The organism is Pseudomonas sp. 3MA1, from assembly GCF_029237275.1.
Taxonomy (GTDB): domain Bacteria; phylum Pseudomonadota; class Gammaproteobacteria; order Pseudomonadales; family Pseudomonadaceae; genus Aquipseudomonas; species Aquipseudomonas fluorescens_AP.
Window position 1 is genome coordinate 1 of sequence record NZ_JAACFX010000006.1, and the last position, 230,686, is coordinate 230,686.

Genomic DNA, 230,686 nt, shown 5'->3' on the forward strand with positions numbered 1-230,686 from the left:
CGGGCTTTAAGCCCAGGCAACCGTTCGGACTAATTTAGGAAGGAACCTGCCTCGACCCATGCTCACTCACGATCTCGAAATCCGAGGGCACCGCGATCTGAGGCAGGTAGAAATTAGCTTACAAGGGCATGCCGAGCCTAAGCGAGGCACCGAGTGGAGGGGCAGGAGCGTTTTGCTCACTTTTGCGCTCTTCAAAAGTGAGTCGCTGTAAGAGCGAAACCGTAAGTGGCCGCACCCGCAGCAATGGATATGTACCCGTCAAACTCGCTGTAAGAGCGAAACCGTAAGTGGCCGCACCCGCAGCAATGGATATGTACCCGTCAAACTCGCTGTAAGAGCGAAACCTTAAGTAGCTGCACCCGCAGCAACGGATATGTACCCCAGGAAGACCGCACCCTCAGGCTTTACGGCCGCTACGCGCCCGAGCGGGAGCAAGCTCCCTCGCCACAAAAAACTCCCCCACCCACACTTTTGTCGAGGCTTGTTCGAAGTTGTAACAACCCCCACCCAACAACCCCCAGCACCCAGATTTTTACCTAATAAAAACAAAGGGATACCTCAAAAATTCAACCAAAAAGCTCCCCCGGCCCCCCAATTGCCGCCTTGTTGAACACTCGTTTAGTATCACCCTCAAGCCACCCCCTCACGCCAACCACAATAATTCGAGGACGCCCATGACCCATTCATCGTCGCTGCTCAGCCGGATCGAAGCCGGCGTAGCCTGGATCACCCTCAACCGCCCGGCGCAACGCAACGCCCTGGACATCCCGACCCTAAAAGCGCTGCACAGCCTGTTGGAAACCTGCAACAGCGACCCCAGCGTCCGAGCCGTGGTCCTCACCGGCAGCGGCCGCAGTTTCTGCGCCGGTGCCGACCTGGCGGAATGGGCCGAAGCCGAAGCCCGCGGCGCCCTGGAAAGCTACGGCTGGACCGAAACCGCCCACGCCTTGATGACCCGCCTGCACAGCCTGGACAAACCCACCATCGCCGCCATCAACGGCACCGCCGTGGGCGCGGGCATGGACCTGAGCCTGTGCTGCGACCTGCGGGTGGCGGCGCAGTCGGCGCGGTTCAAGGCCGGCTACACCAGCATGGCCTACTCGCCGGACGCCGGCGCCAGTTGGCACCTGCCGCGCTTGATCGGCAGCGAACAGGCCAAGCGCCTGCTGTTTCTCGATGAGTTGTGGAGCGCCGAACGGGCCCTGGCCGCCGGGCTGGTGGGCGAGGTGTGCGCCGACGACCAGCTGATCGCCAGCGTCAGCGAGCTGGCCGCGCGTCTGGCTGCTGGCCCGACCTTCGCCTTTGCCCAGACCAAGAAGCTGATCCGCCAGGGCGCCGACCGCAGCCTGGCGCAGCAGTTGGCCGCCGAACTGGCCGCCGGCCTGCTGTGCGGGCGCAGTGCCGACGGCGCCGAAGCCCTGCGCGCCGCCACGGAAAAACGCCCGCCACGTTTCCAAGGTTTGTAGGAGCGGCCGGGCGGCGCTCGGTTTGCCGGCGAAAGGGCCCCTGGGCCATGCGCCCATTTTGTAGGAGCCGGCTTGCCGGCGAAGGCGCCCGCAAGAACAGCGCCTTATTCAAGGACCTCTTCGCCAGCAAGCTGGCTCCTACGGGAAGGTTTTTTCGCCAGATCGTCCTGTCAGATCACGTTTTTTTTGCACCGTCACTCACTCACAGGTAGCGCCATGAATTTCCAACTCAGCCAAGAACAAGAAATGCTGGTGGACGCGGTTCGCAGTTTTGTCAGCAAGGAGTTGCTGCCCCACGAAGAGGCGGTGGACCGCGCCGATGAGGTCAGTGCCGACCTCGCCGGGGAGATCCGCAGCAAGGCCATCGCCGCCGGTTTCTATGCCTTCAACATGCCGGAGGAGGTGGGCGGCGGCGGTCTGGACTACCTGTCCCAGGCGCTGATCGAGCGTGAGCTGGCCAAGTGTTCCTGGGCCCTGCATGTGTTCGTGGCCCGGCCGTCGAAAATCCTCATGGCCTGCACCGGCTCGCAGATCGGCGACTACCTGCTGCCCTGCGTACAAGGGCGCAAGGTCGACTGTTTCGCCCTGACCGAGCCCGGCGCCGGTTCCGATGCCAATGCGATCAAGACCCGCGCCGTGCGCGATGGCGGTGACTTCGTGCTTAACGGCAGCAAGTACTTCATCAGCCACGCCGGGCATGCGGATTTCGCCATTGTCTTTGCGGTCACCGGCACCTATGAGCACAACGGCCGTCAGCGCAACGCGGTGACTTCGTTCCTGGTGGACCGCGACACCCCGGGCCTGACCATCCGCCGTGGCCCCAAGTGCGTGAGCAACCGTGGCTATCACACCTTCGAGATGTTCTTCGACGACTGCCGGGTGCCGGCCAACAAGGTGCTGGGGGAGGTGGGCAAGGGCTGGGAAGTGGCCAACGCCTGGCTCACCGCCGGGCGAGTGATGGTGGCGGCCAACTGCGTGGGGCAGGCCCAGCGTGCCCTGGATGCCTCCTTGCAATGGGCCGCGGACCGCAAGCAGTTCGGCCAGGCCATCGGCAGCTACCAGGGGGTGTCGTTCAAGTTGGCGGACATGGCCACGCAGATCCGCGCCGCCGAGCTGTTGACCCTGCACACCGCATGGAAGATGGACCAGGGCAGCATGACCGACGGCGAGGCCGGCATGGCCAAGCTGTTCGCCAGTGAAGTGCTGGGCCGGGTGGCCGACGAGGCGGTGCAGATCTACGGCGGCATGGGCCTGATGGACGAAGGCCCGGTGGAACGCATCTGGCGTAATGCGCGGATCGAGCGCATCTGGGAGGGCACTTCGGAGATCCAGCGCCACATCATTTCTCGTGAACTGCTGCGGCCGCTGATGCGCTGAGCGCCCTGGAGAATTGCCGTCATGTCCCAGACCTTGCGTGACAATCTCAAACGCCTGCTGGCCCCAAGGCATCTGGCTTTCGTCGGTGGGCGCAGCATGGCCCGGGCCCTCAAGCGCTGCGCCGAAGGCGGGTTTGCCGGGCCCATGTGGCTGGTCAACCCGCAGCATGCCGAGCTCGATGGCGTGCCCTGTGTGGCCAGCATCGAACAGCTGCCTTGCGGCCCGGATGCGGTGTTCGTCGCCACCAACCGCGAGCTGACCCTGACCTGCGTCGGGGAGCTGGCGGCCAAGGGCGCGGGTGGGGCGATCTGTTACGCCTCGGGCTTTGCCGAAACCGGCGCCCAGGGCCAGGCCCTGCAGCAGCAACTGCTCCAGGCCGCAGGCGACATGGCGCTGTTGGGCCCCAACTGCTACGGCCTGCTGGACTACCTGCACAGCGCCGCGCTGTGGCCGGTGGCCCATGGCGGTCAACCCGTGGAACGCGGTGTGGCGGTGCTGACCCAGAGCGGCAACTTCGCCTACAACCTGTCCATGAGCGATCGCTCGCTGCCGGTGGCCTACATGGCCTCGGTGGGCAATCAGGCGCAGCTGGGCATTGCCGAGCTGATGGACGTGCTGCTGGACGAACCACGGGTCACGGCCATCGGCCTGCACCTGGAAGGCCTGAAGAACGTGCCGGGGTTTGCCCGGGCGGCGCACAAGGCCCTGGAGAAGGGCATTCCGATCATTGCCCTGAAGACCGGGGTGTCGCAGATCGGCGCCGAACTGGCCTTGAGTCACACCAGTTCGCTGTCGGGTTCCGATGCTTTGTACGACGCGTTGTTCCAGCGCCTTGGGGTGATTCGGGTCAGCGGCCCGGTGAGTTTTGTCGAGACCTTGAAGGCCGCCTCTTGCGGGCAGTTGCCGGCCGGCCCGCAGCTGATGGCCCTGGCCTGTTCCGGCGGCGATGCCGGGCTGATCGCCGACTACGCCGAGCGCAATGGCCTGCAACTGCCGAAACTGGATGCCGGGCAATGCGCCGAGCTGGCCCAGGTGCTGCCGGGCTACGCCAATCTGGTCAACCCGCTGGATTTCACCACCGCGATCTGGGGTGAAGCCCAGGCCTTGCAAGCCATGCTCGATACGGCACTGCGGACCGAGGCCGACAGCGCCATGCTGGTGTTGGATTACCCGGCCGAGTTCACCGGCGAACGCAAGGAATGCGACCTGCTGCTGGAGCTGTTCTGCGCGGCGCTGCAACGCCACGGCAAGCGCGGTTTTGTCACTTCGGCCTTTCCCGAACTGCTGCCGGCCAGCGCCCGCGAGCGTTTGCACGGCCATGGCATTCCCGCCTTGCAAGGGGTGGAGGATGGCCTTGCCGCTTGGGGCCGGATCGTCGCCTATCAACAGCGACGCTCGGCGTTGCTGGCCCTGGGGGAATCGGCCCTGGTGCCATTGTGTCCGGCAGCCTTGGACGGCAGCGATGTGCTGCTGGACGAGTGGCAGTCCAAGCAGGCCTTGCGCGGCTTCGGCCTGAGCATCCCGGACGGTGTGCTGAGCACCCCCGAGCAGGCCCTGAGCGCGGCGGCCGCTGTCGGTTATCCGCTGGTGCTCAAGGCGGTCAGCGCGCAGTTGCCGCACAAGACCGAGGCCGGGGCGGTGGCCCTGAATCTCAAGGACCCTGAAGCCCTGAGCGCGGCCCTGCGCCTGATGCGCACGCAGATCGCCGAGCATGCGCCCGGTGTGGCCTTTGATCGGGTGTTGCTGGAACCCATGGCCGCGCCGCCCCTGGCGGAGTTGATTGTCGGCATCAAGCGCGAGAACGACTTCGCTCTGGCCCTGGTGATCGGTGCCGGCGGGGTGCTGGTGGAACTGCTCAGGGACAGTCGCAGCCTGCTGCTGCCGACCACCGAAGGGGCGATCCGCCAGGCCCTGCTCAGCCTGCGCAGCGCCGCCTTGCTGCAAGGCTTTCGCGGGCGCCCGACGGCTGATCTTGAAGCCCTGGTGGCGGCCATTGGCGCGGTGGCGGACTACGCCTGCGAGCACGCCGGGCAACTGCTGGAACTGGATGTGAACCCATTGTTGGTCGGTGCCCAGGGCACCGTCGCGGTCGATGCGTTGATTCGCCTTGGCCAGGCTTGAGGAGAGAGACATGCACGATCAGACCTTGACCGGTGGCCAGGCCCTGGTGCGCCTGCTGGCCAACTACGGCGTGGACACGGTGTTCGGCATTCCCGGGGTGCACACCCTGGAGCTGTATCGCGGCCTGCCCGGCAGCGGCATTCGCCATGTGCTGACCCGCCACGAGCAGGGCGCGGGCTTCATGGCCGACGGTTACGCCCGGGTCAGTGGCAAGCCCGGGGTGTGTTTCGTCATCAGCGGCCCGGGGGTGACCAACGTCGCCACGCCGATTGGCCAGGCCTATGCCGATTCGATCCCGCTGCTGGTGATTTCCAGCGTCAACCACAGCGCCAGCCTGGGCAAGGGCTGGGGTTCGCTGCATGAAACCCAGGATCAGCGGGCGATTACCGCGCCGATTACCGCGTTCTCGGCCCTGGCCCTGAGCCCGGAGGACTTGCCCGAGCTGATCGCCCGGGCTTTTGCCGTGTTCGACAGCGAGCGCCCGCGCCCGGTGCACATCAGCGTGCCCCTGGATGTGCTGGCGGCCAGGGTCGCTCGGGACTGGACCGGCGAAGTGCTGCGGCGCCCGGCTCGCGGCCCGGCTGCGGCGGCGGATATCCAGCTAGCGGCGGACACACTGCGCAACGCCAAGCGGCCGATGATCATTGCCGGCGGTGGCGCGCTGCACGCCGCCGAGCAACTGCGGGCCTTGAGCACCCGGTTGGGCGCGGTGTTTTTCAGCAGCGTTGCCGGCAAGGGCCTGCTGCCGGACGAGGCGCCGCTGAACGCCGGGGCGACCTTGTGTGTCGAGCCCGGCTGGCAGTTGATCGCTCAGGCCGACGTGGTGCTGGCGGTGGGCACCGAGATGGCCGACACCGACTACTGGCGCGAGCGCCTGCCGCTGAACGGCGAGCTGCTGCGCCTGGATATCGACCCGCGCAAGTTCAATGACTTCTACCCATGTGCGGTGGCCTTGCACGGCGATGCCCGCGCCACCCTGGACGCCTTGCTCCAGGTCTTGCCACCCACACCGGCCGAAGCGGGGGCGGCGATTCACGCGGTGGCCGATCTGCGCCAGGCAGTGCAGAACGGGCAGGGGCCCTTGCAACAGATCCACCGCTCGATCCTGCAACGGATTGCCGCCGAACTGCCGGAGCACGGCTTTATCGCCAGCGACATGACCCAGCTGGCTTACAGCGGCAACTACCTGTACCCGAGCCGGGCGACCCGCAGTTGGCTGCATCCCACCGGCTACGGCACCCTGGGCTACGGCTTGCCGGCGGGCATCGGCGCCAAGCTCGGTGCCCCCGAGCGCCCGGGGCTGGTGCTGGTGGGCGACGGCGGTTTTCTCTACACGGTGCAGGAACTGGCCACGGCGGTGGAGGAGCTGGACAGCCCGCTGGTGGTGCTGCTGTGGAACAACGACGCCCTGGGGCAGATCCGCGACGACATGCTGGATCTGAACATCAAGCCCATTGGCGTGCTGCCGCGCAATCCGGATTTTGCCGCCCTGGCCCGGGCCTTTGGTTGCAGCGTCAGCCAGCCCGCCAGCCTCGATGAGTTGCAGCAGGCACTGCGCAGCGGCTTTGCCCGCAATGGCCTGACCCTGATCGAACTCAAGCACGCCTGCGCGCGCTGACCATCCCATTTTGCCTGGAGCCTGAGCATGCGCTTTTCTCAACTGACCCAACGTATTGCCGGAGACGGCGCCGCCGCCTGGGACATTCATTACCGGGCCCTGGCCAAACGCGAACGTGGCGAGGAAGTCTGGTTGCTGTCGGTGGGCGACCCGGATTTCGACACTCCGCAACCCATCGTCCAGGCGGCCATCGACAGCCTGCAGGCCGGCCACACCCATTACGCCGATGTGCGCGGCAAGCGCGCCTTGCGCGAAGCCATCGCCCGCCGTCATCAGCAGCGCAGCGGGCAAGTGGTGGATGCCGAGCAAGTGGTGGTGCTGGCCGGTGCCCAGTGCGCCCTGTACAGCGTGGCCCAGTGCCTGCTGGACCCGGGGGACGAGGTGATAGTGGCCGAGCCGATGTACGTCACCTATGAAGCGGTGTTCGGCGCCTGCAATGCCCAGGTGGTGCCGCTGCCGGTGCGGGCCAAGGACGGCTTTCGGGTGCAGCCCGAGGCGGTGGCGGCGCGCATCACCGGCAAGACCCGGGCCCTGGTGCTCAACAGCCCGCACAACCCCACCGGCGCGAGCATTCCCCGGGCCACCTGGGAAGCCCTGGCGGCACTTTGCATCGAACATGACCTGTGGCTGATCTGCGACGAGGTCTACAGCGAGCTGCTGTACGACGGCGAACACGTCAGCCCGGCCAGCCTGCCGGGCATGGCCGAACGCACCGCGACCCTCAACAGCCTGTCCAAGTCCCACGCCATGACCGGCTGGCGCCTGGGCTGGGTGGTGGCGCCGACGGCCCTGGCCGCGCACCTGGAAAACCTCGCCCTGTGCATGCTCTACGGCTCGCCGGAATTCATCCAGGACGCCGCCATCGTGGCCCTGGAGCAGCCCTTGCCGCAGCTGCGGCAGATGACCGAGGCCTATCGCCAGCGGCGGGATCTGGTCTGCGACTGCCTGGCCGATTGCCCCGGTGCCCGGCCGTTGAAGCCCGACGGCGGCATGTTCGTCATGGTCGACATCCGCGCCACCGGGCTCAGCGCCCAGGCCTTCAGCCAGCGCCTGCTGGACGAGCAGGGCGTCTCGGTGCTGGCCGGCGAAGCCTTCGGCCCCAGCGCCGCCGGGCATATCCGCCTGGGGCTGGTGCTGCAGCCGGATGACTTGCGCGAAGCCTGTCGGCGCATTGCCCAGTGCGCCGAGCACTGCCTGAGCCGCCGCGTTGCCCCCGCCACTTTGCCTACTGTTTGAGGAGTCTTCATGAAGGTACTGATCGTTCACGCCCACCCCGAGCCGCAATCCTTCACCGCCGCCTTGCGCGACCAGGCCCGCAGGACCCTGGAGGCCCAGGGGCATCAGGTGCAGGTCAGCGATTTATATGCAATGAACTGGAACCCGGTGGCCAGCGCCGCCGACTTTGCCGCCCGGGACAACCCGGATTATCTGGTGTACGCCCTGGAGCAGCGCTTGGGGGTGAAGAACCAGAGCATCGCCGCCGACATCCAGGGCGAGCTGGACAAGCTGCTGTGGGCTGACCTGTTGATCCTCAACTTCCCGGTGTTCTGGTTCTCGGTGCCGGCCATGCTCAAGGGCTGGATCGACCGGGTGCTGGTATCCGGCGTGTGTTATGGCGGCAAGCGCTTCTATGACCAGGGTGGGCTGGCGGGCAAGAAAGCCCTGGTGACCCTGACCCTGGGCGGGCGCGAGCACATGTTTGGCGAGGGTGCGATCCATGGACCGCTCGAAGAGATGTTGCGCCCGTTGCTGCGGGGCACTTTGGCCTATGTGGGCTGTGACGTACTGGAACCGTTCGTGGCCTGGCACGTGCCCTACATCAGCCAGGAGGCCCGAGAGCAATTCCTGCACAGCTACCGGCAGCGCCTGGAGCATCTTGCAGACGAACAACCGCTGGTTTTCCCCCGTCTGGACCAATTCGACGAAGCCCTGCACCCCCTCCCAGCCTGAGCGGACCCAACGATGCCTCACCTACCGCCAATCCCCTTGTAGGAGCCGGCTTGCCGGCGAAGAGGCCCGTAAGTCATGCATCGCCTGGGCGGACGCCTTCGTTGGCAAGCCAGCTCCTACAGTGGCCAGTTTCACCGTATTCCCGTGTAGGAGCCGGCTTGCCGGCGAAGAGGCCCGTAAGCCTTGCATCGCCTGGGCGGACGCCTTCGCTGGCAAGCCAGCTCCTACCGTGGCCAGTTTCACCGTGTTCCTGCGTAGGAGCCGGCTTGCCGGCGAAGAGGCCCGTAAGCCTTGCATCGCCTGGGCGGACGCCTTCGCTGGCAAGCCAGCTCCTACAGTGGCCAGTTTCACCGTATTCCCGTGTAGGAGCCGGCTTGCCGGCGAAGAGGCCCGTAAGGCTTGCACCGCCTGGGCGGACGTCTTCGCTGGCAAGCCAGCTCCTACGGTGAGGGAGGGTGGGGATTGGAAAAGGTCGGGGCCTCAGAATCTCAGGGTCGCGCCGGTGGTGAGCCAGCGGTCGCGGTCTTCGCTCAGGTGCTGGCCAACGATCAGGTCCAGGTCCAGGTGCTGCCCCACGTGCAGGCGCGGGCCGGCCTGCCAGCCTTGTTCGCCGCCGCGCTGGCCGTAGCGCTCGGCAATCAGGGTCAGGCTCGGCATCAGGTCGTATTCCACACCGGTGCCCCAGGTCCAGCGGTGGTTCTGCTCGCCATCGTCGTAGGCGTGGGTCCAGCCGGCATTGAGGTTCAGCCGCAGGCTGTCGCTGGCGCTGAAGGTCAGGGGCAGGGAGAGGTCGCCGCCGTCGAAGCTGTGGTTGCGGTTCAGGGCCCAGTGGGCGGAGCCGGCCAGGGCCAGTTGCAGGCCCAGGTCTTCGCGGTTCAGCAGTTGGACCTTGATCTGCGGACTGAGCTGGGTTTCGCCGTGATCGTCGGCCTGCTGGCGCTGCACTGCGGCCCCCAGTTGCACCCAGGGCAGTTGGCTGAAGGTGCAGGCCGGGGCAATCACGCTGTTGTGGCTGGAGCCTTGATGCCGGGTGCTCTGGTACCAGACATCGACATTGCATTCCCCGGGGGCGTTGATGGCGCCGTCATCCACTACATAGGCGCCGCCGGCGGCCTGGGCCTTGGAGCACAGGGCCAGGGTGGCGGTGGCACCGGCAGTGAGGGCCAGGAACAGCAGGTTGCGTTTGAGCATGCGGCTTTTTGCGGCAGGCAGGGTGTGGCCCCAGGAGGCGGAACGCGAGGAGCGATGTGGGCTGTGTTTGGACATGGCGGATCTCGTTCTGTTGGGGCGCCGGACCGCTTGGTTGCGGAGCCGGCGCGGGTGGGTGCTGCGTGGGGTGTTTACTGCTCGTCCACCGACAGGGTCTGGATGCCGCGGACCCGGGCCTGGGCCAGCAGCTCTTCGGTGTCTTCCCCGCCGGGCAGGGCGAGGACGATGTCCGGGCGGCTGTCGGCCAGCATGAAGCTGTTGCGCAGGCGCTCGGCGTGTTTGCCGTGCAGTTGCCAGTTGGGCGGGTAGCGGACGATGTGGGCCCCGGTTTCCCGGGCCCAGTCCTCGATATGGGCACCGAGGAACTGGCTGCCGCCGTGGATCACCACCCGCACTTCGTGCAGGCGCTGGAAGGCTTCCAGGACCCGGCGGCACAGGCGGCTGTCGGCGTAGTAGCGGCCGGCGCAGATCAGGACGCGCATGTTGCGTCCTCCTTGGCTCCGGTCGCCGGGTGCTCGGTGCTCGGCGTGTCGGCCAGGGGTTCGTTGAGGTAGCCGTGCTCGATGTCGCGTTCGCCGGCGCGCTCCAGGGCCGGGTAGGCCAGGGCGGCGATGTGGTGGTGGACCCGGCGATAGTCGCGCAGCAGGCGCTGGAAGATGTCCCCGGATTCGGCCCAGGCGCTCTGGTCTTCGCGCAGTTGGCGAAAGTGCTCGCGGCCGGCGGCGGCTTCCAGGCGCCGCACGTTTTCCTTGCGCGCCAGCAACTGGTGGGCGGTGGGCAGGTCTTCGCGCAGGAACACGGTGATGGCCAGGCTCAGGCTGTCCAGCAACTCCTGGTGCAGCGGGTACAGGGTGCCCAGCTCGAACTCGGAGAAGGCTTCGCCGCGGCGCAGGCGGCGCACCGCCAGTTGCGCCAGGCTGGTGGCGAGGATGTCGCCGGCGTGCTCCAGGTTGATCACCAGCAGCAGGATCTCCTGGGAGCGGTCGGCGTCCTGGTCACTGATGCCTTCCTTGCCGACGTCCGCCAGGTAGGCGCGGATCGCCGCGCTGAGCAGGTCCAGGGACTGGTCGATGTGCCGCACCTGATCGGTGTGGGCGATGTTGGAGGTGCGAAACAACTGCAGCACCCGGTCGAGCATGCTCGAAAGCATGTCGGCCATGCGCAGGGCTTCGCGGGCGGCGTTGGCCAGGCCGATATTGGCCACTTCCAGGCCGGCCTGGTCCAGGTACAGCGGCATGCCCGGGTCGGTGACCGGGGCGGGGGCCGGCAGCAGCCGGGTCAGCAGCTTGCCCAGGGGCTCGGTGAAGCCGATCAGCAGCAGGGCCAGGATCAGGCTGAAGGCGCTGTGCAGGTAGACCACCAGCAACTCCGGCGCCAGTGCCTGCAGCGCGTCCAGGCGGGCCAGGGTGGGAATCCACGGCAGCACCAGGGCCACCCCGAGCAGGCGCGCCAGCAGGTTGCCCAGGGGCAGGCGCCGGGCCACGTTGCCGCTGGCGCTGAGCAGTGACGGCAGGCTGCCGCCGAGGTTGACCCCGAGCACCAGGGCCATGCTGGTGGCCGGCGACAGCAGGCCGGTGCCGGCCAGGGAGGCGATCAGCAGCACCACCGCGACGCTGGAGTGGCACATCCAGGTCAGCAGCACCGCCACCAGCAGGGCCAGCAGCAGGTCGCCGTCGAGACTGGTCATCACCAGCCGGAACACCGGGGTGCTTTCCACCGCGCCCAGGGTGGCGCCGAGCAGGCCCAGGGCCAGGAGCATCAGGCCCAGGCCGATCAGCGCGCAGCCGATGCTTTCAAAGCGCGAGTCGTCGCGCAGGCGCAAGGTCAGGAAGCCCGCCAGCAACAGCACCGGGGCCAGCAGCGAGAGGTCGAGGCTGAGCAGCTGGACCACCAGGGTCGAGCCGATGTTGGCCCCCAGCATCACCGCCAGCGCAGGGGCCAGGCCCAGGGTGCCGGCGGCGGTAAAGGAGCTGGCCATCAGGCTCACCGCGGTGCTGCTTTGCAGCACGCCGGTGATGCCGACGCCACACAGCAGCGCCAGCCAGCGGTTGTTCAGGTGTTGCCCGAGCCAGTGCCGCAGCGGGCTGCCGAAGCCGCGCAGGAGTGATCCGCAGATCATCTGCGAGCCCCACAGCAGCAGGGCGATGGCCCCGGCCAGGTTGATCAGAAGAGTGGTGCCCGACATGAGTATTCTCCCGGGACTGTGACAGGTTCAGGCAATCGCCAGGCGCAGCGAGGCGCGGGTGAGGGCGGCGCTGAAACCCAGCAGAAAACGAATTTCAACGGCGCTCAGCAGGCCGCGCACATACAGCCGGATGCTCACCCGGGTGAGCAGGCGGGCGCTGGTGCACAGGCAGCAGACCAGCAGGGCCTGGAGGCCGCGTTGCAGCATGGAAAAAGGCTTGAGATACATGGCGATGCTCCTTGCGGGCGAACAGCGTCGCCGTCGGCGGGGCGCTGGCCGCGCCGACGGTGGCATCGTGAATCTTGAGTGTCTGGCGCATCCGGTCTGCACCGCATGCGCCAGGGCTCAGGCCCTTAGAACCACTGCTTGAAGCGGCGGATGTACAGGGTCTTCATGGTCTGGGCGACCACGCAGTAGGCGAGCAGGGTGCCCACCAGCCACGGGAAGTATTCCCACGGCAGCGGCACCAGGCCGACCATGCTGCCCAGGGGCGAGAAGGGCACGTAGATCCCCAGCGCCATCACCAGTCCCGTGGCCAGCATCACCGGCAGGGCGGCGGTGCTCTGGATGAACGGGATCTTGCGGGTGCGCAGCATGTGCACCACCAGGGTCTGCGAGAGCAGGCCTTCGATGAACCAGCCGGACTGGAACAGGGCGGCCATTTCCACGCTGTTGGCGGCGAACACGTACCACATCAGGGCGAAGGTGGTGATGTCGAAGATCGACGAGGTCGGCCCGATCCACAGCATGAAGCGCCCGATGTTGTTGGCGTCCCACTTGCGCGGCTTGGCCAGGTATTCCTTGTCCATCTTGTCCCACGGCAGGGCCAGCTGGGAGAAGTCGTACATCAGGTTCTGCAGCAGCAGGTGGATCGCCAGCATCGGCAGGAAGGGAATGAAGGCACTGGCCACCAGCACCGAGAACACGTTGCCGAAGTTGGAGCTGGCGGTCATGTTCAGGTACTTCATGATGTTGCCGAAGGTCTCGCGACCCTTGATCACCCCTTCCTCCAGCACCATCAGGCTCTTTTCCAGGAGGATGATGTCCGCCGATTCCTTGGCGATGTCGGTGCCGCTGTCCACCGAGATGCCGACGTCGGCATCGCGCAGGGCCGGGGCGTCGTTGATGCCGTCGCCGAGAAAGCCCACGGTGTGGCCGTTGGCCTGCAGGGCCTTGAGCACCCGGGACTTCTGCAGGGGCGTGAGCTTGGCAAACACCGTGCGCTCTTCCACCAGGCGCCCGAGCACTTGGTCATCCATGTGCTCGATGTCGCGGCCCAGCAGTGGCTCGCCCGCTTCCAGGCCGACTTCGCGGCAGATCTTCGCGGTGACGATGGGGTTGTCGCCGGTCAGCACCTTGACCGTCACGCCGTTGTCGCGCAGGGCGGCGATGGCCGGGCCGGCGGTTTCCTTGGGCGGATCGAGGAAGGTCAGGAAGCCTTCGATCACCAGCTCGCGCTCATCGCTGGCGCTGTACTGGCTGCGGGTTTCACCCTTGGGCAGGTCCCGGGTGCCGACCAGCAGCACGCGGAAGCCGTCGCGGTTGTAGTCTTCGGCCAGTTGCAGCAAGGCGGCGCGGCGCTCGGCGTCGAGGCTCACGGCAATGCCGTCCTGGCGCACCCGGGTGGCGGTTTCCAGCATCTCTTCCACCGCGCCCTTGCACACCAACAGGTGATCGCCGCGGGCATCGGCGAGGATCACCGACAGGCGCCGACGGACGAAGTCGAACGGCAGCTCATCGACCTTGCGCCAGGCGGCCGGCGGGGTGAAGTGCGGGTTGCCCTCGGCGAAGCTGACCACGGCGCGGTCCATCAGGTTCTTCATGCCGCTCTGGTGGTGGCTGTTGAGCCAGGCCAGTTGCAGCACCGCATCACAGCGGCTGCCGCTGATGTCGACGTGGTGTTCGAGGATGATCCGGTCCTGGGTCAGGGTGCCGGTCTTGTCGGTGCACAGCACGTCCATGGCGCCGAAGTTCTGGATCGCGTTGAGGCGCTTGACCACCACCTTGCGCTTGGCCATGGCCGCGGCGCCCTTGGCCAGGTTGGCGCTGACGATCATCGGCAGCATTTCCGGGGTCAGGCCGACCGCCACCGCCAGGGCGAACATGAAGGCATCGGCCCAGTCGCCCTTGGTGAAGCCGTTGATCAGCAGGACGATGGGCACCATCACCAGCATGAAGCGGATCAGCAGCCAGCTGACGCTGTTGACCCCACGGTCGAAGGCGGTCTGCGAGCGCGAGCCGACGATGGAACGGGCCAGGGAGCCGAAGTAGGTGCGCCCGCCGGTGGCCACCACCACCGCGGTGGCGGTGCCGCTGACCACGTTGGTGCCCATGAAGCAGATGTTCGGCAGGTCCAGCAGGTCTTGCTGGTCGGCGGCCAGGGCCTGGGCGGATTTTTCCTGCACGGCGCCCAGGGTGTCGTATTTCTCCACCGGCAGGGCTTCGCCGGTGAGCACCGCCTGGCTGATGAACAGGTCACGGGATTCGATCAGGCGGATATCCGCCGGGATCATGTCGCCGGCGGACAGCTGGATGATGTCGCCCACCACCAGTTCGCGCATCGGTACTTCGCGCACCCGGGCCTGCATGCCCATCTGCTCGCGGCGCAGTACCGCGGCAGTGGTGCGGACCATGGCCTTGAGCGCCTCGGCGGCCTTGGCCGAGCGGTGTTCCTGCCAGAAGCGCATCAGGCCGCTGGCCAGCACCATCACCAGGACGATGATCACGCCGGTCAGATCAGTTTCTTCGCCGGCTTGCAGCGGCAGCCAGAAGTCGGTGAAGAAACTGATACCGGTCAGGGTCATCAGCACATAGATGAAGGGGTTGTTGAAGGCTTGCAGCAATTGCACCAGGGCGTGGGGCGGACGGTCATGGGCGACTTCGTTGTGGCCATCCCGTTGCAGGCGGCCTTCGGCGTCCAGTTCAGTCAGGCCGGCGGTGCTGGAGTTGACGTTGGCCAGGGTCACGGCCAGGCCGTTCTGGGCTTCGCGGGCGGCGCGCATCGACAGTTTTTGGCTGTCGCGGGTGGCGCTGGTGTTGCGGGAAGTTGTGGTGTTTACAGTCATTGCGTGTGCTCCTGCCGCCTGACTGCGGCACGACACAGCGACCACTCAACTAATTAAAGACGAGCGAAAGTATGTCGAATCGCAGGTTGGCGATCGATTAGGATCTTGGCGTTTTTCAGGTTTTAACGTTCGCTGCCCAAACAATGAAGTTGAATGGACAGCGAACCTACTACTGGCCTCTTCCATAACTTTCTCCAGCAAGTTTTATTAACGAGAAGGCAATAAGGTGCCGTCAAACTTCAAAGTAAGAAGTTTGTGTGCAAACAACGGAAAGTGACCGTTGATTTATGGGTAAGTGCGCGCCCCGAGGTACAGGCCGAAGATCAGTCCGGCCTGCCGCAGCAGGGCCGCGCCCCGACTCTGCGGCTCCTGGCTGTCGTCCAGGCTCCAGCGTTGCTGCAGCTGGCCGGTCATCGGGCAGACGCGCCAATTGGCCCGCAGGGCGGTGGCGGGTGTGGGCGAAACAGAGGAGAAGGGGGAGCGCGCCAGTGCCTTGGGCTCACGGCACAGCCGGACCCGCATGGTTGCAGCGAAGGCGCGTACGCCGGGCATTACAGAAGATGTGAAGTGCATAACTCGTGCCTCGTGACCGGACTGGTTCCGGGGAGGCAAGTTACGTTGGAGCGTCAAGCCCTAGCGCAGCTCACCCGACCGCGGAGTCGAGTCCCGTCATTGTTCAGGGGTGCCTGGCGCTGCGCAGCGGCAGTGACCAGACAGCGTCTAGATACTGTGTCCATTGGCTTCTTTAGTGAGTTGAAAAAAGGCCGGTTTGCCCGGCCCGCGCAATGTACTCAGGAGGGTCCCGGGAGTCAAGGTTAAATTGTCTTGAAAGAGTATTCGGCGATGAAGTTTCAGCTGAGGTTCAGCTAAGCGACTAAGTTGGGTAGTGCAATAGACCGGCATATATAACGAGGGGTAATGAAAAAGTGCTCATGACAGCGACCGGATGTCATGAGCACTTGATACAACTTTGCCGAAGATCAATTCAGCACGTGCCGGGAGATGTCCTTGTAAGTGTTGCTGTCGGTGGCGGCCATCAGTTGCCGGCCATCCTTGAGGGTGCCGATGAAGGTCACTTCGTTTTCCGTCCCCGCCATCAGGTAACCGGCAATCGCGCCGACCGGCCCCAGGAGCATGGCGCCGGCCACGCCATAACCGAAGGCGTCCTTGTTGGCGACGGGGCCTTCAGTGGCGATCTCCAGGCTTTTGAAGGCCGACGCCTTGACCTCGACACCGGCGCTGTTGAATACCGTCTTGAGCCTGAAGGTGCCGTGCCGGTACTCGCCGGCGCCTTGCAGAAAATCGCCCGATAGAACTTCGATCTTTGCCATGTTGAATCATCCTTGTCCAAGCATAACGAGTGGGCCATTGAGCCCCTGGTCACGGGGAGCGTCAACGGGGTTGCGATGAAGGGCGCTACCGCCAGTCCGCCATCACCTGTCCTGAGCCTCGGCCAGGATCCTGCGCTCAATGCTGATCCAGATCAGGGCTGTGAATGGTTGTAGCAGTCCGCGGCGCCCGGACCGCGTCGTTCCGACCAGCGGCGGCCACGGGAGTCGGGGCGGGGGGGCAGGGAATGGTGATGTTAAAAAATGTTAGATTGAAAAATATCTTCACATAATCCGTTCATTGGTGGATGATCGGTCACAGCCAACGTTCAACCTGATAACAACAGCAACAGGATGGCCACGATGATCGATTCACTCCTGCCTTCTCCCGCGTCTGCCCCAGGGGCCCTGTGCCCGTGGTCCGCGGCTGCGCTGGCCGCGCCTGTTGCCACTCAACCCTGTGCATGTGCCGGACCGTCTGTCCGGGTTTCCCTGTCCTGTCCGGTTTGCGGCCGGCGCCCGTGCGGCGCGGCACGCTTGCGGTCCCTCTCTGGAGTCCCCCATGAATAACAACAATGTCGGTGTCATCGGTCTTGGCGCCATGGGCCTGGGCATCGCCCGCTCGTTGCTGCGCAGCGGCTTCAAGGTGCACGCCTGTGACGTGCGCGCGGCGGTCACCGAGCAGTTTGCCGCCGAAGGCGGCGTGGCCTGCGCCTCGGCCGCGCAGTTGGCAGAGCAGTGCGAAGTGATCATCAGCGTGGTGGTCAATGCCGAGCAGACCGAGAGCGTGCTGTTCGGCGAGGGCGGGGCGGTGGCGGCACTGCGCCCCGGCAGCCTGGTGATCGGTTGCGCCACCGTGGCCCCGACTTACGCCGTGGACTTGGGCCAGCGCCTTGAGGCCCTGGGCCTGCTCTACCTGGATGCGCCGATCTCCGGGGGCGCGGCCAAGGCCGCCGCCGGCGAGATGACCATGATGACTTCCGGCCCGGCCGCCGCTTACGCCAAGGCCGAGGCGATCCTCGCCGGCATGGCCGGCAAGGTCTATCGCCTGGGGGATGCCCATGGCCTGGGCTCCAAGGTCAAGATCATCAACCAGTTGCTGGCCGGGGTGCACATTGCCGCCTCCGCCGAAGCCATGGCCCTGGGCCTGCGCGAAGGGGTGGATGCCGACGCCCTGTACGAGGTGATCACCCACAGCGCCGGCAACTCCTGGATGTTCGAGAACCGCGTGCCGCATATCCTCAAGGCCGACTACACGCCGTTGTCCGCGGTGGACATCTTCGTCAAGGACCTGGGCCTGGTGCTGGATACCGCCCGCGCCAGCAAATTCCCGCTGCCGCTGTCGGCCACCGCGCACCAGATGTTCATGCAGGCCTCCAGCGCCGGTTTCGGCCGCGAGGACGACTCGGCGGTGATCAAGATCTTCCCGGGCATCGAGCTGCCCGTGGCCAAGCCCGATGCCGAGTAAGGAATCCGTGATGAGCATGTCCACTCCACGCCCGTTGCTGGGCTGCATCGCCGATGACTTCACCGGTGCCACCGATCTGGCCAACATGCTGGTGCGCGGCGGCATGCGCACCGTGCAGAGCATTGGCATTCCCAGCGCCGAAGTGGCCGCCGGGCTGGATGCCGATGCCGTGGTGATCGCCCTGAAGTCCCGCACCACCCCGGTAGGCGAGGCCGTGGCCGAATCCCAGGCGGCCCTGCAATGGCTGCGCGAGCAAGGCTGCGAACAGATCTTCTTCAAGTACTGCTCGACCTTCGACTCCACCGCGGCGGGCAATATCGGGCAGGTCAGCGAGGCCTTGCTCAAGGCCCTGGGCAGCGACTTCACCCTGGCCTGTCCGGCGTTTCCGGAGAACGGCCGGACGATTTTCCGTGGCCATCTGTTTGTCCAGGACCAGTTGCTCAACGAGTCGGGCATGCAGCATCACCCGCTGACGCCGATGACCGACGCCAACCTGGTGCGCGTGCTGCAGGCGCAGACCACGCTGCCGGTGGGCCTGCTGCGCTACGACAGCGTGGCCCAGGGCGTGGACGCGGTGCGGGCGAAGATCGCCGAACTGCGGCAAAAGGGCGTCGCCATGGCGGTTGCCGATGCGCTGTCCGATGCCGACCTCTACACCCTCGGCGCCGCCTGCGCCGACCTGCCGCTGTTGACCGGCGGTTCCGGGCTGGCCCTGGGCCTGCCGGAGAACTTCCGCCGCGCCGGCAAGCTGCGGGATCTGGATGCCGCGAGCCTGCCGTCGGTGGCCGGTGGCGAAGTGGTGCTGGCCGGCAGCGCCTCGGCGGCCACCAATGCCCAGGTGGACGCCTGGCTGGAAGCCGAGCGTCCAGCCCTACGCATCGATCCCCTGGCCCTGGCGGCGGGGGAGCCGGTGGTGGCCCAGGCCCTGGCCTTTGTTCAGGCCCAGCAAGACACCGTGCTGATCTACGCCACCAGCACCCCGGAGCAGGTCAAGGCGGTGCAGCGCCAATTGGGCGTCGAGCGCGCCGGGGCCCTGGTGGAGAACGCCCTGGGCGAGATCGCCCGCGGCCTACGGGATAACGGCGTGCGGCGCTTTGTGGTGGCCGGCGGCGAAACCTCGGGGGCGGTGGTCAAGGCCCTGGGCGTGCGCCTGTTGCAGATCGGCGCGCAGATCGATCCCGGGGTGCCGGCCACGGTCAGCAGCGGCGGCGAGCCCCTGGCCCTGGCGCTGAAGTCCGGTAACTTCGGCGGTCGCGACTTTTTCGCCAAGGCCCTGGGCCAATTGGCCGGAGGTCAGCCATGAGCCGGGAAAACGCCCTGCGCGAAGAAATCTGCGACGTTGGCCGCAGCCTCTATCAACGCGGCTACACCGTGGGCAGCGCCGGCAACATCAGCGCGCGGCTCGACGACGGCTGGCTGATCACCCCCACCGATGTCTGCCTCGGGCGCCTGGATCCGGCGGCCATCGCCAAGGTCAACCTGGCGGGGGAGTGGGTCAGCGGCGACAAGCCGTCCAAGACCCTGGCCCTGCATCGCCAGGTGTATGACCGCAATCCGGGGGTGGGTGGGGTGGTACACACCCATTCCACCCATCTGGTGGCACTGACCCTGGCCGGGGTCTGGCGCGACGACGACATCCTGCCGCCGCTGACCCCGTACCAGGTGATGAAGGTCGGGCACATCCCGCTGATCGGCTACCAGCGTCCGGGTTCGCCCAAGGTCGCCGAGCAGGTGGCGCAACTGGCCAACCGGGTACGTGGGGTGATGCTTGAACGCCTGGGCCCGGTGGTCTGGGAAAGCAGCGTGTCCAAGGCCAGCTACGCCCTGGAGGAGCTGGAGGAAACCGCGCGCCTGTGGCTGCTCACCCAGCCGCGCCCGGCACCTCTGGACCAGGCCGCGCTGGATGAACTGCGGGACGCTTTCGGCGCCGCCTGGTAACCGCAACACCACTGCCAACGCTTGATGCAAGCCCGTCCCCGGGAGCCCTGACAGGACTCCCGAGGGCAGCGGCTTGCCGGTAAAAAACAATAACAACAGGACTTCCCGAGATGAATGACTGCATTTGCTTTACGGGTTCCAGCGTCACCTGCCACACCTGCCAGCCACTGTGTGGGGGGCTTGCCCAATGAGCCCGCTGATTCTGATGATCACCGCCGGGGCCGGCATCGCCCTGTTGCTGTTCCTGGTGCTCAAGTACAAGTTCCAGCCCTTTGTCGCGCTGATGCTGGTGAGCATCCTGGTGGCCCTGGTGGCCGGGGTGAAACCGGCGGAGCTGGTGGCCACCATCGAAGGCGGCATGGGCAAGACCCTTGGCCACATCGCCATCATCATTGCCCTGGGCGCCATGATCGGCCGCATCATCGAGCTCTCTGGCGGCGCCGAGGCCCTGGCCAAGACCCTGATCGAACGCTTCGGCAACCGCCGCACGCCCCTGGCCCTGACCATGGCCGGCTTCATCATCGGCGTGCCGGTGTTCTTCGAGGTTGGGGTGATCATCCTCATGCCCCTGGCCTACGGCGTGGCCCGCAGCGCGCGCAAACCGCTGCTGGTGTTCGCCTTGCCGATGTGCGCCGCGCTGCTCACCGTGCACGCCTTCCTGCCGCCCCATCCGGGCGCGGTGGCGGCGGCCAGCCAACTGGGGGCGGACCTGGGCCGGGTGCTGATGTTCGGCCTGCCGCTGACCGCGCTGCTGTGCTATGTCGGCTACCGCGTGGCGGGGCGCATGACCCGGCGCAACTACCCGATGACCGACGATATCCGCGCTGAAGTCTACGGCCCGCACGTCACCAACGAAGACCTGGCGGCCTGGAACAACGGCGCCGAACAACCGGCCAGCCCCCAGGCAATGGCCGCCGAGGCCCACATGGGCCTTGAGGAATCCACCGGTAGCCTGGCGGCGAAACTGCCGCCAGCGCCGCCACCGGGGTTCGGCCTGATCGTCAGCCTGATCCTGCTGCCCATCGTGCTGATCCTGCTGGGCACCCTGGCCACCTCATTGCTGCCGGTGGAATCCACCCTGCGCGGCGTGTTGACCGTGCTCGGTGCGCCGCTGGTGGCGCTGCTGCTGGACACCTTGCTGTGTGCCTGGCTGCTGGGCTCGCGCCGTGGCTGGAGCCGCAGCCAAGTCTCCGATGTGATCGGCTCGGCCTTGCCCGGGGTGGCCATGGTGATCCTGATCGCTGGTGCTGGCGGGGTGTTCGGCAAGGTCCTGGTGGACACCGGGATTGGCGCGGTAGTCTCCGACCTGCTGCGCACCACCGGCCTGCCAGTCCTGGCCCTGGGCTTCTTGCTGACCATGCTGCTGCGCGCGGTGCAGGGCTCGACCACCGTGGCCCTGGTGACCACTGCCGGGATCATCGCGCCGCTGATCGCCACCCTCAACCTGAGCCCCAACCACATGGCCCTGCTGTGCCTGGCCATGGGCGGTGGCGGGCTGGCCATGTCCCATATCAACGACGCCGGGTACTGGATCTTCACCAAGCTGGCCGGACTCAACGTCGCCGATGGCCTGCGTACCTGGACCGTGATTACCACTTTGCTCGGCACCTTGGGGTTCTGTATTACCCTGCTGATCTGGCCGTTTGTCTGACCCTTTGCCCCAGGAGTTCCCATGCCTCGTTTTGCTGCCAACCTCAGCATGCTCTACCCGGAACATGACTTTCTTGAGCGTTTCGCCGCCGCAGCGGCGGACGGCTTCACGGCCGTGGAGTATCTGTTTCCCTACGACTACAGCCCCGCGCAGCTTAAACAGCGCCTGGACGATCACGGCCTGCAGCAGGCCCTGTTCAACGCGCCGCCCGGTGACTGGGCGGCGGGGGAGCGCGGCATCGTCTCCCTGCCCGGGCGCGAGCAGGAGTTTCGCCAGGGTTTCGACAAGGCCCTGGAATATGCCGCGGTGCTGGGCAATTCGCGGATCCACGTGATGGCCGGCCTGCTGCCGTCTGAACAGGACCGGGCGCGCCATCACGCGGTGTACCTGGAGAACCTGGCCCATGCTACGGCCCAGGCGGCCAAGGTCGGGGTCACGGTGCTGCTGGAGCCAATCAACACCCGCGACATGCCGGGCTTCTTCCTCAACCGCCAGGATCAGGCCCAGGCCATCTGCAAGGAAGTCGGCGCGGCCAACCTCAAGGTGCAATTCGACTGCTACCACTGCCAGATCGTCGAAGGCGACCTGGCGGTCAAACTGCGCCGCGACCTGGCGGGCATCGGCCATATCCAGATCGCCGGGGTGCCGGATCGTCACGAGCCGGATCTTGGCGAGCTGAATTATCCCTACCTGTTCCAACTGCTGGACGAGCTCGGCTATGACGGCTGGGTCGGTTGCGAATACCGCCCCCGTGGCGACACCTCCGCCGGCCTGCAATGGCTGCGCGACTGGCAGGCGCGCCAAGGCTCGGCGGTGTAGCCGCTACCGCAGGTTGCGCAGGAAAAGGTATCTGGGGAACGTCGCGCAGCGCTTTATGAAGCCGCTGCCGAAGGCTGCGAACGAGCCGTAGGCTCGCAGCGATTCCCCGGTCGCCGAGGCCCCTGCGGTGCCTTGCGCAGCCTGCGGCGCGGCTACAGAGGGTACGAAGGCCACGAACGGCTGGCGATCATACGTAGCGATAAACACAGGAGTTTTCCCATGCAGCGTCTTGCCTGCCGGGCCGCGCTCGGCCTGATTTTGTCCCTGGGCGGTATGTCCCTGGCCGCCGCCGCGAGCTTGCCGCCGTCCACCGAGGGCGATTGGGTCGCCACGCAATTCACCTTTCACAACGGCCAGCAGCTGGCCAACCTGAAACTGCACTACATCACCCTGGGCAACCCCAAGCACCCGGCGATCCTCTACCTGCACGGCACCTACCGGCCGGCCAGCGACCTGTTGAGCAAGGACTTTGGCGGCGAACTGTTCGGCCCGGGGCAGCCTCTGGACGCGAGTAAGTACTACATCATTGCCACCGACGGCATTGGCGTCGGCCAGTCGAGCAAACCGTCCGATGGCCTGCGCGCGCGCTTTCCCCAGTACAACTACGAGGACATGGTCCAGGCCCAGTACCGGCTGGTCACCGAAGGGTTGGGAGTCAAGCACCTGCGGCTGGTCATCGGTAATTCCATGGGCGGCATGCAGACCTGGCTCTGGGGCCAGAACTGGCCGCAGATGATGGACGCCCTGGTGCCCATGGCCTCGCAGCCCAACGAGATGGCGTCGCGCAACTGGATGATGCGCCGCCTGCTGGTGGAGTCGATCAAGCAGGACCCGGCCTGGGAGCAGGGCAACTATCGGCAACAGCCGCCGTCCCTGCGCCTGGCCAACGCGCTGTTCGCCACCGGCACCAGTGGCGGCACCCTGGCCTATCAGGCCCTGGCGCCGACCCGGGCCCAGGCCGACACACTGGTGGATGAACGCCTCAAGGCGCCGCAGACCGCCGATGCCAACGACTTCATCTACCAGTGGCAGTCGTCGGCGGACTACAACGCCGCGCCGGGCCTGGGCAGGATCCAGGCCCCGGTGCTGGTGATCAACTCGGCGGACGATGAGCGCAACCCGCCGGAAACCGGCACCCTGCAAGCGGCGCTCAGGCAGGTCAAGGATGCCCGCCTGCTGCTGATTCCCGCCAGCGCCGAAACCCGCGGGCATGGCACCACCGGCATGGCCCGGTTCTATGCCCGCGAGCTGGCGCAGTTCATGGCCGCCACCGAGAAACACCGCTAGCGGCCACTGCGCGTTCTTGGTGGCGAGGGAGCTTGCTCCCGCTGGGCGGCGCAGCCGCCCCAAACCCGCACGGCGCGGTGTTTCAGGGGGGAAGGGATTGCGTCTGCTGCGCAGACGAGCGGGAGCAAGCTCCCTCGCCACGGACTGCTGTGAGTGGGAGCTGTCGCTGACTCAGGCTTGCGCCGGCAGCAGCAACTCCACGCCTTGCTTGCGAATCCCGTCCGCCGCCGCCGGGGCCAGGGCCGCGTCGCTGATGATGATGTCGAACTGCTCCAGCTCGGCGATCTTGTACATGCCGAAGGTGCCGTACTTGGAGCTGCTGGCCACCAGCACCACCTGGGTCGCCGACTGCATCGCCACCTGCTTGACCTCGACCTTCAACGCCGAGGGCGTGGTGATGCCCCGGCGCAGGTCCCAGGAGCTGGTGGAGATAAAGGCGATGTCCGTCACCACTTTACGCAGGGTGGCCACCGCCAGCCCGCCGACACAGGAATGGTTGGAGTGGTCCAGCTGTCCGCCGGTGTGGATCACCGTGACCTGGGGCGCCTCCATCAAGGCATGGGCCACGCCGAAATCGTTGGTGATCACGGTCATCCCCGACAGCGCCTTGATGTAGGGCACGATCTCCAGGGTGCTGGTGCCGGCGTCCAGGTACACCGTCATGTCCGCATGCAACAGGCCCGCCGCGAGCTTGGCCATGGCCTGCTTCTGCGGCAGCTCCACCACCGCCTTGGACTGATGGCTGGGTTCGCTGTGCAACTGGCTGGCGATGCGTACGCCGCCGGTCACCGAATGGGCACGGCCTTCCTGTTCCAGCAGGGCGATATCCCGGCGCACGGTCATGTGCGAGCAGTCGAACATCTCCATCAACTGATGCACGCTGAGCACCTGGTGCTTGCGCAACTGGCGCAGGATCTGCTCGCGGCGCTGCTCGGGAATCATCGGCGCGCCGCTGTCGCTGGCAAGGTCCTTGGGGGTAGGCATTGAAGCTCCGGTTTGGCGGGTCGGCAAAGGCAGAAATCGGCAGGCCATAGTAGCGAATGTAGCTGCTGTGGACGAGATTTAGTGCCCTGCGCGCGTCAGAAAACGCTTCGCAGAATCAGCTGGCCAGTTGGTCACGGGTCAGGGGCAGAACGGGCAATACAGATTGTCGAGAAAGTCCTGGCTGTCGATGTTGTCGTCAAGCACCTGCACCACCACCGGGCCATGGTGCTTGCATTGCAGGAGCTGCCCGGCGCCACTGCGGCTGGGCGGCTGGTCGCTGAAATCATGGCTGCCGCACCAGGGGCATTTGCGCACGCTGGCGTCGCTCTGGCCGAGTATCGCCAGGTGCCAGCCGCAGCCGGCGCAATGGAGGCGGTGCAGCGGGCGGGCAGGGGTAAAGGTCGGCATGGAACATTCCTTGGCGCGGGGTTCAGCCCGGCATCAGCGGTCGTTTGAGCAGGCGGGTCAGCGGTTGGCGCGCCTGGGCCGCGTATGGCGGGCAGGGGGCATTGCGCTCCATTGGGCAAGGCGAGTCATGGCTTGAATCCGCCCACCTGTGGGGGTGGGTGGTCGATATGCCAGCGCTGCATGAACGCTTGCAGGCTGCCATCGTCTTTCATCGCGTCCAGGGCCCGCTGCCAGCGGGCCACCTGGGCCGCATCGACCTTGGGCGAGAAGGCGATGTAGGCGTCCTGGTGCATCAGCGGCATCTGGTAGCGCAACTGTTCGAAGGGCAGGCCCACATTGCTGGCAAAGGTGCTGACGCTCATGGTGTCGGCGACCACGTAGTGCACGCGGCCGATCTGCAGCAGGCGCATCATGATTTCCGGGCTGTCGACGCCCCACAGATTGTCCAGGCCCTGCTGCTTGAGGTAACCGTAGACCAGCCATTTGCGCGGCACGGCGATCTGGCCCCGGGTCTGGCTCAGGTCGCTGATCTGCAGATCGTCGCTGCGGCGGGTGTAGAGCGCGGTTTCGGTGCGCATCAGCGGGCCGACCCATTGGTAGAGCGCTTCACGCTCCTGGGTGCGCAGAATGGTAAACACCGCGGTGTCGGCGTCCTCGCTGGCATCGCGCAGGGCGCGCAGCATCGGCCGTTGCTGCACCTGCACCGGATCGCCGGTGCGTTGCGCCAGGGCTTGCACCACTTCCACAGCGAAGCCGGTCATGTGCGGGCCCTGCTGAAAGTGCAGCGGCGGGTGGTTGTCGGTCAGCATGCGCAACTCGCCGGCTTGAGCGGTGAGGCTCAACAGCGGCAACAGTGCCTGCAGCATCCATTTCATGCAGTGCCCTTGGGGGATAAAACGCAGAGCTTAGTACGACTGGTCAGCGCCTGTCGCGCTAAAACTGCGGGCTCTGCCACGTGCCTTGGCGGGGCATGCCGGGGCGATTTTGGCGTCGGCTCGGGGGGATTACGACGGGCTCTACAGCCCCTGGACATGATGCCCCGAGGCCGTGGCTGCCTGTGGCCCGCCAACGATGGCGGCAGGTGAGTGCAGAAATTTCGCCGGGCGGATGCACAAGCTGGCCGGTGCAGCTGCTAGAGTCTCGGCCCTGGCCGCCGGGATGTCGCCCCGAGGGCACCGGCACCGGGGCGCCAAGCCTCGGCCTGCCGGGCAAATTCCATCCGTTGGTGACGCGAAGCCATTGCGAGCGTCTACGACCTTAGCAAGTGACACTGCCGCCGCCGTTATCGGCGCCTGGCACATTGAAATTGGGAGATTGTGAATGGTCATCAAACCCCGCGTTCGCGGCTTTATCTGTGTGACGACCCATCCGGTGGGTTGCGAAGCCAACGTCAAGCAACAGATCGATTACGTCACCCAGCAGGGCGCCATCGACGCAGGGCCGAAGAACGTACTGGTCCTCGGCGCTTCCACCGGCTACGGCCTGGCCGCGCGGATCACCGCCGCCTTTGGTTGCGGTGCCAACACCCTGGGCGTGTTCTTCGAGCGCGGCAGCGTTGACGGCAAGCTGGGCACCGCCGGTTGGTACAACACCGCGGCCTTCCACAAGTTCGCCGAAGAAAAGGGCCTGTACGCCAAGAGCATCAATGGCGATGCCTTCTCCGATGCGGTCAAGGCCGAAACCATCGAGACCATCAAGCGCGACCTGGGCAAGATCGACCTGGTGGTCTATAGCCTGGCCGCGCCGCGCCGCACCCACCCCAAGACCGGTGAAGTGCTGAGCTCGACCCTCAAGCCCCTGGGCAAGTCCGTGACCCTGCGCGGTGTCGACACCGACAAGGAAATCGTCAAGGAAACCACCCTGCAACCGGCGACCCAGGAAGAGATCGACGGCACCGTGGCGGTGATGGGCGGCGAAGACTGGCAGATGTGGATCGACGCGTTGCATGAAGCCGGTGTGTTGGCCGAAGGCGCGAAAACCACCGCCTTCACCTACCTGGGCGAGAAGCTGACCCACGACATCTACTGGAACGGTTCGATTGGCGAAGCCAAGAAGGACCTGGACCAGAAAGTCATCGGCATGCGCCAGCAACTGGCCGAGCTGGGCGGTGACGCCCGTGTATCGGTGCTCAAGGCCGTGGTCACCCAGGCCAGCTCGGCGATCCCGATCATGCCGCTGTACCTGTCGCTGCTGTTCAAGGTGATGAAAGAGCAGGGCAGCCACGAAGGTTGCATCGAGCAGGTCTACGGCCTGTACAAGGACAGCCTGTACAACAGCGAGCCGGTGATCGACCAGGAAGGCCGCCTGCGCGCCGACTACAAGGAGCTGCAACCGCAGGTCCAGGACCGTGTCAAGCAGCTGTGGGACCAGGTGACCAGCGAGAACCTCTACGAAATGACCGATTTCGTCGGTTACAAGCACGAGTTCCTGCGCCTGTTCGGTTTCGAAATCGAAGGGGTCGACTACGAGGCCGACGTCGATCCGGACGTGAAGATCAGCAACCTGATCCAGCTGTAATCCGCCTCTAGCGTCACCTGACAACGCCCCTCCACCGTGAGGGGCGTTGTCGTTTCAGGCCCCGGTGTTGCGTCGCGGCCGCTGCGGCTCAGCCAGCTCGCTCCTACGGCGTTTGGCGGTTGCAAAAAAGTGCGGCGGTGGGCAATTGCGCAAGATCGTTCAAGCCAGGCGCCGTGCCAGCTGGCACAGTCAGCGTCCGTCATCTGTGTGCAGGGTGTTATGTCCAGCGTTCTTCTGCCCCGCGCCGCGTTTATCCGCGGTGCCATCGCCATCATGCCGCTGTCCCTGGCCACCGCGCCCTGGGGGCTGCTGGCCGGTTCCATGGCCATCGAGGCCAATCTCACGCCGCTGCAGGGCCAGGGGTTGTCGAGCATCGTCTTCGCCGGCGCCGCGCAACTGGTGGCCATCGGCATGCTCAAGGGCGGGGCGGGGATCTTCTCGATCCTGCTCACCACCTTGCTGCTCACGTCCCAGCATTTGCTCTACGGCATGAGCCTGCGCTCGGTGATCTCGCCCTTGCCCGGGCGTTGGCGGGTGGGCCTGGGCTTTCTCCTTACCGATGAGCTGTTCGCCCTGACCAGCGCCCACGACAAGCAGCAGTTCGACCGCTGGTACGCCCTGGGCGTGGGCCTGACCTTCTACGTGGCCTGGAACCTGTTCACCTTGCTGGGCATCGTCCTGGGCAAGAGCATTCCGGGCCTGGAGCACCTGGGCCTGGACTTTTCCATCGCCGCCACCTTCATCGCCCTGATCACGCCGCTGGTGCGCGATGTGCCCACCGTGGTCTGTGTCGCCGTGTCGCTGTTCTGCTCGGTGCTGTTCAGCTACTGGCACTGGGGCTCGGCCCTGGTGCTGGCGGGGCTGGCGGGGATGAGCGCGGGCTTTGTCTGCAACAAGCTGTATCGGGGGCGCGCATGATGGTCTGGGCAGTGATTTTCGGCATGGGCCTGTTGGTCTTTCTCAATCGCTATGTGTTTCTCGAACCGCGCCTGCCGCTGCGCCTGAGCAGCAACGCCCGGCAGTTCCTCGGGTTTGCGGTGCCGGGCATGCTCACGGCGATCTGCGGGCCGATCGTGTTCATGCCCGATCACCAGTTGAACCTGCACTGGGACAATCCCTATCTGCTCAGCTCGCTGGTGGCCATCGTGCTGGTGATCTACACCCGCAATACCCTGCTCAGCATGCTGCTGAGCATGGGTTTCTTTTTCCTTCTGCGCTGGTGGCTCTGAAGCAGGATTGCGGTAGCCTGTGCAGCTTTCGGCACAGGCCGACCTTCAACCGCAACGGATGCACCGGATGAGCGACTTTCCCCACGATATTGACCTGGATGCGTTCTGGGACCATGACCTGAGTGCCAAGATCAACCAGCCACCGGCCAGCGCCGCGCTGATCGCCGAGTTGCAGGCCCTGCTGGGCTATCGCCTGCCGCCGTCCTATGTGGCGTTCATGCAGCGTTACAACGGTGGCTGTCCGCACCTGTGCTGTTGCCCCACGGAGCAGGGCACCTCCTGGGCCGAGGACCACTGCGCGATCGACAGTTTCCTGAGCATCGGTCGTGACACCCGCTACTCCCTGGGCGGCAGCCTGGGCAGCCGCTTCATGATCGAGGAGTGGGGCTATCCGGACCTCGGGGTGTACATCTGCAATTGCCCGTCCGCCGGGCACGACATGATTGCTCTGGACTACCGCGAGTGCGGCCCCGAGGGTGAACCGCGCGTGGTGCATGTGGACCAGGAAAGCGACTACGCGGTGACGGTGCTGGCGCCGAACTTCGAGGCCTTTGTCCGCGGCTTGGTGTCACCCGAGGTCTACGACACCTCGGAGCAGGATTACCTGGACGACCTGGACACGGTCGCCGGCGCGCCGTTTTCGCCGTTGCTGGAGGAACTGCTCGAACACTTTCGCGATGTGCCCGACCTGGGGCCGCTGATTCGCCAGATCGCCCTGCGCATCGTCCAGGACAAGCGCTACTTTGCCCTGCACGCCGACCCGCTGTCGCACCTGCTGTATGACCTGCAGTTCTGGCTGTACCAGAACCGCTACCCAGTCCCCGACGAAGAGGCCTACCTGCAGGTCTATCAGCACATGATCGCCTTCGCCAAGGGCTTCGGCACCGGCGGCTACGCCCCGGATTTCATCCGTGACTGGTTCCGCGCGCGGCTGGCGGACGGTCATATGCATCAGGCGGCGGGCGGGTTGGCCCTGACTCCGGCCTACCGCGCGCAGTTGCTGGAACAATTGTCGGGGTTTCGCCCCGCCGGCCCACAGACTCAGGAGCAGCCATGAGCGAGGAAAAAATCCGCATCACCGCCGAACAGACCCTCTCCGACAACTGGTACGTGCTGAAGAAATACAGCTTCGAACTGCGCCGCCGCGATGGCAGCTGGCAGGCCCAGGAGCGCGAGGTCTACGACCGCGGCAATGGCGCGACCATCCTGCTGTACAACCTGGAGCGGCGCACGGTGCTGCTGACCCGGCAGTTCCGCATGCCGGCCTTCGTCAACGACCACAGCGGCTACCTGATCGAGACCGCCGCCGGGCTGCTGGACAACGCCAGCCCGGAAGTGCGCATCCGCCAGGAAGCGCAAGAGGAAACCGGCTGCCGGGTGGGCGAGGTGCAGAAGGTCTTCGACGCGTTCATGAGCCCGGGTTCGGTGACCGAGCGGGTGCATTTCTTCATCGGCCATTACCAGGCCGAAGATCGCATCGACGAGGGCGGCGGGCTGGAGCACGAAGGCGAGGACATCGAAGTCCTGGAGCTGGATATCGACCAGGCCCTGGACATGATCAAGAGCGGCGAGATCGCCGACGGCAAGACCATCATGCTCCTGCAATACCTGCAGCTGCATGTGCTCAAGCCCCGCAGCCTGACGGTGCTGGTGGCCGGCCCTTACCGCTCCGGCACCGGCGACGATCCGCTGTTGCTGGCGCGCAATGTCGAGGCCATGGAACAGTGCGCCGCCCAGGTGCTGGCGGCCGGGCATTTCCCGTTGCTGGGGGAATGGGTGGCCTTGCCCATGACCCGTCTGGCCGGGTCCCGGGCGGTGGGCGACGAGGTCTACAACCAGCGCTTCCACGCCTATGCCGAACGCCTGCTGCAACGCTGTGATGCGCTGCTGCGCATCGGCGGACCCTCGGCCGGCTGCGACGCCATGGTGCAGATCGCCCAGAAGCTGGGCCTGAGCATCTATCATCAGGTGCAACAGCTGCCCACAGTGACTCCCCGCCCAGGCCAGGACTGACCCCGGCCGTCGCTTGCAGGGTGCCGCCGGGCCGTTGCCCGGTCGCTGGCGGCATGCCCTGAGCCCATCGCCCCAGTTGCACGGTTCCCGCGCCCGGTGTTTCTTCAGGCCTGGCAGGGAAATACTGTCTATCGTCTAACAGGCAAGCAGGAGCTTTATCTCAGGCCGCGTGGGCTTGGAGCACACGGGTCGGTTTTTCGCTATGGCGCTCGGAGCACTATGGAAAACCTAGGTCTTGATCTGACGTCGGGACGCAGCCTCTCGAATCAGGCGCTGGCTCGCGCCACCTTGCTCGGCTGCTCGGGACTGCTGTTGGCGCTGTTTCTCTTTACCGGGGTGTTGCTGGTGTACATCGCCCTCGACCAGAACCTGGCCGCCGAACAGCACAACCGCCTGGAAATCGAGCAGGCCCTGCAAACCCTGAAAAACCATGCCCGGACCACCGTCAAGGACTATGCGCAGTGGGGCGATGCCTATCAGCACCTGCACCTTGGGGTCGATCCGGACTGGGCCTACACCCGGCACAACTTCGGCCCGGCCCTGTACCGCGACCTGGGTTTTGACGGGGTGTTCGTCATCGACCCGGCGGATCGCACGGCCTACGCGCTGGTGGCCGGTCGCCTGGCGTCGGTGGATGCCCGGGACTGGTTCGGCGAGGCGCTGCAACCCTGGCTGGCGCAGGCACGCCAGGCAACCACGGGCAAGGTCTTCAGCCGCTATCACGCGATCGACGGGACACCGGCGCTGGTGCTCAGCAGCGTGCTGGGCCCGGGCGACGATCCGCAAGTGCGTGCCGATGGCGGTCCGCAGTCGGTGCTGCTGTTCGTGGTGTCGCTGGATCCGAGCCGTTTGCTGGTGCTGAGCCGTGAAGCGGGCGTCGAGCAGTTGCAGCTGCTCGCCCCCGGGGCGACGAACCCGCAGCCGACCCTGAGCCTGCCCGACGGCGCCGGAACCCTGCACTGGCAACCGACGCGACCGGGGCACCAGTTGCTGGTGCTGGTGGTGCCGCTGTTGCTGCTGGCCGGGCTGCTGGTGGGCCTGATGGCGATCCTGCTGTTGCGCCGTTCGGCGCAGGCGGCGCGGGTCATCGATGACCAGATCCAGGCCCTGCGCAGCAGTCGCGGAGCGCTGGAGGCCAGCGAAGCGCGTTTTCGCGATGTCGCCGAAGCGGCCTCCGACTGGATCTGGGAGGTCGACCCGCAGTTGCGCTTCACCTACCTGTCCGAACGCTTCGAGGCTGTCACCGGCCTGTCCCGGGAGTCGGCCCTGGGCCGGCCGATGCATGAGCTGCTGAGCGCCGAGCAGGGATCGCTGCGCCACTGGCTGGGCGCCTCGGATCGGCGTTCCCAGAGCATCCTGCAATGCGCTTACCTGGACGGTCAGCGCCGGCCGCGGGTCTGTCGCCTCTCGGTGCGGGCCATGGCCGGCGGCGGTTACCGCGGCACCGCCAGCGATATCACCGAGGAGGTCGCCGCCCGGCGGCGCATCGAGTACCTGTCGCAGCACGATGCACTCACCGGTTTGGCCAACCGCATGCGCATGCGCGAGTACCTCGAAGATCGACTGTCGGCCTTGAGGGTGCTGCAGGAGCCCTTGTTGATGCTCAGCGTCGACCTGGACCGCTTCAAGCCGGTGAACGACACCCTGGGGCATGCCGCCGGTGACCAGGTGCTGCATGAGGTGTCCCAGCGCTTGTCCCACTGCCTGCGCGGCGAGGACCTGGTGGCTCGGGTCGGTGGCGACGAGTTCGTACTGGTGGTGCCCGGGCAGATGGCCCAGCCGGAAATCGACGGCCTGTGCCGCCGCTTGATCCAGCGAATCGAAGAGCCGTTCTACATTGCCGAGCATGAAGTCTTCATCAGTGCCAGCATCGGTGTCGCCCGGGCCCCGGCCGATGCCAGCCAGGCCGAGGAACTGCTGCGTTTTGCCGACATGGCCTTGTACGAGGCCAAGGCGGCGGGGCGCAGCACCTGGCGTTTCTATGCCGCCGACATGAACGCGCGGATCATCGAGCGCCGCGGTCTGGAGCGCGACCTGCGCCAGGCCATCGACCAGGATCAGTTGACCCTGCGGTTCCTGCCGCGCTATCGGCTGGGCGACGGCCACTGGCTGGGCGCCGAGGTGCTGGTGCGCTGGCAGCACCCGCAGCGTGGGCTGCTGGGGCCCGAGGTGTTCATGCCCATTGCCGAGGACACCGGGCTGATCCTGCCGCTGAGCAACTGGGTGCTGCACGCGGCCTGCCGTGCGGCCCAGGGCTGGCCCGAACCCCTGCAACTGGCGGTGAGTCTCTCGGCCTGCGAGTTCCAGCGCGGCCAGCTGGTGGCCAGGATCAAGTCGGTGCTTGGCCAGAGCGGGCTGGCTCCCTCGCGCCTGGTGCTGGAGGTGTCCGACAAGGCGCTGCTGGACGACGGGCGCCAGGTGCAGGACATCATGGACGGGCTCAAGGCCCTCGGGGTGCAGCTGTTGCTGGACGATTTCGGCAGTGGCTGTTCGGCGTTGCAGTACCTGCGGACCTATCCCCTGGACGGCCTGAAGATCGACAGCAGCCTGGTGGCCGGGCTGGGGCGCAGTCCGGCCGGCCGCTCGATCGTCCAGGCGATCATCGACCTGGGGCATGCCCTGAGCCTGAAAGTGCTGGCCGAAGGGGTGGAAACCCCGGAGCAGTTCGCCGCGCTGGGGGACATGCGCTGCGATGAGGTTCAGGGGCGCTACCTGAGTCCGCCCCTGGACCGCGACGCCATGCTGCAACTCGCTGTCCAGGCGCCTCGGGCCGACCGCTCCAGCACCTGAGGACGCGGGGCGCGAGCCGTTGGCCAGCGCTTGCGGCGCTTCAGTCCGTTTCGCCGACCGCTGCCGGGCGGGGCTGGCGGATCGGCAGTTCCACGCGAAAGGTGCTGCCGACCCCCGGTTGGCTGCGGACACTGATCTGCCCGCCGTGTTTCTTGACGATCCCGTAGGACAGCGACAGGCCCAGGCCGGTGCCCTTGCCCACCGGCTTGGTGGTGAAGAAGGGGTCGAAAATCTTCTGCAAGTGCTGTTCAACGATGCCGCAACCGGTGTCGCTCACCTCCAGCCAGACCCGCTCGCCGTCCACGCCGTTGCGCAGGGTGATGGTGCCGCGTTCCGGGCCGATGGCCTGGGCGGCGTTGACCACCAGGTTCATCACCACCTGATTGAGCTGGGAGGGCAGGCACTCGATCTGCGGCAGCGGGTGGTAGTCCTTGACCAGGTCGGCCTTGTACTTGATCTCGTTGGCGACGATGTTCAGGGTCGAGTCGATGCCCTGTTGCAGGTCCGCCAGTTGCCATTGTTGATCGCTGTCGACCCGGGAGAAGTTCTTCAGGTCCTTGACGATCTGCTCGACCCGGCCGATGCCTTCCTTGGACTCCTTGATCAAGAGCGGGATGTCCTCCAGGAGAAAGTCCAAGTCGATGCTTTCGCGCAGGCTTTGCAGGCGCTTGCGCACCTCTGCTGCGGCGATGGCTTCTTCGCTCTGGCGGTAGGCGCTGAGCATCTGGCCGAGCTGTTGCAGGTAGCCGGCCAGGCTGCCCAGGTTGGAGGCGACGAAACCTATGGGGTTGTTGATCTCGTGGGCCACGCCCGCGGCCAGTTGCCCGAGGGAGGCGAGCTTTTCCGACTGCACCAGCTGGTTCTCCAGTTGCTTGCGTTCGTCGATTTCCTGCTGCAGGGCCGCGCCGGCCTGTTTCAGGTCCTCGGTGCGCTGTTCCACCAGATCTTCGAGATGGTGCATCTGCAACAGCGCGCGGGCCGTCATCTCCCACTTGCTGGTGAGGGTGCTGGCCATCTGCTGGACTTCGATATTGTCGAAGGGCTTCTTCAGGATCAGCAGGCGGTTATGGCCTTGCAGGCGCTCCAGCAGGTCTTCCCAGGAATAGTCGGAGTAGGCGGTGCACACCACCACCTGCAGGCGCGGGTCTTCCTGCCACAGCCGTTCGATGGTCTGCACCCCGTCCCAGCCCTGGGGCATGCGCATGTCGACGAAAGCCAGGGCATAGGGGCGCTGCTGCGCCAGGGCCAGGGTGACCTTGTTCAGGCCTTCCTCGCCGCCGTAGGCCGAGTCCAGTTCGAAGGGCTGCTGGCGCGGGCGGGTCGGGGCGCCGAACAACTGCGCCTCCAGGTCGTCGAGGTCGGCGTCCTGGGTCTGCGGGGTGAGGATCTTGCGAAAGTCCTCGTGGATCGAGGGGGTGTCGTCGATCAGCAGAATCCGGCGGTTGATCAATGAGTCCATGTGGGGTTCTCGGGGTCGATCAGCGGTATGTCCAGGGTGAAGGTGGCGCCCAGTCCCGGCCCGTCGCTGTGCACGCTGAGCTGGCCGTCCATCTCCATGGCGGCCAGGGCGCAACTGTGCAGGCCGAAGCCGTGGCCCTCCTTGCGGGTGGTGAAACCGTGGGCAAAGATCCGTTCGAGGTTTTCGGCGGCGATGCCTTCGCCCTGGTCCTGAACCTGGATGCGCAGGGTCCGGCCCTCCAGCACCCGGGCGCGGATGGTCAGGGTGCGGGATTGCTCGTCGAGGTTGGACATGGCGTATTTGGCGTTGCTGATCAGGTTGATCAGGATCAGCAGCATGCGGTGCTTGTCGCCCAGCACCGCGGGCACTTCGGCGTAGTCCTTGACCACCCTGACCTGATGCCGGACCAGGGCCCCGGAGTTCATGCGCAGGGCATCGTCGATCAGTTCATTGACTTGCAAGGGTTCGATCAGCCGCGAGGCCCCGGCATAGGATTGCTGGGTGGCGACGATTTCCTTGATGTGGTCGACACTACGCCCGAGCTGGGCCAGTTCCTCGCTCATGCCCTGTTGCTCGCTGGCGATGGCCTCGACCAGTTGGTTGAGGTAGCCGGGGAGCAGCTTGCCCTTGTCGTCCTCAGTGAGGAACTGCCCCAGGTCGCCCTGGTGCTGGTTGATCAGTTGCATGGCTTTGCCCAGGCCCTGGGCCTTGCTGGAGCGCAGGGTGCGGCTCAGCAGCTCGCTGGAGATGTTCACGCTGTTGAGCACGTTGCCGACGTTGTGCAGCACATTGGTGGCGATTTCCGCCATGCCCGCCTGGCGCGCGGCATGCAGCAGTTCGCTCTGGGCTTCCTTGAGCTCGTGGGTCCGCTCCTCGACCCGTTGTTCCAGGTGTTCATTGGCGCTCTGCAGCGCCGTGTTGACCCGGCGGATCACCCCGTAGCTGCGCACCAGATGGATCACCAGGTACAGGATCAACAGCACCAGCAGTGTCGAGAACAGCAGCAGGTACTGATGGGACTTCTGGTCCTGCAGGTCGGCCTGGAGCTGGTCGCGGTTGAGCAGGGCGTTGATCTCGTCCAGGCGCTGGGCCACCGGGATCGAGGTGATTTTCTCCAGCAACTGGTTGACCACCGGCTGTTCGCGCAGGATCACCGAGACATGGTTGCTGAGGATCTCCACCGGCTCGTGCATGGCCTCGGGCAGGCGCTCCTTGTTCACCGCCAGCTTGTTCAGCCCCACCAGGATGTCGGCGGCCTTGTCTTCGCTGGACACCTGGGCGAACTCCAGGCTGCTGAGCAGCAGGTCGTAGGTATCGATGGCGATGTTCTGCTGCGACAGGCGCTGGGCGTCATCGAGCCCGGCCAGGCGGCTCTGGATATCGTCCTCGGCGGTGGGCAGGAACGCCAGGGAGTTGCGCAGCACCGAGTTGTGGGACTTGAAGCGTTCCACCAGGTCGGCCTTTTCCTGGAAGGCGGCGAGGAACGCCTGATGGCTGGCCTGCCATGCCTCGGGGTCGTTGTGCGGCTGCTGCGACAGCTGATCGAAGCGACTCCACAGCCGATTGATCTGCTGCACCGGCAGCACCAGCGGGTCGTAGTCATGGGTGAGGGCGATGCGGGACTTGAGCACCTCGGTTTCCCACTGGGCGTTCAATTGCTTGATGTGACCGATCAGGTCCCGGGACCGGGCGTAGTCCGCCGTTTGGCCGATCACCGTCTTCAGGTAGAGGAACGCCAGCGCCAGGACCAGGCCGAGGATCAGCAGGGTGAACAGGGTGACCGGCAGGCGGGGCCGCTTCATAGGGGCTTGTCCTGCCATTGCCCGGTCAGGGTCTTGAGAAACTTGACGATCAGGCCGGTGTCCTCGGGGCTTGGGGTCCGCCCCAGCTGGTACTTGAACATCACCTCGACCGCCTGCTCCAGGGTCTGTGCCGAGCCATCGTGGAAGTAGGGCGCGGTGATCGCCACATTGCGCAGGCTGGGGACCTTGAAGACGTTGCGGTCCTGCTCGTCGCCGGTGATCAGGAAGCGCCCCAGGTCGGCCTGGGTGGGATTGCCCCGGGCGGCGAAGTAGTCGCCCATCACGCCGAACTTCTGCAGCATGTTGCCGCCGATATTGACCCCTTGATGACAGGCGATGCAGCCGTAGTCCTTGAAGCGCTGGTAGCCGTATTTCTCGTCCAGGCTGAGGATCTCGGTGTTGCCCTGCAGGTACTGGTCGAAGCGCGAGCCGCTGCTGAGCAGGGTGCGTTCGTAGCTGGCCAGGGCGTCCTTGACGTTGGCCGCGGTCAGCGCATCCGGGTACAGCTCGGCGAAGCTCTGGCGGTAGCCGGGGTCGTCGCCCAGGGTACGAAGCAGCTCGGGCCAGGTGTTGCCCATCTCGATCGGGCTTTGCACCACCTGCTCGATCTGCGCTTCGAGGGTGTCGGCACGGGCATCCCAGAACTGACGAAAGTTCAGCGCGGCGTTGAACACGCTGGGGGTGTTGACCAGGGTCAGCTGGCCATTGATGCCCTGGGACTTGGCCTGAGCGTCGGCGCCGCCATGGTCGAACCGGTGACAGCTGGCGCAGGAGCGGCTGCCGTCCTTGGACAGGCGCGGCTCGTTGAACAGCCGGCGCCCCAGTTCGACCCGCTTGGGGTCGAGGTCGGGCGCCGCGGGCAAGGGCTTGAGGGGTTCGTCCAGGGGCGCCGCGAGCGCGGGCAGGGCGATGCCGAGCAATAACCAGAGCGCCGCGCCCAGGTGGCGACGTGCGGGCCGGGACGGATGTGCCGCGCCGTTCATGGCTGGACCTGCGCACCGGGTGCGGCGCGGTTTTGCAGGAGCCGGGCGAAGTCCGCCGGGGGCAGGGCCTTGCTGAAGTAGTAGCCCTGGCCTTCCTCACAGCCTTGCCGGGTGAGAAAAGCCAGTTGCTGCGCCGTCTCCACCCCTTCGGCGATCACGTTCAGGTTCAGGCTGCGCCCCAGCTGGATGATGGCGCTGACCAGGGCGGCGTCCTTGGGGTCGTGGCTCAGGCCCTGGATGAAGGACTGGTCGATTTTCAATACGTCCACCGGGAATTTACGCAGGTAGCTGAGGCTGGAGTAGCCAGTGCCGAAATCGTCCACCGCCAGGCGTACTCCCAGGGCCTTGATGGCCAGCAGGGTGGCCAGGGTCGCCTCGACGTTCTGCATCAGCACTCCTTCGGTGATTTCCAGCTCCAGCAAGGTCGGGTCCAGGCCGCTGTCGTGCAGAGCACTGTGCAACTGCATGAGCAACTGCGGCTGGCGGAAATCGCTGGCCGACAGGTTGACCGACAGGCGCATCGGTGCGAGCCCGGCCTGTTGCCAGGCGCGGGACTGGCGGGTGGCCTCGCCCAGCACCCACTGACTGATGGAGTTGATCAGGCCGCTGTCCTCGGCCACGGCGATGAACTGGGCCGGGCTGACCCAGCCTCGTTGCGGGCTGAACCAGCGGATCAGCGCTTCGGCGCCCACCACCCGGCCCGAAGCCAGGTGGATTTTCGGTTGGTAGTGCAACACAAACTCCCGATGCTCCAGGGCCTGGCGAATGCCCGACTCCAGGTGTTGCTGTTCCCGGGCGCGGTGGGTCATGTCTTCGGTAAAGAAGCCGTAGCGGCCCGGTGCCTGGTCCTTGCTGTTGCGCATGGCCATCTCGGCCTTCTTAATCAGGCTCAGGGCATCCTGGCCATCTTCGGGGTACAGACTGATCCCCAGACTGGCGGTGACCTGCAGCTCGTGCCCGGCGATGTCATGCACCTGGCTGACCGTGGCCAGGAGCTTTTGCGCGACGCTGCGCACCAGGGGCGGCGGTTGCTGGTCATGCAGCAGCACCACGAACTCGTCGGAACCGTAGCGAAAGACCGAGTCCGACTCGCGCATGCTCTGCTGCAGGGCCTGGGCGATGCGCTTGAGCAGTTCATCGCCTGCCGGGTAGCCCAGGGCCTGGTTGATCCGCTTGAAACGGTCCAGGCCCAGGAACAGCACCGCCAGCTGTTGCTCGTAGCGCCGGGCCCGGGCCATGGCCTGGCTCAGGCGATCGCCCAGCAGGGTGCTGGAGGGCAGCCCGGTGAGTACGTCGTAGTGCAGCAGGTGCGAGACCTTGAGCAGTTCGGCGACCCGCTCCTCGATGGTCCGCTGCAGATCGTCGAGCTTGTGCCGCGCGTCCTGGGCCATCTGCCATTTCCAGGTCAGGGCGCTGGCCATCTGGCGGATTTCCAGGCTGTCGAAGGGTTTTTTCAGAATCAGCAGGCGATCGCCGAAGTCCAGGCGCTCGGCCAGGGCTTCCCAGGAATAGTCGGAGTAGGCAGTGCACAGGGCGATCTGCAGCTCGGGGTCGACCAACCACAGTTGTTCGATGGTTTGCAGGCCGTCCCAGCCCGGCGGCATGCGCATGTCGATGAAGGCCATGGCATAGGGGCTGCCCTGGGCCAGGGCGGCCTCGACCTTGGCCAGGGCTTCGCGGCCCTGGAACGCCGAATCCAGGCTGAAGGTCTGCGCGGGACGCGCCTCGGGTGGACCGAACAGCTGCTCTTCAAGCCGGCCCAGGTCCGGTGCCGGCCGGGGGGCGAGGATCTTGTGGAAGTCTTCGTGGATCTCTGGGCTGTCATCAACGATCAGCACTCGCCGATTGACCCGCGCAGAGGGCGGGTCCGAGGCGTGTTGCGCTGTTGTCTTCGGGTCGCAGCCAGTATCCATAGACCGTCCTTAGTGCCCTGAGCCTGCGTTCAACGCTGTGAGCATAGTCACAGAGCGTTGCCCGGGCAGAGGTTTTTTTCGCGCCGTGCCAGAGCGGGAAAGCAAAATATGACTAGGATTGCCAAGGCATTCGCGCAACTGTCCGGTGGCCTGTCAGGGGTGTCCGGAAAACCTGAGGGATAACCGGGAGACTCATCACATGGAAGAGCCGCAGTCCGTCGAACCTGGCCGGCGTCCCTGCCTGTTGCTGGTGGATGACGAAGAATCGATTCTCAATAGCCTGCGGCGCCTGCTGCGCGGCCAACCCTATGACGTGCTGCTGGCCGACAGCGGCGCCAAGGCCCTGGAGATGCTCGCCCAGCGTCCGGTGGACCTGGTGATGAGTGACGCGCGCATGCCCAACATGGACGGTGCCTCCTTGCTGGCCCGGGTGCGCGAGCGCTATCCGGGCACCCGGCGCATTCTGCTGACCGGCTACGCCGACGTGAACACCATCATCAAGGCGGTCAACGAGGGGCAGATCCACCAATACCTGAGCAAACCCTGGAATGACGAAGAACTGCTGCTGGTCCTGCGCCAGGGGCTGGAGCAGCAGCACGCGGAGCGCGAGCTCAAGCGCCTGCAGCAACTGGTGCTGGAGCAGAACCGCCAGCTCAAGGCCGCCAATGCCGGGCTGGAACAGCGGGTGGCGTCGCGCACCGCCGAGCTGCAGCAGACCGCGGACATGCTCGACCTGGCCTATGAGGAGCTCAAGCGCAGCTACGTCACCGCCACCGAAGTGTTCTCGCTGCTGGCCAACCTGCGCCTGCCGGCGGACAAGCAGACCAACCGCAAGATCATCGATCTGGTGCGCGCCTGCTGCAAGAAGCATGGCCTGGACGACAGCGCCAGCCGCGACCTGACCATGGCCGCGGCCCTGTACAACATCGGCAAGCTGAGCTGGAGCGATGCCATGCTGGTCGCCCCCGCGGACCTGTTGCGCCATACCGAGCAGGAGCGCTATCGGGCCTACCCCGAGCAGAGCGAGTCGGTGCTGATGGCCCTGGAGCCGATGCAGGACGCGGCACGCCTGATCCTGCATCACCAGGAGCGCTGGGACGGTAGCGGTTTTCCCCGGCACCTCAAGGGCGAGGCGATTCCCTGGGGCTCGCGCCTGCTCAAGCTGGCGGTGGATTTCATCGAGTTGCAGTGCGGGCTGATCCTGGAGCGGCACATGAACAGCGACGAAGCCCTGCTGTTCATTCGCAAGTACGCCGGTCGCCTGTACGACCCCAATCTGGTGGAAAGCTTCGTCCAGGTCTGCGCCGCCTATCTGAGTGACGTGACCGTCGATGATCCGAGCGTCAGGGTCCTGGGCACCCGGGAGTTGCAGGCCGGGATGGTCCTGCGTCGCAACCTCAATGCCGACAACGGCATGTTGCTGCTCAATGCCGGCAAGGTGCTCAGCGAACCGCTGGTGCACAAGCTGATCGCCTTCGAGGCCATGGAGGGCGCGCACTACAGCATCTTTGTCAGCGTGCCCGAGCCGGTCGCGGCACTGGATCTCGGCCACTGATCGCGCCCGAGTGCCGGCCTGTTGTATTGTCGCCGCCGCGCCTGACCGGCTTTACCGGGACAGGCGCGGCACCTGTCATGTTCCTGCAACCCCGGCATGCCAAGAAGGTGGAGCGGTTTTCTGCCCGCTCCACCCCGATGGCGGGGCCAGGACGATCCGATTCCTCAAGGAGAGGTCACGATGAAAAAGTTTTTTACCTTGATGGCGGCCCTGGTGCTGACCCTGGGGCTGGTGGGCATCAGCGACGCACGTCAACCCAAGCAGCAACGGGACTCGGTGGCGGGCACCTTCGACTATTACCTGCTGACGCTGTCCTGGTCGCCGACCTTCTGCCTGATGCACCCGGAAAACGAGCAATGCTCGGGCAAGGGCTACGGTTTTGTCCTCCACGGCCTGTGGCCGCAGTACGCCAAGGGCGGCTGGCCCGAGTCCTGCCCACCCTTGACTCCGCTGACCCAGCAAGAGCGGGCCAAGGGCCTGACCCTGTTTCCCACCGCCAAGCTGATGAACCATGAGTGGACCAAGCACGGTACCTGCAGCGGCCTGGGAGGCATGGGTTACCTGGATGCGGCGGACAAGGCCCTGGGCACGGTCAAGATTCCCGAGGTCCTGCAGCCGTCGACCACGGTGCGTTATTTCACCGCCGCGGACATTGCCCGGCAGTTTCGCCAGAGCAACCCGGACCTCGCGGAAAACGGCATCGCCGTTATCTGCAGCGGTCCGGAGCTGTCCGAAGTGCGGGTGTGCCTGACCCGGGACCTGGGGTTCGGCCCGTGCGGCAAAGGGGTCAAGACCCAGTGCCGGGCCGGCGACATCCGCATCCCGCCGATCCGCTGAGCGCGCCCGCGCGGCGCGGATAAGCCCTTCAGGGCAGGCCGGCCAGCAGGTTTTGCAGGTGGGCGGCAGTGGCGGCGCTGCAATCCTGCATCGGGGCCCGCAGGTGCGGCTCGATCAGACCCTGATGGGCCAGCAGGGCCTTTACCGGCGCCGGGTTGGGCTCGGCGAACAGCGCCTGAATCAGCGGCACCAGTTGCCGGAAGGTGGTCCGCGCCGCATCCAGTTGCTGGTCGCGGACCTGGCGCTGCAACTGCACGAACAACTCCGGACGAATGTGCGCCGCGGCCGCGATGGCGCCGCAGGCACCCAGGCACAGGGCGTTGAACAGTTGCAGGTCCTCGCCGCACAGCACCTCTACCGCGCCGCTGGCCAGCAGCGCCAGGGTCTTGTCCAGGTTGCCGCCACAGTCCTTGACGGCGGCGATCCGCGGATGACGCACGATGTTGAGCAGGGTGTCCTTGTCCAGGTTGACCCCGGTGCGATAGGGAATGTCATAGACGATCAGCGGCACGCTGGAGGCCTCGGCAACGCAGTGGAAGAAGCTTTCCAGGGCTGCCTGGGAGGGGCGGATGTAATAGGGCGCAGGCACCAGCAGGGCCGCCACCGGGCGCTTGAGGATTTCCGCTTGCAGGCTCAGTAGCGCTTTCAGGTTGTTGCCCGCCAGGCCCATGATGACCCGCCCGGCGGGGGCCTGTTCGAGCACGGCGTCGAGCACCGCCAGTTGCTCGTCCTTGTCCAGGGCCGCGGCCTCGCCGGTGGTGCCGCAGACCACCAGCCCGGCCACGCCGCTTTCCAGCAGATGGGCGCTCAGGCGCCGCAGGGCGGCAAAGTCGATGGCGCCATTGTGAAAGGGCGTGACGATGGGGACCCAGATTCCTTGAAACGATGACATGCGTGTTCTCCTGAAGGTTGACCGTCGGGTCGTCGTCAGAAGAGTAGAAGGGCGTTAAGCAGGGGGGAGGGTGTCCGTAGCGCTTGATGTCCTGTCAGCTCATCTGACGGGACACAGCGCCCCGGTCACATGAGCGACTGTTTCTTCGATTTACGGCTGCAGGCCACACACACTTCAGCCTTGGCCGGCAGGCCAATGACAGGGAAGTTGAAGGTGAGGGCTGGGGACATGGTCGATGCAGGCTCGTAAATGAGGCGCTCAGTTTTAAAAGCCGCGCCGGGCTTTGTCAATCCCTGATTCTGCTCGTGGTGCCCGGCCCCGTGCCTGGACGGCATCAGTCTGGCCAGCGGTACAGGCTGGCGGGGTAGCCCTGGGCGATGATCGGCGTCGGGGTTTGCCCCGCCAGCATGGCCCGCCAGAAATCCCGGGCGGGCAGGTTGGCGTCAAAGTGCATCACCTGCCAGGACCCCTTGAAGTGTTCGAACAACTGTTGGGTCACCTGGCGGCCGATGCCCAGGCGCCGGAACCGTCGGGCAATGAACAGGTAGCCGAGGTTACGGCGGGCATTGTGGTCGCAGCGTTGCTGGTCGACCACGGCAAAGCCCGCCAGCTCTCCGGCCACCAGAACCAGCCAGGGCTGGGTGGCCGGGTGCCGCCAATAGTCGTCCAGGGCCTGGAGGGCATACAGCCCCTGGGCCGCCAGTTTGATCGGCAGCCACTGGCTCAGCTCATAGAGATAGAACTGCATGAGGTTTTCCAGGCAGGGCCAGTCGTCGCGGGCCGCCGCGCGCAGTTCAAGGCGTTCCATCAAGAGTGACTCCCGCTCCGGTCGGTCCGGGGCGTTGGGGGGCGCCGGCCTTTATCGGTGCCGGCGCCCGGGGTAGCGGTAACGGCTGTGCACAGGCTTGGGCCGTTAGAGGCTGTGGCGTGCAGCCATATATCAAACTAGTGGCATTGTGCTGATAAATCTTGGTCTAGGATTCTCTGGCCGGGGAAGGATATTCATCTCGGGGAATCGGGCAGAGGGACCAGCGCGATGCTCAATCACAAGCCGATCATTCTGATCGTTGACGATCAGGTCAATGACCTGCGGATACTCGGTCAGGCGCTCCAGGACCTGGGCGAGGTCTATGTCGCCACCCAGGGGGGCCAGGCCCTGGAAGTGGCCCGCCAGTGCCTGCCGGACATTGTCCTGCTGGACATCGAAATGCCCGACATGGACGGCTACCTGGTGTGCGAGCTGATCAAATCCGACCCGCGGTTGTCCCAGGCCTCGGTGATCTTCGTCACTTCGCACCGCCAGACCGAGCACGAATTGCGCGCATTGCGCCTGGGCGGCGCCGATTTTCTGCAAAAGCCGATCAATGTGCCCATCGCCCGGGCGCGGGTCGAGGCTCACCTCAAGCTGGGCGAAGAGTCCCGGCGCCTGGCCAACTATGACCCCCTGACCCAGTTGCCCAACCGCCAGTTGCTGCATGACCGCACTGAACAGGCGATTCGCCAGGCCGCCTCGGGCCAGGGGCTGGTCGGCTTGCTGTCGATCGATATCGACCACTTCAAGGTCATCAATGACACCAGCAGCCATCGCGAAGGCGACGCGGTGCTTCAGGAGATCGCCCTGCGCCTGAGCCATTGCTGCCGCCTGACCGACACCCTGAGCCGCCAGGGCGGAGATGAGTTCATGCTGTTGGTGCCCGAGCTGAACGCCGTGGACGACTTGAGCGAATGCGCCGAGCGGGTCATGCAGGCCATCGCCCAACCGCTGGTGCTCGGCCCGTCGCGCTATGACTTGACGGCCAGCATCGGCATCAGTGTCTATCCCGATGACAGCCTGGACGCCGAGTCCCTGCTGCAGCACGCCGACGCCGCGGCGCACCAGGCCAAGCAGGCGGGGCGCGGTCAGTACCGCTTCTTCGACCATCCGACCCATCAGCGGGTCCGTGCCCGGCATCAGCTGGAACGGGAGATGCGCACCGCGCTGGAGCAGGAGCGCTTCGAGGTGTTCTACCAGGCCAAGGTCGATCTGCGCCTGCAACGGGCGGTGGGCGTCGAAGCCCTGCTGCGCTTGCGCGACGAGCACGGCAGGATGATTTCCCCCGCCGAGTTCATTCCCCTGGCCGAGGATTGCGGGCTGATCGTGCCCCTGGGGCGCTGGGTGCTGCGTCAGGCGTGTCAGGCCATCCGCCAATGGAACCAACAGGGGCATGCCATCAGCGTCAGCGTGAACATCTCGCCTTTGCAGTTTTCCGATCCGCAGTTTCTCGACCTGGTCAAGCAGACCCTGGTGGAAAGCGCCATCGAACCCGGGGCCCTGGAGCTGGAAATCACCGAAGGGGTCCTGGCCCTGGTGGACGGTGAACACAGCTGCGACCTGCTCAGCGACTTGAAGGCCCTGGGGGTGGGCATCGCCATCGATGATTTCGGCACGGGCTATTCCAGCCTGGCCTATCTCAAGCGCTTGCCCATCGATGTGCTGAAGATCGACCAGAGTTTCGTGCGTGACATGGTCAGCGACCCCAGTGACGCGGCAATCACCCGGGCCATCATTCAGCTGGGGCTGGCCCTGGACCTGCAACTGGTCGCCGAGGGCGTGGAGACCGAGGAGCAGGCCCGGGCCCTGTCCGCCCAGGGCTGCCATGTGATGCAGGGCTTTCTTTACTGCCGTCCGCTGTCGTACCCGAACATGAGTGAGTACCTGGCCGAGGGCCGCCTGACGGCTAGGCCCTGAACCCTGCCGGCCCCAACGAGGATCGCCCGTGAAGCCTGGACGCTCTGTGCAAATGGGATTGCTCTATCTGGCGCTGATCAGTGTCCTGGGTAGCAGCGCCACCGCCGCGGTCTACTGGCTGGTGGCCCGGGTCAACGCCCATCAGTTGGAACAGGCGGTGTCGCGCGCGGCCGAGGACGCCATGCGCCATGTGCTGGAGCGCATGACCTTGTACCAATACGGCCTGCGCGGCGCCCGCGGGGTGATTGTCACCGCTGGTGAAGACGGCGTGACCCGGGAGATCTTCCATCGCTACAGCCAGGGCCGGGACCTGGACCGGGAGTTTTTCGGCGCCCACGGTTTCGGTTTTGTCCGGCGCGTGCCCGAGGCGCGCGAGCGCGCGTTCCTGGCCGCGGCGCAGCGCGATGGCGCGCCGGGCTTTCAGCTGCAGCAATGGCAGCCGCACCACGGTGATCGCTATGTGGTGCAGTACCTTGAACCGCTGGCGCCGAACCAGTCGGCCCTGGGCCTGGACCTGGCCTCGGAGCCGGTGCGCCGGGCCGCCGCCGTGGCCGCCATGCACAGTGGCGAGCCGCGGCTGACCGGGCCCTTGTCGCTGCGCCAGGAGCCTGGTGCGGTGATGGGGTCGTTGCTGTTCCTGTTGCCGGTGTACCGCAGCGCCGAGGTGCCGTCCTCGCCGCAGCAGCGCGAGGCCCAGACCCTGGGCTGGACCTTTGCGCCCCTGGTGATGAACGAGGTGCTCAAGGACTTGCCGTTCGACCCGGCCAGCCAGCGTCTGGTGTTGCGCGACATCAGCGACAGCGCCGACGCCAGCAGCTTTTTTGTCAGCTCGGCCCAGCCATTGAAGGACACGCTGACATCGCGGACCCGGGAGGAACAGGTGTTCGGGCGCCGCTGGGCTTTCGAGTTCAGCGTGGGGCCGGGGTTCGTCGAGCCGCTGCATCAGACCTCGCCTGCCTGGGTCCTGTGGATCGGCGGCCTGCTGACCCTGTTTCTGGCGGTGGTGGGCAGCTTGATTGCCCTGGGGGTCAACCGGCAGCACCGTTTGCGCCGTGACCAGACCCGGCTCGCGGCCATCGTCGAAAGCTCCAGCGACGGCATCATCGGCACGACCCTGGAAGGGCGTATCACCAGCTGGAACCGCGGCGCCGAAGAGATTTTTGGCCACAGCGCCGAACAGGCCCGCGGCCGCTTGCTCCTGGACCTGATCGTGCCGCCGGAGCTGGCGCAGGAAGAACAGCAGATCCTGCGCAAGTTGCGCGATGGCGAACGGGTGCACAGCTTCGATACCCAACGCCTGCGCCGGGACGGCAGCCGGGTCGAGGTATCGGTCAACGTTTCGCCGATTCTCGATGAGCGCGGCCAGGTCATCGGCGCCTCGAAGACGGTCCGCGACATCACCGCGCAGAAGGCCGCCGAAGCGCGGATTCTCGAACTCAACGCCAGCCTGGAGGACCAGGTGGCGGCGCGCACCGCCGAACTGGGGCAGATCAACCTGCTGCTCTCCAGCGTGCTGCGCTCGGCTTCGCAGGTGGCGATCATCGCCACCGACCGCGACGGCATCATCCGTGTGTTCAATCGCGGTGCCGAGCACCTGTCGGGTTACCGGGCCGAGGAACTGGTGGGGCTGCACACCCCGGCGGTGATCCACCTGCCGGAGGAGATCCGCCAGCGCGGCAGCGAACTCAGTGCCCAGTATCAGCATCCCATCGAAGGCTTTCGCGTGTTCGTCCAGCAGGCGGAAACCGAAGGCGCGGAGACCCGCGAATGGACCATGGTGCGCAAGGACGGTTCGCACTTCGCCGCGACCCTGGTGGTCAGCGCCCTGCGCGACGACGCTGGACAGCTGACCGGCTACCTGGGCATCGCCGTCGACATCACCGAGCGCAAGGCCGCGGAACAGACCCTGGCCACGGCCCGCGACCAACTGTTGATGGCCGCCGAAGTGGCCAAGCTGGGGATCTGGTCCTGGAATCTCGACGACCACTCGCTGGACTGGAACGAGCGCATGTTCGAGCTCTACGAGCAGCCGCTGGCGCTGCGGGGCAACGGGTTGAACTATGAGCACTGGCTGGCCCGGGTGCACCCGGATGACCAGCAACTGACCCAGCGCAAGCTGGCCGAGGCGGTGGCGGGCCAGGGTGTCTACGATCCGATCTTTCGCGTGGTCAGCCCCAGCGGGCAGGTGCGATTCATCCAGTCCGGGGCCTATGTGGAGCGCAACGCCGATGGCCAGGCGCTGCGGGTGACCGGGATCAACCTGGACATCACGGCCCAGCGGGAGCTGGAGTCCCGGCTGCTGTATGCCAAGGAGCAGGCGGATGCCGCGAGCGAGGCCAAGTCATCGTTCCTGGCCAACATGAGCCATGAGATCCGCACGCCGATGAATGCCGTGCTGGGGATGCTGCAACTGCTGCAGCGGGCCGGCCTGGAGCCGCGCCAGCAGGATTACGCGACCAAGGCGCAGACCGCCGCCAAGTCTCTGCTGGGGCTGCTCAACGACATTCTCGATTACTCGAAGATCGAGGCTGGCAAGTTGCAGTTGGAGGAACACGCCTTCGACCTCGATCAACTGCTGCGCGACCTGGCGGTGGTGCTGGCGGGCAATCAGGGCGTGGGCGATATCGAGCTGATCTTCGATCTTGACCCGCAGTTGCCGCTGAACCTGGTGGGCGACAGCCTGCGCCTGCAGCAGGTGCTGATCAACCTGGCGGGCAATGCCCTGAAGTTCACCGCCCAGGGCCAGGTGGTGCTGGGCCTGAAGTTGCTTGAACTGCGCGAGCGCAGCGTGCGTCTGCAAGTGGCGGTGAGTGACAGCGGGATTGGCATCAGCGCCGAGCACCTGCAGGTGATCTTCGAAGGTTTCCATCAGGCGGAGGCCTCGACCACCCGGCGTTTTGGCGGCACCGGCCTGGGCCTGGCGATCTGCAAGCACCTGGTGCGGCTGATGGGCGGGCAGTTGCAGGTGCGCAGCGAGCTCGGCGCAGGCAGCTGTTTCAGCTTCGAGCTGGAGCTGGGGCTGGACGGTGCCGGGGTCGCCGAACCCCTGCCTCTGGGAGGCAAGGTCCTGCGGGTGCTGGTGGTGGATGACCATCCCCTGGCGCTGGAGCTGAATGTGCGCACCTTGCGCGGCTTCGGCTGGACCGTCGAGCACGCCGCCAGTGGCGCTCAGGCCTTGTTGGCCGTGGAGGCCGCCGTGGCCCGGGGCGAGGCCTACGACCTGATCCTGCTGGATTGGCTGATGCCGGACATGGACGGCCTGCACGCCGCCCAACGGATCAAGGACATGCAACTGGCGGCGCCGCCGACTGTGGTGATGTTGAGTCATCAGGATGCCACGGCGCTGTTGGCCAGGCTCGACAGCCCCGAGGCGCCTTTTGCTCACTACCTGAGCAAGCCCTTCACCCCGCGGCAACTGGCGCAGGCGCTGCTGGCCGAGCGCGGCGTCGCCCGCGACGGCCCGCCGGCCACCTTGCCCGTGCCGCGCGCGGCCCTCACTGGCCTGCGCTTGCTGGTGGTGGAGGACAACGCCCTGAACCGGCAGATCGCCCGTGAACTGCTGACCCAGGAAGGGGCCCAGGTGCACTTGGCTGATGGTGGGTTGCAAGGGGTGCAAATGATGCTCGAAGCCGAGGAACCCTTTGCCGCGGTGCTGATGGATATCCAGATGCCCGATATCGACGGCTATGAAGCCACCCGGCGGATCCGCGCCGATGCCCGCTTTGCCCGCCTGCCGATCATTGCCATGACCGCCAATGCCTCCCAGGCCGACCGCCAGAGCTGCCTGGCCGCGGGCATGGATGACCATGTCGGCAAACCGATCAACCTGCCGCAACTGGTCAACAGCCTGCTGTTCTGGACCGGTGGCGCGGCGCGGGTGGCGCCGGGTGTCGAGCCTTCCACCCAGGCCGGCCTGATCGAGGACCCGGCGCTGATTCTGGAACGCTTCGGCGGCAACCGTGACTTGCTCAATCAGGTGCTCGATGGCTCGGAGGCCACGCTGGGAGAGCTGCTGGAACGTTTGCGCCAGAGCCTTGCCCAGGACAATGCCAAGGAGGCCTGCTACCTGTTGCATACCCTCAAGGGCGCTGCCGGCAACCTCGGGGGGCGTGGGTTCGCGCTCAGTTGCGCCGAGCTGGAACAGCCCCTGCGCGACGGCGCGGCGCTGCACAGGACCCTCACCGAGGGCCATCTGGACCAACTGCAACGGCTACTGGCCAGCACCTTGGCGAGTTTGCAGCTGGAATTCGGGCGTGTCTCGCCAGGGATGGCCCGCGCCTCCCAGGACACCCTGGACCAGGCTGTTTTCCAGCGCGCCCTGCTGGAGATTTTGCCGCTGTTGCGCCAGAGCAACTTGCAGGCCCTGACGCTCACTGAAGCCTTGGCGCAACATGAGTTGCCGGTTGATAGAACGACCTTCGACGAGTTTGTGGCTCATGTTCAGCGAATGGCGTTTTCGCAGGCGCAGGGTGTTTTGCAAAGAATGCTTCTCAACAATTAGAAAGCTAGCTTTCTATTCCAGCTTCAATTGTTGATGCACATCAGAAAATCTTTGATTTTTTGCTCTCTAAGTTGAATGGCTTGATGAAATTTTCACACTTTTCTTGACGCCGGAATCTAGACTTGCGTCGACTGGATCGATAATGGCCATTTGCAATAATTCACTTGGCTCTGGAAAGTTCTGCAAGTCAGCAGAGGAAGTCTTCGAGTCATCGCAGGATGCGGAAATCTTTATTTGATACCGAATGGAAAATGAACACTTTCCTGCGAGGCTTTTTAGATGAGAAACAATCTTCCTGTGACCCAGCGCGAGCTGGTGTTTCCTGCGGAGCAACGGCTGATTTCCGCCACCGATGTTCACGGCAAGATCACTTACTGCAATGACGAGTTTGTCGCGGTCAGTGGTTTCAGCCGCGAAGAACTGATCGGCAGTCCGCACAATATCGTGCGCCATCCGGACATGCCCGAAGCGGTGTTCGCGCACATGTGGTCCTATCTCAAGGACGGCAAGAGCTGGATGGGCATCGTCAAGAACCGCAGCAGCAACGGTGACCACTACTGGGTCAACGCCTACGTCACGCCGATCTTCAGCAAGGGCGTGATTGCCGGCTATGAGTCGGTGCGGGTCAAGCCCGAGCGGCAACAGGTGGAGCGCGCCGGCGCCCTCTATCAACGCATGCGCAGCGATAACCTGGCCCTGCCCTGGAGCTACCGGGTGGCCAGCGTCTGCAACTTCGCCTTGCCACCGCTGCTGGCCCTGGCGGCCAGCGCCGGCGCCTACTGGCTGGGTGGCGCCTGGGCGGCGCTGGGCGCGGCGGTCCCCGGCTATTTCGCGGTCCAGGGCTATGCCGTGTATCGCTCGCGGCAGATGCTCGGGCGTATCAGCTCGGTGTCCCTGGGCAGCTTCGACAGTGAGCTGATCGCCCGTACCTACACCGACGAACACGGCCCGGTGGCGCAGTTGCAGATGATCCTGATCAGCGAGTCGGCGAAAATCCGCACCGCCCTCAGCCGGCTTGGCGACTACGCCAACCAGGCGGCGTCCCTGGCCTCCACCAGCCAGAGTCTGTCCAAGCAGGCGGAGAGCGCCCTGGGCAAGCAGCGTGACGAAGCGGACATGGCGGCCACCGCGATGAACCAGATGGCCTCGTCGATTTCCGAGGTGTCGGTGCATATCCACGACACCGCTTCGGCCGCCGATCAGGTCAACAACCTGACCCAGGTGGGCTCCGAGGAAGCGCAGAAAACCCGCGCGGTGATCGAGAAGCTGGCGGACACCGTGGACGCGGTCAGCCAGTCCGTGGAGGGCCTGGCCGCGGAAACTCAGTCGATCCAGCAGGCGGCCAACATGATCCGCTCCATCGCCGAGCAGACCAACCTGCTGGCCCTCAACGCGGCGATCGAGGCCGCCCGGGCCGGTGAGCAGGGCCGCGGTTTCGCGGTGGTGGCCGACGAGGTGCGGGCCCTGGCCTCCAAGACCCAGGAGTCGACCCAGAGCATCCAGCGCATCATCGTCACCTTGCAGGAGGTGGCCAGCCAGGCCGTTGAGGTGGCGCGCCAGGGCAGCGTCGAAGCGCGCTCCGGGGTGGCCCAGGTGATCAGCACCCAGGACGCCCTGAATGGCATCAACTCGGCGGTGGAGCGGATTCACCAGATGAGCCAGCAAATGGCCGCCGCCTCGGAGCAGCAAGCCCATGTGGCCGAGGAAATATCCGAGCAGATCACCAAGATTGCCCGGGTTTCGGACCAGAACGCCGAGATTGCCGTGCATTCGTCCACCGTGGGCGGTGATCTGGAATCCACCGCTCATGAACTGAATGCCTTGGTGACCCGTTTCAATAGTTGATCGCCAATGGCAATCAGCAACTTTCATTTAATCGCCGATTGATCAACTAGATCAGGGCAGGGGGTTCTTATGTCCAGTGTGATGGAAACGGTAAACAGCCGTACTCAGTTGGCAGGGCAGAATCGTCTGGAGCTGTTGTTGTTTCGTTTTAATGAGTCACAGTTGTACGGCATCAACGTCTTTAAAGTTAGAGAAGTTCTCAAGTGCCCCAAGTTGAATGTATTGCCCATGTCACATTCGGTGGTGTGTGGCGTGGCCAATGTTCGTGGTGTATCAATTCCGATACTTGATCTGGCATTGGCCACCGGTTTGCCCGGCGTCGAGGATATCGATAACGCTTACGTGATCATCACCGAGTACAACAACAAGACCCAGGGCTTTCTGGTCAGTGCGGTGGAGCACATTGTCAACTTGAACTGGGAGGAAATTCATCCACCACCCAAGGGCAGCGGCCTGGACAACTACCTGACGGCGGTGACCCGGGTCGGCCAGCATCTGGTGGAGATCATCGACGTGGAGAAAGTCCTGGCCGAGGTGTCGCCGGTCTGCGAGGAGATCTCCCAGGGCGTGATCTCGCCGCAAACCCACGCCGCGGCGGCGCACTGGCGGGTACTGACGGTGGATGACTCGGCGGTGGCGCGCAAGCAGGTGACCCGCTGCCTGGAGAGCGTCGGAGTGGAAGTGGTGTCGTTGAAGGACGGTCGCGAGGCGCTGGAGTACTTGCGCAATCTGCTCGAAGCCGGCAAGCGTCCCGACCAGGAGTTCCTGATGATGATCTCCGATATCGAGATGCCGGAAATGGACGGCTACACCCTCACCGCCGAAGTGCGTAACGACCCGCGGATGAGGCAACTGTACATCGTGCTGCACACCTCGCTGTCCGGGGCTTTCAACCAGGCCATGGTGAAGAAGGTCGGCGCCGATGACTTTCTCGCCAAGTTCCGCCCCGATGATCTGGCCGGGCGGGTGGTGGACCGGATCGCCAGCCTGACGCCGGCGTGAACCGGGCGCCGGGGCAGAGCGCGAATGCCCCGCAATAGATTTCATGATGGGAGTGAGCGTCATGCAGATGTCTGAACTCAGCTATCAGCAAGCCTTGATGCTGTACCTCGCCGAACGTCCGGAACTCGTGGCCCAGCTCGGGCTCGGGCAACCCTCGGGTCAATGCTGGGAGCCCGGGGACTTGAGCGAGTTGCAGATCCAGCACGCCAGTCGCCTGTTTGACGAAGAGGCCCGGTTGCGCGGCGTGGGCACTTGGGAACTGGCGCTGTCGTTCATTGCCAGCACGCCCCAGGAACTAAACCGGCTGACCCTGGAGGTGCACCGGGAAATCGCCGAGAGGGTGGACAGGCAGTGGGATCAGTACTGCCAGCGCAATCACCTGCGCTGCTAGACGCAGGCCAGGGCAGTTTTCTTCAATACGCAGCGACCCTGGCTACCTAATCTGGGCGGCGGTCAATCCGACCCAGATTGGAGAAACAAGACATGAGCCTGGTGTTTTCCATGGCGGCCTTTGCCCTGGCCGCTTCCATCACCCCGGGGCCGGTGAATATCGTTGCCCTCGGCAGTGGCGCGCGCTTCGGCTTCAGGGCCAGCTTGCGCCACGTGACCGGGGCTACCCTGGGGTTTGTCCTGTTGCTGGTGCTGATCGGCCTGGGGCTGCACGAACTGCTGCGCCAGTGGCCGATCCTGACCCAGGGCATTCGCCTGTTCGGCGTGGCCTTCCTGCTGTACATGGCCTGGAAGCTGGCCCGGGACGAGGGTCGCCTGGATGCCGATGCCGCAGCCCGGGCGCCGTCGGCCTGGTACGGCGCGCTGATGCAGTGGCTCAATCCCAAGGCCTGGCTGGCCTGCGTGGCCGGGATGGGCGCTTTTGCCGCCGACGGCGACCTGGGCCTGGTGTGGTTGTTCGCCGGGTTGTATTTGTTGATCTGCTACCTGTCGATCGCCTGCTGGGCCTATGCCGGGAGCTGCTTGCGGCACTACCTGAGCGACCCGGCGCAGATGCGTCTGTTCAACCGCAGCATGGCCGCGTTGCTGGCGGCCAGCGCGGCCTATCTGTTGGTCTAGCGCTGGCCGCGGTACTGACCGGGCGTGGCCGCCAGGTGCTGTTTGAAGGCGCGCTGGAAATGCGCCTGATCGGCAAAGCCGGCCTCCAGCGCCACCTCGGCGATCGGCGCGCCGCTGCGCAGGCGGGCCTGGGCGAACTGCACCCGCTGGTTCACCAGGTAGGCGTGGGGCGGCATGCCGAACTGCTGCTTGAAGGCGCGGATCAGGTAGGACGCTGAAAGCTGCGCCGCCTGGCAGATGTCGTCCAGGCTCAGGGCCTGGGTGCAGTGTTGGCGGATGTAGTCGGCGGCTTCCTGCAGTTTGCGGTTGTCACCCCGGGGCAGCGCCTCGGCGGGGTTCAGGCGTTGCTGCAGGTCGCTGAAGAAACTCACCACGGCGCTGTGCTTGAGCAGCGGCTCGGCCTCGGCGGCCACCAGGGTCCGGTACAACTGCTCCAGCTCGGCGAACAGCTGCGGGTCGCGGCTGTGCGTCTCGCGAAACGGACGAAAGCCCAGCTCGGCGCAAAAGCCCAGGTCGTGCTGCAAGGCGGTCAGCCAGGGCGTGTCGACATACAGCATGCGATAGGACCAGGGCTGATCGTCGATCGGGTTGCAGGCGTGCACCACCCCCGGGTTCATCAGCACCACGGTGCCGCGGCTGACCTGCCACTGCGAGTGGCCGCTGAGGTAGGTGCTGACGCCCGCGGTGATGCTGCCGATGGAGAACTGGGCATGGGCGTGGCGGCTGTAGCAGACCTTGCGGCCATCGGCGATGGAGCGGGCTTCGATGAACGGCAGGGCCGGGTCGCGCCAGAACTGCGGTTCCTGGTCGGAGGTGAGGGTTGGCTTCATTGCGGTTGTCCATCGGCGAAAGCTGGCGCGATTGTATTAGCTCTGGCCGTCGAAGGCGCGTTGCAGCGTCGCGATATCGAGTTTTTTCATCCCCAGCAGGGCCTGCATCACCCGTTGCGAACGGGCCGGATCGGGGTCGCAGATCATTGGCGTCAGGCACTGCGGGACGATCTGCCAGGACAGCCCGAAACGGTCCTTGAGCCAGCCGCAGCGCTGCGCCTGTGGCGGGCCGCCAAAACCCAGGGCATTCCAGTAGTGATCCAGCTCGGCCTGGCTGCGGCAATGCACCTGCAGGGAGATTGCTTCAGTGAAGCTGAACAGCGGGCCACCGTTGAGGGCGCTGAACCCCTGGCCATCGAGTTCGAACGCCACGCTCATCACCGAGCCCTCGGGACGTCCGTGAATCTCGAAGCCGGCCTTGCCGTAGTGGCTGATGTGGGTGATGTGCGACTGTTCGAAAACCGAGCAGTAGAACTGCGCCGCCTCATGTGCCTGATGGTCGAACCACAGGCACGGGGTGATGGTCTGGATGCGTGGCATGGTGTCGGTCCTCTGCGGGTTGATCACGCTGGCTCAAGCGTAGTCAACCCGCTGCCGGGCAGCGCGACCGTGGATCGGCGCGCTCAGAAGTCCCAGCGGGTCGCCAGTTGCAGGCTGCGCGGCTCGCCGTAGAAACCGGTGCCGAAGTTGCCGATGCCGGTGTAGTACTTCTTGTCGAAGAGGTTCTTCACGTTCAGGGTCGAGCTCAGGTGCTGGCTGAACTGGTAGCGGGCCATGGCGTCCACCAGGAAATAGCCGTCCTGGGCAATGCGCGAGTCATGCCCGCCATTGACCGCATCGTTCGGGTCGGGCTGGTAGACCTTGCCGAAGAACTGGCTCTGCCAGTTGACCCCGCCGCCCAGGGTCAGGCGGTCCCAGGCGCCCGGCAGGCGGTAGCTGCTGAACAGCCGCGCCACCTGCTGCGGCTCGGTGGTTTGCAGGACCGAGCCGTAGACGTAGTCGTGATTGGCATCGCGGGTGTGGTTGTAGCTGTAGCCGGCGGACAGGTTCCAGCCGTCCAGCAGCTCGCCGGCCACTTCGACCTCGAAGCCCTTGGTGGTCGCGCCCTTGGTCGGGCGGTAGATGGCGTCGGTGCCCCAGCCGTCCACCAGTTGCGCGACATTGTCCTGCTGCACATGAAACACCGCGAAGCTGGCATTGACCCGGCCGTCCAGGTATTCGGCCTTGATCCCGGCTTCATAGCTGTCGCCCTGCACCGGGTCGAGGATCTTGCCGCCGGCGTCCTTGCTCATCTGCGGCTGATAGATGCTGGTGTAGCTGGTGTACAGCGAGTAGCGATCGTTGAGGTCATAGACCAGGCCCGCATAGGGCGTCACCACGCCGGTCTGCTGGTAGCGCTGGCGGGCGTCGGCGCGGCCGGGGTCGAAGTAGCGGGTGTTGTCGATGCCCTTGAAGTCGCTGACCCGGGTGCCGAGGATCAGCGCCAGGTCGTCGCTGGGCTTGAGCCGGGTGGCCAGGTAGGCACCGGTCTGGCGCTGGAGGATGTCGTTGTCGCCGATCTGCGGGATGTCCGGCTTGGCGAATTCGCCGCGCCACTGGTAGATGCTGCCGCCCACCGGCGGGTACACCGAGCCGTGGACCGGTATGTCCTGCTTGGCGTTCATCAGCATGAAGCCGGCGATCAGCTCGTGTTCGCGGCCCAGCAGGCTGAAGGGGCCGTGCAGGTTGATGTCCAGGTTGTCCTGGGTCTGCTCGCCCTTGAACTTGCCCATGTACATGAACATGCCGTCGCCGCTGGCCTGATCCGGGTTGCCGCCGCTGGCCGAGCCCAGCAGGGTGTCGTGCTCGCGGCGCAGGTGGTCGTAGCTGACCTTGAGGGTCCAGTCATGGGCCAGTTGCTGTTCCAGGGAGGTGAACAGGGTCTGGTTCTTGAAGTCGCGACGGCTCCAGTCGGTGGCCGGGTTGAACGAGCGGGAAAAGTTTGTGCGCGAGCCGTTGCTGAAGTACATCGGGAAGCCGGTCCAGGTGGCGCCCCGGGAGCGGGTGTTCTGCTGGTCCAGGCCCACCGTCAGCAGGGTGTCGGGGGTCAGGTCGGCCTCCAGCACGCCGTAGGCGATGTCCTTGCTGTTCTGGTAGTGGTCCAGGTACGAGCTGCGATCCTGGTAGACCCCGACGAAGCGCCCGCGCAGATTGCCGGTCTCGGTCAGTGGCCCGGAGATATCGCCTTCGCTGCGGTAGTTGTCCCAGGAGCCGAGGGTGCCGGTGACTGAGGCCTTGAAGTCCTTGGTCGGCCGCTTGCGGATCAGGTTGACGGTGGCCGAGGGGTCGCCGGAGCCGGTCATCAGGCCGGTGGCGCCCTTGATGATTTCCACCCGGTCGAAGGTCGCCATGTCGGTGCTGGTGGTGCCGTAGTCGTAGACCCCGTCGTAGGTGACGTTGACCCCGTCGTACTGGAAGTTGGTGATCGGCAGGCCGCGGCTGGAAAACTCCCAGCGTTCGCTGTCGTAGTTCTGCACGCTGACCCCCGGGGCCCGGCGCAGGGCATCGGCGATGCTGTTGCTGCCCTGGTCGTCCAGCTGCTGGCGGGTGATCACCGTCACCGATTGCGGGGTTTCCCGCAGCGACAGGTTGAGGCCGGTGGCCGAGGCGCTGGCCCCGGTGGTGTAGCTCTGGCTGTCCTCGGTGACGCTGCCCAGGCCCTGGGCGGACACCTCAGTGGTGCCCAGCTGCAACGGGCCGCTGGCCGTCGGGAGCGCTTGCAGCACATACCCGCCGCTGACGGCCTGGGCTTGCAGGCCGCTGTTGTGCAGCAACTGTTGCAGGGCTTGTTCGACGCTGTAGCGGCCTCGCAGCCCCGGGCTCTGCTTGCCGGCGGCGAGGTCGTTGTGCCCGGCGACAAACACCGCGCTCTGTTCGGCGAAGCGATTGAGCACACTGACCAGTGGGCCGGGGCCGATGTCGTAGACCTGGCGCTGGCTGTCCGCCTGCTGGCTGGCGGGGTTTTCGGCGGCCTGGGCCCAGGGGGCGGGCAGGCACAAAAGGGCGCTGCACAGGGTCAGGGGACGCAGGGACGGGCGCAAGCGGGGACGGTTGGGGGTTGGCATGGGGTTCCCTTGTGGATCGGCAATGTGAGAGCAGTTACCGGGTTAACCGAACCAGAAAGACAAAAGGGAACCGCAACCTTAAAAAAATGTTCTGTGGATTTTCAGGCTCGGGGTTCAAGGGTCACCCACCAGGCCGTCAGGCGCTGGACCCGCACCGGCAGGGCGGCTTCCAGCAGGGCCAGGGCCTGGTCGGAATCGTGCAGCGGGAAGGCGCCCATGACCGGCAATCGACCCAGGGCCGGGTCACAGCCCAGATGCCCCGGGCGATAGCGCCGCAACTCTTCGAGCAGTTGTGCCAGTGGCAGGTTGTCGGCCAGCAGCAGCCCGCGACTCCAGGCTTCGCGAGCGGCGCTGGCGCCTTGCAGCGGACCCAGCGCGACGGCGTCGAAGGCCAGTTGCTGGCCGGCGTCGACCCGTTGCTGCTGGCCGCTCTTGCCGCTGTGCACTTGCACCGCGCCGGCGTAGACGTTGAGCAGGGTGCGTGCGCCCTCCCGGCGCACGCTGAAGCGCGTGCCCAGGGCCTGCAGCCGTCCGTGTTCGGTGTCCACCCGCAACGGGCGCTGCGGATCCTTGGCGGTGTCGATGAGGATTTCGCCCTGGTGCAGTTGCAACAGGCGCTCCCGGGCGCTGTAGCGCACATCCAGCGCGCTCAGGGCATTGAGCCAGAGGTGGGTGCCGTCGCTGAGCCGGACCTCGCGGATCTCCCCGGTGCCGGTGGCGTAGTCGGCCCGCCAGCGGCCCAGTGCCTGGGGCAGCGGCGTGCCGCGCCAGGTGCCCCAGCCCAGGCCGAGCAACACCAGTGCGCCGAGCACCTGGCGCCGCGCCAGTGGTGCCCGCCGGCCACCGCGCAGGGCCTGGCCGGCGGCTTGCTGGGCGCCGGCTTCCTGCAGCGGTAGCAGGCACTGGCTGACCCGCTCGACGTAGCCCCAGGCCCGACGGTGTTCCGGGTGTTGCTCGAGCCAGGCCTGCCAATGGCGGCGTTGTTCGTCGCTGACGGCCTCGTCCTGCAATTGCACGTACCAGTGCGCGGCCTGTTGCAGGCTGGCATGGCTCAAGCGCTGGGCGCCGTGTTCGCTCATGGGCCGCTACTCGATCAGCAGGCCGTCGAGTTCGGCCTCCAGCAGCGCGCAATGCACCAGGGCCTGGGCCAGGTATTTCTTCACCATGCGCTCCGAGACCCCCAGTTCTTCGGCAATGGCCTTGTAGGAACGGCCATGCAACTGCGCCAGGAGAAAGGCTTCGCGCACCCGCTGCGGCAGGCGCTCGAGCAGGGCGTCCACTTCGTAGAGGGTCTCGACGATGATGGCCCGCTGCTCCGGAGACGGTTGCAACGCCGGCGGACGCGCCGCCAGGGCCTGCAGCCAGGCCTGTTCCAACTGGCGGCGCCGCCAGTGATCGATGCACAGGCCGCGGGCGATGGTGGCCAGGTAGGAGCGCTGCTGCACCTCGCCGTCCAGCTGCGGCGGGCGCTTGAGTACCCGGACGAAGATCTCGTGGGCCAGATCGGCGGCATCCCAAGCGTGGTTCAGGCGGCGCCGCAACAGTTCATAGAGCCAGTGGTGATGAGCGTCATAGAGGTTGTGGACCAGAGTGGGGCTGGCGGGCGGCGTGGAAGGCAAGGGCGTGGTCCGGTGGCGGGTGGCGTTGCAAATGGGAATTGCTCGCGATTAAAGCAAAAGCCCTGATACGCTGCAAATGATATTGATTCGCCGTTGTGTTGGGGGCAGCCCGGCCCGAGGCGCGGCGTCGGGGTCAAGTCTGGCGCCGCAGGGGCGATAAAACACTCAAGGCAGTGCCATCGAGTGCTTGCCGACCAGGGTTTCTACAGTGGTATCTTCGCCTGCACCCCCTGTTTGCCCCACGGCGCCGCCAGACGCCGGGCGGCCGCGGCGGGGGCCGTCTGCAGGGGTCGGACGTGCGGTGGTAGAGGAGAGAGGCCGATGCGGCAACCGGGGTTCAAGCTGTTTTTCACCCACCGCCTGGCGCTGCTGGCGGGCGCCGAGTCGTTGCGCTCGATTCGCGAAGGCCTGCTCTGGCTGTTGCCTTGCCTGCTGGTGTCGGCGCTGTTCCTGATCCTCGCTCAATGCGCCCAGGCCCTGGGCGCTCCCGACGCCCTGGTGGACGTGCTGACCGGGCTGCACAACCGCATCAGTTCGATCATTCCCCTGCTGGTGGCGGCGTCGATTGGCTACATGCTGGCGATCCAGCACCGCCTGCCCCAGCTGCCGGTGGCCTTTCTCTGCCTGGCCCATGTGGTGATCGCCATCTACCTGCTGCGCGACTATCCGCTGGCCTCGGCGACCTTCGTGCTGTTCATTGCCATCGCCTCGCCCCTGGTCAATGTCCCGACCATGGCCTGGCTGCACCGCCGACGCTGGACCCGGCTGGTGGACGAAGGCCTGGTGGGGCACAACCTCAAGGGCACCATCAATATGGTGTTGCCGGGGATGCTGACCTGTCTGGCGCTGGTGGCGGTGCTGCAGCTGTTGTTGCAGGTCCACGACTTTGCCTACATCCAGCGTCCGCTCGACATCGACAGCCTGGATCATCCCTACCTCAACGCGATCGTCCTGACCTCGACCAACTCCCTGTTGTGGTTCTTCGGCATTCACGGCACCTACGCCATGCAGCCCTTGATCGAGGTGCTGGACCAGGCGGTGGCCCTCAATGCCGCCGATCATGCCGCCGGGCAACCCCTGCGCTTTGCCCTCAACAGCGGCCTCTTGGGGTGCTTCGCCTTCATCGGTGGCTCCGGCGGGTCCCTGGCCCTGGTGCTGGCGATCCTGGGGTTTTCCCGCAACCGTTCCATGCGCCTGCTGGCCATGGCGAGCCTGGCGCTGTCGCTGTTCAACGTCAACGAACTGCTGCTGTTCGGCCTGCCGATCATCCTCAACCCGCGCCTGCTGGTGCCCTTCATGCTGGTGCCCATGGTCAATGCCTGCCTGGCCCTGCTGGTGGTGCAGCTGGGTTGGGTCAGCCCGGCGCTGGTCAGCGTGCCCTTCACCTCGCCGGTGCTGCTCAATGCCTACCTGAGCACCCAGGGCGACTGGGGCGCGGTGCTCCTGCAACTGCTGTTGCTGGGGATCGGCACCCTGATCTACCTGCCTTATGTGCGCAGCATCCAGCGCCAGGGCGAAGGCGCCGGGCAGGTCTACCTGAAAACCTTCGACACCACCTTCCGTGGCCTGGAGGAGCGCGGCAGGCTGTTCGAGCTGGACCCGATGGTGGCGGCCTACCGCCAGGCCGCGCAGCAGTCCCTGCAACTGGCGCGGATCCAGCAATTGAGCGGCTACGACTTTCACCTGGAGTACCAGCCCCAGGTGGCCAAGGACAGCGGCCTGTGCACCGGCTGCGAGGCGCTGATCCGCGCCCGGGACGGCGAGGGCAAGGTGCAGTCGCCCTGGGAGCTGTTGCAATGGCTGGGGCAGGCCGGGCTGATGCCTGAGGTGGATTTCTGGGTCGCCTCCCAGGCGGTGCGTCAGCACCTGGCCTGGAGCAAGATCGGCTTCCAACTGCCCATCACCATCAATATCTCCAGCGCCACCCTGGCCTCGGCGGAGCATGGCCGGCGTCTGCTGGAGATTCTCGCCTGGGCCCAGGGCCAGGTTTCGGTGGAGATCACCGAGGACGCCCTGGTGGGCGATGCCCTGCTGACCCAGCAATGGATCGGCAAGCTGCATGCCCTGGGCGCGCGGGTCTACATCGATGACTTCGGCACCGGTTTTTCCGCCTTGAGCTACCTGCATCAGTTTCCGGTGGACGGGATCAAGATCGATCGCAGCTTCGTCCTCGCCCAGCGCGAGCCCAAGGGCGCCCAGGTGCTCAACGGCCTGCTGCGCTTTTGCGAGACGCTCAAGCTCAAGGTGGTGGTGGAAGGGGTGGAAACCCGCGAGCAGCTTGATTTCTTGCAGTCAAGCTCGGAGCTGATCATCCAGGGCTGGTACTACAGCAAGTCCCTGCCCGGGGAGCAGATCCCCGGGTTTGTCAGCCAGCGGGCCCACGGCGCCCTGGCCGCCCGCGAGGAGTGAGGCGCGGCTTCAGGCTGTGGGGCGGAACGCCGGATGGTCCGGGCGTGGCAAGGCCTGCCAGGCGCCGGCCAGGTGCGCGTCGGCGGCGAGCAGCCACAGGCCCTGATGGGGCTCCAGGGCCTGGGCGGGCAGGTCGAGCAACTCGGCCAGGGGCAGGCTCAGGCTGCGGCCCGGATCGGGGTCGTCCGCGGCCTGCCAATCCCGTTCGAACAGGCGCAACTCCAGCGCTTGCGGGTCGAAACGCCGGAACTGCGGCCGCTGGCGCAGCCATTGCGGCGCGATGCGCAGGCTGCGCTGCTGCACGTCCAGCAACAACAACTGCCAGGCGCGGTAGCCGTCTTCGACGTCGAGGCGCAGTCGGGTCACGGCCAGGTAGCGGCCATCGGCGGACCAGATCAGCGACGGTGCCAGATCCGTCAGGGCGCAGCCGCTGGCGGTGAGCAGGTGGCCGCCCAGGCGCGGGCTGGTTTCCCGCAGCCAGCTGTCGGCGTATTCGGTGTCACTGCCGAACAGCCACGCGGCATCGCGGCCGTCGGGAGCCGGCTGGATGAAGTCGCCTTCCGCCACCGCGGCCTGGGGCCGGTCCACCAGGCGCCAGTCGGCCAGCGGCAGCAGTTGCTGTTCGGTGAGCTGCAAGCGCTGGCGTTGGTAGCACAACCGCGAGCCGTCCTGCTCGGCACAGAACGCGGCAGCGTTGGCGGGCGCCGGCGCCGGCTGGTTGAAGCGGCGCAGGGGGCTGCTCGGCAGGTTCTGGTCGAGGCGCCCGACGATCACCGCCAGGCTCAACTGGCCATGGCGCAAGTCCAGCAGGCGTGCCGCCAGCAGGGGCGGGCTGTGCAGCAGGCGTCGCTGCTGCAGGTCGGCCACCACCGCGCGGTCGCTGACCCGGGGCAGCGGGGCGCAAGGCAGCAGGGCCAGGTAACGCCCGCAGTCGGACACCCGATGGTCCAACAGCCAGCGCCCGGGCAGTTGCCAGTCGCCGATCCGGCATTCATAGGCGCCCAGGCCCCACTGATCTTCGGCCAGCCAACTGAACAGCGCCCGCTGGTCATCCAGCAGCGGCGCCGACTCGATCTGGCTGTCACCGCGGCCGCCGCCGCTGTCCAGGGGCTGGCGCAGTCGGGTCCGCGCCAGGGGCAGGGGCGCGACCTGCAGGCAGCCTTCAAGGTCGTGGCCGACGCCGGTTTCGGTGTCGCTGTGGATGCTGTGCAGGCGATAGCCGTAGCGCCCGTGGTCGGCTTCGGCGCAGTCCAGGTAGGCGGCGTGGCGCAGGTAGCGGCTGTCCAGCTCCAGCAGGGGGCCGGGGTAAAAGGACGGTTCCGCCGGGCTGGCGACCCAGGGTGCCGGCAGCGGGCGCCAGCCCTGGTCCGCCTGCCACAGCCAGTTGCTTGCCAGCTCGGGGTGTTGTTCCTCCCATGCGCTGCAGGCCAGGGAGCGGCTGTCGCGGCTCCAGCAACGAGGGCTGTCGGCGCTGATCAGCAGGCCACTGGGCTGGCCGTCCAGGCTCAGTTGGTAAGGCGGCGCCCGCAGCTGCTCCAGCGGTTGGGGCAAGTCTCGCAGGCGGCTGGGCAGGAGCATCCGGGCCTGGAGCCGGTGACGCCCGTCCGGGGACTGTTCCTCGAAGCTCTGCCGGGCCAGGTTGTCGACCCAGGCGCCGGGCTCCAGCCACAGATCGGCCACCGCCACCAGGTCGATCGCTTCGGCGCCGTCCAGCAGCGCGGCCAGGCTGGCGTGGCGCGAGTCGTTATTCACCAGGGGGCTGTGCCGCCCGCTCAGGCGGTCTTCGGCGAAGGCGTCCAGCTCCCAGAACTCGCCGTGGTCGCAGCGGTACAGCCGGCGCAACGAGCGGTCGAGGATCGCCAGGCACCACTGTTGGCGCGATGGCAAGGGCGCGGCGAAGTAGCGTCCGTCGCTGGAGAAGCGTGCCGACGAACCTAGCCCTTGCAGCAGCACGCCATCCGGAAACAGGTAATCGCAATAGGTCGGCCCGCCCATGGCGATCTCGCCGTGGTTGAACACCCGGATCGGCAGGCCTTCCGGGGTCTGCTGCGGTTCGCCGCCGCCCCAGGCGCTGACCGGCGTGGCCGGGGGCTGCACCAGGCCCAGGCGACGTTCCAGATGACTGACCGCGGCCAGCCCGGCAACGATGCTGGCGAAGGCTGCCGCGATGTCCCAGTACGCCGGCAGGGCCCGGCCCAGGCTGAAACCCAGGCCAAACGTCGCACTGATCATCAGCCGGGCCATGGCGCGAGCGGTTCTGAGCCAACCCAGGCGCGCCGCCAGGGCCATGCCCGCGGCACAACCGAGCACCGCGGCCAGGGCCAGGGCCGGGGGCAGCAAGGTGACGAAGAAAATCGGTACCAGCAGGGCGCACAACTGCCAGAGCAACTCCAGCAACAGGCGCGACAGGCTTTTCTCGGACGGAAGGCGAGGGGTGGAGGGCAACGAAGACATCCTTGTGCGGCAGAGGGGCTGGGGATGCCAATCTACGCTTGCGGCGGGCAAAACGCAGCTGGGAATGAGCGGTCATATTGACTTGATTGGTGTCTTAATGACCTTTTCCAGTCGTTGTCAAAAAGACTGTTCGCGACCCAGGCCCCCGGTTTGCGGCAGATCTGGCGCTGGCATGAATCGTGATGGGGATGGGTTATATCGCCACTGATTGGCCGAGGAGCCCCACGATGATCCGCTACTGCAATTGGCCATTGTCTGTCCTGAACCGGGGGAGGGTTGCCTGTGTCCTTGCATGAACGTTGGCGGCAATGGGCCGCACAGCCGTTGTGGAGCCTGGGCTTCCGGCCGTTTTTCCTGACGGGAGCCGCTTTCGCCTGTATCGCCCTGATGGGCTGGGGCCTGTGGCTGCACGGGGGCTGGAGCGGGCACCAGCCGGTGGGTGGGATGCTGGCCTGGCACCGCCACGAGATGCTGTTCGGTTTTTGTGTGGCCATCATTGCCGGGTTCCTGCTGACGGCGGTGGCCAACTGGACCGGGCGCCCGGGGCTCAGTCGCACGCCGTTGATCCTGTTGTGGCTGGCCTGGCTGCTGGCGCGGCTGGCCTGGTGGCTGCCGCTGCCGGCGCCGTTGTTCCTGGTGCTGCAGTTGGCGTTCATGCCGGCGCTGGCCGGGGTAGTGGGGCACGAACTGTGGCGCGCCGGCAAGCGCGACAACTACCCTATCGTGGTGATCCTGGGGCTGCTTGCGCTGTTTCAGGGGCTGGCCTTGTGGGGCCTGCTGGGCCATCAGGAGCTTTGGCAGCGGCGCGGCGAACTGGGGGCGTTGTGGCTGGTGGCGACCCTGATGACGGTGATCGGTGGCCGGGTCATCCCGTTCTTTATCCAGCGTGGCCTCAATCTGCCGCCGACACCGGCCGGGTCGCCCTGGCCGACCCGACTGTTGCTGGTCGGTAGCCTACTGGCGGCCCTGTCCATGGCCCTGGGAGGCGGCGACGCGCCTCAGCTCTGGCTGGCCCCATTGTTCGTCCTGCTGGCGGCCTTGCACCTGTGGCGCCTGTGGCGCTGGCACCACCTGGGCCTGTGGCGCCTGCCGTTGCTCTGGTCGCTGTACCTGGCGTACCTGTGGCTGGCCCTGGCCACCCTGGGCATGGCCCTCTGGCACCTGGGCTGGGCCGTGCCGCAGAGCCTGGTGACCCATGCCCTGGCGGTGGGTGGCCTGGGCGGACTGGTGCTGGCCATGGTGGCGCGGGTCAGCCTCGGGCACAGCGGCCGGCCGCTGCAGGTGTCGCGGGCCATGGCCGGCGGTTTTGCGCTGCTGTTCCTGGCAGCCGTGTGCCGGGTTCTGCTGGTGCCGTTCAACAGCCTGGGGCTGGGCCTTTCGGCGTTGCTGGCGGCGCTGGCGTTCGCGCTGTTTGTGGCGGGCTACGGGCGGATTCTGCTGAGCCCCCGGCTCTGAGGGCGCTTGATCCACGGGCTCGGGGACGCGCCGCTGAGAGACGCCGTCGCGATCTGGACTACGCTCTGTGTCTTAACCGCGAATGGAGTCAGCGATGTTGCGTCCCCGCAAGCCCGGCAATGAGGTCTTGAGACTCCAGACCCTGCGCGAGCTGAACATCCTCGACACCTCGCCGCAGGAGCGCTTCGACCGGGTGACCCGGCTGGCCAAGCGCCTGTTCAACGTGCCGATTGCCCTGGTCAGCCTGGTGGATGCCGACCGGCAATGGTTCAAGTCCAGCATGGGCCTGGATGCCCGCCAGACACCGCGGGACGTTTCCTTCTGTGGCCACACCATCCTCAGCGACCAGATTCTCACCGTCAGCGACGCCGTGCTGGACCTGCGCTTTCACGACAACCCGCTGGTGGTGGGGCCCCCGGGCATCCGCTTCTATGCCGGTTGCCCGCTGACCGTGGCCAATGGCAGCCGGCTCGGCACCTTGTGCCTGATCGACATCAAGCCCCGCGAGATGAATGACGAAGACTGTGCCCTGCTGCGGGACCTGGCGCACATGGCCGAGCAGGAGCTGGTGGCGGTGCAGATGGCCAGCATGGATGAGCTGACCCTGCTGTCCAATCGCCGCGGCTTCGAGGCCCTGGCGCGGCATGCCCTGGGGGCCTGCCAGCGGCTGAACAGAACCGCGACCCTGCTGTTCTTCGACCTCAACGACTTCAAGCAGATCAACGACACCTATGGCCATGCCGAAGGCGACGGCGCCTTGAAGACCTTCGCCGATGTGTTGCGCATCGCCTTTCGCGACAGCGACGTGATCGGCCGCCTGGGCGGCGATGAGTTCGTCGCCCTGCTGACCGCCGCCGACCATGTCGAGACCTCGGCGATCATGGCGCGCCTACGGGAGATCCTCGACGAGCGCAATGCCACCTTGAAGCGTGGCTATGACATCCACTTCAGTGTCGGTCAGGTCGACTACCACCCCGAGCGTCACCCCGGTATCGAGGCGTTGCTGGCGGACGCCGACAAGGCCATGTACCTGCACAAGCAGGCTGGCAAGCGGGCTCGCTGAGGGTTGCTGTCGCCAAGCCCTGCCCGGTGACGCGGGGCAGGGAAGGGCGTCAGTGGCAGGGCGCTATTGGCCGCGCTCCATCAGCGGTGGGCTATAGCTTTCCTCGATGTCGACCCCGGCCGCCCTGGCTCGGCTTTCAACTTCTGAGCGACGTTGCAGCCGTTCTTTCAAATGCGCAGGGAACAGGGTTCTCCATTGGGCTCTTTGTGCCTCTGCAAAGTCGCGGGTCCAGAACGTGTCCAGGGACATCAGGTTCAGGCTTATCAAGTAGACAGCGCTTTGCAGGGGGGGCGCTTTTCGAGTCGTAGCGCAGGGCTCGGACATGCGCAATGTAGTTGCCGTGATAGAGATACCAGTCATAGAACATGTTGTTGCCCAGCCACTGCTCAAGGCTCATCTCATGGTTGGCATCGAACAGCGGGTGGCTGAGTGGCTGGGTACCCAGGAGGCTTTCCTTCCAGTCCAGCTTGTGCAACTCGCCAGCGGCTATTCGGGGGTCGGAAGGGAAGTAGTATTTTTGCCATCCAGCGTTCTTCAACGTCCTGAGAAGGTTATAGACAAGCGCCTTGTTGGCCTTGTGAGTGCTGTTGTCCGGCAGCCCGCGAAGGTCGATGTTCAATGCCTGGATGGTGTTTGAGGTATTGCCATCAACGGCAATCAAGAGCCCGGCCACCTGATCCAGTTCAAGCGTGCCCTCGGGCTGTGCCAGGCTCAGGTCAAGGAGTGCTCCCTGACGATCCGCCTCATACCAACATAGGTTGACCGCATCCAGGCAGTCGGCGGTAAAGCTCACCGGGCTCTTTTCCAGGAACTCGGCAACCGGTGTGCCCAAGGGGATGTGCAGGCGTGCGACGCTGCTCCGGGTTTTATTCGGGACTTTATCTTGAGTGTGGTCGCAGCCGGCTAGAAGAAGTACGAGCAACAGATAGCACAGCTTCATGTTCGGCCTTTGCAATGAGCGGGAGGGGGCAGGGTGGCGAGGGCGCAAGCCCCCTCGCCGCAGCCAGCGATCACTCGTCGAGATTGCCCATGGCGGTGGTGTTGAAGCCGCCGTCCACGTACAGGATCTCGCCGCTGATGCCCGAGGCCAGGTCCGAGCAGAGGAAGGCGCCGGCGTTGCCGACTTCCTCGATGGTGACGTTGCGCCGCAGGGGTGTCTGGGCTTCGTTGGCCGCCAGCATCTTGCGGAAGTTCTTGATCCCCGAGGCGGCCAGGGTGCGGATCGGCCCGGCGGAGACGGCGTTGACCCGAGTGCCTTCCGGGCCCAGGGAGCCGGCCAGGTAGCGCACGCCGGCTTCCAGCGAGGCCTTGGCCATGCCCATCACGTTGTAGTTGGGCATGGTGCGCTCGGCACCCAGGTAGGACAGGGTCAGCAGGCTGCCGTTGCGGCCCTTCATCAGCTCCCGGCCCGCCTTGGCCAGGGCCACGAAGCTGTAGGCGCTGATGTCGTGGGCAATGCGAAAGCCTTCGCGGGTGGTGGCATCGGTGAAGTCGCCTTCGAGCTGATCGCCGGGGGCGAAGCCCACGGAGTGGACGATGCAGTCCAGGCCGTCCCATTTCTTGCCCAGCTCGGTGAACACCTGGGCGATCTGTTCATCGCTGGCCACGTCGCAAGGGAAGCACAGCTCGGCGCTGGAGCCCCAGCCGGCGGCGAACTCCTCGACCCGGCCCTTGAGTTTTTCATTCTGATAAGTGAAGGCCAGCTCGGCGCCTTCACGGTGCATGGCGGCGGCAATGCCGGAGGCGATCGACAGCTTGCTGGCGACACCGACGATCAGGACACGCTTCCCAGCGAGAAAACCCATAAATTGCTACTCCTGTTGCAGGTTATTGGGTGTGTGCCGGAGCCAGGAAGGCGGCTTCCAGCAGTTGTTGTGTGTAAGGGTGTTGCGGGGCGTCGAAGATATGCCGTGCGTCACCCTGTTCCACCACCTGGCCGTGCTTGATCACCATCAACTGGTGGCTCAGGGCCTTGACCACCGCCAGGTCATGGCTGATGAACAGGTAGGTCAGGTTGTACTTGCGTTGCAGGTTGCGCAGCAGTTCCACCACCTGGCGCTGTACGGTGCGGTCCAGGGCCGAGGTCGGCTCGTCCAGCAGGATCAGCCGCGGCTTGAGCACCAGGGCCCGGGCGATGGCGATGCGCTGGCGTTGGCCGCCGGAGAACTCATGGGGGTAGCGATGCCGGGTGTCCGGGTCCAGGCCGACTTCCTTGAGGGCTTCGATGATGGCCTGTTCCTGCTCCTGTTCGCTGCCGATCTTGTGGATGCGCAGGCCTTCGCCGACGATCTGGCTCACGCTCATGCGCGGGCTGAGGCTGCCGAAGGGGTCCTGGAACACCACCTGCATTTCCCGCCGCAGCGGCCGCACTTGTTGCTGGGACAAGGCGTCCAGCTGCTGGCCCTCGAAACGAATGCCGCCCTGGCTGGCGATCAGGCGCAGGATCGCCAGGCCCAGGGTCGACTTGCCCGAGCCGCTTTCGCCGACGATGCCCAGGGTCTGGCCCTGGGGCAGGCTGAAGTGGATGCCGTCCACGGCCTTGACGTGATCCACGGTGCTGCGCAGCAGGCCCTTCTTGATCGGGAACCAGACCTTGAGGTTGTCCACTTCCAGCAACGGCGGGCCGATCGGGTTGTTCGCCGGGGTGCCGCTGGGCTCCGCGGCCAGCAATTCCCGGGTGTAGGGGTGCTGCGGCGCGCGGAACAGCTCCTCGCAGGACGCCTGTTCGACGATGCGCCCTTTCTGCATCACGCAGACCCGGTGGGCAATGCGCCGCACCAGGTTCAAGTCGTGGCTGATCAGCAGCAAGGCCATGCCCAGGCGCGCCTGCAGTTCCTTGAGCAGTTCGAGGATCTTCAACTGCACCGTGACATCCAGCGCCGTGGTCGGTTCGTCGGCGATCAGCAGCTCCGGCTCGTTGGCCAGGGCCATGGCGATCATCACCCGTTGCCGCTGGCCGCCGGACAGTTCGTGGGGCAGGGCCTTGAGGCGCTTGTGCGGCTCGGGAATGCCCACCAGTTCCAGCAGCTCCAGGGTGCGCTTGCTGGCGACCTTGCCGGTCAGGCCCTTGTGGATGCCCAGCACTTCGTTGATCTGCTTTTCGATGCTGTGCAGCGGGTTCAGCGAGGTCATGGGCTCCTGGAAGATCATCGCGATGCGGTTGCCGCGAATGTGGCGAATGGTCTTCTCGTTCAGGGTCAGCAGGTCGTGCCCGGAATACTGGATGCTGCCGGATGGGTGCTGGGCCAGGGGATAGGGCAAAAGGCGCAGGATCGAGTGCGCGGTCACCGATTTGCCGGAGCCGCTCTCGCCCACCAGGGCCAGGGTTTCGCCGCGCTTGATGTCGAAGCTGATGCCTTCCACCACGCGCTGGCACTGGGCGCCGGCGACGAACTCCACCGCCAGGTCGCGGACTTCGATCAGAGTGTCCTGGGTCATGTCATTTCCTCGGGTCGAAGGCATCGCGGGCGGATTCGCCGATAAACACCAGCAGGCTGAGCATGATCGCCAGCACGGCAAAGGCGCTGATGCCCAGCCAGGGCGCCTGCAGGTTGGACTTGCCCTGAGCCACCAGCTCACCCAGGGATGGCGCCCCCGGCGGCAGGCCGAAGCCGAGGAAGTCCAGGGCGGTGAGGGTGCCGATGGCGCCGGTGAGGATGAACGGCATGAAGGTCATGGTGGAGACCATGGCGTTGGGCAGGATGTGGCGGAACATGATGGCGCCGTTCTGCATGCCCAGGGCCCGGGCCGCGCGCACGTATTCCAGGTTGCGCCCGCGCAGGAACTCGGCGCGCACCACGTCCACCAGACTCATCCAGGAAAACAGCAGCATGATCCCCAGCAGCCACCAGAAGTTCGGTTGCACGAAGCTGGCGAGGATGATCAGCAGGTAGAGCACCGGCAGCCCGGACCAGATTTCCAGGAAGCGCTGCCCGGCCAGGTCCACCCAGCCGCCGTAGAAGCCCTGCAGGGCGCCGGCGATCACCCCGATGATCGAGCTGAGGATGGTCAGGGTCAGGGCGAACAGCACCGAGATGCGAAAGCCGTAGATGACCCGGGCCAGCACATCGCGGCCCTGGTCGTCGGTGCCCAGCAGGTTGTCCGCCGAGGGCGGCGCCGGGGCCGGCACCCGCAGGTCGTAGTTGATGCTCTGGTAGCTGAAGGGGATCGGCGCCCACAGCACCCAGGCGTCCTTCTGCGCCAGCAGCTCGCGGATGTAGGGGCTCTTGTAGTTGGCTTCCAGGGGGAATTCGCCGCCGAAGGTGGTTTCCGGGTAGCGCTTGAGGGCCGGGAAGTACCAGCCGCCTTCGTAGTGCACCACCAGCGGCTTGTCGTTGGCGATCAGCTCGGCGCCCAGGCTGAGGATGAACAGCACCAAAAACAGCCACAGCGACCACCAGCCGCGCTTGTTGGCCTTGAAGCGCTCGAAGCGCCGGCGATTGAGGGGGGACAGGTTCATCTCAATGCTCCCGGCTGTCGAAGTCGATGCGTGGGTCGACCAGGGTGTAGGTCAGGTCGCCGATCAGTTTCACCACCAGCCCCAGCAGGGTGAAGATGAACAGGGTGCCGAACACCACCGGGTAGTCGCGGTTGATCGCCGCCTCGAAGCTCATCAGGCCCAGGCCGTCGAGGGAGAAGATCACCTCCACCAGCAGGGACCCGGTGAAGAAGATGCCGATGAAAGCCGAGGGAAAGCCGGCGATCACCAGCAGCATGGCGTTGCGGAACACGTGGCCGTAGAGCACCCGGCGCTGGGTCAGGCCCTTGGCCTTTGCGGTGACCACGTACTGCTTGTTGATCTCGTCGAGGAAGCTGTTCTTGGTCAGCAGGGTCATGGTGGCGAAGTGGCCGATCACCAGGGCGGTGACCGGCAGCGCCAGGTGCCAGAAGTAGTCGAGGATCTTGCGCCCCCAGCTCAGCTGGTCGAAGTCGTTGGAGGTCAGGCCGCGCAACGGGAACCAGTTGAAATAGCTGCCGCCGGCGAACACCACGATCAGCAGGATGGCGAACAGGAAGGCCGGGATCGCATAGCCGACGATGATCGCCGAGCTGGTCCAGACATCGAAGTGGCTACCGTGGCGGGTGGCCTTGGCGATCCCCAGGGGGATCGACACCAGGTACATGATCAGGGTGCTCCAGAGCCCGAGGGAGATGGACACCGGCATCTTTTCCTTGATCAGGTCCACCACCTTGGCGTCACGGAAGAAGCTGTTGCCGAAATCCAGGGTGGCGTAGTTCTTGATCATGATCCACAGGCGTTCCGGCGCCGACTTGTCGAAGCCGTACATGTGCTCGATTTCCTTGATCAGCGCCGGGTCCAGGCCCTGGGCGCCGCGGTAGCTGGAACCGGCCACCGATACTTCGGCGCCGCCGCCGGCGATGCGGCTGGTGGCGCCGTCGAAGCCTTCGAGCTTGGCGATCATCTGCTCCACCGGCCCGCCGGGGGCAGCCTGGATGATCACGAAGTTGATCAGCAGGATGCCCAGCAGTGTGGGGATGATCAGCAGCAGTCGACGAACGATATAGGCCAGCATGTCATTGCTCCCTGTCGGCTGGGGCCGCCTGGTCCGGGGCCGGTTCTACGGCGGGCTTGGCGTCGGGCTTGATCCACCAGGTGTGGATGCCGATGTCGTACTTGGGCGCGACTTGCGGGTGGCCGATATGGTCCCAGTAGGCCACGCGCCAGGTCTTGATGTGCCAGTTGGGGATCACGTAGTAGCCCCATTGCAGGACCCGGTCCAGGGCCCGGGCGTGGGCCACCAGGCTGGCGCGCGAGTCGGCGTTGATCAGGCTTTCCACCAGGCTGTCGATGGCCGGGTCCTTGAGGCCGATGTAGTTGCGGCTGCCGGGCTTGTCGGCGCTGGAAGACATCCAGAACTCGCGCTGCTCGTTGCCCGGGGAGTTGGACTGGGGAAAGCTGCCGACGATCATGTCGAAGTCCCGCGAGCGCACCCGGGTGATGTACTGGGACACGTCGACCCGGCGGATCACCAGGTCGATGCCCAGGTCGGCCAGGTTGCGCTTGAACGGCAGCAGCACCCGCTCGAACTCGGTCTGGGCCAGGAGGAACTCGATCACCACCGGCTTGCCCTGGGCGTCGACCATCTTGTCGTCGACGATGCGCCAGCCGGCTTCCTGCAACAGCTGGTAGGCCTGGCGCTGCTGGGCGCGGATCATGCCGCTGCCGTCGCACACCGAAGGCGAGAAGGCCTGGTCGAACACCTGCGGCGGGAGCTGGCCCCGCAGCGGTTCGAGAATCGCCAGCTCCTCCGGGCCCGGCAGGCCGGTGGCGGCCATTTCCGAGTTCTCGAAGTAGCTGCGGGTGCGGGTGTAGGCACCGTTGAACAGCTGCTTGTTGCTCCATTCGAAATCCAGCAGCAGGCTCAGGGCGTGGCGCACCCGCACGTCCTGGAACAGCGGTCGGCGGGTGTTGAAGACAAAACCCTGCATGCCGGTGGGGTTGCCGTTGGCGATCTGCTCCTTGATCAGCCGGCCCTGGGCCACGGCCGGGGTGTTGTAGGCGGTGGCCCAGTTCTTCGCGCTCATCTCCAGCCAGTAGTCGAACTGCCCGGCCTTGAGCGCTTCCAGGGCCACGGTGTTGTCGCGGTAGTAATCGCTGGTGATCACGTCGAAGTTGTAGAAGCCGCGATTGACCGGCAGGTCGCGGCCCCAGTAGTCCTTGACCCGCTCGTAGCGGATCGAGCGCCCGGCCTTGACCTGGGTCACCCGGTAGGGGCCGCTGCCCAGGGGCACTTCCAGGTTGCTCTTGGCAAAGTCGCGGCTTTCCCACCAGTGTTTGGGCAGGACCGTCAGCTGGCCGAGGATCAGCGGCAGTTCGCGGTTGTTGTTGTGCTTGAACTTGAACAGCACCCGCAGCGGGTCTTCGGCGATCACCTGGTCGACGTCGGCGTAGTAGCCGCGGTACAGCGGCGAACCGGCGCTCATCAAGGTCTGGAAGCTGAACACCACGTCCTCGGCGCGGATCGGCTGGCCGTCGTTGAAGCGCGCCTCCGGGCGCAGGTAGAAACGCACCCAGCTGTTGTCCGGGGCTTTTTCGATCTTGCCCGCCACCAGCCCGTATTCGGTGAAGGGCTCGTCCAGGCTCTGGGTCATCAGGGTGTCGTAGATCAGGCCGATGTTCTGCTCGGGCACGCCTTTGCTGATGAAGGGGTTGAGGCTGTCGAAGCTGCCGAAGCCGGCCATGCGGAAGGTGCCGCCCTTGGGCGCCTTCGGGTCGACGAAGTCGAAGTGCTGGAAGTTCGCCGGGTATTTCGGCGCTTCGTTGTACAGGGTCAGGGCATGTTGCGGCGCAGCCTGGGCACAGCAGGCGATGACGCCGAACAACAGGCCGCTGGTGCGCAGGAGCAGGGCACGCAGAGGCATCATTGGGGAGTCTCCAGGGACTTCAGCCACCAGGCGTTCAAGCCCAGGTTGTAGGGCGGCGTGGTGACAAAGGCGAACCGGTTGCGGTAGGCCAGTCGGTGATAGTTGAGGTACCAGTTGGGAATCATGTAGTGCTGCCACAGCAGCACCCGGTCCAGGGCGCGGCCGGCGGCCAGTTGCTCGTCGCGGCTCTGGGCGGCCAGCAGTTGCTCCAGCAGGTGATCGACAATCGGGTTGTTGATGCCTGCGTAGTTCTTGCTGCCCTTGACCGACACCTGGCTGGAGTGGAAGTACTGCCATTGCTCCAGGCCCGGGCTCAGGGTCTGGTTGAGGGTCATGAGGATCATGTCGTAGTCGAACTGGTCCAGGCGCTGCTTGTACTGCGCCCGGTCCACGGTGCGCAGGCGCGCCTCGATGCCGATGCTCGCCAGGTTCTCCACGTAGGGCTGGAGAATCCGCTCCAGGTTGGGATTGACCAGCATCAGCTCGAAACGCAGCGGCTGCCCGGCGCTGTTCTGCAGGCGCTGGCCGTTGAGCTTCCAGCCGGCGTCGGCCAACAGCCCCAGGGCGCGGCGCAGGGTATCCCGGGGGATGCCGCGACCCTCGGTGCGGGGCAGGCTGAAGGCCTGGGTGAAGAGATTGGCGGGCAGTTGCTCGCGGTAGGGCGACAGCAGTAGCCATTCGTGCCCTACCGGCAGGCCCGTGGCGGAGAATTCGCTGTTGGGGTAGTAGCTCAGGGCGCGCTGGTAGGCGCCGCTGAACAGGGTGCGGTTGGTCCATTCGAAGTCGAACATCAGGCCCAGGGCTTCACGCACCCGCACGTCGGCGAAGAGACTGCGCCGGGTGTTCATGAACAGGCCTTGGGTCTGGGTCGGAATCTGGTGCGCGACCTGGGCCTTGATTACCTCGCCGCGATTGACCGCGGGGAAGTTGTAGCCGTTGGCCCAGTTCTTGGCCTGGTGCTCGATGTAGATGTCGAACTCGCCGGCCTTGAAGGCTTCGAAGGCCACGTCGCTGTCGCGGTAGAACTCCACCTCGACCCGGTCGAAGTTGTTGAAGCCGCGGTTGACCGGCAAGTCCTTGCCCCAATAATCCTGGACCCGTTCGAACACCAGTTGGCGTCCGGGCTGGACCTGGGTGATGCGATAGGGGCCGCTGCCCAGGGGCGGGGTGAAGGTGGTGGCCTTGAAGTCGCGGTCTTTCCAGTAGTGCTGGGGCAGCACCGGCAGCTCGCCCAGGCGCAGGATCAGCAGCGGGTTGCCGGCGCGCTTGAACACGAAGCGGATGCGCTGCGGGCCGAGGATGTCCACCCGCTGCACTTCCTGCAGGTTGGTGCGGTATTGCGGGTGGCCTTCCTTGAGCAGTAGGCGATAGGAGAACGCCACGTCATAGGCGGTGATCGGCTTGCCATCGTGAAAGCGTGCCTCGGGGCGCAGGTTGAACACCACCCAGCTGCGGTCTTCGCTGTATTCCACGGAGCGGGCGATCAGGCCGTAGCTGGAGGTGGGCTCGTCACCGGAGGGGGCGTAGAGGCCGGTGCCCACCATCAGCGGTTCGTTGAGTTCGTTGACCCCGTATTGCAGGAAGTTCGGCGTGGCGACCGGGCTGGTGCCTTTGAAGGTGTAGGGGTTGAGGGTATCGAAGGTGCCAAAGGCCATGACCCGCAAGGTGCCGCCTTTGGGCGCCGCGGGGTTGACCCAGTCGAAGTGGGTGAATTTGGCCGGGTACTTGAGCGTGCCAAACTGCGCATAACCATGACTTTCGGTGATCGTTGCGCTTGCGGGAAAGCTCAAGGCCAGACTGAAGAAGAGCAGAAGGAGGGGACGCATCGAGTCAGAGATCCGTTCCAGGCGGCTTGGGCTTAATGCTCCGTACAGTAACAGCTTGTATCAGCAGGAAAAAGCTCGCTGGCGCGAGCTTTGTGCAATTGAAATTTCCTGTAGGAGCCGGCTTGTCGGCGAAGGCTGTTCGCCGGCAAGCCGGCTCCTACAGAGCGGGTTTCAGTGTGGCAGGTAGACCGTGAGCATCTGGCCCGGCTTGAGGGCTTGCGCCGCCCGCGGGTTCCAGCGCTTGAGGTGCTGCATCTCGACATTGAAACGCTTGGCCACGATGTACAGCGAGTCGCCTTGCTTGACCTTGTAGCGGGTCGACTTCTGCTTGCCGCTGCTGGCCACGCTGGTTTTCTTGCCGGCGGCCTTGCGGGTGTCCTGCATCACCAGGGTCTGGCCGACCTTGAGGTTCTTGCCGCTGAGCTTGTTCCAGCGCTGCAGGTCCTGCACATCCACCTTGTTGGCCTTGGCGATCAGGGTCAGGTTGTCTCCGTTCTTGACCCGGTAGATGCGCTTGGGTCGCAGCGAGTCGCGGCCTTCGTCGCGGTCGAAGACCGGCTTGAGGGAGCGCTTGCTGATCAGCTCTTCGGGTTTCATGGTGGACAGGCTGGTGGTCAGCAGCTGGGCCTTGGACGTGGGTACCAGCAGGTGCTGTGGACCGTCGACGGTGGTGCGCTGCTTGAACGCCGGATTGAGCTGGAACAGCTCGTCCTCGTCGATGTTGGCCACCGCCGCGACCTTGGACAGGTCCATGCGCTGGTTGATTTCCACCACCTGGAAGTAGGGTTCGTTGGCGATCGGGTTGAGGTTCACGCCGTAGGCCTGCGGGGCCAGTACCACCTGGGACAGGGCCAGCAGCTTGGGCACGTAGGCTTGAGTCTCGGCCGGCAGCGGCAGGTTCCAGTAGTCGGTGGGCAGGCCGAGCTTGTCATTGCGCTCGATGGCCCGGCTCACGGTGCCTTCGCCGGCGTTGTAGGCGGCCAGGGCCAGCAACCAGTCACCGTTGAACATGTCGTGCAGGCGGGTCAGGTAGTCCAGGGCGGCGGTGGTGGAGGCGGTGATATCGCGGCGGCCATCGTAGAAGCGGGTCTGGCGCAGGTTGAAGTAGCGCCCGGTGGCCGGGACGAACTGCCACAGGCCCACGGCATCGGCCCGGGAATAGGCCAGCGGGTTGTAGGCGCTTTCGATCACCGGCAGCAGGGCCAGCTCCAGCGGCATGTTGCGCTCTTCGAGACGCTCGACGATGTAGTGGATATAGAGGCTGCCGCGTTCGCCGGCGTTTTCCAGGAAAGAAGGGTTGCTGGCGAACCACAGGCGCTGCTGTTCAATACGCGGGTTGACGCCCAGGCCTTCCTGCAATTGGAACCCCTGGCGCATGCGTTCCCAGACATCCTGGGGTACTTGCGGGCTTGGCTTGTTGCTCAGCCAGATGGGTTTTTGCTTGATGCGGGCGTTGAAATTCTGGGTGTGTGCCGCGTCGCTCTGCGGGGCATGGCCGGTGCTTTGGCAGCCCGCAAGCGTCGCTGACACAGCTACCGCGATGGCCTGGGCCAAGCGCGTCAATGCGTCTGAACTGATGGAATAACGAATAGATGACGACATTGGCTGGAAGTAAGTTCCGGGCAAAAATGTCGGGCGATTCTAGAAAGCACCCGGGGTGCGGTCAACCATTCAGAATTTTTGTACCAGTAGATAGCTTGCTTAGAATTTATCTTTCCAAGCCCTCAGGGCCGCAAAGACCGCACTCTGCGACGGGTTATCCTGGCCGCTCCGTTCGTCCGCTTTTTGTTTAACGGATGTTTCACCGGTACGCAAAAACGGGTTGGTGAGTTTCTCCAGGGCCAGGGTTGATGGCAGGGTCATGCGCCCTTGCTCGCGCATCTGCGTGACCTTTTCCAGACGCTGGGCAATGTCCGGGTTGGCGGGCTCTACTGCCTGGGCGAAGCGCAGGTTGCTCAGGGTGTATTCGTGGGTGCAGTAGATCAGGGTGTCGTCCGGCAGCGCGGCAAGGCGGCTGAGGGAGTGGTGCATCTGTTCCGGCGTGCCTTCGAACAGACGGCCGCAACCGGCGGCGAACAGGGTATCGCCGCAGAACAGCAGGCCGTGATGGTAGTAGGCGATGTGTCCCAGGGTATGGCCGGGTACGGCGAATACCTCGAAGTCCCAGCCGAGGATGTTGGCGTGGTCGTTGTCGTTCAGGGCCACGTCGCGTCCGGGGATCTTTTCCCGCGCCGGGCCATACACGGTGGCGCCGCTGTGCTGCTTGAGCCGCTCGACACCGCCGACGTGGTCGTGGTGGTGATGGGTCACCAGAATGTCGCTCAGAACCCAGCCCGGGTGCTGTTCCAGCCAGGCCAGGACCGGCGCCGCGTCGCCCGGATCGACGACCGCGCAGCGCTGGCTGCGGTGATCCTGTAACAACCAGATGTAGTTGTCGGTGAAGGCGGGCAGGGCACTGATCTGTATCATCTTCGGATTCGCCAAGCGGAAAACAATGGCGCATCTTAGAGCTTCTTGGCGTGTTGGAGAATGCAATGACCGATAAAGCCTTCGCTCAGGCAGATCCCGACTGGCTGGCCCTGATCAGTGCGGCCCGGGACTGGCTGTCCGGTCCCCTGGGGCAATTTTTGCTGGATGAAGAGCGGCGCATGCTCGAAGAGGAACTGGGGCGTTTCTTTGGCGGTTACCTGGTGCACTACGGGCCTTCGGCGCAGAACCCGCCGGTGGCGCCGCAGGTACAGCGCAATGTGCGCCTGGGCGCGCCGCTGCCCGGGGTGGAGATTGTCTGCGAGGAACAGGCCTGGCCCCTGAGCGAGCATGCCGCCGATGTGGTGGTGCTGCAGCATGGCCTGGATTTCTGCCTGTCGCCCCACGGCCTGCTGCGCGAGGCCGCCAGCAGCGTGCGCCCCGGTGGTCATCTGCTGATTGTCGGCATCAACCCCTGGAGCACCTGGGGCTTGCGCCATGTGTTCGCCCACGACGCCTTGCGCCAGGCTCGTTGCATCTCGCCCTCGCGGGTGGGCGACTGGCTCAACCTGCTGGGCTTCGCGCTGGAGAAACGCCGCTTCGGGTGCTATCGTCCGCCGCTTGCCTCGCAGGCATGGCAGGCGCGACTGGCGGGCTGGGAGCGCAAGGCCGGGCAGTGGCAACTGGCCGGCGGCGGCTTTTATCTGCTGGTGGCGCGCAAGATCGCCGTCGGCCTGCGCCCGGTGCGCCAGGTGCGACGCGAACCCATGGGCAAGCTGGTGCCGCTGCCCATGGCCAAGGTCAATCGCCGTAACAGCGAATCCTGATGACCTGCAGCAACCTTCTTTTTATATAGACCGGCCGAGTGACCTCGGCCTTGGGCGCTGTCGACCGCAATCGGCAGGCCAATGGCAATTTTCTGATGGAAGGCGTGGATGAGCGATAGCGTAGAAATCTTTACCGACGGTGCCTGCAAGGGCAATCCCGGCCCGGGTGGCTGGGGCGCGTTGCTGGTGTTCAAGGGCGTCGAGAAGGAGCTCTGGGGCGGCGAAGCCAACACCACCAACAATCGCATGGAGCTGATGGCGGCGATTCGTGGCCTGGAAGAACTCAAGCGCGAGTGCGACGTGCTGCTGGTCACCGACTCGCAGTACGTGATGAAGGGTATCAACGAGTGGATGGCCAACTGGAAGAAGCGCGGCTGGAAGACCGCCGCCAAGGAGCCGGTGAAGAACGCCGACCTGTGGCAGCAGCTGGACGAGCAGGTCAACCGGCACAAGGTCACCTGGAAATGGGTTCGCGGCCACACCGGCCACCACGGCAACGAGCGGGCCGACCAGTTGGCCAACCGTGGCGTGGATGAAGTGCGCGGCTACAAGGGCTGACGGCGTTACAGGGTGAGAATCGCCGCCGCCAGTTGTGCGTCGCTGTAGGGCGGGTTGTGCAGCGTTCGGCGAATGTGCTGCAACGCCGACTCCAGGCGCACGCCGCGAATCGCCCCGTCGCTGGCGACGAAGGCCGCGGCGTCGCTGCGGGCTTCCAGGACAACCTTGTCATCCTTGAACGAGCTGCTGATCTTGGCCGTGCCTTTGCTGCTGGTCAGCAGTCCGCTCATGCTCAGGTCGGTGCTGATCACTAGGCTGGTGGCATGGCTGGAGCTGCTGAGCATTGCGATGAACAGGGCAATGAACAGCAGGCTTTGCAGACGGCGCCGGAGAGTCTTCATGACCGCGAGTTTCCCTGGAAAAGATCGGCGGCACCCTAGCAGCCGGGCCTTGGGCGAACCTCATCAGCTTTGCGAATAACTGTTAAAAAGTGCGCGGCAGCGGCCTGTTGCCTGCGGCGCGCTGTCCCTGGGCCGGGCATGCTAAAATCCCGCCCTTTGCCAGATTGAGAACGGACCACTGATGGCCAACAGATCTGTTGTACTCGATACCGAAACCACCGGTATGCCGGTGACCGACGGCCACCGGATCATTGAAATCGGCTGCGTCGAGTTGATCGGTCGGCGCCTGACCGGGCGGCACTTCCACGTTTACCTGCAACCGGATCGCGAGAGCGACGAGGGCGCCATCGGCGTCCACGGCATCACCAACGAGTTCCTGGTGGGCAAGCCGCGCTTTGCCGAAGTCGCCGACGAGTTCTTCGACTTTATCCAGGGCGCTCAGCTGATCATCCATAACGCGGCGTTCGACGTTGGCTTCATCAACAACGAATTCGCCCTGATGGGGCGCCACGACCGCGCGGACATCACCCAGCACTGCACCATCCTCGACACCCTGTTGATGGCCCGTGAGCGTCACCCCGGCCAGCGCAACAGCCTCGATGCCCTGTGCAAGCGCTATGGCGTCGACAACTCCGGTCGTGAACTGCACGGCGCCTTGCTCGACTCGGAGATCCTCGCCGACGTCTACCTGACCATGACCGGTGGCCAGACCAGCCTGTCCCTGGCGGGCAACGCTTCGGATGGCAACGGTTCCGGCGAAGGCTCGGGCAACCGCGCCACGGAAATCCGCCGTCTGCCGGCCGATCGTCCCCGGGGACGGATCATCCAGGCCAGCGCAGCCGAATTGGCCGAGCACCAGACCCGCCTGGAGATCATCGCCAAGTCTGCCGGTGGGCCGGCGCTCTGGACCCAGTTGCTCGAAGCCCAGCAGCAATAAGCCTTGTTGCCTGCGGCCCTGTAGCCGCTGCCGTAGGCTGCGCACGGCTCGGTAGGAGGCGCAGCGATTTAGAGGGCGGCAGCTGTCGGGAGACCGTCAAGCAAGGCCCTGCGGGCCTTTTCGCAGCTTCGCGGGCTCAGCAGCGGCTACAGAGTGGTTGGGCGTTGCTGGGAGCGGGCCGGCAATTGTTCCAGTGCGACGTTTTGTTATACCCAGCCCTTGCCCGGGGTGACACAAGGCGTGCGCAGCTTCTACCCTGAGTTGATTGGCGGGGCCAACCCGCCGTCTCAGGACATCCAGCCTCCATGTACAAAGACCTGCAGTTTCCGATCCTGATCGTGCACCGCGACATCAAGGCCGATACGGTGGCCGGGGACCGGGTGCGGGGTATCGCCCGGGAGCTGGAGAAGGACGGCTTCAGCATCTTCTCGGCGGTGAACTATGCCGAAGGGCGCCTGGTGGCCGCGACCCATCACGGCCTGGCCTGCATGTTGATCGCCGCCGAGGGCGCCGGGGAAAACACCCATCTGCTGCAAAACATGGTGGAGCTGATCCGCCTGGCCCGGGTGCGGGCGCCGCTGTTGCCGATCTTCGCCCTGGGCGAGCAGATGACCCTGGAGAACGCCCCGGCCGATGCCATGAGCGAGCTCAACCAGCTGCGGGGCATTCTCTACCTGTTCGAGGACACGGTGCCTTTTCTCGCCCGCCAGGTGGCCCGGGCTGCGCGCAATTACCTGGACGGGTTGCTGCCGCCGTTTTTCAAGGCCCTGGTGCAGCACACCGCCGACTCCAACTATTCATGGCATACCCCGGGGCACGGTGGGGGCGTGGCGTATCGCAAGAGCCCGGTGGGGCAGGCGTTCCATCAGTTCTTCGGCGAGAACACCTTGCGTTCCGATCTGTCGGTGTCGGTGCCGGAACTGGGCTCGCTGCTGGATCACACCGGGCCCCTGGCCGAGGCCGAGGCACGGGCGGCGCGCAATTTTGGCGCCGATCACACCTTTTTCGTGATCAACGGCACTTCCACCGCCAACAAGATCGTCTGGCACTCCATGGTCGGTCGCGACGATCTGGTGCTGGTGGATCGCAACTGTCACAAGTCGGTGCTGCACTCGATCATCATGACCGGGGCCATTCCCCTGTACCTGTGCCCGGAGCGCAACGAGCTGGGGATTATCGGCCCGATTCCCTTGAGCGAGTTCAGCCCCGAGTCGATCCAGGCCAAGATCGACGCCAGTCCGCTGACCCGTGGCCGCCCGCCCAAGGTCAAGCTGGCGGTGGTCACCAACTCCACTTATGACGGCCTGTGCTACAACGCCGAGCTGATCAAGCAGAGCCTGGGCAACAGTGTCGAGGTGCTGCACTTCGACGAGGCCTGGTATGCCTACGCCGCCTTCCACGAATTCTTTTCCGGGCGTTATGGCATGGGCACCTCGCGCAGCGCCGAGAGCCCGCTGGTGTTCACCACCCATTCCACCCACAAGCTGCTGGCGGCCTTCAGCCAGGCGTCGATGATCCATGTACAGGACGGTGGCGCCCGGCAGCTGGACCGGGACCGTTTCAACGAAGCCTTCATGATGCATATCTCCACGTCGCCGCAATACAGCATCATCGCCTCGCTGGATGTGGCCTCGGCGATGATGGAAGGGCCGGCGGGGCGCTCGCTGCTGCAGGAAATGTTCGATGAGGCCCTGAGCTTCCGCCGGGCCCTGGCCAACCTGCGCCAGCACATCGCCGCCGATGACTGGTGGTTCTCGATCTGGCAGCCGGAACGGGTCGAAGGCATCGACCAGGTACGCACCGAGGACTGGCTGCTGGAACCCGAAGGCGAGTGGCACGGCTTTGCCGGCGTCACCTGCGACTATGTGCTGCTGGACCCGATCAAGGTCACCCTGGTGATGCCCGGCCTGACCGCCGGCGGCGCCCTGAGCGAGCACGGGATCCCGGCGGCGGTGGTCAGCAAGTTTCTCTGGGAGCGCGGGCTGGTGGTGGAAAAGACCGGGCTCTATTCATTCCTGGTGCTGTTCTCCATGGGCATTACCAAGGGCAAGTGGAGCACGCTGCTCACCGAGCTGCTGGAGTTCAAGCGCAACTACGACGCCAATGTCAGCCTCGCCACTTGCCTGCCCAGCGTCGCCAGCCAGGACCCGCAGCGCTATCAGGGCATGGGCCTGCAGGACCTGTGCGACCAGTTGCACGCCTGCTACCGCAGCAATGCCACCGCCAAGCACCTCAAGCGCATGTACACGGTGCTGCCGGAGGTGGCGATGAAGCCCGCCGATGCCTACGACCAACTGGTGCGGGGCGAGGTCGAGGCCGTTTCCATCGATCAGTTGCAGGGGCGTATTGCCGCGGTGATGCTGGTGCCCTATCCACCGGGGATTCCGTTGATCATGCCCGGCGAGCGCTTCACCGAGTCGACCCGCTCGATCATCGACTACCTGGGGTTTGCCCGGGCCTTCGACAGCAGCTTCCCGGGCTTTGTCGCCGATGTGCACGGTCTGCAGCATGAGGATCTGGGCGACGGGCGCCACTACACCGTCGATTGCATCAAGGCATGAGGAGTTTTCCCGCTATGCAGCCTGTTGTGAACCCCAAGCACCCGGGGCTGGCGATCCGCGTGGCCGACCAGGGGTTCGCCGCCTATGTCTGGGGCAGCGATTTCAGCTTCCAGGTCAGCGCCTACGCCGAGCCTGCGCCAAGCCTGGCGGTGGCGGACTGGCCGCTGCGCAAGGTGGTGCCGTATCGCAAGTGCTATGGCATCGATCCGGAGGAATTCGGCAGTTACCGCAATGCCGCAGACAGCGAGATCTTCATGGCCTATCTCGACGATCAGCCCGTGGGGCATGTGGTGGTCAGCACCAACTGGAATGGCTACGGGCATGTCGACGAGCTGGCCGTGCACGCACCGGCCCGACGCCACGGAGTGGCCCGGGCGCTGCTGGAGGTGGCGCAGTTCTGGAGTCGCAAGAAGCAACTGCCGGGAGTGATGCTGGAAACCCAGAACAACAACCTGGGAGCCTGTCGCCTCTACGAGCGCTGCGGCTATGTGGTGGGCGGGGTGGATCACCTGCGTTATCGCGGCATCGATCCGCAGACTCGCGAAGTGGCGATCTTCTGGTATCGGCTGTTTGCCGATGAGCCCCAGGTGAGCCCGGCTTAACCCGCCAGCAGGGCCTCGGCCTGTTCGGTCAGCAGTTCCAGCAGGGCATTGAGCCAGGGCGAGGCCTCGCTGCCCTGGCGGCGCAGGGCGTACAAGGTGACGCCGATTGGCGGCGACAGCGGGCAGACATCGAGCCCGGCACTGCGGGCACCGACGGCGGTGAAGGGGTCGACAATGGCCAGTCCTTCGCCGGCTTCCACCAGGCTGCGCATCATCTGATAGGTCTGCACGCGGGTCTGGATCACCGGGCTTGGCCGCAGGTTCTGCAATTTGCTGGCGAGCATCACGCTTAGCGGGTCCTGGCCTTCCAGGCCGAGCATGGCCTGGCCGGCCAGGTCCTGCAGGGCGGCGTATTTCTGCCGGGGCTGCAGCCAGCCATGGGGGGCCAGCAGGAACAGCTTGCCCTGGGCCAGTGCCTGGCTGTGGATGTCCGGGTGTTCGGGGTCATGCAGGCTCAGGCCCAGGTCGCAATCGCGCAGCAGCAGGCGCTCGACCATCTCTCGGGTGCCGTGACTGAGCAGGCTGCACGGGGTATCGGGAAAGCGCCGCCGCAGGGCGGCGATGCATTGCGGCAGCAGTTGCTGGACCAACGGCGGGGTGCCGATGATGCGCAACGGCGGTGCCTGGTGAAAGCGCAAACTGTCGGCCAGGCGTTGCAGTGGCTCGAAGGCGTCGTAGACCCGGGTAATCGCCGGTTGCAGCTCCCGGGCCTCGCGAGTGGCCTGCAAGCGTCCGCGCACGCTGGCGAACAGCATGAACCCCAAGTGGCTTTCGGCATCGCGCAGCAAGGCCTCGACCTCGGCCACCGAGAGCTGCAGCAGCTCGGCGGCGGTGCCCAGGTGGGCGGTTTGCAGGAGGGCCTGAATCACTTCGATATGACGTAGACGCATGCTTGAAGTCCATCTCCAGCCGTTGGGCGGTCAAGCATCGAATCCTACCCCAACTGCGGGTCCGGAAGCTGTAGCCGCCGCTCTTGGCCGGGCCGGACCGCCGGGGCCGGGTGCGCCTATTCGGTGATGTAGGTCTCGGGCTCGCGGACGATGGTCACGTCCGATTGCACCAGCAGGAACTGATTGTCGTCGAGCTTGCGCACCCGGTCGCCAATGGCCAGGCGGTAGGTGGTGACGGGCTCCGAGCCGCTGCTACCGTCCTGCGCGGGCATGGATTCCTGGAACTCGTGCACTGAATACACCCGTCCTTCGGCATCTCTTGCATGGAATTGTCCGACAAGTACTGCAGCCATCTTTAGAGCCTCTGGAGATAAAACACGCAAATTTCGTTGCTGTAGACCCGGTGGGTGCCGGGTAAGTTTTGCCGCCTGGAAAAAATAATCCATGGCCGCCGCCGGCCGTGGGGTGCGGCAGGATTTATCTGAGGAAATGGCGCTCGCAGGGTAGCAGGCACCCCCCGGGCTCATCTATAACTAACAGCTTCTTCACGCCAAGGGTTGGAAACTCCAATGAGCAATGTCTACAAGGTTGCAGTGCTGGTCGGCAGTCTGAGAACGCAGTCCCTGAACCGTAAGGTCGCCCTGGCGTTGGCCGAGCTGGCCCCGGCGAACCTGCAGTTGGGCATCGTCGAGATCGGCGATCTGCCGCTCTATAACGAAGACATCGATGTGACGCCGCCGGCGAGCTACACGCGCTTTCGCGAACAGATCGCGGCCGCCGATGCGCTGTTGTTCGTCACCCCGGAATACAACCGTTCGGTGCCGGCGGCCCTGAAGAATGCCATCGACGTCGGTTCGCGGCCCTACGGCAAGAGCGCCTGGGGTGGCAAGCCGGGGGCGGTGATCAGCGTGTCCCCGGGGGCCATCGGCGGCTTTGGCGCCAATCATCATCTGCGCCAGTCCCTGGTGTTCCTCAATGTGCCGTGCATGCAGCAGCCCGAAGCCTACCTGGGCGGCGCCGGTTCAGCGTTCGACGACGCGGGCAAGCTGTCGGAGGCCACCCGGCCGTTCCTGCAGAGCTTCATCAATGCCTATGGCCAATGGGTCGAGCAACAGAAGAAAGCCTGACCCCCCAACATCCCCCTGCTCGCGTAGGAGCCGGCTTGCCGGCGAACAGGACCTTGAGTCCCGTGGCGCCCTCTGGGGCGCCTTCGCCGGCAAGCCGGCTCCTCCATAATCAAGATCCCCCTCTCATGTTGATTGCAGTACTGATCTTCCTGCTGACCATCACCCTGGTGATCTGGCAGCCCAAAGGCCTGGGCGTTGGCTGGAGCGCGGTGTTCGGCGCGCTCCTGGCGCTGTTCTGCGGCGTGGTGCAACTGGCCGACATCCCGGTGGTGTGGCAGATCATCTGGAACGCCACCGGCACCTTCGTCGCGCTGATCATCATCAGCCTGCTGCTGGACGAAGCCGGGTTCTTCGCCTGGGCCGCCCTGCATGTGGCGCGCTGGGGCCGCGGGCGAGGGCGCCGCTTGTTCGCCTTCATGGTGCTCTTGGGCGCCCTGGTGTCGGCGCTGTTCGCCAACGACGGCGCGGCGCTGATCCTCACGCCCATCGTGATTTCCATGCTGCTGGCCCTGCGCTTTTCGCCGGCCACCACCCTGGCTTTCGTCATGGGGGCCGGCTTCATCGCCGATACCGCGAGCCTGCCGCTGGTGGTGTCGAACCTGGTGAACATCGTCTCCGCGGACTTTTTCAAGATCGGCTTCAACCGCTATGCGGCGGTGATGCTGCCGGTCAACCTGGTGAGCGTGGCCGCGACCCTGGTGGTGCTGCTGTGGTTTTTCCGCCGTGATATCCCGCTGGATTATGACCCCCGGCAACTGGCCGAGCCGGCCAGCGCCATCCATGACCGGGCAACCTTCATGGCCGGCTGGTGGGTGCTGCTGATCCTGCTGCTGGGCTGTTTTGCCCTGGAGCCGCTGGGGATTCCCATCAGCGCCATTTCCGCGGCCTGCGCCACCTTGCTGCTGGTGATCGCGGCGCGTGGACACAAGATCTCCACCCGCAAGGTGCTCAAGGAAGCGCCATGGCAGATCGTGATTTTTTCCCTGGGCATGTACCTGGTGGTGTACGGCTTGCGCAATGCCGGCCTGACCGGGCACCTGGCTGCCTGGCTCGACGCCTTTGCCAGCGGCGGAATCTGGGGCGCGGCCCTGGGCACCGGCTTGCTCAGCGCCGGGTTGTCGTCGTTGATGAACAACCTGCCAACGGTGCTGATCGGCGCCTTGTCCATCGACGCCAGCCAGGCCACCGGGGTGGTCAAGGAAGCGATGATCTACGCCAACGTCATCGGCAGCGACCTGGGGCCGAAGATCACCCCGATCGGCAGCCTGGCGACCCTGCTCTGGCTGCATGTGCTGGAGCGCAAGGGCATTCATATCGGCTGGGGCTATTACTTCCGGGTCGGCGTCGTGCTCACCGTGCCGGTGCTGCTGGTGACTTTGGCGGCCCTGGCATTGCGGCTTTCCCTGGCCTAGCGAACCCTTACGGCTGGAGCCGGCTTGCCGGGCAAAAGGCCCGTGAGCGTTGCGCCGCTCATGAGGACGCTTTCGCTGGCAAGCCCGCGCCTACGCAGGCTGGTCTTTGGGTGGGAGGGGCTGGGGCGCGGGGACGTTGGGCCACAGATCGGCCACCAGGAACAGGCGTTCGGCTTCTTCCCAGTCCCCTTCGGCGGTTTCCTCCAGGCGCACCAGCAATTGCGCCGGGGCCTGGGCGTCCAGTTCGGCAAGCCATTGCTGCAGCTGCCCGGCGGTCCAGGCCTGTTCGGCCGGATAGCAGGCCGGAGCCAGCCAGGCGTGGCGGGGCAGGGGTTGCCAGCGCCCCGGGGCGCCCTGGGCCACGTAGGCCGGCCAGTCCCGTTGATGCAGCCAGCGTCCCCGCAAGTGTTGCGGATGGGCGCCTTCGGGCGGTTCGGCGTGGCCCGGCCAGGGGTAGAGCAGGTAGCCCCCCAGCCACAGGTGGGCGCGAAACTGCTGGATATCCAGCGCCGCCAGGGCTTCGCGGCTTTCATCGCGGGCGGAAATCGGCAGTTGGTGTTCATCCAGGTGTGCCAGTTTGCGGTCCAGGCGATCGTGGCAGCCCGGCCCCAGCCATTGCGCGCTGTTGCGGCCGTTGCCCCGTTGCGGGCCCAGGTAGAGCTTGATCGCCAGTTCCAGGTGATGCACGCCCTCGCGGTCGCGCAGCAGCATGTCCAGTTCGCCCAGGGTCTGGCCGCCACGGCGGATCGGCAGGTTGGCCGCCAGCAGTTCGACCCCGGGGGCGTGCTGCACGGCAAACTGCCAGAGGCGTTCGTAGTACAGGCCCAGGCGCCGTGTCTGGCTGCGGTTGAGCCAATGGCGCAGCGCGCTGGGGTCCAGGTCCAGGCGCTGCAGCCAGTGCGCCAGCAGTTGCGGCGCCTGCACCCAGTCGCTGCCGGACAGGGGATGGCGCTGCGGCCAGGGCGTGTGGCTGAGCATCGGCGGCGCGAGGATGACCCAGGCGAGGTCGCGGACTTCAGGTTGACGCAACTGGCGTGGAAGGCTGAGCAGATCCGGGAACAGGAGCATGCTGCGAGCATAGACGCAAACCCTTGCGTTTCGCGATAAATGCGTGCCGCTCGGTGCTCGCGCTGCGCTTCCTAAGCCCGCGTGGCTGAAAGGATTTTGTCTAACGCCGGGTTTCGCCCATAATCCTCCGTTTCGCCCGTACCCGAACCTCGCAGGAGCCCCATGGAGCAATTTCGCAATATCGGCATTATCGGTCGCCTGGGCAGCTCCCAGGTGCTGGACACAGTTCGCCGACTGAAGAAGTTTCTGCTGGCGCGCCACCTGCACGTGATCCTCGAAGACACCATCGCCGAAGTGCTGCCGGGCCACGGCCTGCAGACCTCCTCGCGCAAGCTGTTGGGCGAGGTCTGCGACATGGTCATCGTGGTCGGCGGCGACGGCAGCCTGCTGGGCGCCGCCCGGGCCCTGGCGCGGCACAATATCCCGGTACTGGGGATCAACCGCGGCAGCCTGGGGTTTCTCACCGACATCCGCCCCGATGAGCTGGAGGTCAAGGTCGCCGAAGTGCTGGACGGCCATTACCTGGTGGAAAACCGCTTCCTGCTGCAGGCCGAAGTCCGCCGTCACGCCGAGGCCATCGGCCAGGGCGACGCGCTCAATGACGTGGTGCTGCACCCGGGCAAGTCGACGCGGATGATCGAGTTCGAGATCTACATCGACGGCCAGTTCGTCTGCAGCCAGAAGGCCGACGGCCTGATCGTCGCCACGCCCACCGGCTCCACGGCCTACGCGCTGTCCGCCGGCGGCCCGATCATGCATCCCAAGCTGGATGCCATTGTGATTGTGCCGATGTACCCCCATACCTTGTCCGGAAGGCCGATCGTGGTCGATGGCAACAGTGAGCTGAAAATCGTCGTGTCCAAAGATATGCAGATCTATCCGCAAGTCTCCTGTGACGGGCAGAACCATTTCACCTGCGCACCGGGCGACACCATCACGGTCAGCAAGAAGGCCCAGAAACTGCGCCTGATCCACCCGCTGGACCACAACTACTACGAGGTCTGCCGGACCAAGCTTGGCTGGGGCAGCCGACTGGGCGGTGGAGGCGACTGATGCTCGATCCCGCGCGTAGCTACGACCTGATCGGTGACGTGCACGGTTGCGCCCTGACCCTGGAGCACTTGCTGGATCGGCTCGGGTATCACAAGCAGGGCGGTGTCTGGCGGCATCCGTCGCGCATGGCGGTGTTCCTCGGCGACATCATCGACCGCGGCCCGCGAATCCGTGAGTCCCTGCACATCGTCCACGACATGGTCGAAGCCGGTCAGGCGCTGTGCATCATGGGCAACCATGAATTCAACGCCCTGGGCTGGAGCACCCCGGCGGCCGCCGGCAGTGGCAAGCAGTTCGTGCGCGAGCACACGCCGCGCCATGCCCGGTTGATCCACGAAACCCTGACCCAGTTCGAACATCACCCGGGCGACTGGCACGACTTTCTCGAGTGGTTCTATGAACTGCCGCTGTTCGTCGACGCCGGGCGCTTTCGCGTGGTGCATGCCTGCTGGGACGCCGGCCTGATCGCGCCGCTGCGCCAGCAGTACCCCAACGGCTGCATCGACCGCGAGTTCCTCCAGGCCTCGGCGCTGCCCGACAGTTTTGCCAGCACCGCCTTCGATCGCCTGCTACGCGGCACCGACATGCGTTTGCCCCACGGCCTGACCATGACCAGTGGCGACGGCCTGACCCGGGCGTTCTTCCGCACCAAGTTCTGGGAAGACGACCCGCAGACCTACGGCGACATCGTCTTTCAGCCCGATGCCTTGCCCGATCCGGTGGCGCGCACGCCTCTGTCCCCGGCCGAGAAGAACAGCCTGCTGCGCTACGGCCCTGACGAACCGATGCTGTTCGTCGGCCACTACTGGCGCAGCGGCAAGCCGGCGCCGATCCGCCCCAACCTGGCGTGCCTGGACTACAGCGCCGTGCTCTACGGCAAGCTTGCCGCCTATCGCCTGGACCAGGAAACCCGTCTGGATCCGAATAAATTTGTCTGGGTCGACGTCGAGCGGCCCGAGGTGTTGCGATGAGCGCAGTAGCGGTTTTGCGTCTGCCCCTGGCCACGGACCTGAGTGGCTTCGTCAAGTTGCTGCAGCGCATGCAGGTGCCGCACCGGGTCAGTGAGGAGGCCGGCGAGCAAGTGCTCTGGGTGCCGGAATCCATCAGTGAAGACGTGCGCGGCCTGTACCAGCGCTTTCCCCAGGGCGATCCCGAGCAGCAACTGGATATTCCGCAGGCGGCCTCGCCGGCGCGGGTTGGCCTGGCGCAGCAGTTGCGCCGCAGCCCGGTCACCGCGCTGATCCTGCTGCTGAGCCTGGCGGTGTGCGGCATCACCTTGCTCGGTGACAACCTGCAGACCCTCGGCTGGTTCACCTTCCTCGAGTTTCGCGTGGTCGGCGACTACATCCAGTTCAGCTCCCTGGCCGACAGCCTGGCGGCGGGGCAGTGGTGGCGCCTGGTGACGCCGATGCTGATTCACTTCGGCATCCTGCACATCGCCATGAACGGCATGTGGTACTGGGAACTGGGGCGGCGCATCGAACTGCGCCAGGGCAGCATCAACCTGCTGGGCCTGACCCTGCTGTTCAGCCTGGTGTCCAACTTCGCGCAATACTATTTCAGCGGCCCGACCCTGTTCGGTGGCCTGTCCGGGGTGCTCTACGGCCTGCTCGGGCATTGCTGGATCTATCAACTACTGTCGCCCAACCCCATCTACCGCCTGCCCCGGGGCGTGCTGGTGATGATGCTGGTGTGGCTGCTGCTGTGCCTGTCCGGGCTGGTGTCGATGATCGGCTTCGGCGAAATCGCCAACGCCGCCCACGTCGGCGGGCTGCTCATCGGTTGCCTCACCGGCTTGTTGGGCGGCCTCTACAGCCGCCATAAACTGGCCCTTTAAACGCTGGAGTCGTGTATGTCGTCCTTTGTCGAAATGATCGAAAACATCACCCCCGAGATCTACCAGAGCCTGAAACTGGCAGTAGAGATCGGCAAATGGGCCGATGGCCGCAAGCTCACCGCCGAACAGCGTGAGCTGTCCCTGCAGGCGATGATCGCCTGGGAGATGCAGAACCTGCCCGAGGACCAGCGCACCGGCTACATGGGCCCGCAGGAATGCGCCTCGAAGTCGGCGCCGGTGCCGAACATCCTGTTCAAGTCGGATGCCATCCATTGATCGAGATTGGCCGCGGTTCCATCAGCAAAATGTCGGCACGCCTGGACGGGCCGAATGTTCAGTACGCGTTTCGCCTGGGTGACAGCGAGGTGCCGGTCAACCCCCTGATCGGCACCCAGGTGCGCCTGGAATACCTGGGGGCGATCCATTGCACCCATTGCGGGCGCAAGACCAAGACCAGCTTCAGCCAGGGCTATTGCTACCCGTGCATGACCAAGCTGGCCCAGTGCGATGTGTGCATCATGAGCCCTGAGCGCTGCCACTACGACGCCGGCACCTGCCGCGAGCCGTCCTGGGGCGAGCAGTTCTGCATGACCGATCACGTGGTCTATTTGGCCAACTCCTCGGGGATCAAGGTCGGCATCACCCGCGCCACCCAGCTGCCCACCCGTTGGCTCGACCAGGGCGCCAGCCAGGCGCTGCCGATCATGCGCGTGGCGACCCGCCAGCAATCGGGCTTCGTCGAAGACCTGTTCCGTTCCCAGGTGGCCGACAAGACCAACTGGCGCGCGCTGCTCAAGGGCGATGCCGAGGCCGTGGACCTGGTGGCGGTGCGCGAGCAGCTGTTCGAGTCCTGCGCCGAGGGCCTGCTGGCGTTGCAGGAGCGTTTCGGCCTGCAGGCGATCCAGCCGGTGAGCGACATCGAGCCCCTGGAAATCCGTTATCCGGTCGAGCAGTACCCGACCAAGATCGTCAGCTTCAACCTGGACAAGAATCCGATCGCCGAAGGCACGCTGCTGGGCATCAAGGGCCAGTACCTGATCTTTGATACCGGCGTGATCAACATTCGCAAATACACGGCCTATCAGCTCGCCGTGCATCAGTAGAAGGAATTCTCCATGCGCACCGAACAACCGAAGATGATCTACCTGAAGGACTATCAGGCCCCCGAGTACCTGATCGACGAGACCCACCTGACCTTCGAGTTGTTCGAGGACCACAGCCTGGTCCATGCGCAACTGGTGATGCGTCGCAACCCCGCGCGCGGCGCCGGTCTGCCGCCGCTGGTGCTCGACGGCCAGCAGCTGGAGCTGCTGTCGGTGAGCCTGTCCGACCAGTTGCTGAGCGCCAGCGACTACCAGCTGGACGACAGCCACCTGACCCTGCACCCCACCAGCGCCAGCTTCACCGTTGACACCAGCGTGAAGATCCACCCGGAAAGCAACACCGCCCTGGAAGGCCTGTACAAGTCCAGCGGCATGTTCTGCACCCAGTGCGAGGCCGAGGGCTTTCGCAAGATCACCTATTACCTCGATCGCCCGGACGTGATGAGCAAGTTCACCACCACCGTGGTGGCCGAGCAGCACAGCTACCCGGTGCTGCTCTCCAACGGCAACCCGATTGCCAGCGGCCCCGGCGAAGACGGCCGGCATTGGGCGACCTGGGAAGACCCGTTCATGAAGCCCGCCTACCTGTTCGCCCTGGTGGCCGGTGACCTGTGGTGCGTCGAGGACAGCTTCCGTACCCAGAGCGGCCGCGATGTGGCGCTGCGCATCTATGTCGAGCCGGAAAACATCGACAAGTGCCAGCACGCGATGAACAGCCTGAAGAAGTCCATGCGCTGGGACGAAGAAACCTACGGCCGGGAGTACGACCTGGACATCTTCATGATCGTCGCGGTCAACGACTTCAACATGGGCGCCATGGAAAACAAGGGCCTGAACATCTTCAACTCCAGCGCCGTGCTGGCCCGTGCCGAAACCGCCACCGACGCCGCGCACCAGCGGGTCGAGGCGATCGTCGCCCACGAATACTTCCACAACTGGTCGGGCAACCGGGTGACCTGCCGCGACTGGTTCCAGCTGTCGCTCAAGGAAGGCTTCACGGTGTTCCGCGACGCCGGTTTCTCCGCGGACATGAACTCGGCCACGGTCAAGCGCATCCAGGATGTGGCCTACCTGCGCACCCACCAGTTCGCCGAAGACGCCGGCCCCATGGCCCATGCCGTGCGCCCGGAAAGCTTTATCGAGATTTCCAACTTCTACACCCTGACCGTGTACGAAAAGGGCTCGGAAGTGGTGGGCATGATCCACACCTTGCTCGGCGCCGAAGGCTTCCGTAAGGGCAGTGACCTGTATTTCGAACGCCATGACGGCCAGGCCGTGACCTGCGACGACTTCGTCAAGGCCATGGAAGATGCCAACGGCGTCGACCTGACCCAGTTCAAGCGCTGGTACAGCCAGGCCGGTACGCCACGGCTGGCGGTCAGCGAGTTCTACGACGCCGCCGCCAAGACCTACAGCCTGACCTTCCGCCAGAGCTGCCCGCAAACCCCGGACAAGGTGGAGAAACTGCCGTTCGTGATCCCGGTGGAGCTGGGCCTGCTGGACTCGAAAGGGGCGGGCATTGCCCTGCGCCTGTCCGGTGAAAGCGCGGCCCAGGGCACCTCCCGGGTGATTTCGGTGACCGAGGCCGAGCAGACCTTCACCTTTGTCGATATCGCCGAACAGCCGCTGCCCTCGCTGCTGCGGGGCTTCTCGGCGCCGGTGAAGCTGAGCTTCCCCTACAACCGCGACCAACTGATGTTCCTCATGCAGCACGACAGCGACGGTTTCAACCGTTGGGATGCCGGCCAGCAGTTGGCCGTGCAAGTGCTGCAAGAACTGATTGCCCAGCATCAGCAGGGTCAGGCGCTGGTGATGGACGAACGTCTGGTGACCGCCCTGGGCACCGTGCTGGCGGACGACAGCCTGGACCAGGCCATGGTCGCGGAGATGCTCTCCCTGCCGGGCGAAGCCTATCTGACCGAGATCAGCGAAGTGGCGGATGTCGAGGCGATCCACGCGGCCCGCGAGTTTGCCCGTCAGCAGCTGGCCACGCGCCTGTTTGATGCGCTGTGGAAGCGTTATCAGGCCAATCGGGCAGTGTCCAAGGCCACAGCCTATGTGGCCGAGTCCGAGCATTTCGCTCGTCGCGCGCTGCAGAACATTGCCCTGTCGTACCTGATGCTCACCCACAAGCCCGAAGTGCTGGCGGCGGCCATCGAACAGTTCGACAGCGCCGACAACATGACCGAGCGCCTGACCGCCCTGGCGGTGCTGGTCAACTCGCCGTTCGAGGCCGAGAAGGCCAAGGCCCTGGCGGTGTTCGCCGAGAACTTCAAGGACAACGCCCTGGTCATGGACCAGTGGTTCAGCGTGCAGGCCGGCAGCCCGTTGCCGGGCGGCCTGGAGCGGGTCAAGGCGCTGATGCAGCACCCGGCGTTCAATATCAAGAACCCGAACAAGGTGCGCGCGCTGGTGGGGGCCTTTGCCGGGCAGAACCTGATCAACTTCCATGCGGCGGATGGTTCGGGTTATCGCTTCCTCGCGGATCTGGTGATCCAGCTCAACGGCTTCAACCCGCAGATCGCCTCGCGGCAACTGGCGCCGCTGACCCGCTGGCGCAAATACGACAGCGCCCGCCAGGCGCTGATGAAAGGCGAACTGGAGCGCATCCGCGCTTCCGGCGATCTCTCCAGCGACGTGTTCGAAGTGGTGAGCAAAAGCCTCGCCTGACGGCGGCAGCGGCGACACATAGCAGCCTCGGCTGCGCCTGTAGCCGCTGCTGAGCCTGCGAAGCTGCGCAAAGGTCCGCAGGACCTTGCTTGGCGATCGCTGTCATCCCTCTGTGGGTCTTGAGAACGATACGCAGTGCCGCCCAGACCGTTCGCAGCCTGCGGCAGCGGCTACAGGGGGGGGAGTGCGCTGCTCAAGTCGCGGTGATAGTTCTGCGCGCCAATGGCGTGCAGGATGCCCACTCGCTCAAGCTTGGCATGAACCTTCAGGTTGGCTTCGCACAGTTTCACCACAATCCCGCGCTTGTGCAGCTGACCTATCACTTCCTCCAGGGTCTGCAGCCCAGTGATATCCATGAACGGCACATGCTTGAGGCGGATGATCAGCAGCCTGGGATCGCTATGGGTCTGGGCCAGTGCCCGTTCGAAGGTTTCCGCCGCGCCAAAGAACAGGGGGCCTTCGATGGTGTAGATCAACACCCCCGGCGGCAGGGGGCCGCGGCCTTTGCCGCGCAGTTCGTTTTCCAGGTCTTCACCCACCACCTGCTGCACCTCCACCGAGGAGGCCATGCGCCGCAGGAAATGCAGCATCGCCAGGATCACGCCGATATTCACCGCGATCACCAGATCGCTGAACACTGTCAGCACAAAGGTGCACAGCAGGATCGCCACGTCCGCCCGGGGCGCGCGCTGCAGCATGCGCTTGAAGTGGTGCAGTTCGCTCATGTTGTAGGCCACCACGAACAGGATCGCGGCCAGGGCGCACAGCGGAATATTGGCTGCCAGCGGGGCGAGAAACAGGATGATCAGCGTCAGCACCCCGGCATGGACAATGCCGGCCAGGGGACTGGTGGCTCCGTTGCGGATGTTGGTGGCGGTGCGGGCGATGGCGCCGGTGGCGGCAAAGCCGCCAAACAGCGGCGTGGCCAGGTTGGCAATGCCCTGGCCGATCAGTTCCTGGTTGGAATCGTGGCGGGTGCCGGCCATGCCGTCGGCCACCACCGCCGACAGCAGCGACTCGATGGCCCCGAGCATGGCGATGGCGAAGGCCGGGCCAATCAGGTCCAGTATCCGTGGCAGGCTGATCTGTGGCAGTTGCAGGCTTGGCAAGCCCTGGGGAATGCCGCCAAAGGCGCTGCCGATGGTGGCCACGCCGTCGAACTGGAACAGCGACTGCAGGGCGGTGGCCAGGGACATGGCCACCAGCGGCGCGGGCAGGCGCTTGAGCCAGGGGATCTTCGGTAACCACAGCAACAGTCCGAGGCTGAGCAGGGCCAGCAGGGTGGTGGCCGGGTGCAGCCCGGGCAGGGACTGCAACAGGTGCCAGAGCTTTTGGTGAAAATGCTCGCCCTGGGCCACGGGCAAGCCGAAGAAGTCCTTCCACTGGCTGACCCAGATGATCACCCCGATGCCGGCGGTGAAACCGAGAATCACCGGGTCGGGGATGAATTTGATCAGGGCGCCGAGGCGGCTGATGCCCAGCAGGAACAGAATGACGCCGGCCATCATGGTCGCCAGTTGCAGGCCGTCGACCCCGTACTGGGCGGTGACCCCGGCGAGAATCACGATAAAGGCCCCGGTGGGCCCGGCGATCTGCAAGCGGCTGCCACCGAACAGCGACACCAGCAGGCCGCCGACGATGGCGGTGTAGATCCCCTGTTCGGGCTTGACCCCGGAGGCGATGGCGAAGGCCATGGCCAGAGGCAGCGCCACCACGCCGACAATCACCCCGGACACCAGGTTGCGGGCCCAGTGGGCGCGTCCCAGCAGCCCGGCTTTCCAGGCCTCGCGTATGGCAATCATGCGGTACTCCTCAAGCTCATCGGGTTGGCCTCCCATGCCGCTCATCATAGTCAACGGCGGGGGCAGGGGATGCATGCGCTGGATCAGTCTTTGGTCGCGTGACCGCAGGCCAGGGTCAAACAAGCCGTGAACGCAACGGGCGCTTGGTCGCTGTTGGGGGCGTTGAGCCGTGGTGCCCGCGGGTATCGATCAGCCAAGCGAATGCCCGAGCATTCAGGCGCCTGACCAGGCGCGCTGATTAACAAAAGATAACGTGGCGTTGATTGTCAGACCTTTCCAAAGCCCGATAGGATAGCCCGCAGCCAAAGGGGCTCTAGATTGCAGGTTTCAGGACGATCGTCGCGGTCGATCCAGGCCAGGCAAACCCCGGAAGGCGCCCTGAGAGGTCAAGTGACCTGACAATAATAATGGGGGAATGGTCTATGAGTGAGCCTGTCATGGGCGTGGTTGTTGGCCGCCCGCCGGCGCTGCGCACGTTCGCACTGCTGGCTACAGCGCTCTCGCTGTTGGGTGTCGTGACGCTGTCGACACCGGTCCTGGCCGCTGCCACCGCAGCGGATACAGTCTTTTCCATCGAATCGCCCAAAGCGGCGAAAAGCCTGATGCTCGATGTGGTCCACGCCGGCAAGCGCCTGGTGGCAGTGGGCGATCGCGGGCACATTCTCTATTCCGACGATCAGGGGGCGTCCTGGGTCCAGGCCAAGGTGCCCACCCGGCAGTTGCTGACGGCGGTGTACTTCGTCGACGACCAGCATGGATGGGCGGTGGGCCACGATGCCCAGGTCCTGGCCAGCAGCGACGGCGGTGTCACCTGGACCCGGCAGTTCCAGGACCTCAAGCGTGAAGCGCCGTTGCTCGATGTCTGGTTCAAGGACACTCGCAACGGCTTTGCCGTCGGTGCCTACGGCGCCTTGCTGGAAACCACCGACGGCGGCCAGCACTGGGAGGACGCCAGCGACCGCCTGGACAACGAAGACCAGTACCACCTCAACGCCATCGCCGAGGTCAAGGACTCCGGCCTGTTCATCGTCGGCGAGCAGGGCAGCATGTTCCGCTCGGCCGATGGCGGGCAGACCTGGGAGCGCCTCGAAGGCCCCTATGAAGGCTCGCTGTTCGGCGTGATCGGCACCGGCCAGCCGGCGACCTTGCTGGTCTATGGCCTGCGCGGCAACCTCTATCGCTCCACGGATTTTGGCGGCACCTGGCAACAGGTGGAGCTGAAAGCTGCCCGTGGCGCCCTGGAGTTCGGTCTGTCAGGCGCCACCTTGCTGGACGACGGCTCGCTGGTGATCGTCGGCAACGGCGGCAGCGTGATCCGCAGCACCGACCACGGCCAGACGTTCAGCGTGTTCAACCGCCAGGACCGCATCTCGTTGTCGGCGGTGACCGCCGCCGGCAATGGCAAGCTGATCCTGGCCGGGCAGGGCGGGGTGCGGGTTGCCGCAGCCAGCGGCGCTGAACTCGGCCAGTAGGCCGGGCACATAATAAGAAGGTGGGGAATTCCATGAGCAGTCATCACCAGGACAAGGCGAACTTTCTCGAACGCCTGATTTTCAACAACCGCCCGGCAGTGATCCTTATCTGCCTCTTGGTCAGCGCTTTCCTGTTCTGGCAAGCGACCCTGATCCGCCCGTCCACCAGTTTCGAAAAGATGATCCCGCTCAAGCACCCGTTCATCGAACGGATGATGGAGCACCGCAACGACCTGGCCAACCTGGGCAACACCGTGCGCATCTCGGTGGAGGCCCGTGACGGCGACATCTTCACCAAGGAGTACATGGAGACGCTGCGGCAGATCCACGACGAGGTGTTCTACATCTCCGGCGTCGATCGCTCTGGGCTCAAGTCGCTGTGGAGCCCCAGCGTGCGCTGGACCGAGGTGACCGAAGAAGGCTTTGCCGGTGGCGAGGTGATCCCCCAGAGCTACAACGGCTCGGCCGAGAGCCTCGACAAGTTGCGCAACAACGTCCTCAAGTCCGGTCAGGTCGGGCGCCTGGTGGCCAACGATTTCAAATCCAGCATCGTCGACATTCCGTTGCTGGAGTCCTACCCGGACCCGCAGGACCAGGGCAAGCTGCTGGCCCTGGACTATCAGAAGTTCTCCCATGAGCTGGAAGAAAAGATCCGCGACATGTTCGAGGCGCAGAACCCCAATGTGAAGATCCACATCGTCGGCTTCGCCAAGAAGGTGGGCGATCTGATCGATGGCCTGATCATGGTGGTGATGTTCTTCGGCGTGGCCTTCATCATCACCCTGGTGCTGTTGTACTGGTTCACCTGGTGCATCCGCAGCACCATCGCGGTGCTGATCACCACCCTGGTGGCGGTGGTCTGGCAGCTGGGGTTGATGCACGCCTTCGGCTTTGGCCTGGACCCGTATTCGATGCTGGTGCCGTTCCTGATCTTCGCCATCGGCATTTCCCACGGGGTGCAGAAGATCAACGGTATCGCCTTGCAGTCCAGTGACGCCGACAACGCCCTGACCGCGGCGCGGCGTACCTTCCGCCAACTGTTCCTGCCGGGGATGATCGCCATTCTCGCCGACGCCGTGGGCTTCATCACCTTGCTGATCATCGACATCGGGGTGATCCGCGAGCTGGCCATCGGCGCCTCCATCGGTGTGGCGGTGATCGTGTTCACCAACCTGATCCTGCTGCCGGTGGCGATTTCCTACGTCGGCATCAGCAAGCGCGCCATCGAACGCAGCAAGAAGGACGCCTCCCGCGAGCATCCGTTCTGGCGCCTGCTGTCGAACTTTGCCAGCCCCAAAGTGGCCCCGATCTCCATCGCCCTGGCCCTGGTGGCCTTCGGCGGCGGCCTCTGGTACAGCCAGAACCTGAAGATCGGCGACCTCGATCAGGGCGCGCCGGAGCTGCGTCCCGACTCGCGCTACAACAAGGACAACAACTTCATCATCAGCAACTACTCCACCAGTTCCGACGTGCTGGTGGTGATGGTCAAGACCGCGGCCGAAGGCTGTTCGCGCTATGAGGCCATGGCGCCGATCGACGAGCTGATGTGGAAGATGCAGAACACCGAGGGCGTGCAGTCGGCGATCTCCCTGGTGACCGTGTCCAAGCAGATGATCAAGGGCATGAACGAGGGCAACCTGAAATGGGAAACCCTGTCGCGCAACCCCGATGTGCTCAACAACTCCATTGCCCGGGCCGACGGCCTGTACAACAACAACTGCTCCCTGGCGCCGGTGCTGGTGTTCCTCAACGACCACAAGGCCGCGACCCTGGACCGCGCGGTGCATGCGGTGCAGGAATTCGCCAAGGAGCACAACAGGGACGGCCTGGAGTTCATCCTCGCCGCCGGTAACGCCGGGATCGAGGCCGCCACCAACGAGGTGATCAAGGAGTCCGAGCTGACCATCCTGATCCTGGTGTACATCTGCGTGGCCGGCATGTGCATGATCACCTTCCGCTCCTGGGCGGCGACCCTGTGCATCGTCCTGCCGCTGGTGCTGACCTCGGTGCTGGGTAACGCGCTGATGGCCTTCATGGGCATCGGCGTCAAGGTGGCGACCTTGCCGGTGGTGGCGCTGGGGGTGGGCATCGGTGTCGACTACGGCATCTATATCTACAGCCGCCTGGAAAGCTTCCTGCGTGCCGGCCTGCCGTTGCAGGAGGCCTACTACCAGACCCTGCGTTCCACCGGCAAGGCGGTGCTGTTCACCGGCCTGTGCCTGGCCATTGGCGTGTGCACCTGGATCTTCTCGGCCATCAAGTTCCAGGCCGACATGGGCCTGATGCTGACCTTCATGCTGCTGTGGAACATGTTCGGTGCCCTGTGGCTGCTGCCGGCCCTGGCGCGGTTCCTGATCAAGCCGGAGAAGCTCGCCGGGCAGAAGGGCAACTCGCTGTTCGCTCACTGATCCAGGCGTTTTCAACACTCAGCCGCGCCCTCGGGTGCGGCTTTTTCATGCCTGGTCTTCCGCGTGCAGACCTTGGCCCAGCAAGGCATTGCGAGGTTCCTTCGGCAGTGCCCGCAGGTCGCACCGGCGGCGAGTGATGACCGGGCGCAATACGGGCCCGATCCTTGGCCGCCGATCAGCTATGATTGCGCCTTTCCAATTGATGATTGATCGCTATGACCGCTGCTACCGACACCTTGCTCACCGCCCTTGAAGCCTGCGACATGCTGGAAATCGACGGCCTGCACGCCTTCGACTTCACCCTCGACGAACAGCGCCTGCTGATCGAGTGCATGGATGGCCGCGCCGCCAAGCGCTGGAGCTTTACCCTGGCCCAGGTGCAGGCCGCGACTTTTGATCAGGCGCTGCAGAGCTGGACCCTGGTCGCTGATTCCGGCGAGCACCGCCTGGTGTGCATGAGTGCGTTCAGTGCCCGCGACGAAGAGGAGGGTGAACATGAAGATGCGTAATTTCTGGCCGCTGCTGATGGCCGGCAGTGTTGGCGCCATGGCGGTCCAGGCGGCGCCCGCGGACAGCCAGGAGTTCCTGGTGGGCTCCTACACCCAGGGCCAGAGCCAGGGCCTGTATCGCCTGCATTTCAACGAGCGCACCGGGCTGATCGATGCCAAGCCGCTGCAAGTGGTGAAGAGCTCCAACCCGTCCTGGCTGACCCTGTCCAAGGACCTGAAGTTCGTCTTCGCGGTGAATGAAAACAGCCCGGGGCAGAGCGACCCCATCGGCCGTGTCAGCAGCTACAGCCTGGCGCCCAAGACCCATCAGCTGAGCCTGATCAACCAGGTGCAGAGCCAGGGCAACGAGCCCACGCACTCCAGCCTGAGCGCCGACGGCAACTACCTGTTTGTCAGCAACTATTCGGTGGACGTGGATCCGGGCGGCAGCCTGGCGGTGGTGCCGGTCAGCGATGACGGGCATCTGTCGCCGGTGGTGCAGCTCACCAGCCATCCGGCCAGCCGGGTCGACCCCGAGCGCCAGCAGTCGGCCCACGTGCATTCGTCGGTGTCGTCCCCGGACGGCCGGTTTGTGTTCGCCAACGACCTGGGCGCGGACAAGATCTTCGTCTACCGCTATGACCCCAAGGCCAACCCTGAACATCCGCTGACGCCCGCCGAACCGGCCTTTGTCCAACTGCCCCCGGGCAGCGGCCCGCGCCATCTGCTGTTCAGTGCCGACGGCAAGCGTGCCTACCTGACTTTGGAGATGAGCGCCCAGGTGGCGGTCTTCGACTATCAGGACGGCAAGCTGACCCAGCGCCAGCTGGTTGATCTGGCGGCCAATGGCAACAAGGAGAAGAAGGCCGCGGCAGCCTTGCACGCCTCCAAGGACGGTCAGTACCTCTACGTCAGCAACCGTGGCACTGCCAACCAGTTGCTGGTGTTCGCCATCGATCAGAGCAATGGCCAGCTCAAGGAGATCCAGCGCCGTTCCGTGGAAGGCGATCACCCGCGGGAATTCAGCCTCGATCCGAGCAACCGCTACGTGCTGATCGGCAACCAGAAGAGCAATGAAATCGTGGTGATCGAACGCGATGCCAAGACCGGTTTCCTCGGCAAGACCGTGCAGAAACTGCCCTTCGAAGCCCCCAGCGACATCAAGTTCCTGGTGCGTCAATAGACCGCAGGCCCCGGTATCCGGGGCCTGACTGCTTCTATCAATGACGCTGATAATGGCTACTGCTGCAAAGCATTTTTTCCCGCCAACCCTCGGGAGTAAGTTTGCTCCACAGCCCACACGGGCAAGCAAGCCAACTGAATCCGAGGGTTATACCGATGAACTTCAATCTCTTCTCCGTGATCGCCGCTTCCGCCATTTCCGCCAGCGTGGCCTTGCCCGCCAGTGCCAACGTGGAAATCAGCCAGAAGAAATCCAGCACCAACACCTACACCCAGAAATACCTGCAACAAAGCGCCCACTTCTACGCCGCCCTGGATCACAAGAACCACGGCTGATCGGCTCGCTTTGCGCCTGGGCTGGCGAGCCGGCTGGCATGTCCAGGGCGATATCTACCTGGCCCTGGAGCCACTGAGTTCCTCGCACCCGCGCCCAATCCGGCATGGCTTGCCGACCTTGTGATCGACAAGGTCGGCTCCATGTCATGGGAGGGCGCAAGGGGAAGGTTTGCTCAGGCCTGGCTGATGTCCAGCAATCGAGGCATGGCAATCGCCAGATAATCCTGCGTATCGAGCACCATCGACGCATCCAGCCGTCCCGCGTTGAAGGCTATCTCTGCGTAGCCTGTGGTCAAGGCCGGATCGACGATCAATTGAATCCGCTCATCGAAAACAAAAGGAGGGATGGCGCCGATCCGGCACCCGGTCAGTTCCATGGCGGTTTCGGCCTTCACCAGTTCGGCTTTTTTTCCGCCCAGGGCCGCTCCGACTTTCTTCATGTCCAGCTTCTGGTCGCCCGGCAGTATCACCAGGGCATAGGGGCCTGCCTGCCCCTTGAGGGAGCAAAGCATGGCCTTCGCGCCTTGGCCGGGCTCGGTGCCACGGATTTCGGCGACGCGCGCCGACTGACCCTCGGCATCGTGCATCAACACCCGGTAGGAGGCTGAGCGCGCATCGAGTAGTGCCACGAGGCGATCGAACATGGGATGCATGGGGTTTTCCTCTGGTTTACAGGAGCATGTCGTAGGACAGTTTGCTGATCAGAATCACCAGCAACACCAGGAATAGAGCCCGGACAAAGGGCACGCCCTTATGAACGGCCAGCCAGGTACCAGTGAGCGCGCCCAGGATGTTGAATGCCGCCATGGGGATTGCGATCAGGTAGAGCACGTTACCCGTTGGGATGAAGAACATGAGTGCCGCTACGTTGGTCGCGATGTTCACCAGCTTGGCCGATGCCGAGGCATGCAGAAAGTCGAAGGCGAAGCAGCGGATAAACAGGAAGATCAGGAAGCTGCCAGTGCCGGGACCGAACAGGCCATCGTAGAAACCGATGGCGCCGCCGATGACGATCGCCAGCAGTTTTTCCTTGGTACCGATGCGCACGGGTTTGTGCAGGGCGCCGAAATCTTTCTTCCAGAAGGTGTAGATCGCCATCAGTACGATCAACACCAGCACCGCCGGCCGGATCATCGACTGCGGTACGAACGACACCGTGGCGGCGCCGAAGAAGGCCATGACAAAGGCCGCGCAGGCGGCGGGGATCACAAGCCCCCAGTTGATCACCACCTTGCGCACGAAGGACCGGGCCGCGAATGTGGTGCCGCAGGCGGCCGCGACCTTGTTGGTACCCAGCAGCGCCGCCGGTTGAGCGGTGGGGAGCACGTTGAATAGCGCGGGAATCTGGATCAGCCCGCCGCCGCCCACCGCCGCATCGATCAGGCCGGCGGCGAAGGCGAACACGCAAAGAATGACAATATCGACCATGAAATCAGGCTCTGCCTATGTAGGGTTGATGAGGGGCCAGCGGCACCACGCGTGCCGGATCATTGACCCCGAAGACCCGCAACATCCAGCGATCACGGCCGTCGTAGCGGGGTGTAAAACCATCCCGGGCGTGCAGGGTTTGCTGGTTCTTGAAGATCAGCATGTCCCCTGGTTGCAGCAGTATGTGGTGCACGACATCGGGATGATCGGCGGCGGCGGCGAACAGTTGGAGGGCAAACTGCGCATTGGCGCAGGTCGCTTCGACACTCGCTTTGTTGTAGCGGCAATACAGGCCACCGGTTGCGCTTCTGTACAGCAAGGGGACGTTTTCCAGCACATTCCCCTGTTTGCCGAAGGAGGCCGGTCGGCGAACGCTGAAGTTCGGTCGTGACAATTCCTCTTCGACGCAGGCCGGCAGAATGGCCAGCACCTCGTCAATGGCGACGATGCGCGTCGGCACATCGAGCTCGCAGCGCAGGCCGGTCAGGGACAGGTACTCCGGACAGGCCGACAACTGCGAGACGGGTTCGCAGGTCAAAGGCAGGTGAGGGTTGTCGACGTGCATGCCCAGATCCGCGCGCGAGCCATAGGAGCTCTTTTCAGTCTCTCGCTTGTGCTTGGGCGATACATGACGGAACACGGTGTCGTGGCTTTCACCCTCGTAGGCCAGTGGACGGGTTTGCAGAGTTTGCAGCACGGACAAAATAGCCCCGGCCAGCGTCGGCACGTTCTCGATACCTGGTTCCAGGTCATAGGGCGTGGCCGGCAGTTGCGGGTCCAGCGGCAGCCCCCTGACGATCATCGCCACGTCACGGGCCTGTGGAAAATTGCGTAGCTGCTGGATTTTTTCCGGGCACAGGACACTTTCCAGCAACAGCCCCAGGGCCGGCATGTGGCGGATACCCGAGGCACTATCGGTCACATCCAGCGATGCCAGACCGGCCTGAAGTGTGCGTTGTTCTTCGAGCGACAGATGAATTTGCGGTATCTCCCGTCGGGTCGAAGTCACTGATTTTTTTTCCAGCCATTCATAAGTGGCTTCATCAACACAAGCTGCGGCTTTACCGATTACTTCATCCAGCTTTGACACGTCCTTGCGCTCCAGTTTGCCCCATCCTTGTGGGTTGAGCGGGAAGGTTAACGGAAGGGCCTTTTTTTGTGTTGCAATGCCGCGTTGTGAAAAATGCAATGAGGTGGACAGTGGCATTGAATATGTTGGGGGAACTTGAAGCCTTCGCGACCGTGGCTCGCAAGCGCAGCTTCGTCGCCGCGGCACGGGCTCTGGGGCGCTCCCCCAGCGCTCTGACCCGTGCCGTTCAAGCCCTGGAGGAAAGTGTGGGGCTCAAGTTGTTCAATCGCTCGTCCAATGCCGTGAGCCTGACCGAGGCGGGTGAATGCTTATTGCCCCACGCGCACAAAATGCTCGACCTGCAACGTGAGGTGGACGAAGACCTGTCTGGTCTCAGCGGCCTGGCCTCCGGTTGGATCCGTTTTTCCGCCCCCGAGTTTCTCGGACAAGGGGTATTGCCCCGGCTGATCGCGCAATACTGCGAGCGTTATCCAGACGTTAATATCGATGTGATTTTCACCGATGAGATCATCGACCCGGCCAAGAGCAAGCTGGATTTCTCGATTCGCGGCGCTTTTCCACAATCCAGTGACTTGATCGGCTTTGCGCTCTGGAGTTACTCACGTTATCTGTACGCCAGCCCCGGCTACCTGGAGCGCAACGGCATGCCCGACTCCATCGAGGCACTGGAGTCGCATTCGCTGATCCTGCATACGGCGCCACGGATTCTCAAGGAGTGGAATTTTCGCAGTGAGGAGCAGGCCATCAGCTTTCGGGTTCATCCCAAGTTTCGTTTCAGCTCCGGTCTGGCGGTATTCCAGGCAGCCCTGGCGGGCGTCGGGATCGCCCGCTTGGCGGATTGGATGGCGGAGCCTGAAGTGGCAGCGGGGCGCCTGCGCCGGGTTTGTCCTGAGTACAAGCTCACCTCCAGCAGCGGTGAGAGCCCACAGATGCACGCGGTGTACCCGGCCGGAAATTTGCCGCTGCGGGTGAAGGCATTGCTGGAGATGATCCGCGACTTAGGTGAAAGCCTGGAATGTAAACGCGGCTAAGCACTCATTTTGCGTGGCGGTGGCACATAGCCATGTGTTTAAATTTGACGCTGAATTATTGACTCTTTCCCGAGCAAGGATCGAAAGCATGCTGACGCGTCTGGCTGTGGTTCTGCTGTTGCTCTATTCCACCCCCATCCTGTCTTCTGCCCAGCCTGTAGAAGGTGAGCCAGAAACCTCTCGCGAGCGTTTGACCAGCCTGTTGCAGGACTGAGGTTCGAGGTTGGATTGAGCGTGGCAATCAAGGAAGGAACGGGTCCCGGAATCGGGACCCGTTTGTCTGGGGTCAGTCCTTGGACGAACCGCGCTTGACCAGTTTCATCACCACCACGAAGAACACCGGGACGAAGATCACCGCCAGGGTCGCGGTGATCATGCCGCCGATCACGCCGGTGCCGATGGCCTGCTGGCTGGCGGAGCTGGCGCCGGTGGCGATGGCCAGGGGCACTACGCCAAGGATGAAGGCCAGGGAAGTCATGACGATCGGCCGCAGGCGCAGGCGCGCGGCCTGCACCGTGGCGTCGATCAGGTCGTGGCCTTCGTCGTACAGGCTCTTGGCGAACTCGATGATCAGGATCGCGTTCTTCGCCGACAGGCCGATGATGGTGATCAGGCCGACCTTGAAGAACACGTCGTTGGGCATCCCGCGCAAGCTCACCGCCAGCACCGCACCCAGCACCCCCAGGGGCACCACTAGCAGCACCGAGGTCGGAATCGACCAGCTTTCATACAGCGCCGCCAGGCACATGAACACGATCAGCAGCGACAGCCCCAGCAACAGCGGCGCCTGACTGCCCGAGAGGCGTTCCTGCAAGGACAGACCGGTCCACTCCAGGCCCAGGCCGGCGGGCAACTGGCTCACCAGCCGCTCGATTTCCTGCATGGCCTCGCCGGTGCTGTGCCCGGGTGCCGGCTCGCCGGAAATGGCGATGGCCGGGTAGCCGTTGTAGCGGGTCAGCTGGGCCGGGCCCAGGGTCCAGCTGGCGCGGACGAAGGCTGACAACGGCACCATCTTGCCGGCGCTGTTGCGCACCTGCATCCGCAGCAGATCCTCGACCTGGCTACGCTGGTCGCCCTCGGCCTGGACCACCACCCGCTGCATCCGTCCCTGGTTGGGAAAGTCATTGATGTAGGCCGAGCCCAGGGCGGTGGACAGCAGGTTGCCGATGTCGGCGAAGGACACGCCCAGGGCGTTGGCCTGCTTGCGGTCCACTTCCAGCTGCACCTGGGGTGCTTCGGCCAGGGCGCTTTCGCGGACGTTGGCCAGGATCGCGCTCTTTTCCGTGGCAGCCAGCAGCTCGCTCCGGGCCTGCATCAGCGCACCATGGCCGACACCGCCGCGGTCCTGCAGACGGAACTCGAAGCCGCTGGAGGTGCCCAGGCCGTCGATCGGCGGCGGCAGCACGGCGTAGACCACGGCGTCCTTGAGCGCGCTCAGCGCCGCGTTGGCCCGGTCGGCGATGGCCATGGCCGAGTCGTCGCTGCCCCGTTGCGACCAGTCCTTGAGGGTGGTGAAGGCCAGCGCCGCGTTCTGTCCGCTGCCGGAGAAACTGAAGCCGAGGATGATGGTGCTGTCGCCCACGCCCGGCTCGCCGGCGTTGTGCGCTTCGATCTGCTCCACCACCTTGACCGTGCGGTTCTGGCTGGCGCCGGGCGGCAGCTGGATATCGGTGATGGTGTAGCCCTGGTCCTCCACCGGCAGGAAGGAGGAGGGCAGGCGACTGAACAGCAGCGCCATGATCGCCAGCAGCGCGATGTAGATCAGCAGGTAGCGGCCGGTGCGCTTGAGGGCGTAGCTCACACCGCCCTCGTAGCTGTTGCTCAGGCGTTCGAAGCGCCGGTTGAACCAGCCGAAGAAGCCCTTGCGCTCATGGTGCTCGCCCTTGGCAATGGGCTTGAGCAGGGTGGCGCACAGGGCCGGGGTCAGAGTCAGGGCGAGGAACGCCGAGAACAGGATCGAGGTGGCCATGGACAGGGAGAACTGCTGGTAGATCACCCCCACCGAACCCGGCATGAAGGCCATGGGAATGAACACCGCCACCAGCACCAGGGTGATGCCGATGATGGCGCCGGTGATCTGCTTCATCGCCTTGCGCGTGGCTTCCTTGGGCGACAGGCCCTCGCTGGCCATGATCCGCTCGACGTTCTCCACCACCACGATGGCGTCGTCCACCAGGATGCCGATGGCCAGCACCATGCCGAACATGGTCAGCACGTTGATCGAGAACCCCAGGGCCAGCATGGTGGCGAAGGTGCCCATCAGCGCCACCGGCACCACCAGGGTCGGGATCAGGGTGTAGCGGATGTTCTGCAGGAACAGGAACATCACCAGGAACACCAGGGCCATGGCTTCCACCAGGGTGTAGATCACCTTGGTGATCGAAACCTTGACGAAGGGCGAGGTGTCGTAGGGGATCTTGTATTCCACCCCGGCCGGGAAGTAGCGCGACAGCTCGTCCATCTTGGCGCGGATCAGGGTCGCGGTGCTCAGGGCGTTGGCCCCCGGAGACAGCTGCACACCGACCGCGGTGGACGGCTTGCCGTTCAGGCGCGTGCCGAACTGGTATTCCTGGCTGCCGACTTCCACCCGCGCCACATCGCCGATGCGCACGGTGGAGCCGTCCGGGTTGGCCCGCAGGACGATGTCGGCGAACTCCTCGGGAGTGGTCAACTGGCCCTTGACCAGAATGGTCGCGGTGATTTCCTGGCTGGACGGGTTGGGCAGGTCGCCGATGCTGCCGGCCGGCACCTGGGCGTTCTGCGCCGCCACCGCGGCATTGACGTCCGCCGGCGTGAGGTTGAAACCGACCAGCTTCTGCGGGTCGACCCAGATCCGCATGGCCCGTTCGGCGCCGTACAGCTGGGCCTTGCCGACGCCATCGACGCGACGGATCTCGTTCATCACGTTGCGCGCCAGGTAGTCGCTGAGGCCGACATTGCTCAGGCGCCCGTCGTTGGACGTCAGGGTGATCAGCAACAGGAAGCCGGCGGACACCTTCTCCACCTGCAGGCCTTGCTGGGTCACGGCCTGGGGCAGGCGCGGCTCCACCGCCTTGAGGCGGTTCTGCACATCGACCTGGGCCAGCTCCGGGTTGGTGCCGGGCTGGAAGGTGGCGGTGATGGTGGCGCTGCCCAGGCTGCTCTGGGAGGAAAAGTACAGCAGGTGATCGGCGCCGTTGAGCTCCTGCTCGATCAGGCTGACCACCGATTCGTCCAGGGTCTGCGCCGAGGCACCCGGATAGACCGCGTAGATCTCGATCTGCGGCGGCGCCACGTTGGGGTACTGCGCCACCGGCAACTGGGGAATCGCCAGGGCGCCACCCAGGAGGATGAAAAAGGCGACCACCCAGGCAAAGACCGGGCGGTCAATAAAGAATTGCGGCATGTCGTACTACCTACTGGCCAGGGGGCTGGGCGAGTGCAAGGGGAGTGGCGTCGATCTGCACCTGCTCGCCGGGACGGGCGTGCTGCAAGCCTTCGACAATGACTCGGTCACCGGGCTTGAGGCCCTCGGTGACGATCCAGCGGTCTTTCTGCACCCCGCCCAGTTGCACCGGGTGCTGCACCACGCGGTTCTCGGCATCCACCAGCAGTACCTGGGCGATGCCGGCGCTGTCACGCTGGATGGCCCGTTGCGGCACGCTGATGCCCTGTTGGTTGACGGCCTGCTCCAGGCGCACCCGCACGAAGCTGCCCGGCAGCAGGTCGAGGTCCGGGTTGGGGAACTCACTGCGCAGGATGATCTGCCCGGTGCCCGGGTCGACGCTGATGTCGGCGAACAGCAACTTGCCCGGCAACGGGTAGAGGCTGCCGTCGTCCTGGATCAGGGTGGCCTTGGCCTGGTCCTTGCCGACCTGCTGCAACTGCCCGGCGCGCAAGGCCCGGCGCAGTTCGTTGAGCTCGCGGGTGGATTGGGTCAGGTCGGCGTGGATCGGGTTCAACTGCTGGATCAGCGCCATGGGAGTGGATTCGTTCTGGCCCACCAGGGCGCCTTCGGTGACCAGGGCGCGGCCGACACGCCCGGAAATCGGCGCGGTGACGGTGGCGAAGTCCAGGTTGAGCTTGGCGCGCTTGACCGCGGCCTGATTGGCCGCCACCTCGGCGTCGGCCTGGCGCCGTGCTGCCCGGGCGTTGTCGTATTCCTGGCCGCTGATGGCCTGGTCGGCGATCAGCTTGGCAAAGCGCTGCTCCTGCAGGCGCGCCTGGAAGGCGCTGGCCTCGGCCTTGCTCAGGTTGGCCCGGGCGCTGTCCAGGTCGGCCTGGAAGGGCGCCGGATCGATGCGGAACAGCACATCGCCCTGCTTGACGTCGGAGCCTTCGCGGAAGGTCTGTTTCAGCACCACACCGGCCACCCGGGCGCGCACTTCAGCACTGCGTGGCGCGGCGATGCGTCCGCTCAATTCGCTGGTGATGGACAGGGCCTGGCTCTGCACCGTCTCGATCCGCACGGTGGCGGTCGGTGGTGCCTGTTCGCCTTCGGTCTTGCTGCAGGCGCTCAACGCCGTCGCCAGAACCAGCAGGCAGAGTGGCGCGAGGAGTTTATTCGACATGCTGATACCCCAATAATGACCTCGGCATGCTAAGGGCATGGGTCAAGGCCCGCTGTGAAGCTGTGTAGGTGCTGTGTGAAAAAGTGTGAAGCGGGCGCGCTTGCGCGCAGAGTGTTGTATATCCTTGGCGCCTTGCTGCTGTTGCCCGGTGCTCTATAAGGAACGCCGCTACTCCGTATTTCTTCAATAAAGACTCCTTGTCATGCCCAATATTCTTCTTGTCGAAGACGACACCGCGCTCTCGGAGCTGATTGCCAGCTACCTGGAGCGCAATGGCTATCAGGTCAGTGTGATCAGTCGCGGCGATCAGGTGCGCGAACGGGCCAAGGCCAGTCCGCCGGACCTGGTGATCCTCGATCTGATGCTGCCGGGCTTGGATGGTTTGCAGGTCTGTCGCTTGTTGCGCGCCGATTCGGCCACCTTGCCGATCCTGATGCTGACCGCCCGCGATGATAGCCATGATCAGGTGTTGGGTCTGGAAATGGGCGCCGACGACTATGTGACAAAACCTTGCGAACCGCGAGTGCTGCTGGCCCGGGTGCGTACCCTGTTGCGCCGCAGCAGCCTCGGCGAGCCGCAGACCGCCAGCGACCAGATCCTCATGGGCAACCTGTGCATCGACCTGTGCGAGCGCACCGTGACCTGGCGCGAACAGTTGGTGGAGCTGTCCAGTGGCGAGTACAACCTGCTGGTGGTGCTGGCCCGGCATGCCGGCGAAGTGCTGAGCCGCGACCAGATCCTCCAGCGGCTGCGGGGCATCGAGTTCAACGGCACCGACCGCTCGGTGGACGTGGCCATTTCCAAGTTGCGGCGCAAGTTCGACGACCACGCCGGCGAAGCGCGCAAGATCAAGACCGTCTGGGGCAAGGGCTACCTGTTCAGCCGCTCCGAGTGGGAATGCTGATTCCATGCTGCGCATCCTGGTCCGGCTGTACCTGATCACCATCGTCGCCTTCAGCGCGGCGATCTACCTGATTCCGGACCTGGTGATCAAGGTCTTCCACGAGCGCTTCGTGGATTACAACCTGGAACAGTCCCGCGGCCTGCAAGGCTTGATCGTCAAGCAGTTCCGCGCCGTTCCCGCCGCGCAGTGGCCGGATCTGGTCAAGGAAATGGACCAGGAATTCCATCCGCTGCAAGTGGCCCTGGTACGCATCGACGACCCGGATTTCAGCCCTTACGAACGCGAGCGCCTGGCCCGCGGCGAAAAGGTGGTGCGCCTGGGGGACTGGGGCTGGCGCACCCTGGCGGTGTCGCCGCTGGACGAGCAACTGGCGGTCAAGCTGGTGGTGCCGCCGGATCCGCTGGACGTCAACCTGCTGTACTGGAGCATCAACGTGCTGATCGTCGCGGTGCTGCTGGCCTGCCTGCTGCTTTGGGTCAGGCCGCACTGGCGCGATCTGGAGCGCTTGAAGCGCACTGCCGAGCGCTTCGGCAAGGGCCACTTGAGTGAACGCACGCAACTGCCCGGCAGTTCCAACATCGGCAGCCTGGCCCATGTCTTCGACACCATGGCCGGGGACATCGAGCAGCTTCTCAACCAGCAGCGGGACCTGCTCAACGCCGTGTCCCATGAGCTGCGCACCCCCTTGACCCGGCTGGATTTCGGCCTGGCCCTGGTGCTCTCCGACGATCTGCCGGCGGCCAGCCGCGAGCGCCTGCAAGGGCTGGTGGCGCATATCCGCGAGCTGGATGAACTGGTGCTGGAATTGCTGTCCTACAGCCGCCTGCAGAACCCGGCCTGCCTGCCGGAGCAGGTCGAGGTGTCCCTGGACGAGTTCATCGACAGCATCCTGGGCAGCGTCGACGACGAGCTGGAGTCGGACCTGGTCATCGATGTGCTGCTGCACGGCACCCTGGAGCGTTTCACCCTGGACCCGCGGCTCACCGCCCGGGCCCTGCAGAACCTGCTGCGCAACGCCACCCGCTACTGCGAGAAACGCATCCAGGTCGGGGTGCTGGTCAGCGACGAGCGCTGCGAGATCTGGGTGGACGATGACGGCATCGGCATTCCCGACGCTGAGCGCGAACGGGTGTTCGAGCCGTTCTATCGCCTGGATCGCAGCCGCGACCGCTCCACCGGCGGTTTTGGCCTGGGGCTGGCCATCAGCCGCCGCGCCCTGCAAGCCCAGGACGGCACCCTGACCGCCGAGGCCTCGCCCCTGGGCGGCGCACGTTTTCGCCTGAGCCTGCCCCGGCCGCAAGGGGCGAAAGCCCACTGACTTCAAGAGCACGCGCCAACCCGCAGCCAGTCCCGCTTTTGGCCAATGCGCTGGCTTACGGGGCGGCGACGCCACTTGCTATAGTTCGGCCCTCATTTTCCGCCCAGTAAAGGATCACTGCCATGTCCGAATACCAAGCCTTTCGCGTCGAACTCGCTGACAACATCGCCCATGTGCAGATCAACCGCCCGGAAAAGATCAATGCCATGAACGCTGCGTTCTGGAGCGAGATCGTCGAGATCTTCCGCTGGATCGACGACACCGACGCGGTGCGGGTGGTGGTGCTCAGCGGCGCCGGCAAGCACTTTTCCTCAGGCATCGACCTGATGCTGCTGGCCGGGGTGGCCAACGAACTGGGCAAGGACGTGGGCCGCAACGCGCGCCTGCTGCGGCGCAAGATCCTGCAACTGCAATCCTCCTTCAATGCCGTGGACAACTGCCGCAAGCCGGTGCTGGCGGCGATCCAGGGCTACTGCCTGGGCGGCGCGATCGACCTGATCAGCGCCTGCGACATGCGTTACGCCGCCGATGACGCGCAGTTCTCGATCAAGGAAATCGACATCGGCATGGCCGCGGATGTCGGCACACTGCAACGTTTGCCGCGTATCATCGGCGACGGCATGTTGCGCGAGCTGGCCTACACTGGGTGCACCTTCGGTGCCGAGGAAGCGCGTCACATCGGCCTGGTCAACCGCACCTACCGCGATGCCGCCAGCCTGCTGGACGGGGTCATGGAGATTGCCCGGGAGATTGCCGCCAAGTCGCCGATCGCGGTCAGCGGCACCAAGGAAATGCTCAGCTACATGCGTGACCACCGGATCGACGACGGCCTGGAATATGTCGCCACCTGGAACGCCGCGATGCTGCAATCCACCGACTTGCGTGTGGCCATTGCCGCCCACATGAGCAAACAGAAACCCGAATTTCTGGATTGATTGACGATGATTGAACGCTGGACCACCGCAGTACTGGATACCCAACTTCCTGGCGGCTGGGCCGTGGCCCGTGGCCCGGACGGCTTTCTTTATGACGACAACGGCGCGCTGTTCCCGCGGCACTGGCTCAAGGGCCAGGACCTGCCGCTGCTGGCCGAGCACGGCATCGGCCATCTCGATGGCGAGCCGGTGTACCTGCTGGAGCTCAGTGGCCGCGCCGACGTGGCGGGCTGCGGCTGGAAAGGCCTGCGGGCCTTCATGCTGGAGGGCGATCACACCCTGTACAAGGTCCTGGGCTATGCCGCGCAGATCGGCACCTGGGCCCGGGAGCATCGCTTCTGCGGCAGTTGCGGCCGGGCCATGCGGCAAGTGCCGGGGGAGCGGGCGATGTACTGCGAGCCTTGCGATCTGCGGGCCTACCCGCGGATTTCACCGAGCATGATCGTGCTGGTCACCCGCGGCGACGAGATTCTCCTGGCCCGTTCGCCGCGTTTCGTCACCGGGGTCTACAGCACCCTGGCCGGCTTTGCCGAGCCCGGCGAGTCGGCGGAGGACTGCCTGATCCGCGAAGTGCGCGAAGAGGTGAGCATCGAGGTCAAGAACATCCAGTACGTGGGCAGCCAGTGCTGGCCGTTCCCGCATTCGATGATGCTGGGCTTTCACGCCGAATATGCCGGCGGCGAAATCGTGCCCCAGGAAGACGAGATCGAGGACGCCCAGTGGTTCAACGTCCATGCGCTGCCGCCGTTGCCGGCCTCGCGCTCGATCGCCCGCTACCTGATCGACCTCTATGTGGCGCGTCGTCTAGGCCACGCTGAACCAGTGCTGCCAGGCTAGGCGCACGGTCAATCCGAGCACCACGGTGATGAACACCGGGCGAATGAACTTGGCACCACCGCTGATGGCGGTGCGTGCCCCGAAGAAGGCCCCGACCATCACCGACAGGCCCATGCACAGGCCGATGATCCAGTCCACCTGCCCGGAGAACACGAACACCGACAGCGCCGCGATGTTGCTGACGAAGTTCATGCTGCGGGCCACGCCGCTGGCCTTGACCAGGTCGATGGGGTAGAGCAGCAGGCTGCTCACGGTCCAGAACGCTCCGGTGCCGGGCCCGGCCACGCCGTCGTAGAAGCCCAGGCTGAAGCCCTGGCTCGATTGCCACTTCTTCTTGATCGGCGCGTCGCTGTCCAGCGGCGCCTTGGGCGTGCCGCCGAACAGCAGGTACAGGCCGCAGGCGAAGACGATCACCGGCAGCATCTTGTTCAGCCACTCGGCCGGCAGGTAATGGGCGACGATGGCCCCGGTCAGCGCGCCCACCAGGGTGCCGACGATGGCGTGCATCCACTGCCTGGGGTGGAACAGCTTGCGCCGGTAGAAGGTGAAGCTGGCAGTGGCCGAGCCGAAGGTCGAGCTGAGCTTGTTGGTCCCCAGCACCAGATGCGGCGGCAAGCCGGCGGTGAGCAGAGCCGGGGTGGTCAGCAGGCCGCCACCGCCGGCAATGGCGTCGATGAAACCAGCGATGAAGGCCACGAGGGCGAGAATGGCGAGGGTGGTCAGGTCAACGCTGAGATCGAAGGGCATGGATTCGGCTTATTGTTCGGCGGGAAGCGCAAAGGGGGCTGCGCGCAAGACCGCCATCTTACCTGCAACCCCGCCCGCTGCGCGACCGCCTCGACCTTGGTCTGATACCCCTATCGTAGGAGCCGGCTTGCCGGCGAATGGGCCTTTGAGCCTTGCGCACGACCGGAGGGTGCCTTCGCTGGCAAGCCAGCTCCTACGGACGGTGCAGGGAAGGGTTAGCGTTGCGGGCCGTTGCCGATCTGCCAGACAAAAGGCGGTTCGCTGCCGTTGATCTGCCAGTCGCCGACGATCCGCGCCTTGTAGATCACCGGGTTGTGCGAAGACACGGTGCGCGCATTGCGCCAATGCCGATCCAGGGCCTTGCCCTGGCGAATGTCCGAGGCCCCGAGGGCGTTGAACAGCTCACTGGTGGCACGCTGGATCAGTTCGGTGACCACCACCTGGGCCGTGGCCGATTCGATCTCCGCCGCCACATTGGCCGCTCGCTCCTGCGCCTCATCCCCGGCAAAGCGCGCCAGGTAGGCCTGTTGGGCCGGTGCCGCCGCGCGGACTGTCGCGGCCTCGGCCGCGTACACCAGGGCGGCAATCTCGCCCACCACTTGCTGCACCTGGGCATCGGCGCTGACCTGGGGCGCGTTGCCGTGACTGTAGATGCGCTTGCGCACCCGCACTTCGTGGGCCACATCGCGCAGCGCGGCGCGGCCGATCCCGGCCAGGGTCGCCAGCAGCACCAGTTGGTAGAAGGCCGTCTGGTACTTGAAGCGGGTGGCGAAGTCGATGATGTTCTCGGCCTCGACTTCGGCGTCGTTGAAACGCGAGGTGCCACTGCCGGTGGTGCGCTGGCCGAAACCATCCCAGTCATCGCTCTGCTGGATGCCCGGCTGACGGGTGCGCACCGCCGCGATCACATCGCCGCCGGTGTCCGTGCGCTGGGCGTAGACATCGATCCAGTCGGAGAAAATGCTGCCGGTGCTGTAGAACTTCTCGCCGTTGAGGCGCCATTTTTCGCCGTCCGGCGTCACCTTGGTCATGACCTGGCCAATCTCCACCGCGCCGATCTCGGTCCAGGCGCAGCCGACGATATCGCCCTCGACAAAGCGCTTGAACCACAGGTCCCGGCCCGGCCCGGGCGCAGCGTTGAGGCGGTCCTCGGCAAAGGCGAAGTGCCCGCGCAGGGCCTGGGGCACATTGGCGTCGGCTTCGGCCAGCTCGATCAGCAGTTGCAACAGCTGGGGCAGGGAGGCACCGCCGCCGCCATATTCCACGGGCACCCGCACGGCGCCGAAGCCGGCCTGCTTGAGCCACTGGATGGGTTCATAAGGCAAGGTGCGGCTGTGCTCGCGCTCCACGGCACCGGCGGCGATGCGCTGGAAGATCGGGCGGAAGCGCTCGGCCAGAGGCGCGTAATCGACCCCCAAGGACAATGGATTGATTACCTGGTGTTCAGTCATGGCGTAGCTCCTGGGTTCGGCAGAAAAAACAGTGGGTGCCTAGGCGGCCCTTTGCACACCGCTTGCACACAGCATGCCGAGATCCCGCGGCCCGGCCTGCCTGGGGATCGGCCCGCGGCAGGGGCGGCCAACTGTTGCCCGGGCAACACATCATCAACAAATCGTCCGTTTGCGCGGTGTTGCGACGCTGCGCTCGCCGCGGATACAGGCCGCGGCCGGACCCGCTACAGCAAGTGCGCAGGCGCCGCCCGCCAGCCGAGCGCGGCCCGGCCCGGCGCGCTTTGGCGCGGATCTTCGAAGCCTGTGGGGCGGGTCGAGCCAGGCCACCGGCAGGCGCTGGCACGCTTGCTGCTCTGGTCCTTGCACCTTTACCTGTCCCGAGGAACGAGCCATGAGTCAGCAAGCCGTGAAATTTGCCTATTGGGTGCCCAACGTCAGCGGTGGTCTGGTGGTGAGCAAGATCGAGCAGCGCACCCACTGGGGCATCGACTACAACCGCAAACTGGCGCAGATCGCCGAGGAGGCCGGTTTCGAATACGCCCTGACCCAGATCCGCTTCACCGCCGGCTATGGCGCCGAGTACCAGCACGAGTCGGTGGCCTTCAGCCACGCGCTGCTGGCCGCCACCAGCAAGCTCAAGGTGATCGCGGCGATCCTGCCCGGGCCCTGGCAACCGGCGCTGGCGGCCAAGCAGCTGGCTACCATCGATCAACTGACCAATGGCCGGATCGCGGTGAACATTGTCAGCGGCTGGTTCAAGGGCGAGTTCCAGGCGATTGGCGAGCACTGGCTGGAGCACGACGAGCGCTATCGGCGTTCCGAGGAGTTCATCCGTTCCCTGCGCGGGATCTGGAGCCAGGACCACTTCACCTTCAAGGGCGACTTCTATCGCTTTGACAACTACAGCCTCAAGCCCAAGCCCCTGGGCCAGCCGGAGATCTTCCAGGGCGGCAGTTCGCGGGCGGCGCGGGACATGGCCGCGCGTGTGTCGGACTGGTACTTCACCAATGGCAACAGCGTCGAGGGGATCAAGGCCCAGGTGGACGATATCCGCGCCAAGGCCGCGGCCAACCAGCATTCGGTGAAAGTCGGGGTGAATGCCTTTGTGATCGCCCGGGACACCGAGGAAGAAGCCCGGGCGGTGCTGGCGGAGATTATCGACAAGGCCGATCCGCAGGCGGTGAATGCCTTTGGCGATGCAGCAAAGCAGGCCGGCAGGGCCTCGCCCGAAGGCGAGGGCAACTGGGCCAAGTCCAGCTTCGAGGACCTGGTGCAGTACAACGACGGCTTCAAGACCAACCTGATCGGCACCCCGCAGCAGATTGCCCAGCGCATCGTCGAGTTGAAGGCGGTGGGGGTGGACCTGGTGCTGGCGGGGTTCCTGCATTTTCAGGAAGAGGTCGAATACTTCGGCAAGTGGGTATTGCCCCTGGTGCGGGAGCTGGAAGCCCAGGCCCGGCTCAAGGAGCAAGAAGCCGCGGCGTGAACGCCGCGTTGCTTACCGGCGAAGCGGTTCACCAGCCCGATGCAAGGCTTGTTGCACGAGATTGCCTTGTAGGAGCCGGCTTGCCGGCGAAAGGGCCTTTGGCCTCGGTGCAAGGCTTGAGGACGCCTTCGCTGGCAAGCCAGCTCCTACGGGGGCGCTAGGTATAAGAACCTTGGGCCGGGTTACAGGCCCAGGTCGCTAAGGCCTGGGTGGTCATCCGGGCGCCGGCCCAGGGGCCAGTGGAACTTGCGCTCGGTTGCCTTGATCGGCATGTCGTTGACGCAGGCAAACCGCCGGGCCATCAGGCCTTGTTCGTCGAACTCCCAGTTCTCGTTGCCGTAGGAACGGAACCAGTTGCCCGAGTCGTCGTGCCATTCATAGGCGTAGCGCACGGCGATGCGGTTGTCGGTAAAGGCCCAGAGTTCCTTGATCAGGCGGTAATCCAGCTCCTTGGCCCATTTGCGGGCGAGAAAGGCCTTGGCCTCTTCGCGGTTGTGGGCGAACTCGGCGCGGTTACGCCATTGGGTGTCCAGGGTGTAGGCCAGGGACACCCGTTCCGGGTCCCGGGAGTTCCAGCCATCTTCAGCCAGACGGATCTTTTCAATCGCCGACTCGCGAGTGAAAGGCGGAAGGGGCGGGCGCACTTGAGCGTTAGACGACATGATTTGTCTCCAATGAAAGTTGCTGTTCAAACAAAGCAGTTGCACTTGTTTAAAACAATCAGAGGTCCAATAACTTTCGCGCCATGCATTGCGCATTATCAGCAGCACTGTGATCGCCCATGACAAGGGCAACGGTAATGGCGCCATCGATCAGGATCAGCAGTTGCGCTGCCAGTCCCTCGGGATGTTGCACGCCATGTTCTTGGCAAAGCTCGGTCACGAAATCGAGCAGTTTCTGTTTATGTTGTTTCGCCACCTGGCGCACCGGGTCTTGTGGATCGCCCGTCTCGCCGCTGGTGTTGATAAAGGCGCAGCCGCGAAAACCTTCGGATTCGAACCAGCCCTTGAGCACGCTGAACAGCGCCAGCAGCCGCTGCGCAGAGCCTTCGGCCCGGTTGACTTCGGTCCTGTACCAGTGCATCCAGCGCTGGTCGCGACGCTCCAGGGCGGCCACCACCAGTTCGTCCTTGTTGTTGAAATAGCGATAGATGCTCTTTCTAGAGACCCCGGCTGTCTTCACCAACAGATCCATGCCCGTGGCGGCAATGCCGCTCTTGTAGATCAGCTTCTCGGTGACGTCGAGGATAATGTCGCGTGTTTCAGGGGGAGTGATTTCGTTCATGGAGCAAAGAGTAGAACGATCGTTCTCCTTGGTCAAATAATTATTTTGTCGATTATCGAAGTTCCCCTGCGATGTAGGAGCTGGCTCGCCAGCGAAGGCGTCACCGGGTCTTGCGCAGTATCCGAAGGCTCCTTCGCCGTTCAGGGCGGGGCAAATGGTCTTGTACAGGTCGGGCAGGGGACTCAGCCTGTTGCATGGTGTAAGCTCTTGCGCTCTTTGGATTTGAGCCACTGCGAGCCCTATGCCGTCGCTTTTCAAACGTTCCCTGCTGCCCAAGCTGCGCAGCTTCCCCCTGGCCGCCGAGGCCTTCACCACGCTTGCCGGCGCTGCACAATTTCGCCGCACGCTGCTGGAGCAAATCGCCCAGGCCACCCGGCGCATCTACATCGTTGCCCTGTACCTGCAACAGGACGAAGCCGGCCAGGAGATCCTTGATGCCCTGCACGCCGCCAAGGCCGCCCGCCCGGAGCTGGACGTGGTGGTCGTGGTCGATTGGTTGCGCGCCCAGCGCGGCCTGATCGGTGCCGGCAAGCAGCCGGGCAATTCGGCCTGGTACCAGGAGATGACCCGCACCCACGCCAGCGAAGTGCCGATTTACGGCGTGCCGGTGCAGACCCGGGAGCTGTTCGGGGTCCTGCACCTCAAGGGCTTCGTGATCGACGATTGCGTGCTCTACAGCGGCGCCAGCCTGAACAATGTGTACTTGCACAAGTTCGACAAGTACCGGTTCGACCGTTACCACTTGCTGCACAACCGCGCCCTGGCCGACTCCATGCATCATCTGGTGCAGCACGGTCTGGTGGAGTCGCGGGCGGTCCATCGCCTTGACCTGCCGAACCTGCCGACCACCCGCAGCCTGCGCAACGACATCGGTGACCTGCGCAGTCGCCTCAAGCACGCCACCTATGACACCACCGCCGGTGGCCTGGACAAGAGCGGGCTGTCGGTCAGTCCGTTGCTCGGGGTCGGCAAGGGCAACCCGCTGAACCGGGTGATCTGCGAGCTGATCGCGGGGGCCCAGCAGCAACTGACCATTTGCACCCCGTATTTCAACCTGCCCTTGATGGTGACCCGGGAAATCAACCGGGCCCTGGAGCGGGGGGTGAAGATCGACATCATTGTCGGCGACAAGACCGCCAACGACTTCTACATCCCGCCCAGCGAGCCGTTCAAGGTCATCGCGGCCCTGCCTTACCTGTACGAGATCAGCCTGCGACGTTTCGCCAAGCGCCACCAGAAAGTCATCGACAGTGGCCTGCTGAACCTGCACCTGTGGCGTGACGGTGACAACACCTACCACCTCAAGGGGATGTGGGTCGATGAGCGCTACACCTTGCTCACCGGCAACAACCTCAACCCCCGGGCGTTTCGCCTGGACCTGGAAAACGCCCTGCTGCTGGACGACCCCAAGGGCCAGTTGCTGGAGGCGCGCAGCGCCGAGCAGGCGCAGATTTATCGCCACACAAAGCGCATCGAGCATTTCCAGTACCTGGACAGCCTGGTGGACTACCCCGAGGCCGTGAGCAAGTTCCTGCGCCGGGTCAGCCGCGTGCGCATCGAACGCCTGCTCTACCGCATGCTGTAACGCGTAGCCGCTGCCGAGGCTGCGTAAAGGCCCGCAGGGCCTTCAGCGCCTCCAAGAACGACGCCTCCTGCGGAGCCGTTCGCAGCCTGCGGCAGCGGCTACAGGGAGCGGGGGTGTGGCCAGATGGCGATCAGCACCAGCAGCACCGCCGCCAGCAGGTAAGGCAGGCGCGGTTCGATGGCGTAGATCAGGCTGGCGGCCATGGGCCCGATGACCACGCCCAGGCCCTGGGCGGCGCCGATGCTGCCGGCGGCAGCGCCCTGTTCCGAGGCTTGCACGGCATTCGCCGCCAGGGCCGAGAACGACGGAAACACCCCGCCCATGCCCGCCGCCGAGACAAAGAACGCCAGCCACAGGCCCCAGGCGCTGTCCACCAGCATGCTGCCGGCATAGCCCAAGGCCGAGAGCAGGGCGCCGTAGCGGATCATGCGCAATGGCGGCCATTCCAGCTTGCGCACCACCAGCTGGGCGCAGATCAACGCCACGCCGACCATGGCCAGGGCCACCCCGGCGGTCTGCGCCGCCTCGGCCGGGTTCAAGCGCAGGCGATCCAGGGCGTAGAAACTCACGGTGATCTGGGCGATGGACACGCAGAGCATGGCGACAAAGGCCACTGTCATCGGTCGCAGCAGCCGCGGGTCATTCAGGCGGACCGGGCTGGGGGCATGCTTGAGGTGCAGTTCCTGGCGCGGCAGCTTGTAGCGCAGTACCAGGAACGCCAGCAATGGCAATACCGCCATGGCGTAGAACGGCAGGCTCAGGCTGTAGCGGGCCAGCAGCGCGGCGATCGCCGGACCGATCACCAGGCCCACGGCGTTGGCCGCGCCGAGGGTGGCCATGGCCCGGGCGCGATGCTCGGGTTCGATGTTGTCGGCGATCAGGGCGAAGCCGCCCACCGGAATCGCCGCATAAAAGGCACCGATCAGGCCGCGTCCGAGCATCAGGCCGAGAAAGGCCATGGCGACGCTGGGCAGGCTGTGCAGCGACAGGTCGATGAACAGGCACAGCGCCCAGTAGGCGATGGTGAAGCCGGCGGTGCCCAGCAGCAGGACCCGGCGCCGGCCGAAGCGGTCGCTGGCCTGGCCCCAGGGGCGCGCCAGGAGCATCCAGATCACTCCGGAAACGGTCACCGCGGCGCCGGCATGCCAGGTCTCCAGGCCCAGCGCCCGAGAGATCGGGCCGATCAGCGAGACGAAGGCCATCATCGACATGGTGCAGGCCATGTAGGCGGCCATCAGCGGCAGCAGTGAGAAGGGTGTGGCAGTCAGCGGCGCACGGGCAGCCAAGGGGCGAGACATGCAGGGTCGTCCATGAAAGTGATGGGCCGTGAACGTTATCGGGATAACGCGTCACAGCCCAGTCTTATCTGCATCGGTGATGCTGCCGCTGGCGCGGGCTGGCTGACGAAGAGTGCCTTGAGGCGGGTTGAGCTCAAGAACGCTTTCGCTGGCAAGCCAGCTCCTACAAGGAGCGGCTGGTGTGGCGGCGTGGGCGTCGGGTTCAGTTCAGGCCCAGTTTGCCGCGCAGGGTCGAGAGGTCTTCGGCCAGGGTGTTGACCGGGCCCACCAGGGCCTTGCGGTCGCTGTCCTTGACCTTGTCGTAGGTCATGAAGCCGCCGTCGGCGGTTTTGTACTTGGCCAGGATGGTGTTCACCGTGGCGAAGTTCTTGTCCACCTTGGCGACAAAGGCCTGGTCCTGCTTGGCGATCTGGCCGCGGAACAGGTCGACGATTTTCTTGGCGCCGTCGATGTTGCCCTGGAAGTCGTAGAGGTCGGTGTGGCTGTAGCGGTCTTCCTCGCCGGAGATCTTGGTCGCGGCCACTTCTTCCAGCAGCGCGGCGGCGCCGCCGACGACTTTTTCCGGCGGGAAGGTCAGGCCGGCGACGCGGGTTTGCAGGTCCTTGACGTCTTTGTTCAGACGATCGGCCAGCTCGCCCAGGCCTTCTGTGCTGTTTTCCGAGAACAGCGAGTATTCCAGGCGGTGGAAGCCGGTGAAGTCTGCGGCCTTGACGCCTTGTTCGTGATCGTCGACCCGCGAGTCGATGGACGCGTCCAGGTCACTGAAAAGCTCGGCGATCGGTTCGATCGACTCGTAGTAGACCCGGGTCGGCGCGTAGAGCTTTTTGGCGCTGGCCAGGTCGCCCTGTTTCACCGCGGCGGTGAACTGCTGGGTATGGCTGGCCAGCTCATCGAGCTGTTCGGTGACGTAGATCTTGTAGTCGGAGATCGGCCCCACCAGCTCCAGGGGCGCGGTGGCGGCGAACGCCGACAGTGGGGCGTGGAGCAGGCCGAGGGTCAGCAACACAGCGAGAGGCGACTTTTTCATGGGACGTTTCCGTGGGGGTGGTTGTGTTGGGGGTGTCAGGCCGTGGTTGTCGCTCGGGTGGCATCGAGCAGCGAGCGGCCGATGAAATCCTCTGCGCCGGTGACCCCCGGCAAGGTGAAGAAGTAACCGCCGCCGGTGGGCTTGAGGTACTCCTCCAGGGGTTCGCCGTTGAGGCGGGTCTGTACCGCGATAAAGCCTTTTTCCAGGTCGGCCTGGTAGCAGATGAACAGCAGGCCCATGTCCAGCTGGCCGTTCTTGTTGACCCCGTTGGAGTAGTTGAACGGCCGGCGCAGGATCAGGTTCTGCCGGGTCTGCGCGGTGCGCGGGTTGGCCAGGCGGATGTGCGCGTCGAGCTTGGTCAGCTTGCCGTGGGGGTCCTTGCTGTAGTCGGGCACCTGGCTTTCCTTCTGGCCATCCATGGGCGCCCCCGTGGTCTTGACCCGGCCGATGATGCTTTCCTGCTCTTGCAGCGGGGTGCGGTCCCAGCGCTCGACGAAGTTGCGGATGATCCGCACCGCCTGGTAGCTGCCATGGGCCGCCCAGGCCGGTTCGTCGCTGCCGGGCTGGACCCAGACGATCTGCTGCATGGCCTGCTGGTCATTGGAGTCGGGGTTGGCCGAACCATCGCGAAAACCCAGGAAGTTGCGCGCGCTCTGCGCCGGCTCGCCGGGCTTGGCCGGAGCCTGGGGCGGTACGCTGCCTTCCTGTTTCCAGCGCACCAGCAGCAGGTCCGGCAGGTTCTTCACGATGTCGCGCAGGGCGTGGATGTTGGTGTCGGCGGTGTTGGCGCAGAACTGCAGGCTCAGGTCGCCGTGGCAGCAGGCCGGTTCCAGGGCGTCGTTGGGGAAGCCGACCATGCGGATCAGGCGCTTGGGCTTGGCCGCCGCCAGGCCGAAGCGCTCGTCGAACAACGAGGCGCCCACCGACACGGTGATGGTCAGGTTGTCCGGGGTCACCACCGGGCCGAGGATGCCGGAGTCCAGCGGCGGCAGCTTCGGGTCGACCTGGGTCACCGGGCCGCCACTCATGAGAAAGGCGATGCGCTGATTGAGGGTGCGGAACAACCGCTCCAGGTCGTCACGGTCGCGGGCCAGGACATCGAAGGACACCAGCATGCCCGCCGCCGGACGTGGGGTGACGATGCCGCTCTGGTGGCGGCCGTGGAAATCGTGGCGATCCAGGGTCCGGTCGCTGCTCGGGGCTTGGGTGACCTGGGCCTGCGCGGCGGCCATGGCCGGACCGCTCAGGCTGCTGCCGGCCAGGGCCACGCCGGCGGCGCCCATGCCCAGCAGTACGCGCCGGCGTTGGGCGCTGAAGGAGGGGTTGGCTTGATCTGAATCGTTCATGGAGGGCTCGTCTGGTTACAGGCCGGAAAGGCCGAGTGCGGGGTCGATGGCGTCGAGGGCGTCGGCCAGGGCCTTGGCCTTGTCGGCGATCTCTTGGCGTTGTGCAGCGCTGACTTGGTCGTAGGCCACGTAGCCGAAGCCTTGGCGCAGGTTGTCGAGGCGACTGGCCAGGGCCTGGGTGGCGGCGTCCACCTGGGTCAGCAAGGGGGCGGCGGATTTGCTCAGCAGGGGGCGCAGCAGGTCGATGACCTTGCGCGTGGTTTCCAGGTTGGCGGCAAAGCCGTTGAGGTCGCTGTGGCTGTAGCGTTCTTCTTCACCGCTGCCGGCTCGCCGCTCGGCCAGACTGCGCAGGTTGCGCGCCACCAGGTCCACCAGTTGCTGCGGCGCCAGGGTCTGGGCCAGCAGCTGTTCCTTGAGGCGCGCCACATCGCTGGACAAGCCTTGCGCCACCGGGGCCAGGCCGGCCAGGTCGCGTTGCTCGAACAGGCCGTATTCCAGGCGGTGGAAGCCGCGAAAGCCCGGGTCCTGCTCGCGCTGCTCGAAGTAGTCGGCGCGGGCGTTGATGGCGTTGTCCAGCTCGGCCAGGCGCTGGGCCGCCGGCGCCAGACGCTGATAGGCGGCGCGGGCCGGCAGGTACAGGGCCTGGGCCTGCTTCAGGTCGCCGGCGTCGATGGCTTGCTGCAAGGCGTTCACCGCCTTGACCAGGGCGCTGGCGGAAAGGCTCAGGTAGACCCGGAACTCCGACAGCGGACCGATAAAGGCCACCAGCGAGGGACCGGCCTTGGCCTGGGCCTCGGACTCGGCGGTGGCCGTCACATGCAGGGTGCCGCGGGGGTTGCTCAACAGCCCGCAGGTCATGGCGTAGTCGCCCGGTTGCAAGTTGGCGTTGATCACCTGGCTCAGGCCCGGGGCGATGTTCTCGCGCTCCTCGACCACCAGCACGCCGTCGAGGATTTCCCATTCCACGGCGCGATCGGAGCGGTTGACGATGCGAAAGCTGGCGTGCCCGGCCGGAACCGTCAGCGCATTGGGCTCACAGCTCTTGGGGTGGATGGTCACGGTGATTTCGCCCTGGTGCGCCTGGCGCTTGTCGGCGGCCAGTTGCGAGGCGTAATAGAACAGCCCGCCGGCGGCGATCATCACGATCACCGAGCCGGCCACCGCCCAGCGCAAGGCGCGGGGCGGCGAGGCCTGGGGAGAGGCTTGCTGGGTCATGGGGGAGCCTTACTGACTGGAAACGGAAGAGGTCGGGGCCGGCGCCTTGGCCGGAGCGCCAGCGGGCAGGAAGAACAGCACCAGGGTCACCGCCAGGTACAGCCCATAGGCGCCGAGGGTGCTGACGGTAGGCGCGTCCTGATAGCCGAACATGCCGGCCAGCACCGAGCCCAAAGGGCCGTCCATGGGCAGGCTGGCGCTGAAGTCGAAGAGCACGGTCTGCCAGTGGTTCCAGATCCCGGCTTCGTGCAGGGCCTGCACCGAGTTGGCGAGGATGCCGGCGGCCACCAGCAGGATGAACAGCCCGGTCCAGCGGAAGAACAGCCCGAGGTTCAGGCGCATGCTGCCGCTGTAGATCAGGAAGCCGACGATGATGGCCACGCTCAGGCCGAGCAGGGCGCCAATGGGCGCGCCGGGGCCTTCGCTCTGCTGGAACACCGCCAGCAGGAAGAACACGGTTTCCAGACCTTCGCGGGCGACGGCGAAGAACACCATGGCGATCAGGGCCATGACCTGATGCCGGGAACCGGCCAGGGCCTGGTCCAGCGACACCTGCAGGGAGTGCTTGATGGAACGGGCCACCTTGCGCATCCAGAACACCATGGAGCTGAGGATGCCCACGGCCACCAGGCCGACGATGCCCTCGAAGAGTTCCTGCTGCTTCTGCGGGAACTCGGCGCTCATCAGTTCCAGGCCGCCACCCACCAGCAGGGCCAGGGCCGCGGCGAGGAACACCCCGATCCACACCGCGGGCATCCACTGGCCGCGGCCGGTCTGTTGCAGGTAACTGGCGATGATGCCAACGATAAGCGCGGCTTCAATCCCTTCGCGCAGCATGATCAGAAATGGAACGAGCATTCAGCACCGGCGGGGCAATGGCTAGGGAATCAATTTGTAACATAATGATACTCATTGCTAAATGAAGATCATTGCCATCTGCTGAACGCAAGCTGAACGAGATTCGTTTACTTCTATGGATGAGGTGGGTGCCCGTCCCCGCGTGAGTCGGCTGTACGGCGGGGAGGGGCGCAAGGTCTGTGCTGAACTTGCTGGCGCCTTCGCTGGCCAGCCAGCTCCCGCAGCGGGCAGGCCACGGTTTTTGTAGGCACCGGCTGGCCGGCTCTCGGGTGAAGGGCGCGGGGTCAGGAGGCGGGGCGGTTCTTCGCCTCGATCCACTGCGCCATGTATTGGGTGCTCTTGTGATGGTGGTGGCGCAGCATGGCGCCGGTGAAGTTGTCGCGGCGCAGGTGTTGCAGGTGCTGACGGCAGTGCTGCAGGCGCTGGATCAGCGCCGGGCCGTGGACCTGCTGGCGGTAGCGGGCTTGCAGCAGGCGGGCGCCATCGGCCTGGGCCTGGTCCCACAAGGCCTGATCCTGATACAGGCGCACCGCGGCCGCCGCCAGGGCGCTGGCGGACTCGGCCACCGCCCCCGGCCACGGCAGGTCGTCCTGGGACATGGATTCGCTGCCCACCGGGGTGGTCACGCTCGGCGTGCCGCAGAGCATGGCGTCCAGCAGCTTGCCCTTGATCCCGGCGCCGAAGCGCAGGGGCGCCAGGCAGACCCGCGCCGCGCTCATCACCTGCAGCGCGTCTTCGGCCCAGTTCATGATGTGAAAGCCCTGGGCCGGGTTGTGCAGCGCCGCGGCCTTGGGCGGGGTGTAGGCGCCGTACAGGTGCAGTTGCGCGCCGGGCAATTGCTGACGGATCAGCGGCCACACGCGATTCTTCATCCACAGCACGGCGTCCCAGTTCGGCGCGTGGCGGAAATTGCCGATGCTGAGGAAATGCGCCCGCTGTTCGAAGGGCGGGAACTCCTCCGGCAACCGCTCCAGCATCAGCGGGCACCAGTGCAGCAAGGCCGGGGGCAGGCGGAACTGCTGCACCAGCAGCTCGATTTCCACTTCGGAGATCATCAGGCTCAGGTCGCAGCGGTAGATGGCGGCGATCTCGCGCTTGGCCAGGTCGGTGTCGGCCATGTGGCGGAATTCTTCCGCCGGCGCCCGGCTGAACAGCGCACTGAAGTCATCCTCGTCGGCGCCGGCCTTGAGGTGATCCTTGAGGCGCTGGTGGCGGGCGTGGCGCAGGCATTGCAGGTCCGAGGTTTCCAGGACGCGCAGGGCATTGGGGCAGTGCTGCTCGACGCGCCAGCCGAATTGCTCTTCCATCATGAACTGGTCGAACAGCACGATATCCGGCGCCAGCTCGGCGACGAAGCGGTCAAAACTGCTGTTGTTGAGTTCGATCGGGCACTCGCGGATGCCCAGGGCCGCCAGGTCCTCCTTGTGCTCGCCCTCGTTGGCAGGGCTGCTGAAGGTCAGCTCCCAACCCTGGTCGAGAAAGCTCTGGAGGATCTGCATCATGTGCCCGCCGGCGGCGGAGGAGCGGGGTTCGGGCCAGACGTAACCAATGATCAGGACTTTGGTTGCGGCGGTGGGACTCATGAGCGGGCATTCCTGGCAGGCGGGGGCAAAAAAAGGTCGCCATTAAACCACAGCCGGCCGCCACCGGATCAGCCGAGGATGCTGCGCACCTTGTCCCGCAGTTGATCGATGGAAAAGGGCTTGCCGATCACCGCCATGCCGGCCGGCACGTCGATGGATTCGGCATAACCGCTGGCGAACAGCACCGGCAATTGCGGGCGCAGTTGCCGGGCCCGCTCGGCCAGTTCGCGACCGTTCATGCCGGGCAGGCCGACATCCGTCATCAGCAGGTCGATGCCTTGCCCGGCATCTTCCAGCAGCTGCAGCGCGGCGTCGCTGCCATCGGCTTCCAGGACGCTGAATTCGAGCTCTTCGAGAACATCGACAATCAACATGCGCACGATGGCATCGTCTTCGACGACTAGGATGGTGGAAGCGCTGGCGGGCATAGGGACACTCTCAAGAAATGAATTCGACGGGGCGGCGTGACAGGCGGCCTTGTGCATCAGTAAGTGGCAGCTGGCCACAAGTTCCCGAAGCTGTACAAAAAAATGCGTTTGTACAAGCGTCGGCAAGAATAACCGCTTCCTTTGTCCCAGCGCAGCTTCAATTGCAGTGGTGAACCCACAGGTTATAAAAAATAGCTGTAATGGCCGAATGTGGGGCAAACTTCGTTTTTTTTACCAGCGTCCAGGTCCATCAAATGATTCGTCCGACTTCGATTGATGAACAGAGTTTTCGCCAGCTGCTGACCCGCAATATCAGCCTGCCCCTGGGTGTGGGCGTGCTCAGCGCGGTTTTTTTCGTGTCCCTGATCACCTACCTGCTCTCGGTAATCCAGTGGGTGCAGCACACGGATCGGGTGATCAACAACCTCAACGAGGCGGCGCGCCTGACCATCGACCTGGAAACCGGCATGCGCGGTTTCCTGATCACCGGCGATGAGCACTTTCTCGACCCCTACGAAGTGGCCAAGCCGCGCATCGTCAGCGAGCTGCGCAGCCTTCAGGAGCTGGTGAAGGACAACCCGCAGCAGGTGGACCGGCTCAAGCGCCTGGAAGCCCTGCAGACCGAGTGGAACAACTTCGCCCAGGGCATGATCGAGCTGCGTCGGCAGGACGGCGACTACCGTGGCGCGGTCCAGGCCGGCCGCGGCAAGCGCCTGACCGACGAGATCCGCAAGGAGTACGACGACGCGGTGGCCATGGAGCAGCAGTTGCGCCTGGAACGCAATGAAAACGTCAGCCGCACGACCATTTTCAGTGTGATTCTGTACCTGCTGTTCGTGGTGGGCATCAGTGGCCTGCTGGCCTACATCGGCCGCCGCGACCTGCTGGCGCTGTCGAAAAGCTACAGCGACAACCTTGAGGCCCAGGACCAGAGCGCGCGCCGCCTGGAGCAGCAAGCCTGGCTGCGCAACGGCCAGACTGAACTGGCCGAACAGATGCTCGGGCAACTGAGCCTGAACCTGCTGGGGCGCAACATCCTGCAGTTCTGTGCCCAGTACCTGGGGACGCCGGTGGCGGCGCTGTATGTGCGCGAAGACCACGGCGGCCTCAAGCGCGTGGCGTCCTACGGCTTCTCCCGGGAGCAGGAGCAGCAGGAGCAGTCGCTGTATGGCGATGAAGGCCTGGTGGGGCAGGCCGCGCAGCACAAGCGCCTGATCCGCCTGGACAACGTGCCGGCGGATTATTTCAAGGTCAGTTCCGGCCTGGGCGAAGGCGCGCCGCACAGCGCGCTGGTGGTGCCGACCCGGGATGACGATCGGGTCAATGGGGTGATCGAGCTGGGCTTCCTGCGGGCCTTGAGCGAGCGCGACGTCGAGTTGCTGGAGCTGATTGCCGGCAATATCGGCACCTCCATCGAGGCCGCGCGCTATCGCCAGCGCCTGCAGGAAGTGCTGGCCGAAACCCAGCAGCTCAACGAAGAGCTGCAGGTGCAGCAGGAAGAGTTGAAGACCGCCAACGAAGAGCTGGAGGAGCAGTCGCGGATTCTCAAGGAGTCCCAGGTGCACCTGGAAACCCAGCAGGTGGAGCTGGAGCAGACCAACGAACGCCTGGCCGAACAGGCGCAGATCCTCGCCGAGCAGCGCGACGCCATGGACCGCAAGAACAACGAGTTGAACGAGGCGCAGACCCAGCTCGAAGAGCGCGCCGAGGAGTTGCAGCGTTCCAGCCGGTACAAGTCCGAATTCCTCGCCAACATGTCCCACGAGTTGCGCACGCCCCTCAACAGCTCGTTGATCCTGGCCAAGCTGCTGGCGGAAAACCCCCAGGAGAACCTCACTGCCGAACAGGTCAAGTTCGCCGAATCGATCTACTCCGCCGGCAATGACCTGCTGAACCTGATCAACGACATCCTCGACATTTCCAAGGTCGAAGCCGGCAAGCTGGAAGTGCGTCCGGAAAACGCCAGCGTGCCGCGCCTGGTGGATGGCTTGCGCAACCTGTTCCAGCCGTTGACCGCGGACAAGGGCCTGGAATTCAAGGTGCAACTGCAGCCTGGGGTGCCGCAGATGCTGTTCACCGACCGCCAGCGGGTCGAGCAGATTCTCAAGAACCTGCTGTCCAACGCGGTCAAGTTCACCGAAAAGGGCCAGGTCAGCCTGAGCGTTTCCGCCCAGCCGGGGGCCGGCATTGCCTTCGCCGTGGAGGATTCGGGGATCGGTATCGCCGCGGACCAGCAAGAAAGCATCTTCGAGGCTTTCCGCCAGGCCGATGGCACCACCAACCGGCGTTATGGCGGCACCGGCCTGGGGCTGTCGATCTCGCGCGATCTGGCGACCCTGCTCGGCGGCTCGATCAGCGTCAGCAGCGAGCCGGGGCGCGGCAGTATCTTCACCCTGGTGCTGCCGGAGCACTACAGCGAAGCGGCGCAGCCGTTGATCGTGGCCCAGCCGGCGTTGTTGCCGGCAGCAGCAGCGCAGCCGCCGAGCGTGGCGCCGACGCCGGCCGAGGCGCCGGCTGTCGAGATCCCGCGGTTCGCCGATGACCGGGACAAGGCGCCGTTCAGCGGTCGCTGCATCCTGGTGGTGGAGGATGAGGCGAACTTTGCGCACATCCTCTTCGATCTGGCCCACGAGCTGGGGTATCACTGCCTGGTGGCCCATGGCGCCGACGAAGGCTTCAGCCTGGCGGAGCAGTTCGTCCCCGATGCGATCCTGCTGGACATGCGCCTGCCCGACCATTCCGGGCTCACGGTGCTGCAGCGGCTCAAGGAGCACCCCCAGACCCGGCACATCCCGGTGCACGTGATTTCCGTCGAAGACCGGGTGGAAGCGGCCATGCACATGGGCGCCGTGGGCTACGCGGTCAAACCCACCACCCGCGAGGAGCTCAAGGACGTGTTCGCCCGCCTGGAAGCCAAGCTGACGCAGAAGGTCAAGCGCGTGCTGCTGGTGGAGGACGACGACCTGCAGCGCGACAGCATCGCCCGCCTGATCGGCGACGACGACATCGAGATCACCGCCGTGGGCCTGGCCCAGGATGCCCTGGACCTGCTGCGCGAGAACGTCTACGACTGCATGATCATCGACCTCAAGCTGCCGGACATGCTCGGCAACGACCTGCTCAAGCGCATGTCCACCGAGGACATCTGCTCCTTCCCGCCGGTGATCGTCTACACCGGGCGCAACCTGACCCGGGACGAAGAGGCCGAGCTGCGCAAGTATTCGCGCTCGATCATCATCAAGGGCGCGCGCTCGCCGGAGCGCCTGCTGGATGAAGTGACGCTTTTTCTGCACAAAGTCGAATCCCAGTTGTCCCATGAGCGGCAGAAGATGCTCAAGACCGCCCGCAGCCGCGACAAGGTGTTCGAGGGGCGCAAGATTCTTCTGGTGGATGACGACGTGCGCAACATCTTTGCCCTGACCAGCGCCCTGGAACACAAGGGCGCGGTGGTGGTGATCGGGCGCAATGGCCATGAAGCCATTGCCCGCCTCAATGAAGTCGAGGATATCGACCTGGTGCTGATGGACGTGATGATGCCGGAGATGGACGGGTTCGAAGCCACGGTGCAGATCCGCAAGGACCCGCGCTGGCGCAAGCTGCCGATCATCGCCGTGACCGCCAAGGCCATGAAGGACGATCAGGAGCGCTGCCTGCAGGCCGGTTCCAACGACTACCTGGCCAAGCCCATCGACCTCGACCGGCTGTTTTCCCTTATCCGCGTGTGGCTACCGAAAATGGAAAGAATTTAGTGGAGCGTAATACCGAGATCGAACTGCGTTTGCTGATCGAAGCGATCTACCTCAAATACAGCTACGACTTCCGCGACTATTCCGGCGCTTCGATCAAGCGCCGGGTCAACCATGCCCTGCGTCAGTTCGAGTGCAAGACCATTTCCGCGTTGCAGGAAAGGGTGCTGCACGACCCGACCGCGTTCATGCAACTGCTGCAGTTCCTGACCATTCCGGTGAGCGAGATGTTTCGCGATCCTTCGCACTTCCTGGCGATCCGCCAGGAAGTGGTGCCGCTGCTCAAGACCTATCCGTCGATCAAGATCTGGATCGCCGGCTGCAGCACGGGCGAGGAGGTCTACTCCATGGCCATCCTGCTGCGCGAAGAGGGGCTGCTGGAACGCACCATCATCTACGCCACCGACATCAACCCCAGCTCCCTGGAAAAGGCCAAGCAGGGCATCTTCTCCCTGGAGAACGTGCGGGCCTACACCCACAACTACCAGCAGGCCGGCGGCCAGCGCTCGTTTGCCGACTACTACACCGCCGCCTACGACTACGCGATCTTCGACAAGACCCTGCGCGAGAACGTGACCTTTGCCGATCACAGCCTGGCGACCGACAGCGTCTTCTCCGAAACTCAATTAATTTCTTGTCGTAACGTATTGATTTACTTCAATAAAAAATTGCAGGATCGAGCCTTTGGGCTGTTCCATGAGTCGCTCTGCCACCGAGGCTTCCTGGTGCTGGGCAGCAAGGAAACCCTGGAATTTTCCGCCTATGGCAAGCATTTCGAACCCTTGGTCAAACAAGAACGGATCTACCGCAAGACATGAGCCAGGAACCTGTCGCGCCGCCGCAGCGGCCTCGGGTCGAGGCCATTGTGGTGGGCGCCTCCGCCGGGGGCGTCGAGGCCTTGCTGAGCCTGTTCAATGAGTTGCGCGCCGGTTTCAGCCTGCCGCTGATCGTGGTCCTGCACCTGCCCGACGAGCGTCGTAGCCAATTGGCCGAGGTCTTCGACCGGCGCCTGGCGCTGACGGTGAAGGAGGCCGACGACAAGGAGTCGATCGTTCCGGGCACCCTGTACTTCGCCGCCCCCGGTTATCACCTGTCGGTGGAACAGGACCGCACCTTGTCCCTGAGCCAGGAGGAGCGCCTGCATCACTCGCGGCCGGCCATCGATTACCTGTTCGAGTCCGCCGCCGATGCCTACGGCGAGCACCTCGCGGCGGTACTGCTGACCGGGGCCAATCAGGACGGCGCCCAAGGCTTGCTCGAAGTCAAGCGCCAGGGCGGCCTGACCATTGTCCAGGACCCCGGCGAAGCCCGTGTCTCCACCATGCCGGAAGCGGCCCTGGCCCTGCAGCAACCGGACTACATCCTCCCTTTGCGCGGCATCAGCCGTCTGCTCGCCGAGCTGGAACGAATCGCATGTTAAGTACAATTCAAGCCAAGCTGCTGATCGTCGACGATCTGCCGGAGAACCTGCTGGCCCTGGAAGCGCTGATCAAGCGCGAGGACCGCACGGTGTACAAGGCGCTGTCGGCCGACGAAGCCTTGTCGCTGCTGCTCCAGCACGAATTCGCCATGGCCATCCTCGATGTGCAGATGCCCGGCATGAACGGCTTCGAGCTGGCCGAACTGATGCGCGGCACCGAGAAGACCAAGAACATTCCCATCGTTTTCGTCAGCGCCGCCGGGCGTGAACTCAACTACGCCTTCAAGGGGTACGAGAGCGGGGCGGTGGACTTTCTGTACAAGCCCCTGGACATCCATGCGGTCAAGAGCAAGGTCAATGTGTTCGTCGATCTGTACCGCCAGAGCAAGGCCATGAAGCAGCAGGTCGAGGCCCTGGAGCAGAGCCGGCGCGAGCAGCAGGCGCTGCTCAACCAGCTCCAGGCCACCCAGAACGAGCTGGAGCAGGCGGTGCGCATGCGCGATGACTTCATGTCCATCGTCGCCCACGAGGTGCGCACGCCCCTCAATGGCCTGATCCTGGAAACCCAGCTGCGCAAGATGCACCTGGCCCGGGAGAACGCTGCCGCCTTCAGCCTGGACAAGATGCACGCCATGGTCGACCGCGATGAGCGGCAGATCAAAAGCCTGATCCGCCTGATCGAGGACATGCTGGACATTTCGCGGATCCGCACCGGCAAGCTGTCGATCCGCCCGTCGCGCTTCGACCTGGCGCAGCTGGTGCGCGGGCTGGTGGAGAATTTCGCACCCCAGGTGGAGGCCGCGCAGTCGTCCCTGACGCTGCAGGCCGAGCAACCCCTGGAAGGCCAGTGGGATGAGTTCCGCATCGAGCAGGTGATTTCCAACCTGCTGACCAATGCTCTGCGTTACGGGGCCAAGAGCCCGATCGAGGTGAGGGTCTATGCTGAGGGCGGCGAGGCCCGGGTCGAGGTGCAGGACCATGGCATCGGCATCAGCGAAGAGAATCAGAAACGCATTTTTCAGCAGTTCGAGCGGGTCAGCGCCAGCCACGTGGCGGCGGGCCTCGGGCTTGGGCTGTTTATTTCCGAACAGATCGTCACTGCCCACGGCGGCACCATCAGTGTCGACAGTCGGATCGGCGAGGGCGCGCTGTTTCGCGTGAGCCTGCCCTTGTCGATGACCGTGGGACCGGTGAATGACTAAAAGCGTAATGCGCACGCAACCTCTGCGTGACCCAATGGTCGTAACAGCAGCAATTGACCCAGCAAAGGTTTTCCATGAGTGAAGATGCACAAGACGTCGTACTGATCGTCGAAGATGAACCGGTGATCCTGATGCTTCTGGCCGACTACCTGTCGGGCCTGGGCTACCGGGTGCTGCAGGCCGAGAATGGCGAGCAGGCGTTCGAGATTCTCGCCAGCAAGCCGCACCTGGACGTGATGATCACCGATTACCGGCTGCCGGGCGGGATCACCGGGGTGATGATCGCTGAGCCTGCGGTGAAGCTGCGCCCGGACCTCAAGGTGATTTTCATCAGCGGCTACCCCAACGAAATCCTTGAGTGCGCCAGCCCCATCACCCGCAAGGCGCCGATCCTGGCCAAGCCTTTCGACCTCAGCAGCCTGCAGGAACAGATCCAGCAACTGCTGGCCTGAGCCGGGCCTCAGTCGCGGATCATTTCCCGCACCTTGGCGGTCAGCAGGTCGAAGGTGAAGGGCTTGGTGATCAGTTGCATGCCGGGGTCGAGGAAGCCGCCACGGGCGGCGGCGTGCTCGGCGTAGCCGGTGATGAACAGCACTTTCAATTGCGGGCGGATCTGCCGCCCGATCTCCGCCAGTTGCCGGCCGTTCATGCCCGGCAAGCCCACGTCGCTGATCAGCAGGTCGATACGCTGCGCCGAATCGAGAATCGGCATGGCGCTGCGGGCGTCGCCGGCTTCCAGGTAGGCGTAGCCCAGTTCGCCAAGCACCGCGCTGACCAGCACGCGCACCGCCGGATCATCCTCGACGATCAGCACGGTTTCGCCCTGTTGCGCGGCCCCCGATTGTTGCGCCTGGGGCGGTTCATCCTGCTTCAGGTCACCGCGCAGGCGCGGCAGGTACAGGCTGACCTCGGTGCCGCGTCCCAGGGTGCTATCGAGTGTGACGTGGCCACCGGACTGCTTGCTGAAGCCATAGATCATCGACAGCCCGAGCCCGGTGCCCTGGCCGATCGGCTTGGTGGTGAAGAAGGGGTCGAACACCCGGTTGATGATGGCCTCGGGCATGCCGCAGCCATTGTCGCTGACCCGCAGCAGCACATATTCGCCGGGCGCCAGGTTGTCGTGGGCCTGGGTGAAGTCCGCGTCCAGGCGCTGGTTGAGGGTTTCCACCAGCAGCCGGCCGCCGTTGGGCATGGCGTCGCGGGCATTGAGCACCAGGTTGAGCAGGGCGCTTTCCAGCTGATTGGGATCGGCCTCAGCCACCCACAACTGCGGGTCCAGGCGCATCTCCAGCTGGATGCTTTCGCTCAGGCTGCGGTGCAGCAGTTCGCCCATGGACGTCACCAGGGCGTTCATCTCCACCGGCTTGGAATCCAGCGACTGGCGCCGGGAAAAGGCCAGCAGGCGATGGGTCAGGCCGGCCGCGCGGTTGGCCGAGGTCACCCCGAGGTCGATCAGGCTGTCCAGGTCCTCGGTGCGGCCTCGGGCCAGGCGCCGGCGCAGCAGCTCCAGGCTGCCGATGATGCCGGTGAGCATGTTGTTGAAGTCATGGGCGATGCCGCCGGTGAGCTGGCCCACGGCTTCCATCTTTTGTGACTGGCGCAGGGCCTCCTCGTTGTGCCGCAGTTGCGCGGTGCGTTCTTGCACCTGCTGCTCCAGGGTTTCCAGGGTGCGTTGCAGGCGCAGTTCGCTCTGGCTCAGGTCGATCAGCCGGTCCCGGGCTTCGTATTGCCGGCGGCGTCCGCGCAGGGCGGCGCTGACCAGGCTGATCAGGGTCGCCGGATGGAAGGGCCGTTCGAGAAAGCTGACGTTGCCCAGGGGCGCGCCAAAGCGCGAGGCCGGGTTCTGCTCCGGGCCACCGTGCTGGGTCAGCAGCACGATGGGCAGGTCGGACCAGGCCGGTTGCTGCTCCAGATAACGCAACAAGGGCTGCAGATCGGCCCCGCGCAAGGCTTCGGCGGCGATGATCGCCAGCCCGGCGCCCTGTTCCAGCTCGTCGCACAGGGCCGCCAGGTGCGGGGTGATCAGGCTGCTGAACCCGGCTTCATTGAGCATCATCTGCGCCAGCTGGCTGTCGCGGCCGTAGGGCGTCAGCACCAGGGCGCGTTCGGAAAATGCCGAGGGCCGGCTCATGTGCCCTCATCCTGCAGCAGCGGTTTGCTTTCGCCCTGGTAGCTGGGCACGCCGCGCAACACGCCCTGGAAGGCTTCCAGCGGGGCGCCGATGGTCAGGCCGCGGCCGCTGATGCGGTATTCGCGGATGGTCGATTCGTGGCGGCCGGTGCGTTTCTTGATGATGGAGATGGCCCGGCGCACCTGGCCCAGGGCCTCAAAGTAGCGCAGCAGGACCACGGTATCGGCCAGGTAGGTGATCTCCACCGGGGTCTGCATGTCGCCCACCAGGCCGTGCTGGGCCACGGTCATGAAGGTCGCCGCGCCCTGGCGGTTGAGGTACAGCAGCAGTTCGTGCATGTGCAGAACCAGGGCGTTTTCCTCAGGCATGGCCGCCTGATAGCCGTTGATGCTGTCGATTACCACGGTCTTGATCCGTTGCTGATCGACGCAGCGCCGGACCCGGTGCGACAGTTCGCCCGGCGACAGCTCGGCGGCGTCCACCTGCTCGATCACCAGATCGCCACCGGCCTGCAGGGCTTGCAGGTCGATGCCCATCTTGCGCATGCGCTCCAACAGCAGCCCCAGTTCTTCGTCGAAGATGAACAGCGCGGCCTTTTCCCCCCGGGCCACCGCCGCGGCGGCGAAGATCAGCGCGATCAGCGATTTGCCGGTGCCGGCCGGACCGAGGATCAGGGTGCTGGAGCCGGTTTCGATGCCGCCTCCCAGCAGTGCGTCCATTTCATCGATGCCGCTGGACAGGGTCCGGCGCTGGTAGCGACCGCGGTGTTCGGCGGCCACCAGGCGCGGGAACACATGCACGCCGTCGCCCATGATGGTGAAGTCGTGGAAGCCGCCGCGGTACTTCTGTCCGCGGTATTTCACCACTCGGATGCGCCGCCGTTCCGCGCCGTAGCTGGGGGTCAGTTCCTCCAGGCGGACCACCCCGTGGGCCACGCTGTGCACGGTCTTGTCCAGGGCTTCGGTGGTCAGGTCGTCCAGCAACAGCACGGTGGCGTCGTAGCGCACGAAGTAGTGCTTGATCGCCAGGATCTGCCGCCGGTAGCGCAATGAACTCTGGGCCAGCAGGCGGATTTCCGAGAGGCTGTCGAGCACCACCCGGGTCGGCTTGACCCGTTCCACCACCTCGAAGATCTGGCGCGTGGCTTCCCCCAGCTCCAGGTCCGAGGCGTACAGCAGGCTTTGCTGGTGCTCGGCATTGAGCAGGCTTTCCGGCGGGATCAGCTCGAAGATGTGGATCTGCTCGTCGAGCTGCCAGCCGTGGGAGGCTGCGCCCTGGCGTAATTCGCGTTCGGTTTCCGAGAGGGTGATGTACAGGCAGCGCTCGCCGGCTTCGGCGCCGGCGCGCAGGAAATGCAAGGCCATGGTGGTCTTGCCGGTGCCGGGTTGGCCTTCCAGGAGAAACACATGGCCGCGGGACAATCCGCCGTTGAGGATGTCATCCAGGCCTTCGATGCCGGTGGCGGCTTTTTCGCTGAGCAACGCAGTTGATGTCGACAAACAATGCCCTCGCACAATGGGTTCAGGTGATGGGCGATGGCGTCGAGCGCCTTGATCTCGCCGATAAATCACTTGACCGCCGGCCATTGGCACGGTTCAACCTTTTGTCGTGTAGCCGCTGCCGCAGGCTGCGAACGGCTTGGGCGGCATTCCGGCGTAGCAGGCGCGTGGAGCTTGAGGGCGGCAAGGGTTCGGCTGGAGATTGCCAGGCAAGGCCCTGCGGGCCTTTTCGCAGCCTCGCGGGCTCGGCAGCGGCTACAGGTTTTGTGCCGGTTCTTGTAGCCGCTGCCGCAGACTGCGAACGGTTTGGGCGGCATTCCGGCGTAGCAGACGCGTGGCGCTTGAGGGCGGCAAAGGTTCGGCTGGGGATCGCCAGGCAAGGCCCGGGGGGCGATTACAGGCCCTGCTGCAGGGCCGGGTCGTCGGGGTTCTGCTGCTCCAGCTGGGCCAGCAGGACCTGGACATTCTGCAACTGGCCGCTTTCTTTCCAGTAGTTGATCAGCAGCACCCGCGCCTTGCGGTTGTAGGGCTGGCGCTGGACGATTTCCTCCAGTTGCTTCTGCGCCGCCTCCAGCTCCTGCTGGCCGTGCAGGGTGGTGGCCAGGTCGTAGCGATAGGCGGCGTTGTTGGGCTCCAGCTCCACGGCCCGGGACAGGCCCAGCAGGGCGAACTCGCCCTGGCCGTGGTGCAGCAGCCAGAGACCCAGGGCGTGCTGCAGGTAGGCCGAGTCCTGCTGGGCCTGCAGTTGCTTGGCCAGCAACTGGCGAGCGGCATCGCTCTGGCCCTGCTTGTCCAGCACTTCGATCTGCAGCACCACCGCCTGCAGGTTGTCCGGCGCCAGGCGCAGGGCCTGTTCCAGAGTCTGCTGGGCCTTGGGCAGATCGGCATTGTGCAGGTACAGGCGCGCCAGCTGGTACTGGGCTTCGACATTCTCGCCCTGGGTCTTGAGCACCTGGGTGTATTCGTCGATCACCTGCTGCAACGGACCGAAGTACAGGCCCTGATCATCCGGCGACAGGCCCAGCAGAGCGTCCACCGCGGCAAAGCGCACGCTTTGTTCGTGATCGTCGAGCAGCGGCCCCAGCAGCAGGCTGCGCTGGCCGCTGGGCACCAGGCCCAGCACGCTGTCGATCGCCGCTTTGCGCACAGCCGGCGAGGCGTGGTGCAGATCGGCGTCCGCCAGTTTCAGGGCTTGCGGGCTGGGGTAGTTGGGCAGCACCGCCAGCAGACGGATGCGCTGCGCGTCGCTGAGGTCGGGGCGCGCCAGTTGCTGGTACAGCACCCGGGCCGCGCCGGGCTGGCCGTTGCGGGCTTTTTCCAGGGCCGGGCCATAGCCGTGCTTGATGGCCTCGGGGATCACCGGCGGGCTGCTGCGCAGGAAGTTCCAGGCCAGGGCCAGGGCAATGACGAGCGACAGGCTGATCAGCAGGTAGCGACGGGGCAGGGACATGGGGGAATCCGGAAGCTGGCGACTTTTGCAAGGCGCAAGCTTCGGTCAGGAGTCGGCCCGAGTCAAACCCGCAATCAGCTGAGCACGTATTCCACCGGCTGCAGTGGCGGCGGCAGCTCGCGCTGCCCCAGGGCCGCCAGGACTTCGCGCTCCAGGCCGCGCAATAGAGCGCTGCACGGCAGGTCGTTGTCGTCGTAGCCGAAGGGGTCTTCGAGGTCGTTGCCGATCTCGTCGAGGCCCAGGAAGGTGTAGCTGACGATGGCGGTGAAGATCGGCGTCAGCCAGCCCAGGGGCTCGGCCATGGCGAACGGCAGGAGGATGCAGAACAGGTAGATGGTGCGGTGCAGCAGCAGGGTATAGGGGAAGGGCAGCGGGGTGTTCTGGATCCGCTCGCAGGCGGCTTGCACCAGGCTCAGGCTGACCAGCCGGGTTTCCAGCTGGGTGTAGCGCCATTCGCTGATCAATCCCTGTTGCGCCCATTGCGAGCAGCGCTGGCCGATGCGTTGCAACTGCGCGTCGGTGAGGTTCGGATGCCTTGAGTCAATACCCGCTTGGGCCCAGGGGCGCAAGGCGGCGGCCTCGTCTTCATGGCGCAGGCGAGCGATCAGGCTGTGGGCGAAGCCGCACAGGTCGCGCAGCAGGCCCTCGCGTTCGGGATGGCCGTCGATGACCAGGCTTTCACGGATCAGCGAGCGCACTTCGATGATCAACTGCCCCAACTGCTTGCGGCCTTCCCACCAGCGGTCGTAGCAGGCGTTGTTGCGAAAGCTCATGAAGATCGACAGCGACAGCCCCAGCAGGGTGAAGGGCGTGGCGTTGACCTTGGAAAAGTAGGTGGGTTGCAGGGTTTCCACCAGCACGATGACCGAGGCCAGCAGGGTGATCAGCACGCAGCGCAAGGCAATGCGCTTGGCGATCGAGCCCTTGAGGGCGAAGAGGATGCTGATCAGGTTCGGCTTGGGGCGGACAATCATGAGGGCTGAGGCCAGGGCGACTACGCGGCGAGTGAAGAGTAGGAGCGCGCTGCAGGGCTGTCCAATCGCAACGATCGACCGAATGATCGACTGCCTCTATCGGCCGCCGGCCCTTGCCTGACGATTGCCCGCGGAGTCTGAAGCGGCCTTGCGATCCTGGCGTCCCTTCGGACCGTTCGCAGCCTGCGGCAGCGGCTACAGGGAATTGTGTAGCCGCTGTCGAGCCTGCGGCGAGGCTGCGCGAAGGTCCGCAGGGCCTTGCCTGACGATTGCCCGCGGAGTCTGAAGCGGCCTTGCGGTCCTGGCGTCCCTTCGGGCCGTTCGCAGCCTGCGGCAGCGGCTACAGGGAGTTGTGTAGCCGCTGTCGAGCCTGCGGCGAGGCTGCGCGAAGGTCCGCAGGGCCTTGCTTGGCGATGTCGTGGCGAAAAAAAGCCCCGCGACCGAATGATCCACGGGGCCAAACATTGGTTGGTTGCGGCCAACCAAAGGAGCTCCTTGCAAATCCTTAGTTGCTGGCCACCGTCTGCGGCTGCCAGCCACCGCCCAGGGCCTTGTAGATGGCGACGATGCCGCGATACAGGTCGACTTCGGCCTGGGCCTGGGCGTCTTCGGCGGCCAGGCGTTCACGCTGGGCGTCCAGCAGCACCAGGAAGTCCACGGTGCCTTCGCGGTAGCGGATCTCGGCCAGGTCCGCCGCGGCGCGGCTGGACTCGCTCTGGCGAATCAGCGAGATCAGCCGTTGCTGGCGCTTGCCGTAGTCGCTGAAGGCGTTCTCCGATTCTTCCAGGGCCAGCAGCACCTGTTGCTCGTAGTTGGCCAGGGCGCCGTCGGCGTTGGCGTCGGCGCCGCGCAGGCGGGCCCGCACGCTGCCCAGGTCGAAGGCCGCCCAGGTGATGCTCGGGCCCAGGGCCCAGGCATTGGCCGCCGAGGAGCCGATCTGCGAACCGCGTCCGGCGGTAAAGCCGAGGAAGCCGCTGAGGCTGACCCGTGGGAACAGGTCGGCCTTGGCCACGCCGATGCGCGCGGTGGCGGCGGCCAGCTTGCGTTCGGCGCTGAGAATGTCCGGCCGGCGTTGCAGCAGTTGGCCCGGGTCGCCAATCGGCAGGGCCTTGGCAATCGCCGGCAGCTGCGCCGGCGACAGGTCGACGCTGAGCTGGTCCGGGCGTTCACCCAGCAGGGTGGCGATGCGGTTGCGCTGGCGGGTCTGCTCGGCCTGCAATTGCGGCACGCTGGCTTCCACCGAAGCCAGGCGGGCGTCGGCGCGGACCACATCGAGCTGGTCGCCGACGCCGGCGTCGCGCAGGCTTTCGGTGATCTTGCGCGAGGCCTGCTGGTTGTCCAGGTTGGCCAGGGCGATCTTTTCCCGCAGCTGTGCGCCGCGCAGTTGGCCGTAGGCGTCCACCAGCTCGGCGATCATGGTCACCTGCAGTTGGTAGAGGTCGGCCTCGGCGGCCTGCTGGTCGGCGTCGGTGGCTTCCAGGTTGCGCTGGATGCGGCCGAACAGGTCCAGTTCCCAGGCCATGTCCAGGCCCAGGTCGTAGCGCTCGCTGTTCACTCGCTTGCTGGTCTGGCCGGGGATCTGCCCCTTGGCCAGGTCGCTGCTGGCGCGGCTGGTGATGGTCGGCATGGCGTCATTGCTGGCGTCATCGCGAATCGCCCGGGCGGCCCGCAGGCGGGCGAAGGCCACCCGCAGTTCACGGTTGCCCTGCAACGATTGGCTCACCAGCTGGTTGAGGGTCGGGTCATCGAACTGTTGCCACCAGATGCCTTCGAAGCGTGCGCGGTCGAAGTTCTTCTGGCCCGCGGCGCCATCGGTGGCGGCGCTGATGTGCGCCGCCTCGGTGGTAGGAGTCTGGTAGTCCGGGCCGACGGCGCAGGCACTGAGGGCCAGTACCAGCAGGCTCGGCAGGAAGACTTTGGCACTCATTGTTGCGTCTCCAGTTGCAGGGCGCGGGCGGCCTTGCGGGCCTCGCTGCGCTCCACATAATTGCGGATCAGGACATAGAACACTGGGGTCAGCAGCAGGCCGAAGAAGGTCACCCCGAGCATCCCGGAGAACACCGCGACCCCCATGGCATGACGCATTTCCGCACCAGCGCCGCTGGAGATCACCAGGGGCACCACGCCCATGATGAAGGCGAAGGAGGTCATCAGGATCGGCCGCAGACGCAGGCGGCAGGCTTCCAGCACCGCAGCCAGCGGGTCGAGGCCTTCCTCTTGCTTGTCCTTGGCGAACTCGACGATCAGGATCGCGTTCTTGCAGGCCAGGCCCACCAGTACGATCAGGCCGATCTGGGTGAAGATGTTGTTGTCGCCCCCGGAGACGATCACCCCGGTAATCGCCGACAGCAGGGTCATCGGCACGATCAGGATCACCGCCAGCGGCAGGCTCCAGCTCTCGTACTGAGCGGCCAGTACCAGGAAGGCCAACAGCACGCAGAGCGGGAAGACGAACAGCGCGGTGTTACCGGCGAGGATCTGCTGGTAGGTCAGCTCGGTCCATTCGTAGGTCATGCCGTTGGGCAGTTCTTCCTTGAGCAGTTTCTCGATCGCCGCTTGCGCTTGCCCGGAGCTGTAGCCCGGAGCCGCCGCGCCGTTGATTTCCGCGGTGACGAAGCCGTTGTAGTGCATCACGCGGTCGGGACCGGCGGTGTCGCTGACCTTGATAAAGGTCGCCAGGGGGATCATCTCGCCCTTGTTGTTGCGCACTTTCAGCTGGCCGATCTGCTCGGGTTCGAGGCGGAACTGCTGCTCGGCCTGGACGTTGACCTGGTAGGTGCGGCCAAAGCGGTTGAAGTCGTTGGCATACAGCGAACCCAGGTAGATCTGCAGGGTGTCGAAGATGTCGGAAATCGCCACGCCGTGGGTCTTGGCCTTTTCCCGGTCGATGGCGGCATCGACCTGGGGCACGTTGACCTGGTAGCTGGTGAACAGCCCGGCCAGCTCCGGCACGCTGCGGCTCTTGGTGATGACGTTCTGCACTTCCTTATACAGCTCGTCGTAGCCCAGGCCGCTGCGGTCCTCCACCTGCAGGCGGAAGCCACCAATGGTGCCCAGGCCCTGTACCGGCGGCGGTGGGAAGATCGCCATGTAGGCGTCCTGGATATCGGCGTACTTGCCGTTCAGGGCACCGGCGATGGCCCCGGCGGACATGCTCGGGTCCTTGCGCTCATCGAAGGGTTTCAAGGTGACGAAGACGATGCCGTTGTTCGGGCTATTGGTGAAGCCGTTGATCGACAGGCCGGGGAAGGCCACCGCGCTTTCCACGCCGGGCTGCTTGAGGGCGATGTCGGACATGCGCTTGATCACGTCTTCGGTGCGGTCCAGGCTGGCGGCGTCCGGCAGTTGGGCGAAGGCCACCAGGTACTGCTTGTCCTGGGCCGGAACGAAGCCGGTCGGGGTGTGGGCGAAGCCGAACCAGGTCAGCACCATCAGGCCGGCATAGAGGAACAGGGCGATGCCGCTGCCGCGGATGACCCGGCGCACGGTGCCGACGTAACCATGGCTGGCACGATCGAAGAAGCGGTTGAAGGGTTTGAACAGCCAGCCCCCCAGCAGCTTGTCGAGGATCTTCGAGAAGCGGTCCTTGGGCGCATGGTGTTCCTTGAGCAGTACCGCGGCCAGGGCCGGCGACAGGGTCAGGGAGTTGAAGGCCGAGATCACCGTGGAAATCGCGATGGTCAGGGCGAACTGCTTGTAGAACTGCCCGGTCAGGCCACTGATGAAGGCCGCCGGTACGAACACCGCGCACAGCACCAGGGCGGTGGCGATGATCGGGCCGGTCACTTCACGCATGGCGCGCTTGGTGGCTTCCACCGGGCTCAGGCCCAGGCCGATGTTACGTTCGACGTTCTCCACCACCACGATGGCGTCGTCCACCACGATGCCGATGGCCAGCACCAGGCCGAACAGCGACAGGGCGTTGAGCGAGAAACCGAACAGGTGCATCACCGCGAAGGTGCCGATCAGCGACACCGGTACGGCCACCAGCGGGATGATCGAGGCGCGCCAGGTCTGCAGGAACAGGATCACCACCAGCACCACCAGGATCAGCGCTTCGAACAGGGTGTGCACCACTGCCTCGATGGAGCCGCGGACGAAGATGGTCGGGTCGTAGACGATGCTGAAGTCCATGCCCTGGGGGAAGCTCTGCTTGAGCTCGGCCATCTTGGCCCGCACTTCGTTGGAGATCTCGATGGCATTGGAGCCCGGACGCTGGAAGATCGGGATCGCCACTGCCGGCTGGTTGTTGAGCAGCGAACGCAGGGCGTACTGGCTCGACCCCAGCTCGATGCGGGCGATGTCCTTCAGGCGGGTGATTTCACCGTCCTCACCGGAGCGGATGATGATGTTCTCGAACTCTTCCTCGGTGACCAGGCGGCCCTGGGTGTTGACCGACAGCTGGAAGCTGGTGGCGGTGGGCGCAGGCGGCGCGCCCAGGGCACCGGCGGCGACCTGGCGGTTCTGTTCACGAATGGCGGTGACCACGTCGGTGGCGGTCAGGTTGCGCGAAGCGGTCTTGTTCGGATCCAGCCAGACCCGCAGCGAGTAGTCGCCCATGCCGAACAGCTGCACATCGCCCACGCCGCCCAGGCGCGCCAGCTCATCCTTGATGTTGAGCAGGGCGTAGTTGGACAGGTAGAGCATGTCGTAGCGTTTGTCCGGCGAGGTCAGGTGGACCACCATGGTCAGGTCCGGAGAGGCCTTGTCCACGGTGATGCCGATGCGCGTCACTTCTTCCGGCAGCTTGGGCTGGGTGCGGGTCACGCGGTTCTGCACCTGGACCTGGGCGTTGTCCAGGTCGGTGCCCAGGGCGAAGGTGATGGTCAGGGTGATCTTGCCGTCGGCGGTGGATTGCGAGGACATGTAGAGCATGTTCTCGACCCCGGTGATCGCCTGTTCCAGCGGCGCGGCCACGGTTTCACCGATGACTTTCGGGTTGGCCCCGGGGAAGTTGGCGCGCACCACCACGGTGGGCGGCACCACTTCCGGGTATTCGCTGATGGGCAGCTGGAACAGCGAGATGGCGCCGGCGATCAGGATCAGCAGCGACAGCACCGCGGCGAAGATCGGCCTTGAAATGAAGAACTGGGAAAAATTCATCTTGAGAGTCGTCCCTTAACCGCGCGGAGTCGCAGCGGCGAGTTTCACAGCCGGAGCCGCCTTGGCAGGGGTGACCTGCGGCAGGTTGCTGGCTTCCAGTGCTTGGCGTTGTTGGGCCAGGGCGGCGAGGGTTTCCTGGCTGGCCATGGGGATCACTTCAGGCGTCACCGGGGCGCCCGGGCGTGCCCGCTGCAAGCCCTTGACGATGATGGTGTCGTCCTTGCTCAGGCCGCTGCGCACGATGCGCAGGCCTTCGATCTTCGGCCCCAGTTCCACGGCGCGGTAGGCCGGCTTGTTGTCGGCGTCCATCACCAGCACGAACTTCTTGCCCAGGTCGGTGCCCACGGCTTCGTCATTGATCAGCATCGCCGAGTAGGTGCCGCTGCCCACCAGTTTCAGGCGTGCATACAGGCCCGGGGTGTAGCTGCCGTCACGGTTGTCGAACACGGCGCGGCCACGGATGGTGCCGGTCTTGGGGTTGACCTGGTTGTCGACGAAGTTCATCTGGCCCAGGTGCGGGTGGCCTTCTTCGTTGGACAGGCCCAGGTACACCGGGGTGGTCTGGCCGCGCTGGCCCTGGCGGGCTAGCTGGGTGTACTTGAGGTACACGCGCTCGTCGGCGTCGAAGTAGGCGTAGACCTTGTCGGTGGAGACCAGGCTGGTGAGCGGGGTGACATCGGCGGTCACCAGGTTGCCAGCGGTGATCTGCGCGCGGCTGACTCGACCGCTAATGGGCGCCACCACCCGGGTGAAGCTCAGGTTGAGCTTGGCCAGGTCCAGCTGGGCCTGGATCGCATCGACCCCGGCCCGGGCTTCCTGGGCGGCGCTGCTGCGGGTGTCGGCCAGCTCGGCGGAAATCGCGTTGCTGGTCAGCAGGCGCTGGCCGCGCTGGGCTTCGTTGGCGCTGCGGGTGGCGGTGGCCCGGGCTTGTTGCAACTGGGCTTCGAGGCGGCGCACTTCAGCCTGGAACGGACGCGGATCGATCTGGAACAGCAGGTCGCCTTTCTTCACCAGGGCGCCCTCGGTGAAGGCCACCTGGTCGATCTGGCCCGAGACTCGTGGACGGATCTCTACGGTTTCCGGGGCTTCCAGGCGTCCGGTGAACTCGTCCCATTCGTTGACCGGTTGCTCCAGCACCTTGGCCACGCTGACTTTGGCGGCGGGTGGCGCGGAGGCGGTTTCCGGGGCTTTGCCGCAGGCACTCATGACCAGAACGGCGAGGGCGGCTAAGGGGTAACGCAAGAATTTGACTGACTGGTCCATGGTTCATCCGCCAAGGTAATTTGAGATGGGCGGATGATGCTCGGCAGGCTGGTATCTCACGAATCGAATGAAGCGAAGGTAACTATCATTCGGAATGATATAAGCCGCGAGCCAGCCCTCTAGCCTGCGCCTTTGGTTAGGCGGCTATCAATCCCCGGGCGCGCAATTGATTGTTGCTCGCCACGCAATATTGGGCGCTGTGGCAGGGGCCGGCGGCAGTCCTCAGAACCAGGTTTCCATCTGTACCCCCAGCTGCCAGTCGCCCCCGGACTTGAAGCCCTTTTGACCGAAGTCGTCTGTTGCACTGAAGTTATCCAGATCTCTGGACCAGTTCATGTAGGTGGCGAACAGGCGCAGTTCGGGGCGAACCAAGAAGTCGCCGGTCTGGGCCTTGAAGGTCGGGGCGAACGTCAGCTTCCAATAGTCGCCCTTGGCGGCCTGGCGGCCATCGTAGCCCCGGGCATCGAGGTCCATGGTCTGCCAGCTCAATTCATATTGCATTTCGAAGTTGCTGCTCAGTTCATTGGCCAGGCGCAGGTTGAGGGTCAGGTAGCGATAGGCGTCGTCGGGAACGTAACGATGCTTGCTCTGCTCGGCGATCAGGGCCGGGGCGATGCGCCAGTCCTGAGTGAGGCGGGTATGGCCATAGAAGGCCAGGCGCAAGGTCCTGGCCTGGTCCAGCAGCTCGCCATCGGCACCGATGTTGTTGACCTCCGCCCCCAGGCCCTGGCCATACAGCAGCACCGCCTTGGCGTAGCCCTCACGGCCGAAGAAGTCGGGTCGATGGTAGGCGAACAGGCCATGGGCGCCGCCGGTGGCGGGGCTGAAGCCTGAGGTGTTGACTCGGCGCTTGTGCTCGGGGTCCGTTCGGTTGCCGGTGTCCAGGTCGGCATCGTTCTGGCCGGACGAGATGCCATTGAGCATGACCTGCCAGCGGCCCTGGTCGAAGAATTGATTCAGGGTCGCGACATAGCTGCGGATGTCCTTTTTCTCCTCGGTGCCGAAGTCTCCGTAGGAGCGACTCAGCAGCGACGCGTTGACGCGCCAGTCTGGCGTCAGTTGCAGGTCGTAGATGCCGCCGCCTGTGCCGGCCAGGAACACGATCCCTCTGTCGAGCCAATGCAGGTCGAAGTTGTCCCGATCAAAGCGCTTGCCCGCCCACAGCGTGGTGTCGCGCAGCAGGGGACTGTCCTTGAACGAGGCCAGGTGGCTGAGCTCGCTGTAGGCCTGGCGCACATTCAGCCGGCTCTGCGCGGCGGTCCAGTCGTTGGGCGTCTCCAGGCCGTCGGCGAGCATCAGCAGGTACTTGGAGCGTGTGCCGTTGTCGGCCTGGCTTTCCTTGGACAACTTGGCCTCCATGTAGGTGTCGACTTCATTGCCCAAGCGGCCGACCGCGCCTCCCACCGAACCGGCGGGGGTCAGGTAGGGGCCGCCACGGCCGGCGCCGGATCCGTTGCTCATGATGCCGGAGCGGGCATAGCCGCCGAAGGTGAAGCCGTCGCTCAAGTGCTCGCTGGCCTTGGTTGATGACGCGGTCGCCGGGGCGGCGCTGGCGAGGGCCTGCGGGTGGGCCTCTGTCCGCGCCACGGGTGGGTCGAGGGGGCTTGCCGCGGGCGCCGGCGGACGGCCGAGGATTTGCTGATTGAGCTGCTGGACTTCCCGGCGCAACCGCGCGGCGTCGGCTTCGGCCGCTGAGGCACGAGCTTCGGCGGATGTGGTTCGGGCTTCGAGCCTGGCCAGCCGCTCCTCGATGCTTGGCGCCGGCGCGGCGAACAGTTGAGTGGACAGCAGCAACAGAGAAAAGCCGGCCCAAGGCCGGCACCGCGCGGAACCCATAGATAACCCTCTTGTTTTTGTATTCGGGCATTGCCGGCGTCTTTTCAGCGGCTCGCGGGCGGCTCATGCAGGGCGCGCCGGGCACTTTTCGCAGCGCACTCCACTTGACAGCGAAGCGTTGGAAGACGCGTAATGTGTTGCGATGTTAACGTTAACCTAAATAAAAACAAGAGGGTCGTCACATGCAGCTTGCCGCCAAACGCGAGTACTGGCTTATCAGTGGTCTGTTGTTTTTCTTCTTCTTTTCGTGGTCATCCAGCTATTCGCTGTTCTCTATCTGGCTGCATCGGGTCATTGGCCTGAATGGCACGGAAACCGGCTTCATCTTCGCCGCCAACGCCATTGCGGCGTTGCTGGTTCAGCCTTTTTACGGCGCACTGCAAGACCGCCTCGGGCTGTCCAAGAAGCTCCTGGTGTGGATCGGCATCTTGCTGTGTGCCGCGGCGCCCTTTGCAATCTATGTCTATGCCGGTCTGCTGGCGCAGAACGTGGTGCTGGGCGCGCTGCTCGGTGCGGCGTTCCTGGCCCTGGCGATGCTCGCCGGTGTGGGGGTGATCGAGTCCTATACCGAGCGCCTGTCTCGCCATGCCGGTTTCGAGTTCGGGATCACCCGGATGTGGGGATCCCTGGGCTGGGCCAGTGCGACCGGCGCGGTCGGGGTGGTGTTCAATATCGATCCGAATATCGCGTTTTACATGAGCAGCGCCGCCGGTGCCCTGTTTCTGCTGACGCTGTCCCGCCTGGATCTGGACCGGCTGAGCCGGTCGACTGCCGGGGTCGGCGCGGTTGCCAGCCCCGTGCGTCTGCACGATCTGTGGCGGTTGCTGACACTGCCGCGATTCTGGGCCTTCAGCCTCTATCTGACCGGGGTGTGCGGGATCTACATGATCTACGAGCAACAGTTTCCGGTGTACTTCTCCTCGTTTTTCCCGACCCCGGAGCAGGGCACCCGCGCCTACGGCTACCTGAATTCGTCTCAGGTGCTGGTCGAGGCGGTACTGATGCTGTTTGCCCCCTGGGTGGTCAGTCGCACAGGCGCCAAATACGGGCTGATCCTGGCGGGCAGCATCATGTTCGTGCGGATCCTCGGCTCCGGGTTGGCGACCCAGGCCTGGGCCATCGCCGCCTGCAAGATGTTGCACGCGTTGGAAGTGCCCATCCTGCTGATCTCGGTATTCAAATACATCTCGCTCAACTTCGACTCTCGGTTGTCTGCCTCGATCTATCTGGTGGGATTCCAGTTCGCCCAGCAACTGACCGCCATGCTGCTGTCGCCGTTGGTGGGCTACGGCTACGACCATCTCGGGTTTGCCAGCGTGTACGTGCTGATGGCCGGGCTGGTCGGTGCCTGCCTGCTGCTGTCATGGACCTTGTTGCGCAAGGACCCGGCGCGCCACACCTGTGAGGTCGCGCCTGGCGATTCGCCGCCGCTCCCCGCCATTGCTCAATCCGCCCCTCGTTATGAACCCTAGACAGGAACCAGCCATGCACGCTGCACTGTTGGACCAAGCGCATCGCGCTATTGAAAAGACCTTGGCTGAGCGGGGCGATGACTTTCGCCCCGCCTATCATCTTGCGCCGCCGGCGGGATGGATGAACGACCCCAACGGCCTGGTGTTTTTTCGCGGCGAGTATCACGTGTTCTACCAGCATCATCCCTATTCGGCGCACTGGGGGCCGATGCACTGGGGGCATGCCAGGAGCCGTGACCTGGTGCACTGGGAACATCTGCCCATAGCGCTGGCGCCCGGCGCTGCCTATGACCGCGACGGCTGTTTCTCGGGGTCTGCGGTGGTCGCGGACGACAGGCTGTACCTGATCTATACCGGGCATGTGTGGCTGGGCGCTCCGGGCGACGACCAGCACATCCGTCAGGTCCAGTGCCTGGCCAGCAGCACCGATGGCGTGTCGTTTGACAAGCACGGGGTGGTGATCGAGGCGGCGCCGGAGCCGGGCATCATGCATTTTCGCGATCCCAAGGTCTGGCGGCGAGCAGGGCAGTGGTGGATGGCCCTCGGCGCCCGTCGCGGCGACGATCCGCAGCTCCTGCTCTATCGTTCCGACGATCTGCGGCACTGGGAGTACCTGAGTTGCGCCCTGCAAGGGCAACGTCAGGCGGACGGCTACATGTGGGAGTGTCCGGACCTGTTCGAGCTCGATGGCAGCGATGTGTTTCTCTATTCGCCCCAGGGCCTCGCCCCCAGCGGCTATGACAACTGGAACAAGTTCCAGAACAGCTACCGAATGGGCCTGCTGGACGACCGGGGCTTTTTCAGCGAGTGCGGCAAGTTGCGCGAGCTGGATCACGGGCATGACTTTTATGCCGCGCAGACCCTGCTGGCGCCGGACGGGCGACGCTTGCTGTGGGCCTGGATGGACATGTGGGACAGCCCGATGCCGAGTCAGGCTCATCACTGGTGTGGTGCGCTGTCGCTGCCTCGGGAGTTGAGCCGCGACGGCGAACGGCTGCGCATGCGGCCGGCTCGCGAATTGACGGGGTTGCGCCAGTCGCTGCGGAGCTTGCCGATCGGCGCGGTGGAATCCGCCGATTGCCTCATCGATGAGCGAGGCACGTTGCTGGAGTTCGAGCTGACCCTGGACCTGGCTGGCAGCAGCGCCGAGCGCTTCGGCCTGGCCCTGCGTTGCAGTGAGGATCAGCAGGAGCGGACCCTGGTGTATTTCGATGCGATGGCGCGCCGTCTGGTGCTTGACCGGCAACACTCGGGAGCCAGTGTGAGCGGGGTGCGCAGCGTGCCGATAGCCTGGGGGCAAACGCAGGTCGCCCTGCGGATTTTCCTGGATCGCTCCTCTATCGAGGTGTTTGTCGATGATGGCGCCTACAGCTTGAGCAGCCGGATCTATCCTCGTCCCGACAGCCAGGCGCTCAGGGCTTTTGCCATCAATGGACGCGGTGCTTTCGGCGACGTTTCGCTCTGGCGCCTGGCCGATCTGCGCCTCTGATGCGTGGGTGGGCCGTGTCTGGCACGGCTCTGGCGCTGTGTTGTCATGCTTTTGCCAGGCATGACATGATGCCCGGCCATACAAGCATTGGCACCTGCGAATGGCCTCAGTTAAAGATGTCGCGCGCCTGGCAGGGGTTTCCTTCATGACGGTGTCCAGGGCGCTCAATACCCCGGAAAAAGTCAATCAGGAAACCCTGGCGAAAGTTCTGCAAGCGGTCGAGACCCTGGGGTATGTCCCCAGTCTTTCGGCGCGCAAGATCCGCGGCGGCTCCTCGCGTGGCAAGACCATCGGGGTCTTCGCCCTGGATACCGCCACCACGCCCTTCGCTGTGGAAATGCTCCTGTCCATGGAGCGCACCGCCCGTGAGAACGGCTGGAACCTGTTCATCCTCAACGTCTTCGAAGTGCCGCCGAACCAGCAGACCATCGATCTGATGTTGTCCCATCAGCCTGACGGGATCATCTTCAGCGCCATGCAACTGCGCACCGTCGAGATTCCCCCGGTGCTGCGCGGCCTGCCGCTGGTTCTGAGCAACTGCGTGAGCCTGGAGCCCGGCGTGGCCTGTTACGTGCCGGATGACGCCGACGGTCAGTATCAGGCGGTGCGATACGCCCTCAAGCGCGGCTACCGCAATCCGCTGTGCATCAACTTGCCGCAGACCAGTCTGGCCTGGGAGCAGCGTCAACTGGGCTTGGCCCGCGCCCTCGCCGAAGCCGGGATCCCTGCGGCCGATGTGGCGCAGTACAACCTGTCCCGGGATGACGCCTATCAGGAAACGATTGCCGTGCTGGAGAGCCGACTGCGCGACTTGCAGGGCAGGCCGGCGTTCGATCTTCTGGTGTGTGGTAACGATCGGATCGCCTTGGTCGCCTACCAGTACCTGCTCAGTCGCGGCTTGCGCATTCCGGATCAGGTAGCGGTTCTGGGGTACGACAATATGATCGGCGTGGCCGAGCTGTTCTATCCGCCGCTCAGTACCGTGCAATTGCCGTATTACGAGATGGGGCGGCGCTCTGCTCAGTACCTCATTGAACGCAGGGAACAACCGACGATTCACCGAGTTGCATGCCCGCTGGTGGAACGCCAATCCTGTTGAACACAAGGGCTGACGGGGCAAGCAACCACTCGGCGCGAGTGCATGAGGCTGGCGCTGGCCAATCATCGGCCACGCCCTGAGGTGGCGTTCGCGGGCCTCTCTTTACATTTTTTGACGGTAAATCAACGGATTAATACAACGGCGGCTCTGCCAACGTTTGATACTGCGCGCTCTACCGCCCCGCAGGATTATCCGCTCGGGGTATCGCTGCAAATGTACGAAAGGAATCATCTGGATGCATCGTTCTCATCGACTCACGGGAATCGGCCTGTGTGCCGTGTTGTCTGTCCTGGCGGGTTGCGCGCCCACTTCAATCGCCGGACCCGGGGCCAACAAGGTACGCATCACCCACAATGAACCGGGACGTGAATGCCAGTTTCTTGGCGATGTCACCGGCAGTCAGGGCGACTTTTTATTGGGCAGTATCACGGGCAACGCCAATCTCGAAACCGGCGCCCGCAACGACCTGAAAAACAAGGCCTCGGCGCTGGGGGGCAACCGGGTTTACCTGCTCACCCAGCGCGCAGGGCAGACCGGTTCGGACAATCGCCTGGAGCAAACCAACGTGACGCTTTCGGGCAATGTCTATCGCTGTCCTGACTCCTGAGCCGGCGGTCTGTCGCTGAGCGCCGAGCATCCTTCCCCCGCCAATGGCAGAGCTGTCAGCGCTATGGGGGTGGGCATCGATCGGGGAGCCTGCCCTGTACCTGATCGTCAGCAAAAACCCGTTCGAGCATTGTTCTGGATGGCCGCAATGGGCCATGTCAGACTGCTCGCCGGCTTTTTTGTCCCATGGCAAAAGTGCCGCTGCTCACGATCAGGATTAAAGGGAATTAACGATGGAAACAGACCACATTTTTATTGGCGTGAATGATCACGGGCAAGGCGCTGATGCATTGAAAGCCCTCGGGCTGGTTGAAGGGACGCCAAACACCCACCCGGGTCAAGGCACGGCCAATCGACGGTTCTTCTTGCGCAATGCCTTCATCGAGCTTTTGTACCTCACCGATGAGGCCGAGGCGCAAAGTCAGTTGACCGCGCCAACACGGCTCTATGAGCGCCTCAAGGGCAGCGATGGCGTCGCCGCGCCCTTTGGCGTTTGCTTCCGGCCTTCCAGCGTGGGCGAGGCGCCGCCGTTTCCGGTCTGGGAATATCGACCCGTTTATTTGCCCGCGGCCCTGAAAGTCGATGTGGGGCACGGGCCTGTCGGCGAACCGATGTGGTTTTTTCTTGGCTTTGCCAAACGACCCGATGAGGCTCCGATTGAGCGAGCCCAGCCGTTTGAACATCCCAACGGCTTTCGCGAGATGACCGCCGTGCGCATCACCACGCCCGGCCGCCAGGCTTTGTCAGCCGCTGCCGACTGCGCAAACCAGCTGCAGGGTTTTGCGATGGTCCAGGGGGATGAGCACCTGATCGAGGTGGAAATCGACCATGGAGCCAGCGGTCAGCGCCGGGATTTGCGTCCGCTGCTGCCGCTGATCATGCGCTGGTGAGGGGTTGAACGGAGCGCTCGGTCATTGATGCTGCCGAGCCCGCAGCCGCGGCATTGCGGCTGGGAAGGCAAAGGCGCTTTGCTTGCCAGCTGGACGCCGACCGCTGGATGAGGGGCGGCGGGCGCTTCAGCAGAGTCGCTTCAGGAGGGGAGGGACAGCAACCAGGCGCTGAAGGTCTTGAACGCCGGAAAGTGCTGATAGCGCGCGGCGCAGGTCAGGTAATAGTTGCGACCGCTTTGCATGGGGCCGAACAACTTGACCACGGCGCCAGATTCGATTTCCTCCTGCACCAGGATATCGGGAACCAGCCCGATACCTATGCCTGCGGCCACCGCCTGGATCAGGTGGGCGGTGAGCTCGAAGCTGGGGCCCGTGCGCATTTTCTGGTGATCCAGGTTGTTGAAGTCGAACCAATCGGACCAGCCGTTGGGGCGAGACACCACATTGAGCAGCAAATGATGGGGGAGGTCGTCCAGCGCTAGCTCGGGGTTGTCTGCCAGGGCCTTGGGGCTGGCGATGACGATCAGTTTTTCCCGCAGCAGCAGGTGCGACACGTAGCCCGGCCAATCCCCTTTCCCCGCGCAGATGATGGCCTGCATGTCGCCCACGCTGGAGGGGTTGTCGGCGTGAATGATCCTTGAATGGATATGCACCAGGTTCCTGGGATGACGGGCATAGAACTCATGCATTTTCGGCAGCAGCCATTTTGAGCCGAACGTCGGAAGCACCGCCAGGTTCAACGGGCCATCTTCTTCCTTGAAGGCAATGGTCTGCAGGGTGGCGCTGCGAATGCGCCCCAAGGCGGCGCTGAGCTCATGCTGGTACAGGGCGCCGGCGGCGGTGAGCTCGATTTTTCTGCCCTCGCGCTTGAACAGCGAGATCTCCAGCTGCGATTCCAGGGCCTGCACTTGCCGGCTGACCGCGCTTTGGGTCAGGGCCAGTTCGTCCGCGGCTTTGGTGAAGCTGCAATGGCGGGCGGCGGCCTCGAAGGCGACCAGCAGGGACATCGAAGGGGTCAGTCGGCGTGGGTTCATTCATAAAGCTCATGCAAAAGCTGCAGGTTTTACGTTTGTGTGAAACGTCTTGGCCCCACAAAATCGTGGGTGCGTCCCTTGCCATGCAGCAGCTGGCTGGGGGTAAGCATACATAACGAGAATGCTCAGATTAGCGGTATCGCCAGTAGGAATTCCAGCATGATTGCCCGGTTGTCTCCCCATGAAGTCAAAAACCCAGCCTGCGAGTTGTTCCTGGCGCGCCTGGAACAGGAAGGTTTCCAGGGAGAAATCGCTCGCGATCATGGGCTCAGGACCGTGCTGGCAACCGACAACTCGATCTATCAGCGCCTGCCGCAAGCCGCGGTGTTTCCGCGCAATGTGCAGGATGTTCAGCTGTTGGCCCGCCTCGTGGTGCTGGCGCCATTCAGCTCGGTGGTACTCACGCCGCGGGGCGGAGGAACCGGCACCAATGGTCAATCGTTGACCAGCGGGATCGTGGTCGACTTGTCGCGCCACATGAACGGCATCCTTGAGATCAACGTCGAGGAGCGCTGGGTGCGGGTGCAAAGCGGCGTGGTCAAAGACCAGCTCAACGCGGCGTTGAAAGCCCATGGACTGTTTTTCGCGCCGGAGCTGTCGACGTCGAACCGCGCCACCATCGGCGGCATGATCAATACCGACGCAAGCGGCCAGGGCAGCTGCACCTATGGCAAGACCCGTGATCATGTCCTGGCGCTGTCGACCATTCTCATCGGTGGCGAGCGGCTCGACAGTGCGCCCCTGGAGCCTGAGCAGTGGCAGGCACAGGCCCGTCGCGAAGACAAGGTGGGCGCGATCCATCGCTGTGCATCGCAGATCGTGGAGCAATACGCCGAGCTGATCGAACACACCTTTCCCAAGCTGAACCGTTGCCTGACGGGCTACGACCTGGCGCATCTGCAGGAGCCCAACGCGCGATTCAATCTGAACAGTGTCCTGTGCGGCTCCGAAGGCTCGCTGGGTTTCATTGTGGAAGCCACGCTCAATGTGCTGCCGGTCCCCCGGTACTCGATCCTGGTCAATGTGCGGTATGCAGGCTTCATGGATGCGTTGCGCGACGCCAAGGCGTTGATGCAGCTCAAACCGCTGTCCATCGAGACGGTGGATTCCAAGGTCCTCGGGCTGGCGATGAACGACATCGTCTGGCACGGCGTCGCCGAGTACTTTCCCCAAGACCCCGAGGTGTCGACCCTGGGCATCAACCTGGTTGAGTTCAGCGGCGACGACGAGGCGGCCTTGCTGCAACGCGTGGATGAATTTGTCCTGCACCTGCAGCGTGACACCCGCGTGGTGCGATTGGGGCACACCCTGGCCGTCGGCGCCCAGGCCGTGCAGCGGGTCTACGCGATGCGCAAGCGGGCCGTGGGGCTGCTGGGCAATGTCAAAGGCTCCGCCCGGCCCCAGCCGTTCGTGGAAGATACCGCCGTTCCTCCCGAGCACCTGGCTGATTTCATTGCGCAGTTCCGCGAGTTGCTCGATAGCCATGGCCTGGAATATGGCATGTTCGGTCACGTGGACGCCGGGGTCCTGCATGTGCGGCCGATCCTGGACATGAAAGACCCCGCCCAGGCGGCCCTGATCCGGCCCATTTCCGACGCCGTCGCCGAGCTCACGCACAAGCACGGCGGCTTGCTCTGGGGCGAGCACGGCAAAGGCTTGCGCTCGCAATACGTGCCCGATTACTTCGGCGAACTCTATCCGGCCCTGCAGGAACTCAAGGCGGCTTTTGACCCGCACAACCAACTCAACCCGGGCAAGATCGCCACGCCCAACACGCTGCCCGAGGCCCGCTTGACCCGGGTGGATGAGGTCCGGTTGCGCGGCGAGCTTGATCGCACCATCGATGAGCGGGTCTGGTCGCACTACGACGCCGCCGTGCATTGCAACGGCAATGGCGCCTGCTACAACTTCGACCCCGATGACGCCATGTGTCCGTCCTGGAAAGGCACCCGCAATAGACTGCACTCGCCCAAGGGGCGCGCGTCGCTGGTGCGGGAGTGGCTGCGCTTGCAGGGCCAGCAAGGTGTCGATGTGCTGGAAGTGGCTCTCTCGTCCAGGTCCGCGCTGCTTGGCCTGCCCAGGCGTGCGCTCAATACGCTGGCGCGGAAGCTGGGCCAGAAAGACTTTTCCCACGAGGTCTACGAGGCGATGGCCGGGTGCCTCGCCTGCAAATCCTGTGCGGGGCAGTGCCCGGTGAAAGTCAATGTGCCGGACTTTCGCTCGCGGTTCTTGCAGCTGTACCACAGCCGCTATCTGCGCCCGCTGAAGGATTACCTCATCGGTTCCCTGGAGTACACCATTCCCCATTTCGCCCGCGTGCCGCGTTTGTACAACGGGATCATCGGCTCGCGGATGGTGGGGGCGTTGCTGCGGCGGGTGGCCGGAATGATCGACAGCCCGCTGCTGAGCCTGCTGGATTTTGATGAGGTTTGCCGTCGGTGGAACGTGCGCGTGGCCTCGCCGGCGCTGCTTGAGGTGATGGACGAGGCGCAACGGGCTCGCAGCGTGATTCTTGTGCAGGACGCCTTTACCCGTTACTTCGAAACACCGCTGCTGGCCGATTGGATCGAATTGATTGCCAGGCTGGGGTTTGAGGTGTACATCGCGCCGTTTGCGGCCAATGGCAAGCCGCTGCAGGTCCAGGGCTTTTTGAAAGCCTTCGAAAAGGCTGCGCATTACAACGGCCGAACGCTGCGCGAGCTGCACCGCTATCAGATTCCATTGGTGGGTCTTGATCCGGCGATGACCCTGGTTTATCGGCAGGAGTACGCCAAGACCCTGGGGCAGGATCAGGCCCCGAGCGTGCTGCTGCCGCAGGAATGGCTGGCCCAGGTACTGGCGCCGTCAGCGCTGGGCGCGGGCCAGGAGACTTACCACTTTGTGCCGCACTGCACCGAGAAAACCAACGAGCCGGGCAGCGTGGCGCTGTGGCAGACGATTTTTGCGCGAGTCGGCCTGAAGTTGCAGGTGCCAGCCAGCGGCTGCTGTGGGATGTCCGGAACCTACGGCCACGAAACCCAGAACGCCGGGACCTCGGAGGTCATTTATCGCCAGTCCTGGGGTCCCTTGGTGGCCCGTCTCAATGGAGACGGGCGCCTGCTGGCGGATGGCTACTCGTGCCGAAGCCAGGTCAAGCGCCAGGACGGCCAGTCTGTTGCGCATCCGCTTCAGGCGTTGCTGAGGTTGATGCGCGACGCCGCCGGAGGCGATTCGCAACCTTGAGCGTGGCTGGATCCATGTTCTCTCCGGCGAACCCATGCGCCACAGATCGGCGGCTATGACAAAAGTTCATGGCCGCATGACTTTTAATGGTTACGGGGCCCCGCCAGCCCGGTGCTAAAACAGCGCAAACACAGCTCATCGATAACAACAAAGAGCGTTTGCGCCATGACTCAGTCCCTTACCCTTCACTTGCAGGGCCATCTCTGCAGCCTTCCTCGCTCGCGCTCTTTGAACCCGACTAACGAAACGTAGCGGGAGCGGCACTGCCGATCCCGCGTCATTTCTTTCCTTGTGTCCTCAAAGAGTAAACACCCATGCAACCACTCGACCTCTATATCGGCGAGGGCTTCGAAGGCCCTGGCGTCAATGCAGCCCATATCAACATCCTAATCGGGCCGCGCAACGGTCCTGCCGGCCAGGCCTTCGCCAATAGCCTGGCCTCGCCGAGCCAGGGCCATTGCCCGTTCATGGTGATTGCCCAGCCCAACCTGCCGGTCAAGCCCATGACCCTGTACGTGAACAAGGCGGCGATTGCCGGTGAACTGCACGGCAACGCCACCTGGGGCGCCTCCCAGGCCGGTATTGCCAAGGCGGTGCTCGAAGCGCTGCTGGACGGCACCTTGCCAGCCGAAGCCGAAGACCAGTGGGCGATCGTCACCGCCAACTGGGTCAACCCGCACTGCGATGATCTGGACGCGGTCTACCTCAACAACTACAACGCCTGCCGCACGGCGATCCGCGCGGCCCTGGCCGGCAAGCCCGAGCGGGCCCAGCTGGCGGATGTGGTGAACCAGATCAGCAACCCGTTCTATACCCCCAAGGCCTGAGGAGCGCAGCATGCAATACATTCGTTTGGGCCACTCCGGCCTGCAAGTCTCGCGCCTGTGCCTGGGCACCATGAACATGGGCACCCCGGACTGGAAACCCTGGATCTTCGATGAAAAACAGAGCGAGCCCATCGTCGCCCATGCCCTGGACCACGGGGTGAATTTCATCGACCTGGCGGACTTCTATTCCGCCGGCGTCGGCGAAGAGGTGGTGGGGCGCATCGTCAAGCGCCTGGCACGCCGCGAGGACCTGGTGATCACCACCAAGGTCGGCTACGGCACCCGCAGCGGGATCAATGCCAGCGGTCATTCGCGCAAACATATCCTCGACAGCATCGATGCCTCGCTCAAGCGCCTGGGCATGGATTACGTCGATGTGTTCATGCTGCATTACTTCGATGTGAACACCCCGGTGGAAGAAACCATGCAGGCGCTGGACGACATCGTCCGTGCCGGCAAGGCTCGCTACATCGGCGTCTCCACCATGCTCACCGGGCAACTGGCGAAGCTGCTCATGGCCTGCGAGCGCCATGGCTGGGTCAAGCCGATCAACATGCAATTGCAACTGAACTGCGCCTACCGCGAGGAAGAGCGCGAGATGATCCCGTTCTGCCGTGACCAGGGCCTGGGCATCTCGGTGTTCAGCCCGCTGGCCCGGGGCTTGCTCACCGGCGATGTGCAGTCGACCCGCAACCAGACCGACTTCTTTACCCAACAGATGTACAGCGATGAGGCCTCGTTGCAGATTGCCCGCTCGGTACAGCGCGTGGCCCGCGCCCGCGGTCTGAGTAATGCCCAGGTGGCCCAGGCCTGGGTGCTCAGGCACGCCGGGGTCGATTGCATGCTGGTGGGCGCCGACACCACCGCGCAGTTCGACAGCGCCCTGGCGGCCCTGGAGACCACCCTGGATGCCGAGGAGCTGCACGAGCTGGAGCGCAACTACACCCCCTGCGATGTGATCAACGACTACACCGCCGGCAAACGTATCCTGCGCGTGGCCCGTCCGGGGCTGGAGCGCTTTTCCCTGAGCGAGGCACTGGCATGAGCGCATTGATCCGTAGCGGCCATTTCATCGATGGCCACTGGTCCAGCGGCGGCCCCAGCTACCCGGTGTACAACCCGGCCAATGGCGAGTTGATCACCCAGGTGCAAAAGGCCGGCGCCGAGGAAACCCGCCTGGCCATCGCCGCCGCCCAGCGCGCGCTGCCGGCCTGGCGCGCACTCACCGCCAAGGAGCGCAGTCAGCGGCTCAAGCGCTGGAGCGAACTGATGCTGGCCCAGCAGCGCGAACTGGCCACCTTGCTCAGTCGCGAACAGGGCAAGCCCCTAGCCGAAGCCATGGGCGAGGTGGTGTATGCCGCGAGCTTTCTGGAGTGGTTCGCTGAGGAGGCCAAGCGTGCCTACGGTGATGTGATCCCCAGCCACAAGGCTGACGCGCGAATCATCGTGACCAAGCAAGCCATCGGCGTGGTCGCGGCGATCACCCCGTGGAACTTCCCCCTGGCCATGGTCACGCGCAAGGTCGGCCCGGCCCTGGCCGCCGGCTGCACGATGATCCTCAAGCCTTCGGAAGAAACCCCGCTATCGGCCTTCGCCCTCGGGGTGCTGGCAGAGCAGGCGGGGATCCCGGCCGGGGTACTGAACATCGTCTCCGGCGATGCGCCCGCCATTGGCCAGGCGCTGCAGGCTTCGAGTGTGGTGCGCAAGCTGTCGTTCACCGGCTCCACCGGCACCGGCAAGCTGCTGATGCGTCAGGCCGCCGACACCCTGAAAAAAGTCTCCCTGGAACTGGGAGGCAACGCCCCGTTCATTGTCTTCGATGACGCCGACCTGGACGCCGCGGTCAAGGGCGCCATGGCCTCGAAGTTTCGCAACACCGGGCAGACCTGCGTCTGCGTCAACCGCTTCTTTATCCAGGATGGCGTGTATGAGGCGTTCACCACCCGGCTGGCCGAGGCGGTTGCCGCGCTGCGGGTCGGCAGTGCCCTGGATGGCGATACCGAGCAGGGCCCGCTGATCAACGCGGCGGCCCTGGCCAAGGTCGAGGCGCATGTCGGCGATGCGCTGGAGAAGGGCGCCCGGCTGCTCTGCGGCGGTCGTCGCCACGCCCTGGGCGGGACCTTCTACGAGCCGACCATCCTTACCGAGGCCAGCGACCAGATGCGGATCGCCGAGGAAGAAACCTTCGGCCCAGTGGCGGCCTGCTTTCGTTTCAAGGACGAAGCCGAGGTGCTGCAGCGGGCCAACGACACGCCATATGGCTTGTCGGCCTACTTCTACAGTCGCGACATCGGCCGGGTCTGGCGCATGGCCGAGGGCCTGGAGGCAGGGATGGTGGGCATCAACGAAGGCATCATTTCCACCGAAGTGGCGCCCTTTGGCGGGATCAAGGAATCGGGCCTCGGCCGCGAAGGTTCCAGGTACGGCCTGGACGATTACCTGGAGATCAAATACCTGCTGATGGGCGGCCTCTAGCCCTCACACCCTCCAATGCAGGCGCTGGCTTGCCAGCAGGCCGGCTCCTGCGTGATTCGATTCATCTCTTATCCAAGAACAATAAATGGAGACGAACATGAGCACTGCAACCGTCAAGATCGATGACCTGCCCATTGGCCGGTTCCACCTGAAAATCGCCGGCCTGACCTTCGGCGCGCACTTCACCGACGGCTATATCCTCGGCCTGATCGGCATCGCGTTCACCCTGCTGAGTCCGCAGATGCAGCTGGATGCGTTGTGGCAGGGCCTGATTGGTGCTTCGGCGCTGATGGGGCTGTTTATCGGCAGCCTGTTCTTCGGCTGGATCTCCGATCACCTGGGGCGGCAGAAGATCTTCCTGGTCAGCTTCGTGCTGATCACCCTGGCCTCGGTGATGCAGTTCTATGCCGAGACGGCCATGGGCCTGTTTGCCTGCCGGGTGCTGATCGGCATCGGCCTGGGCGGCGATTTCAGTGTTGGCCATGCGATGCTCGCCGAGTTCGCGCCGAAGAAGCAGCGAGGCGTGCTGCTGGGTTCGTTCAGCGTGATCTGGACCTTCGGCTATGTCGCCGCGACCTTCGTCGGCACCGCCATGCTCAGCCTCGGCGACGATGCCTGGCGCTGGATGCTGGCGTCCTCGGCGATTCCCGCCGGGCTGATCCTGTTGGCGCGCATCGGCACCCCGGAATCGCCACGCTGGCTGATCAACCGCGGGCGCATTGCCGAGGCCCGGGCCATCGTGCACAAACACCTGGGAGCCAACGTGGTGCTGGACGAGCAACCCAGCGGCCAGGGCCGCTCCGGCTACGCCGTGCTGTTCAGCCGCGAATACCGCAAGCGCACCGCGTTCAACTGCCTGTTCTTCGTGTGCATTGTCATGCCGTATTTCGCCATCTACACCTTCCTGCCGTCGATTCTGCAGAAGATGGGCCTGGCCGAGGGCTTCGGCACCGAGCTGATGCTCAACCTGCTGCTGATCATCGGTGCGCTGATTGGTATCGGGTGCACGGTGAAGTTTTCCCGCCGGGGGTTCCTGATCAACTCCTTCATCATCCTGGCGGTGGCACTGTTGCTGCTGGCGGTATTGCCGGGCAGCGCGGCGTGGCTGATGGTGTTGCTGTTCGGGGTGTTCACCCTGGTGCTGTCGGCGGTGAGCAACCTGGTGGGGGTGTTTCCCGCGGAGAGTTTTCCCACCGAAGTGCGCGCCAGCGGCATTGGCCTGGCCACCGCGGTGAGTCGCCTGGGCTCGGCCATCAGCACCTTCCTGCTGCCGGTGAGCGTGGCCGGGATCGGCCTCAGCCCGACCATGGGCATCCTCGCCGGGATCCTGGCCCTGGGGGCGCTGATTTCCTGGGCCTGGGCGCCAGAAACCAAGTCCCTGACCTTGAGTCAGGCGTGCAGCGCCAGCACCGTTGGCGGCAGCCAGAACGACCTGCCGAAGGTCGCCTCGCCGATCTGATATCGCCCTGCATCCTCGTAGAAACCACGCGCCGTCAGGGGTTGCTCACCCGCCCCAGCCATTGGGTGAACAGCTGCACTTTGGACAGCCCCTGTTTGCCATTCGGCACGTCCAGCCAGTAGCCATATGGGCCGATCACCTCCACCGGGGTGATCGGCAGCAGGCGTCCATCCGCCAGTTCCCCCTCGATCATCTGCCGGTCGATCACCGCCAGCCCGCCACCGGCCAGGGCCGTGTGGATCACCTGGTCCAGGGTGCTGAACTCCAGACCCGCCCGGGCGTCGACATCGTCGCGGCCCATGGCCGCCAGCCAGTTCTCCCAGACCGGCAAACGCTTGCCGTCATGCAGGATGTGCAGCAGAGCAAAGCGCTGAAGGTCCGGCGCCCGGCCGGCGCTGAACAGCTCCGGGCTGGCCACGGCGATATGCCGCTCCATCACCAGCAGCTGGCTCTGGCAATGAGCGGCGGCCTGCAGGCCGAAGCGGATTTCGCAATCGACTTCGGCCGGGCTGTCATGGTTGTTGTGCTGGGTCACGCTGAGGCTGATATCCGGGTAGCGCTGGCAGAAGTCCCGCAACTGCGCCGACAGCCAGCGGGTGGCCCAGGTCGGCGGCGCGACGATGCGCAGGCGTTGCCGCAGATTGGGCACGCGCAGGGCTTGCAGGGCGCGCTCGATGTGATTGAAGGCCAGGCCCAGTTGCGGCGCCAGGGCCGTGCCGGCTTCGGTCAGCGTCAGCCCTTGAGGGGAGCGGCTGAACAGCGCCACGCCGAGGTAGTCCTCCAGTTGCTTGATCTGTCGGCTGACCGCGCCCTGGGTGACGTTGAGTACCACAGCGGCCTGGCTGAAGCTGCGGTGGTGGGCGACTTCCTCGAAGACCCGGAGCATGTTCAGGGAGGGCAGTTGGCGCATGGCGGGCAGACTCCGCACCTGGCGCCAGACAGCAGCGATCCGCGTCTGGCGGGCTGAGCGCTGGAAGTGGCGGGGCAGGTTTATTGTTGTTGTAGGGCACTTCATCTAGGGCGCCCATCTTAGCCTGTAGGCGCCCTTTGCGGAGGTTGGCTTGCCCGCCAAGAGGACCGCGAGATCGCCTTCGCCGGCAAGCCGGCTCCTACAGAGTCTCCCCGCTAGCCCGGCCAGCGAAAGGGCCGGCAAGGATTCAGAAGTAGTAGCCGATATTCACATACAGCTGGTTTTCCCATTGGTTGCTGCCACCGGCTCCCAGGCTCTGGGCATAACTGCTGCCGCCGATGTACGGATCGTTCTTGCCGAACAGCCATTCGGTAGCGATCCACAGCTTGCTCAGGGAGAACGAGCTGCCGAGGATCATCCGCTGGGAGGTTTTATAGGCGCTGGCCGATTTGTCGAAGGCGCTGTAGTTGGCGTACAGCTTGACCCCGCTGACCTGGTCGAACAGGTACTTGCCGTCGACGTCGTAGCTCAGGTCGGCGACATATAGGTTGCCGCGGCTGGCGACGTTGAAGGTGCCGTCGTAGCCGCCCAGGGTTATCAGCTCATCGGTGCCTGGATTGCGTGGCGACATCTGCTGGCGCGCCGCCTGCAATTGCACGCCCCACGGGCCGTTCTTACCCCGGTAGTGGACGGCCAGGGCATTGCGCCTGCCGTCGTTGTGGGTGTCGTTGTTTTTCAGGGTCGAGGTCAGGCCCGAGACGCCGACTTCCGATGCCCAGTCGCCCAGTTGCACGGCCCGCGCCACCCGCAGCACCAGGGTGTTGCGTTCGCGGTTGTCGCTGCCGTCGGCCACGTAGCTGTCGGCCGAAGACACCACGCTGGAATAGGTGCGGCCGTTGCTGGTGCCCTTGCCTTGCCAGGCCGGGCGCAGGTAGTAGCCGGCCTGGAGGTTCCAGTCGCCGTGCTGCTGGATGTACTTGGCACCGATCTGCTCGATGTCCTCCAGGCCCACCACGTTGCCCAGGGTTTCGAAGAAGGTGCTGCCGAAATAGGGTTGCAGGCCGAAGGGAATCTGGTTCAGACCGACCTGCACTTGCTGTTCGGGGTTGAACCGGTAGCCGATCCAGGCGCTCTCGGCAAAGGCGATGTCGCCCACCTTGTCGGTGTAGCGGTAGGGGTAGGCGCGGCCGTAAAAGCGGTATTTGGCGGCGCCGATCCAGCTGTCGGAGCTGTACTTGGCGCTCAGGATCGCGGTGTCGAAGTTGAAGGTCTGGATATCCCGGTCCGGGTCGTAGTCCCAGCGCGCGCGAACCGCGCCGCCCAGATCCAGGTGGTCGGTGACCTGCACGGCCAGAGCGGGGGTGGCCAGGCTGCCCAACAGGGCGACGTTGCACAGCAGGACAGAGCGTTTGTAGAGCATGGGGTTTTCTCCCGGATTGTTATTGTCGGGTGCGAGGAAACCGGCCGCGGCCAGGGCGGCAGCCAAGGGTGAAAGCGTTGAGAAGTGGGGGTCAGCGCTAGGGCTTCAGATCATCGAGACAAGCGGGAAAGGAGGCATGGGCGGTACTCGTTGTTGTTTTTGTAATGGGCCTGCAGTGTTGCTATCCGCCCCCGGTTCGACAAACGATTTATTCAGCGCCCACGCATGACTAAAACGCATGTTAGTCCCGTAGATTCGACCTGCGCTGGCATGCGATGCTCTGCGCCTCCTGCAGCGGTCACAGAGAGACTGTCGTGAAACGCAAGATGCCTGCGCTCAATGCGCTCAAGGCCTTCGAGGTCGCCGGTAGCACCGGCAGCTTTACCCGGGCCGCCGAATTGCTCAACGTCACCCAGAGCGCGGTCAGCCGCCAGGTCCGGCAACTGGAGGAGCAGTTGGGGGAAAGCCTGCTGCAACGGCGCCATCATCACTTGGAACTGACCAGTGCCGGGCGTGTATTGCTGCGAGCCCTGCACCAGTCATTCGACAAGATCGAGTTGACCTTGCGCGGCATCGCGCAGAAATCCCACACCAATCGCTTGCACCTCAATGCGCCGCCGACCTTCGCCAGTCGCTGGCTGCTGCCGCGCCTGGGGCGCCTGCGCGAGCAGCATCCGGAGCTGGAGCTGAGCCTGACCACGCGCTTGCAGGACAGCCTGGCGGAAACCGCGACCCTGGATTGCGCGATCCGCTTTGGTGACGGTGAGTGGGATGGCCTGGACAGCTCGCTGCTGTTTCAGGAGCGGCACATCGCCGTCTGCGCGCCTTCGCTGCTGGCCCGGGAATCGGCGGAGCAGGGCGTCGATCTCAAGCGCATGACCCTGTTGCATGTATTGGCCCGGGAAGACCAGCGCTACCTGACCTGGAAGCACTGGCTGGATGCCGCGCGGATCACCGGGGTCGATACTCAGGGCGGCTATGAATTCGACCTTCTGGACCTGGCCATCCGCGCGGCCACCGAGGGCCTGGGGATCACCATTGCCGACTGGCACATGGTGGCGGCGGAGCTGGCCGCGGGGCAGTTGACCCAGGTGCACAACGTGCATGTGGAGGGGCACCAGTCCTACTGGCTGGTGACCCGTCCGGCCCAGGCTCCGTTGCCGCAACTGCAGGTATTCAGCCAGTGGCTCGAAGAGGAAATCTGGTTGGCGCAACGCCAGCTTGAGCCGTCCACAGCCTCCACACCCCTGGGCTAGAGCCGGGCGAGCGCCTTCGTCGGCACGCCGACACCGACCACAGCCCGCATGCACAACCTGTGTAGGAGCGGGCTTGCCAGCGAAGAGATTCGCCGGGCCACCCTCATCATTGCGCTGTAACCTGCGTTTTTTGCATGTTAGTCGGCACAATTAATCGTTTGTCCTTGTCGCGCCGGACGACAAGACTGCTGGCACTCACATAACAACAACCCGAGTGCCCAGCCATGCCTTATCCGGTCCTTGTCGATGGCCTGTTGCGTAACCCTGTCCGCGGTTGCCGGCCTTGCCTGCACGCCATTGCCCTGTCCGTCGATCGCTGCGCTGTGCCCGCCGAATCACGCCAGACCCTTTGACTGCCGGGCCTGGATCGTCTCCAGGCGGCCTGCGCCATTTCTCTGCCAACGACGGGGCAACCTCCATGCAAACAGAACAGAATTTTGTTGACGGCGACTTCATCAAGCCAGCCAGCAGCGCATCAATCGCGGTTTATGATCCGGCCAGCGAAACCCTGGTCGGGCAGGTCTCGGCCGCCACTCAGGAGGAGGCCGCTCGGGCGGTGAGCGCCGCCAGCGCGGCACAGAAAAAGTGGGCGGCGTTGACCAGCATCCAGCGCGCTGACTACCTGCGGGCATTGGCCGATGCCCTGGAGTCGCGGGCCGAGGCCATTGGCCAGGCGCTGGCGGCCGAATCGGGCAAAAGCCTGGCGGATGCCAGCAACGAGGCCCGCTACGCCGCGCAGATCACTCGTTATCACGCGGAATGGGCGCGCCGCATCGAGGGCGAGATCATTCCCAGCGACAGCCCCGACGAAAAGCTGTTTCTGCACCGCGAGGCGATTGGCGTCGTGGCCTGCCTGATCCCGTTCAACTACCCGGTCTACACCCTGCTGCGCAAGGTGGCGCCGGCGCTGATCGCCGGCAACACGGTGGTGGTGCGGCCGAGCAACAACACGCCGCTGTCGGCGTTTGAAATCGCCCGGGCGGTGCAGCAGGCGGACCTGCCGCCGGGTGTAGTGAACATCCTGACCATGGACCACGCCACCGCAGCCACGGTCTGTACCCACCCGGCAGTGGGCATGATCACCCTGACCGGCAGCGTCAATGCCGGGCGTATCGTGCTCGACTACTGCAAGGCCAATATCGCCAAGCCGTCCTTGGAACTGGGGGGCAAGACCCCGGCCATCATCGAGCCCGACGCCGACCTGGAGCAGGCCGCCAGCGCCATCATCGCGTCCAAGACCACCCATTGCGGCCAGTTGTGCACGGCGGTGGAGCGGGTCTATGTCCATGAAAGCGTGCATCAGCGCTTCCTGGCCCTGCTCAAGGAAAAAATCGCCGCCGTGCAGTTCGGCGACCGGCGCCAGGACCCGCGCCGCATGGGGCCTCTGGTCAGCGCGGCTTCGCGGGTTGCGATACATGGCCTGGTGCAGCGAGCGCTCGCCCAGGGCGCAGTGCTCGAAGCCGGTGGCGTGGTGCCCGAGGGGCCGGGGCATTTCTATCCGCCGACGCTGCTTAGCAACTGCCGCCAGGACATGGAGATCGTGCAGGAGGAAATCTTCGGCCCGGTGCTGCCGGTGCTCAAGTACCGGGATATCGATGAAGCCCTGGCCTTGGCCAATGACCACCAGTTCGGCCTGGCCTCGGTGCTCTACACCGAAAACTACCGCACCGCGATGAAAGTCGCCGGGGCCATCCAGGCCGGCGAGCTGTACGTCAACCGGACCCCGGCCGACCCTTACCAGGGCTACCACGCCGGCTGGAAGCGCTCGGGACTGGGCGGCGACGACGGCAAGCACGGCATGCTCGAGTTCACCCAGACCCGCCTGGTGGTCATGCCTTTCTAAGGCAGCTGCAAGTTTCAAGCGGCAAGCGCCAAGCAAAAGCGTGCAATCGATTCTGCCGCTTGCCGTCGTTGGATCAAGACAGCCGCAAGCAAGAGCCGCGCAGTCGTTCTTGCCGCTTGAAGCTCAAAGCTTGCCGCTGCCCCACTAATAATAATGAGCGGCGCCGGATACCGGCGCCCGAGGGCATCGTCATGTCAAAAAATGCCGCCGATCTGGCCGCTATCCCGGGTTCTGCCGCCTTGCCGCTGGACAACAGCGACAAGCGCAGTCGTTACTTTCAACTGATGCTGCTGGTGCTGGCCGCCGGGGCGATCTACCCGATCCTCTACCTGCGCCAGGTCTACCAGACCACCATGCTCGAGGTGTTGCACATCAACCACAGCGAGCTGGGTTACCTGTACTCCATGCTCGGCACCATCTTCCTGATCAGCTACCTGCCCAGTGGCTGGCTGGCGGACCGCATCGCTCCGCGCTTGCTGATCTTCTTCTCCCTGGTGGCCACCGGCGCCCTGGGCCTGTGGTACTCCACTGCGCCCTCACTGACGTCGCTGATGATCATCTTCGGCTGCTGGGGGCTGACCACCGGGCTGACCTTCTGGGCCTCGGTGCTCAAGCGGGTGAAGATGATTGCCCGCCACAACGAGCAGGGGCGTTTCTTTGGCATCCTCGACGGCGGTCGTGGCCTGGTGGAAGCCTTGCTGGCGACCCCGGCCCTGGGGTTGTTCGCCCTGGCCACCGAGACCCGTGGCGAGTCGACGGCCGAGGGGTTCCGGCATGTGGTCTACCTGTACTCCTTTACCTGCATCGCCATCGGCTGCGTACTGGTGCTGCTCAAGGACCCCAAGTCCATGCAAGACACGGCGCCGGTGGAGCAGGGGCGCTTCAACCTGCTCAGCGACCTGGCGACCCTGGTGAAGATCCCCGAGCTGTGGCTGGTGACCGCCATCGTGTTCTGCGGCTACCACATCTTCTGGGCCACCTACAGCTTCTCCGACTACCTGCAGGGCAACGGCATGACCGCGGTGATGGCCGGCACCATCACCACCATCAAACTGTGGATGCGACCCCTGGGTGGCATCGGTGGCGGCTGGCTGGGGGACCGCTTCTCGAATATTTCGGTGCTGATCGTGGCGCTGTTGCTGGCGACCCTGGGCATCGTCGGGCTGATCCTGTTCCCGGCCCTGGGCAGCCTGGGCTTGTTGATCGCCACCGTGATTTTCATCGGCCTGATGACCTACGCCATCCGCGGGCTGTACTGGGCGATCCTCGATACCTGTCGGATCCCCTTGCGCATTACCGGCCTGGCCATCGGCATCGTCTCGGTGGTGGGCTACCTGCCGGACGCCTTTATCCCGCTGATCAACGGCTATCTCACCGAACATTTCCCCGGGGCCTTGGGCTACCGCCTGTACTTCGGCTACATCGCCGCGGTCGGCGCCCTCGGCACCCTGGCCGCGATCGCCTTGCGCGCTCGCGTCAACCGCACCCAGCAGCATTCGCAAACAGGAGCCTGAGATGAAAATCGTCGCCCTTGAAACCCATATCGTCGCTGTCCCGCCACCGCATATCGGCGGCATGTACTGGCTGTTCGTCAAGCTGCGCACCGCCTGCGGCATCGAAGGCGTGGGCGAGATCTACGCCGCCACCTTCGGTCCCCAGGCAATGCAGCCGATCATCGAGGACGTGTTCCAACGCTACCTGCTGGACCAGGACCCGCACCACATCGAACGCTTCTTCCGCCAGGCCTATTCCAGTGGTTTCACCCAGCGTCCGGACCTGACCATGATGGGCGTGGTCAGCGGCCTGGAGATGGCCTGCTGGGACATCATCGGCAAGGCGGCGAACAAGCCGGTGTACGAGCTGCTGGGGGGCAAGGTCCACGAACGCCTGCGCTCCTACACCTACCTGTACCCGCAGAACAGCCGCGGCGAATACGACTACGACGACCCGGACCTGGCCGCCGAATGCGCGGTGCAGAACATGAACCAGGGCTTCACCGCGCTCAAATTCGACCCGGCCGGGCCCTACACCGCGTACTCCGGGCACCAGCTGTCCCTGGAAGTGCTGGAGCGCTGCGAAACCTTCTGCCGCAAGATCCGCGAAGCGGTGGGCAATCGCTGCGACCTGCTGTTCGGCACCCACGGGCAGATGGTGCCGTCCTCGGCCATACGCCTGGCCAAGCGCCTGGAGCAATACGACCCGCTGTGGTTCGAGGAGCCGGTGCCGCCGGGCCAGGAGCAGGCCATGGCGCAGGTGGCGGCCAAGACCAGCATCCCGATCGCCACCGGCGAGCGCCTGACCACCAAGTACGAGTTCTTCAAGCTGCTGCAGGCCGGTGGTGCCTCGATCCTGCAAATGAACGTGGCGCGCTGCGGCGGCCTGCTGGAGGCGAAGAAGATCGCCAGCATGGCCGAGGTCTACTACGCGCAGATCGCCCCGCACCTGTACAACGGCCCGATTGGCGCGGCGGCGAGCTTCCAGCTGGCGGCCTGCACGCCGAACTTCCTGATCCAGGAAAGCATCATGACCTGGGGCGGCTTCCACGCCGAAGTGCTGACCCAGCCCTTGCAGTGGGAGGACGGCTACATCATCCCGTCTCGCGAGCCGGGCCTGGGGGTGGAGCTGAACATGGACGTGGTGCGCAGACACTCGCCCTATCAAGGCCAGCGCCTGCACCTGCAAATGGCCGCAAGTCCGGTCGACATCAAGGACAGCTCCCCGGCCAAAGGCTGAGCACTTCCGGCCCGGCGACGGGCAGGGCATGGGCAGCCGCTACGGCTGCCTTCAACACGATCTGAGCGGTAACCCTGCATGACATACGACTACATCATCGCTGGCGCCGGCGCTGCCGGCTGCATCCTCGCCAACCGGCTCTCGGCCTCGGGCCAATACTCGGTCCTGCTGCTGGAAGCGGGCGGCAAGGACTCCTCGTTCTGGTTCAAGATCCCGGTGGGGTTCGCCAAGATGTACTACAACCCGACCTTCAACTGGATGTACTACAGCCAGCCGCAGAAGCAGCTCAACGACCGGGCGATCTACGCCCCGCGAGGCAAGGTGCAGGGTGGCTCCGGCTCGATCAACGCGATGATCTACGTGCGCGGCCAGGCCCATGATTTCGATGATTGGGCGGCCAACGGCAACGACGGCTGGAGCTTCGACGAGGTGCTGCCGTATTTCCGCAAGCTGGAGAATCATCCCCTGGGAGACAGCCAGTACCACGGCGCCAGCGGGCCCATCAGCATCACCCCGATGAAGGGCCAGACCCACCCCATCTGTGATGCCTTCCTCAAAGGCTGCGAGGAGCTGGGCTACCCGCGCAGCGAAGATTTCAATGGCGCCAGGTTCGAGGGCGCGGGGATCTACGACGTCAACACCCGCAACGGCCAGCGCTGCTCCAGCAGTTTTGCCCATCTGCATCCGGCGCTGAGCCGGCCAAATCTCAAGGTCGAGCATTACGCGCTGGTCGACCGGGTGCTGTTCGATGAGCACAAACAGCGCGCCACGGGCATCAGTGTGACCCAGCACGGGGTGGTCCGGACCTTCAGCGCCAACAAGGAGGTGATCCTCTGTGCCGGCGCCGTGGACACGCCGAAGATCCTGCAACTGTCCGGGGTCGGTGATCGCGGGTTATTGGCCCAGCACCAGATTCCTCTGGTGCGGCACCTGCCGGCGGTGGGGCAGAACCTGCAGGACCACCTGTGCGTCAGCTACTACTACAAGGCCAATGTGCCGACCCTCAACGACCAGCTCAGCTCGCTGTTCGGCCAGCTCAAGCTGGGCCTGCAATACCTGCTGACCCGCAAGGGCGCAATGGCCATGAGCGTCAACCAGGCCGGCGGCTTCTTCCGTGGCGATGCCGGGCAGGAACACCCCAACCTGCAGCTGTACTTCAACCCGCTGTCGTACCAGATCCCCAAGAGCAACAAGGCCCGCCTCAAGCCCGAGCCGTATTCCGGTTTCCTGCTGTGCTTCAACCCGTGCCGGCCCACCAGTCGCGGCAGCATCCGGATCGCCTCGAAGAACCCTCGGGATGCGGCGCTGATCGATCCCAACTACCTGAGCACCGACAAAGACATTGCCGAGGTGATCCAGGGCAGCCGACTGCTGCGCAAGATCATGCAGGCCCCGGCGCTCAAGAGCATAACGGTGGATGAAGTGCTACCGGGGCCGGCGGTGGACAGCGATGAGCAGATGCTGCAGTACTTTCGCCAGAACAGCGGCTCGATCTACCACCTGTGCGGCTCCTGCGCCATGGGCCGCGACGAGCAGCGCTCGGTGGTGGACAAGCGCCTCAAGGTGCATGGCCTGGCGGGGCTGCGCATCGTCGATGCCTCGATCTTCCCCAACGTCACCTCCGGCAACACCCACGCGGCGGTGCTGATGGTGGCGGAGAAGGGCGCCGACCTGATTCTTGAGGATGCCTCTCGATAGACCAGCGCATGAGTTGGCGCGTCAGTGTGGTTGCCGGCCAATGATTGCCCATTCAATGGCCGCGCCCTGTTTGATTGATCCGCTTCGCTTCAATGCTGCAATTCGGCCGATGAAAAGCCGTTGCGCTGAAAGAAACGCTCCAGCTCCCGGGGCAGGGGCTCGACGCCAGTGAAGATCTTCAAGTACTCGGGAATGAAGCGCATGCGCTGCGCCATGGGTTCCTGGGTGTTCATGCTGATGTAGCCGATCTGCGTCAGGTAGATCGAGCGCGCACGGGTCACCGCGGCGTCGTGGGCGAAACCGAAACGGTCGAACATCTGTGTCAGGGCCTGCACGCGCTGGGCATCGGCCTGGCGGATTTCCTGTGCCACTTCGGGCGATTGCAGGGCCCAGCTGCGCATCGCGAACTCGAACTGCGAGTCGAACAATTCGCTGTTCAGCCAGCAGTCGAAGACGTTGAGAATCGCCTCGGTGATGGATTCGGCATAAGCCTCGGACTGTGATACCAGGCTCAAGGTGTTCTTGTTCTTCCACAGGTTCACCAGGGCTTCGAGCAGGGCTTCGCGGTCCTGGAAATACCAGTAGAAGCTGGTTCGCGACAGGTTGAGCTTCTTCGCCAGCGGCATCACTCGCACGGCATCCACCCCCGATTCCTTGAGGCTCTCGTAGGCGGCGTTGAGCCAGCTCTCCAGGGAGCCGCGGCCAGCGGCTTCCGCGCTGTTGCTGGTTGCTTTCATTGGGCGTTTTTTCCTTGTCCGTTTGATCTGTATGGTGGTGACTGTACATCAGTGTCCATGTCATTGACACTGGTGTACATTGAGGTCTATCGTCTGCCTTGCCTGATGACCAGTATGCGAGACCGATATGAATAACGATCCGCTTCTTCAGCCCTATCGCCTCAAGCACCTGACACTTCGCAACCGCATTATCACCACCTCCCACGAGCCGGCGTACCCCGAAGAGGGCATGCCGAAGAAATTGTATCGGGCCTATCACGTCGAACGCGCCAAGGCCGGTGTGGCCATGACCATGACCGCAGGCTCGGCGGCGATCTCCCGTGACAGCCCGCCGGTGTTCAACAACATCCTGGCGTACAAGGACGAAGTGGTCGGCTGGATGAAGGAGCTCACCGACGAATGCCATGAACATGGCGCGGCGGTGATGATCCAGCTCACCCACCTGGGGCGCCGCACCCGCTGGGACAAGGGCGACTGGCTGCCGGTGGTGTCGCCTTCGCACAACCAGGAACCGGCCCACCGGGCCTTTCCCAAGAAGCTGGAAATCTGGGACATCGAGCGCATCATCGGCGATTACGCCGACGCCGCCGAACGCATGCAGGCCGCGGGCCTGGATGGTATCGAGCTGCAAGCCTACGGCCACCTGATGGACCAGTTCTGGTCGCCGCTGACCAACGAGCTGGAGGGCGCCTATGGCGGTTCGCTGCACAACCGCCTGCGTTTCACCTTCGAGGTGCTCAGTGCCATCCGCCAGCGGGTGGGCCCGGAGTTCATCGTCGGCATTCGCTACACCGGCGATGAGGTCCGGGCCGGCGGCCTGGAGAAGGAGGAGGGGCTGCAGATCTCGCAGCTGCTTAAAGACAGCGGCATGGTCGACTTCCTCAACGTGATTCGCGGCAATATCGCCACCGATGCCGGGCTGACCGACATCATTCCGATCCAGGGCATGCGCAACGCGCCGCACCTGGACTTCGCCGGGGAGATCCGCGCCCTGACCGGCTTCCCGACCTTCCATGCGGCGAAGATTCCCGACGTCGCCACCGCCCGCCATGCGATTGCCTCGGGCCTGGTGGACATGGTGGGCATGACCCGCGCGCACATGACCGACCCGCATATCGTGCGCAAGATCATCGAAGGCCGCGAAGATCAAATCCGCCCCTGTGTCGGCGCCAACTATTGCCTGGACCGGATCTACAACGCCGGTGCCGCCTACTGCATTCACAACGCCGCCACCGGCCGTGAAACCAGCATGCCGCATGAGGTGCCCAAGGCTGTGCGCAAGCGCAAGGTGCTGATCATCGGCGCCGGTCCCGGCGGCCTGGAGGCGGCGCGGGTGGCCGGCGAGCGCGGGCATGAGGTGCTGGTGCTGGAAGTGGCGGACCAGCCCGGCGGGCAGATTCGCCTGACCGCGCAGTCCGAGCGGCGCAAGGAGATGATCAGCATCATCGATTGGCGCATGGCGCAGTGCGAGCGCCAGGGCGTCAGGTTTCGCTTCAACACCTGGGCCGATGCGGCGATGGTCCTCGATCAACACCCCGACGTGGTGATCGTCGCCACCGGCGGGTTGCCCCACACCGAAGTCCTGCAGCACGGCAACCAGTGGCTGGTGTCGAGCTGGGACATCATTTCCGGCGACGTCAAACCGGGACGCAATGTGCTGGTGTACGACGATGCCGGCGATCACGCAGGTTTGCAGGCCGCCGAGTTCATTGCTCGCAGCGGCGCCCGGACCGAGATCATGACCCCCGACCGCTCGTTCGCGCCGGAGGTGATGGGCATGAACCTGGTGCCCTACATGCGCTCGCTGCAACGGCTGGACACCACCTTTACCGTTACCTACCGGCTCAAGGCCGTGGAACGCCAGGGCGAAGAGCTGCTGGCGACCATCGGCAGCGATTACAGCGATCTTGAGAAAACCCGGCGGGTGGACCAGATCGTGGTCAACCATGGCACCCGGCCGCTGGACGAGCTGTATTTCGAGCTCCAGCCCCAGGCCAGCAATCAAGGCGCCGTGGAGTACCGGGACCTGATTGCCGGTCACCCGCAAAACCTGGTGACCAACCCTCAAGGGCGGTTCCAATTGTTCCGAATCGGCGATGCGGTGTCATCGCGCAATACCCACGCGGCGATCTACGACGCCCTGCGCCTGGTCAAGGACCTCTAGCCACTGCCTGTTGCCGTGCCCTGAACCATAAGAAAGACAGCCGTCATCCGTTTCCCAGGTCTTTAAGTCACTGCCCCGAATGTTGGTCCGATTGGTTTTGATTAACGTCAAACTCTTCCCCACGGAGGTTGTTGCATGCACACGGATACCGATTTCACCGAGCTGTTCACTGCCGTCCCCCCGAGCCCGCTGCGTTATCGCAGTGATGCCAGCGTCACCGGGCATGCCCTGGCCCCGGTCGATCACGGCCTGCTGGCGGCCTACGCCGCGATTGACCGGCCGGCGCTGCGCCAGTACCGCCTGGAGCGCATCCGCCAGCAACTGCGGGCGCAGGATTACGCCGGCGTGCTGCTGGCCGACCCGATCAACATTCGTTACGCCACCGATACCAACAACCTCGGCCTGTGGGTGATGCATTCCCCCAGCCGCTACGTATTCGTGGCCACCGATGGCCCGGTGGTGCTGTTCGAATTCACCAGCAGCCGGCACAACAGCGAGCACATCGAAACCATCGACGAAATTCGTCCGGCGATCCCCTGGCTGTACTTCCTCGCCGGCCCGCGGGTCGAGGAAAAAGCCCAGCGCTGGGCCCTGGAAGTGACCGACCTGATGACCCGCCATGGCGCCGGCAATCGACGCTTGGCGGTGGACCGCTGCGACCTCTGGGGCGCGGAAAAGCTCAAGGCCCAGGGCATCCAGCTGTTCGACGCCCAGCCGCTGATGGAGCAGGCGCGGCTGATCAAGTCGCCAGAGGAGATCGCCAGCCACCGGGTGTCGATGGATGTGTGCGACCTGGCGATTGCCCGCATGCGCGCCAGCCTGGTGCCGGGCATCACCGAGAACCAGCTGTGGAGCATCATGCACGCGACCAACGTGGCCCAGGGCGGGGAGTGGGCCGAGAGCCGGTTGCTGAACTCCGGCCCGCGCACCAACCCCTGGTTCCAGGACGCTTCGGACAAGGTCATCGAGGCCGGCGAGATGGTCTGCTTCGACACCGACATGGTCGGGCCGGGGGGCTATCTCTCGGACATCTCCCGCAGCTTCATCTGCCCCGGCAAGGCGCCCACGGCGGCCCAGCGCGACCTGCTTGAGATCGCCTCGCAGCAAATCAGCTTCAACCTCGACCTGCTGCGCCCGGGGCTGTCGTTTCGCGAGTTTGCCGAGGGCTGCTGGCCGGTGCCCAAACAGTTCGAGCACAACCGCTACATGATGATGCTGCACGGCGTCGGCCTGGTGGACGAGTACCCCAGCGTGGCCTACGCGGTGGACTTTGCCGAGTGGGGCTATGACGGTCACTTCGAGGAAAACATGGTGCTCTCGGTGGAGAGTTACATCGGCGAGCAGGGCGGCCATGAAGGCGTGAAGCTCGAAGAGCAGGTGCTGATCAGCACCACTGGAGCGCTCAAGCTTTCCCGTACCCCGTTAGTCGACGACGATCGATAACAGCGGTTGTTGCCTGATTCTTGCAGGCATGGCATCTACCCTGTCCGGAGAAAAACCATGAGCAGCATGACCGTGATCGACAGCGCCGCCGCCCTGGCGCCGCGCCCGCCATCTGGCGCCGAACCCTTTCTGCGCCTGGAGGCGATTCACAAGCAGTTCGGTCCTTACCCGGTGTTGCACGACGTGTGTTTCGAAATGGCCCAAGGCGAGGTGGTGGCGATTATCGGCCCCAGTGGCTCGGGTAAGAGCACCTTGCTGCGTTGCATCAACCAGCTGGAGCCAGCGACCCGCGGCCGGGTCAGCATGGACGGGGTGCATATCGAGGCCGGGCGCCCGCTGCCCAGGAGCGAATTGCTCAAGTTGCGCCGGCGCATCGGCATGGTGTTCCAGTCGTTCAACCTGTTTCCGCACCTCACGGTGCTGCGCAACGTCAGCCTGGCGCAGATCCGCACCCTGGGTCGCAGTGCCGAGCAAGCGGATGCCCGCTCATTGCAGTTGCTCGACCGGGTTGGCCTGGCGGACAAGGCCAACGCCTACCCGGCCCGTTGCTCCGGCGGCCAGCAGCAGCGCATCGCCATCGCCCGGGCCCTGGCGCTGGATCCGGAGCTGATGCTGTTCGACGAGCCGACCTCGGCCCTCGACCCCGAGCTGGGCCTGGAAGTGCTGGCGGTGATGAAGGAGCTGGCGCGCGAGGGCATGTCGATGCTGGTGGTGACCCACGAGATGCACTTTGCCGAAACCGTTTCCGACCGCGTGGTGGTCATGGCCGAAGGGCGGATCATCGAGCAGGGGCCCAGTGCCCAGGTGATGCGCGAGCCACGGCACGCGCGGGTGGCGCAGTTTCTCCAGGCCGTGAGGAATCGCTGATGCTGGATATCCTGCTGGTCCTGTTGCGCGGCGTGCCCTGGACCCTGAGCGTGACCCTGGGCGCATTCTGCATGGGCGTGGTGCTGGGCTTTCCGCTCTGCGCCCTGCGTCTGTCGAACCTGAAGCTGTGTCGCTGGCTGGCGGCGATGCTGGTGCTGACCCTGCGTTCGATTCCGCCGATCGTCTGGCTGTTCTTCATCTTCTTCGGCATCGGTGGCGGCTACATCGCCTTGTCGCCATTCGCCGCCGCGGTGCTGGGCCTGGGGCTGATCACCGCGGCGCACATGGCGGAGGTCTATCGCGGTGCCTTCGCGGCGATTCCCCAGGGGCAGTTCGAGGCGGCGCAGGTGCTCAATCTTTCGCCGTCCCAGCGCTTTTTCGATGTGCTGCTGCCGCAACTGGTGCGCATCGCCATTCCCACCTCGGCCACCTATGCCATCGGCCTGCTCAAGGACTCGGCCGTGGCGTCGACCATCGGCGTCGGTGACGTCAGCTTCCAGGCCTATCAGCTGTCCCAGCAAACCTTTCAAGGGCTGGGGGTGTACAGCGTGGCGGCGCTGGTCTACCTGATTCTCAGCGTGCCGGTGGCGTTGTTCTCGCGCTGGCTGGCGGCCAGCCTGAAGCAGAGGGTGGCCCGATGAGCGAGATCCTGAAGATGTGGCTGGTCTGGTTTCCCGAACTGTGGAAGGGCTTTGTGCTGTCGATGCAGGTCACCGCCGTCAGCCTGGTGCTGGGGGTGGTCCTGGGGTTGCTGCTGGCGCTGGGGGTTTCGGCATCCCGTCGGGTGGTGCGCTATCCCTCGCTGCTGATCGTCGAACTGGGGCGCGGCGCCCCCGCGTTGATCCTGCTGCAGTACGTCTATTTCGGCCTGCCCTCGGCCGGTCTGACCCTGAGTTCGTTCTGGGCGGCGGCCGTGGCGTTGGCTTACTGCACCGCGGCCTACACCAGCGAGATCATCCGCGGCGGTATCGAGGCTGTGGCCCAGGGGCAGAACGAGGCGGCCGAGGTGATCGGCCTGAACCGCTTCGATGCGCTGCGTTTTATCATTCTGCCCCAGGCGCTGCGGGTGGCCCTGCCGTCGTTGCTGGGGTTCTCGATCATGATGTTCCAGGCTTCGTCGCTGTGTTTCACCATCGCGCTGCCGGAGATCGTCAGCCGCGCCTCGGCCATCGGTTCGTCGACCTTCGAGTACCTGCCGGTGCTGACCCTGGCCGGCCTGATGTACGCCGCGGTTTGCGCCCCCGCGACCCTGGGCGTGGCGGCACTGGAGAAAAGACTGGCGCCCAGCCAGCACGCGTGACCCGTTCGGGCCGTCTTTCGGCTGCTGTTCTCTCAACGCAACCCATGCACAGGTGAAGCCATGATCCATTCATTCAAACGCATTACCCGTTGGGCATTCCTTTGTTCCTCCCTGGTGGGCGGCGCGGCCCTGGCCCAGGCGGACTGCAAGCCGGCCCACTCGTTTGAAACCCTGACCCCCGGGGTGCTGGCGGTCGCGGCCTGGGTCTTTCCGCCCTATTCGATACCCGGGCCGGGCAACCAGTTGAGCGGGGTCGATGGCGAAATCATCAAGCGCATCGCCGCCAGGGAGTGCCTGGAGATCAAGCTGACAGTGGTGGACCCGGCGGCGGTGATCCAGTCGGTGATCGCCCGGCGGGCCGACGTCGGCATCGGCGACTGGTACCGTACCGCCGAGCGCAGCAAGGCCCTGGGCCTGTCCGCGCCGTTGTACCTGGACATGATGGGGATTATCTCCAGCGAGGGTTATTCGAGCATTGCCGAGCTGGAGGGCAAGCGCATCGGCACGGTGCAGGGTTACCTGTGGGTCGACGATTTGAAAAAGGTCTTTGGCGACAACCTGGTGCTGTACCCCAACCCGGTGGCCATGGCCCAGGACCTGGCCTCCAAGCGGATTGCGCTGGGCGTCGACAGTTTTGCAGTCGGCGTGGCTTCGCAGCAGAAGGGCGCTTACCCGGGTCAGCACATCAAGGTCTCGGAACCCGACCCACGGGTGAGGGCCACCTTGCAACCGGGGCAGTCTAGCTTCCCGCATACCAAGGCCAATACCGCGCTGGGCGTGGCGCTGAACGACAACATCCAGGCCTTGCACGCATCGGGTGAAATAGCCGAGATACTCGGCGCCTTCGGCCTGGATAAACAAGCCGCCAACGTCGGTGCGCCACGCCTGGTGGAGTGACCGGTGATCCGGGGCCTGTGAGCGCCCGGGCGGTTGTGCAACAGCCTCAGGGAGCAACCCATGTCAGAAGGTGCAGCGTTCAAGTGCCTGTCGTTGGCCGAGGCCAGGGCGTTTGCCCAGCGCTGCTGCCTCGACGCCGGCAGCAGTCAGGAAGTGGCCCAGGCCCTGGCCGAAGCCACGGTATCGGCCCAGGGCCATGGCTTGGCCAGTGTGGGTTTCGAGCATTTGGGCGATTACCTGAACGGGTTTGCCAGCGGGCGCATAGCGGGCCAGGTACAGCCGCTGATCACTCAGGTGGCGCCGGCGATGATCCGTTGTGATGCGCGCCAGGGCATCGCGCAGTTGGGGTTCGAGCGGGCCTTCGGCGCCTTGTGCGACAACACCAGGCAGCTGGGGATCAGCCTGTTTGCCCAGCACAACGGCTTTACCTGTGGCGAGCTGGGCTACTACACCCGGCGTCTGGCTGCCGAAGGCCTGGTGGCACTGGCCTTCTGCAATGGCCCGCCGTTGTTGACCGTGGCCGGCCAGCGCCAGCCGATGTATTCGACCAACCCGCTGGCGTTCGCCGCCCCTTGCGGTGACGGGCCTTCGCTATTGATCGACCAGGCCAGTAGCGCCACGGCCTTCGTCAACATCCTCAAGGCAGCCGAGGCCGGGGAGGCGATCCCCCAAGGCTGGGCAGTGGATGCCCAGGGCGCTGCCACTCTGAGTGCCCGCGAGGCCATGCACGGTGCCTTGCTGGCGTTCGGTGGCAGCCGCGGGGCCAACATTGCCTTGCTGGTAGAAGTGCTGGCCGGCGGTGTTGCCGGGGCCAACTGGTCGCTGGATGCGCCCGACTTTCGCAGCGGCGGGCAGTCGCCCGGAGCAGGGCTGCTGGTGATCGCCATCGCCCCGCACCTGCTCGATGAACAGTTCGAGAACCGACTGGGACAGCAGCTGCGGCGTCTGCAACGTCTGGGCGTCCACCCACCCGGGCAGGCCAAGCAGCAAGCCTGGGTCCGGGCGCAAAAAGAAGGGGTTCGCTTGCCCATGGAGCTGTATCGGCAGCTAGGGGACATGTTTCTGGTTTAGCGGCAGTGGCCTTCTGACAACGGATGGTGCTCAGAGCCTGGCTGGCAGCTTTAACCGGGCACACGTCGACGGCAGTGGTGATGGTGTTCATCGCGGGGGGGCTTGAAGCCGACCGAGGGGCAGAAACGCTGATCGCTTCGGACGCCCTGCTGACTGTTTGAGCAATGAGTGCAAAGGGCTGTTGCTGCACGGTAGGTGCCCTGTAGAGCGTGGCACCTACCGTGTAGCTACTTCTTACTGGCCGCTAGTAATAGCCTTTTGAATGGTATGGCCTAGGCCGTGAGATTTGAGTTGGTCAGGATCACCCTTGATGTAGGTGAGCAGTTCGGTGCTGGTGGCATAGTCCTGGTATGAATCGGGAAGCCGATTAATAATCTCTTCGCTCTCAAGCAAAAGTTCAGTCAGTGATGGGCTTGCATCAACATCAACCAGTGCGTTGATACGTCGAGCCAATGCATAGAGCCAGAGGTTCACTTCATGCGCTAGAATGTGCGATTGCCAGCTCACCTGGGCGCTGAAAGGTTGACGAATCGTCCGAGCTAGCGCATTGAATATCTTCCACAGCTCAGCGACGATCGTTTTCTGATCTTCTGGCGCCAAATAGCGGGTCAATGTGGCAAGTTCGTCAGTGAAAGCACCATCTGCCTCCAGCTTGAAATGCAGGCTGTTATTGTCTTTCAGTGAGCCGCGCCATTGGCTTGCCAATTCATTGAACCATTCTCTGGAGATCTGAGCAGTGTCTACTGTCTTCTGTTCGAGCATGGGAAGAAGCAATGACTCGAGAATCCAAGGCGTGAAGTGATGCAACCTTCCAAGACGCCCGCGCACAGGCTGCAGGATGTCCTGAAGTTCTTGATCAGACAGTGGTCCTGGAAGTGACTGCGTCAGCTTTGAAATCAGCTGGTGCTTGACGTCCGCCCCCTCATAGTTCGCTTCGTTGATCAGCCAGCAAAGAATGGTTCGGTGAGCGCCGGCAGGTGTAACGTGATCGATAAGGTCAAGTGTATCTACGCCCCATGCGCCTTTGTTGATTGCATCCTTGAAAGCATGCAAACCCACCCAGGTGACGATGCTTGTCTCACTGTGTAGGAGGGATTTTATTTGTACTGGGTGCCTGTCGAAGCCGAGCGATAGGCAGATGTATTTGAAGGCTTCAATGACCAAAACGTTAGGACGCAAGCCTTTGACGCGTTGCGTGCACACTTCGTTCAACCAGCTGACAAGCGCCTGTGGTGCATGTGACCAGAGTAGCTTGAGGGCATAGTAGTCACTCCATGAAGTATCGGGTGGCGAGTAGCGAAAAGCTTTGCCGGGATCATCAGTGGAAAGCAGTAGCTTGGTGAGGTCTTGCGAGCGATAGTGCTCAAGGTCCAGCAGCGCCTTCCGAGCTCTTGGCTGTAAAGCACTTTGGCGTGCAGGATTGAGGTGTTCTAGCAAGGCGCTCTGCAGGGACTGCGGAAAAGGCTTGCGCTCCTCTGTGTACAGTTGGCCCGCTTGGCAGTGTGCCAGTACATAGCCAAGAGCATCCCAGGCCGAATGGAAATCTTCGAGAGGCAGACCTTCGGTCCAGAACTTGGTAGGGATATTCTCAAACATTTCTGGATTGAGCTTCCCGTCCTTGACCTGGCCCTTGGCCTCCAACTGATTCATCAACTCCGCACCAGACAACCCTGTGAACTCCAGGTCATCAAGCCACCAAGCCAGTACATCGCCCGCGCGAGGGGCGTCAGTGAAACAGGAACGATGGTTCAAACCCTTCGGTTCCTCGTCTTCTTTCTCGGATTCAATAAATGAGGTTGAGTCGAAAATCAGCTTGGCGGTAGGTACCTTCTTGCCCTCACCATGTAGCGTGCTTTGAATGATCCGGTCGCAGTACTCGAAGACGTGCGGCATCACATCCAGAGGGATAGGTGTTGCCAGCAGTGGGTAGTTATCATTGGCGCGTTGTATCGAGTTGGAAAGCTGATAGCCGGCCAGCGGGCGACCGCTGGCTGATCGAATCAGGATCATTCGGTCGTGGATCTTGCTTTCAGGAACGACCAGCACTTTGAGGCGAACGTTGCCGAAATAGCCATTACCCCAGCTAGTGCACTGGTTGAGAAGATTCTGAATGCGGTTCGGCTGATCAGCTCCTGCTTTACCACCGTCCTTCGACTCTTTCTCGGTCGTGATGATGAGATAGTCGCCTGCCGCAGTGCCCATTCGATGAAGCAGGTCGACGCCTGCATCCTCCATGAATGGATCGAACCAGGCAATCTGAGCGTCATGGTGGTTCTCGAAGATCTTACGGAGCCATTCCGTCAGTTGTATCCGGCTGGTGCCACCACTGTCGGTAAGTGTAAGGAAGAAGCGTCCATCAGAAGTCTTGGGGCAGAGCTGCTTCATGATTGTTTCGGTGACGCTGTTGAGAGCTACCCAAGGATCAGCTGTATGGCCTCCCAGCTGTGAGCGCGAATCTCGTAACGCACGGCCTACTCGCGCGGTGGCTTGAAGTTTCGCTTGATCTTTCGGCGGGACGTGTTTCTCCAGCCAGCTCAGCTTTTCGTTCGAGCGGATAGGTTCGACCATCTGCATATTCAGGTTCATGCTGCGGACGAAATAGTTACCGGTCTGTAGCACTAGGAAGGAATCGCCGAGGTCATTGAGCGCGTAGATTTCCAGAGTGAATGACGTACAGATCTGTTTCTCGAAGGCTTCAAGCCTAAAGCCATGTTTCAGTGGGTACTTTTCGTGCTTGTCCAGCCGAGCTGTATAGGTGGCCACTACGCTGTCGGCACTATAAGCGTTCACTACGACTAGGAGGTCGGACGCGTCATGGGTCATTGGCTCAGACAGCTTGAGAGAGGCGTCATCCCCCTTCAACGTGATGTCGTACTTACTCTTTTCCGCGCGATTTTGGCCGGGGATGCAGATGAACTCAAAATCCCCTATCCGCCATGCATCCAGTGCCGCGAAGTCTAGCCCGGTATCTGCGTCCAGGCTCTGGCATGCGGCTTCTGCGATCTTTCGATCCAAACCCCCTGCTATGTTGAAGGTCTCTGACTTGATGTCGGATGAAATGGCCGCGCTGTCCACGCTGGCATAGCTGGTCGGGCTGAGGCGACTGGTGCGAAATTGAAAGAAGTCTCGCGTCGGTAGGTGCATGACTGGGCGGGCTACAGGGTTGCCCCCAAAGAGGGTAGCGCCCACCTTGCTGTTCAGCTTGTCATCGAGCTGGAGATCGGCCAACTGGCTGGCAGCATGTAGTGTTGTGCCGGCAAGGAAGTGCTTTAGGAATATCTTGAGTTGGTGCGTTGATGTGTGCAGCGCCAAGGCATAGGTCTTGGCGGAGCAGCCATCATACACGGACGTCTTACTGCTGTAGGTGCCGCTCCATTTGTGAGACTGGTAGGTACCTGGCAGTGATCGGCCGTAGAGGAATCGCAGTTCGGCGGATCCAGCGCGTTCGATCTCTAGAATCCAGATCTGGGTGGCGGTAGCGAGTTGGTCGTCACCAAAAAGTTCATGAAGCCGGAAATCGGAGGCCAGTGTGCTGAGAGCATCGGTCATAGCGCGTCCTTTTGCTTGGTCAGAGAACAGGTCTGGTGCGCAACGCTGAAGGCGTATCTGCATAGATTTACGTCATTTTGATATCAGTCTCATTGGCCGAACCATGACGGAGCGCAACATAGGCTAAGAATCATATGGTTCTGAACTCCTGGGGTATCCCGAGATCACGTCAACGACATTAACGTCGACGGGTATCTTGCCGATCACCACATTCGTCTGGCAGGTTTCTTCATGACGCACCGGTGTGCAAACTCCAGAATAAGGTGTTGATAAATGGCCGATTATCCTTTGCTTGTCCCCCGAGGCGACTTCGCAGCCGAGTAACTCCCTGGTAACAAGATGTTGTGATCAATTTGCTGTACATCGGTGCATCCGCAAAGCGCGATAGTCAGGTCCATTTCTGTCGCAATGATTTCCAACGCTTTCGCCACTCCTGCTTCGCCCATTGCTCCCAGTCCATAAAGATGGGCGCGCCCGAGCATGACGCCTTAAGCCCCCAGAGCCAGTGACTTGATCACGTCCTGGCCGCTACGAATGCCACTGTCGAGCCAGACGTCAATCTGACCGTCGACGGCTTGAGCGATGGCCGGCAGCATGTTGATGCTGGAAGGGGCGCCATCGAGCTGGCGCCCACCGTGGTTGCTGACGATCAGTGCATCGGCGCCACTGGCAACGGCCAGGTGTGCGTCCTCAACATCGAGAATGCCTTTCAGAATCAGTGTTCCGCCCCAGTGATCCTTGATCCACTTGATGTTGTCCCAGCGTAGCGTCGGGCCGAACTGCTCGTAGGTCCAGTCGGCCATCAGCATCGCCCCGGCGGTGATCCTGGCGTCCTGGGTGATCGGCCACGCGGGCGGCAACACCTGGGTCCAGAGCCTGGATTTCGCGTTGCTCTACATCATGCTGGCCCTGGGACTGAACATAGTGGTCGGCTATGCCGGGTTGCTGGGCAAGGGCTTTATCGCTTTCTACGCGGCGGGCGCCTACCTTGTGGCACTGCTGTCCTCACCGCACCTGTTGACAAAGTTCCCGGCCCTGGCCGTCTTCAGAAACCGTAGAGCTGTGCCGGGTTGTCCACCAGGATCTGCTTGATCAGCGCGTCGTCGTTATCAACCCAGTCGAACAGCATCTCCAGCAGGCTGGCGTCGTTGGGCATCGGCACCGGTATGCACGGATGTGGCCAATCGCTTGCCCACAGCAGCCGGTTCGGATTGGCCTCGATCAACGCCCGGGCGTAGGGCGTTACGTCGTCGTAAGGAAAGTCCTTCGACGCGGTAAAGCGATAGGCGCCGGACAGCTTGACCCACACTCGGCCTTCTTGCAGCAGGCGCAGCAGGTCGGTGAATCCCGGGTGGTTCAGCCCGCAACTGGTGGGCATGTGCCCCATGTGGTCGATGACGACTGGCACCGGCAGGCTGGCCACGGTTTCGTACAAGTCGGCGAATTCGGTGATATCGATCAGCAACTGAAGGTGCCAGCCAAGGGGTGCGACTTTTTCCGCCAGGGCCGCAACATCCGACACCTCGACGCCACTCTTGAAGATCAGGTTGACCCGCACGCCGCGGACCCCGAGGCGATGCATCGCCTGCAGGGTTTGGCTATCGGTGTCGGTATCGATCACCACAACCCCGCGCAATGCGCTGCCCCCTTGCTTCAGCGCCGCCAGGGTGGTGCTGTTGTCCGCCCCATAGACACTGGGTTGGACGATGACTGCGCGACTCAGCCCCAGGGTTTTCTGGACGTGCTCAAAGGCCTCCAGGGGAGCGGGGGGCGGGGTGTAGGAGCGGTGAGGGGAGAACGGTTGCCCATGCTCGTCACCAAAGACGTGGAAGTGGCAGTCGCATGCCCCGTCCGGCAAGCTGCGTTGCAGTTTGCGCGGCTCGGGATCCGGGCCGGCGCATTGCGGGGCATAGGTTTCGCCCAGCGAACTCATGCGAGTGATTTCCCAGCCTTGCAATCCCCGCAATCCATTGCGCTCGGCGGAGTTGATGATCTGTTGCCAGGTGGCGCGCCTGGCGAGGTCGGGGTCGCCGAGCTTGATCGCGTCAAAGATCGCCTGGTGTTCGGCCAGCAGGGTTTCGCCGAGGTCGCTCGAACGTACCAGGCGGTTCTCCAGCAAGGCCGCTTCGTAGACGTGGCTGCAGAGAAAGATGATGAAGTTGCGAAAGTAGTCATTGCCTGTGGCATCGGCAATGGCGCGTTTGAACTGCAGGCTGTGCTCCAGCATGTCCTCAGGGTTTTGCAGGCCGTCGCGCAGGGTGTCCAGCGCCGCCGCGATCTTGTTCAACTGATTGAGTGAGCGACGGCGGGCGGCCATGGCGGCGGCGGCGACTTCGAGGTCCAGGCGCAGTTCGTAGAGCTGGCGCAGCTTGGTGCTGTCGGTCAGTTCCTCTTGAGTGATGCGGAAGCTGCTCTGGTTGGCTTCGGTGGCAACAAACACCCCGAGCCCTTGGCGACTGATGACGAGGCCGGCGGAACTGAGCCGCGCCACGGCTTCACGCACGACATTTCGGCTGACGGCGAAGGCTTCGGCCAAGCGGCTTTCGGTGGGGATGCGATCACCGGGACGGAGTCGACCTTCACGTATTTCACTTTCCAGATAACGAAAGATCTCGACCGAGAAGTGATCACGTCGGCCAATTGCTTTTATAGTCATTTTTCTCAGTCATCGAATGTCGGTTTCAAAAGCTTGAAACGTAGAACGCCCGCGTAACGAACGATACGCGGGCGTTACTCTAACAAATGATGTCTGGTTCAGTGCAATTGCTTGCCCCTGGTTTCCGGAAGGAAGCAGGTCACCACCAGGACCAGGCAGTAGGCACCTCCGGCGAACATCGCAATCGCGGTGCCCAGGCTGTATTGGGCACTGATGAAACCGACGAGTCCCGGGAACAGTGCGCCCACCGCGCGCCCGAAGTTATAGGAGAACGCCTGGCCGTTGGCCCTCACTGCCGAAGGATAGAGTTCCGTCAGAAAGGCCCCCATGCCGCTGTAGATACCGGATGCGGCGAACCCCAGGGGGAAGCCGAGAATCAGCATCTGGGTATTGGTCAGGTTCAGTTGCATGTAGCAGATCACGCTGATGGCCGACAGGACGGCGAAGAGGATGAAGTTGGCGCGGCGCCCCAGCCGGTCAGACAGGTAGGCACCGCAGACATAGCCGAAGAATGACCCCAGGATGACCACCAGCAGGTAACTGCCGGTGCCGAACACTGACAGGCCCTTCTCCAGCTTCAGGTAGGCCGGCAACCAGGTGGTGATCGCGTAGTAGCCACCTTGTACCCCCATGCACAGCAGCGCGGACAACAGGGTGGTGCGCAGCAGCGAAGGGGAGAAGATGTGCCAGAAGGCCACCCTGTTGCCAGTTTCGCTCTGGTGCTTCTTGCTCTGCAGGAACACCTCGGGTTCTGGCACGTATTTGCGAATGTAGAGCACCAGCAGTGCAGGTGCGATGCCGATCCAGAACAGCGAGCGCCAGGCAAGGTCTTCGGGAAGGTAGCTGAAGGCCACTGTGTAGAGCAGCGCGGCCGCGCCCCAGCCAATGGCCCATCCGCTCTGCACGATGCCCACGGCCTTGCCGCGATGTTCCGCTCGGACCATTTCGCCGATCAGCACCGAGCCCACCGCCCACTCGCCGCCGAACCCCAGGCCCTGCAACGCGCGAAGCACAAACAGCTGCTCGAAGTTTTGCGCGAAGCCGATCAGTACGGTGCAGATCGAGAACCACAGAATGCTGATCTGCAGCAGCCGCACCCGGCCGTAGCGGTCAGCCAGGATCCCCGCTCCCCATCCGCCAATGGACGAAAACAGCAAGGTCACGGTGCTCAGCAATCCCACGGATCCCTTGTCGATGTGCCAGAGGGTCATCAAGGAGGCGATGACGAAGGTGAACACCATGAAGTCCAGGGCGTCTAGCGCCCAGCCACCCAATGCGGAATAGAAGGTGCGTTTTTCAACGGTATTAAGTTCGCTAAACCAGCTCATTATTGTTCTCCGTGCAGCACCTTGGCGCCGCTGGGTTATTGTTTTTGTTATTTGAAGTCGTACAGAACGGCGGGGTTATCGACCAGGATGCTCTGTCGCTGGCGCTGATCGGGCGCCCATGAGCGCAAGCGATCCAGTAATGAACCGGTGTCGGGCGTGCTTTCGAGCGCTACGTGGGGCCAGTCGCTGCCCCAAACCATTCGTTCGGGGGCGGCGCCCAGCAAGGCATGGGCCAGCGCATCCGTATCGGCATAGTCCGGATGCCGCTCACTCAGGCGATAAGCGCCCGACAATTTGACCCACCAACCGTGTTCCGCCACGTTTCTCAGCAGCAACTCGAACCCTGGCTCCTTGACGCCCAGGCGGGCCGGGAAGTGTCCGAAGTGATCGATCACCACGGGGCAGGGCAGCCTGGCTATCCGTGCCTGCAGCTCGCTTAACAGCCGGACATCAATCAAGAACTGCAGATGCCAGCCAAGGTCGGCAACCCGATGGGCAAGGCGCTCCATCAAGTCCAGATTCACGCCGCCGCGAAACAGCACGTTGATGCGAACGCCGCGCACACCCAAGGCGTGCATGTGCGCCAGTTCGTCATCGCTGATTCGTTCGTCGACTACCGCGACCCCCCTCAGTCGATCGCGGTGACGTTGCAACACCTCGAGCATGTAGCGGTTATCGGTGCCATAGACGCTCGGCTGCACCAGAACCCCGCGCTGCATCCCCGTGGCCCGCAACATGTCCAGATACAGCGCCTCAGGTGCGGGAGGCGGGGTGTAACTGCGGTCGGGTACCAGGGGATAACGCTCAAAATCAGCGCAGATCACATGCGCATGGGTGTCGCATGCACCTGGCGGTAGCACGAAGCTCGGGGCTTGGATCCTTTCTCTCGGGGCGGCACAGGAGGGCGGCCACGCTGTGGCGGATTTGGGGTGAGGCATGGATTTCATCTCCTCGACAGCTCTTCGCACGCCTTGGCGGTTGCAGAGCGGTACTTGTTGGTTGTTGGTTGTATGTTGTCCAACAAGTGCTGGCATGTTGAATTTTTGCCTTGGCCTTGTCAATGGATGCAGGTGGGGATTTCGCGTGACGCGCTTCGGCGATGGCTAAGGCGGAGCAATAGCGGCTTTGGGTGCTAATGGGAATTTGTATTAATTGCGAATGGTTTTGTATAGCATGCGCCGCAGTTTTCTGGCGGTTTCACCCCTTGTATTGGCCTATTCGCAAAGGTTTTTTCTCTCCATGCGCCGAACCCTGCTTTCCATTTGTGTGCTGCAAGCGTTGTCGTCCACCTCATGGGCTGAACAAGCGCAGGTAAAGCCCTCAACCCTTGAGTTGGACACGGCCGATGTCATCGGCACCGCGACTTACGAAAGGGCGGATGGTCCGGTGCAGGGTTATCGCGCAACGCGCTCGGCCAGCGCCACGCGGACCGACACCTCGATCCATGAAACCCCGCAGTCGATCAGTGTGGTCGCCAAGGATGCGGTGGAGGATCTTGGAGCCACGCGTTTGCAGGACGCGCTGGACTACGCCGGGGGCGTGGGGCGGGCGAACAATTTTGGTGGGCAGGGGCTGACCACGTTTACCGTCCGTGGCTTCACCACCGGCGAGTTTTACCGCAACGGTTTTCCCATCAACCGCGGCTATCCGAACATGCCGGATGCCAACACCATCGAACGCCTTGAAGTGCTGCGCGGCCCGGCAACCATGCTTTATGGCCGGGGTGATCCTGGCGGTACTTTCAACGTGGTTTCCAAGCAGCCGTTGCCCGAGCGCACGGTCACCCTGGGCAGTCAATTGAACGACCAGGGCATGAAGCGCGGCACGCTGGACGCTTCCGGGCCGCTGGACGAAGACGGGCGCCTGGCCTATCGACTGAACGTCGTGGGCGAGGGCGGCGACACCTTCCGCGATCATGTCGACACCGAGCGCTACGGTGTCACGCCGGTGCTCAGCTGGCAGGTCAGCGACGCGACCCGGCTGATTTTCGAAGGCGATTTCATGCGTAACAACGCGCCTCTGGATCGAGGCGTTACCCGTTACGCGAAGCAGATTGGCAGCGCTTCTCGCGACAGTTTTTTCGGTGAAAAAGACGTTGGCAAACTGCACAACGACAACAACATGGCGCAACTGCGCTTCGAACACCTGCTCAGCGACGACTGGACCCTTGGGGGTGGTGTGCAGTGGCTCGATGGTTCGCTCAAGGGCAACGCGGTCGAGGCTAACGGTATTGCCGCTGACGGCCGCACCTTGGGGCGCAATTTCAACTATCGCAAGCTGGAATGGACCGACCGGGATGCCCAGCTCAATCTGACCGGCCATTTCGATACCGCCGGTTTGCAGCACACTTTGCTCACCGGCATCGAGTATGAAGACTACGACTACCAGTCGATCATTCAACGCTCCAGTGGCGCTGTCGGTGCGTACCCCATCGACCTCTTCGATCCAGTGTACGGCCAGCCGCGTCCGGCCCTGACCCGCACGCCGACTCATGACAAGGAAAACCTCAAGACCTATGCCGCGTTCGTGCAGGATCAAGTGGCCCTGACCGACAAACTGAAAGTGCTGGCAGGGGCGCGTTTCGAACGCTTCGAACATGACTACGAAACCTATGTACCCGGCGGCAAGAGTTGGCAGGCCAGTGACAACGCGGTCACACCGCGCATTGGCGTGAGCTACGACTTGACCGAGACCTTGGCGCTCTACGCCGACACCGCGCGCTCGTTCAAGCCCAACACCGGCGCCAGCCGCCTCGGCGGCGGGTTTGCGCCGGAGAAGGGCAAGTCTTATGAAATGGGTATCAAGTGGGAAGCACTGGACCAGCAGTTGAGTGTCGACGCGGCGATCTATCAGATCGAAAAGCGCAACGTCTTGACCGCCGACCCCGTTGACTCGACCTTCAGCGTGGCCGCCGGTGAAGTGCGAAGCCGTGGTTTGGATGTCAACGTTGCCGGCAACCTGACGCCCGAGTGGCGGGTGATCGGCGGCTACGCCTATGTCGATGCCGAAGTCACCAAGGACAACGTGCTGCGCTCTGGCACGCGGCTGCTGAACATCCCGAAAAACAGCTTCAGCCTGCTGAATATGTACGAGTTCCAGGACGGCATGCTCAAGGGCCTGGGCCTGGGGGGCGGACTCAAGTACGTCGACGAGCGCGCCGGGCAAACCGCCAATACCGGGTTTTCGATGGGCAGCTACACCGTTGTCGACCTGCTCGGTTTCTACAAGGTCAATGACAAGGTGCGGCTCAACCTGGATCTGAAAAACCTGTTTGACCGTGATTATGAAGAGGGCGCGTTCGGCAACGTTTACGCCTATCCTGGGGCTCCGCGAACGCTGCAGGTCGGCATTGCCTACACCTTGTAGTGGGGATGTCTTGCAGGTATGGGCCGAGCTTGTTCCGCGTTGGGGTGACTGGCGAGGTCACCTCTAAAGAACCTGAGGCAGCGCTTTTGTGGCCTTGTTTCCATGGCGTCACGAGTTGTCAGCCGAAGAGCGGATGAGTAAGCTGCTGCGATGAATCAGCCCTCCATATCCACCTCCTCGCCGAGCACTCGTGGCCCAGCGGAGCACGACATTCGAGACCAGATTGTCGCCGCTGCCAATGAGCATTTCAGTCAGTATGGCTACGGTAAAACCACGGTTTCCGATCTGGCGAAGGCCATCGGTTTTTCCAAGGCGTACATCTATAAGTTCTTTGATTCCAAGCAGGCGATCGGCGAAGCGATCTGTTCAAACTGTTTGGCACAGATCATTGCGACAGTCGAACAGGCTATCAATGCCGATTCGATTTCAGCCACCGAGCGTTTGCGCAGACTGGTGAAAACCTTGATGGCGACGGGCGTCGACCTGTTCTTCAATGATCGCAAGCTCTACGACATTGCGGCGTTTTCCGCGTCGGAGCGCTGGAACAGCTCCCAGGTCTATGAAGCACAGATCAAGCGTTTTATCTCTGACATCGTGCGCCAGGGGCGGGAAGCTGGAGAGTTCGAGCGCAAAACCCCACTGGACGAAACCGTCGAGGCGATCCAGCTGGCGCTGCGACCTTTCGTCAACCCTCTGCTGCTGCAGCACAATCTGGATTTTATCGAGGTGGCGCCCACGCTGACCTCCAACCTCATCCTGCGCAGCCTCATGCCTTGACGCGTCACTGATCAAAGTACTCCGGTGATTTGCGTCAGGCCGCGCGCCCCTTTTTGTACGTCAAACCCCCATGACCTGCGCCATGAGGCGCTGATGAAAGCGCCGCGGCGTGGCCCACGTCAGGGCACAGATGAGCTTGTTGGCCAAGCCTGGCACGACGCTCATGCGTCCGGCGTGCAGTGCGTCGATGCCTGCCTGGACGACAGGTTGCGGCTGCATCATCACTCCTTTTAACGCGGGCGTGATTTTTTGCCGGGCGCTGGCCGCAAACCCGGTGTCCGACATGCCCGGACAAAGAGCTGTCACCACCACACCATCGGGCTTGAGTTCACGATGCAGCGCATCAGAGAACCTGAGCACGAACGCTTTGGCCGCAGAGTAAACGGCAAAGTGTTTGACACCCTGGTAGGACAGCAGGCTGGCCACCATCAGGATGTGGCCTTTGCGCCTGGCGCGCATGTCTTCGGCAAAGAGCCGCGTCATGGCGGTCAGGCTGGCAACATCCAGATTGATCATGGCCAGAGAGCTTTCCAGCGGTTCGTCGAGGAACGCCCCCTGCAAGCCGTACCCGGCGTTGTTGATCAACACGTCGACGACAATATGGCGATCGTGCAGATCGCGGTGCAGATCGACAATCACATTGATGGATGAGAGATCTGCCTGTTTCACCATCACGTCAACGGCGAAACGGTTACGCAGTTCCTCGGCAAGCGCTTCAAGTTCGTTCAGCCTGCGTGCCACCATAATCAGTGAACGGCCTTTTGCTGCGTACTGCCGGGCAAACTCTTTGCCGAACCCACTGGAGGCGCCAGTGACGAGCACCCAGGTGTTTTCTTGCGCTGTCATCGTATTAATCCTCGCTTCTGTTCTTGAGCCACTGGTCTGGCTGTGCTGCATGGAAAAGGTCGGCGTGACCACAGGTTTCGTCGGTCAGCGTGGAGGGGCATCTGTCGATGTTCACAGGGCTGCGCGATTGCCTGGGCGGCGTAGGTTGAAGCCTGGGGCAGGGCAAGGGCGACGAGCTTCATCGTGACGTAACCGGCAGGTTTTCAGGCGGTTGCCAGCCGCCACCGAGCGCCTTGAATGTCGCGACCGCGGCCCGCGCCGCTTCGGTCCGCGCCTGCGCCCGGGCATCGGAGGCCTGCAGCATGGTTTCGTCGGCGTGCAGGACATCAATCAGGCTGGCCGTGCCTTTTTCGTAGGCGATGAACGATGATTGGCGCGCTTGTGTCAGCGAAGCCTCGCCGCCCGCCAGCGTGGCGGCCTGAGTGTTCCGGTTAACCAGGTTGGAGAGGGCATTCTCAACATCCTCAGTGGCGCGTAGAACCGACTGACGATAAGCGGCCAGCGCCTCGGCTTCCTGTCCTTTGGCCTGATCGATTTGAGCGTTTATGCGGCTAAAGTCAAAAAGCCTCCAGCGTAACCCCAGTACCCCCGCCGACTGCTGGGCACCGCCAGTGAACAGGTTGCCGCCAGAGACCGCGGTCGCGCTACCAAGCAACGCGCTAAGCGAGAATTTCGGGTAGTACTCGGCAATCGCCACGCCGATGCGCGCATTCGAAGCGGCCAGGCGCCGTTCGGCCACGATCAGGTCCGGCCGGCGGCGCAGCAGATCGGCCGGCGTTCCCGAGGCCCTGATCGGTGGCACAAGAGGAATGCTCCCGGTATCCGCCAGTTGCCTGCGGTGCGTGCCTGGCGGTGTGCCGAGCATGACGTCCAGTGCATTCATCGCGGCGTCCAGGCCCGTCTGCAGCACTGGCACTGTCGCCTTGACCTGCGCCAACGCGCCCTCAGTCTGTTGAACCTGATAGCGGGCCGCGAGGCCCTTGCCGTCGAGCAAGCGGACCTTCTCCAGCAGTCCTTGCTGGGTGTTGACTTGGCGGTTGGCAATGTCCAGCCGGGCCTGCAATCCACGGAGGGTGATGTAGATATCGGCGGTCTGCGCGGCAATCGCCAGTCGGGTGGCGTTCGCGTCCGCCGCGGAAGCCTGATATTCGGCGAGTGCGGCTTCGCGCCCGCGCCTCAGGCCGCCAAAGACATCCACCTCCCAGCCAGCATTGAGGTTGACCTCGTAGGCATTTCCATACCGGTCATAGCCAGGCGTTGAGTTCAAAACCTGACCCAGTGGCGTCTCGACGGATTGGTAGGCGCGTGCCACCTGGCCATCGATGTTCCCCGAGGGCAGTAAGGCAGCAGTGGCGGCGCCCAATCCTGCCCGCGCCTGGGTGACTCGCGCCGCCGCTTGCGCCAGGTCCAGGTTCTGCTCAAGGGCCCTGGAGACGAAGTCGCTCAGTACGGGGTCGGCAAAACTCTCCCACCAGTTCACCAGACTCGACGGTGCCGCGGCCGGCTGCTGTGCGACTGCTGGCTGGCCCAGGTAACGATCGGCAAGCGGTAGGGCCGGGCGTTGATAGTCGGGGCCAACGGCGCAGCCGGTCATCAAGCAGGCGGTCACTAACAGGGTGATAGGGCGAACAGGAGGCATTGCAAGACCTTCGATGAAGATGGTTTGTGACCATATTAAATTACGGTCACGACAAAAAGGTCAATCAAGCTTTGAGTGCTTTGTATTTGCTGTGTTTTATTGTGACCATTGACACTAATGGTCACTGTGCTGAAAATGCCGGCCATGTCCTATTGGTGAGTCAATGAATCTATGCGCCGGTTTCTGCCTGTCCCGATTGCTTGTTGTTTGTTGCCGTTGGTGCTGACGGCGTGTGGCGACTCAGCCGTAGTCGACGATCCGCGCACCCATGCGCCTTTGGTGAGGGCGGCCGTGGTTGAGGCGGCGTCCGAGGCCGCACGATCCTTCACGGGTGTCGTGGCGGCCCGCGTTGAGGCCGACCTCGGCTTTCGGGTTTCGGGCAAGATACTTGAGCGCCTGGTGGATACGGGCCAGACGGTCAAGCGGGGACAGCCGCTCATGCGCCTGGACCCGATCGATCTCGGGTTGCAGGCGCGAGCGCAGCAAGAGTCGGTGATAGCGGCTCGGGCTCGTGCCAAACAGACCGCCGATGACGAGGCTCGATATCGCGATCTGGTCGCCGCCGGTGCCATTTCGGCCTCGGCCTACGATCAGGTCAAAGCCGCGGCCGATAGCGCAAGCGCACAGCTCAGCGCGGCGCAAGCGCAGGCCAATGTCGCTCGCAATGCGTCTGGTTATGCGCTGTTGCTTGCCGATTCCGACGGCGTGGTGGTGGAGACGTTCGCCGAGCCCGGACAAGTCATCAGCCCGGGGCAGCCGGTGATTCGACTGGCCCGGGCCGGGCAGCGCGAAGCCATCGTGCACTTGCCCGAGACGCTGCGTCCGGGGCCAGGATCCACCGCGCAGGCAACGCTGTATGGCAAGCCCCAGGCTGGCGTGACAGCCAGGCTGCGCTTGCTTTCCGATTCGGCCGATCGCATGACGCGTACTTTTGAAGCGCGCTACGTGCTCGAGGGTGCGCTGGCCACTGCGCCGTTAGGTTCGACCGTTACTCTGCGGATCGCCGAAGGCGGTGCAAATGAGCCGGTGCTGCAAGTGCCGCTGGCCGCTGTCTATGACCCCGGCACAGGGGCTGGCGTCTGGATTATTGCCGGCACGCCCGCGAAGGTGACGTGGAAACCCGTGCGTATTTTGCGCGTGAGCGATGATGCCGCGCGCATTGCCGGTGATCTCAAGGCCGGTGAGCAAGTGGTTGCGCTGGGTGTGCATCTGCTGCATGAGGGGGAGGCGGTGAGGTTGGCACAACAGGGCGACGCTGACGTTGCCGGGAGCCATCCATGAGCCAGGGGCGCTTCAACCTTTCGGCGCTCGCCGTCCGCGAACGTTCGATCACGGTGTTTTTGATCTTCTTGATCGGGGTTGCAGGGATTCTGGCGTTTTTTCAGCTGGGGCGCGCGGAAGACCCGCCGTTTACGGTCAAGCAGCTGACGGTCATCACGGCGTGGCCGGGTGCCACGGCGCAGGAGATGCAGGACCAGGTCGCCGAGCCGCTGGAAAAACGCCTGCAAGAACTGAAATGGTACGACCGCACGGAAACCTACACCCGTCCGGGCCTGGCCTTCACCGTGGTGACACTGCTCGACCGCACACCGCCTGCCCAGGTCCAGGAGCAGTTCTATCAGGCGCGCAAAAAACTCGACGATGAAGCGATCAAGCTTCCGGCCGGTGTGATTGGCCCGATGGTCAATGACGAGTTTGCCGATGTGACCTTCGCGCTGTTTGCCCTGAAGGCCAAAGGCGAGCCGCAGCGACTGCTGGTGCGTGATGCGGAATTGCTGCGTCAGCGCCTGTTGCATGTGCCGGGCGTGAAAAAGGTCAACATCATTGGCGAGCAGAGCGAACGCATCTTTGTCTCCTTCTCCCATGATCGGTTGGCCACGCTGGGTGTATCCCCTCAGGATATTTTTGCCGCGCTGAACGACCAGAACTTGCTCACCCCGGCGGGCTCCATTGAAACCAAGGGGCCGGAGGTCTTCCTGCGTGTTGACGGTGCCTTCGACTCGCTGCAGAAGATTCGCGACACGCCGCTGGCGATTCAGGGCCGGATACTGAAGCTCTCGGACGTGGCGACGGTCGAGCGTGGTTATGAAGATCCGGCGACCTTCCTTGTGCGTCATAACGGTGAGGAAGCGCTGTTGTTGGGCGTCGTGATGCGTGAGGGCTGGAACGGACTTGATCTGGGCAAGGCACTGGACGCGGAGACGACCAGGATCAATCAGGGCATGCCGTTGGGCATGACGCTCGGCAAGGTCACGGATCAGTCGGTGAATATCAGTTCGGCCGTCGACGAATTCATGATCAAGTTCTTCGTCGCCTTGCTGGTGGTGATGCTGGTGTGCTTTCTCAGCATGGGCTGGCATGTCGGTATTGTCGTGGCGGCGGCGGTGCCGCTGACCCTGGCCGTGGTGTTTGTGGTGATGGCGGCCACCGGCAAGAACTTTGACCGTATAACCCTCGGCTCGCTGATTTTGGCCCTGGGACTGCTGGTGGACGACGCCATTATTGCGATCGAGATGATGGTGGTGAAAATGGAGGAGGGCTACGACCGCCTCAAGGCGTCCGCGTATGCCTGGAGTCACACGGCTGCGCCGATGCTTTCCGGCACCCTGGTGACCGCCATCGGCTTTTTGCCCAACGGTTTTGCACAGTCGACCGCCGGCGAGTACACCAGCAACATGTTCTGGATTGTGGGCATCGCCCTGATTGCCTCATGGGTGGTTGCGGTGGCCTTTACCCCTTACCTGGGGGTGAAGCTGTTGCCGAACATCAACAAGGTCGAAGGGGGGCATGCGGCCATTTACAACACGCCCAACTACAACCGCTTCCGCCGGCTCTTGACGCGCGTCATCGCTCACAAATGGCAGGTGGCCGGAACTGTTATCGCGGCGTTTGTCCTGGCGATGGTCGGCATGAGCCTGGTCAAGAAGCAGTTCTTCCCCACCTCGGACCGTCCCGAAGTATTGGTCGAGGTGCAAATGCCTTATGGAACCTCCATCGAGCAGACCAGCCGCACCACCGCCAAGGTCGAGGCCTGGCTGCAAAAGCAGGACGAAGCAAATATTGTCACGGCCTATGTCGGGCAAGGTGCGCCGCGTTTCTATCTGGCCATGGCGCCGGAACTGCCGGATCCGTCCTTCGCCAAGATTGTGGTGTTGACCCAGAGTCAGGAGGCACGGGAAGCCCTCAAGTTCCGTCTGCGCGAGGCGGTTGCGCAGGGGCTTGCTGCAGAAGCGCGGGTCAGGGTTACGCAGTTGGTGTTTGGTCCGTATTCACCGTTTCCTGTCGCCTACCGGGTGATGGGGCCCGATCCCTCGACACTGCGCAAGATCGCCGGCCAGGTGCAGGAGGTGATGCGCGCGAGCCCCATGCTGCGCACCGTCAACACTGACTGGGGGCCACTCACGCCCGCGTTGCATTTCACCCTGGATCAGGACCGCCTGCAGGCAGTGGGACTGACCTCCAGTGCGGTCGCACGGCAGTTGCAGTTCCTCCTGGCAGGGGTGCCGATCACCGCCGTTCGCGAAGATATTCGTTCGGTGCAAGTGATCGGACGCGCGGCGGGTGATATCCGGCTCGACCCCGCAAAAATACAGGGCTTTACCCTGGTGGGCTCGGCGGGCCAGCGGATTCCGCTGTCTCAGGTCGGGGCTGTGGACGTGCGCATGGAGGATCCCGTCCTTCGGCGTCGTGACCGCACCCCGACCATTACGGTACGTGGCGACATTGCCGACGGGTTACAGCCTCCGGACGTTTCAAGCGCGATCACCAAGGCGTTGCAGTCGCTCATCGCCACGTTGCCGGATGGCTATCGAATCGAGCAGTCGGGGGCTATCGAGGAGTCGGGCAAGGCTGCCCAGGCGATAGTGCCGTTACTGCCGATCATGCTGGCCATCACGCTGCTGATCATCATCCTGCAGGTACGTTCGGTGTCGGCGATGATCATGGTGTTCCTCACCTCGCCACTCGGGCTGATTGGTGTGGTGCCGACACTGCTGCTCTTCCAGCAGCCGTTCGGGATCAATGCCCTGGTCGGGCTGATCGCCCTGTCGGGCATTCTGATGCGCAATACGCTGATCCTGATTGGGCAAATCCATCACAACGCACAACAAGGATTGGATCCGTTGCATGCGGTGATCGAGGCCACCGTACAGCGTGCCCGCCCGGTGCTGCTCACGGCGCTGGCGGCCATCCTGGCGTTCATTCCGCTGACGCATTCCGTCTTCTGGGGAACCCTGGCTTACACACTGATCGGCGGTACGTTCGTCGGTACCGTCGTGACGCTGGTGTTCCTGCCGGCGATGTACTCGATCTGGTTCAAGATCAGCCATGTCCGTCAGGAGCAAATCGAAACAGCAGAGCGGGTGTAGGTATTCGAATCGACTGGAAGAGAGGGCTCCACCCGGTCCTCTCGCCATTCACCTGTTCACAAAGCGCCGAGAGACAGGAGCTGCGCACAAGGCGTCGGGCGCTGACCCTGCGCCCGCGTGCTGACGGCGCCTAGCTGGCCACAGGCCTTGTCAGGTTCTGCCTGGACAGCCCAGGGTACGGCAGGCCAATTCCAATGATCCGACCGATTGAGTACACAGAGACGTGCTCAACTCAGGTCCTTTCTTCAACCGCGTGCTCTCGTCTGAACTGCATGATCTCGTGCAGATTCTCTTCAATCCAATCAGCCATCGCCTCAACCTTGGTCGCTGCGGCGTTGCCCAAGGGCGTCAAACTGTACTCCACATAGGGCGGGACTACCGGTCGGGAAAGCCGGTGGACAAGCCCGTCGCCCTCCAGCCCCTGAAGTGTCTGCGAAAGCATTTTTTCGCTGACGCCATCGATTTTTCGACGTAGTTCGCTAAAGCGATGCGTGCCTCCCAAAAGCACCACCAGCACCAGGACGCCCCAGCGGCTGGTCATATGCTTGAGCACGTCCCGGGAAGGGCAATCAGCTTGCAGCAATTCGCCGCGACGTATTTTTTCGGAAAAAGGGTGAGGGCGCTCGTCTCGGGTATTCACTGTACTTACCTTTTTGTACGTACTTACTAATAGTTAGTTTTGACCGTAGGATGATCACTCTTCCATTTTGAATCAAGGCTCTCCTCATGCTTGCTATCACAGGCGCCACCGGCCAATTGGGCCGTCTTGTCATCGCGTCGCTGCTTGAAACCGTCAACCCGCACGAAATCGTCGCGTTGGTCCGCGATCCGCTCAAGGCTCAGGATCTCAGTGCCCAAGGCGTTGTCGTGCGCCAAGCAGATTACGACCAGCCTGAAACCCTGCACAGAGCCCTGGTCGGTATTGAGCGTCTACTGCTGATTTCATCAAGCGAGGTCGGTCAGCGTAAGGCACAGCATCGCGCCGTGATTGCAGCGGCCAAATCTTCTGGCGTGCAACTTCTGGCGTACACCAGCCTGCTGCATGCAGACACCTCGACGCTGGGCCTGACAGTCGAACACCGGGATACCGAGCAGGCGCTGGCGGAGTCCGGATTGGCTTACGTACTGCTGCGTAATGGTTGGTACAGCGAGAACTACACCGCCAGCGTGCCGCCTGCTGTTGAGCACGGAGCTATTTTGGGCAGTGCGCAACTAGGTCGAATCTCTTCCGCAGCCCGAGAAGATTATGCTGACGCCGCGGCCCGGGTGCTCACCAGCGAGGGGCAGGCAGGGATGGTTTACGAGTTGGCCGGTGATGAGAGCTACTCGTTATCAGAACTGGCTGCGGAAGTAGGCAGGCAATCCGGTAAAACCGTGGTTTACAACGATCTTCCACCCGAGCAATACAAAGCGGCACTGCTGGGCATGGGCCTGCCAGAGGGGCTCGCCGGGTTGCTCGCGGACTCTGACGCCGCGGCAGCTAAAGGCGATCTGTTTGATGACTCGCGCCAACTGAGTCGTTTGCTGGGTCGTCCAACGACGCCGATTGCTCAATCCGTCAGCGCGGCGCTCAAGCACTGATATCGCCTTGGCCTGCCGCGGCGTTGCTGCAGGTGTTCAGGCCATATCGATTAAAGACTATCCGGATCGCCGAAGAACATCTGAATCCGCGAGCGCAACCAGCGCTCTCCCGGGTCGTTGTCCTGGGAGCCGCGCCAGGCCATGTGCAACTCGAAGCTGCGCACCGGCAGGGGCGGGTCTTCGGCGCGTACGCCGCCGGCGGCGGTCAGGGCCTCGGCGGTGTAGTCGGGGACGGTGGCGAGGATGTCGGTGCCGGCCAGCAGGGTGCTCAGGCCGTTGAATTGCGGCACGGCCAGTACCACATGGCGCTTGCGTCCGAGCTTCTCCAGTTCTTCATCGATAAAGCCGCTCAGGTCCCCGGCGAACGACACCAGGGCATGGGGGCGGGCGCAGAAGTCGTCCAGGCTCAGGGCGCCCGGAACGGTGTCGGCACGCAGCAGTTTGGGCAGGCTGCGGCGCAATACCTTGCGCTTGGCATTGGCCGGCAGGTCGGCGGTGTAGCTGACGCCGATGGAGATTTCACCGGAGGCCAGCAGCGACGGCATCAGCAGGTAGTTGGCCCGACGCACCACCAGGACGATACCCGGGGCCTCGGCCCGCAGGCGCTTGAGCAGCATGGGCAGCAGGGCGAATTCCACATCGTCGGACAGGCCGATCCGGAACACCGCGGTGCTGGTGGCGGGATCGAATTCGGCGGCGCGACTGACGGCGGTGGAAATCGAGTCCAGGGCCGGCGAGAGCAGGGCGAAGATCTCCACGGCTCGGGCCGAAGGCTCCATGCTGCGGCCAGTACGCACGAACAGGGGGTCGTCGAACAGATTGCGCAGGCGCGACAAGGCGGCGCTGATGGCCGGCTGGCCAAGAAACAGCTTCTCGGCGGCGCGGGTCACGCTGCGTTCGTGCATCAGGGTTTCGAACACGATCAACAGGTTCAGGTCGACACGACGCAGGTCATTACGATTCATCTGGAGTCCTGGCAGAGTCAGCGAACTTGACGGGAGCGACCCTTTGGGTAAAAAGGTCGGCGTGAATCTTACGGGTAAAGGCTGGTACTCTGCACCGGCTAAATGTTTTTGTTTGTAGTCAGGCCGCGCACGGGAAGTGCTGTCCGCCCCGCTGATCAAGGGCACGGAATCAATGACAGACATGTCGACTATTAATAGGCACTGATAGTCTTGCTTTCAAAGCCCGGATAAAGTTCGCGGCATTAGAGGTTAATTTGACGAGGTTTGCGATGTCCCGCACGATTCGTTTTCACAAGTTTGGACCGGCCGAGGTGCTCAAATGCGAAGAGCATGCGGCCTCGTTGCCTGCGCCAGGCGAAGTGCAGGTACGAGTCGAAGCCATTGGTATCAGTTGGTACGACGTGCTCTGGCGGCAGAACCTGGCGTCGTCCCATGCCCGCCTGCCATCTGGGCTGGGGCATGAAATGGCCGGCGTGGTCACCGCAGTGGGCGAGGGCGTCGACGACCTGGCGGTCGGTGACAAGGTCGCCAGCTTTCCCGCCGAAAGTCCCAATGATTATCCGGTCTACGGCGAACTGATCGTCCTGCCGCGCTCGGCCCTGACCCGCTACCCGGAGGTGCTGAGCCCCATCGAGGCGGCCGTGCATTACACGCCGCTGTTGATCGCCTATTTCGCCTACGTCGATCTGGCGCGGGTCAAGCCCGGGCAATTCGCTTTGGTCACCGACGCCAGCCACTGTGCCGGCCCGTCCTTTGTGCAGTTGGGCAAGGCCCTGGGTGTGCGGGTGATTGCTGCCACCAAGACCGCTGAAGAGCGTGAGTACCTGCTGTCCCTGGGTGCCGAGAAGGTCATAGTCACCGAGGAGCAGGACCTGCTGATGCAGATCAACAAGCTCACCGACAATCGCGGGGTCGACGTGGTGTTCGATGGCCTGGGCGGTCCGCAGATGTCGATGCTTGGCGATGTCCTCGCGCCCCGTGGCAGCCTGGTGCTGTATGGCTTGCAAGGTGGCAACCAGACACCGTTCCCGGCCTGTGCCGCGTTCCAGAAGAACATTCAGTTCTTCGTCCACTGCATCGGCAATTTCACCGGCAAGCCCGAGCTGGGGATCATTCAGGACCAGGTGGCCTTGCAGCGCGCGCTGCGCGACATCAACCAACTGACTGCGGATCGAGTGCTGGTGCCTTTGAAGACCCGGGTCTTTCCGTTCAGCGAATTTGTCGAGGCGCACCGTTACATGGACGAGTGTCCATGCCGCGAACGGGTGGCTCTGCAGGTCGAACCGGCCTGATGACTCCAACGCCAGGCCTAGCCTGGCGTTTTTGTATCTGCGCCCCTGGCTTTCGGCCGGTTGGCGAAGCCCCTCTTAAAATCTGCACGGGGTTCCCGGAGCCTTTTGCCGGCCGGCCGACGCCTACAGAAAAGCGCGGCGGGGCGGGATAGATTCCATCGCGCTGCGGTCAAACTGCCAGTAAACTGCGCTCCATTCCCGAACCATCCTTTTCCAGAGGTTTTGCATGACTCTCAGTCCTTTTGCGGGTAAACCGGCACCGGTTGAATTGCTGGTCGACATCCCGCGACTGGTTACGGCGTATTACACCGGTCAACCCGATGCCTCGGTGCCTACCCAGCGCGTGGCTTTCGGCACCTCCGGACATCGCGGCAGTTCGTTCGATCTGAGTTTCAATGAATGGCACGTCCTGGCCATCAGTCAGGCCATTTGCCTGTACCGTGAAGCCCAGGGCATCACCGGGCCGCTGTTTGTCGGCATCGATACCCACGCCCTGTCGACCCCGGCCGGGGCCAGCGCCCTGGAAGTCCTGGCGGCCAACGGCGTGACGGTGATGATCGCTGCCGGTGACGAGTACACCCCGACCCCGGCGGTGTCCCATGCCATTCTCTGCTACAACCGCGGCCGTACCTCTGGCCTGGCGGACGGGATCGTCATCACTCCGTCCCACAACCCGCCACAAAGCGGCGGCTACAAGTACAACCCCACCAATGGCGGCCCGGCCGATACCCACATCACCAAGTGGATCGAAGCCAAGGCCAACGAACTGCTGGCGGCCAAGCTGGCCGGAGTCAAGCGCATCAGCTACGAGCAGGCGCTGAAGGCCGATACCACCCATCGCCATGACTACCTCAATACCTACGTCGCCGACCTGATCAACGTCATCGACCTGGATGCCATCCGCAACGCCAAGCTGCGCCTGGGCGTGGATCCGCTGGGTGGAGCAGGGGTGCGCTACTGGTCGGCCATCGCCGAACACTACCGCCTTGATCTGGAGGTGGTGAACAAGCAGGTGGACGCCACCTTCCGTTTCATGTCGGTGGATTGGGATGGACAGATCCGCATGGACCCATCCTCCAGCTACGCCATGCAAGGATTGATCGGCCTGAAGGAGCGCTTCGAAGTGGCCTTCGCCTGCGACCCCGATCACGACCGCCACGGCATCGTCACCCCCAGCGGCGGCCTGCTGGCGCCGAACAACTACCTGGCGGTGTCCATCGACTACCTGTTCCAGAACCGTCCGCAATGGCGTGCCGATGCCGCCGTGGGCAAGACCGTGGTCAGCAGCGGCCTGATCGATCGGGTGGCCGCGCGTCTGGGCCGCCGCCTGTACGAAGTGCCCGTGGGCTTCAAGTGGTTTGCCGACGGCCTGTTCGACGGATCCCTGGGCTTTGGTGGTGAAGAAAGCGCCGGTGCCTCGTTCCTGCGCAAGGACGGTGGCGTCTGGTGCACCGACAAGGACGGTCTGATCCCGTCGCTGCTGGCCGCTGAAATGACCGCGCGCACCGGTCGCGATCCGAGCCAGGCTTATCGCGCCCTGTGCGATGAGTTGGGCGAACCTTTCTCGGTGCGGGTCGATGCCAAGGCCAACCCGCAGCAGAAGGCCTTGCTCAGCAAGCTCTCGCCGCAACAAGTGACCTCGACCCAGCTGGCCGGCGAGCCGATCCAGCAGATCCTCAGCCAGGCCCCGGGCAACGATCAGGCCATTGGCGGCCTGAAAGTCATGACCGAGAACGGCTGGTTCGCCGCACGCCCGTCCGGCACCGAGGACATCTACAAGATCTACGCCGAAAGCTTCATCGGTGACGATCACCTCAAGCAACTGGTTCAGGAAGCCCAGACCCTGGTGGACACCGCCATCAGCGGCAACTGATTCACGTAGGAGCCGGCTTGCTGGCGAAAAAAAGGGGCGACCATCACGGTCGCCCCTTTTTAGTTGCCGCTGCGCTTCACGCCAGATCCACCAGGACGATTTCACTGTCCTGCAGCGCGCTCACTCGCAGCACCCGTTCATCCTCGACGGCAACCCCGTCTCGAGCTTCGGCGCGCAAGCCGTTGATCTCGATCACTCCGGTAGCGGGCACCAGATAGGCCCGGCGTCCAGCGTCCAGATGGTACTCGGCGGTTTCCCCAGCCTTCAGATTGGCCGCCACCAGCCGGGCATCGGCTCGAATGCGCAGGCTTTCCTCGTCGCCGTCCTTGCCGCTGGCCAGGGTCACAAAACCCTCGCGCTGGCCCTTGGGAAAAGGCTTGGCGCCCCAGGACGGCGCGGAGCCGGCCTGGTTGGGAATGATCCAGATCTGGAAAATCTTGGTCGGCGTGGCTTCCAGGTTGTATTCGCTGTGGGCGATCCCGGTCCCGGCGCTCATGACCTGTACGTCGCCGGCCTCGGTGCGGCCCTTGTTGCCCAGGTTGTCCTGATGGCTGATGGCGCCTTCGCGGACGTAGGTAATGATTTCCATGTCCCGGTGCGGGTGCAGGGGAAAGCCGGTGCCGGGGGCGATCACGTCATCGTTCCAGACCCGCAGGTTGCCCCAGTGCATGCGCTTGGGGTCATGGTATTGGGCGAAGGAAAAATGGTGATGAGCATCCAGCCAGCCGTGGTGTGCGCCGCCCAGGGAGCTGAAGGGTCTGAGTTCAAGCATGATCGTCTCCTCATGAGGCTTCGCCATGGCGCCTTTTACTCGGGCCAAAAACGATAACCGTTGGTTGATGGCGTGCATCTTCTATCAGTCATTGATCGATAAAAAGCGCAAAAAATGCCGTAATCCAATCGTAAAATTAGATGATTATTTTGTCGGAATCTTGGTGTTAAACCTTCGGTTCATCGCTTAAGTTAATGACCTGCAAGCAATTCGCTGGATACCAGGAATAAATCCGGCGACCATTACCGCTCAGCCTCACCCCCTTGGAGTCCGCGTGTCGCAACACAATTCCGATCTGCCCCCCGAGCTTTTGCCCCTGGCCCAGATGCCCTTGTTGAAGCGCCTGGCCGCGCGTTTCTTCGGTCATGGCCTGAACCGCCTGCGGGCCCAGCATCGGGCTTCCTGGCTGCACGGTCAGGCCGACGGCTTTCGCAGTGGTCACACGGCGGGAGTGGAATACGGCTACAAGGAGGGCCGTCTTGAGGGGTTGGAAGAAGGCCGCCAGGTGTTGTTGATCCGTGACAGCCGCAACACCGAGCACCGCCCGCCAGGGGTGGATGACCGGTTGTTCGACGACTGGCGCCTGCCCTTGACCGCAGAGCTGAAGAAGCGCTTCAAGGCCGATGTCGCCCGCTTGTTGCCGGCCCAGGCTCAGCCCAGCGCCGCGCAGTGGAAGATGATCTTCAGCGACACACCGGCCACGGCGGTGATTGCCGGGGCCGGGGCCGGCAAGTCGACGTCGCTGGTGTTGCGTCTGTTGCTGCTCAGCCATTACCTGGGATTCGAGCTGGACTCCATGACCGTGGTGACCTTCACCCGCGAGTCGCGCAAGGACTTCATCAGCAAGTTGGTGGAGGTCTTCGCCCTGTGGGGGCGGGTGCTCGCGCCCCGGGAGGCCCGGGATCTGGTGCGCACCTTCCATTCGCGGATCCTGCCCATGGTGCGCAGCCTGCCGGGGTTCGAGCGCTTGCAGGCCTTCGAGAACCTCAGCGAGCGCCCGCAAGGTGCCGAGGAGGACGTGGACAGCAATCCCTTCGACCTGCGCATCAACGATGCCCAGCGCCGGCACCTCAATGCCTGTTATCAGGCGCTGTATCGCAGTGATGAGCGCTTTCGCCTGGCGTTGAAGCCCTTGGCGCGCTACGCCTTGCAGCAGAGGGAGCTGGAACGCGATCACCCGGATGTGCAAAAGCGCATGGCGGTCACCGAATTGGCCGCCAAGCGCGACGAAGAGCTGTGCGACACCGTGGAAGACCTGTGGCTGCGTGCCGGTGCCTGGCCGATTCAGGGGATTGAGCCAAAGCGCCAGAGTTTTGAGATCAACGGTTCGACCTTCTACTGCCATGGTTATGCCGCCGAACTGGATGCCTGGGTCGTGCTGGGTTTCGACCCTCGGGAGAGCCCGCAGATTACCCGGCCCGGGGCCAAGCTGACGCTGCGCGCCGAATGCGCTGTAAAGCGCACCCTGTTTCAAGCTTTCTGTCGTAAGCCATTGATTTGGCTTGATAGTTATGAAGGTGCAAAGCGCGTGTCGGGGGCCTTTTCCGCCCAGGTCAGTGCGGGGCCGGGCTTTGATTACCGGGTCAAGGGCGAGCTGGCTTCGGCGCCCTTGCTGGACTGCTTCGTCGCGGCAGCCGGCTTTATCGAGAACCTGGGGCTGGAGGTCGGGGACGCCGTGGCCGGCATGAGCTTTGCGCAGGACGACCCGGATCGCTTCTTCTTCGAGGCCCTGAGCCTGTTCTGGCGAGCCCTGGAAGACCACCTGCTGGATCAGTCGCCACCGATCATGAGCTACAACCGGATGTTCGCCCTGTTCAGCGAGCGCTCGCCGGAAAACTTCAAGCTGCTCAGCGATGCCTGCCTGCGGCCGCTGTCGCACCTGATGATCGACGAATTTCAGGATGTTTCGCCGCAGATCGTTTCCTGGATCAAGGCCAGCCTGCGCGAGATCCGCCGCCGTGGCGCGGCCTTGAACCTGGGGCGTGGGGCCCAGCATTCATCCTTGCTCTGTGTCGGCGACGACTGGCAGTCGATCTACGGCTGGCGCGGCAGCTCGCCGAAGTACTTCATCGAGTTCAACAAGGAGTTCCCGTCGCCGGGCACCACGCGGGTGATGCTCAGCGAGAACTACCGCAGTCATCAGCACGTGATCGACGCCGCCGAGCACATTGTCCGTGCAGCCCCGGCCATTGCCGGCAAGAAGGCCAAGGCGGCTGGCGAGGAGCGGGAGTTGTGGCCGGTGCAGGTGCTGGATCGGAACGATCAGGACCTGGCCCAACGCCTGGCAGAGCATTACCGCCAGGGTGATTCGATCTTGATGCTGTTTCGAAAAACTAGCGATAAGTTGTTGATTGAAGAGCATATTTCAAAAATAGTTAATGTTGATTCTAGCTTGCCGCCGTCGGCCCGCCGGCTTAAGCAATTGACTTACCACAGCGCCAAGGGCCTGCAGGCGGATGCCGTGTTCCTGCTGGGCGATTGCCAGCACCTGAGCAGCTCGCCCTACAAGAATCAGGTCTACCGCCAGGCCGGGCTGGGCAAGGATGGCGACGCCGAGCCTTACGACAATGCGCAGAAAGACGAGATCCTGCGCCTGGCCTATGTGGGCATCACCCGCGCGGTCAAGCATTGCTACTGGTACGTCGATCCCCAGGAATCGGCGGCGGGCAATGCGCCCAAGGCTTCGGACCGGGTGCCCCGCGACAAGCCATATTTCCGCGACCTGCGACAGTGAGCATGAAAAAAGCCCGCCGGTCAGGCGGGCTTCAATCGCGGAGGCCGCGTTTCAGGCCTTGAGCGCCAGAGAGGGAGCAAAGGCTTCCAGTTCGTCCTCCACGGCTTCGATTATTCGTTCGACATCCGCCGCGCTCATCACCGTGGCACAGGGAATGCCGGCGATGGCAATCATGGTTTCGCCGCTGGCACGGTCGAAGAGCCTGGCGATCATGCTGCCGGGCGCATCCATGCTGGCTTCGAAGCCCAGGGGATGGAAATGCCAGCGCATCAGCTGGCAGGCGTTGGGAAAGGTGACTTTACTGGCCCAGACTCTGTTCATCGGTGGCCCACCCTGGTTCATTGAGCGCTTCCTTGTGCTCGCGGTAGGGACGAGCCGATCGTCATTGATCCGCTCGCTTGAGGCTATAAAAGTAGCACCGGCTGATGACAGCCCGGCGTTTTTTTGCCCGCCGTCCGGCAGTTGTCTGTCGGATTCATGATGCAGGTCATGTCTTGGCGCGCAGTGCCATTGTCGTGCCACGATCCGCGGTGTGCGGGTGGTCGTTGAAGCCGCTGCGCAAGTTGGGCAAGCTGCGCCTTTTGCTGTTCGAGAAACCTATGTCTGCCCCTGATGACGGGCCGCTGCAAACCCAGGCCACCGGTGAAACCGTGATGCGTTATCACCTGTGCTGGAAGCACCGCGACCTTGATGGCGTGATGGCGCTGTATCACCCCGAGATTCAGTACAACGATTTTTTCCAGAATCGCACCCTGGGCCTCGACGAGCTGCGCGAGTATGTGCAGGCCAGCATGCCCCGGGCCCCCGACGAGGCCCTGGAGCATTGCGATCGGATTCGCCTGGATGGCGACACCGCCTTTATCCAGTACCAGGTGACCTTGCGCGGCGGCCAGGGGCTGGTGTCGTTCCGCGCCAGCGAGGCCATCACCGTGCGCGATGGGCTGATCTGGCGAGTCAATGAGTACGCGTCCCTGGTGCGAGCACCCGGGGCGGGCAAGGCTTCCGGCAGCCAGCGCCCGGCCGCCAGCCGCCTGGGCCTGTCGCCGCGCCAGCTGGGGTTCATGGCCGAGGACCTGCAGCAGTATTTCCAGCGTCAGCAACCGTACCTCGACCCGGAACTGGACCTGCAGCGGGTGGCCCGCGAATGCGGCTACAGCCGCAATCAGATTTCCTATCTGCTCAATCAGGTGCTGGGGCAGAGCTTCTACCGCTATGTCAATCAGGCACGCCTGCAGCATGTGCTAAGCGCCCTCGACCAGGCCGTGCCGCCACTGCGGGTCGATGAACTGGCCTTTGCCGCCGGGTTCAATTCACTGTCGGCGTTCTACAGCTGTTTCCGCCAGCACACCGGGCAGTCGCCCAAGGCCTACGCCAAGCAAATTTCTTTGCGTGCCCGCGCGCAAGACAACCCCTGAACACAGGCACTAGGATCGCCGCATTCGAAATTCGGGTTGCGGAGTGCTTGCATGCCAGCGTGGCGCAGTATCAGTTTGTGGATGGACCAGCTCGACGAGCCGCTGCTGCCGCGGCCGGCGCTGGAGCAGGACCTGGACCTGGACGTGGCGATCATCGGCGCCGGTTACACCGGCCTGTGGACCGCCTATTACCTCAAGCGCCAGGCACCGCAGCTCAAGGTGGCGGTGATCGAGGCCCAGACCGCCGGTTTTGGCGCCTCGGGCCGCAATGGCGGCTGGTTGATGGGCAATCTGCTGGGGGAGGACCGGCTGCTGGCCGGGCTGTCGCCGCAGGAGCGCCGGGCTTCCTACGATCTGCTGCACGGCATTCCCGATGAAGTGGCCAATGTCCTCGAACGTGAAGGCATCGACTGCGATTACCGCAAAGGCGGGGTGCTTTACTGCGCGGCGCGCTATCCCGAGCAGGAAACCAGCCTGCGCCAGTACCTGGACAAGCTTTACGCCCAAGGCCTGGGCCCGGACGACTACCACTGGCTGAACCCGCAACAACTGGCCCAGCAGATCCGCGTGGCCAAGCCCTATGGCGGCATCTACGCCAAGCACTGCGCGACCATTCAGCCGGCCCGGCTGGTGCGTGGCCTGGCCCGGGCGGTGGAACGCCTGGGGGTGAGCATCTACGAGAACAGTCCGGTGAGTCATTGGCAGTCCGGCAGCCTCAAGACCGCCAGGGCCGCCGTGCGCAGTCACTGGATAGTGCCGGCGGTGGAGGGCTATTCGGTGACCCTGCCGCCCCTGGGCCGTTATCAACTGCCGGTGCAAAGCCTGCTGGTGGCCACCGAGCCGCTGGCGGAGTCGATCTGGGACGAGATCGGCCTGAGCCAGGGCCAGGCCTTCAGCGAGAGCAGCCGCCAGGTCACCTACGGCCAGCGCTCCCGGGACAACCGCCTGGTGTTCGGCGCCCGCGGCGGCTATCAGTTCGCCGGCAAGCTGCGCCATGACTTCGACCTGACCCGGGACGAAGTGGAACTGCGCCGCTACCTGTTCGGTGAACTGTTCCCGCAACTCAAGAACGTGCGCATCACCCATTCCTGGGGCGGCAACCTGGGCATGTCCCGGCACTTCAAGCCGCACATGCTGTGCGACCGGCGCAAGGGCATCGCCCTGTCCGGCGGCTACGGTGGAGAGGGCGTCGGTGCCAGCAACCTGGGGGGCCGGACCTTGGCCGACCTGATCCTCGAGCGCGACACGGCGCTGGTGCGCCAACCCTGGGTGCTGCCGCAAAGCCGCCTGGAGGCCCTGCGGGCCTGGGAGCCGGAACCGTGCCGCTGGCTGGGTTACAACGCAATCATTCGCAGCTTCGTCCATGAAGACCAGACCCTGGCCAACCCGGCGTCGGCCCCGTGGCGGCGGCGCATGGCCAGTCGGGTCGCCGGATTCATGGAAGGCTTCATGCACTGAACCGGTCTTTTGTTCCGAACGCTGTCCGTTCGGGTTTTCCAGTGAAAGGTAGAGCCATGAGCATCACGCAATTCAAGAACACCGCCAGTGTCACCCTGGACCAATCGACGCCGGTCGCCGTGCCCCTGGGCACCCCGGTGGCGGTGACGTCGGTGACTGCCGTCGAGCGCAACGACGGGGTCGAAACCGGGATCTGGGAATGCACTCCGGGGCGCTGGCGGCGCCAGATCGTCGCCCAGGAGTTCTGTCACTTCATCCAGGGGCGTTGCACCTTCACCCCCGACGATGGCGAACCCCTGCACATAGAAGCCGGCGATGCACTGATGTTGCCGGCCAACAGCACCGGGATCTGGGATATCCAGGAAACGGTGCGCAAGACCTACGTCTTGATTTTCTGATCCCCTTGATTGCCTGCCAATAACAAAACCAGCCACAGGTAACGATTCATGATCCGCAAAAACCGCGCTTTGCTGTTATTCAATGCACTGTTGTTCGGCGCTTCCCTGGCCCAGGCCGCCGACACGGTGAAGATCTACAACTGGTCGGACTACATCGCCCCGGACACCACCAAGGCGTTCCAGAAGGAAACCGGGATCGGCTTCACTTACGACGTCTACGACAGCAACGAAACCCTGGATGGCAAGTTGATGACCGGCAAATCCGGTTACGACGTGGTGTTTCCCTCCAACCACTTCATGGCCCGGCAGATCCAGGGCGGCGCCCTGAAGAAGCTCGACAAGAGCCAGTTGCCCAACTGGAAGAACCTCAATCCGGTGCTGCTCAAGGCACTGGAGGTCAACGACCCGGGCAACCAGCACGGCTTCCCTTATCTGTGGGGCAGTACCGGGATCGGCTACAACGTAGCCAAGATCAAGGAAGTGCTGGGCGATGACGCCCCGCTGGACTCCTGGGACCTGATTTTCAAGCCCGAGTACATGCAGAAGCTGCAGAAGTGCGGGGTGGCGATCCTCGACAATGGCCCGGAACTGATTCCCACGGCCCTGAACTACCTGGGGTTGGCGCACCACAGCAAGAATCCCGCCGACTACAAGCAGGCCGAAGCCCTGCTGATGAAGGTCCGGCCTTATGTCAGCTACTTCCATTCGTCGAAGTACACCAGCGACCTGGCCAACGGCAACATCTGCGTGGCGGTGGGTTTTTCCGGGGACATTCTGCAAGCGGAAAGCCGCGCGCGGGAGGCGAAGAACGGCGTGGAGATCGGCTACTCGATTCCCAAGGAAGGCTCGCCGATCTGGTTCGACATGGTGGCCATGCCGGTGGACGCGCCGAACGAACAGGCCGGTTACGCCTTCATGAACTACCTGCTGCGTCCCGACGTGATGGCTGCTATCAGCAACTACGTGCACTACGCCAACGGCAACCAGCAAGCCGACAGCCTGATCGACCCCTCGATCAAGAATGACACCAAGGTCTACCCGAGCCCGGCGATGATGGACAAGCTGTTTGCCCTGGAGGCCATGCCCCTGAACATCGACCGCATCCGCACCCGGTTGTGGAACAAGATCCGCAGCGGCAGTTGATCCCCAGCGCTCCTAAGCGCATGGCAACCGGCTTGCCGGCGAAGAGGCCTCGTACCCCTGAGGGCGTCTTCGCTGGCAAGCCAGCTTCTACAACTGGCTGTTTTCCGGCAGCAGGGCACCGCCGTCCACCACCAGGGTCTGGCCGGTGATGTAGCCCGCGTGCCGGGACGCCAGGAACAGCATGGCCCAGGCGATGTCCTGCGGTGTACCCAGGCGTTGCAGGGGAATGCCCCGGGACAGCGTCGAGCCATGCCCCAGGTTGTTCGTGGCCTGGGTGGCGATCAGCCCCGGCTCTACGCCGTTGACGGTGATTCCATACTCCGCCAGTTCCAGTGCCGCGGCGCGAATGAAGCCATTGACCCCAGCCTTGGAGGCGGCGTAATGGGCCAGCCCGGGAATCGCCGTGCGGGGACCGGTCACCGAGGAGGTCACGACAATCCGCGCCTGTTGGGCCCGGCGCAATGCCGGCAGGGCGGCTTGGGTCAGCCAGAAGCAGCTTTTCAGATTCACCGCCAGGGTGTGCTCCAGGGTCTGTTCCTCAAGCTCGGCCAGTTTCTGCATCGGGAAGCCCCCGGCGTTGTGCAGCAGCAGGTCCAGCCCGCCAAAGGTTTCCAGGGTGGCCGCCACGGCCTGTTCGGCCGCTGCGCGGCTGGCCAGGTCCAGGGTCAGCAACTCGGCGGTTCCTCCGGCCTGGCGGATCAGGCGCAGGGTTTCGTTGCCGTTTTCAGCGCTGCGGGTCGCCAGCATGACCTGGGCGCCCTGGGCGGCGAATAGCTGGGCGATGGCCCGGCCAATGCCCTGGCCGGAGCCTGTGACCAGGGCGATGCGTCCGCGTTGCTCCAGGCTCATGACAGAGCACCTTGCAGGACCTGGCTCAGGCATTGATCCAGCAGCCGGTTGTGCAGGTCGACCTGCTCCTCGCTGGCGTCCGGGCAGAGCAGGGCCATGTTGTGGAATGGCGTCAGCAATACCCCGCGATTGAGCAGGTACAGGTGCAGATAGGCCTCGATCAGCCCGTGGCGGGCCTGGTGGGCTTCGCCGCCGTTGCGCGGGGCCTGCTGCATGAACAGGTACTCGACCCGGGCGCCGATGCGGGTCACGTGCCAGGGCAGGCGATGCTTGCTGATGATGGCCTCGACCCCGGCCCGCAGGCGTTCGGCCAGCCGGAACATGCGCGCGTAGTTTTCCGGGGTCATCACTTCGCTGAAGGTGGCGCGCATGGCGGCCATCTGCAGGGCGTTGCCGGCCAGGGTGCCGCCGAAGCCGAAGTGATTGATGGCCTGACCCGGCTGAAAATGCGGCAGCACCTGCCAGATCCGCTCGGCCATGGCCCGGCTGCAGCCCCACACGGCCGTGGGAATGCCTCCGGCGATGGACTTGCCGAGGACGAAGAAATCCGGCTCCAGCCCCTGTTCGCCGCAATAGCCACCCGGTCCGCAGGACAGGGTATGGGTTTCGTCGATGATCAGTGGCACGTCGAAGCGCCGGGTCAGTTCCCGCAGGCCTTCATGAAAGCCCGCGGCCGGCGGCACCATGCCGACGTTGGTCATGAAGGGTTCGGTGAGGACCGCGGCCACGTCGCCATGGGCCAGGGCCGCTTCCAGGGCCGGCAGGTCGTTGAACTCCACCAGTCGGGTGGTGGCCTGGTGCTGCAGGCCGTTGGCGTGCACGCCGTCGCGGGGAATCATCCGGCCCTGGGCGTCGAGTTCCACCTGGGATTCGTCGACGCTGCCGTGGTAGTTGCAGTTGAACACCAGGACCTTCTGCCGCCCGGTGATCATCCGGCACAGGCGCAGGACAAAGCGGTTGGCGTCGGTGGCCGAGGTGGTGACCTGCCAGTAAGGCAGGCCAAAGCGCCGGCTCAGTTCCTTGCCGACCCACAGGCTGTCGGCAGTGGGCAGCATCAGGGTCGAGCCATGCAGCGCCTGATCGGCGATGGCCGCTGCCACGGCCGGCTGGGCATGACCGAACATCGCGCCGGTGTCGCCCAGGGCAAAGTCCGCGTATTCATGGCCGTCGCAGTCGGTCAGGGTGGCGCCCCGGGCATCGGCGACCATGATCGGGTAGGCACCGGGCCATTGCTGCATCCAGTGCAATGGCGCGCCGTACAGCCAATGCTGGAGGTTTTCCTGGTAGAAGGCGCCGGAGCGCGGGTGCTGCTCGGCGAACCGTTGCAGTTCGTCCTGGTAACGGTTGGCGACGCGTTGCAGATCCAGACCCAGAGTCATGAAAGTGTCCTGTGCGATAGGTGGGCGGTTGTTGCCGGCCTGGCCGGCGATGGGCCTTTATGGCGCTGGAATCAGCCGTGATGGGTGCGATTGAGCACCCGAGCCAGAGCCCCCACCGGGAAGTTGGCGGCATTGCTGAAGTCCGTGCCCTGATAGCCGAAGATCTTGCCGTCGCTGCGTCCGGCCTGCAGGTCGATCAGCACCAGGCCCAGGGTCGGGACGATCTTCTCGCGCCAGACGAACAGGTACAGCTGCTCGGCGATCTTGTAGTAATGGCAGCGATCGGTGTCCGCCAGACCTTGTTCCACGCCCTTGAGGCATTGCCAGCTGTAGAAGTTGGCGTTGAGGTAGACATGCTCATAGGCCTCGCTGCTGCTGTACAGGTAGTGGTTGCGCAGACCGATCAGTTCGTCGCTGGGCGAGTGTCGCGGCGTCTCGGCCCGGACGGGCGCATCGATGCTGCCATGCAGGAATTGGGCTTTGACCGAGGTCAGCTCGCCACCGGCCAGGGCGCGGCTGAACAGGTCGACGCTGCACTCGGCCTGGGTCGGCATCTGGCCGATGACGGCGGTGAAGCACTGTTGTTGCAGGTCCAGAACCAGGCTCACCGAGTGAGTCCGGCCTTGCTCCTGCTTGAGAAAGTCCACCAGGTAGAAGCCTGGGCGCACTGAGGTGGCCCGATAGGGGCATGCGGCGCTCGCCGGTTCGCCGGGGGCATTCCAGCTGAGGCGCTGGGTATCGAACCGATGCTCGATCTGCCAGCCATTATCGAAGTACAGGGTCAGGGTGCGACCGGCCAGATCATCGATCGCGGGAAGGATGTGGTTGTCGCTGGCAAAACCGTCCGCCAGGGCGCCGACGGTGATCCATTCAGGTTGCTGATTCATGGCGAGGCTCTTGTCTGCCGAAGGAGAGCCCCATGTTCGATCCGTGTGGCGGCGCTGCCCATCAACCTTATGGTTGAGGTGCGGCGCGCTCAAAGGAACAGCGAGCTCACCAGTTCGGTGCGATTACCGACGCCGACCTTGCGGAACAGGTTGATCAGGTGGGTCTTGACCGTGGGCAGGCCCAGGTCCAGGCGTCTGGCGATGGTCTTGTTGTCGGCGCCGTCCCGCAGCAGCCAGGCGATTTCCCGCTCCCGGGGCGTGAGGTTCGCCAGGCGCTGGTCGACCTGGGAGTAGGGCGCCAGGGCGGCGATTTCCAGCAGCCCCTGCAAGGCCTGCAGAGTCCCCAGTTCGTCGACGCTGAAATGCCCCAGGGCGTTGTCCCGCAGCAGTGACAGGCCGGCGATGGGGCGCTCGCCGTCGCAGGCGAGGATTTCCACCACGTCGAGCACGCCGTGGCGTTGCAGAAAACCCTGGTAGACCTCGGTGGCGTGGCGGCCCTGGTGGGCCATGCCCATGTGCAGCGACAGCACCGGACGTCCCGCGGCGGCGCAGTGGCGCGGTTGCAGCGGGTCATAGTGGCGGTAGCGTTGCAGGTAGGCCTGGTGCATCGGCTCGGGCATGCGGGACAGCGAAAAGTCCCGGGCCTGCAATTGCCGGTCGATGCGGTAGAAGGCGCAGAGGGTGGCGGGCACCACCCGGGTGAAGGCGGCAATGCAGCGTTGTCCCAGCTCATGGACCCCGGGCAGCGAGGTGGACGCGGTCATGGATGTCTCCTGGCTGCCCGTGGGGCAGGGGCTTTGGCAACGGGGCTGACACTCCGGGCCTGTGCCTTGGGCACACGACCAGTGCAAAACGCAAGCGGCCTCCCTGGCAGGTATTCGGTCCAGCCAGGCCGCGATCTTGGCTCCATGGATCGCAGCCTGTCAGGGCGATTAGCGGCGAGCCCGGCTCAGCCCCTCGGCCAGCGCATCGACGATGGCGTCCACCTGGGCCTGCTGGATCACCAGCGGCGGCGAGAGAATGATCTTGGTGCCCACCGGGCGCACCATGACGCCGTTGTCCCTGGCGATCTGTGCCACCTGATTGGCGTAGCCGCTCATGGGGTCGATGGGCTCGCGGGTGGTCTTGTCCGCCACCAGGTCCAGGGCCAGCATCAGGCCCTGGCCGCGCACTTCGCCGACGCTTTCGAAACGATCCACGAAAGGCCGCAGCTTGCCGAGCATGTAGTCGCCCATTTTGGCGGCGTTGGCCGGCAAGTCTTCCTTGACCACGATGTCCAGGCAGGCGAGGGCGGCAGCGCAGGCCACTGGGTGCCCGGAGTAGGTGTAGCCGTGCATGATGGCGCCGGTGAAGTTGGCGTTCTTTTCGAAGGCCGCCTCGACCCGGCGGTTGACCACGGTGGCGCCCAGCGGGATGTAGCCCGAGGTGATGCCCTTGGCCAGGCACATGATGTCGGGTTTCACGCCCCACAGGCGGCTGCCGAACATCGAGCCGCTGCGCCCGAAGCCGGTGACCACTTCATCGGCGATCAGCAGGACCCCGTACTTGTCGCAGACTTCGCGGATCAACGGCCAGTAGTTGGCCGGTGGCACTATCACGCCGCCCGCGCCCTGGATCGGCTCGGCAATGAACGCCGCCACGGTGTCCGGGCTCTGGAACTGGATTTCCCGCTCCAGCAGGTCGGCGCAGATCTTGCCCAGCTCCTCCGGGTCCTGGCTGTAGGGGTTGCGGTACAGCCAGGGCGTGTCGATGTGGTAGCAGCCGGGCAGCAAAGGCTCGTAGTTGCGTCGGAACACGGTGTTGCCGTTGACCGAGGCGCCCCCGAAATGGGTGCCGTGATAGCCCTGGCGCAGGGAGATGAACTTGGTGCGATCGGCCTGGCCTTCGAGCTTCCAGTACTGGCGGGCCAGTTTCAGCGCGCTCTCGATGGCGTCCGAGCCGCCGGAACTGAAGGACACCCGGGTCATGTCCTCGGGCTCCAGCAGGTTCATCACTACCCGGGACAGTTCCTCGGCCCGTGGGTGGCTGACCCCGTCGAACAGCTGGAAGTACTCCAGCTCATCGAGCTGCGCGGTGATGGCGGCCTTCACTTCCTGGCGGTTGTGGCCGACGTTGACGTTCCACAGCCCGGCAACGCCGTCCACCAGCTGGTGGCCCTTGTCGTCATAGACATAGCAGCCATCGCCGCGAACGATGCGGATCGGCTCGCGTTGCTTCATTTCGTTGGGGTGCAGCATGGGGTGCCAGAAACGGCTTGCTTCGCTCACGTTGAGTCTCCTGAAATCGCACGGACAGCGTGGGGCTATTAGTGCGTCATTTGCCGGCTGCTGGCTTGCCTCTGTGTGCCAGGGCACTTGACCCAGGCTGCCAGCGGCGGTGCAGCCGGCGAGACTGGCAGCCAGGGCCAAGTTTTGCGGCAGCCAGGATCAAGACGGCATGCGGCTTTGGGCTCAAAGTCCGGGTCGAACAAGGTCCAACTGCGAGGATTGAAGATGAGCGTTGCCATCGACCCACGTGTCGCTGCATTTATAGACAGTCAGCACGGTCTGCTGATTGACGGTCACAGCCAGCCGGCGCTTTCCGGGGCGCGGATGCCGGTGTACAACCCCGCCAGCGGCGAGCAGTTGACCCAGGTTGCCGCTGCCGACCAGGCCGATGTCGACCTGGCGGTGGGCGCCGCGCGCCGGGCGTTCGAGGGCAACTGGAGGGCGCTGCGCCCGGCGGATCGCGAGCGCTTGCTGCTGAAGCTGGCGGACCTGCTGGAGAACCATGGCGAGGAACTGGCCCAGCTGGAAACCCTCAACAACGGCCAGTCGATTCACCTGGCCCGGGCCCTGGAGGTGGGGGCCGCAGCGGAGTTCACCCGCTACATGGCCGGTTGGGCCACCAAGATCGAAGGCAAGAGCCTGGACGTTTCCATCGCCGCGGTGCCGGGTGCGCAGTACCGGGCCTACACGGTGCCGGAGCCGGTGGGTGTGGTGGGGGCGATAGTGCCGTGGAATTTCCCGCTGCTGATGGCCATCTGGAAAATCGTTCCCGCCCTGGCCTGCGGCTGCACCGTGGTGCTCAAGCCGGCGGACGAAACCCCGCTGACCGCGCTGCGCCTGGGCCAGCTGTGCCTGGAGGCAGGGATCGCCCCCGGCGTGGTCAACGTGGTCACCGGCAGCGGCGCCCAGGCAGGAGCAGCGCTGGCTGCCCATCCGGGTATCGACAAGCTGGCGTTCACCGGCTCGACCCAGGTCGGCAAGCTGATCGGCCATGCCGCGGTGGACAACATGACGCGCTTCTCCCTGGAACTGGGCGGCAAGTCGCCGGTGATCGTCCTTGATGACTGCGATCCGCAGACCGCCGCCGCCGGTGCGGCCGCTGCGATCTTCTTCAACCAGGGCCAGGTCTGCACCGCGGGGTCGCGCTTGTACATCCAGCGCGGGATCTATCACCAGGTGCTGGAGCGCCTGGTGGGCATCGCCGACTCCCTGAGCATGGGGCCGGGGCTCGACGAACAGGCGCAGATCAACCCGCTGATCTCCGCCAAGCAGCAGAAGCGCGTGCTGCAGATGGTCCGGCGCGGAGTCGAAGAAGGGGCCCGGCTGCTGTGTGGCGGTGTCGCCCATGGCGAGCAGGGTTTCTATGTGCGTCCCACGGTGGTCGCGGATGTGCGTGCCGACCAGCAACTGGTGCGCGAGGAGATCTTCGGCCCGGTGGTGGTGGCCACGCCGTTCGACACCCTGGACGAAGTGCTGGGCCTGGCCAACGACAACCAGTACGGGCTGGGGGCGAGCATCTGGTCCAACGACCTGGGGCGGGTCATGCAACTGATTCCGCAGATCAAGGCCGGCACGGTGTGGGTCAACACCCACAACATGCTGGACCCGTCGATGCCTTTTGGCGGCTACAAGCAGTCGGGCATCGGCCGCGAGATGGGCCATGCGGCCATCGAGGCCTACACCGAGAACAAGTCGGTGTGCATCGCCTATTGATATCGCCTCCGTAGATACCGGCTTGCCGGCGAACAGGTCCTTGAGGACGCCTGCGCTGGCAAGCCAGCTCCCGCGGACCCAGCCGAGCCTGTGCCAACAGCTGCGTCAGACAGCCAAGCACTGCGCCATCAGGCGTGCCCTTGAAATGCCTAGAACAACAATCATCAACCCATGCTTTCGAGGTTTACCATCATGTCGCTCAACGACAGACTCAAGCGTCACCTGGATCAGGGGGTAGTCGGTTTTCCCACGGCGCTGGCCAGTGCCGTGGGACTGATCATGGCCAGCCCGGTGATCCTCACGGCCACCACCGGGTTCGGTATCGGCGGCGGCGCGTTCGCCGCGGCGATGCTGATCGCCTTGCTGATGATGCTGGCGCAGTCCACCACCTTCGCCGAAGCGGCCTGCCTGCTGCCCACCAACGGTTCGGTCTATGACTACCTGGCCTGCGGGCTGGGGCGTTTCTTCGCCATCACCGGCACCTTGTCCGCCTACCTGATCGTGCATGTGTTCGCCGGCACCGCGGAAACCATTCTCAGCGGCATCATGGCCCTGGTGAATTTTGAATCCCTCAACACCCTGCTGGAACAGAGCGGCAGCGCCTGGCTGGTGGGCGTGGGGCTGGTGCTGTTCTTCGGCCTGCTCAACGCGGTGGGAATCACCGCCTTCAGCCGTGCCGAGGTGATCCTGACCTTCGGCATGTGGACCACCCTGATGGTCTTTGGCGTGCTGGGGGTGATCAAGGCGCCGGCGGTGCAGCTCGACGGCTGGTTCGGCGCCTCCATGGTGGGGACTGACTTGCCGACCATCCTGTCCCTGGTGGGCATGGCCATGTTCATGTTTGTCGGTTGCGAGTTCGTCACGCCGCTGACCCCGGATGTACGCAAGGCCGCCAGGACCATTCCCCGAGCCATGGCCCTGGGGCTGGTGGGGGTGGCGCTGTGCATGTTCATCTATGGCGCGGCCATGAAGCGCCAGGTGGAGAACATCGCCCTGAGCGAAGACGGCAGTGTGCATCTGCTGGACACACCCATGGCCATTCCGCATTTCGCCGAACAGATCATGGGGCCGTTCGGCCGTATCTGGCTGGGCATTGGCCTGCTGTTTGCCGGCGCCGCGACCATCAACACCCTGATGGCCGGCCTGCCGCGAATCCTCTACGGCATGGCGCTGGACGGTGCCTTGCCCAAGGTCTTCACCTACCTGCATCCGCGTTTCAAGACCCCTTTGCTGTGCATCGCCGTGGCGGTGCTGATTCCCTGCCTGCATGCCTGGTGGCTGGGCGGCAGCACGGACAGCATCATGCACCTGGTGCTGGCGGCGGTCTGTGCCTGGAGCACCGCCTATCTGCTGGTGACCCTGTCGGTGGTGATGCTGCGCATTCGTCGGCCGGATCTGCCCCGGGTCTACAAGTCGCCCTGGTTCCCCCTGCCGCAGATCCTGTCTTCAGTGGGGATCCTCCTGGGCATGTGGTTCATCACGCCACCGGGGATGAACCCGCGGGACATCTATGTACCCTTCGGCAGCATGCTGGGCCTGACCGCCCTCTATGCCCTGGTCTGGACCCTGCTGGTGCAGAAGGTCAATCCGTTCCGGCCGGTGCCGGTGGAGGAGGTGCTGGAGCAGGCCCTGGGCCTTGCCGCGGAGACCGACAACCGTCCTCGGGAGCAACTGGCCGATGAGTCTTTCAAGCTGGCGACAAAACCTCTTTGACTGGTGGCACCGGGCCCCTGCGGGCTATTGCCCCGGGGTGACCCTGGGGCACTTGCGCAGGGATCTGGCGGGGCTCGAGTGCAACCCTTGCGGTGTTGCCCGGGCGGCCTTTCGCTGTCCGCAACGGGGGCTGGAGTTCGCGGTGCATGAGCGTGCGCTGGCGCAGTTCCTGATGCATATCGTGGTCTGTGAATGGCGCTTGCGGATACCTGCGGCTGGGGCCGGGCAGGCGCGAATCAGCCTGCGCCATACCGGGGCGATCCGCCGTCAGGGTGTCGCTGCCCGTTTGCTGGCCGGGGAGGCTGGGCAATGGACGCCCTTGCTGCAACGCCTGGGCAGTGACCCCAGGTTACTGGAGAGCTTGCTGCCGCTGGACTTCAAGCGCCTGGAGCTGTGGCGGGATGCACAGGGGTGGCAAGTGCGCCTGGAGCATTTTGCCGCCAGCGAGGTGGTCAACCGTTTGCCCGGGTTCCGGCGCTATATTCGCCTGAGCGCCGAACAGCGGCAGGCGCTGTTGGGCAGCTTCACCGAGTTGTACAAGCTTCTGCGAGAATTCTGACCGACATAACCGTAAGCACTGGCATACACCCTGCTTAAGCCATAACAGACTATCCATGCTGTCAGGCGCCTTGCCTGGCAAATAGATAACATGTTAATGATATCGCCATAACAACAAAGGCGGTCTGAAACCGGCTTATGGAGGTGCACAGTGCTTGCTTCGCATAGTTTCAGTTCCTGGGTAGGCGCCTTGCAGGGTGTCTGCGGTCGATTCGAGGCCCGCCCGGCGCGCAATCCCGCTCTGTTCATCGGTGAAGTGGGGCTGCAGGATTACGCCGGGCTGGAAGTGGCGCAGATCCGCACCAACGCCGGGCTGATTTCCCGGCAGAGCACCAAGGTCGACCAGGACGACGACCGCCATTGCTTCCTGATCATCCAGCGCAGTGGTCACGCCCGCCTGAGCCAGGGCGGTGAGAGTGTCGAGCTGGGCCCCGGCGACATGGCCCTGCTGGATTCCGCCGGCGCCTGCGAGATCGTGCCCCACGGCCTGATCGAACACGCGTCGTTCCACCTGTGTCGGGAAGAGGTCTACCGGCATCTGCCGGCGCAGCAACGCAAGTTCGGCAAGCTGTCACAGAACTGCGCCAGTGGTCGCTTGATGCGCTTGCTGGTGGAGCAGATCTGCGCCGGTGATCTGCACGGCTGTGCCGCGCAGCAGGAGGGGCAGGCCTTGCAGGAAGCCCTGATTGCCTTGCTCGGGCCGACCCTGCGCCAGACCGCCGACACCCTGGACGGCTTTGACCACGGCCTGCATGGCCACTGTCTGCGCGATCAGGCCCGACAGCTGATCAATCAATCCCTCAACGAGCCGGGGCTGACCCCGGTATCCCTGGCGGCGCAGTTGAACATCTCGGTGCGCCAGCTGTACCGACTGTTTGAAGAACAGGGCGACAGCGTGTGCCGATTTATCCAGCGCTCGCGACTCAAGCGCAGCGCCGCCGATCTGAGTAACCCGCAATTGCGCAATGAGTCGATCACCGACATTGCCTTCAAGTGGGGTTTCACGGATTCGGCGCATTTCAGCCGGACCTTCAAGAAGCATTTCGAACAATCGCCCCGTGACTTCCGCGCCCGCTCCCTGAGCGCGTAGGCGCCTGAGTCCGACGCCTTCGCTGGCGTTGGTTGTAGGAACCGGCTTGCCGGCGAAGGGGCCCTTGGATGTTGCGTTGCCCTTGAGGACGCCTTCGCTGGCAAGCCAGCTCCTACGCAAGGCAAGCCGGCAAGCAGACAGGTAGGCAAGCAGGCAAGCAAGCAGGCAAGCAAGCAAGCAGGCAAGCAAGCAGGCAAGCAAGCAGGCAGAAATGCAGCCACCCAGTCCCCCGAGAACACCGGCAATAGCAGCCCCATCCATGGCTTCAGGGATTGTCCAGGTCGTGCCCCAGGGATTGGATGAACAACGAAAACAGCTCCGGCTGGCTGGAGATGTCCAGCTTGGCGTACAGGTGGCGGCGGTGGACCTTGATGGTGTCCGGCGAGATCTTCAGGCGCTCGGCCATGGCCTTGGAGGAAAAACCGCGCAGGATCAGGCGGGCGATCTCCAGCTCGCGATCCGACAGCACGGCGCTGCCGAAATGACTCAGGGCGTCGCGAATCTGGCTGGCCATTTCTTCGGCGACCGGCAATTGAGGGCGCAGCTGGCTGTGCTGCCAATGCTGCTGCATCAGCGGCAGCACCCAGGCGGCAAAGGTGGTGAGCTGGCCGATTTGCTCGCGGTCGAACACGCGCTGACTGCCCAGTGACAGGGACAGGGTGCCGGTATCGGGCAGTTGCAGGATGAACTGCACCTCGTCTTCCAGAACGTTGTCGTGGAAGTAGCTGAGAAAGTACTCGCTCTGGCGAAAGTGGTCCGGGGCCACTTCTTCCAGGCGATACAGGCCGCTGGGGTAGCCCTCGCGGCAGGCCTGGAAGAACGGGTCGAGCAGGTACAGGCCGTTCAGGTAGGTGAGCATCGAGGCCGGTTTGCTGCTGGGTTCGGCGTCATATTCCTCCAGTGCCTGGGGCGGGCCTTCTCGCGGGTAGAAGATCGCCAGGGCGTTGTCGAACGGCGTGGCCTGGTGCAGCAGCAACACCAGCTGTTTCCAGAAGCGCGGGTTGCCGATCAGCGTGACGGTGCGACCCAGGCCGGCATGCAGGCCGACTTCCCTGAACAGATTACTCAAAGGCCTTGCTCCACTGATTCGGCGAAAGTGTCGTGGCACGGTTTCGTCGATTTGCCGGTCGCCGTCAAGGGGAGTACTCCAATAGGGGAATTGGGCGGGGCGCCGCGACTGCCTAGAGTAGCTCCCACCAAGCGCGTCCCAGAATGCGCCCGCCCGATGGATTTCGTTTCTGCCTCAGACCAACAATAAACACGAGGATAACGATATGAGCTCTTCCGCAGCGCCTGACGGCGCGCTGAAACCAACCTTGAGTGTGTTCGATGTGGTGGCCATCACCGTCTCCGGTGTGACGCCCGCCAGTTCAGTGTTCGTGATTGCGCCCTTTGCCATCCATCAGGCCGGCAGCGGGGTGTTCCTGGCGTTCGTCATGGCCGGGTTGCTGGCGCTGATGTTTGCCTTCTGCTACGCCGAGCTGGGCCGCGCCCATAACAGTGCGGGGGGCGAGTACGTGTATGCCAAGCGGGTGTTTGGCGGCATGGCCGGCTATGCCACCTTCCTTACGGTGCTGGTGATGCTGCTGTTCATCCCGCCGGTGCTGGCCACCGGCGCCGCCACCTACCTGAACAACGCCCTGGGCACGAACTTCGATTCCCAGACCGTGGCCCTGGTGATCGTGGTCTGCAGTTATCTGCTGGGCATTCTCAATATCAAGCTCAATGCCTGGATTACCGGTACCTGCCTGCTGCTGGAAGTGGCGGCTTTGCTGGTCATCGTCTGGCTGGGCTTTGGCAACGCCTCGCAACCGCTGGGCATCCTGCTGCAACCGCAGATCGTCGACCATGGCGTGTTGCAGATGGCGCCCTGGGCCCTGGTGATCGGGGCGGTGGGTATCGGCCTGTTTTCCTACAACGGCTATGGACCGGCGGTGCTGCTGGCCGAAGACATGAAATGCAAGGGGCGCGGCGTGCACAAGGCGGTGCTCTGGTCCCTGGTGCTGGTGGTGATCATCGAGTTGGTGCCGCTGACCGCCTTGCTGATTGGTGCGCCGTCCCTGAGCACCATGCTGGCCAGCCCCGATCCCATCGGCTACCTACTCACCAGCCATGGCAACGAAACCCTCGCCAGGGTCGTCAGTGGCGGGATCTTCCTGTCGGTGTTCAACGCCATCGTCGCCATCGTTATCCAGATCGGCCGCGTGGTGTTCAGCAGCGGCCGGGATGCCCTGTGGACGCCCGGCATCAACCGCCTGTTCACACGGATCCACCCGCGCTGGGACTCGCCATGGCTGGCTACGCTGTTCCTGGCGATGCCTTCGGCAGTACTCAGTTTTAGCTCGAATCTGGCGGACCTCACGTCCTTCAGCGTGCTGTTGATCATGCTGGTGTACCTGATCGTCGCCCTCAGCGCATTGCTGAGCCGGGTGCGGCTGCGCGATCGCGAGCATCCCTACCGCATGCCGCTGTGGCCGCTGCCGGCGCTGCTGGCGGTGCTCGGCGCCGGTTACCTGCTGATCACGTTGTTGCTTGAGGCCTCTGTGCGGGACCTCATGGTGATCATCGGGCTGCTGGCGCTGTCGGTGATTCTCTATGGCACTAATGGCCGGTACAGCCCGGCGTTCCAGAAATTGTAAGGAGTGGATATGCGAGCACGTCAGTTGGGTATCAAGCTGGGTTTGGGGACGCCGGGGCCGTTCAATGCGATCACCGACGTACCCGGGGTGCGGGTGGGGCACAGCACCCTGAACACCCGCGTGGGCGGCAAGCAGGTACGCACCGGGGTGACCCTGGTCCAGCCCCGGGATGGGCACGCGCGCTTGCAGCCGTGCTTCGCCGGCTGCCATGTCCTCAACGGCAACGGCGACGCCACGGGCCTGGAGTGGATCCGCGAAGCGGGGACCCTGACCACCCCGTTGGCCATCACCAATACCCACAGCGTCGGCGTGGTCCGCGACACCCTGACTGCCCTGGAGCGCGAAGCCCTGGCGGACCCGGCCGTGTACTGGTGCATGCCGGTGGTGATGGAAACCTACGACGGTCTGCTCAACGACATCTGGGGCCAGCATGTGGGGCCGCAACAGGTGCGCCAGGCCTTGGCCAGCGCCGAATCCGGGCCGGTGGCCGAGGGCGCGGTGGGCGGCGGCACCGGGATGATCTGCCACGAGTTCAAGGGCGGTATCGGCACCGCGTCGCGGCGGCTGACGGTGGAGCAGGGCGGCTATACCGTCGGCGCCCTGGTCCAGGCCAATCATGGCAAGCGTGAAGAGTTGCGGGTGGACGGTTACCCGGTGGGGCGGCGGCTGGGGGGCATCGTCTCGCCCTTTGCCGAACGCGGGACTCCGGGCATGGGCTCGATCGTGGTGATCCTGGCCACCGATGCGCCGCTCTTGCCCCATCAATGCCAGCGCCTGGCGCAACGGGCCGCCATTGGCATCGCCCGCACCGGCGGCGGCACCGAGGATTCCAGTGGCGACATCTTCCTGGCCTTTGCCACGGGAAACCGGGACCTGCCGACTGCGGATTACGCGCGCAAGGACCTGGGGCTGACCTCGCCGCTGGCGATGCTCAACAACGATCACATCTCGCCGCTGTTCAGCGCAGCCGCCGAGGCCGTGGAGGAGGCCATCATCAACGCCCTGCTGGCGGGCGAGCCGATGACCAGTGACGACGGCGCGCAGGTGCCGGCGCTGACCGCGCAAGTATTGCTGGAAGCATTGGAATTAACGGGTTGGAACATAAGCCGAGGGACTTGAAAGTGCGACCTGGTCGGCATTATTAGTCCAATGGATATTTAATAATTAAATTGTAGATTGTCCGACAATGTCGCCCGTTAATCAGTTAAAAAATATTCTTTCGACTGCGCGGTCATTGTTTGCTGGAGTTTCTCGGAACAGTGGAATTTGACGCCAAAAAAACAGTGGACGTCTGATTTCAAATTGTGTCAGCTTTCTTTCGCCTGCTTAGGGCGAGTGATAGGACGATCTCGCCAGGGATTGTCGCTATCTGACAAAAACTGTTCCATTGATTACAAGGAAGTGTGTTTATGTCGAAAGTAACAGAGAACGCTATTGCATCTGCCGAACAGCAACTGGTGCCTTTGGCTGCAGCAAGTTCGGCGTATAACCAGATCAATAGCTTCAGTCATCAATACGACCGTGGCGGCAATCTCACGGTCAATGGCAAACCCTCGTTTTCGGTCGATCAGGCCGCCACGCAACTGCTGCGTGACGGCGCTGCCTACAAGGACCTGAACGGTAACGGCAAGATCGACCTGACCTATACCTTCCTGACCTCGGCCTCCTCGAGCACCATGAACAAGCATGGCATCTCCGGGTTCAGCCAGTTCAGCGCTCAACAGAAGGCCCAGGCAGTGCTGGCCATGCAGTCGTGGGCCGACGTGGCCAACGTGGTGTTTACCGAGAAAGCCTCGGGTGGCGACGCCCACATGACCTTCGGCAACTACAGCGGCGGCCAGGACGGCGCGGCGGCCTTCGCCTACCTGCCGGGCACCGGCGCCGGCTATGACGGCACCTCGTGGTACCTGATCAACAGCGGCTACACCCAGAACAAGAACCCCGACCTGAACAACTATGGCCGTCAGACCCTGACCCATGAGATCGGTCACACCCTGGGTCTGGCTCACCCTGGCGACTACAACGCCGGCGAAGGCAACCCCAGCTACAAGGACGCCAGCTACGGCCAGGACACCCGTGGCTACAGCGTCATGAGCTACTGGAGTGAAAGCAATACCGGGCAGAACTTCAGCAAGGGCGGGGTCGAAGCCTATTCGTCCGGCCCGCTGATGGACGATATCGCCGCCATCCAGAAACTCTAC

General features: G+C 64.2%; 181 protein-coding genes and 3 pseudogenes (1 of these 184 cut by a window edge). 102 read left to right on the forward strand and 82 right to left on the reverse strand.

The genetic code is table 11. The features are described from left to right. Positions 1-674: 674 nt before the first annotated feature. The 6 genes from GWQ44_RS17440 (at position 675) to GWQ44_RS17465 (ending at position 8,532) form a co-directional block, all read left to right on the forward strand. Entirely contained in the window at positions 675-1,466 is a 792-nt protein-coding gene (locus GWQ44_RS17440; protein WP_275927874.1) for an enoyl-CoA hydratase-related protein, read from the forward strand. Between the two features lie 216 nt (positions 1,467-1,682). Continuing rightward, positions 1,683-2,843, forward strand: coding sequence for an acyl-CoA dehydrogenase family protein (locus tag GWQ44_RS17445; protein WP_275927875.1), 1,161 nt, complete (start codon positions 1,683-1,685; stop codon positions 2,841-2,843). 21 nt (positions 2,844-2,864) lie between these two features. Next, the gene (locus GWQ44_RS17450) at positions 2,865-4,964 is read left to right on the forward strand and encodes an acetate--CoA ligase family protein (RefSeq protein WP_275927876.1); all 2,100 of its coding nucleotides are present in this window, start codon (positions 2,865-2,867) and stop codon (positions 4,962-4,964) included. 10 nt (positions 4,965-4,974) lie between these two features. Further along, the gene (locus GWQ44_RS17455; RefSeq protein WP_275927877.1) at positions 4,975-6,582 is read left to right on the forward strand and encodes a 5-guanidino-2-oxopentanoate decarboxylase; all 1,608 of its coding nucleotides are present in this window, start codon (positions 4,975-4,977) and stop codon (positions 6,580-6,582) included. Between the two features lie 27 nt (positions 6,583-6,609). Continuing rightward, positions 6,610-7,818 (forward strand): pyridoxal phosphate-dependent aminotransferase, encoded by a 1,209-nt coding sequence (locus GWQ44_RS17460; protein WP_275927878.1) that lies wholly within the window; start codon positions 6,610-6,612, stop codon positions 7,816-7,818. Positions 7,819-7,827: 9 nt separating this feature from the next. Beyond that, positions 7,828-8,532, forward strand: coding sequence for an NAD(P)H-dependent oxidoreductase (locus tag GWQ44_RS17465; protein WP_275927879.1), 705 nt, complete (start codon positions 7,828-7,830; stop codon positions 8,530-8,532). A 480-nt stretch (positions 8,533-9,012) separates the two neighbouring features. Here GWQ44_RS17465 and GWQ44_RS17470 read toward each other — a convergent pair whose 3' ends face one another. The 7 genes from GWQ44_RS17470 to GWQ44_RS17500 all read right to left on the reverse strand — a co-directional run bounded on the left by GWQ44_RS17470 (position 9,013) and on the right by GWQ44_RS17500 (position 16,322). After that, positions 9,013-9,798, reverse strand: coding sequence for a hypothetical protein (locus tag GWQ44_RS17470; protein WP_275927880.1), 786 nt, complete (start codon positions 9,796-9,798; stop codon positions 9,013-9,015). Positions 9,799-9,872: 74 nt separating this feature from the next. Then, positions 9,873-10,223 (reverse strand): DUF2493 domain-containing protein, encoded by a 351-nt coding sequence (locus GWQ44_RS17475; protein ID WP_016965226.1) that lies wholly within the window; start codon positions 10,221-10,223, stop codon positions 9,873-9,875. Further along, on the reverse strand, positions 10,211-11,926 hold the full coding sequence (locus GWQ44_RS17480) for a Na/Pi cotransporter family protein (RefSeq protein ID WP_275927881.1): 1,716 nt from the start codon (positions 11,924-11,926) through the stop codon (positions 10,211-10,213). Before GWQ44_RS17480 ends, GWQ44_RS17475 begins: the two co-directional genes overlap by 13 nt. 27 nt (positions 11,927-11,953) lie before the next feature. After that, positions 11,954-12,154: a hypothetical protein gene (locus GWQ44_RS17485; protein WP_275927882.1), complete on the reverse strand. Its 201-nt coding sequence runs from the start codon at positions 12,152-12,154 to the stop codon at positions 11,954-11,956. A 125-nt stretch (positions 12,155-12,279) separates the two neighbouring features. Beyond that, entirely contained in the window at positions 12,280-14,991 is a 2,712-nt protein-coding gene (gene mgtA / locus GWQ44_RS17490; RefSeq protein ID WP_275927883.1) for a magnesium-translocating P-type ATPase, read from the reverse strand. Positions 14,992-15,276: 285 nt separating this feature from the next. Continuing rightward, positions 15,277-15,564, reverse strand: a complete 288-nt coding sequence (locus tag GWQ44_RS17495; RefSeq protein WP_016965230.1) for a hypothetical protein — start codon at positions 15,562-15,564, stop codon at positions 15,277-15,279. Positions 15,565-15,971: 407 nt separating this feature from the next. Beyond that, entirely contained in the window at positions 15,972-16,322 is a 351-nt protein-coding gene (locus GWQ44_RS17500; protein WP_047304776.1) for a hypothetical protein, read from the reverse strand. A 559-nt stretch (positions 16,323-16,881) separates the two neighbouring features. Between GWQ44_RS17500 and ltnD the strand changes: the two genes are divergently transcribed. The 6 genes from ltnD to GWQ44_RS17530 all read left to right on the forward strand — a co-directional run bounded on the left by ltnD (position 16,882) and on the right by GWQ44_RS17530 (position 23,482). Further along, a complete protein-coding gene (gene ltnD / locus GWQ44_RS17505; protein ID WP_275927884.1) occupies positions 16,882-17,787 on the forward strand; it encodes an L-threonate dehydrogenase in 906 nt (301 codons plus the stop codon). 10 nt (positions 17,788-17,797) lie between these two features. Beyond that, positions 17,798-19,090 (forward strand): 3-oxo-tetronate kinase, encoded by a 1,293-nt coding sequence (gene otnK / locus GWQ44_RS17510; RefSeq protein WP_275927885.1) that lies wholly within the window; start codon positions 17,798-17,800, stop codon positions 19,088-19,090. Beyond that, positions 19,087-19,725, forward strand: a complete 639-nt coding sequence (locus tag GWQ44_RS17515; RefSeq protein ID WP_016963080.1) for an aldolase — start codon at positions 19,087-19,089, stop codon at positions 19,723-19,725. The genes otnK and GWQ44_RS17515 overlap by 4 nt, the downstream gene beginning before the upstream one ends. Before the next feature lie 187 nt (positions 19,726-19,912). Continuing rightward, entirely contained in the window at positions 19,913-21,376 is a 1,464-nt protein-coding gene (locus GWQ44_RS17520) for an SLC13 family permease (protein WP_275927886.1), read from the forward strand. A 21-nt stretch (positions 21,377-21,397) separates the two neighbouring features. Then, the gene (gene otnI / locus GWQ44_RS17525; protein WP_275927887.1) at positions 21,398-22,195 is read left to right on the forward strand and encodes a 2-oxo-tetronate isomerase; all 798 of its coding nucleotides are present in this window, start codon (positions 21,398-21,400) and stop codon (positions 22,193-22,195) included. 219 nt (positions 22,196-22,414) lie between these two features. Beyond that, positions 22,415-23,482 (forward strand): alpha/beta fold hydrolase, encoded by a 1,068-nt coding sequence (locus GWQ44_RS17530; protein WP_275927888.1) that lies wholly within the window; start codon positions 22,415-22,417, stop codon positions 23,480-23,482. A 171-nt stretch (positions 23,483-23,653) separates the two neighbouring features. Here the strand turns inward: GWQ44_RS17530 and GWQ44_RS17535 are convergent, their stop codons facing one another. The 3 genes from GWQ44_RS17535 to GWQ44_RS17545 form a co-directional block, all read right to left on the reverse strand. Next, positions 23,654-24,466 (reverse strand): DeoR/GlpR family DNA-binding transcription regulator, encoded by an 813-nt coding sequence (locus tag GWQ44_RS17535; RefSeq protein WP_275927889.1) that lies wholly within the window; start codon positions 24,464-24,466, stop codon positions 23,654-23,656. A 138-nt stretch (positions 24,467-24,604) separates the two neighbouring features. Further along, entirely contained in the window at positions 24,605-24,874 is a 270-nt protein-coding gene (locus GWQ44_RS17540; RefSeq protein ID WP_275927890.1) for a hypothetical protein, read from the reverse strand. Positions 24,875-24,999: 125 nt separating this feature from the next. Beyond that, positions 25,000-25,749 (reverse strand): transporter substrate-binding domain-containing protein, encoded by a 750-nt coding sequence (locus GWQ44_RS17545; protein ID WP_275927891.1) that lies wholly within the window; start codon positions 25,747-25,749, stop codon positions 25,000-25,002. 445 nt (positions 25,750-26,194) lie between these two features. On the opposite strand from GWQ44_RS17545, the gene fabV reads away from it, so the two are divergent. From fabV to GWQ44_RS17575, 6 genes are all read left to right on the forward strand, one after another. Beyond that, the gene (gene fabV, locus GWQ44_RS17550; RefSeq protein ID WP_179596341.1) at positions 26,195-27,391 is read left to right on the forward strand and encodes an enoyl-ACP reductase FabV; all 1,197 of its coding nucleotides are present in this window, start codon (positions 26,195-26,197) and stop codon (positions 27,389-27,391) included. Positions 27,392-27,610: 219 nt separating this feature from the next. Continuing rightward, positions 27,611-28,309 carry an AzlC family ABC transporter permease gene (locus GWQ44_RS17555; RefSeq protein WP_047304767.1) on the forward strand — a complete coding sequence of 233 codons (699 nt, stop codon included), beginning with the start codon at positions 27,611-27,613 and terminating at the stop codon, positions 28,307-28,309. Then, a complete protein-coding gene (locus GWQ44_RS17560; RefSeq protein ID WP_177431221.1) occupies positions 28,309-28,620 on the forward strand; it encodes an AzlD domain-containing protein in 312 nt (103 codons plus the stop codon). Before GWQ44_RS17555 ends, GWQ44_RS17560 begins: the two co-directional genes overlap by 1 nt. Positions 28,621-28,687: 67 nt before the next feature. Further along, positions 28,688-29,677, forward strand: a complete 990-nt coding sequence (locus tag GWQ44_RS17565; RefSeq protein WP_103742469.1) for an SMI1/KNR4 family protein — start codon at positions 28,688-28,690, stop codon at positions 29,675-29,677. Next, a complete protein-coding gene (gene nudK, locus GWQ44_RS17570) occupies positions 29,674-30,633 on the forward strand; it encodes a GDP-mannose pyrophosphatase NudK (RefSeq protein ID WP_103742470.1) in 960 nt (319 codons plus the stop codon). Before GWQ44_RS17565 ends, nudK begins: the two co-directional genes overlap by 4 nt. A gap of 219 nt (positions 30,634-30,852) precedes the next feature. After that, positions 30,853-33,423, forward strand: a complete 2,571-nt coding sequence (locus GWQ44_RS17575) for an EAL domain-containing protein (RefSeq protein ID WP_275927892.1) — start codon at positions 30,853-30,855, stop codon at positions 33,421-33,423. Positions 33,424-33,463: 40 nt separating this feature from the next. Here the strand turns inward: GWQ44_RS17575 and GWQ44_RS17580 are convergent, their stop codons facing one another. The 4 genes from GWQ44_RS17580 to GWQ44_RS17595 are packed head-to-tail and all read right to left on the reverse strand — an operon-like array spanning position 33,464 to position 39,580. Then, complete coding sequence (locus GWQ44_RS17580; RefSeq protein WP_275927893.1) at positions 33,464-34,882, reverse strand: ATP-binding protein; 1,419 nt, start codon at positions 34,880-34,882, stop codon at positions 33,464-33,466. After that, the gene (locus tag GWQ44_RS17585) at positions 34,870-36,684 is read right to left on the reverse strand and encodes a DAHL domain-containing protein (protein WP_047304762.1); all 1,815 of its coding nucleotides are present in this window, start codon (positions 36,682-36,684) and stop codon (positions 34,870-34,872) included. The genes GWQ44_RS17580 and GWQ44_RS17585 overlap by 13 nt, the downstream gene beginning before the upstream one ends. Beyond that, the gene (locus GWQ44_RS17590; RefSeq protein WP_275927894.1) at positions 36,681-37,667 is read right to left on the reverse strand and encodes a cytochrome c peroxidase; all 987 of its coding nucleotides are present in this window, start codon (positions 37,665-37,667) and stop codon (positions 36,681-36,683) included. Before GWQ44_RS17590 ends, GWQ44_RS17585 begins: the two co-directional genes overlap by 4 nt. Then, positions 37,664-39,580, reverse strand: coding sequence for an EAL domain-containing protein (locus GWQ44_RS17595; protein ID WP_103742474.1), 1,917 nt, complete (start codon positions 39,578-39,580; stop codon positions 37,664-37,666). The genes GWQ44_RS17590 and GWQ44_RS17595 overlap by 4 nt, the downstream gene beginning before the upstream one ends. Before the next feature lie 199 nt (positions 39,581-39,779). Here GWQ44_RS17595 and GWQ44_RS17600 point away from each other — a divergent pair, with 199 nt between their 5' ends. Beyond that, complete coding sequence (locus GWQ44_RS17600; RefSeq protein ID WP_275927895.1) at positions 39,780-41,135, forward strand: HD domain-containing phosphohydrolase; 1,356 nt, start codon at positions 39,780-39,782, stop codon at positions 41,133-41,135. Between the two features lie 180 nt (positions 41,136-41,315). Further along, on the forward strand, positions 41,316-41,972 hold the full coding sequence (locus GWQ44_RS17605; RefSeq protein WP_275927896.1) for a ribonuclease T2: 657 nt from the start codon (positions 41,316-41,318) through the stop codon (positions 41,970-41,972). Positions 41,973-42,000: 28 nt separating this feature from the next. Here GWQ44_RS17605 and dapA read toward each other — a convergent pair whose 3' ends face one another. Both dapA and GWQ44_RS17615 read right to left on the reverse strand, forming a co-directional pair. After that, the gene (gene dapA / locus GWQ44_RS17610) at positions 42,001-42,864 is read right to left on the reverse strand and encodes a 4-hydroxy-tetrahydrodipicolinate synthase (protein WP_103741149.1); all 864 of its coding nucleotides are present in this window, start codon (positions 42,862-42,864) and stop codon (positions 42,001-42,003) included. Positions 42,865-43,198: 334 nt separating this feature from the next. Next, a complete protein-coding gene (locus GWQ44_RS17615) occupies positions 43,199-43,672 on the reverse strand; it encodes a GNAT family N-acetyltransferase (protein ID WP_275927897.1) in 474 nt (157 codons plus the stop codon). A gap of 228 nt (positions 43,673-43,900) precedes the next feature. On the opposite strand from GWQ44_RS17615, the gene GWQ44_RS17620 reads away from it, so the two are divergent. The 6 genes from GWQ44_RS17620 (at position 43,901) to GWQ44_RS17645 (ending at position 54,008) form a co-directional block, all read left to right on the forward strand. After that, entirely contained in the window at positions 43,901-45,592 is a 1,692-nt protein-coding gene (locus GWQ44_RS17620; protein WP_275927898.1) for an EAL domain-containing response regulator, read from the forward strand. A gap of 52 nt (positions 45,593-45,644) precedes the next feature. After that, positions 45,645-50,093 (forward strand): PAS domain S-box protein, encoded by a 4,449-nt coding sequence (locus GWQ44_RS17625; protein WP_275927899.1) that lies wholly within the window; start codon positions 45,645-45,647, stop codon positions 50,091-50,093. A 279-nt stretch (positions 50,094-50,372) separates the two neighbouring features. Next, on the forward strand, positions 50,373-51,938 hold the full coding sequence (locus GWQ44_RS17630) for a PAS domain-containing methyl-accepting chemotaxis protein (RefSeq protein ID WP_275927900.1): 1,566 nt from the start codon (positions 50,373-50,375) through the stop codon (positions 51,936-51,938). Between the two features lie 69 nt (positions 51,939-52,007). Continuing rightward, complete coding sequence (locus tag GWQ44_RS17635) at positions 52,008-52,940, forward strand: chemotaxis protein CheV (protein WP_275927901.1); 933 nt, start codon at positions 52,008-52,010, stop codon at positions 52,938-52,940. Between the two features lie 61 nt (positions 52,941-53,001). Continuing rightward, positions 53,002-53,331, forward strand: coding sequence for a DUF6388 family protein (locus GWQ44_RS17640; RefSeq protein WP_275927902.1), 330 nt, complete (start codon positions 53,002-53,004; stop codon positions 53,329-53,331). A 92-nt stretch (positions 53,332-53,423) separates the two neighbouring features. Continuing rightward, a complete protein-coding gene (locus GWQ44_RS17645; protein ID WP_179596316.1) occupies positions 53,424-54,008 on the forward strand; it encodes a LysE family translocator in 585 nt (194 codons plus the stop codon). On the opposite strand, the gene GWQ44_RS17650 is transcribed toward GWQ44_RS17645, so the two are convergent. From GWQ44_RS17650 to GWQ44_RS17670, 5 genes are all read right to left on the reverse strand, one after another. Further along, a complete protein-coding gene (locus GWQ44_RS17650) occupies positions 54,005-54,838 on the reverse strand; it encodes an AraC family transcriptional regulator (RefSeq protein WP_275927903.1) in 834 nt (277 codons plus the stop codon). The genes GWQ44_RS17645 and GWQ44_RS17650 overlap by 4 nt on opposite strands. A 36-nt stretch (positions 54,839-54,874) precedes the next feature. Beyond that, on the reverse strand, positions 54,875-55,378 hold the full coding sequence (locus tag GWQ44_RS17655) for a VOC family protein (protein ID WP_047304781.1): 504 nt from the start codon (positions 55,376-55,378) through the stop codon (positions 54,875-54,877). A gap of 83 nt (positions 55,379-55,461) precedes the next feature. Next, positions 55,462-57,942 (reverse strand): TonB-dependent receptor, encoded by a 2,481-nt coding sequence (locus GWQ44_RS17660; protein WP_275927904.1) that lies wholly within the window; start codon positions 57,940-57,942, stop codon positions 55,462-55,464. 101 nt (positions 57,943-58,043) lie between these two features. Beyond that, complete coding sequence (locus GWQ44_RS17665; RefSeq protein ID WP_016965157.1) at positions 58,044-59,021, reverse strand: FecR domain-containing protein; 978 nt, start codon at positions 59,019-59,021, stop codon at positions 58,044-58,046. 6 nt (positions 59,022-59,027) lie between these two features. Next, entirely contained in the window at positions 59,028-59,561 is a 534-nt protein-coding gene (locus GWQ44_RS17670; protein ID WP_016965158.1) for a sigma-70 family RNA polymerase sigma factor, read from the reverse strand. Between the two features lie 321 nt (positions 59,562-59,882). Here GWQ44_RS17670 and GWQ44_RS17675 point away from each other — a divergent pair, with 321 nt between their 5' ends. Further along, positions 59,883-61,970, forward strand: a complete 2,088-nt coding sequence (locus GWQ44_RS17675) for an EAL domain-containing protein (protein WP_179596308.1) — start codon at positions 59,883-59,885, stop codon at positions 61,968-61,970. Positions 61,971-61,979: 9 nt separating this feature from the next. Here GWQ44_RS17675 and GWQ44_RS17680 read toward each other — a convergent pair whose 3' ends face one another. Beyond that, positions 61,980-64,424 (reverse strand): hypothetical protein, encoded by a 2,445-nt coding sequence (locus GWQ44_RS17680; RefSeq protein WP_275927905.1) that lies wholly within the window; start codon positions 64,422-64,424, stop codon positions 61,980-61,982. A gap of 282 nt (positions 64,425-64,706) precedes the next feature. Here GWQ44_RS17680 and GWQ44_RS17685 point away from each other — a divergent pair, with 282 nt between their 5' ends. Then, on the forward strand, positions 64,707-65,879 hold the full coding sequence (locus tag GWQ44_RS17685) for an NnrS family protein (RefSeq protein ID WP_275927906.1): 1,173 nt from the start codon (positions 64,707-64,709) through the stop codon (positions 65,877-65,879). 94 nt (positions 65,880-65,973) lie between these two features. Continuing rightward, complete coding sequence (locus GWQ44_RS17690; RefSeq protein WP_275927907.1) at positions 65,974-66,942, forward strand: sensor domain-containing diguanylate cyclase; 969 nt, start codon at positions 65,974-65,976, stop codon at positions 66,940-66,942. Positions 66,943-67,078: 136 nt separating this feature from the next. On the opposite strand, the gene GWQ44_RS17695 is transcribed toward GWQ44_RS17690, so the two are convergent. The 9 genes from GWQ44_RS17695 to gloB form a co-directional block, all read right to left on the reverse strand. Next, complete coding sequence (locus tag GWQ44_RS17695; protein ID WP_275927908.1) at positions 67,079-67,882, reverse strand: hypothetical protein; 804 nt, start codon at positions 67,880-67,882, stop codon at positions 67,079-67,081. Positions 67,883-67,952: 70 nt separating this feature from the next. Then, complete coding sequence (gene fabI / locus GWQ44_RS17700) at positions 67,953-68,747, reverse strand: enoyl-ACP reductase FabI (RefSeq protein WP_047304745.1); 795 nt, start codon at positions 68,745-68,747, stop codon at positions 67,953-67,955. A gap of 22 nt (positions 68,748-68,769) precedes the next feature. Then, positions 68,770-70,380, reverse strand: a complete 1,611-nt coding sequence (locus tag GWQ44_RS17705) for an ABC transporter ATP-binding protein (RefSeq protein ID WP_275927909.1) — start codon at positions 70,378-70,380, stop codon at positions 68,770-68,772. 1 nt (position 70,381) lies between these two features. Continuing rightward, on the reverse strand, positions 70,382-71,401 hold the full coding sequence (locus GWQ44_RS17710; RefSeq protein ID WP_092314417.1) for an ABC transporter permease: 1,020 nt from the start codon (positions 71,399-71,401) through the stop codon (positions 70,382-70,384). A gap of 1 nt (position 71,402) precedes the next feature. Further along, the gene (locus GWQ44_RS17715; RefSeq protein WP_016964272.1) at positions 71,403-72,476 is read right to left on the reverse strand and encodes a microcin C ABC transporter permease YejB; all 1,074 of its coding nucleotides are present in this window, start codon (positions 72,474-72,476) and stop codon (positions 71,403-71,405) included. Between the two features lies 1 nt (position 72,477). Further along, on the reverse strand, positions 72,478-74,328 hold the full coding sequence (locus GWQ44_RS17720; RefSeq protein WP_275927910.1) for an extracellular solute-binding protein: 1,851 nt from the start codon (positions 74,326-74,328) through the stop codon (positions 72,478-72,480). Further along, positions 74,325-76,154 (reverse strand): extracellular solute-binding protein, encoded by a 1,830-nt coding sequence (locus GWQ44_RS17725; RefSeq protein ID WP_016964270.1) that lies wholly within the window; start codon positions 76,152-76,154, stop codon positions 74,325-74,327. The genes GWQ44_RS17720 and GWQ44_RS17725 overlap by 4 nt, the downstream gene beginning before the upstream one ends. Before the next feature lie 171 nt (positions 76,155-76,325). After that, positions 76,326-77,756 (reverse strand): LysM peptidoglycan-binding domain-containing protein, encoded by a 1,431-nt coding sequence (locus GWQ44_RS17730; protein WP_047304740.1) that lies wholly within the window; start codon positions 77,754-77,756, stop codon positions 76,326-76,328. Positions 77,757-77,855: 99 nt separating this feature from the next. Next, positions 77,856-78,623 carry a hydroxyacylglutathione hydrolase gene (gene gloB, locus GWQ44_RS17735; protein ID WP_042940822.1) on the reverse strand — a complete coding sequence of 256 codons (768 nt, stop codon included), beginning with the start codon at positions 78,621-78,623 and terminating at the stop codon, positions 77,856-77,858. Positions 78,624-78,688: 65 nt separating this feature from the next. Here gloB and GWQ44_RS17740 point away from each other — a divergent pair, with 65 nt between their 5' ends. Further along, the gene (locus GWQ44_RS17740; protein WP_016964268.1) at positions 78,689-79,447 is read left to right on the forward strand and encodes a methyltransferase domain-containing protein; all 759 of its coding nucleotides are present in this window, start codon (positions 78,689-78,691) and stop codon (positions 79,445-79,447) included. A 108-nt stretch (positions 79,448-79,555) separates the two neighbouring features. Further along, positions 79,556-80,005, forward strand: coding sequence for a ribonuclease HI (gene rnhA, locus GWQ44_RS17745; protein ID WP_016964267.1), 450 nt, complete (start codon positions 79,556-79,558; stop codon positions 80,003-80,005). A gap of 5 nt (positions 80,006-80,010) precedes the next feature. On the opposite strand, the gene GWQ44_RS17750 is transcribed toward rnhA, so the two are convergent. Then, positions 80,011-80,346 carry a DUF2388 domain-containing protein gene (locus GWQ44_RS17750; protein ID WP_016964266.1) on the reverse strand — a complete coding sequence of 112 codons (336 nt, stop codon included), beginning with the start codon at positions 80,344-80,346 and terminating at the stop codon, positions 80,011-80,013. Between the two features lie 181 nt (positions 80,347-80,527). Between GWQ44_RS17750 and dnaQ the strand changes: the two genes are divergently transcribed. The 3 genes from dnaQ (at position 80,528) to GWQ44_RS17765 (ending at position 84,446) form a co-directional block, all read left to right on the forward strand. After that, on the forward strand, positions 80,528-81,283 hold the full coding sequence (dnaQ, locus tag GWQ44_RS17755; RefSeq protein WP_047304738.1) for a DNA polymerase III subunit epsilon: 756 nt from the start codon (positions 80,528-80,530) through the stop codon (positions 81,281-81,283). Between the two features lie 305 nt (positions 81,284-81,588). Next, on the forward strand, positions 81,589-83,844 hold the full coding sequence (locus GWQ44_RS17760; protein WP_016964264.1) for an Orn/Lys/Arg decarboxylase N-terminal domain-containing protein: 2,256 nt from the start codon (positions 81,589-81,591) through the stop codon (positions 83,842-83,844). Between the two features lie 14 nt (positions 83,845-83,858). After that, a complete protein-coding gene (locus GWQ44_RS17765) occupies positions 83,859-84,446 on the forward strand; it encodes a GNAT family N-acetyltransferase (RefSeq protein WP_016964263.1) in 588 nt (195 codons plus the stop codon). Here the strand turns inward: GWQ44_RS17765 and GWQ44_RS17770 are convergent. Further along, the gene (locus GWQ44_RS17770) at positions 84,443-85,336 is read right to left on the reverse strand and encodes a LysR substrate-binding domain-containing protein (RefSeq protein WP_047304735.1); all 894 of its coding nucleotides are present in this window, start codon (positions 85,334-85,336) and stop codon (positions 84,443-84,445) included. The genes GWQ44_RS17765 and GWQ44_RS17770 overlap by 4 nt on opposite strands. A gap of 116 nt (positions 85,337-85,452) precedes the next feature. Then, positions 85,453-85,689 (reverse strand): hypothetical protein, encoded by a 237-nt coding sequence (locus tag GWQ44_RS17775; protein WP_016964261.1) that lies wholly within the window; start codon positions 85,687-85,689, stop codon positions 85,453-85,455. 216 nt (positions 85,690-85,905) lie between these two features. Here GWQ44_RS17775 and GWQ44_RS17780 point away from each other — a divergent pair, with 216 nt between their 5' ends. Together GWQ44_RS17780 and GWQ44_RS17785 are read left to right on the forward strand one after the other, a co-directional pair. Beyond that, the gene (locus GWQ44_RS17780) at positions 85,906-86,463 is read left to right on the forward strand and encodes an NAD(P)H-dependent oxidoreductase (protein WP_047304733.1); all 558 of its coding nucleotides are present in this window, start codon (positions 85,906-85,908) and stop codon (positions 86,461-86,463) included. Positions 86,464-86,588: 125 nt separating this feature from the next. Continuing rightward, the gene (locus tag GWQ44_RS17785; protein ID WP_275927911.1) at positions 86,589-87,875 is read left to right on the forward strand and encodes an arsenic transporter; all 1,287 of its coding nucleotides are present in this window, start codon (positions 86,589-86,591) and stop codon (positions 87,873-87,875) included. A gap of 90 nt (positions 87,876-87,965) precedes the next feature. On the opposite strand, the gene GWQ44_RS17790 is transcribed toward GWQ44_RS17785, so the two are convergent. Further along, positions 87,966-88,943: a DUF1853 family protein gene (locus GWQ44_RS17790; protein WP_275927912.1), complete on the reverse strand. Its 978-nt coding sequence runs from the start codon at positions 88,941-88,943 to the stop codon at positions 87,966-87,968. Positions 88,944-89,105: 162 nt separating this feature from the next. Here GWQ44_RS17790 and GWQ44_RS17795 point away from each other — a divergent pair, with 162 nt between their 5' ends. From GWQ44_RS17795 to pepN, 6 genes are read left to right on the forward strand one after another with little or no spacing between them, the layout of a single operon-like run. Further along, on the forward strand, positions 89,106-89,996 hold the full coding sequence (locus GWQ44_RS17795) for an NAD(+) kinase (protein WP_007920913.1): 891 nt from the start codon (positions 89,106-89,108) through the stop codon (positions 89,994-89,996). Next, positions 89,993-90,967: a metallophosphoesterase gene (locus GWQ44_RS17800; RefSeq protein ID WP_173655942.1), complete on the forward strand. Its 975-nt coding sequence runs from the start codon at positions 89,993-89,995 to the stop codon at positions 90,965-90,967. The genes GWQ44_RS17795 and GWQ44_RS17800 overlap by 4 nt, the downstream gene beginning before the upstream one ends. Further along, positions 90,964-91,833 carry a rhomboid family intramembrane serine protease gene (locus GWQ44_RS17805; RefSeq protein ID WP_016965406.1) on the forward strand — a complete coding sequence of 290 codons (870 nt, stop codon included), beginning with the start codon at positions 90,964-90,966 and terminating at the stop codon, positions 91,831-91,833. The genes GWQ44_RS17800 and GWQ44_RS17805 overlap by 4 nt, the downstream gene beginning before the upstream one ends. Positions 91,834-91,848: 15 nt before the next feature. After that, complete coding sequence (locus tag GWQ44_RS17810) at positions 91,849-92,109, forward strand: DUF1315 family protein (RefSeq protein ID WP_016965405.1); 261 nt, start codon at positions 91,849-91,851, stop codon at positions 92,107-92,109. After that, positions 92,106-92,936 carry a DUF2797 domain-containing protein gene (locus tag GWQ44_RS17815; protein WP_047304730.1) on the forward strand — a complete coding sequence of 277 codons (831 nt, stop codon included), beginning with the start codon at positions 92,106-92,108 and terminating at the stop codon, positions 92,934-92,936. The genes GWQ44_RS17810 and GWQ44_RS17815 overlap by 4 nt, the downstream gene beginning before the upstream one ends. 12 nt (positions 92,937-92,948) lie before the next feature. Then, complete coding sequence (gene pepN / locus GWQ44_RS17820; protein ID WP_275927913.1) at positions 92,949-95,606, forward strand: aminopeptidase N; 2,658 nt, start codon at positions 92,949-92,951, stop codon at positions 95,604-95,606. Between the two features lie 170 nt (positions 95,607-95,776). On the opposite strand, the gene GWQ44_RS17825 is transcribed toward pepN, so the two are convergent. After that, positions 95,777-97,408, reverse strand: a complete 1,632-nt coding sequence (locus GWQ44_RS17825) for a SulP family inorganic anion transporter (RefSeq protein WP_275927914.1) — start codon at positions 97,406-97,408, stop codon at positions 95,777-95,779. Positions 97,409-97,830: 422 nt separating this feature from the next. Between GWQ44_RS17825 and GWQ44_RS17830 the strand changes: the two genes are divergently transcribed. From GWQ44_RS17830 to GWQ44_RS17850, 5 genes are all read left to right on the forward strand, one after another. Then, positions 97,831-98,880 carry a YCF48-related protein gene (locus GWQ44_RS17830; RefSeq protein WP_179596268.1) on the forward strand — a complete coding sequence of 350 codons (1,050 nt, stop codon included), beginning with the start codon at positions 97,831-97,833 and terminating at the stop codon, positions 98,878-98,880. A gap of 32 nt (positions 98,881-98,912) precedes the next feature. Further along, the gene (locus tag GWQ44_RS17835; protein ID WP_275927915.1) at positions 98,913-101,288 is read left to right on the forward strand and encodes an RND family transporter; all 2,376 of its coding nucleotides are present in this window, start codon (positions 98,913-98,915) and stop codon (positions 101,286-101,288) included. Positions 101,289-101,503: 215 nt separating this feature from the next. After that, positions 101,504-101,797: a DUF5629 family protein gene (locus tag GWQ44_RS17840; RefSeq protein ID WP_016964638.1), complete on the forward strand. Its 294-nt coding sequence runs from the start codon at positions 101,504-101,506 to the stop codon at positions 101,795-101,797. After that, positions 101,784-102,959, forward strand: a complete 1,176-nt coding sequence (locus GWQ44_RS17845; protein ID WP_016964637.1) for a lactonase family protein — start codon at positions 101,784-101,786, stop codon at positions 102,957-102,959. The genes GWQ44_RS17840 and GWQ44_RS17845 overlap by 14 nt, the downstream gene beginning before the upstream one ends. Positions 102,960-103,114: 155 nt before the next feature. After that, positions 103,115-103,294 (forward strand): hypothetical protein, encoded by a 180-nt coding sequence (locus tag GWQ44_RS17850; protein ID WP_042940919.1) that lies wholly within the window; start codon positions 103,115-103,117, stop codon positions 103,292-103,294. A gap of 173 nt (positions 103,295-103,467) precedes the next feature. Here the strand turns inward: GWQ44_RS17850 and GWQ44_RS17855 are convergent, their stop codons facing one another. The 3 genes from GWQ44_RS17855 to GWQ44_RS17865 are packed head-to-tail and all read right to left on the reverse strand — an operon-like array spanning position 103,468 to position 105,929. Continuing rightward, entirely contained in the window at positions 103,468-103,947 is a 480-nt protein-coding gene (locus GWQ44_RS17855) for a YbaK/prolyl-tRNA synthetase associated domain-containing protein (RefSeq protein ID WP_016964635.1), read from the reverse strand. 16 nt (positions 103,948-103,963) lie between these two features. After that, positions 103,964-104,722 (reverse strand): TSUP family transporter, encoded by a 759-nt coding sequence (locus tag GWQ44_RS17860; protein ID WP_016964634.1) that lies wholly within the window; start codon positions 104,720-104,722, stop codon positions 103,964-103,966. Between the two features lie 4 nt (positions 104,723-104,726). After that, positions 104,727-105,929: a TauD/TfdA family dioxygenase gene (locus GWQ44_RS17865; RefSeq protein ID WP_275927916.1), complete on the reverse strand. Its 1,203-nt coding sequence runs from the start codon at positions 105,927-105,929 to the stop codon at positions 104,727-104,729. On the opposite strand from GWQ44_RS17865, the gene GWQ44_RS17870 reads away from it, so the two are divergent. Together GWQ44_RS17870 and GWQ44_RS17875 are read left to right on the forward strand one after the other, a co-directional pair. Then, positions 105,923-106,843 (forward strand): LysR family transcriptional regulator, encoded by a 921-nt coding sequence (locus GWQ44_RS17870; protein WP_042941071.1) that lies wholly within the window; start codon positions 105,923-105,925, stop codon positions 106,841-106,843. The two genes, GWQ44_RS17865 and GWQ44_RS17870, sit on opposite strands and share 7 nt — an antisense overlap. An 88-nt stretch (positions 106,844-106,931) precedes the next feature. After that, positions 106,932-107,057, forward strand: coding sequence for a hypothetical protein (locus GWQ44_RS17875; RefSeq protein WP_016965043.1), 126 nt, complete (start codon positions 106,932-106,934; stop codon positions 107,055-107,057). 72 nt (positions 107,058-107,129) lie between these two features. Here GWQ44_RS17875 and GWQ44_RS17880 read toward each other — a convergent pair whose 3' ends face one another. Together GWQ44_RS17880 and GWQ44_RS17885 are read right to left on the reverse strand one after the other, a co-directional pair. Beyond that, on the reverse strand, positions 107,130-110,228 hold the full coding sequence (locus GWQ44_RS17880) for an efflux RND transporter permease subunit (protein WP_275927917.1): 3,099 nt from the start codon (positions 110,226-110,228) through the stop codon (positions 107,130-107,132). A 10-nt stretch (positions 110,229-110,238) separates the two neighbouring features. Next, positions 110,239-111,393 (reverse strand): efflux RND transporter periplasmic adaptor subunit, encoded by a 1,155-nt coding sequence (locus GWQ44_RS17885; RefSeq protein ID WP_016965041.1) that lies wholly within the window; start codon positions 111,391-111,393, stop codon positions 110,239-110,241. 202 nt (positions 111,394-111,595) lie between these two features. On the opposite strand from GWQ44_RS17885, the gene GWQ44_RS17890 reads away from it, so the two are divergent. From GWQ44_RS17890 to nudC, 4 genes are all read left to right on the forward strand, one after another. Continuing rightward, a complete protein-coding gene (locus GWQ44_RS17890; protein WP_016965040.1) occupies positions 111,596-112,297 on the forward strand; it encodes a response regulator transcription factor in 702 nt (233 codons plus the stop codon). Between the two features lie 4 nt (positions 112,298-112,301). After that, positions 112,302-113,615: an ATP-binding protein gene (locus GWQ44_RS17895; RefSeq protein WP_047304724.1), complete on the forward strand. Its 1,314-nt coding sequence runs from the start codon at positions 112,302-112,304 to the stop codon at positions 113,613-113,615. Positions 113,616-113,737: 122 nt separating this feature from the next. Beyond that, on the forward strand, positions 113,738-114,550 hold the full coding sequence (locus GWQ44_RS17900) for a crotonase/enoyl-CoA hydratase family protein (RefSeq protein WP_275927918.1): 813 nt from the start codon (positions 113,738-113,740) through the stop codon (positions 114,548-114,550). 6 nt (positions 114,551-114,556) lie between these two features. Next, the gene (gene nudC / locus GWQ44_RS17905; RefSeq protein WP_047304722.1) at positions 114,557-115,387 is read left to right on the forward strand and encodes an NAD(+) diphosphatase; all 831 of its coding nucleotides are present in this window, start codon (positions 114,557-114,559) and stop codon (positions 115,385-115,387) included. Here nudC and GWQ44_RS17910 read toward each other — a convergent pair. Together GWQ44_RS17910 and GWQ44_RS17915 are read right to left on the reverse strand one after the other, a co-directional pair. Further along, entirely contained in the window at positions 115,355-116,134 is a 780-nt protein-coding gene (locus GWQ44_RS17910) for a TSUP family transporter (RefSeq protein WP_047304721.1), read from the reverse strand. The genes nudC and GWQ44_RS17910 overlap by 33 nt on opposite strands. Before the next feature lie 215 nt (positions 116,135-116,349). Beyond that, on the reverse strand, positions 116,350-117,585 hold the full coding sequence (locus GWQ44_RS17915) for an acyl-CoA dehydrogenase family protein (protein WP_275927919.1): 1,236 nt from the start codon (positions 117,583-117,585) through the stop codon (positions 116,350-116,352). Between the two features lie 391 nt (positions 117,586-117,976). Here GWQ44_RS17915 and sfnG point away from each other — a divergent pair, with 391 nt between their 5' ends. Next, a complete protein-coding gene (gene sfnG / locus GWQ44_RS17920) occupies positions 117,977-119,071 on the forward strand; it encodes a dimethylsulfone monooxygenase SfnG (RefSeq protein WP_047304719.1) in 1,095 nt (364 codons plus the stop codon). Positions 119,072-119,253: 182 nt separating this feature from the next. Here sfnG and GWQ44_RS17925 read toward each other — a convergent pair whose 3' ends face one another. Both GWQ44_RS17925 and GWQ44_RS17930 read right to left on the reverse strand, forming a co-directional pair. Continuing rightward, positions 119,254-119,733 carry a nuclear transport factor 2 family protein gene (locus GWQ44_RS17925; RefSeq protein ID WP_016965720.1) on the reverse strand — a complete coding sequence of 160 codons (480 nt, stop codon included), beginning with the start codon at positions 119,731-119,733 and terminating at the stop codon, positions 119,254-119,256. A gap of 58 nt (positions 119,734-119,791) precedes the next feature. Further along, entirely contained in the window at positions 119,792-120,355 is a 564-nt protein-coding gene (locus tag GWQ44_RS17930; RefSeq protein WP_016965719.1) for a TetR/AcrR family transcriptional regulator, read from the reverse strand. Positions 120,356-120,596: 241 nt separating this feature from the next. Between GWQ44_RS17930 and pssA the strand changes: the two genes are divergently transcribed. After that, a complete protein-coding gene (pssA, locus tag GWQ44_RS17935) occupies positions 120,597-121,940 on the forward strand; it encodes a CDP-diacylglycerol--serine O-phosphatidyltransferase (protein WP_275927920.1) in 1,344 nt (447 codons plus the stop codon). A gap of 98 nt (positions 121,941-122,038) precedes the next feature. Here pssA and GWQ44_RS17940 read toward each other — a convergent pair whose 3' ends face one another. The 7 genes from GWQ44_RS17940 to GWQ44_RS17970 all read right to left on the reverse strand — a co-directional run bounded on the left by GWQ44_RS17940 (position 122,039) and on the right by GWQ44_RS17970 (position 129,695). Next, positions 122,039-123,238 (reverse strand): MFS transporter, encoded by a 1,200-nt coding sequence (locus tag GWQ44_RS17940; protein ID WP_275927921.1) that lies wholly within the window; start codon positions 123,236-123,238, stop codon positions 122,039-122,041. A 202-nt stretch (positions 123,239-123,440) separates the two neighbouring features. After that, positions 123,441-124,265, reverse strand: coding sequence for an iron uptake system protein EfeO (efeO, locus tag GWQ44_RS17945; protein WP_199010687.1), 825 nt, complete (start codon positions 124,263-124,265; stop codon positions 123,441-123,443). 35 nt (positions 124,266-124,300) lie between these two features. Continuing rightward, positions 124,301-125,611 (reverse strand): iron uptake transporter deferrochelatase/peroxidase subunit, encoded by a 1,311-nt coding sequence (gene efeB, locus GWQ44_RS17950; protein WP_275927922.1) that lies wholly within the window; start codon positions 125,609-125,611, stop codon positions 124,301-124,303. Between the two features lie 15 nt (positions 125,612-125,626). Then, the gene (gene efeO / locus GWQ44_RS17955) at positions 125,627-126,826 is read right to left on the reverse strand and encodes an iron uptake system protein EfeO (protein WP_103742316.1); all 1,200 of its coding nucleotides are present in this window, start codon (positions 126,824-126,826) and stop codon (positions 125,627-125,629) included. 9 nt (positions 126,827-126,835) lie between these two features. Continuing rightward, positions 126,836-127,684, reverse strand: a complete 849-nt coding sequence (efeU, locus tag GWQ44_RS17960; protein ID WP_275927923.1) for an iron uptake transporter permease EfeU — start codon at positions 127,682-127,684, stop codon at positions 126,836-126,838. A 284-nt stretch (positions 127,685-127,968) separates the two neighbouring features. Next, positions 127,969-129,267, reverse strand: coding sequence for a glycosyltransferase (locus GWQ44_RS17965; protein ID WP_275927924.1), 1,299 nt, complete (start codon positions 129,265-129,267; stop codon positions 127,969-127,971). 68 nt (positions 129,268-129,335) lie between these two features. Next, positions 129,336-129,695, reverse strand: a complete 360-nt coding sequence (locus tag GWQ44_RS17970; protein ID WP_103742314.1) for a response regulator — start codon at positions 129,693-129,695, stop codon at positions 129,336-129,338. Positions 129,696-129,949: 254 nt separating this feature from the next. Between GWQ44_RS17970 and GWQ44_RS17975 the strand changes: the two genes are divergently transcribed. From GWQ44_RS17975 to GWQ44_RS17995, 5 genes are all read left to right on the forward strand, one after another. Beyond that, on the forward strand, positions 129,950-133,444 hold the full coding sequence (locus tag GWQ44_RS17975) for a response regulator (RefSeq protein WP_275927925.1): 3,495 nt from the start codon (positions 129,950-129,952) through the stop codon (positions 133,442-133,444). After that, complete coding sequence (locus GWQ44_RS17980) at positions 133,444-134,259, forward strand: protein-glutamate O-methyltransferase CheR (protein ID WP_016964143.1); 816 nt, start codon at positions 133,444-133,446, stop codon at positions 134,257-134,259. The genes GWQ44_RS17975 and GWQ44_RS17980 overlap by 1 nt, the downstream gene beginning before the upstream one ends. Further along, positions 134,256-134,861 carry a chemotaxis protein CheB gene (locus tag GWQ44_RS17985; RefSeq protein WP_275927926.1) on the forward strand — a complete coding sequence of 202 codons (606 nt, stop codon included), beginning with the start codon at positions 134,256-134,258 and terminating at the stop codon, positions 134,859-134,861. Before GWQ44_RS17980 ends, GWQ44_RS17985 begins: the two co-directional genes overlap by 4 nt. Next, complete coding sequence (locus tag GWQ44_RS17990) at positions 134,855-136,063, forward strand: hybrid sensor histidine kinase/response regulator (protein ID WP_275927927.1); 1,209 nt, start codon at positions 134,855-134,857, stop codon at positions 136,061-136,063. Before GWQ44_RS17985 ends, GWQ44_RS17990 begins: the two co-directional genes overlap by 7 nt. A gap of 74 nt (positions 136,064-136,137) precedes the next feature. Then, positions 136,138-136,515 carry a response regulator gene (locus tag GWQ44_RS17995; RefSeq protein ID WP_016964140.1) on the forward strand — a complete coding sequence of 126 codons (378 nt, stop codon included), beginning with the start codon at positions 136,138-136,140 and terminating at the stop codon, positions 136,513-136,515. An 8-nt stretch (positions 136,516-136,523) separates the two neighbouring features. Here GWQ44_RS17995 and GWQ44_RS18000 read toward each other — a convergent pair whose 3' ends face one another. From GWQ44_RS18000 to GWQ44_RS18035, 8 genes are all read right to left on the reverse strand, one after another. After that, on the reverse strand, positions 136,524-138,194 hold the full coding sequence (locus GWQ44_RS18000; RefSeq protein ID WP_047304707.1) for an ATP-binding protein: 1,671 nt from the start codon (positions 138,192-138,194) through the stop codon (positions 136,524-136,526). Further along, positions 138,191-139,693 carry an ATPase domain-containing protein gene (locus GWQ44_RS18005; protein WP_047304706.1) on the reverse strand — a complete coding sequence of 501 codons (1,503 nt, stop codon included), beginning with the start codon at positions 139,691-139,693 and terminating at the stop codon, positions 138,191-138,193. The genes GWQ44_RS18000 and GWQ44_RS18005 overlap by 4 nt, the downstream gene beginning before the upstream one ends. A 394-nt stretch (positions 139,694-140,087) precedes the next feature. After that, entirely contained in the window at positions 140,088-141,143 is a 1,056-nt protein-coding gene (locus GWQ44_RS18010; RefSeq protein WP_103740233.1) for a tetratricopeptide repeat protein, read from the reverse strand. A gap of 74 nt (positions 141,144-141,217) precedes the next feature. Next, positions 141,218-142,117 carry a bestrophin family protein gene (locus GWQ44_RS18015; protein ID WP_275927928.1) on the reverse strand — a complete coding sequence of 300 codons (900 nt, stop codon included), beginning with the start codon at positions 142,115-142,117 and terminating at the stop codon, positions 141,218-141,220. A gap of 505 nt (positions 142,118-142,622) precedes the next feature. Continuing rightward, positions 142,623-144,044 carry a TolC family protein gene (locus GWQ44_RS18020; RefSeq protein ID WP_275927929.1) on the reverse strand — a complete coding sequence of 474 codons (1,422 nt, stop codon included), beginning with the start codon at positions 144,042-144,044 and terminating at the stop codon, positions 142,623-142,625. Next, positions 144,041-147,220: an efflux RND transporter permease subunit gene (locus GWQ44_RS18025; protein WP_275927930.1), complete on the reverse strand. Its 3,180-nt coding sequence runs from the start codon at positions 147,218-147,220 to the stop codon at positions 144,041-144,043. Before GWQ44_RS18025 ends, GWQ44_RS18020 begins: the two co-directional genes overlap by 4 nt. A 15-nt stretch (positions 147,221-147,235) precedes the next feature. Continuing rightward, positions 147,236-148,483 (reverse strand): multidrug efflux RND transporter periplasmic adaptor subunit MexE, encoded by a 1,248-nt coding sequence (gene mexE, locus GWQ44_RS18030; protein WP_016967581.1) that lies wholly within the window; start codon positions 148,481-148,483, stop codon positions 147,236-147,238. Between the two features lie 222 nt (positions 148,484-148,705). Further along, positions 148,706-150,223 (reverse strand): carbohydrate porin, encoded by a 1,518-nt coding sequence (locus tag GWQ44_RS18035; RefSeq protein WP_275928035.1) that lies wholly within the window; start codon positions 150,221-150,223, stop codon positions 148,706-148,708. Positions 150,224-150,501: 278 nt separating this feature from the next. Between GWQ44_RS18035 and GWQ44_RS18040 the strand changes: the two genes are divergently transcribed. The 5 genes from GWQ44_RS18040 to GWQ44_RS18060 all read left to right on the forward strand — a co-directional run bounded on the left by GWQ44_RS18040 (position 150,502) and on the right by GWQ44_RS18060 (position 155,875). Beyond that, positions 150,502-151,791 carry an MFS transporter gene (locus GWQ44_RS18040; RefSeq protein ID WP_047304699.1) on the forward strand — a complete coding sequence of 430 codons (1,290 nt, stop codon included), beginning with the start codon at positions 150,502-150,504 and terminating at the stop codon, positions 151,789-151,791. A gap of 13 nt (positions 151,792-151,804) precedes the next feature. Then, positions 151,805-153,280 carry a glycoside hydrolase family 32 protein gene (locus tag GWQ44_RS18045; protein ID WP_275927931.1) on the forward strand — a complete coding sequence of 492 codons (1,476 nt, stop codon included), beginning with the start codon at positions 151,805-151,807 and terminating at the stop codon, positions 153,278-153,280. A gap of 100 nt (positions 153,281-153,380) precedes the next feature. Beyond that, the gene (locus GWQ44_RS18050; RefSeq protein ID WP_179596226.1) at positions 153,381-154,379 is read left to right on the forward strand and encodes a LacI family DNA-binding transcriptional regulator; all 999 of its coding nucleotides are present in this window, start codon (positions 153,381-153,383) and stop codon (positions 154,377-154,379) included. 235 nt (positions 154,380-154,614) lie between these two features. Continuing rightward, entirely contained in the window at positions 154,615-154,986 is a 372-nt protein-coding gene (locus tag GWQ44_RS18055) for a DUF4156 domain-containing protein (RefSeq protein ID WP_275927932.1), read from the forward strand. A gap of 232 nt (positions 154,987-155,218) precedes the next feature. Then, positions 155,219-155,875 (forward strand): VOC family protein, encoded by a 657-nt coding sequence (locus GWQ44_RS18060; RefSeq protein ID WP_103740226.1) that lies wholly within the window; start codon positions 155,219-155,221, stop codon positions 155,873-155,875. Between the two features lie 140 nt (positions 155,876-156,015). Here the strand turns inward: GWQ44_RS18060 and GWQ44_RS18065 are convergent, their stop codons facing one another. Next, entirely contained in the window at positions 156,016-156,909 is an 894-nt protein-coding gene (locus GWQ44_RS18065) for a LysR substrate-binding domain-containing protein (protein ID WP_047304695.1), read from the reverse strand. Positions 156,910-157,068: 159 nt separating this feature from the next. Here GWQ44_RS18065 and GWQ44_RS18070 point away from each other — a divergent pair, with 159 nt between their 5' ends. The 5 genes from GWQ44_RS18070 to GWQ44_RS18090 all read left to right on the forward strand — a co-directional run bounded on the left by GWQ44_RS18070 (position 157,069) and on the right by GWQ44_RS18090 (position 164,892). Continuing rightward, positions 157,069-160,131, forward strand: a complete 3,063-nt coding sequence (locus GWQ44_RS18070; RefSeq protein ID WP_275927933.1) for an FAD-binding and (Fe-S)-binding domain-containing protein — start codon at positions 157,069-157,071, stop codon at positions 160,129-160,131. Between the two features lie 314 nt (positions 160,132-160,445). Then, positions 160,446-160,958 carry a formaldehyde-activating enzyme gene (gene fae / locus GWQ44_RS18075; RefSeq protein WP_275927934.1) on the forward strand — a complete coding sequence of 171 codons (513 nt, stop codon included), beginning with the start codon at positions 160,446-160,448 and terminating at the stop codon, positions 160,956-160,958. A 10-nt stretch (positions 160,959-160,968) separates the two neighbouring features. Next, positions 160,969-162,003: an aldo/keto reductase gene (locus GWQ44_RS18080; protein WP_275927935.1), complete on the forward strand. Its 1,035-nt coding sequence runs from the start codon at positions 160,969-160,971 to the stop codon at positions 162,001-162,003. Beyond that, positions 162,000-163,433: an NAD-dependent succinate-semialdehyde dehydrogenase gene (locus GWQ44_RS18085; RefSeq protein ID WP_047304945.1), complete on the forward strand. Its 1,434-nt coding sequence runs from the start codon at positions 162,000-162,002 to the stop codon at positions 163,431-163,433. The genes GWQ44_RS18080 and GWQ44_RS18085 overlap by 4 nt, the downstream gene beginning before the upstream one ends. A gap of 97 nt (positions 163,434-163,530) precedes the next feature. Beyond that, on the forward strand, positions 163,531-164,892 hold the full coding sequence (locus GWQ44_RS18090; protein WP_047304944.1) for an MFS transporter: 1,362 nt from the start codon (positions 163,531-163,533) through the stop codon (positions 164,890-164,892). A gap of 34 nt (positions 164,893-164,926) precedes the next feature. On the opposite strand, the gene GWQ44_RS18095 is transcribed toward GWQ44_RS18090, so the two are convergent. Together GWQ44_RS18095 and GWQ44_RS18100 are read right to left on the reverse strand one after the other, a co-directional pair. Further along, positions 164,927-165,802 (reverse strand): LysR substrate-binding domain-containing protein, encoded by an 876-nt coding sequence (locus GWQ44_RS18095; protein WP_275927936.1) that lies wholly within the window; start codon positions 165,800-165,802, stop codon positions 164,927-164,929. 247 nt (positions 165,803-166,049) lie between these two features. After that, the gene (locus GWQ44_RS18100; RefSeq protein WP_047304942.1) at positions 166,050-167,222 is read right to left on the reverse strand and encodes a hypothetical protein; all 1,173 of its coding nucleotides are present in this window, start codon (positions 167,220-167,222) and stop codon (positions 166,050-166,052) included. 314 nt (positions 167,223-167,536) lie between these two features. On the opposite strand from GWQ44_RS18100, the gene GWQ44_RS18105 reads away from it, so the two are divergent. From GWQ44_RS18105 to GWQ44_RS18125, 5 genes are all read left to right on the forward strand, one after another. After that, positions 167,537-168,478: a LysR substrate-binding domain-containing protein gene (locus tag GWQ44_RS18105; protein WP_047304941.1), complete on the forward strand. Its 942-nt coding sequence runs from the start codon at positions 167,537-167,539 to the stop codon at positions 168,476-168,478. 418 nt (positions 168,479-168,896) lie between these two features. Beyond that, entirely contained in the window at positions 168,897-170,321 is a 1,425-nt protein-coding gene (aldA, locus tag GWQ44_RS18110) for an aldehyde dehydrogenase (protein ID WP_275927937.1), read from the forward strand. 191 nt (positions 170,322-170,512) lie between these two features. After that, complete coding sequence (locus tag GWQ44_RS18115) at positions 170,513-171,835, forward strand: MFS transporter (RefSeq protein ID WP_275927938.1); 1,323 nt, start codon at positions 170,513-170,515, stop codon at positions 171,833-171,835. Position 171,836: 1 nt separating this feature from the next. Next, on the forward strand, positions 171,837-173,054 hold the full coding sequence (locus tag GWQ44_RS18120; protein ID WP_103739865.1) for a mandelate racemase/muconate lactonizing enzyme family protein: 1,218 nt from the start codon (positions 171,837-171,839) through the stop codon (positions 173,052-173,054). Positions 173,055-173,132: 78 nt separating this feature from the next. Then, a complete protein-coding gene (locus GWQ44_RS18125) occupies positions 173,133-174,752 on the forward strand; it encodes a GMC family oxidoreductase N-terminal domain-containing protein (protein WP_275927939.1) in 1,620 nt (539 codons plus the stop codon). An 89-nt stretch (positions 174,753-174,841) separates the two neighbouring features. On the opposite strand, the gene GWQ44_RS18130 is transcribed toward GWQ44_RS18125, so the two are convergent. Continuing rightward, positions 174,842-175,489, reverse strand: coding sequence for a TetR/AcrR family transcriptional regulator (locus GWQ44_RS18130; protein ID WP_275927940.1), 648 nt, complete (start codon positions 175,487-175,489; stop codon positions 174,842-174,844). Between the two features lie 127 nt (positions 175,490-175,616). On the opposite strand from GWQ44_RS18130, the gene GWQ44_RS18135 reads away from it, so the two are divergent. The 7 genes from GWQ44_RS18135 (at position 175,617) to GWQ44_RS18165 (ending at position 183,231) form a co-directional block, all read left to right on the forward strand. Then, positions 175,617-177,653 (forward strand): NADH:flavin oxidoreductase, encoded by a 2,037-nt coding sequence (locus GWQ44_RS18135; protein ID WP_275927941.1) that lies wholly within the window; start codon positions 175,617-175,619, stop codon positions 177,651-177,653. Between the two features lie 135 nt (positions 177,654-177,788). Next, a complete protein-coding gene (locus tag GWQ44_RS18140; protein ID WP_275927942.1) occupies positions 177,789-179,096 on the forward strand; it encodes a Xaa-Pro peptidase family protein in 1,308 nt (435 codons plus the stop codon). Between the two features lie 57 nt (positions 179,097-179,153). Continuing rightward, positions 179,154-179,963, forward strand: coding sequence for an amino acid ABC transporter ATP-binding protein (locus GWQ44_RS18145; protein WP_047304952.1), 810 nt, complete (start codon positions 179,154-179,156; stop codon positions 179,961-179,963). After that, entirely contained in the window at positions 179,963-180,604 is a 642-nt protein-coding gene (locus GWQ44_RS18150) for an amino acid ABC transporter permease (protein ID WP_047304951.1), read from the forward strand. The genes GWQ44_RS18145 and GWQ44_RS18150 overlap by 1 nt, the downstream gene beginning before the upstream one ends. Beyond that, positions 180,601-181,263: an amino acid ABC transporter permease gene (locus GWQ44_RS18155; RefSeq protein ID WP_275927943.1), complete on the forward strand. Its 663-nt coding sequence runs from the start codon at positions 180,601-180,603 to the stop codon at positions 181,261-181,263. Before GWQ44_RS18150 ends, GWQ44_RS18155 begins: the two co-directional genes overlap by 4 nt. A gap of 60 nt (positions 181,264-181,323) precedes the next feature. Next, entirely contained in the window at positions 181,324-182,160 is an 837-nt protein-coding gene (locus GWQ44_RS18160) for a transporter substrate-binding domain-containing protein (RefSeq protein WP_275927944.1), read from the forward strand. A gap of 60 nt (positions 182,161-182,220) precedes the next feature. Beyond that, entirely contained in the window at positions 182,221-183,231 is a 1,011-nt protein-coding gene (locus GWQ44_RS18165; RefSeq protein WP_275927945.1) for an Ldh family oxidoreductase, read from the forward strand. A 234-nt stretch (positions 183,232-183,465) separates the two neighbouring features. Here the strand turns inward: GWQ44_RS18165 and GWQ44_RS18170 are convergent, their stop codons facing one another. From GWQ44_RS18170 to GWQ44_RS18180, 3 genes and pseudogenes are all read right to left on the reverse strand, one after another. Further along, a complete protein-coding gene (locus GWQ44_RS18170) occupies positions 183,466-186,780 on the reverse strand; it encodes a VPA1262 family protein (protein WP_275927946.1) in 3,315 nt (1,104 codons plus the stop codon). A gap of 181 nt (positions 186,781-186,961) precedes the next feature. Continuing rightward, positions 186,962-187,081: pseudogene (locus GWQ44_RS18175) on the reverse strand (IS5/IS1182 family transposase); the annotation flags it as partial. Next, positions 187,062-187,595, reverse strand: a pseudogene (locus tag GWQ44_RS18180) (alpha-hydroxy acid oxidase); the annotation flags it as partial. The pseudogenes GWQ44_RS18180 and GWQ44_RS18175, both read right to left, overlap by 20 nt. Between GWQ44_RS18180 and GWQ44_RS18185 the strand changes: the two are divergent. Then, a pseudogene (locus tag GWQ44_RS18185) lies at positions 187,582-187,818 on the forward strand (ABC transporter ATP-binding protein); the annotation flags it as partial. The pseudogenes GWQ44_RS18180 and GWQ44_RS18185 overlap by 14 nt on opposite strands. A gap of 7 nt (positions 187,819-187,825) precedes the next feature. On the opposite strand, the gene GWQ44_RS18190 reads toward GWQ44_RS18185, so the two are convergent. The 3 genes from GWQ44_RS18190 to GWQ44_RS18200 all read right to left on the reverse strand — a co-directional run bounded on the left by GWQ44_RS18190 (position 187,826) and on the right by GWQ44_RS18200 (position 191,702). After that, positions 187,826-189,436 carry an amidohydrolase family protein gene (locus tag GWQ44_RS18190; RefSeq protein WP_275927947.1) on the reverse strand — a complete coding sequence of 537 codons (1,611 nt, stop codon included), beginning with the start codon at positions 189,434-189,436 and terminating at the stop codon, positions 187,826-187,828. 98 nt (positions 189,437-189,534) lie between these two features. Then, the gene (locus tag GWQ44_RS18195; protein ID WP_047304692.1) at positions 189,535-190,764 is read right to left on the reverse strand and encodes an MFS transporter; all 1,230 of its coding nucleotides are present in this window, start codon (positions 190,762-190,764) and stop codon (positions 189,535-189,537) included. A 47-nt stretch (positions 190,765-190,811) separates the two neighbouring features. Beyond that, positions 190,812-191,702, reverse strand: a complete 891-nt coding sequence (locus tag GWQ44_RS18200; RefSeq protein WP_275927948.1) for an amidohydrolase family protein — start codon at positions 191,700-191,702, stop codon at positions 190,812-190,814. Positions 191,703-192,003: 301 nt separating this feature from the next. Here GWQ44_RS18200 and GWQ44_RS18205 point away from each other — a divergent pair, with 301 nt between their 5' ends. Beyond that, positions 192,004-194,130: a TonB-dependent siderophore receptor gene (locus GWQ44_RS18205; RefSeq protein ID WP_042942219.1), complete on the forward strand. Its 2,127-nt coding sequence runs from the start codon at positions 192,004-192,006 to the stop codon at positions 194,128-194,130. Between the two features lie 150 nt (positions 194,131-194,280). Next, positions 194,281-194,907: a TetR/AcrR family transcriptional regulator gene (locus GWQ44_RS18210; protein WP_103740222.1), complete on the forward strand. Its 627-nt coding sequence runs from the start codon at positions 194,281-194,283 to the stop codon at positions 194,905-194,907. 60 nt (positions 194,908-194,967) lie between these two features. On the opposite strand, the gene GWQ44_RS18215 is transcribed toward GWQ44_RS18210, so the two are convergent. Further along, the gene (locus GWQ44_RS18215) at positions 194,968-195,753 is read right to left on the reverse strand and encodes an SDR family oxidoreductase (protein ID WP_275927949.1); all 786 of its coding nucleotides are present in this window, start codon (positions 195,751-195,753) and stop codon (positions 194,968-194,970) included. 178 nt (positions 195,754-195,931) lie between these two features. Next, entirely contained in the window at positions 195,932-197,392 is a 1,461-nt protein-coding gene (locus tag GWQ44_RS18220) for an efflux transporter outer membrane subunit (RefSeq protein WP_275927950.1), read from the reverse strand. Positions 197,393-197,563: 171 nt separating this feature from the next. Between GWQ44_RS18220 and GWQ44_RS18225 the strand changes: the two genes are divergently transcribed. Both GWQ44_RS18225 and GWQ44_RS18230 read left to right on the forward strand, forming a co-directional pair. Then, positions 197,564-198,673 (forward strand): efflux RND transporter periplasmic adaptor subunit, encoded by a 1,110-nt coding sequence (locus GWQ44_RS18225; protein ID WP_199011397.1) that lies wholly within the window; start codon positions 197,564-197,566, stop codon positions 198,671-198,673. Beyond that, complete coding sequence (locus tag GWQ44_RS18230; protein WP_275927951.1) at positions 198,670-201,759, forward strand: efflux RND transporter permease subunit; 3,090 nt, start codon at positions 198,670-198,672, stop codon at positions 201,757-201,759. The genes GWQ44_RS18225 and GWQ44_RS18230 overlap by 4 nt, the downstream gene beginning before the upstream one ends. Before the next feature lie 232 nt (positions 201,760-201,991). On the opposite strand, the gene GWQ44_RS18235 is transcribed toward GWQ44_RS18230, so the two are convergent. Continuing rightward, the gene (locus GWQ44_RS18235) at positions 201,992-202,300 is read right to left on the reverse strand and encodes a winged helix-turn-helix transcriptional regulator (protein ID WP_345894548.1); all 309 of its coding nucleotides are present in this window, start codon (positions 202,298-202,300) and stop codon (positions 201,992-201,994) included. Positions 202,301-202,485: 185 nt separating this feature from the next. On the opposite strand from GWQ44_RS18235, the gene GWQ44_RS18240 reads away from it, so the two are divergent. Further along, complete coding sequence (locus GWQ44_RS18240; RefSeq protein WP_275927953.1) at positions 202,486-203,340, forward strand: SDR family oxidoreductase; 855 nt, start codon at positions 202,486-202,488, stop codon at positions 203,338-203,340. A gap of 50 nt (positions 203,341-203,390) precedes the next feature. Here the strand turns inward: GWQ44_RS18240 and GWQ44_RS18245 are convergent, their stop codons facing one another. After that, on the reverse strand, positions 203,391-204,305 hold the full coding sequence (locus GWQ44_RS18245) for a LysR family transcriptional regulator (protein WP_016965296.1): 915 nt from the start codon (positions 204,303-204,305) through the stop codon (positions 203,391-203,393). 269 nt (positions 204,306-204,574) lie between these two features. On the opposite strand from GWQ44_RS18245, the gene GWQ44_RS18250 reads away from it, so the two are divergent. Together GWQ44_RS18250 and pgm are read left to right on the forward strand one after the other, a co-directional pair. Further along, positions 204,575-205,597: a zinc-dependent alcohol dehydrogenase family protein gene (locus tag GWQ44_RS18250; protein ID WP_275927954.1), complete on the forward strand. Its 1,023-nt coding sequence runs from the start codon at positions 204,575-204,577 to the stop codon at positions 205,595-205,597. Between the two features lie 226 nt (positions 205,598-205,823). Beyond that, the gene (pgm, locus tag GWQ44_RS18255) at positions 205,824-207,470 is read left to right on the forward strand and encodes a phosphoglucomutase (alpha-D-glucose-1,6-bisphosphate-dependent) (protein WP_275927955.1); all 1,647 of its coding nucleotides are present in this window, start codon (positions 205,824-205,826) and stop codon (positions 207,468-207,470) included. A gap of 76 nt (positions 207,471-207,546) precedes the next feature. On the opposite strand, the gene GWQ44_RS18260 is transcribed toward pgm, so the two are convergent. Then, the gene (locus tag GWQ44_RS18260) at positions 207,547-208,242 is read right to left on the reverse strand and encodes a pirin family protein (protein WP_275927956.1); all 696 of its coding nucleotides are present in this window, start codon (positions 208,240-208,242) and stop codon (positions 207,547-207,549) included. Between the two features lie 274 nt (positions 208,243-208,516). Here GWQ44_RS18260 and GWQ44_RS18265 point away from each other — a divergent pair, with 274 nt between their 5' ends. Next, positions 208,517-210,976, forward strand: a complete 2,460-nt coding sequence (locus tag GWQ44_RS18265; RefSeq protein ID WP_275927957.1) for a UvrD-helicase domain-containing protein — start codon at positions 208,517-208,519, stop codon at positions 210,974-210,976. Between the two features lie 51 nt (positions 210,977-211,027). Here GWQ44_RS18265 and GWQ44_RS18270 read toward each other — a convergent pair whose 3' ends face one another. Further along, a complete protein-coding gene (locus GWQ44_RS18270) occupies positions 211,028-211,297 on the reverse strand; it encodes a DUF1652 domain-containing protein (protein ID WP_042941150.1) in 270 nt (89 codons plus the stop codon). Positions 211,298-211,575: 278 nt separating this feature from the next. Between GWQ44_RS18270 and GWQ44_RS18275 the strand changes: the two genes are divergently transcribed. Genes GWQ44_RS18275 through GWQ44_RS18290 form a run of 4 tightly spaced genes read left to right on the forward strand, consistent with a single transcriptional unit; the run spans position 211,576 to position 215,390 of the window. Continuing rightward, positions 211,576-212,391, forward strand: coding sequence for a helix-turn-helix domain-containing protein (locus tag GWQ44_RS18275; protein ID WP_103740235.1), 816 nt, complete (start codon positions 211,576-211,578; stop codon positions 212,389-212,391). 51 nt (positions 212,392-212,442) lie between these two features. Next, on the forward strand, positions 212,443-213,849 hold the full coding sequence (locus GWQ44_RS18280; protein ID WP_275927958.1) for an FAD-dependent oxidoreductase: 1,407 nt from the start codon (positions 212,443-212,445) through the stop codon (positions 213,847-213,849). A gap of 56 nt (positions 213,850-213,905) precedes the next feature. Next, positions 213,906-214,247 carry a cupin domain-containing protein gene (locus GWQ44_RS18285; protein ID WP_016965302.1) on the forward strand — a complete coding sequence of 114 codons (342 nt, stop codon included), beginning with the start codon at positions 213,906-213,908 and terminating at the stop codon, positions 214,245-214,247. A gap of 48 nt (positions 214,248-214,295) precedes the next feature. Next, positions 214,296-215,390 (forward strand): polyamine ABC transporter substrate-binding protein, encoded by a 1,095-nt coding sequence (locus GWQ44_RS18290; RefSeq protein ID WP_275927959.1) that lies wholly within the window; start codon positions 214,296-214,298, stop codon positions 215,388-215,390. 87 nt (positions 215,391-215,477) lie between these two features. Here the strand turns inward: GWQ44_RS18290 and GWQ44_RS18295 are convergent, their stop codons facing one another. From GWQ44_RS18295 to GWQ44_RS18315, 5 genes are all read right to left on the reverse strand, one after another. Further along, positions 215,478-216,239 carry an SDR family oxidoreductase gene (locus tag GWQ44_RS18295; protein ID WP_275927960.1) on the reverse strand — a complete coding sequence of 254 codons (762 nt, stop codon included), beginning with the start codon at positions 216,237-216,239 and terminating at the stop codon, positions 215,478-215,480. Further along, a complete protein-coding gene (locus GWQ44_RS18300; protein WP_275927961.1) occupies positions 216,236-217,618 on the reverse strand; it encodes an aspartate aminotransferase family protein in 1,383 nt (460 codons plus the stop codon). Before GWQ44_RS18300 ends, GWQ44_RS18295 begins: the two co-directional genes overlap by 4 nt. Before the next feature lie 71 nt (positions 217,619-217,689). Further along, on the reverse strand, positions 217,690-218,505 hold the full coding sequence (locus GWQ44_RS18305) for a molybdenum cofactor biosynthesis F family protein (RefSeq protein WP_275927962.1): 816 nt from the start codon (positions 218,503-218,505) through the stop codon (positions 217,690-217,692). 89 nt (positions 218,506-218,594) lie between these two features. Next, the gene (locus tag GWQ44_RS18310) at positions 218,595-219,269 is read right to left on the reverse strand and encodes a helix-turn-helix transcriptional regulator (RefSeq protein WP_275927963.1); all 675 of its coding nucleotides are present in this window, start codon (positions 219,267-219,269) and stop codon (positions 218,595-218,597) included. A gap of 168 nt (positions 219,270-219,437) precedes the next feature. Next, positions 219,438-220,772, reverse strand: coding sequence for an aspartate aminotransferase family protein (locus GWQ44_RS18315; RefSeq protein ID WP_103740211.1), 1,335 nt, complete (start codon positions 220,770-220,772; stop codon positions 219,438-219,440). Positions 220,773-220,997: 225 nt separating this feature from the next. On the opposite strand from GWQ44_RS18315, the gene GWQ44_RS18320 reads away from it, so the two are divergent. From GWQ44_RS18320 to feaR, 4 genes are all read left to right on the forward strand, one after another. Beyond that, complete coding sequence (locus GWQ44_RS18320) at positions 220,998-222,485, forward strand: aldehyde dehydrogenase family protein (protein WP_275927964.1); 1,488 nt, start codon at positions 220,998-221,000, stop codon at positions 222,483-222,485. 192 nt (positions 222,486-222,677) lie between these two features. Continuing rightward, positions 222,678-224,198, forward strand: a complete 1,521-nt coding sequence (locus GWQ44_RS18325; protein ID WP_275927965.1) for an APC family permease — start codon at positions 222,678-222,680, stop codon at positions 224,196-224,198. After that, entirely contained in the window at positions 224,164-224,757 is a 594-nt protein-coding gene (locus GWQ44_RS18330) for a DUF3156 family protein (protein ID WP_275927966.1), read from the forward strand. Before GWQ44_RS18325 ends, GWQ44_RS18330 begins: the two co-directional genes overlap by 35 nt. 150 nt (positions 224,758-224,907) lie before the next feature. Then, positions 224,908-225,846: a transcriptional regulator FeaR gene (gene feaR / locus GWQ44_RS18335; RefSeq protein WP_275927967.1), complete on the forward strand. Its 939-nt coding sequence runs from the start codon at positions 224,908-224,910 to the stop codon at positions 225,844-225,846. Between the two features lie 265 nt (positions 225,847-226,111). On the opposite strand, the gene GWQ44_RS18340 is transcribed toward feaR, so the two are convergent. Beyond that, positions 226,112-226,915 (reverse strand): helix-turn-helix transcriptional regulator, encoded by an 804-nt coding sequence (locus GWQ44_RS18340; RefSeq protein ID WP_016962800.1) that lies wholly within the window; start codon positions 226,913-226,915, stop codon positions 226,112-226,114. Positions 226,916-227,120: 205 nt separating this feature from the next. Here GWQ44_RS18340 and GWQ44_RS18345 point away from each other — a divergent pair, with 205 nt between their 5' ends. The 3 genes from GWQ44_RS18345 to GWQ44_RS18355 all read left to right on the forward strand — a co-directional run. Continuing rightward, positions 227,121-228,485 (forward strand): APC family permease, encoded by a 1,365-nt coding sequence (locus GWQ44_RS18345; RefSeq protein WP_275927968.1) that lies wholly within the window; start codon positions 227,121-227,123, stop codon positions 228,483-228,485. 9 nt (positions 228,486-228,494) lie between these two features. Beyond that, positions 228,495-229,604 carry a P1 family peptidase gene (locus tag GWQ44_RS18350; RefSeq protein WP_275927969.1) on the forward strand — a complete coding sequence of 370 codons (1,110 nt, stop codon included), beginning with the start codon at positions 228,495-228,497 and terminating at the stop codon, positions 229,602-229,604. A 290-nt stretch (positions 229,605-229,894) separates the two neighbouring features. After that, positions 229,895-230,686: the 5' portion of a serralysin family metalloprotease gene (locus tag GWQ44_RS18355; RefSeq protein ID WP_016962798.1), read on the forward strand. It continues 657 nt past the right edge of the window; the window shows 792 of its 1,449 coding nt (coding positions 1-792); the start codon lies at positions 229,895-229,897; its stop codon lies beyond the right edge, outside the window.

Coding starts and splice junctions, on each gene's coding strand:
- GWQ44_RS17440 (WP_275927874.1), top strand. CDS start 675: ATGACCCATTCATCGTCGCTGCTCAGCCGGATCGAAGCCGGCGTAGCC.
- GWQ44_RS17445 (WP_275927875.1), top strand. CDS start 1,683: ATGAATTTCCAACTCAGCCAAGAACAAGAAATGCTGGTGGACGCGGTT.
- GWQ44_RS17450 (WP_275927876.1), top strand. CDS start 2,865: ATGTCCCAGACCTTGCGTGACAATCTCAAACGCCTGCTGGCCCCAAGG.
- GWQ44_RS17455 (WP_275927877.1), top strand. CDS start 4,975: ATGCACGATCAGACCTTGACCGGTGGCCAGGCCCTGGTGCGCCTGCTG.
- GWQ44_RS17460 (WP_275927878.1), top strand. CDS start 6,610: ATGCGCTTTTCTCAACTGACCCAACGTATTGCCGGAGACGGCGCCGCC.
- GWQ44_RS17465 (WP_275927879.1), top strand. CDS start 7,828: ATGAAGGTACTGATCGTTCACGCCCACCCCGAGCCGCAATCCTTCACC.
- GWQ44_RS17470 (WP_275927880.1), bottom strand. CDS start 9,798: ATGTCCAAACACAGCCCACATCGCTCCTCGCGTTCCGCCTCCTGGGGC.
- GWQ44_RS17475 (WP_016965226.1), bottom strand. CDS start 10,223: ATGCGCGTCCTGATCTGCGCCGGCCGCTACTACGCCGACAGCCGCCTG.
- GWQ44_RS17480 (WP_275927881.1), bottom strand. CDS start 11,926: ATGTCGGGCACCACTCTTCTGATCAACCTGGCCGGGGCCATCGCCCTG.
- GWQ44_RS17485 (WP_275927882.1), bottom strand. CDS start 12,154: ATGTATCTCAAGCCTTTTTCCATGCTGCAACGCGGCCTCCAGGCCCTG.
- mgtA (WP_275927883.1), bottom strand. CDS start 14,991: ATGACTGTAAACACCACAACTTCCCGCAACACCAGCGCCACCCGCGAC.
- GWQ44_RS17495 (WP_016965230.1), bottom strand. CDS start 15,564: ATGCACTTCACATCTTCTGTAATGCCCGGCGTACGCGCCTTCGCTGCA.
- GWQ44_RS17500 (WP_047304776.1), bottom strand. CDS start 16,322: ATGGCAAAGATCGAAGTTCTATCGGGCGATTTTCTGCAAGGCGCCGGC.
- ltnD (WP_275927884.1), top strand. CDS start 16,882: ATGAATAACAACAATGTCGGTGTCATCGGTCTTGGCGCCATGGGCCTG.
- otnK (WP_275927885.1), top strand. CDS start 17,798: ATGAGCATGTCCACTCCACGCCCGTTGCTGGGCTGCATCGCCGATGAC.
- GWQ44_RS17515 (WP_016963080.1), top strand. CDS start 19,087: ATGAGCCGGGAAAACGCCCTGCGCGAAGAAATCTGCGACGTTGGCCGC.
- GWQ44_RS17520 (WP_275927886.1), top strand. CDS start 19,913: ATGAGCCCGCTGATTCTGATGATCACCGCCGGGGCCGGCATCGCCCTG.
- otnI (WP_275927887.1), top strand. CDS start 21,398: ATGCCTCGTTTTGCTGCCAACCTCAGCATGCTCTACCCGGAACATGAC.
- GWQ44_RS17530 (WP_275927888.1), top strand. CDS start 22,415: ATGCAGCGTCTTGCCTGCCGGGCCGCGCTCGGCCTGATTTTGTCCCTG.
- GWQ44_RS17535 (WP_275927889.1), bottom strand. CDS start 24,466: ATGCCTACCCCCAAGGACCTTGCCAGCGACAGCGGCGCGCCGATGATT.
- GWQ44_RS17540 (WP_275927890.1), bottom strand. CDS start 24,874: ATGCCGACCTTTACCCCTGCCCGCCCGCTGCACCGCCTCCATTGCGCC.
- GWQ44_RS17545 (WP_275927891.1), bottom strand. CDS start 25,749: ATGAAATGGATGCTGCAGGCACTGTTGCCGCTGTTGAGCCTCACCGCT.
- fabV (WP_179596341.1), top strand. CDS start 26,195: ATGGTCATCAAACCCCGCGTTCGCGGCTTTATCTGTGTGACGACCCAT.
- GWQ44_RS17555 (WP_047304767.1), top strand. CDS start 27,611: ATGTCCAGCGTTCTTCTGCCCCGCGCCGCGTTTATCCGCGGTGCCATC.
- GWQ44_RS17560 (WP_177431221.1), top strand. CDS start 28,309: ATGGTCTGGGCAGTGATTTTCGGCATGGGCCTGTTGGTCTTTCTCAAT.
- GWQ44_RS17565 (WP_103742469.1), top strand. CDS start 28,688: ATGAGCGACTTTCCCCACGATATTGACCTGGATGCGTTCTGGGACCAT.
- nudK (WP_103742470.1), top strand. CDS start 29,674: ATGAGCGAGGAAAAAATCCGCATCACCGCCGAACAGACCCTCTCCGAC.
- GWQ44_RS17575 (WP_275927892.1), top strand. CDS start 30,853: ATGGAAAACCTAGGTCTTGATCTGACGTCGGGACGCAGCCTCTCGAAT.
- GWQ44_RS17580 (WP_275927893.1), bottom strand. CDS start 34,882: ATGGACTCATTGATCAACCGCCGGATTCTGCTGATCGACGACACCCCC.
- GWQ44_RS17585 (WP_047304762.1), bottom strand. CDS start 36,684: ATGAAGCGGCCCCGCCTGCCGGTCACCCTGTTCACCCTGCTGATCCTC.
- GWQ44_RS17590 (WP_275927894.1), bottom strand. CDS start 37,667: ATGAACGGCGCGGCACATCCGTCCCGGCCCGCACGTCGCCACCTGGGC.
- GWQ44_RS17595 (WP_103742474.1), bottom strand. CDS start 39,580: ATGGATACTGGCTGCGACCCGAAGACAACAGCGCAACACGCCTCGGAC.
- GWQ44_RS17600 (WP_275927895.1), top strand. CDS start 39,780: ATGGAAGAGCCGCAGTCCGTCGAACCTGGCCGGCGTCCCTGCCTGTTG.
- GWQ44_RS17605 (WP_275927896.1), top strand. CDS start 41,316: ATGAAAAAGTTTTTTACCTTGATGGCGGCCCTGGTGCTGACCCTGGGG.
- dapA (WP_103741149.1), bottom strand. CDS start 42,864: ATGTCATCGTTTCAAGGAATCTGGGTCCCCATCGTCACGCCCTTTCAC.
- GWQ44_RS17615 (WP_275927897.1), bottom strand. CDS start 43,672: ATGGAACGCCTTGAACTGCGCGCGGCGGCCCGCGACGACTGGCCCTGC.
- GWQ44_RS17620 (WP_275927898.1), top strand. CDS start 43,901: ATGCTCAATCACAAGCCGATCATTCTGATCGTTGACGATCAGGTCAAT.
- GWQ44_RS17625 (WP_275927899.1), top strand. CDS start 45,645: ATGGGATTGCTCTATCTGGCGCTGATCAGTGTCCTGGGTAGCAGCGCC.
- GWQ44_RS17630 (WP_275927900.1), top strand. CDS start 50,373: ATGAGAAACAATCTTCCTGTGACCCAGCGCGAGCTGGTGTTTCCTGCG.
- GWQ44_RS17635 (WP_275927901.1), top strand. CDS start 52,008: ATGTCCAGTGTGATGGAAACGGTAAACAGCCGTACTCAGTTGGCAGGG.
- GWQ44_RS17640 (WP_275927902.1), top strand. CDS start 53,002: ATGCAGATGTCTGAACTCAGCTATCAGCAAGCCTTGATGCTGTACCTC.
- GWQ44_RS17645 (WP_179596316.1), top strand. CDS start 53,424: ATGAGCCTGGTGTTTTCCATGGCGGCCTTTGCCCTGGCCGCTTCCATC.
- GWQ44_RS17650 (WP_275927903.1), bottom strand. CDS start 54,838: ATGAAGCCAACCCTCACCTCCGACCAGGAACCGCAGTTCTGGCGCGAC.
- GWQ44_RS17655 (WP_047304781.1), bottom strand. CDS start 55,378: ATGCCACGCATCCAGACCATCACCCCGTGCCTGTGGTTCGACCATCAG.
- GWQ44_RS17660 (WP_275927904.1), bottom strand. CDS start 57,942: ATGCCAACCCCCAACCGTCCCCGCTTGCGCCCGTCCCTGCGTCCCCTG.
- GWQ44_RS17665 (WP_016965157.1), bottom strand. CDS start 59,021: ATGAGCGAACACGGCGCCCAGCGCTTGAGCCATGCCAGCCTGCAACAG.
- GWQ44_RS17675 (WP_179596308.1), top strand. CDS start 59,883: ATGCGGCAACCGGGGTTCAAGCTGTTTTTCACCCACCGCCTGGCGCTG.
- GWQ44_RS17680 (WP_275927905.1), bottom strand. CDS start 64,424: ATGTCTTCGTTGCCCTCCACCCCTCGCCTTCCGTCCGAGAAAAGCCTG.
- GWQ44_RS17690 (WP_275927907.1), top strand. CDS start 65,974: ATGTTGCGTCCCCGCAAGCCCGGCAATGAGGTCTTGAGACTCCAGACC.
- GWQ44_RS17695 (WP_275927908.1), bottom strand. CDS start 67,882: ATGAAGCTGTGCTATCTGTTGCTCGTACTTCTTCTAGCCGGCTGCGAC.
- fabI (WP_047304745.1), bottom strand. CDS start 68,747: ATGGGTTTTCTCGCTGGGAAGCGTGTCCTGATCGTCGGTGTCGCCAGC.
- GWQ44_RS17705 (WP_275927909.1), bottom strand. CDS start 70,380: ATGACCCAGGACACTCTGATCGAAGTCCGCGACCTGGCGGTGGAGTTC.
- GWQ44_RS17710 (WP_092314417.1), bottom strand. CDS start 71,401: ATGAACCTGTCCCCCCTCAATCGCCGGCGCTTCGAGCGCTTCAAGGCC.
- GWQ44_RS17715 (WP_016964272.1), bottom strand. CDS start 72,476: ATGCTGGCCTATATCGTTCGTCGACTGCTGCTGATCATCCCCACACTG.
- GWQ44_RS17720 (WP_275927910.1), bottom strand. CDS start 74,328: ATGATGCCTCTGCGTGCCCTGCTCCTGCGCACCAGCGGCCTGTTGTTC.
- GWQ44_RS17725 (WP_016964270.1), bottom strand. CDS start 76,154: ATGCGTCCCCTCCTTCTGCTCTTCTTCAGTCTGGCCTTGAGCTTTCCC.
- GWQ44_RS17730 (WP_047304740.1), bottom strand. CDS start 77,756: ATGTCGTCATCTATTCGTTATTCCATCAGTTCAGACGCATTGACGCGC.
- gloB (WP_042940822.1), bottom strand. CDS start 78,623: ATGATACAGATCAGTGCCCTGCCCGCCTTCACCGACAACTACATCTGG.
- GWQ44_RS17740 (WP_016964268.1), top strand. CDS start 78,689: ATGACCGATAAAGCCTTCGCTCAGGCAGATCCCGACTGGCTGGCCCTG.
- rnhA (WP_016964267.1), top strand. CDS start 79,556: ATGAGCGATAGCGTAGAAATCTTTACCGACGGTGCCTGCAAGGGCAAT.
- GWQ44_RS17750 (WP_016964266.1), bottom strand. CDS start 80,346: ATGAAGACTCTCCGGCGCCGTCTGCAAAGCCTGCTGTTCATTGCCCTG.
- dnaQ (WP_047304738.1), top strand. CDS start 80,528: ATGGCCAACAGATCTGTTGTACTCGATACCGAAACCACCGGTATGCCG.
- GWQ44_RS17760 (WP_016964264.1), top strand. CDS start 81,589: ATGTACAAAGACCTGCAGTTTCCGATCCTGATCGTGCACCGCGACATC.
- GWQ44_RS17765 (WP_016964263.1), top strand. CDS start 83,859: ATGCAGCCTGTTGTGAACCCCAAGCACCCGGGGCTGGCGATCCGCGTG.
- GWQ44_RS17770 (WP_047304735.1), bottom strand. CDS start 85,336: ATGCGTCTACGTCATATCGAAGTGATTCAGGCCCTCCTGCAAACCGCC.
- GWQ44_RS17775 (WP_016964261.1), bottom strand. CDS start 85,689: ATGGCTGCAGTACTTGTCGGACAATTCCATGCAAGAGATGCCGAAGGA.
- GWQ44_RS17780 (WP_047304733.1), top strand. CDS start 85,906: ATGAGCAATGTCTACAAGGTTGCAGTGCTGGTCGGCAGTCTGAGAACG.
- GWQ44_RS17785 (WP_275927911.1), top strand. CDS start 86,589: ATGTTGATTGCAGTACTGATCTTCCTGCTGACCATCACCCTGGTGATC.
- GWQ44_RS17790 (WP_275927912.1), bottom strand. CDS start 88,943: ATGCTCCTGTTCCCGGATCTGCTCAGCCTTCCACGCCAGTTGCGTCAA.
- GWQ44_RS17795 (WP_007920913.1), top strand. CDS start 89,106: ATGGAGCAATTTCGCAATATCGGCATTATCGGTCGCCTGGGCAGCTCC.
- GWQ44_RS17805 (WP_016965406.1), top strand. CDS start 90,964: ATGAGCGCAGTAGCGGTTTTGCGTCTGCCCCTGGCCACGGACCTGAGT.
- GWQ44_RS17810 (WP_016965405.1), top strand. CDS start 91,849: ATGTCGTCCTTTGTCGAAATGATCGAAAACATCACCCCCGAGATCTAC.
- pepN (WP_275927913.1), top strand. CDS start 92,949: ATGCGCACCGAACAACCGAAGATGATCTACCTGAAGGACTATCAGGCC.
- GWQ44_RS17825 (WP_275927914.1), bottom strand. CDS start 97,408: ATGATTGCCATACGCGAGGCCTGGAAAGCCGGGCTGCTGGGACGCGCC.
- GWQ44_RS17830 (WP_179596268.1), top strand. CDS start 97,831: ATGAGTGAGCCTGTCATGGGCGTGGTTGTTGGCCGCCCGCCGGCGCTG.
- GWQ44_RS17835 (WP_275927915.1), top strand. CDS start 98,913: ATGAGCAGTCATCACCAGGACAAGGCGAACTTTCTCGAACGCCTGATT.
- GWQ44_RS17840 (WP_016964638.1), top strand. CDS start 101,504: ATGACCGCTGCTACCGACACCTTGCTCACCGCCCTTGAAGCCTGCGAC.
- GWQ44_RS17845 (WP_016964637.1), top strand. CDS start 101,784: ATGAAGATGCGTAATTTCTGGCCGCTGCTGATGGCCGGCAGTGTTGGC.
- GWQ44_RS17850 (WP_042940919.1), top strand. CDS start 103,115: ATGAACTTCAATCTCTTCTCCGTGATCGCCGCTTCCGCCATTTCCGCC.
- GWQ44_RS17855 (WP_016964635.1), bottom strand. CDS start 103,947: ATGCATCCCATGTTCGATCGCCTCGTGGCACTACTCGATGCGCGCTCA.
- GWQ44_RS17860 (WP_016964634.1), bottom strand. CDS start 104,722: ATGGTCGATATTGTCATTCTTTGCGTGTTCGCCTTCGCCGCCGGCCTG.
- GWQ44_RS17865 (WP_275927916.1), bottom strand. CDS start 105,929: ATGCCACTGTCCACCTCATTGCATTTTTCACAACGCGGCATTGCAACA.
- GWQ44_RS17875 (WP_016965043.1), top strand. CDS start 106,932: ATGCTGACGCGTCTGGCTGTGGTTCTGCTGTTGCTCTATTCCACCCCC.
- GWQ44_RS17880 (WP_275927917.1), bottom strand. CDS start 110,228: ATGCCGCAATTCTTTATTGACCGCCCGGTCTTTGCCTGGGTGGTCGCC.
- GWQ44_RS17885 (WP_016965041.1), bottom strand. CDS start 111,393: ATGTCGAATAAACTCCTCGCGCCACTCTGCCTGCTGGTTCTGGCGACG.
- GWQ44_RS17890 (WP_016965040.1), top strand. CDS start 111,596: ATGCCCAATATTCTTCTTGTCGAAGACGACACCGCGCTCTCGGAGCTG.
- GWQ44_RS17895 (WP_047304724.1), top strand. CDS start 112,302: ATGCTGCGCATCCTGGTCCGGCTGTACCTGATCACCATCGTCGCCTTC.
- GWQ44_RS17900 (WP_275927918.1), top strand. CDS start 113,738: ATGTCCGAATACCAAGCCTTTCGCGTCGAACTCGCTGACAACATCGCC.
- nudC (WP_047304722.1), top strand. CDS start 114,557: ATGATTGAACGCTGGACCACCGCAGTACTGGATACCCAACTTCCTGGC.
- GWQ44_RS17910 (WP_047304721.1), bottom strand. CDS start 116,134: ATGCCCTTCGATCTCAGCGTTGACCTGACCACCCTCGCCATTCTCGCC.
- GWQ44_RS17915 (WP_275927919.1), bottom strand. CDS start 117,585: ATGACTGAACACCAGGTAATCAATCCATTGTCCTTGGGGGTCGATTAC.
- sfnG (WP_047304719.1), top strand. CDS start 117,977: ATGAGTCAGCAAGCCGTGAAATTTGCCTATTGGGTGCCCAACGTCAGC.
- GWQ44_RS17925 (WP_016965720.1), bottom strand. CDS start 119,733: ATGTCGTCTAACGCTCAAGTGCGCCCGCCCCTTCCGCCTTTCACTCGC.
- GWQ44_RS17930 (WP_016965719.1), bottom strand. CDS start 120,355: ATGAACGAAATCACTCCCCCTGAAACACGCGACATTATCCTCGACGTC.
- pssA (WP_275927920.1), top strand. CDS start 120,597: ATGCCGTCGCTTTTCAAACGTTCCCTGCTGCCCAAGCTGCGCAGCTTC.
- GWQ44_RS17940 (WP_275927921.1), bottom strand. CDS start 123,238: ATGTCTCGCCCCTTGGCTGCCCGTGCGCCGCTGACTGCCACACCCTTC.
- efeO (WP_199010687.1), bottom strand. CDS start 124,265: ATGAAAAAGTCGCCTCTCGCTGTGTTGCTGACCCTCGGCCTGCTCCAC.
- efeB (WP_275927922.1), bottom strand. CDS start 125,611: ATGAACGATTCAGATCAAGCCAACCCCTCCTTCAGCGCCCAACGCCGG.
- efeO (WP_103742316.1), bottom strand. CDS start 126,826: ATGACCCAGCAAGCCTCTCCCCAGGCCTCGCCGCCCCGCGCCTTGCGC.
- efeU (WP_275927923.1), bottom strand. CDS start 127,684: ATGCTCGTTCCATTTCTGATCATGCTGCGCGAAGGGATTGAAGCCGCG.
- GWQ44_RS17965 (WP_275927924.1), bottom strand. CDS start 129,267: ATGAGTCCCACCGCCGCAACCAAAGTCCTGATCATTGGTTACGTCTGG.
- GWQ44_RS17970 (WP_103742314.1), bottom strand. CDS start 129,695: ATGCCCGCCAGCGCTTCCACCATCCTAGTCGTCGAAGACGATGCCATC.
- GWQ44_RS17975 (WP_275927925.1), top strand. CDS start 129,950: ATGATTCGTCCGACTTCGATTGATGAACAGAGTTTTCGCCAGCTGCTG.
- GWQ44_RS17985 (WP_275927926.1), top strand. CDS start 134,256: ATGAGCCAGGAACCTGTCGCGCCGCCGCAGCGGCCTCGGGTCGAGGCC.
- GWQ44_RS17990 (WP_275927927.1), top strand. CDS start 134,855: ATGTTAAGTACAATTCAAGCCAAGCTGCTGATCGTCGACGATCTGCCG.
- GWQ44_RS17995 (WP_016964140.1), top strand. CDS start 136,138: ATGAGTGAAGATGCACAAGACGTCGTACTGATCGTCGAAGATGAACCG.
- GWQ44_RS18000 (WP_047304707.1), bottom strand. CDS start 138,194: ATGAGCCGGCCCTCGGCATTTTCCGAACGCGCCCTGGTGCTGACGCCC.
- GWQ44_RS18010 (WP_103740233.1), bottom strand. CDS start 141,143: ATGTCCCTGCCCCGTCGCTACCTGCTGATCAGCCTGTCGCTCGTCATT.
- GWQ44_RS18015 (WP_275927928.1), bottom strand. CDS start 142,117: ATGATTGTCCGCCCCAAGCCGAACCTGATCAGCATCCTCTTCGCCCTC.
- GWQ44_RS18020 (WP_275927929.1), bottom strand. CDS start 144,044: ATGAGTGCCAAAGTCTTCCTGCCGAGCCTGCTGGTACTGGCCCTCAGT.
- GWQ44_RS18025 (WP_275927930.1), bottom strand. CDS start 147,220: ATGAATTTTTCCCAGTTCTTCATTTCAAGGCCGATCTTCGCCGCGGTG.
- mexE (WP_016967581.1), bottom strand. CDS start 148,483: ATGGACCAGTCAGTCAAATTCTTGCGTTACCCCTTAGCCGCCCTCGCC.
- GWQ44_RS18040 (WP_047304699.1), top strand. CDS start 150,502: ATGCAGCTTGCCGCCAAACGCGAGTACTGGCTTATCAGTGGTCTGTTG.
- GWQ44_RS18045 (WP_275927931.1), top strand. CDS start 151,805: ATGCACGCTGCACTGTTGGACCAAGCGCATCGCGCTATTGAAAAGACC.
- GWQ44_RS18050 (WP_179596226.1), top strand. CDS start 153,381: ATGGCCTCAGTTAAAGATGTCGCGCGCCTGGCAGGGGTTTCCTTCATG.
- GWQ44_RS18055 (WP_275927932.1), top strand. CDS start 154,615: ATGCATCGTTCTCATCGACTCACGGGAATCGGCCTGTGTGCCGTGTTG.
- GWQ44_RS18060 (WP_103740226.1), top strand. CDS start 155,219: ATGGAAACAGACCACATTTTTATTGGCGTGAATGATCACGGGCAAGGC.
- GWQ44_RS18065 (WP_047304695.1), bottom strand. CDS start 156,909: ATGAACCCACGCCGACTGACCCCTTCGATGTCCCTGCTGGTCGCCTTC.
- GWQ44_RS18070 (WP_275927933.1), top strand. CDS start 157,069: ATGATTGCCCGGTTGTCTCCCCATGAAGTCAAAAACCCAGCCTGCGAG.
- fae (WP_275927934.1), top strand. CDS start 160,446: ATGCAACCACTCGACCTCTATATCGGCGAGGGCTTCGAAGGCCCTGGC.
- GWQ44_RS18080 (WP_275927935.1), top strand. CDS start 160,969: ATGCAATACATTCGTTTGGGCCACTCCGGCCTGCAAGTCTCGCGCCTG.
- GWQ44_RS18085 (WP_047304945.1), top strand. CDS start 162,000: ATGAGCGCATTGATCCGTAGCGGCCATTTCATCGATGGCCACTGGTCC.
- GWQ44_RS18090 (WP_047304944.1), top strand. CDS start 163,531: ATGAGCACTGCAACCGTCAAGATCGATGACCTGCCCATTGGCCGGTTC.
- GWQ44_RS18095 (WP_275927936.1), bottom strand. CDS start 165,802: ATGCGCCAACTGCCCTCCCTGAACATGCTCCGGGTCTTCGAGGAAGTC.
- GWQ44_RS18100 (WP_047304942.1), bottom strand. CDS start 167,222: ATGCTCTACAAACGCTCTGTCCTGCTGTGCAACGTCGCCCTGTTGGGC.
- aldA (WP_275927937.1), top strand. CDS start 168,897: ATGCAAACAGAACAGAATTTTGTTGACGGCGACTTCATCAAGCCAGCC.
- GWQ44_RS18115 (WP_275927938.1), top strand. CDS start 170,513: ATGTCAAAAAATGCCGCCGATCTGGCCGCTATCCCGGGTTCTGCCGCC.
- GWQ44_RS18120 (WP_103739865.1), top strand. CDS start 171,837: ATGAAAATCGTCGCCCTTGAAACCCATATCGTCGCTGTCCCGCCACCG.
- GWQ44_RS18125 (WP_275927939.1), top strand. CDS start 173,133: ATGACATACGACTACATCATCGCTGGCGCCGGCGCTGCCGGCTGCATC.
- GWQ44_RS18130 (WP_275927940.1), bottom strand. CDS start 175,489: ATGAAAGCAACCAGCAACAGCGCGGAAGCCGCTGGCCGCGGCTCCCTG.
- GWQ44_RS18135 (WP_275927941.1), top strand. CDS start 175,617: ATGAATAACGATCCGCTTCTTCAGCCCTATCGCCTCAAGCACCTGACA.
- GWQ44_RS18140 (WP_275927942.1), top strand. CDS start 177,789: ATGCACACGGATACCGATTTCACCGAGCTGTTCACTGCCGTCCCCCCG.
- GWQ44_RS18145 (WP_047304952.1), top strand. CDS start 179,154: ATGAGCAGCATGACCGTGATCGACAGCGCCGCCGCCCTGGCGCCGCGC.
- GWQ44_RS18150 (WP_047304951.1), top strand. CDS start 179,963: ATGCTGGATATCCTGCTGGTCCTGTTGCGCGGCGTGCCCTGGACCCTG.
- GWQ44_RS18155 (WP_275927943.1), top strand. CDS start 180,601: ATGAGCGAGATCCTGAAGATGTGGCTGGTCTGGTTTCCCGAACTGTGG.
- GWQ44_RS18160 (WP_275927944.1), top strand. CDS start 181,324: ATGATCCATTCATTCAAACGCATTACCCGTTGGGCATTCCTTTGTTCC.
- GWQ44_RS18165 (WP_275927945.1), top strand. CDS start 182,221: ATGTCAGAAGGTGCAGCGTTCAAGTGCCTGTCGTTGGCCGAGGCCAGG.
- GWQ44_RS18170 (WP_275927946.1), bottom strand. CDS start 186,780: ATGACCGATGCTCTCAGCACACTGGCCTCCGATTTCCGGCTTCATGAA.
- GWQ44_RS18190 (WP_275927947.1), bottom strand. CDS start 189,436: ATGACTATAAAAGCAATTGGCCGACGTGATCACTTCTCGGTCGAGATC.
- GWQ44_RS18195 (WP_047304692.1), bottom strand. CDS start 190,764: ATGAGCTGGTTTAGCGAACTTAATACCGTTGAAAAACGCACCTTCTAT.
- GWQ44_RS18200 (WP_275927948.1), bottom strand. CDS start 191,702: ATGCCTCACCCCAAATCCGCCACAGCGTGGCCGCCCTCCTGTGCCGCC.
- GWQ44_RS18205 (WP_042942219.1), top strand. CDS start 192,004: ATGCGCCGAACCCTGCTTTCCATTTGTGTGCTGCAAGCGTTGTCGTCC.
- GWQ44_RS18210 (WP_103740222.1), top strand. CDS start 194,281: ATGAATCAGCCCTCCATATCCACCTCCTCGCCGAGCACTCGTGGCCCA.
- GWQ44_RS18215 (WP_275927949.1), bottom strand. CDS start 195,753: ATGACAGCGCAAGAAAACACCTGGGTGCTCGTCACTGGCGCCTCCAGT.
- GWQ44_RS18220 (WP_275927950.1), bottom strand. CDS start 197,392: ATGCCTCCTGTTCGCCCTATCACCCTGTTAGTGACCGCCTGCTTGATG.
- GWQ44_RS18225 (WP_199011397.1), top strand. CDS start 197,564: ATGCGCCGGTTTCTGCCTGTCCCGATTGCTTGTTGTTTGTTGCCGTTG.
- GWQ44_RS18230 (WP_275927951.1), top strand. CDS start 198,670: ATGAGCCAGGGGCGCTTCAACCTTTCGGCGCTCGCCGTCCGCGAACGT.
- GWQ44_RS18235 (WP_345894548.1), bottom strand. CDS start 202,300: ATGACCAGCCGCTGGGGCGTCCTGGTGCTGGTGGTGCTTTTGGGAGGC.
- GWQ44_RS18240 (WP_275927953.1), top strand. CDS start 202,486: ATGCTTGCTATCACAGGCGCCACCGGCCAATTGGGCCGTCTTGTCATC.
- GWQ44_RS18245 (WP_016965296.1), bottom strand. CDS start 204,305: ATGAATCGTAATGACCTGCGTCGTGTCGACCTGAACCTGTTGATCGTG.
- GWQ44_RS18250 (WP_275927954.1), top strand. CDS start 204,575: ATGTCCCGCACGATTCGTTTTCACAAGTTTGGACCGGCCGAGGTGCTC.
- pgm (WP_275927955.1), top strand. CDS start 205,824: ATGACTCTCAGTCCTTTTGCGGGTAAACCGGCACCGGTTGAATTGCTG.
- GWQ44_RS18260 (WP_275927956.1), bottom strand. CDS start 208,242: ATGCTTGAACTCAGACCCTTCAGCTCCCTGGGCGGCGCACACCACGGC.
- GWQ44_RS18270 (WP_042941150.1), bottom strand. CDS start 211,297: ATGAACAGAGTCTGGGCCAGTAAAGTCACCTTTCCCAACGCCTGCCAG.
- GWQ44_RS18275 (WP_103740235.1), top strand. CDS start 211,576: ATGTCTGCCCCTGATGACGGGCCGCTGCAAACCCAGGCCACCGGTGAA.
- GWQ44_RS18280 (WP_275927958.1), top strand. CDS start 212,443: ATGCCAGCGTGGCGCAGTATCAGTTTGTGGATGGACCAGCTCGACGAG.
- GWQ44_RS18285 (WP_016965302.1), top strand. CDS start 213,906: ATGAGCATCACGCAATTCAAGAACACCGCCAGTGTCACCCTGGACCAA.
- GWQ44_RS18290 (WP_275927959.1), top strand. CDS start 214,296: ATGATCCGCAAAAACCGCGCTTTGCTGTTATTCAATGCACTGTTGTTC.
- GWQ44_RS18295 (WP_275927960.1), bottom strand. CDS start 216,239: ATGAGCCTGGAGCAACGCGGACGCATCGCCCTGGTCACAGGCTCCGGC.
- GWQ44_RS18300 (WP_275927961.1), bottom strand. CDS start 217,618: ATGACTCTGGGTCTGGATCTGCAACGCGTCGCCAACCGTTACCAGGAC.
- GWQ44_RS18305 (WP_275927962.1), bottom strand. CDS start 218,505: ATGAATCAGCAACCTGAATGGATCACCGTCGGCGCCCTGGCGGACGGT.
- GWQ44_RS18310 (WP_275927963.1), bottom strand. CDS start 219,269: ATGACCGCGTCCACCTCGCTGCCCGGGGTCCATGAGCTGGGACAACGC.
- GWQ44_RS18320 (WP_275927964.1), top strand. CDS start 220,998: ATGAGCGTTGCCATCGACCCACGTGTCGCTGCATTTATAGACAGTCAG.
- GWQ44_RS18325 (WP_275927965.1), top strand. CDS start 222,678: ATGTCGCTCAACGACAGACTCAAGCGTCACCTGGATCAGGGGGTAGTC.
- GWQ44_RS18330 (WP_275927966.1), top strand. CDS start 224,164: ATGAGTCTTTCAAGCTGGCGACAAAACCTCTTTGACTGGTGGCACCGG.
- GWQ44_RS18345 (WP_275927968.1), top strand. CDS start 227,121: ATGAGCTCTTCCGCAGCGCCTGACGGCGCGCTGAAACCAACCTTGAGT.
- GWQ44_RS18350 (WP_275927969.1), top strand. CDS start 228,495: ATGCGAGCACGTCAGTTGGGTATCAAGCTGGGTTTGGGGACGCCGGGG.